Annotated in this window: 203 protein-coding genes, 5 tRNA genes and 1 pseudogene (1 of these 209 cut by a window edge); 139 read left to right on the top strand and 70 right to left on the bottom strand. The window is 72.1% G+C overall.

Annotation, left to right across the window (positions count from 1 at the left end; all coding sequences use genetic code 11):
* The 5 genes from PUR26_RS32035 to PUR26_RS32015 form a co-directional block, all read left to right on the top strand.
* Window positions 1-1,769 carry the 3' portion of an acetolactate synthase large subunit gene (locus PUR26_RS32035; RefSeq protein WP_329877934.1) on the top strand. It extends 79 nt beyond the left edge of the window, so only the last 1,769 of its 1,848 coding nucleotides appear in the window; the start codon falls outside the window, past its left edge; its stop codon occupies window positions 1,767-1,769.
* A gap of 32 nt (window positions 1,770-1,801) precedes the next feature.
* Entirely contained in the window at window positions 1,802-2,326 is a 525-nt protein-coding gene (gene ilvN, locus PUR26_RS32030; RefSeq protein WP_215065241.1) for an acetolactate synthase small subunit, read from the top strand.
* 115 nt (window positions 2,327-2,441) lie between these two features.
* Window positions 2,442-3,443: a ketol-acid reductoisomerase gene (gene ilvC / locus PUR26_RS32025; RefSeq protein ID WP_329877930.1), complete on the top strand. Its 1,002-nt coding sequence runs from the start codon at window positions 2,442-2,444 to the stop codon at window positions 3,441-3,443.
* Window positions 3,444-3,777: 334 nt separating this feature from the next.
* On the top strand, window positions 3,778-5,370 hold the full coding sequence (gene serA, locus PUR26_RS32020; RefSeq protein ID WP_329877928.1) for a phosphoglycerate dehydrogenase: 1,593 nt from the start codon (window positions 3,778-3,780) through the stop codon (window positions 5,368-5,370).
* A 75-nt stretch (window positions 5,371-5,445) separates the two neighbouring features.
* The gene (locus tag PUR26_RS32015; RefSeq protein WP_329877926.1) at window positions 5,446-6,021 is read left to right on the top strand and encodes a TetR/AcrR family transcriptional regulator; all 576 of its coding nucleotides are present in this window, start codon (window positions 5,446-5,448) and stop codon (window positions 6,019-6,021) included.
* Window positions 6,022-6,063: 42 nt separating this feature from the next.
* Here the strand turns inward: PUR26_RS32015 and PUR26_RS32010 are convergent, their stop codons facing one another.
* The gene (locus PUR26_RS32010; protein ID WP_329877924.1) at window positions 6,064-7,269 is read right to left on the bottom strand and encodes a PucR family transcriptional regulator; all 1,206 of its coding nucleotides are present in this window, start codon (window positions 7,267-7,269) and stop codon (window positions 6,064-6,066) included.
* A gap of 184 nt (window positions 7,270-7,453) precedes the next feature.
* On the opposite strand from PUR26_RS32010, the gene PUR26_RS32005 reads away from it, so the two are divergent.
* From PUR26_RS32005 to PUR26_RS31995, 3 genes are all read left to right on the top strand, one after another.
* Window positions 7,454-8,380 carry a proline dehydrogenase family protein gene (locus tag PUR26_RS32005; protein ID WP_329877922.1) on the top strand — a complete coding sequence of 309 codons (927 nt, stop codon included), beginning with the start codon at window positions 7,454-7,456 and terminating at the stop codon, window positions 8,378-8,380.
* A gap of 47 nt (window positions 8,381-8,427) precedes the next feature.
* Window positions 8,428-10,059 carry an L-glutamate gamma-semialdehyde dehydrogenase gene (gene pruA / locus PUR26_RS32000; RefSeq protein ID WP_329877920.1) on the top strand — a complete coding sequence of 544 codons (1,632 nt, stop codon included), beginning with the start codon at window positions 8,428-8,430 and terminating at the stop codon, window positions 10,057-10,059.
* Between the two features lie 166 nt (window positions 10,060-10,225).
* Entirely contained in the window at window positions 10,226-11,263 is a 1,038-nt protein-coding gene (locus PUR26_RS31995) for a S1 family peptidase (protein WP_329877918.1), read from the top strand.
* A gap of 64 nt (window positions 11,264-11,327) precedes the next feature.
* On the opposite strand, the gene PUR26_RS31990 is transcribed toward PUR26_RS31995, so the two are convergent.
* From PUR26_RS31990 to PUR26_RS31980, 3 genes are read right to left on the bottom strand one after another with little or no spacing between them, the layout of a single operon-like run.
* Window positions 11,328-11,720, bottom strand: a complete 393-nt coding sequence (locus PUR26_RS31990; RefSeq protein ID WP_329877916.1) for an STAS domain-containing protein — start codon at window positions 11,718-11,720, stop codon at window positions 11,328-11,330.
* Window positions 11,717-12,778 (bottom strand): cobalamin B12-binding domain-containing protein, encoded by a 1,062-nt coding sequence (locus tag PUR26_RS31985; protein WP_329877914.1) that lies wholly within the window; start codon window positions 12,776-12,778, stop codon window positions 11,717-11,719. The genes PUR26_RS31990 and PUR26_RS31985 overlap by 4 nt, the downstream gene beginning before the upstream one ends.
* A complete protein-coding gene (locus tag PUR26_RS31980; RefSeq protein WP_329878570.1) occupies window positions 12,775-14,355 on the bottom strand; it encodes a PP2C family protein-serine/threonine phosphatase in 1,581 nt (526 codons plus the stop codon). Before PUR26_RS31980 ends, PUR26_RS31985 begins: the two co-directional genes overlap by 4 nt.
* 290 nt (window positions 14,356-14,645) lie before the next feature.
* On the opposite strand from PUR26_RS31980, the gene PUR26_RS31975 reads away from it, so the two are divergent.
* On the top strand, window positions 14,646-15,104 hold the full coding sequence (locus PUR26_RS31975; protein ID WP_329877912.1) for an ATP-binding protein: 459 nt from the start codon (window positions 14,646-14,648) through the stop codon (window positions 15,102-15,104).
* Window positions 15,105-15,158: 54 nt separating this feature from the next.
* On the opposite strand, the gene PUR26_RS31970 is transcribed toward PUR26_RS31975, so the two are convergent.
* The gene (locus PUR26_RS31970; RefSeq protein ID WP_329877910.1) at window positions 15,159-16,325 is read right to left on the bottom strand and encodes a PP2C family protein-serine/threonine phosphatase; all 1,167 of its coding nucleotides are present in this window, start codon (window positions 16,323-16,325) and stop codon (window positions 15,159-15,161) included.
* 87 nt (window positions 16,326-16,412) lie between these two features.
* Here PUR26_RS31970 and PUR26_RS31965 point away from each other — a divergent pair, with 87 nt between their 5' ends.
* Together PUR26_RS31965 and PUR26_RS31960 are read left to right on the top strand one after the other, a co-directional pair.
* Complete coding sequence (locus PUR26_RS31965) at window positions 16,413-16,925, top strand: MarR family transcriptional regulator (RefSeq protein ID WP_443077238.1); 513 nt, start codon at window positions 16,413-16,415, stop codon at window positions 16,923-16,925.
* Window positions 16,926-17,016: 91 nt separating this feature from the next.
* Window positions 17,017-17,436: an STAS domain-containing protein gene (locus PUR26_RS31960; protein ID WP_329877906.1), complete on the top strand. Its 420-nt coding sequence runs from the start codon at window positions 17,017-17,019 to the stop codon at window positions 17,434-17,436.
* 44 nt (window positions 17,437-17,480) lie between these two features.
* On the opposite strand, the gene PUR26_RS31955 is transcribed toward PUR26_RS31960, so the two are convergent.
* Window positions 17,481-18,284, bottom strand: a complete 804-nt coding sequence (locus PUR26_RS31955) for a DUF1206 domain-containing protein (RefSeq protein ID WP_329877904.1) — start codon at window positions 18,282-18,284, stop codon at window positions 17,481-17,483.
* A gap of 198 nt (window positions 18,285-18,482) precedes the next feature.
* Between PUR26_RS31955 and PUR26_RS31950 the strand changes: the two genes are divergently transcribed.
* Together PUR26_RS31950 and PUR26_RS31945 are read left to right on the top strand one after the other, a co-directional pair.
* The gene (locus PUR26_RS31950) at window positions 18,483-18,845 is read left to right on the top strand and encodes a hypothetical protein (RefSeq protein ID WP_329877902.1); all 363 of its coding nucleotides are present in this window, start codon (window positions 18,483-18,485) and stop codon (window positions 18,843-18,845) included.
* Window positions 18,846-19,010: 165 nt separating this feature from the next.
* On the top strand, window positions 19,011-19,556 hold the full coding sequence (locus PUR26_RS31945; RefSeq protein ID WP_329877900.1) for a GNAT family N-acetyltransferase: 546 nt from the start codon (window positions 19,011-19,013) through the stop codon (window positions 19,554-19,556).
* A gap of 93 nt (window positions 19,557-19,649) precedes the next feature.
* Here PUR26_RS31945 and PUR26_RS31940 read toward each other — a convergent pair whose 3' ends face one another.
* Both PUR26_RS31940 and PUR26_RS31935 read right to left on the bottom strand, forming a co-directional pair.
* A complete protein-coding gene (locus PUR26_RS31940) occupies window positions 19,650-20,408 on the bottom strand; it encodes a hypothetical protein (RefSeq protein WP_329877898.1) in 759 nt (252 codons plus the stop codon).
* A complete protein-coding gene (locus PUR26_RS31935) occupies window positions 20,405-20,746 on the bottom strand; it encodes a PadR family transcriptional regulator (RefSeq protein ID WP_329877896.1) in 342 nt (113 codons plus the stop codon). Before PUR26_RS31935 ends, PUR26_RS31940 begins: the two co-directional genes overlap by 4 nt.
* Window positions 20,747-21,239: 493 nt before the next feature.
* On the opposite strand from PUR26_RS31935, the gene PUR26_RS31930 reads away from it, so the two are divergent.
* From PUR26_RS31930 to cimA, 9 genes are all read left to right on the top strand, one after another.
* Complete coding sequence (locus tag PUR26_RS31930; RefSeq protein WP_329877894.1) at window positions 21,240-21,371, top strand: hypothetical protein; 132 nt, start codon at window positions 21,240-21,242, stop codon at window positions 21,369-21,371.
* A gap of 280 nt (window positions 21,372-21,651) precedes the next feature.
* The gene (locus PUR26_RS31925; protein ID WP_329877892.1) at window positions 21,652-22,692 is read left to right on the top strand and encodes a 3-isopropylmalate dehydrogenase; all 1,041 of its coding nucleotides are present in this window, start codon (window positions 21,652-21,654) and stop codon (window positions 22,690-22,692) included.
* A 244-nt stretch (window positions 22,693-22,936) separates the two neighbouring features.
* Complete coding sequence (locus PUR26_RS31920; protein WP_329877890.1) at window positions 22,937-24,025, top strand: branched-chain amino acid aminotransferase; 1,089 nt, start codon at window positions 22,937-22,939, stop codon at window positions 24,023-24,025.
* Between the two features lie 291 nt (window positions 24,026-24,316).
* Window positions 24,317-25,003: an urease subunit gamma gene (gene ureA, locus PUR26_RS31915; RefSeq protein WP_329877888.1), complete on the top strand. Its 687-nt coding sequence runs from the start codon at window positions 24,317-24,319 to the stop codon at window positions 25,001-25,003.
* Window positions 25,003-26,685, top strand: coding sequence for an urease subunit alpha (locus PUR26_RS31910; RefSeq protein WP_329878568.1), 1,683 nt, complete (start codon window positions 25,003-25,005; stop codon window positions 26,683-26,685). The genes ureA and PUR26_RS31910 overlap by 1 nt, the downstream gene beginning before the upstream one ends.
* A 26-nt stretch (window positions 26,686-26,711) precedes the next feature.
* Window positions 26,712-27,722 carry an agmatine deiminase family protein gene (locus tag PUR26_RS31905; protein ID WP_329877887.1) on the top strand — a complete coding sequence of 337 codons (1,011 nt, stop codon included), beginning with the start codon at window positions 26,712-26,714 and terminating at the stop codon, window positions 27,720-27,722.
* A gap of 43 nt (window positions 27,723-27,765) precedes the next feature.
* Window positions 27,766-28,299: a hypothetical protein gene (locus PUR26_RS31900; protein WP_329877885.1), complete on the top strand. Its 534-nt coding sequence runs from the start codon at window positions 27,766-27,768 to the stop codon at window positions 28,297-28,299.
* A gap of 101 nt (window positions 28,300-28,400) precedes the next feature.
* Window positions 28,401-29,000, top strand: coding sequence for a TetR/AcrR family transcriptional regulator (locus tag PUR26_RS31895; RefSeq protein ID WP_329877883.1), 600 nt, complete (start codon window positions 28,401-28,403; stop codon window positions 28,998-29,000).
* Window positions 29,001-29,409: 409 nt separating this feature from the next.
* Window positions 29,410-31,026 (top strand): citramalate synthase, encoded by a 1,617-nt coding sequence (cimA, locus tag PUR26_RS31890; protein WP_329877881.1) that lies wholly within the window; start codon window positions 29,410-29,412, stop codon window positions 31,024-31,026.
* A 97-nt stretch (window positions 31,027-31,123) separates the two neighbouring features.
* On the opposite strand, the gene PUR26_RS31885 is transcribed toward cimA, so the two are convergent.
* From PUR26_RS31885 to PUR26_RS31875, 3 genes are read right to left on the bottom strand one after another with little or no spacing between them, the layout of a single operon-like run.
* Window positions 31,124-31,513: an STAS domain-containing protein gene (locus PUR26_RS31885; RefSeq protein ID WP_329877879.1), complete on the bottom strand. Its 390-nt coding sequence runs from the start codon at window positions 31,511-31,513 to the stop codon at window positions 31,124-31,126.
* Window positions 31,507-32,883 (bottom strand): PP2C family protein-serine/threonine phosphatase, encoded by a 1,377-nt coding sequence (locus tag PUR26_RS31880; protein WP_329877877.1) that lies wholly within the window; start codon window positions 32,881-32,883, stop codon window positions 31,507-31,509. Before PUR26_RS31880 ends, PUR26_RS31885 begins: the two co-directional genes overlap by 7 nt.
* Entirely contained in the window at window positions 32,880-33,734 is an 855-nt protein-coding gene (locus PUR26_RS31875; RefSeq protein WP_329877875.1) for an alpha/beta fold hydrolase, read from the bottom strand. The genes PUR26_RS31880 and PUR26_RS31875 overlap by 4 nt, the downstream gene beginning before the upstream one ends.
* Before the next feature lie 81 nt (window positions 33,735-33,815).
* On the opposite strand from PUR26_RS31875, the gene PUR26_RS31870 reads away from it, so the two are divergent.
* A complete protein-coding gene (locus tag PUR26_RS31870) occupies window positions 33,816-35,174 on the top strand; it encodes a hypothetical protein (RefSeq protein WP_329877873.1) in 1,359 nt (452 codons plus the stop codon).
* A 124-nt stretch (window positions 35,175-35,298) separates the two neighbouring features.
* On the opposite strand, the gene PUR26_RS31865 is transcribed toward PUR26_RS31870, so the two are convergent.
* The 3 genes from PUR26_RS31865 to PUR26_RS31855 form a co-directional block, all read right to left on the bottom strand.
* A complete protein-coding gene (locus PUR26_RS31865) occupies window positions 35,299-36,126 on the bottom strand; it encodes an alpha/beta fold hydrolase (RefSeq protein ID WP_329877871.1) in 828 nt (275 codons plus the stop codon).
* 139 nt (window positions 36,127-36,265) lie between these two features.
* Window positions 36,266-36,568: a DUF397 domain-containing protein gene (locus PUR26_RS31860; RefSeq protein ID WP_329877869.1), complete on the bottom strand. Its 303-nt coding sequence runs from the start codon at window positions 36,566-36,568 to the stop codon at window positions 36,266-36,268.
* Entirely contained in the window at window positions 36,565-37,389 is an 825-nt protein-coding gene (locus tag PUR26_RS31855; RefSeq protein WP_329877867.1) for a helix-turn-helix domain-containing protein, read from the bottom strand. The genes PUR26_RS31860 and PUR26_RS31855 overlap by 4 nt, the downstream gene beginning before the upstream one ends.
* Window positions 37,390-37,500: 111 nt before the next feature.
* On the opposite strand from PUR26_RS31855, the gene PUR26_RS31850 reads away from it, so the two are divergent.
* Window positions 37,501-37,911 carry an ATP-binding protein gene (locus PUR26_RS31850; RefSeq protein ID WP_329878566.1) on the top strand — a complete coding sequence of 137 codons (411 nt, stop codon included), beginning with the start codon at window positions 37,501-37,503 and terminating at the stop codon, window positions 37,909-37,911.
* A gap of 229 nt (window positions 37,912-38,140) precedes the next feature.
* On the opposite strand, the gene PUR26_RS31845 is transcribed toward PUR26_RS31850, so the two are convergent.
* Window positions 38,141-38,596, bottom strand: coding sequence for a hypothetical protein (locus PUR26_RS31845; RefSeq protein WP_329877865.1), 456 nt, complete (start codon window positions 38,594-38,596; stop codon window positions 38,141-38,143).
* 364 nt (window positions 38,597-38,960) lie between these two features.
* Entirely contained in the window at window positions 38,961-39,569 is a 609-nt protein-coding gene (locus PUR26_RS31840; RefSeq protein ID WP_329877863.1) for a YceI family protein, read from the bottom strand.
* Between the two features lie 211 nt (window positions 39,570-39,780).
* Here PUR26_RS31840 and PUR26_RS31835 point away from each other — a divergent pair, with 211 nt between their 5' ends.
* Window positions 39,781-40,290, top strand: coding sequence for a hypothetical protein (locus PUR26_RS31835; RefSeq protein WP_329877861.1), 510 nt, complete (start codon window positions 39,781-39,783; stop codon window positions 40,288-40,290).
* A 7-nt stretch (window positions 40,291-40,297) separates the two neighbouring features.
* Here the strand turns inward: PUR26_RS31835 and PUR26_RS31830 are convergent, their stop codons facing one another.
* Complete coding sequence (locus PUR26_RS31830; protein ID WP_329877859.1) at window positions 40,298-41,509, bottom strand: glycoside hydrolase family 64 protein; 1,212 nt, start codon at window positions 41,507-41,509, stop codon at window positions 40,298-40,300.
* A gap of 356 nt (window positions 41,510-41,865) precedes the next feature.
* Here PUR26_RS31830 and PUR26_RS31825 point away from each other — a divergent pair, with 356 nt between their 5' ends.
* The 3 genes from PUR26_RS31825 (at window position 41,866) to PUR26_RS31815 (ending at window position 46,194) form a co-directional block, all read left to right on the top strand.
* Window positions 41,866-44,241, top strand: coding sequence for a polysaccharide lyase 8 family protein (locus PUR26_RS31825; RefSeq protein ID WP_329877857.1), 2,376 nt, complete (start codon window positions 41,866-41,868; stop codon window positions 44,239-44,241).
* A gap of 154 nt (window positions 44,242-44,395) precedes the next feature.
* Complete coding sequence (locus tag PUR26_RS31820; protein WP_329877855.1) at window positions 44,396-45,979, top strand: acyl-CoA carboxylase subunit beta; 1,584 nt, start codon at window positions 44,396-44,398, stop codon at window positions 45,977-45,979.
* 11 nt (window positions 45,980-45,990) lie between these two features.
* Entirely contained in the window at window positions 45,991-46,194 is a 204-nt protein-coding gene (locus PUR26_RS31815) for an acyl-CoA carboxylase subunit epsilon (protein WP_329877853.1), read from the top strand.
* Window positions 46,195-46,424: 230 nt separating this feature from the next.
* On the opposite strand, the gene PUR26_RS31810 is transcribed toward PUR26_RS31815, so the two are convergent.
* From PUR26_RS31810 to PUR26_RS31775, 8 genes are all read right to left on the bottom strand, one after another.
* A complete protein-coding gene (locus PUR26_RS31810; protein WP_266911682.1) occupies window positions 46,425-47,006 on the bottom strand; it encodes a GTP-binding protein in 582 nt (193 codons plus the stop codon).
* Complete coding sequence (locus PUR26_RS31805) at window positions 46,987-47,556, bottom strand: DUF742 domain-containing protein (RefSeq protein ID WP_329877851.1); 570 nt, start codon at window positions 47,554-47,556, stop codon at window positions 46,987-46,989. The genes PUR26_RS31810 and PUR26_RS31805 overlap by 20 nt, the downstream gene beginning before the upstream one ends.
* Before the next feature lie 111 nt (window positions 47,557-47,667).
* Complete coding sequence (locus PUR26_RS31800) at window positions 47,668-48,081, bottom strand: roadblock/LC7 domain-containing protein (protein ID WP_006127847.1); 414 nt, start codon at window positions 48,079-48,081, stop codon at window positions 47,668-47,670.
* 10 nt (window positions 48,082-48,091) lie between these two features.
* A complete protein-coding gene (locus tag PUR26_RS31795; RefSeq protein WP_329877849.1) occupies window positions 48,092-51,421 on the bottom strand; it encodes a sensor histidine kinase in 3,330 nt (1,109 codons plus the stop codon).
* Window positions 51,422-51,770: 349 nt separating this feature from the next.
* The gene (locus PUR26_RS31790) at window positions 51,771-52,355 is read right to left on the bottom strand and encodes a GTP-binding protein (protein ID WP_329877847.1); all 585 of its coding nucleotides are present in this window, start codon (window positions 52,353-52,355) and stop codon (window positions 51,771-51,773) included.
* Window positions 52,336-52,743, bottom strand: coding sequence for a DUF742 domain-containing protein (locus PUR26_RS31785; protein WP_329877845.1), 408 nt, complete (start codon window positions 52,741-52,743; stop codon window positions 52,336-52,338). Before PUR26_RS31785 ends, PUR26_RS31790 begins: the two co-directional genes overlap by 20 nt.
* 126 nt (window positions 52,744-52,869) lie before the next feature.
* Window positions 52,870-53,283: a roadblock/LC7 domain-containing protein gene (locus PUR26_RS31780; RefSeq protein WP_329877843.1), complete on the bottom strand. Its 414-nt coding sequence runs from the start codon at window positions 53,281-53,283 to the stop codon at window positions 52,870-52,872.
* 9 nt (window positions 53,284-53,292) lie between these two features.
* A complete protein-coding gene (locus PUR26_RS31775; protein ID WP_329877841.1) occupies window positions 53,293-56,937 on the bottom strand; it encodes a sensor histidine kinase in 3,645 nt (1,214 codons plus the stop codon).
* Between the two features lie 575 nt (window positions 56,938-57,512).
* On the opposite strand from PUR26_RS31775, the gene PUR26_RS31770 reads away from it, so the two are divergent.
* The 10 genes from PUR26_RS31770 (at window position 57,513) to PUR26_RS31725 (ending at window position 62,561) form a co-directional block, all read left to right on the top strand.
* The gene (locus tag PUR26_RS31770; protein ID WP_329877839.1) at window positions 57,513-57,695 is read left to right on the top strand and encodes a hypothetical protein; all 183 of its coding nucleotides are present in this window, start codon (window positions 57,513-57,515) and stop codon (window positions 57,693-57,695) included.
* Between the two features lie 262 nt (window positions 57,696-57,957).
* Window positions 57,958-58,758, top strand: coding sequence for a fumarylacetoacetate hydrolase family protein (locus PUR26_RS31765; protein WP_329877837.1), 801 nt, complete (start codon window positions 57,958-57,960; stop codon window positions 58,756-58,758).
* Complete coding sequence (gltX, locus tag PUR26_RS31760) at window positions 58,751-60,226, top strand: glutamate--tRNA ligase (RefSeq protein ID WP_329877835.1); 1,476 nt, start codon at window positions 58,751-58,753, stop codon at window positions 60,224-60,226. Before PUR26_RS31765 ends, gltX begins: the two co-directional genes overlap by 8 nt.
* Window positions 60,227-60,369: 143 nt before the next feature.
* Window positions 60,370-61,056 carry a DUF4241 domain-containing protein gene (locus tag PUR26_RS31755; RefSeq protein WP_329877833.1) on the top strand — a complete coding sequence of 229 codons (687 nt, stop codon included), beginning with the start codon at window positions 60,370-60,372 and terminating at the stop codon, window positions 61,054-61,056.
* 180 nt (window positions 61,057-61,236) lie between these two features.
* Complete coding sequence (locus PUR26_RS31750) at window positions 61,237-61,956, top strand: HAD family hydrolase (protein WP_329877831.1); 720 nt, start codon at window positions 61,237-61,239, stop codon at window positions 61,954-61,956.
* A gap of 90 nt (window positions 61,957-62,046) precedes the next feature.
* Window positions 62,047-62,118: transfer RNA gene (locus tag PUR26_RS31745), tRNA-Gln, on the top strand.
* 55 nt (window positions 62,119-62,173) lie between these two features.
* Window positions 62,174-62,246 (top strand) — tRNA-Glu (locus PUR26_RS31740).
* 60 nt (window positions 62,247-62,306) lie between these two features.
* Window positions 62,307-62,379 (top strand) — tRNA-Glu (locus tag PUR26_RS31735).
* Between the two features lie 16 nt (window positions 62,380-62,395).
* Window positions 62,396-62,467 (top strand) — tRNA-Gln (locus tag PUR26_RS31730).
* Between the two features lie 21 nt (window positions 62,468-62,488).
* Window positions 62,489-62,561, top strand: a tRNA-Glu gene (locus tag PUR26_RS31725).
* A gap of 269 nt (window positions 62,562-62,830) precedes the next feature.
* Here PUR26_RS31725 and ndgR read toward each other — a convergent pair.
* Window positions 62,831-63,547, bottom strand: a complete 717-nt coding sequence (ndgR, locus tag PUR26_RS31720) for an IclR family transcriptional regulator NdgR (protein WP_026278050.1) — start codon at window positions 63,545-63,547, stop codon at window positions 62,831-62,833.
* A 180-nt stretch (window positions 63,548-63,727) separates the two neighbouring features.
* Here ndgR and leuC point away from each other — a divergent pair, with 180 nt between their 5' ends.
* From leuC to PUR26_RS31700, 4 genes are all read left to right on the top strand, one after another.
* Entirely contained in the window at window positions 63,728-65,152 is a 1,425-nt protein-coding gene (leuC, locus tag PUR26_RS31715) for a 3-isopropylmalate dehydratase large subunit (protein ID WP_329877825.1), read from the top strand.
* A 5-nt stretch (window positions 65,153-65,157) separates the two neighbouring features.
* The gene (gene leuD, locus PUR26_RS31710; RefSeq protein WP_329877823.1) at window positions 65,158-65,751 is read left to right on the top strand and encodes a 3-isopropylmalate dehydratase small subunit; all 594 of its coding nucleotides are present in this window, start codon (window positions 65,158-65,160) and stop codon (window positions 65,749-65,751) included.
* Window positions 65,752-66,348: 597 nt separating this feature from the next.
* Entirely contained in the window at window positions 66,349-66,576 is a 228-nt protein-coding gene (locus PUR26_RS31705) for a hypothetical protein (protein ID WP_329877822.1), read from the top strand.
* 141 nt (window positions 66,577-66,717) lie between these two features.
* Window positions 66,718-67,410, top strand: a complete 693-nt coding sequence (locus PUR26_RS31700) for an HU family DNA-binding protein (RefSeq protein WP_329877820.1) — start codon at window positions 66,718-66,720, stop codon at window positions 67,408-67,410.
* Between the two features lie 419 nt (window positions 67,411-67,829).
* Here the strand turns inward: PUR26_RS31700 and cofC are convergent.
* A pseudogene (gene cofC / locus PUR26_RS31695) lies at window positions 67,830-68,492 on the bottom strand (2-phospho-L-lactate guanylyltransferase); the annotation flags it as partial.
* A gap of 146 nt (window positions 68,493-68,638) precedes the next feature.
* On the opposite strand from cofC, the gene PUR26_RS31690 reads away from it, so the two are divergent.
* The 3 genes from PUR26_RS31690 to PUR26_RS31680 all read left to right on the top strand — a co-directional run bounded on the left by PUR26_RS31690 (window position 68,639) and on the right by PUR26_RS31680 (window position 71,630).
* The gene (locus tag PUR26_RS31690; protein ID WP_329877818.1) at window positions 68,639-69,391 is read left to right on the top strand and encodes a lysophospholipid acyltransferase family protein; all 753 of its coding nucleotides are present in this window, start codon (window positions 68,639-68,641) and stop codon (window positions 69,389-69,391) included.
* Complete coding sequence (locus PUR26_RS31685; protein ID WP_329877816.1) at window positions 69,388-70,398, top strand: NAD(P)H-dependent glycerol-3-phosphate dehydrogenase; 1,011 nt, start codon at window positions 69,388-69,390, stop codon at window positions 70,396-70,398. Before PUR26_RS31690 ends, PUR26_RS31685 begins: the two co-directional genes overlap by 4 nt.
* A gap of 83 nt (window positions 70,399-70,481) precedes the next feature.
* Entirely contained in the window at window positions 70,482-71,630 is a 1,149-nt protein-coding gene (locus PUR26_RS31680) for a D-alanine--D-alanine ligase family protein (protein ID WP_329877814.1), read from the top strand.
* Window positions 71,631-71,766: 136 nt separating this feature from the next.
* Here PUR26_RS31680 and PUR26_RS31675 read toward each other — a convergent pair whose 3' ends face one another.
* Both PUR26_RS31675 and PUR26_RS31670 read right to left on the bottom strand, forming a co-directional pair.
* Entirely contained in the window at window positions 71,767-72,240 is a 474-nt protein-coding gene (locus tag PUR26_RS31675) for a DUF3515 domain-containing protein (protein WP_329878563.1), read from the bottom strand.
* A 23-nt stretch (window positions 72,241-72,263) separates the two neighbouring features.
* Entirely contained in the window at window positions 72,264-72,497 is a 234-nt protein-coding gene (locus PUR26_RS31670; protein WP_329877812.1) for an Lrp/AsnC family transcriptional regulator, read from the bottom strand.
* A gap of 320 nt (window positions 72,498-72,817) precedes the next feature.
* Between PUR26_RS31670 and PUR26_RS31665 the strand changes: the two genes are divergently transcribed.
* Window positions 72,818-73,780 carry a thiamine-phosphate kinase gene (locus PUR26_RS31665; protein ID WP_329877810.1) on the top strand — a complete coding sequence of 321 codons (963 nt, stop codon included), beginning with the start codon at window positions 72,818-72,820 and terminating at the stop codon, window positions 73,778-73,780.
* Window positions 73,777-74,571 carry a bifunctional hydroxymethylpyrimidine kinase/phosphomethylpyrimidine kinase gene (thiD, locus tag PUR26_RS31660; protein WP_329877809.1) on the top strand — a complete coding sequence of 265 codons (795 nt, stop codon included), beginning with the start codon at window positions 73,777-73,779 and terminating at the stop codon, window positions 74,569-74,571. Before PUR26_RS31665 ends, thiD begins: the two co-directional genes overlap by 4 nt.
* A 374-nt stretch (window positions 74,572-74,945) precedes the next feature.
* Here the strand turns inward: thiD and rpmB are convergent, their stop codons facing one another.
* Window positions 74,946-75,131: a 50S ribosomal protein L28 gene (gene rpmB / locus PUR26_RS31655; protein ID WP_003957616.1), complete on the bottom strand. Its 186-nt coding sequence runs from the start codon at window positions 75,129-75,131 to the stop codon at window positions 74,946-74,948.
* A gap of 238 nt (window positions 75,132-75,369) precedes the next feature.
* On the opposite strand from rpmB, the gene PUR26_RS31650 reads away from it, so the two are divergent.
* The 9 genes from PUR26_RS31650 to mutM all read left to right on the top strand — a co-directional run bounded on the left by PUR26_RS31650 (window position 75,370) and on the right by mutM (window position 84,642).
* The gene (locus PUR26_RS31650; RefSeq protein WP_329877807.1) at window positions 75,370-76,965 is read left to right on the top strand and encodes a DAK2 domain-containing protein; all 1,596 of its coding nucleotides are present in this window, start codon (window positions 75,370-75,372) and stop codon (window positions 76,963-76,965) included.
* 184 nt (window positions 76,966-77,149) lie between these two features.
* Window positions 77,150-79,363: an ATP-dependent DNA helicase RecG gene (recG, locus tag PUR26_RS31645; protein WP_329877805.1), complete on the top strand. Its 2,214-nt coding sequence runs from the start codon at window positions 77,150-77,152 to the stop codon at window positions 79,361-79,363.
* Between the two features lie 159 nt (window positions 79,364-79,522).
* Complete coding sequence (rsmD, locus tag PUR26_RS31640) at window positions 79,523-80,107, top strand: 16S rRNA (guanine(966)-N(2))-methyltransferase RsmD (protein ID WP_329877803.1); 585 nt, start codon at window positions 79,523-79,525, stop codon at window positions 80,105-80,107.
* Between the two features lie 26 nt (window positions 80,108-80,133).
* Window positions 80,134-80,613 (top strand): pantetheine-phosphate adenylyltransferase, encoded by a 480-nt coding sequence (gene coaD / locus PUR26_RS31635; protein WP_329877801.1) that lies wholly within the window; start codon window positions 80,134-80,136, stop codon window positions 80,611-80,613.
* A gap of 99 nt (window positions 80,614-80,712) precedes the next feature.
* Window positions 80,713-81,801, top strand: a complete 1,089-nt coding sequence (locus PUR26_RS31630; protein WP_329877799.1) for an ATP synthase F0 subunit B — start codon at window positions 80,713-80,715, stop codon at window positions 81,799-81,801.
* Between the two features lie 170 nt (window positions 81,802-81,971).
* The gene (locus PUR26_RS31625; RefSeq protein WP_329877797.1) at window positions 81,972-82,586 is read left to right on the top strand and encodes a YceD family protein; all 615 of its coding nucleotides are present in this window, start codon (window positions 81,972-81,974) and stop codon (window positions 82,584-82,586) included.
* 2 nt (window positions 82,587-82,588) lie between these two features.
* On the top strand, window positions 82,589-82,762 hold the full coding sequence (gene rpmF / locus PUR26_RS31620) for a 50S ribosomal protein L32 (protein WP_003965982.1): 174 nt from the start codon (window positions 82,589-82,591) through the stop codon (window positions 82,760-82,762).
* A gap of 7 nt (window positions 82,763-82,769) precedes the next feature.
* The gene (gene rnc / locus PUR26_RS31615; protein ID WP_329877795.1) at window positions 82,770-83,606 is read left to right on the top strand and encodes a ribonuclease III; all 837 of its coding nucleotides are present in this window, start codon (window positions 82,770-82,772) and stop codon (window positions 83,604-83,606) included.
* Between the two features lie 142 nt (window positions 83,607-83,748).
* Window positions 83,749-84,642, top strand: a complete 894-nt coding sequence (gene mutM, locus PUR26_RS31610; RefSeq protein WP_329877793.1) for a bifunctional DNA-formamidopyrimidine glycosylase/DNA-(apurinic or apyrimidinic site) lyase — start codon at window positions 83,749-83,751, stop codon at window positions 84,640-84,642.
* Here the strand turns inward: mutM and PUR26_RS31605 are convergent.
* Window positions 84,582-84,992 carry a winged helix-turn-helix transcriptional regulator gene (locus tag PUR26_RS31605; RefSeq protein WP_329877791.1) on the bottom strand — a complete coding sequence of 137 codons (411 nt, stop codon included), beginning with the start codon at window positions 84,990-84,992 and terminating at the stop codon, window positions 84,582-84,584. The genes mutM and PUR26_RS31605 overlap by 61 nt on opposite strands.
* Window positions 84,993-85,108: 116 nt before the next feature.
* A complete protein-coding gene (locus PUR26_RS31600; RefSeq protein ID WP_329877789.1) occupies window positions 85,109-86,026 on the bottom strand; it encodes a CAP domain-containing protein in 918 nt (305 codons plus the stop codon).
* 159 nt (window positions 86,027-86,185) lie between these two features.
* Here PUR26_RS31600 and PUR26_RS31595 point away from each other — a divergent pair, with 159 nt between their 5' ends.
* The 4 genes from PUR26_RS31595 to PUR26_RS31580 all read left to right on the top strand — a co-directional run bounded on the left by PUR26_RS31595 (window position 86,186) and on the right by PUR26_RS31580 (window position 92,525).
* Window positions 86,186-86,467, top strand: coding sequence for an acylphosphatase (locus PUR26_RS31595; RefSeq protein WP_329877787.1), 282 nt, complete (start codon window positions 86,186-86,188; stop codon window positions 86,465-86,467).
* Between the two features lie 390 nt (window positions 86,468-86,857).
* Window positions 86,858-87,067, top strand: coding sequence for a hypothetical protein (locus PUR26_RS31590; protein ID WP_329877785.1), 210 nt, complete (start codon window positions 86,858-86,860; stop codon window positions 87,065-87,067).
* Between the two features lie 177 nt (window positions 87,068-87,244).
* Entirely contained in the window at window positions 87,245-90,865 is a 3,621-nt protein-coding gene (smc, locus tag PUR26_RS31585) for a chromosome segregation protein SMC (protein ID WP_329877783.1), read from the top strand.
* 241 nt (window positions 90,866-91,106) lie between these two features.
* On the top strand, window positions 91,107-92,525 hold the full coding sequence (locus PUR26_RS31580; protein ID WP_329877781.1) for a sugar porter family MFS transporter: 1,419 nt from the start codon (window positions 91,107-91,109) through the stop codon (window positions 92,523-92,525).
* Window positions 92,526-92,953: 428 nt separating this feature from the next.
* Here the strand turns inward: PUR26_RS31580 and PUR26_RS31575 are convergent, their stop codons facing one another.
* The 3 genes from PUR26_RS31575 to PUR26_RS31565 form a co-directional block, all read right to left on the bottom strand.
* The gene (locus PUR26_RS31575; RefSeq protein WP_329878561.1) at window positions 92,954-94,129 is read right to left on the bottom strand and encodes an RNA polymerase sigma factor; all 1,176 of its coding nucleotides are present in this window, start codon (window positions 94,127-94,129) and stop codon (window positions 92,954-92,956) included.
* 8 nt (window positions 94,130-94,137) lie between these two features.
* Window positions 94,138-94,545 carry a YciI family protein gene (locus PUR26_RS31570; protein WP_329877779.1) on the bottom strand — a complete coding sequence of 136 codons (408 nt, stop codon included), beginning with the start codon at window positions 94,543-94,545 and terminating at the stop codon, window positions 94,138-94,140.
* Window positions 94,546-94,963: 418 nt separating this feature from the next.
* A complete protein-coding gene (locus PUR26_RS31565) occupies window positions 94,964-96,424 on the bottom strand; it encodes a cytosine permease (protein ID WP_329877777.1) in 1,461 nt (486 codons plus the stop codon).
* 138 nt (window positions 96,425-96,562) lie between these two features.
* Between PUR26_RS31565 and ftsY the strand changes: the two genes are divergently transcribed.
* On the top strand, window positions 96,563-97,795 hold the full coding sequence (gene ftsY, locus PUR26_RS31560) for a signal recognition particle-docking protein FtsY (protein ID WP_329877776.1): 1,233 nt from the start codon (window positions 96,563-96,565) through the stop codon (window positions 97,793-97,795).
* A gap of 87 nt (window positions 97,796-97,882) precedes the next feature.
* Here ftsY and PUR26_RS31555 read toward each other — a convergent pair whose 3' ends face one another.
* Window positions 97,883-98,575, bottom strand: a complete 693-nt coding sequence (locus PUR26_RS31555) for a bifunctional DNA primase/polymerase (protein WP_329877774.1) — start codon at window positions 98,573-98,575, stop codon at window positions 97,883-97,885.
* Window positions 98,576-99,010: 435 nt separating this feature from the next.
* Here PUR26_RS31555 and nsdA point away from each other — a divergent pair, with 435 nt between their 5' ends.
* From nsdA to ffh, 5 genes are all read left to right on the top strand, one after another.
* Window positions 99,011-100,486 (top strand): transcriptional repressor NsdA, encoded by a 1,476-nt coding sequence (gene nsdA, locus PUR26_RS31550; protein ID WP_329877772.1) that lies wholly within the window; start codon window positions 99,011-99,013, stop codon window positions 100,484-100,486.
* A 310-nt stretch (window positions 100,487-100,796) separates the two neighbouring features.
* Window positions 100,797-102,158 (top strand): ammonium transporter, encoded by a 1,362-nt coding sequence (locus PUR26_RS31545; protein ID WP_329877770.1) that lies wholly within the window; start codon window positions 100,797-100,799, stop codon window positions 102,156-102,158.
* The gene (locus PUR26_RS31540; protein ID WP_329877768.1) at window positions 102,155-102,493 is read left to right on the top strand and encodes a P-II family nitrogen regulator; all 339 of its coding nucleotides are present in this window, start codon (window positions 102,155-102,157) and stop codon (window positions 102,491-102,493) included. The genes PUR26_RS31545 and PUR26_RS31540 overlap by 4 nt, the downstream gene beginning before the upstream one ends.
* A 31-nt stretch (window positions 102,494-102,524) precedes the next feature.
* The gene (locus PUR26_RS31535; RefSeq protein WP_329877766.1) at window positions 102,525-104,963 is read left to right on the top strand and encodes a [protein-PII] uridylyltransferase; all 2,439 of its coding nucleotides are present in this window, start codon (window positions 102,525-102,527) and stop codon (window positions 104,961-104,963) included.
* 111 nt (window positions 104,964-105,074) lie between these two features.
* Window positions 105,075-106,625, top strand: coding sequence for a signal recognition particle protein (gene ffh, locus PUR26_RS31530; protein WP_329877764.1), 1,551 nt, complete (start codon window positions 105,075-105,077; stop codon window positions 106,623-106,625).
* A 142-nt stretch (window positions 106,626-106,767) separates the two neighbouring features.
* Here ffh and PUR26_RS31525 read toward each other — a convergent pair whose 3' ends face one another.
* Window positions 106,768-107,637 carry a methyltransferase domain-containing protein gene (locus PUR26_RS31525; RefSeq protein ID WP_329877762.1) on the bottom strand — a complete coding sequence of 290 codons (870 nt, stop codon included), beginning with the start codon at window positions 107,635-107,637 and terminating at the stop codon, window positions 106,768-106,770.
* 656 nt (window positions 107,638-108,293) lie between these two features.
* Between PUR26_RS31525 and PUR26_RS31520 the strand changes: the two genes are divergently transcribed.
* The 17 genes from PUR26_RS31520 to PUR26_RS31440 all read left to right on the top strand — a co-directional run bounded on the left by PUR26_RS31520 (window position 108,294) and on the right by PUR26_RS31440 (window position 121,589).
* Window positions 108,294-108,887 (top strand): hypothetical protein, encoded by a 594-nt coding sequence (locus PUR26_RS31520; RefSeq protein ID WP_329877760.1) that lies wholly within the window; start codon window positions 108,294-108,296, stop codon window positions 108,885-108,887.
* A gap of 156 nt (window positions 108,888-109,043) precedes the next feature.
* The gene (gene rpsP, locus PUR26_RS31515) at window positions 109,044-109,490 is read left to right on the top strand and encodes a 30S ribosomal protein S16 (protein ID WP_329877758.1); all 447 of its coding nucleotides are present in this window, start codon (window positions 109,044-109,046) and stop codon (window positions 109,488-109,490) included.
* 2 nt (window positions 109,491-109,492) lie between these two features.
* Entirely contained in the window at window positions 109,493-109,732 is a 240-nt protein-coding gene (locus PUR26_RS31510) for an RNA-binding protein (protein WP_329877756.1), read from the top strand.
* Window positions 109,733-109,927: 195 nt separating this feature from the next.
* Complete coding sequence (rimM, locus tag PUR26_RS31505; RefSeq protein WP_329877754.1) at window positions 109,928-110,530, top strand: ribosome maturation factor RimM; 603 nt, start codon at window positions 109,928-109,930, stop codon at window positions 110,528-110,530.
* Window positions 110,530-111,351, top strand: coding sequence for a tRNA (guanosine(37)-N1)-methyltransferase TrmD (gene trmD, locus PUR26_RS31500; protein ID WP_329877752.1), 822 nt, complete (start codon window positions 110,530-110,532; stop codon window positions 111,349-111,351). The genes rimM and trmD overlap by 1 nt, the downstream gene beginning before the upstream one ends.
* Window positions 111,352-111,481: 130 nt before the next feature.
* Window positions 111,482-111,832: a 50S ribosomal protein L19 gene (gene rplS / locus PUR26_RS31495; protein WP_329877750.1), complete on the top strand. Its 351-nt coding sequence runs from the start codon at window positions 111,482-111,484 to the stop codon at window positions 111,830-111,832.
* A gap of 69 nt (window positions 111,833-111,901) precedes the next feature.
* Window positions 111,902-112,654, top strand: coding sequence for a signal peptidase I (gene lepB / locus PUR26_RS31490; protein WP_329877748.1), 753 nt, complete (start codon window positions 111,902-111,904; stop codon window positions 112,652-112,654).
* The gene (lepB, locus tag PUR26_RS31485) at window positions 112,647-113,738 is read left to right on the top strand and encodes a signal peptidase I (RefSeq protein WP_329877746.1); all 1,092 of its coding nucleotides are present in this window, start codon (window positions 112,647-112,649) and stop codon (window positions 113,736-113,738) included. Before lepB (PUR26_RS31490) ends, lepB (PUR26_RS31485) begins: the two co-directional genes overlap by 8 nt.
* Window positions 113,623-114,525 carry a signal peptidase I gene (gene lepB, locus PUR26_RS31480; protein WP_329878559.1) on the top strand — a complete coding sequence of 301 codons (903 nt, stop codon included), beginning with the start codon at window positions 113,623-113,625 and terminating at the stop codon, window positions 114,523-114,525. Before lepB (PUR26_RS31485) ends, lepB (PUR26_RS31480) begins: the two co-directional genes overlap by 116 nt.
* A 189-nt stretch (window positions 114,526-114,714) precedes the next feature.
* Complete coding sequence (lepB, locus tag PUR26_RS31475) at window positions 114,715-115,452, top strand: signal peptidase I (protein ID WP_329877744.1); 738 nt, start codon at window positions 114,715-114,717, stop codon at window positions 115,450-115,452.
* The gene (locus PUR26_RS31470; protein WP_329877742.1) at window positions 115,445-115,924 is read left to right on the top strand and encodes an NUDIX hydrolase; all 480 of its coding nucleotides are present in this window, start codon (window positions 115,445-115,447) and stop codon (window positions 115,922-115,924) included. Before lepB (PUR26_RS31475) ends, PUR26_RS31470 begins: the two co-directional genes overlap by 8 nt.
* Window positions 115,925-115,988: 64 nt before the next feature.
* Entirely contained in the window at window positions 115,989-116,297 is a 309-nt protein-coding gene (locus PUR26_RS31465; protein ID WP_005311352.1) for a DUF2469 domain-containing protein, read from the top strand.
* Window positions 116,298-116,593: 296 nt separating this feature from the next.
* On the top strand, window positions 116,594-116,953 hold the full coding sequence (locus PUR26_RS31460) for a YraN family protein (RefSeq protein ID WP_329877740.1): 360 nt from the start codon (window positions 116,594-116,596) through the stop codon (window positions 116,951-116,953).
* Window positions 116,953-118,566: a YifB family Mg chelatase-like AAA ATPase gene (locus tag PUR26_RS31455; RefSeq protein ID WP_329877738.1), complete on the top strand. Its 1,614-nt coding sequence runs from the start codon at window positions 116,953-116,955 to the stop codon at window positions 118,564-118,566. The genes PUR26_RS31460 and PUR26_RS31455 overlap by 1 nt, the downstream gene beginning before the upstream one ends.
* Before the next feature lie 156 nt (window positions 118,567-118,722).
* Window positions 118,723-119,898 (top strand): DNA-processing protein DprA, encoded by a 1,176-nt coding sequence (gene dprA / locus PUR26_RS31450; protein ID WP_329877736.1) that lies wholly within the window; start codon window positions 118,723-118,725, stop codon window positions 119,896-119,898.
* 240 nt (window positions 119,899-120,138) lie between these two features.
* Window positions 120,139-120,975: an RNA polymerase sigma factor WhiG gene (gene whiG / locus PUR26_RS31445; protein WP_329877734.1), complete on the top strand. Its 837-nt coding sequence runs from the start codon at window positions 120,139-120,141 to the stop codon at window positions 120,973-120,975.
* A 53-nt stretch (window positions 120,976-121,028) separates the two neighbouring features.
* Window positions 121,029-121,589, top strand: a complete 561-nt coding sequence (locus PUR26_RS31440) for a TetR/AcrR family transcriptional regulator (protein WP_329878557.1) — start codon at window positions 121,029-121,031, stop codon at window positions 121,587-121,589.
* 109 nt (window positions 121,590-121,698) lie between these two features.
* Here the strand turns inward: PUR26_RS31440 and PUR26_RS31435 are convergent, their stop codons facing one another.
* Window positions 121,699-122,274 carry a murein hydrolase activator EnvC family protein gene (locus tag PUR26_RS31435; RefSeq protein ID WP_329877732.1) on the bottom strand — a complete coding sequence of 192 codons (576 nt, stop codon included), beginning with the start codon at window positions 122,272-122,274 and terminating at the stop codon, window positions 121,699-121,701.
* Between the two features lie 253 nt (window positions 122,275-122,527).
* On the opposite strand from PUR26_RS31435, the gene rpsB reads away from it, so the two are divergent.
* From rpsB to PUR26_RS31390, 9 genes are all read left to right on the top strand, one after another.
* Window positions 122,528-123,436: a 30S ribosomal protein S2 gene (gene rpsB, locus PUR26_RS31430; protein ID WP_329877730.1), complete on the top strand. Its 909-nt coding sequence runs from the start codon at window positions 122,528-122,530 to the stop codon at window positions 123,434-123,436.
* 114 nt (window positions 123,437-123,550) lie between these two features.
* Entirely contained in the window at window positions 123,551-124,387 is an 837-nt protein-coding gene (tsf, locus tag PUR26_RS31425) for a translation elongation factor Ts (RefSeq protein ID WP_329877728.1), read from the top strand.
* 160 nt (window positions 124,388-124,547) lie between these two features.
* Window positions 124,548-125,312 (top strand): UMP kinase, encoded by a 765-nt coding sequence (pyrH, locus tag PUR26_RS31420; protein WP_329877726.1) that lies wholly within the window; start codon window positions 124,548-124,550, stop codon window positions 125,310-125,312.
* Window positions 125,313-125,446: 134 nt separating this feature from the next.
* Window positions 125,447-126,004, top strand: a complete 558-nt coding sequence (frr, locus tag PUR26_RS31415; RefSeq protein ID WP_329877725.1) for a ribosome recycling factor — start codon at window positions 125,447-125,449, stop codon at window positions 126,002-126,004.
* Window positions 126,004-127,170: a phosphatidate cytidylyltransferase gene (locus tag PUR26_RS31410; protein WP_329877724.1), complete on the top strand. Its 1,167-nt coding sequence runs from the start codon at window positions 126,004-126,006 to the stop codon at window positions 127,168-127,170. The genes frr and PUR26_RS31410 overlap by 1 nt, the downstream gene beginning before the upstream one ends.
* 168 nt (window positions 127,171-127,338) lie before the next feature.
* A complete protein-coding gene (gene rlmN / locus PUR26_RS31405) occupies window positions 127,339-128,448 on the top strand; it encodes a 23S rRNA (adenine(2503)-C(2))-methyltransferase RlmN (protein ID WP_329877723.1) in 1,110 nt (369 codons plus the stop codon).
* A gap of 221 nt (window positions 128,449-128,669) precedes the next feature.
* A complete protein-coding gene (locus tag PUR26_RS31400) occupies window positions 128,670-129,764 on the top strand; it encodes a thiamine ABC transporter substrate-binding protein (protein WP_329877722.1) in 1,095 nt (364 codons plus the stop codon).
* A 62-nt stretch (window positions 129,765-129,826) separates the two neighbouring features.
* The gene (locus PUR26_RS31395; RefSeq protein WP_329878556.1) at window positions 129,827-131,440 is read left to right on the top strand and encodes an ABC transporter permease; all 1,614 of its coding nucleotides are present in this window, start codon (window positions 129,827-129,829) and stop codon (window positions 131,438-131,440) included.
* Complete coding sequence (locus PUR26_RS31390) at window positions 131,441-132,457, top strand: ABC transporter ATP-binding protein (protein ID WP_329877721.1); 1,017 nt, start codon at window positions 131,441-131,443, stop codon at window positions 132,455-132,457.
* 65 nt (window positions 132,458-132,522) lie between these two features.
* Here the strand turns inward: PUR26_RS31390 and PUR26_RS31385 are convergent, their stop codons facing one another.
* From PUR26_RS31385 to PUR26_RS31370, 4 genes are all read right to left on the bottom strand, one after another.
* A complete protein-coding gene (locus PUR26_RS31385; RefSeq protein WP_329877719.1) occupies window positions 132,523-133,725 on the bottom strand; it encodes a sensor histidine kinase in 1,203 nt (400 codons plus the stop codon).
* Between the two features lie 173 nt (window positions 133,726-133,898).
* Window positions 133,899-134,822 (bottom strand): hypothetical protein, encoded by a 924-nt coding sequence (locus tag PUR26_RS31380; protein ID WP_329877717.1) that lies wholly within the window; start codon window positions 134,820-134,822, stop codon window positions 133,899-133,901.
* A 118-nt stretch (window positions 134,823-134,940) separates the two neighbouring features.
* On the bottom strand, window positions 134,941-135,624 hold the full coding sequence (locus PUR26_RS31375; protein WP_329877715.1) for a response regulator transcription factor: 684 nt from the start codon (window positions 135,622-135,624) through the stop codon (window positions 134,941-134,943).
* Window positions 135,618-136,802: a sensor histidine kinase gene (locus PUR26_RS31370; protein ID WP_329877713.1), complete on the bottom strand. Its 1,185-nt coding sequence runs from the start codon at window positions 136,800-136,802 to the stop codon at window positions 135,618-135,620. The genes PUR26_RS31375 and PUR26_RS31370 overlap by 7 nt, the downstream gene beginning before the upstream one ends.
* A 142-nt stretch (window positions 136,803-136,944) precedes the next feature.
* On the opposite strand from PUR26_RS31370, the gene PUR26_RS31365 reads away from it, so the two are divergent.
* Window positions 136,945-138,075, top strand: coding sequence for a hypothetical protein (locus PUR26_RS31365; protein ID WP_329877711.1), 1,131 nt, complete (start codon window positions 136,945-136,947; stop codon window positions 138,073-138,075).
* The gene (locus PUR26_RS31360; RefSeq protein ID WP_329877709.1) at window positions 138,047-139,171 is read left to right on the top strand and encodes a glycosyltransferase family 4 protein; all 1,125 of its coding nucleotides are present in this window, start codon (window positions 138,047-138,049) and stop codon (window positions 139,169-139,171) included. The genes PUR26_RS31365 and PUR26_RS31360 overlap by 29 nt, the downstream gene beginning before the upstream one ends.
* Here the strand turns inward: PUR26_RS31360 and PUR26_RS31355 are convergent.
* The 5 genes from PUR26_RS31355 to PUR26_RS31335 all read right to left on the bottom strand — a co-directional run bounded on the left by PUR26_RS31355 (window position 139,168) and on the right by PUR26_RS31335 (window position 144,368).
* Window positions 139,168-140,304 (bottom strand): LOG family protein, encoded by a 1,137-nt coding sequence (locus tag PUR26_RS31355; protein ID WP_329877708.1) that lies wholly within the window; start codon window positions 140,302-140,304, stop codon window positions 139,168-139,170. The genes PUR26_RS31360 and PUR26_RS31355 overlap by 4 nt on opposite strands.
* Before the next feature lie 76 nt (window positions 140,305-140,380).
* Window positions 140,381-141,577, bottom strand: coding sequence for a hypothetical protein (locus PUR26_RS31350; protein WP_329877706.1), 1,197 nt, complete (start codon window positions 141,575-141,577; stop codon window positions 140,381-140,383).
* The gene (locus PUR26_RS31345; protein WP_329877704.1) at window positions 141,559-142,287 is read right to left on the bottom strand and encodes an ABC transporter ATP-binding protein; all 729 of its coding nucleotides are present in this window, start codon (window positions 142,285-142,287) and stop codon (window positions 141,559-141,561) included. Before PUR26_RS31345 ends, PUR26_RS31350 begins: the two co-directional genes overlap by 19 nt.
* A 201-nt stretch (window positions 142,288-142,488) precedes the next feature.
* The gene (locus PUR26_RS31340; RefSeq protein ID WP_329877702.1) at window positions 142,489-143,877 is read right to left on the bottom strand and encodes an aspartate aminotransferase family protein; all 1,389 of its coding nucleotides are present in this window, start codon (window positions 143,875-143,877) and stop codon (window positions 142,489-142,491) included.
* Window positions 143,862-144,368 (bottom strand): Lrp/AsnC family transcriptional regulator, encoded by a 507-nt coding sequence (locus PUR26_RS31335; RefSeq protein WP_329877700.1) that lies wholly within the window; start codon window positions 144,366-144,368, stop codon window positions 143,862-143,864. The genes PUR26_RS31340 and PUR26_RS31335 overlap by 16 nt, the downstream gene beginning before the upstream one ends.
* A 168-nt stretch (window positions 144,369-144,536) precedes the next feature.
* On the opposite strand from PUR26_RS31335, the gene PUR26_RS31330 reads away from it, so the two are divergent.
* Window positions 144,537-145,973 (top strand): gamma-aminobutyraldehyde dehydrogenase, encoded by a 1,437-nt coding sequence (locus tag PUR26_RS31330; RefSeq protein WP_329877698.1) that lies wholly within the window; start codon window positions 144,537-144,539, stop codon window positions 145,971-145,973.
* Between the two features lie 154 nt (window positions 145,974-146,127).
* A complete protein-coding gene (locus tag PUR26_RS31325) occupies window positions 146,128-147,009 on the top strand; it encodes an SDR family NAD(P)-dependent oxidoreductase (protein WP_329877696.1) in 882 nt (293 codons plus the stop codon).
* Window positions 147,010-147,284: 275 nt separating this feature from the next.
* Here the strand turns inward: PUR26_RS31325 and PUR26_RS31320 are convergent, their stop codons facing one another.
* From PUR26_RS31320 to PUR26_RS31310, 3 genes are all read right to left on the bottom strand, one after another.
* Window positions 147,285-148,046, bottom strand: a complete 762-nt coding sequence (locus tag PUR26_RS31320; protein ID WP_329878554.1) for an SAM-dependent methyltransferase — start codon at window positions 148,044-148,046, stop codon at window positions 147,285-147,287.
* A 74-nt stretch (window positions 148,047-148,120) separates the two neighbouring features.
* The gene (locus tag PUR26_RS31315; RefSeq protein ID WP_329877694.1) at window positions 148,121-148,837 is read right to left on the bottom strand and encodes a glycerophosphodiester phosphodiesterase; all 717 of its coding nucleotides are present in this window, start codon (window positions 148,835-148,837) and stop codon (window positions 148,121-148,123) included.
* A gap of 11 nt (window positions 148,838-148,848) precedes the next feature.
* On the bottom strand, window positions 148,849-149,916 hold the full coding sequence (locus PUR26_RS31310; RefSeq protein ID WP_329877692.1) for an adenosine deaminase: 1,068 nt from the start codon (window positions 149,914-149,916) through the stop codon (window positions 148,849-148,851).
* A gap of 68 nt (window positions 149,917-149,984) precedes the next feature.
* Here PUR26_RS31310 and PUR26_RS31305 point away from each other — a divergent pair, with 68 nt between their 5' ends.
* Entirely contained in the window at window positions 149,985-150,692 is a 708-nt protein-coding gene (locus PUR26_RS31305) for a DUF4190 domain-containing protein (protein WP_329877690.1), read from the top strand.
* Window positions 150,693-151,052: 360 nt separating this feature from the next.
* On the opposite strand, the gene PUR26_RS31300 is transcribed toward PUR26_RS31305, so the two are convergent.
* Window positions 151,053-151,610 carry an NADAR family protein gene (locus tag PUR26_RS31300; protein ID WP_329877688.1) on the bottom strand — a complete coding sequence of 186 codons (558 nt, stop codon included), beginning with the start codon at window positions 151,608-151,610 and terminating at the stop codon, window positions 151,053-151,055.
* Window positions 151,611-151,785: 175 nt separating this feature from the next.
* Between PUR26_RS31300 and PUR26_RS31295 the strand changes: the two genes are divergently transcribed.
* From PUR26_RS31295 to PUR26_RS31260, 8 genes are all read left to right on the top strand, one after another.
* Window positions 151,786-153,294 carry a gamma-aminobutyraldehyde dehydrogenase gene (locus PUR26_RS31295; protein WP_329877686.1) on the top strand — a complete coding sequence of 503 codons (1,509 nt, stop codon included), beginning with the start codon at window positions 151,786-151,788 and terminating at the stop codon, window positions 153,292-153,294.
* A 71-nt stretch (window positions 153,295-153,365) separates the two neighbouring features.
* Window positions 153,366-154,613, top strand: a complete 1,248-nt coding sequence (locus PUR26_RS31290; RefSeq protein WP_329877684.1) for an ABC transporter substrate-binding protein — start codon at window positions 153,366-153,368, stop codon at window positions 154,611-154,613.
* Window positions 154,614-154,729: 116 nt separating this feature from the next.
* Window positions 154,730-155,878, top strand: coding sequence for an ABC transporter ATP-binding protein (locus PUR26_RS31285; protein ID WP_329877682.1), 1,149 nt, complete (start codon window positions 154,730-154,732; stop codon window positions 155,876-155,878).
* Window positions 155,875-156,792, top strand: a complete 918-nt coding sequence (locus tag PUR26_RS31280) for an ABC transporter permease (protein WP_329877680.1) — start codon at window positions 155,875-155,877, stop codon at window positions 156,790-156,792. The genes PUR26_RS31285 and PUR26_RS31280 overlap by 4 nt, the downstream gene beginning before the upstream one ends.
* Window positions 156,792-157,589, top strand: coding sequence for an ABC transporter permease (locus PUR26_RS31275; RefSeq protein WP_329877678.1), 798 nt, complete (start codon window positions 156,792-156,794; stop codon window positions 157,587-157,589). The genes PUR26_RS31280 and PUR26_RS31275 overlap by 1 nt, the downstream gene beginning before the upstream one ends.
* 23 nt (window positions 157,590-157,612) lie before the next feature.
* On the top strand, window positions 157,613-159,031 hold the full coding sequence (locus tag PUR26_RS31270; protein WP_329877676.1) for an NAD(P)/FAD-dependent oxidoreductase: 1,419 nt from the start codon (window positions 157,613-157,615) through the stop codon (window positions 159,029-159,031).
* A 224-nt stretch (window positions 159,032-159,255) separates the two neighbouring features.
* Window positions 159,256-159,756 carry a hypothetical protein gene (locus PUR26_RS31265; RefSeq protein WP_329877674.1) on the top strand — a complete coding sequence of 167 codons (501 nt, stop codon included), beginning with the start codon at window positions 159,256-159,258 and terminating at the stop codon, window positions 159,754-159,756.
* Window positions 159,757-159,843: 87 nt separating this feature from the next.
* The gene (locus tag PUR26_RS31260) at window positions 159,844-161,757 is read left to right on the top strand and encodes a chitinase (RefSeq protein ID WP_443077236.1); all 1,914 of its coding nucleotides are present in this window, start codon (window positions 159,844-159,846) and stop codon (window positions 161,755-161,757) included.
* Here PUR26_RS31260 and PUR26_RS31255 read toward each other — a convergent pair.
* Entirely contained in the window at window positions 161,708-162,490 is a 783-nt protein-coding gene (locus tag PUR26_RS31255; protein WP_329877670.1) for a phosphatase PAP2 family protein, read from the bottom strand. The two genes, PUR26_RS31260 and PUR26_RS31255, sit on opposite strands and share 50 nt — an antisense overlap.
* 188 nt (window positions 162,491-162,678) lie before the next feature.
* Complete coding sequence (gabT, locus tag PUR26_RS31250; protein ID WP_329877668.1) at window positions 162,679-164,022, bottom strand: 4-aminobutyrate--2-oxoglutarate transaminase; 1,344 nt, start codon at window positions 164,020-164,022, stop codon at window positions 162,679-162,681.
* Window positions 164,023-164,597: 575 nt separating this feature from the next.
* Between gabT and PUR26_RS31245 the strand changes: the two genes are divergently transcribed.
* The 12 genes from PUR26_RS31245 (at window position 164,598) to PUR26_RS31190 (ending at window position 182,425) form a co-directional block, all read left to right on the top strand.
* Window positions 164,598-167,027, top strand: a complete 2,430-nt coding sequence (locus tag PUR26_RS31245) for an ATP/GTP-binding protein (protein WP_329877666.1) — start codon at window positions 164,598-164,600, stop codon at window positions 167,025-167,027.
* Window positions 167,028-167,131: 104 nt separating this feature from the next.
* Window positions 167,132-168,694, top strand: a complete 1,563-nt coding sequence (locus PUR26_RS31240; protein ID WP_329877664.1) for a PucR family transcriptional regulator — start codon at window positions 167,132-167,134, stop codon at window positions 168,692-168,694.
* Between the two features lie 70 nt (window positions 168,695-168,764).
* A complete protein-coding gene (locus PUR26_RS31235; protein ID WP_329877662.1) occupies window positions 168,765-169,769 on the top strand; it encodes an EamA family transporter in 1,005 nt (334 codons plus the stop codon).
* 142 nt (window positions 169,770-169,911) lie between these two features.
* Window positions 169,912-171,357: an aldehyde dehydrogenase family protein gene (locus tag PUR26_RS31230; protein ID WP_329877660.1), complete on the top strand. Its 1,446-nt coding sequence runs from the start codon at window positions 169,912-169,914 to the stop codon at window positions 171,355-171,357.
* A 160-nt stretch (window positions 171,358-171,517) separates the two neighbouring features.
* Window positions 171,518-173,455 carry an acyl-CoA dehydrogenase family protein gene (locus PUR26_RS31225; RefSeq protein ID WP_329877658.1) on the top strand — a complete coding sequence of 646 codons (1,938 nt, stop codon included), beginning with the start codon at window positions 171,518-171,520 and terminating at the stop codon, window positions 173,453-173,455.
* A gap of 55 nt (window positions 173,456-173,510) precedes the next feature.
* Window positions 173,511-174,743 (top strand): 3-phosphoshikimate 1-carboxyvinyltransferase, encoded by a 1,233-nt coding sequence (gene aroA, locus PUR26_RS31220; RefSeq protein WP_329877656.1) that lies wholly within the window; start codon window positions 173,511-173,513, stop codon window positions 174,741-174,743.
* Between the two features lie 117 nt (window positions 174,744-174,860).
* Entirely contained in the window at window positions 174,861-176,111 is a 1,251-nt protein-coding gene (gene dxr, locus PUR26_RS31215; protein WP_329877654.1) for a 1-deoxy-D-xylulose-5-phosphate reductoisomerase, read from the top strand.
* On the top strand, window positions 176,108-177,406 hold the full coding sequence (locus PUR26_RS31210; protein WP_329877652.1) for a M50 family metallopeptidase: 1,299 nt from the start codon (window positions 176,108-176,110) through the stop codon (window positions 177,404-177,406). Before dxr ends, PUR26_RS31210 begins: the two co-directional genes overlap by 4 nt.
* Window positions 177,407-177,732: 326 nt before the next feature.
* Window positions 177,733-178,893, top strand: coding sequence for a flavodoxin-dependent (E)-4-hydroxy-3-methylbut-2-enyl-diphosphate synthase (gene ispG / locus PUR26_RS31205; RefSeq protein ID WP_329877650.1), 1,161 nt, complete (start codon window positions 177,733-177,735; stop codon window positions 178,891-178,893).
* Window positions 178,894-179,080: 187 nt separating this feature from the next.
* On the top strand, window positions 179,081-179,926 hold the full coding sequence (locus PUR26_RS31200; protein WP_329877648.1) for a GNAT family N-acetyltransferase: 846 nt from the start codon (window positions 179,081-179,083) through the stop codon (window positions 179,924-179,926).
* Between the two features lie 16 nt (window positions 179,927-179,942).
* Window positions 179,943-180,500 carry a GNAT family N-acetyltransferase gene (locus PUR26_RS31195; protein WP_329877646.1) on the top strand — a complete coding sequence of 186 codons (558 nt, stop codon included), beginning with the start codon at window positions 179,943-179,945 and terminating at the stop codon, window positions 180,498-180,500.
* Window positions 180,501-180,730: 230 nt separating this feature from the next.
* On the top strand, window positions 180,731-182,425 hold the full coding sequence (locus PUR26_RS31190) for a proline--tRNA ligase (protein WP_329878552.1): 1,695 nt from the start codon (window positions 180,731-180,733) through the stop codon (window positions 182,423-182,425).
* A 7-nt stretch (window positions 182,426-182,432) separates the two neighbouring features.
* Here the strand turns inward: PUR26_RS31190 and PUR26_RS31185 are convergent, their stop codons facing one another.
* The 4 genes from PUR26_RS31185 to PUR26_RS31170 all read right to left on the bottom strand — a co-directional run bounded on the left by PUR26_RS31185 (window position 182,433) and on the right by PUR26_RS31170 (window position 185,505).
* Window positions 182,433-183,413, bottom strand: a complete 981-nt coding sequence (locus PUR26_RS31185) for a slipin family protein (protein ID WP_329877644.1) — start codon at window positions 183,411-183,413, stop codon at window positions 182,433-182,435.
* A gap of 152 nt (window positions 183,414-183,565) precedes the next feature.
* On the bottom strand, window positions 183,566-184,462 hold the full coding sequence (locus tag PUR26_RS31180) for an aminoglycoside phosphotransferase family protein (RefSeq protein WP_329877642.1): 897 nt from the start codon (window positions 184,460-184,462) through the stop codon (window positions 183,566-183,568).
* A gap of 63 nt (window positions 184,463-184,525) precedes the next feature.
* Window positions 184,526-184,942 (bottom strand): DUF4439 domain-containing protein, encoded by a 417-nt coding sequence (locus PUR26_RS31175; protein ID WP_329877640.1) that lies wholly within the window; start codon window positions 184,940-184,942, stop codon window positions 184,526-184,528.
* Window positions 184,939-185,505, bottom strand: coding sequence for a hypothetical protein (locus tag PUR26_RS31170; protein WP_329877638.1), 567 nt, complete (start codon window positions 185,503-185,505; stop codon window positions 184,939-184,941). The genes PUR26_RS31175 and PUR26_RS31170 overlap by 4 nt, the downstream gene beginning before the upstream one ends.
* 155 nt (window positions 185,506-185,660) lie before the next feature.
* On the opposite strand from PUR26_RS31170, the gene rimP reads away from it, so the two are divergent.
* The 9 genes from rimP to PUR26_RS31125 all read left to right on the top strand — a co-directional run bounded on the left by rimP (window position 185,661) and on the right by PUR26_RS31125 (window position 197,784).
* The gene (gene rimP / locus PUR26_RS31165; RefSeq protein ID WP_329877636.1) at window positions 185,661-186,158 is read left to right on the top strand and encodes a ribosome maturation factor RimP; all 498 of its coding nucleotides are present in this window, start codon (window positions 185,661-185,663) and stop codon (window positions 186,156-186,158) included.
* Between the two features lie 2 nt (window positions 186,159-186,160).
* Window positions 186,161-187,192, top strand: a complete 1,032-nt coding sequence (nusA, locus tag PUR26_RS31160) for a transcription termination factor NusA (protein ID WP_329877634.1) — start codon at window positions 186,161-186,163, stop codon at window positions 187,190-187,192.
* A 129-nt stretch (window positions 187,193-187,321) separates the two neighbouring features.
* Entirely contained in the window at window positions 187,322-187,600 is a 279-nt protein-coding gene (locus PUR26_RS31155; RefSeq protein ID WP_329877632.1) for a YlxR family protein, read from the top strand.
* A 150-nt stretch (window positions 187,601-187,750) separates the two neighbouring features.
* A complete protein-coding gene (infB, locus tag PUR26_RS31150) occupies window positions 187,751-190,852 on the top strand; it encodes a translation initiation factor IF-2 (protein ID WP_329877630.1) in 3,102 nt (1,033 codons plus the stop codon).
* 138 nt (window positions 190,853-190,990) lie between these two features.
* On the top strand, window positions 190,991-191,284 hold the full coding sequence (locus PUR26_RS31145; RefSeq protein ID WP_329877628.1) for a DUF503 domain-containing protein: 294 nt from the start codon (window positions 190,991-190,993) through the stop codon (window positions 191,282-191,284).
* Window positions 191,285-191,311: 27 nt separating this feature from the next.
* Window positions 191,312-191,761: a 30S ribosome-binding factor RbfA gene (gene rbfA / locus PUR26_RS31140; RefSeq protein ID WP_329877626.1), complete on the top strand. Its 450-nt coding sequence runs from the start codon at window positions 191,312-191,314 to the stop codon at window positions 191,759-191,761.
* Window positions 191,758-192,657, top strand: coding sequence for a tRNA pseudouridine(55) synthase TruB (gene truB, locus PUR26_RS31135; protein ID WP_329877624.1), 900 nt, complete (start codon window positions 191,758-191,760; stop codon window positions 192,655-192,657). Before rbfA ends, truB begins: the two co-directional genes overlap by 4 nt.
* Window positions 192,658-192,921: 264 nt before the next feature.
* On the top strand, window positions 192,922-196,785 hold the full coding sequence (locus PUR26_RS31130; RefSeq protein WP_329877622.1) for a trypsin-like peptidase domain-containing protein: 3,864 nt from the start codon (window positions 192,922-192,924) through the stop codon (window positions 196,783-196,785).
* A 39-nt stretch (window positions 196,786-196,824) separates the two neighbouring features.
* Window positions 196,825-197,784 (top strand): bifunctional riboflavin kinase/FAD synthetase, encoded by a 960-nt coding sequence (locus PUR26_RS31125; RefSeq protein ID WP_329877620.1) that lies wholly within the window; start codon window positions 196,825-196,827, stop codon window positions 197,782-197,784.
* Between the two features lie 302 nt (window positions 197,785-198,086).
* On the opposite strand, the gene PUR26_RS31120 is transcribed toward PUR26_RS31125, so the two are convergent.
* The 8 genes from PUR26_RS31120 to eccE form a co-directional block, all read right to left on the bottom strand.
* Entirely contained in the window at window positions 198,087-199,073 is a 987-nt protein-coding gene (locus tag PUR26_RS31120; protein ID WP_329877618.1) for an ABC transporter ATP-binding protein, read from the bottom strand.
* Window positions 199,070-200,254, bottom strand: a complete 1,185-nt coding sequence (locus tag PUR26_RS31115; RefSeq protein WP_443077234.1) for an oligopeptide/dipeptide ABC transporter ATP-binding protein — start codon at window positions 200,252-200,254, stop codon at window positions 199,070-199,072. The genes PUR26_RS31120 and PUR26_RS31115 overlap by 4 nt, the downstream gene beginning before the upstream one ends.
* Complete coding sequence (locus tag PUR26_RS31110) at window positions 200,143-201,033, bottom strand: ABC transporter permease (protein ID WP_329877614.1); 891 nt, start codon at window positions 201,031-201,033, stop codon at window positions 200,143-200,145. Before PUR26_RS31110 ends, PUR26_RS31115 begins: the two co-directional genes overlap by 112 nt.
* Window positions 201,030-202,070 carry an ABC transporter permease gene (locus tag PUR26_RS31105; protein WP_329877612.1) on the bottom strand — a complete coding sequence of 347 codons (1,041 nt, stop codon included), beginning with the start codon at window positions 202,068-202,070 and terminating at the stop codon, window positions 201,030-201,032. The genes PUR26_RS31110 and PUR26_RS31105 overlap by 4 nt, the downstream gene beginning before the upstream one ends.
* Window positions 202,071-202,073: 3 nt before the next feature.
* Window positions 202,074-203,903, bottom strand: a complete 1,830-nt coding sequence (locus PUR26_RS31100) for an ABC transporter substrate-binding protein (protein WP_329877610.1) — start codon at window positions 203,901-203,903, stop codon at window positions 202,074-202,076.
* A gap of 196 nt (window positions 203,904-204,099) precedes the next feature.
* A complete protein-coding gene (locus PUR26_RS31095; protein ID WP_329877608.1) occupies window positions 204,100-207,354 on the bottom strand; it encodes an SCO5717 family growth-regulating ATPase in 3,255 nt (1,084 codons plus the stop codon).
* A gap of 292 nt (window positions 207,355-207,646) precedes the next feature.
* On the bottom strand, window positions 207,647-208,450 hold the full coding sequence (locus tag PUR26_RS31090; RefSeq protein WP_443077233.1) for a hypothetical protein: 804 nt from the start codon (window positions 208,448-208,450) through the stop codon (window positions 207,647-207,649).
* Window positions 208,450-209,733 (bottom strand): type VII secretion protein EccE, encoded by a 1,284-nt coding sequence (eccE, locus tag PUR26_RS31085; protein ID WP_329877606.1) that lies wholly within the window; start codon window positions 209,731-209,733, stop codon window positions 208,450-208,452. The genes PUR26_RS31090 and eccE overlap by 1 nt, the downstream gene beginning before the upstream one ends.
* Before the next feature lie 189 nt (window positions 209,734-209,922).
* Between eccE and eccB the strand changes: the two genes are divergently transcribed.
* The 4 genes from eccB (at window position 209,923) to PUR26_RS31065 (ending at window position 213,712) form a co-directional block, all read left to right on the top strand.
* Window positions 209,923-211,473: a type VII secretion protein EccB gene (eccB, locus tag PUR26_RS31080; RefSeq protein ID WP_329877604.1), complete on the top strand. Its 1,551-nt coding sequence runs from the start codon at window positions 209,923-209,925 to the stop codon at window positions 211,471-211,473.
* 125 nt (window positions 211,474-211,598) lie between these two features.
* Complete coding sequence (gene mycP, locus PUR26_RS31075) at window positions 211,599-212,849, top strand: type VII secretion-associated serine protease mycosin (protein ID WP_329877602.1); 1,251 nt, start codon at window positions 211,599-211,601, stop codon at window positions 212,847-212,849.
* 185 nt (window positions 212,850-213,034) lie between these two features.
* Window positions 213,035-213,373 (top strand): WXG100 family type VII secretion target, encoded by a 339-nt coding sequence (locus PUR26_RS31070; RefSeq protein WP_329877600.1) that lies wholly within the window; start codon window positions 213,035-213,037, stop codon window positions 213,371-213,373.
* 45 nt (window positions 213,374-213,418) lie between these two features.
* Complete coding sequence (locus PUR26_RS31065) at window positions 213,419-213,712, top strand: WXG100 family type VII secretion target (protein WP_329877598.1); 294 nt, start codon at window positions 213,419-213,421, stop codon at window positions 213,710-213,712.
* Window positions 213,713-213,847: 135 nt separating this feature from the next.
* Here PUR26_RS31065 and PUR26_RS31060 read toward each other — a convergent pair whose 3' ends face one another.
* Window positions 213,848-214,093, bottom strand: a complete 246-nt coding sequence (locus tag PUR26_RS31060) for a DUF397 domain-containing protein (protein ID WP_443077232.1) — start codon at window positions 214,091-214,093, stop codon at window positions 213,848-213,850.
* Window positions 214,094-214,237: 144 nt separating this feature from the next.
* Window positions 214,238-218,194 (bottom strand): type VII secretion protein EccCa, encoded by a 3,957-nt coding sequence (eccCa, locus tag PUR26_RS31055; protein ID WP_329877596.1) that lies wholly within the window; start codon window positions 218,192-218,194, stop codon window positions 214,238-214,240.
* Window positions 218,195-218,380: 186 nt separating this feature from the next.
* On the opposite strand from eccCa, the gene eccD reads away from it, so the two are divergent.
* The 6 genes from eccD (at window position 218,381) to PUR26_RS31025 (ending at window position 225,519) form a co-directional block, all read left to right on the top strand.
* Window positions 218,381-219,850: a type VII secretion integral membrane protein EccD gene (eccD, locus tag PUR26_RS31050; RefSeq protein ID WP_329877594.1), complete on the top strand. Its 1,470-nt coding sequence runs from the start codon at window positions 218,381-218,383 to the stop codon at window positions 219,848-219,850.
* Window positions 219,851-220,027: 177 nt separating this feature from the next.
* Window positions 220,028-220,318 carry a 30S ribosomal protein S15 gene (gene rpsO / locus PUR26_RS31045; protein ID WP_003958228.1) on the top strand — a complete coding sequence of 97 codons (291 nt, stop codon included), beginning with the start codon at window positions 220,028-220,030 and terminating at the stop codon, window positions 220,316-220,318.
* Window positions 220,319-220,623: 305 nt separating this feature from the next.
* Window positions 220,624-222,852: a polyribonucleotide nucleotidyltransferase gene (locus PUR26_RS31040; protein ID WP_329877587.1), complete on the top strand. Its 2,229-nt coding sequence runs from the start codon at window positions 220,624-220,626 to the stop codon at window positions 222,850-222,852.
* Window positions 222,849-224,228: a M16 family metallopeptidase gene (locus PUR26_RS31035; RefSeq protein ID WP_329877585.1), complete on the top strand. Its 1,380-nt coding sequence runs from the start codon at window positions 222,849-222,851 to the stop codon at window positions 224,226-224,228. Before PUR26_RS31040 ends, PUR26_RS31035 begins: the two co-directional genes overlap by 4 nt.
* 83 nt (window positions 224,229-224,311) lie before the next feature.
* A complete protein-coding gene (gene dapB, locus PUR26_RS31030) occupies window positions 224,312-225,067 on the top strand; it encodes a 4-hydroxy-tetrahydrodipicolinate reductase (protein ID WP_329877583.1) in 756 nt (251 codons plus the stop codon).
* Window positions 225,067-225,519 carry a tetratricopeptide repeat protein gene (locus tag PUR26_RS31025; protein WP_329877581.1) on the top strand — a complete coding sequence of 151 codons (453 nt, stop codon included), beginning with the start codon at window positions 225,067-225,069 and terminating at the stop codon, window positions 225,517-225,519. The genes dapB and PUR26_RS31025 overlap by 1 nt, the downstream gene beginning before the upstream one ends.
* Window positions 225,520-225,647: 128 nt before the next feature.
* Here PUR26_RS31025 and PUR26_RS31020 read toward each other — a convergent pair whose 3' ends face one another.
* On the bottom strand, window positions 225,648-226,193 hold the full coding sequence (locus PUR26_RS31020; RefSeq protein ID WP_329877579.1) for a hypothetical protein: 546 nt from the start codon (window positions 226,191-226,193) through the stop codon (window positions 225,648-225,650).
* 97 nt (window positions 226,194-226,290) lie between these two features.
* Window positions 226,291-226,530 carry a hypothetical protein gene (locus PUR26_RS31015; protein ID WP_329877577.1) on the bottom strand — a complete coding sequence of 80 codons (240 nt, stop codon included), beginning with the start codon at window positions 226,528-226,530 and terminating at the stop codon, window positions 226,291-226,293.
* A gap of 220 nt (window positions 226,531-226,750) precedes the next feature.
* Here PUR26_RS31015 and thyX point away from each other — a divergent pair, with 220 nt between their 5' ends.
* The 3 genes from thyX (at window position 226,751) to PUR26_RS31000 (ending at window position 230,393) form a co-directional block, all read left to right on the top strand.
* Entirely contained in the window at window positions 226,751-227,491 is a 741-nt protein-coding gene (gene thyX, locus PUR26_RS31010) for an FAD-dependent thymidylate synthase (RefSeq protein ID WP_329877575.1), read from the top strand.
* Between the two features lie 204 nt (window positions 227,492-227,695).
* Window positions 227,696-228,595 carry a 4-hydroxy-tetrahydrodipicolinate synthase gene (gene dapA / locus PUR26_RS31005; protein ID WP_329877573.1) on the top strand — a complete coding sequence of 300 codons (900 nt, stop codon included), beginning with the start codon at window positions 227,696-227,698 and terminating at the stop codon, window positions 228,593-228,595.
* Between the two features lie 112 nt (window positions 228,596-228,707).
* On the top strand, window positions 228,708-230,393 hold the full coding sequence (locus PUR26_RS31000; RefSeq protein WP_329877571.1) for a ribonuclease J: 1,686 nt from the start codon (window positions 228,708-228,710) through the stop codon (window positions 230,391-230,393).
* Window positions 230,394-230,493: 100 nt separating this feature from the next.
* Here PUR26_RS31000 and PUR26_RS30995 read toward each other — a convergent pair.
* A partial coding sequence (locus PUR26_RS30995) for a hypothetical protein (protein WP_329877569.1) occupies window positions 230,494-230,686 on the bottom strand: 193 nt, incomplete at its 5' end.

Genomic DNA, 230,686 nt, shown 5'->3' with positions numbered 1-230,686 from the left:
ACGTCACGGGTGCGCAGTCCCTCATTCGCTCTCTCGAGGAGGTCGGGGCCGAGACGGTGTTCGGGATCCCCGGCGGTGCCATCCTCCCGGCGTACGACCCGATGATGGACTCCACCCGGGTCCGTCATGTGCTGGTCCGCCACGAGCAGGGCGCGGGCCACGCCGCCACCGGCTACGCGCAGGCCACCGGCAAGGTCGGTGTCTGCATGGCCACCTCCGGCCCCGGCGCCACCAACCTGGTCACGCCGATCGCCGACGCGCACATGGACTCGGTCCCCCTGGTCGCCATCACCGGCCAGGTCGCCTCCAAGGCGATCGGCACGGACGCCTTCCAGGAGGCGGACATCTGCGGCATCACCATGCCGATCACCAAGCACAACTTCCTGGTCACCAAGGCCGAGGACATCCCCAGGACGATCGCCGAGGCGTTCCACATCGCCTCCACCGGCCGCCCGGGCCCGGTCCTGGTCGACATCGCCAAGGACGCCCTCCAGGCCAGCACGACCTTCAGCTGGCCGCCGCAGCTGGACCTGCCGGGCTACCGGCCGGTGACCAAGCCGCACGCCAAGCAGATCCGCGAGGCCGCCAAGCTGATCACGCAGGCCAAGCGCCCCGTCCTGTATGTCGGCGGCGGCGTCCTGAAGGCCGGCGCGACCGCCGAGCTGAAGGTCCTCGCCGAGCTCACCCAGGCCCCCGTCACCACCACCCTGATGGCGCTGGGCGCGTTCCCCGACAGCCACCCGCTGCACGTGGGAATGCCGGGCATGCACGGTGCGGTCACCGCCGTCACCGCGCTGCAGAAGGCCGACCTGATCGTCGCCCTCGGAGCCCGCTTCGACGACCGCGTCACGGGCAAGCTGGACAGCTTCGCCCCGTACGCCAAGATCGTCCACGCGGACATCGACCCGGCCGAGATCGGCAAGAACCGCGCCGCCGACGTGCCGATCGTCGGTGACGCCCGCGAGGTCATCGCCGACCTGGTCCAGGCCGTCCAGGGCGAGCACACCGAGGGCAACACGGGCGACTACACCGCCTGGTGGAACGACCTCAACCGCTGGCGCGAGACCTACCCCCTCGGCTACGACCAGCCCGAGGACGGCAGCCTCTCGCCGCAGCAGGTCATCCAGCGCATCGGGCAGCTCGCCCCCGAGGACACCATCTACGCGGCCGGGGTCGGCCAGCACCAGATGTGGGCCGCCCACTTCATCGACTACGAGAAGCCCGCCACCTGGCTCAACTCGGGCGGCGCCGGAACGATGGGGTACGCCGTGCCGGCCGCCATGGGTGCCAAGGCCGGCCGGCCGGACCGCACGGTCTGGGCGATCGACGGTGACGGCTGCTTCCAGATGACCAACCAGGAACTGGTCACCTGCGCGCTGAACAACATCCCGATCAAGGTCGCGATCATCAACAACGGCGCGCTCGGGATGGTCCGCCAGTGGCAGACCCTCTTCTACAACCAGCGCTACTCCAACACGGTGCTGCACTCCGGCCCCGACGACCTGCAGCCCAACAAGGGCACCCGCGTCCCGGACTTCGTGAAGCTCTCCGAGGCCATGGGCTGTGTCGCGCTGCGCTGCGAGCGGCCCGAGGACCTGGACAAGGTCATCGCCGAGGCCAACGCCATCAACGACCGCCCCGTCGTCGTCGACTTCATCGTCCACGAGGACGCGCAGGTGTGGCCCATGGTCGCCGCCGGCACCTCCAACGACGAGGTCATGGCCGCCCGCGGTGTCCGCCCCGACTTCGGCGACAACGAAGACGACTGAGACCGAGAGCCGTAGGAAGAGGAACGACCCACATGACTAGGCACACGCTCTCCGTCCTGGTGGAGAACACCCCCGGCATCCTGGCGCGGATCGCCGCCCTGTTCTCCCGCCGCGGCTTCAACATCGACTCGCTCGCGGTCGGTGTCACCGAGCACCCCGACATCTCCCGCATCACCATCGTGGTCAATGTCGAGGACCTGCCGCTGGAGCAGGTGACCAAGCAGCTCAACAAGCTGGTCAACGTCCTCAAGATCGTGGAACTGGAGCCCAGCGCCGCGATCCAGCGCGAGCTCGTCCTGGTGAAGGTCCGCGCCGACAACGAGACCCGCTCCCAGATCGTCGAGATCGTCCAGCTGTTCCGCGCCAAGACCGTGGACGTCTCGCCCGAGGCGGTCACCATCGAGGCCACCGGTTCGAGTGACAAGCTGGACGCGATGCTCAAGATGCTGGAGCAGTTCGGCATCAAGGAACTCGTCCAGTCCGGCACGATCGCCATAGGGCGTGGCGCCCGGTCCATCACGGACCGCTCGCTGCGAGCCCTCGACCGTTCGGCCTGACCCCGCCCGCGACTGGTCCGGGCGCCGGACCGGTCCGCCTGGCGAGACCCCGCACCTTCCCCACCCGAGCCCACCGTACGGTGGGAGCAACACCAGCACACCAAGGAGAAACCCAGTGGCCGAGCTGTTCTACGACGACGATGCCGACCTGTCCATCATCCAGGGCCGCAAGGTCGCGGTGATCGGTTACGGAAGCCAGGGCCACGCCCACGCGCTGTCGCTCCGTGACTCGGGCGTCGACGTCCGCGTCGGTCTGCACGAGGGCTCCAAGTCCAAGGCGAAGGCCGAGGAGCAGGGCCTGCGCGTGGTCACGCCGGCGGAGGCCGCCGCCGAGGCCGACCTCATCATGATCCTGATCCCGGACCCGATCCAGGCCCAGGTGTACGAGGAGTCCATCAAGGGCAACCTGAAGGACGGCGACGCGCTGTTCTTCGCCCACGGCTTCAACGTCCGCTTCGGTTTCATCAAGCCCCCGGCCGGCGTGGACGTCGCCCTGGTCGCCCCGAAGGGCCCGGGCCACCTGGTCCGCCGTCAGTACGAGGAGGGCCGCGGCGTTCCGGCGATCGCCGCCGTCGAGCAGGACGCCACGGGCAACGCCTTCCCGCTGGCGCTCTCCTACGCCAAGGCCATCGGCGGCACCCGCGCGGGCGTCATCAAGACGACGTTCACCGAGGAGACCGAGACCGACCTCTTCGGCGAGCAGGCCGTGCTCTGCGGCGGCGCCTCCGCGCTGGTCAAGGCGGGCTTCGAGACCCTGGTCGAGGCCGGCTACCAGCCGGAGATCGCGTACTTCGAGTGCCTCCACGAGCTGAAGCTGATCGTGGACCTGATGTACGAGGGCGGCCTGGAGAAGATGCGCTGGTCGGTCTCCGAGACCGCCGAGTGGGGCGACTACGTCACCGGCCCCCGCATCATCACGGACCAGACCAAGGCCGAGATGAAGAAGGTCCTCTCCGAGATCCAGGACGGCACCTTCGCCAAGAACTGGATGGACGAGTACCACGGCGGCCTGAAGAAGTACGACGAGTACAAGACGCAGGACTCCGAGCACCTGCTGGAGACCACCGGCAAGGAGCTGCGCAAGCTCATGAGCTGGGTGGACAACGACGAGGCGTAGTCCTCACCGGCGGGGTCGGGCAGGTGCCCGGCCCCGCCGGCCGTCGTTGGACGGACAGTCCAACCCGGACGGGTGATCCTTCCGCCGAGGCGGAAGATACGCCACGTGCCGCCACTACACTTAGGCCCACCCTCGCGCCGGTGTTCCCGCGGCCGGGGGCCCGGGGGTCCGTGACGTCGCCACCATTGTCACAGGCTCCGGGGAACCGGGAAAATGCAGCATCAACCACATATACGCGTCAGGCCCACAGCGTCGTGCGTCTTCCACGCGGCAAGCCCCTCCACCGCCTGCGGCCGTCGGGACGGCCGTCCGCACTGGACTTGTGAGGACTCACGTGAGCTCGAAACCTGTCGTACTCATCGCTGAAGAGCTGTCGCCCGCCACCGTCGACGCGCTGGGGCCGGACTTCGAGATCCGGCACTGCAACGGCGCCGACCGAGCCGAACTGCTGCCGGCCGTCGCGGATGTGGACGCCATCCTGGTGCGCTCCGCCACCAAGGTCGACGCCGAGGCCATCGCCGCGGCCAAGAAGCTGAAGGTCGTCGCCCGCGCGGGTGTGGGCCTGGACAACGTCGATGTCTCCGCCGCCACCAAGGCCGGCGTGATGGTCGTGAACGCGCCGACCTCCAACATCGTCACCGCCGCCGAGCTCGCCTGCGGCCTGCTCGTCGCCACCGCCCGCAACATCCCGCAGGCCAACACCGCGCTCAAGAACGGTGAGTGGAAGCGGAGCAAGTACACGGGTGTCGAGCTCAGCGAGAAGACCCTCGGCGTCGTCGGCCTCGGCCGCATCGGTGTCCTGGTCGCCCAGCGCATGTCGGCGTTCGGAATGAAGATCGTCGCGTACGACCCCTACGTCCAGCCGGCCCGCGCCGCCCAGATGGGCGTGAAGCTGCTGACCCTGGACGAGCTGCTGGAGGTCTCCGACTTCATCACCGTCCACCTCCCCAAGACCCCCGAGACGCTCGGCCTGATCGGCGACGAGGCGCTGCACAAGGTCAAGCCGGCCGTGCGGATCGTCAACGCCGCGCGCGGCGGGATCGTCGACGAGGAGGCGCTGTACTCGGCGCTCAAGGAGGGCCGGGTCGCCGGCGCGGGCCTCGATGTGTACGCCAAGGAGCCCTGCACCGACTCCCCGCTGTTCGAGCTCGACCAGGTCGTGTGCACCCCGCACCTCGGGGCGTCCACCGACGAGGCGCAGGAGAAGGCGGGCATCGCGGTCGCCCGCTCGGTGCGCCTGGCGCTCGCCGGTGAGCTGGTCCCGGACGCGGTCAACGTCCAGGGCGGCGTCATCGCCGAGGACGTCAAGCCGGGTCTGCCGCTCGCCGAGCGCCTCGGCCGCATCTTCACCGCCCTGGCGGGCGAGGTCGCGGTCCGTCTCGACGTCGAGGTGTACGGCGAGATCACCCAGCACGACGTGAAGGTGCTCGAACTGTCCGCGCTCAAGGGCGTGTTCGAGGACGTCGTCGACGAGACCGTCTCGTACGTCAACGCGCCGCTGTTCGCCCAGGAGCGCGGTGTCGAGGTCCGTCTGACCACGAGCAGCGAGTCGCCCGACCACCGCAATGTGGTGACCGTGCGCGGCACCCTCGCGGACGGTGAGGAGGTCGCGGTCTCCGGCACGCTGGCCGGCCCGAAGCACCTCCAGAAGATCGTCGCCGTCGGCGACTACGACGTCGACCTGGCGCTCGCCGACCACATGGTCGTCCTGCGCTACGAGGACCGTCCCGGTGTCGTCGGCACCGTCGGCCGGATCCTCGGGGAGGCCGGGCTGAACATCGCCGGTATGCAGGTCGCCCGCGCCGAGGAGGGCGGCGAGGCGCTCGCCGTCCTGACCGTCGACGACACGGTGCCCGCGCCGGTCCTCGCGGAGGTCGCCGAGGAGGTCGGCGCGACGTCGGCCCGGTCGGTGAACCTGCGGGACTGACCCCTCCGCATCCGCGTACCCGGCCCCTGGACGCTCGTCTTACACAAGCGTCTGGAGGCCGGGTACGCTGCGTTCATGGGACACCGTGAGGCTCTGCTCGAAGGCGCCAAGCGCTGCCTGCTGGAGAAGGGGTACGCGCGGACGACCGCGCGGGACATCGTCGCCGCGTCGGGGACGAACCTGGCCTCCATCGGCTACCACTACGGTTCCAAGGAAGCCCTGCTGAACCAGGCGTTCCTCGCGGTGACCGAGGAGCGGGGCGAGGCGGCCGGTCCGGCCGGGGCGCGGGAGGTGGAGCCGTCCGCGGATCCGTACGAGCGGTTCCGCCAGGCGTGGGGGCAGCTCATCGCCACCGCCGGGGACGACCGCGCGGTCTGGAAGCTCCAGCTGGAGGCCGTGACCCGGCTGGACGAGGACGAGGAGCTGCGCGAGGCCCTCAAGGAGCAGCAGCGCGAGGGGCGGCTGGGGATGGCCCGGATGTTCCCCGGTCCGGATCCGGAGGCGGATCCGGAGAAGACGCGGGTGGCGGGACTCCTCTGCCAGGCCCTCGCGGCGGGGGTCATGATCCAGCGGATGGTCGACCCGGACAGCGCCCCTTCGGCCGAGGACCTGGCCGAGGGGCTGAAGGTGCTCATGGGGGAGACGGGCTGAAGCCGGCCGGGCCCGGCGCCGCGACGACGACGCCGGGAGCGGTCACAGGCCGGCCGACTTCAGGGCCATGTGGAGCAGGAGCCGGTGCTCCCCGTCGTCCAGGTCCAGGCCCGTCAGCTGCTCCACCCTCGACAGGCGGTAGTACAGCGTCTGCCGGTGGATGCCCAGGGTCGCCGCCGTGCGGCCCGCCTGGCCCGCGCAGTCGAGGAAGACCTCGGCCGTACGGGCGAGATCCCGGTGCGCGGCGGACAACAGCGGACGGATCGCCGCGTCGTGCGCGGGCGCCGGCGGCAGCGCGGTCAGCAGGCGGTACGGGCCGATCGACGCCCAGCGGGCGACCGGGCCCAGTCGTGGCTGTGCCGTGGCCGCGCGGGCGGCGGAGACCGCCTCGTGCCATGCCTCGCCCAGCTCGGCCAGCCCCTTGCGGGGGTCACCGATGCCCGCCACGGCCCCCTCGCCCGGGTTCGCCCGACCGGCCGCACCGGTGCCCGTGGCATCCGCACCGGCGCCCGTCGCCGCCGCGTCGCGCAGCCTGGTCGCCGCCGTGAGCGCGGGCGCCAGGGCGTCGGCCGAGCGCAGCCGGATCAGCGCGGCCAGCCCGTGTGTCCCCGCCGTGCGCCAGGGCAGGGCGCACAGCGCGGCCGCCCCCGGGGCCGTACGCACGGAGGGGGTGTCGTCGCCGGGCCAGGGCGCGACGCACACCAGCGCGTGCAGGCCGTCGGCGTCCGGGCCGAGCGCCGTGCGCAACGCGGCCAGGGCCATGTCGTACTGCCATCCCCGCTCCGCCGTCAGTACGGCGCGCAGCTCCCTCGACAGGTCGCCGCCGGCCCGCTCCTCGTCCGCGAGCAGCGCCCCGATCCGGGCGGCCACCTCCATGGCGGCCGTCAGGCGGCCGGGCGCCGGCCCGGGGTCGGCGTCGAGCAGCCAGACGTACCCCAGCGCGACGCCCCGGTGGCGTACCGGAAGGCAGAGCCGGTCCCGGAAGACGCCCGCGTCCGGTGCCGCCGGGATGCGGACCGGGCCGGTCGCCCGCGTGATGCCGAAGCCCTCGAACCAGGCCCGGACGGCGGGAGTGGACTTCCTGGTCAGGATCGAGCGGGTGCGGACGGGGTCGAGCGTCGTCTCGTCGAAGTCGCCGCTGTCGTGGGCTCCGAAGGCGATCAGGCCGAAATCCCGGTTCTCCAGGGTGGCGGGGGCGCCCAGCAGCGCCGAGATCTCGTCCACCAGGTCTTGATAATCGGCCTTCATCCGGACATTCTCCCACCTCCGACCTGGCTCTTCAGACATATGTCTGAGATGGCGCCCACGGATGCGTGACAGCTGTCGATGGCCGACGATCGGGGTGATCCTTAGGTTTCACGGTGGTTCTCCGTGCCGTTGCCGACATGTCGGTTCCGGCCCCCTCTCAATCCCTGTTCCGTGGAGGTGCCCCGTGCTGGGTCCCGTGATCCTCGCCGCGTCGCGCAGCGACAAGATGCGCCGTTTCGTCTCTGCCGCGCCGGGCACCAAGCAGGTCGTCGACCGCTTCATCGCCGGTGAGACCGTCCAGCGGGTCATTCCGATCGTCGAGCAGACCGTCGGAAAGGGCCTGGAGGTCACCCTGGACGTGGTGGGCGAGGACATCACCACGCCCGAGCAGGCCACGGCCGCGCGGGACGCCTACCTGGAGCTGATCGACCGCCTCAAGGACCTGGGTCACGGCGCCAAGGCCGAGATGTCGGTCAAGCTGTCGATGTTCGGCCAGGCGCTGGAGAACGGCCACGAGCTGGCGCTCGCCAACGTCCGCCCGGTCGTCGAGGCCGCCGCCGCGATCGGCACCACGGTCACTCTGGACGCGGAGGACCACACCACCCTCGACTCGATGTTCGCCATCCACGAGGAGCTGCGCAAGGACTTCCCGCAGACCGGCTGTGTGATCCAGGCGTACCTCTTCCGCACCGAGGACGACGCCCGGCGCCTCGCCGCCGACGGCAGCCGGGTGCGGATCGTGAAGGGCGCCTACAAGGAGCCCGCCTCCGTCGCGATCCAGGACAAGGCCGAGATCGACAAGGCGTACGTCCGCATCCTGAAGATCCTGATGGAGGGCGAGGGGTACCCGATGATCGGGTCCCACGATCCGCGACTCATCGCCATCGGACAGGAGCTCGCCCGCCGTGCCGGGCGCAAACTGGACGAGTACGAGTTCCAGATGCTGTACGGGATCCGGGCCGACGAGCAGATCCGGCTCGCGGCCGAGGGCCACCGTATGCGCGTCTACACCGCGTACGGCACCGACTGGTACGGCTACTTCATGCGGCGCCTCGCCGAGAAGCCGGCCAACCTGCTGTTCTTCGTGCGCTCGATGATCACCAAGAACTGACCCAAGGGCCGAGCCCTTCCACCCCTCACAAAGGAGTCAAGGAACTCATGGACGCTGTCACCCAGGTCCCCGCCCCGGTCAACGAGCCGGTGCACGGTTACGCCCCCGGGTCCCCCGAGCGTGCCCGTCTGGAGGCCAAGCTCAAGGAGCTGGCCGAGAACCCCATCGACCTCCCGATGACCATCAACGGCGTCAAGCGCATGGGTGGCGGTGAGCGCTTCGACGTCGTGCAGCCGCACAACCACAAGGCCGTCATCGGCACCTTCGCCGCGGCCACCCAGGACGACGCCCAGGACGCGATCGACGCGGCCCTCGCCGCCGCTCCGGCGTGGCGCGCGATGTCCTTCGACGACCGCGCGGCGATCATCCTGCGCGCCGCCGAGCTGCTGGCCGGCCCCTGGCGCGAGACGCTCGCGGCCTCCACCATGCTCGGCCAGTCCAAGACCGCCCAGCAGGCCGAGATCGACACCCCCTGCGAGCTCGTCGACTTCTGGCGCTTCAACGTGAAGTACGCCCGCGACCTGCTCGCCGAGCAGCCGCCGGCCAACTCCCCGGGTGTGTGGAACCGCCTCGACCACCGTCCGCTGGAGGGCTTCGTCTACGCGATCACGCCCTTCAACTTCACGGCCATCGCGGGCAACCTGCCCACCGCCCCGGCCCTCATGGGCAACGTGGTGGTCTGGAAGCCGTCCCCGACCCAGACCCACGCCGCCGTGCTGCTCATGGAGCTGCTGGAGGAGGCCGGCCTGCCGAAGGGCGTCATCAACCTGGTGACCGGTGACGGCATCGCCGTCTCCGAGGTGGCGCTGAACCACCCGGACCTGGCCGGCATCCACTTCACCGGCTCGACCAAGACCTTCCAGCACCTGTGGAAGACGGTCGGCAACAACATCGAGAAGTACCGCTCCTACCCCCGCATCGTGGGCGAGACGGGCGGCAAGGACTTCGTCGTCGCGCACCCGAGCGCCGACCGCGCCGTGCTGAAGACCGCGCTGACCCGCGGCTCCTTCGAGTTCCAGGGCCAGAAGTGCTCCGCGTCCTCGCGTGCGTACATCCCCGCGTCCATCTGGAACTCCGGCTTCAAGGAGGAGTTCGCGGCCGAGGTCGACGGCATCACGATGGGTGACGTCACCGACCTGACGAACTTCATGGGCGCCGTCATCGACGAGCGTTCCTTCGCCAAGAACAAGGCCGCGATCGACCGCGCGAAGGAAGACCCGACCTGCGAGATCGTCGCCGGCGGCAGCTACGACGACTCGGTCGGCTACTTCGTCCGCCCGACGGTCGTCGAGTGCTCCGACCCGGCCAACGAGGTCTTCACCACCGAGTACTTCGGCCCGTTCCTCGCGGTGCACGTCTACGAGGACGACCAGTACGACGCGATGCTGGAGCAGATGGAGTCGGTGTCGGCGTACGCGCTGACCGGCTCGGTCATCGCGGGCGACCGCGCCGCCGCCGCGTACACGATGGAGAAGCTGCGGTACGCCGCGGGCAACTTCTACATCAACGACAAGTCGACCGGCGCCGTCGTCGGCCAGCAGCCCTTCGGCGGCGGCCGCGCCTCGGGCACCAACGACAAGGCCGGTGCGCCGCAGAACCTGATGCGCTGGACGCTGACCCGCGCCATCAAGGAGACGCTGGTTCCGCCGACCGAGTACGGCTACCCGCACATGGGCTGACGCCCCCGGGCCCGCGGGCCCCTCGGACACCGCCCCCCTCCGGCCCCCACGCCGGACGGGGGCGGTTCTCACAGGCGCCCTTGTGCTCAAGTGGTGTAGGTGGTGTACATGTCAAATTCATTCGTCGGTACGTCCCCACGCGTCACCGACGAAGGAGCCCCCTGACATGAGACGCACCCTCCGTGCGCGTACAGGTCTGTCCGCCCTGCTCGTCGCCGCTTCCCTCGGCCTCGGCGCCACCCCGGCCGGAGCGGCGGATCCCGTCGGCATCCACGCCCTCGACTCCGCCGTCGAGCGGCAGCTCGGTGCCGACAGCGCCGGTACCTATCTCGACGCCGCCACCGGCAGGCTGATCGTCACCGTCACCTCCGATTCCGCCGCCGAGCGCGTCCGCGCGGCCGGGGCGACCCCCGAGCGGGTCGAGCGCGGCGCGGCGCAGCTCGACGCGGCCATGGCGGCCCTGGAGGCCCGCGCCAAGATCCCCGGCACCTCCTGGGGCCTGGACCCGCGCACCAACCAGATCGCCGTCGAGGCCGACCGGTCGGTCCCGGCCCGCGACCTGGCGCGGCTGAACGCGGTCGCCGCCTCGCTGGACGGGGCCGTACGCGTCACCCGGGTGCCCGGCACCTTCCACCGCGAGGTGGCGGGTGGCGGCGCCATCTACGGCGGCGGCTTCCGCTGCTCCTCCGCCTTCAACGTCTCCAAGGGCACGACGCGCTACTTCGTCACCGCGGGCCACTGCACCAACGCCGCCGCCGACTGGTCCGCCACCTCCGGCGGCCCCGTCATCGGCGTCCGGGAGGGCACCAGCTTCCCGACCAACGACTACGGCATCGTCCGCTACACCGACGGCTCCGCGCCGGCCGGGAGCGTGGACCTCTACAACGGCGGTTTCCAGGACATCGCCTCGGCCGCCGACGCCGTCGTCGGCCAGGCCATCAAGAAGAGCGGCTCCACCACCAAGGTGACCAGCGGCACGGTGACCGCCGTGAACGTCACGGTGAACTACAGCGACGGGCCCGTCTACGGAATGGTCCGTACGACCGCCTGCTCCTCCGGCGGTGACAGCGGCGGCGCCCACTTCGCGGGATCGGTCGCCCTCGGCATCCACTCCGGCAGCTCCGGCTGCACGGGCACCAGCGGCTCGGCCATCCACCAGCCGGTGAAGGAGGCGCTGAGCGCGTACGGGGTGAGTGTGTACTGACACCCGCGGTGTCCGGCGGCGGCGCGCACCCGCGTCACCGCCGGGCCCCGGCCGGGCGGCGGGCTCAGCCGGGGAGCGTGTCGCCCGACGACGGCTGACGGCCCTCTTCGGGCGCCGCCGCGCGGTCGTCGCCGAGATACACGTCGGTACCGGTCAGCCCCAGCAGCCGGGTCAGCGCCGGAGGCCGTTCCACGAGCCTGAGGCGCACCCCCTGCGCCAGCGTCCGGCGCTTCACCATGAGCAGCGCCGAAAGCCCCATCGAGTCGCACATGCCCGCACCACCGCAGTGCAGGGCCAGTTCCCGCACGTCCGGGCGGGCCGCGAGGACCTCGTCGACCGCGCGCACGAGGTCGTCGGCCGTCTCGTAGTCCAGATCACCGGAGATCCGGATCTCGACGACGTCCGGCCCTCGGTCCGTGGCGAGCAGCTCCAGCGGCTGGGGTTCTTCGTAGGTCATCGCGTGTTTTCCTGTGCGGCGGTCGACAAGGAGCGGTCCAGGTGCGCGCGGGCGCCGTCCAGCAGCGCCGTCGCCCTGGGGAAGTCGCGCAGGTACCCGGCCAGCAGCCGCAGCACCACGGCGAGCGCGTACGCGGGCACACCGCGGTTCTCCAGTATCCCCGCGGTCCAGCGGACGAACCCCAGGAACATCTCCCGGTCGTCCATGTACAGCGCGCACGACAGGTGTTCGACGACGTGGGCCACGTCCTCGGCGGTGTGCTCGCGCCGGCGCTCGTCGTACTCCGCGAAGGGCGGGAAGACCCCGGCCAGGTCGCCGATCGCGTCCCGGACCAGCTGGGGCCTGGCCCGGGCGACGAGGGTGTACTCCTGGTCGGCCAGATGCGGCAGCGCGTCCCGCGCCACCCGCAGAGGGGACGGCGCGGGCAGCCCGGCGGCCAGCAGGTCCGCCGCCCCGCGCGCGTCGGCGGCCCAGGCGTCGGCGCCCAGCCGACGGGCCGTCCGGTCGTCCGCCCCGAAGGCGGCACCGCCCACCAGGACCGGCACGCCCGCGGCCTGGCAGGCGGTGATCGCCGCGTGCGCGGCCGGCAGCCGGGTCACCAGCGACCCGGAGAGCGCCACCGCGTCCGGTCCGCCGCGGTGCACCTGCTTGACCAGATGGGGTCCGGGCACCTGGGCGCCCAGATGGTCCACCTGCCACCCGCGCAGCCGCAGCACCTCGGTCAGCAGCCGGGCGGGCAGGGCGTGCCACTCGCCGTCCACGCAGGCGACGGTGATCCGCCCACGGGTGACCTGGGTGCGGGCGGCCGGGTGCAGGCATACGGCGGCCACCGCCCGTTCGTCGATCGCGGTCGCCGCGTGCTCGTCCGCCACCGAGAGGCGGTTGGCCGCCCACTCCTCGCCGACCCGCCGCTGCACCGCCGCGATCACGTCGAGCAGCACCTCCTCGGGGCCCATGCCCGCGTCGAGCGCCTCCCGCACCGTGCGGACCGCTCCCCGCTCGTCCCCGCCGGTGGCCGCCTCCCACAGGCGCCGCACGGCCTCGTCCCTCGCGCTCATGCGGTGAACCGGCCCGGTCCGTGGCCGCCCACGGCGCTCAGGTGGTTGCGGCGGGGCGTGGTGATGGCGACCAGGGCCATGTCGTCGTGGCGCCCCTGCCCGACCCACTCGCCGGCCAGCATCTGGATCCGCTCGACCACCGCCTCGGCGGGCATGCCGGCGCACTCGGCCAGGGCCGCCGCCAGCCGCTCCTCGCCGAACAGTTCCCCGCCGAACGGGCCGCCCCTCGCCTCGGTGATGCCGTCCGAGTAGAGCAGGCAGACCTCGCCCGGCTGGAGCGAGGTGCGGAAGGTGCGGGCGGTCACCTCGGGCAGCGCGCCGACGAGGGTGCCGCCGGTCCGCGCGGTCTCCACCCGGCCGTCGGAGCGGACGATCAGCGGCGGCGGGTGGCCGGCGCTGGTGAGCCGGAGGTCGGCCCCGTGCGCGCCGCGGCTGACCGAGGCCAGCACGAGGGTGGCGTACCGGGTGTGGTGCGACGACAGGAGGGCACCGTTCAGGAGCTGCAGCATCCGTTCGTGCTCCGGTTCGACCAGCCGCAGCGCCTGCAGGGTGTTGCGGATCTTGCCGGTCAGGACCGCCGCCTCCAGGCCCTTGCCGCAGACGTCGCCGAGCACGATCTGGGTGGTGCCGCCCGGCTCGCCCGCCGGGTGGACGTCGTAGAAGTCCCCGCCGATCCGCTGGTCGTCCCCGGAGGTGCGGTAGCCGCCCGCCAGCTCGACGCCGTCGACCTGCTCCAGGCGCGGCGGCAGCAGGTCGCGCATGAGCATGTCGGCGACGGAGGACTGCTCGGCGTACAGCAGGGCCGCGGAGATCGCCGCACCCGCGCGGGCGGCGAAGATACGGGCGAAGACCTCTTCGGACTCGGTGAAGGACGTGCCGCCCGCGCGGCGCAGCAGGATCAGGGCGCCCGCCGGGACCCCGTTGCCCGGGAGCGGCGTGACGACCATCGAGCCGATGTCGCCGAAGCCCTCCGGCCGGACCCAGGACGGGGCGCCGGCCGGGTCGATCCACCGGGAGGGCACGGGCGGGAAGCCCTGCAGGGCCTCGGCGAGCCCGGGCACCTCGGCCGTCTCGCCGCCGAGGACCTCATGGGTCACCGTTCCGTCGGCCCCGGCGCGGGACATCAGCAGCCGCCGCCGGTCGTTGGGGCCGATGACCAGCGCCGCGTCGGCGAGATGGCGGGCCGCCAGCCGTGCGGTGGTCGCCATGCACTTGCGGGCGTTGAGGGAGGAGAGCAGCTGGTTGGACGCCTCGACCAGGAAGGAGGTGCGCTCGCGCTCCGAGCTCAGGGCGGTCCGGGCGGCCAGCTGCTCGGTGTCGTCCCGCAGCCACCAGGTCATGAGGCGCCCCTGGCGGGAGCGGGCGCCGGTCGCCGTGTAGTACCGGTCCCCGCACGCGCCGGCCGCCTCGGCCATGCCCCGCCCGTGTGCGTCGGCCAGCCACTCGCGTCCGGGCCCGCGCAGCCGCGCCCCCGGCCTCAGCCCGGGGAACAGCCGGCCCGCGGAGTCGTTCGCCAGCCGTACGACACCGTCCTCGTCGGCGACGACGGCCGGGTGCGGGGAGGCATGGAGGAGCATGCCGTCCAGGTTCGCGTCGTTCACGTCACGCGCTTCGGCGTTCTTCGGTGCTTGCCTCAAACGGTGGGATACCGTGCCGGTGGCACGAACCCCTTTCACCCTCTCGGACTTCCGACGTCATTGCGGACCTCCGGCAACGATCCTCCGTCGTCGGCGGGTAAGCAATGCCCTCACCGTAACGCCGGGTGTGTGAAGAGTCGGAAGAGAGGGTGGAATGCTTCGCGGAACACGGGGTAGACGCCGGTCCGAAGTGGACCGGCCCGAGGGCCGCTTTCCGGGGGCAGGAGCACATGACCGCTGATATGAGCACCGACGAGCACGCCGTCCGGTTTCTCCGGCCGTCCCAGACCCTTCTGCGAGCCGCGCAGTACACCGGCGAGCCCGGGTCCATCGCGGCGGCCCGGGACCTGGCCGACACGTTCCTCCAGCAGCTCACCGCCGAGTGGCTCGCCGTTCTGCCGGCCCGCACGGCCCAGGACGTCCGGCTGGTCGTCAGCGAGCTGGTGACCAACGCCGACCGGCACAGCTTCGGGCCGTACTTCCTCGAACTGGAGGGCTGCGCGAAGTGGCTGAGCGTCACGGTCTACGACAGCAGCTGCGCCACGCCCGTGCGGCACGGCCGCGACCCCGGGCGCGTCGGCGGCCACGGGATGGAGATCGTCCACGCCGTGAGCGACCGGGTCACCGTGGAGAACGTGCCGGTCGGCAAGCGGGTCAGGGCCGACTTCGCCCTGGACCCGGAGGCGTGACCCGCCGCCCCGCGGCCGTGCGGGACCGGGCGGCGTGACCCGCCGCGCCGTCTCTCAGGAGGCCGTCTTCTCCTGTGGGCCGTGCCAGTCCAGGCAGATCACCAGGGCGTCGTCGGACGTCTCGGATCCCCGGTGCGCGGCCAGTTCCCGCAGGACGGCCCCGGGTACCGAGGCGGCCGGCAGCAGGCTGGTGGACTGGATCGCGCGCGCCAGCGCCCGTACGCCGTAGGCCTCGCCCTGCGGGGACGCCGCCTCGTAGACGCCGTCGCTCGCCACCAGCAGCCGGTCGCCCGGCCGTACGTCGATCTCCTGGGCGCGGTAGTCGGACTCCTCGAACATGCCCAGCGGGAGCTGCGCGTCGAGCGGGACGCGTTCCACGCTTCTGCCGCGTCTTCGCCACAGCTGGGGCGAGCCGGCGTCGACCGCGCACGCCAGGCCCGTCCGCAGGTCGAAGCGCATGAGCAGGGTCGAGACGTACAGGGCGCCCCGGTGCTGGGCGTACACCGCCTGGTCGGCCAGTGCCGCCTGGTCGGCGATGCCGATGCCGGCCCTGCGCGCGTTGCGCAGCGCGTTGACCGTGAGGCTGGTCAGCAGGGACGCCTCGGTGCCCTCGCTCATCCCGTTGGTGACCGCGAGGGTGAGCGTGGAGGCGTCCGACGACCAGTCGAAGTTGTCGCCGTGGATCGCGTAGGCCGGCTCCAGCTGGGCGCCGATCTCGAACTCGGGCTGGGCGTAGGACCGCCCGGGCAGCAGCTGCCACTGCATCTCGGCGGCCAGGGTCAGACGGGTGACGCGGCGGGCCCGCTGGTAGAAGTCGGTGTCCCGTTCCGCCACCAGGATCTCGTGCCCCAGCAGCGCCGCGATGTGGGCGAGCTCCACGACCGTCTCGGCCGTCGAGCGGTCCCCCGGCAGCCGGACCGTGAGCACCCCGAGCCGCTCGCCGCGCACGGTGACCGGCAGGTGGTGGGCGATCTCGCCGCCCGGGCCCGCCTCCGTCCGCGGCTCCTGGCTGCCGAAGGCGCGCCCCTCGCTGCTGTCGTGCAGCGGCAGCGAGCGTGCGGAGGGGCTGACGGCGTCCACGGGCTGGAGCATCGTGAGGCTGTAGTCCGCGAGTACCAGCACCACGTCGGTGGCGCCGAGACCGGCGACGAGCCGTTCCCGGACGACGTCGACCAGCGCGTGCGGGGGCGCCGCGCGCAGGGACTTCTCGAGATCCTGCATCGGGATCACTGTGGTTGCGGGCCTTCCTCTGAGGGTGCCTGGGATCGCGGGCTGACAAAGGGCGCCGCTGGGTGACAGAGTGGATCGGTGCCCCGGTTCATCAGTACGCCACCTCCCCACGACCAAGTGGCGGCAGACGTGTGCGCGGCCACGGAGCTCCTGGAGGTACTGCTGGGGCGAGGTCAGGAAGGGGCGTCCGCGGGTCCGGTCTCACCGTCGCAGCTGCGTGCCCTGCTCGTCCTGGAACGACACAACGGGGCGAACCTGCGCACGCTGAGTGACGCACTGGGTTCCCGCAACTCGTCCGTCAGCCGGCTGTGCGACCGGCTTGAGGCGATGGGCCTGGTCACCCGGGAGCCGAGTCCGACGAGCCGTCGTGAGGTGCAGCTGCGGCTGACCAGGCGCGGCCGTGCGGTTCTGGGCGAGCTGCGCCAGGCGAGGGCGCGCGAAGTGGCGGCCGTACTGGTCAGGATGGACCCCGGGGCGGTGAGCGCCCTGTCCGAGGGCCTGATCGCCTTCGCCGCCGCCGCCCGGGCCGCGCAGGAGGCGGAGGGCGGGTGCGACGCCCGCGGCGGCCACTCGGTGGCCGACAGCGCCTAGCTTCATTTCCCGCTCAACTTCCCCCCTGGCGGTCCGCCTCCGAAGCACGTCGTAGCGACATGATCAGGGAAAGACTGTTGCCATAGGGAGAATGTTGTCAAACGACAACAGTCGGTTTTATCGTGGGCCCGTGCGCCCAACCCACCCTGCTGACCAGACCTTGCGGATCACTGAAGACGATGAGTCGGGGGTGCGTGTCGTCGCTGTCTCCGGAGAGGCCGACCTCGAGAACGTCGGCCCCCTCGACGACTTGCTGCGGGAGGCCGCCGACGGGTCCGGCCGTCTCGTGCTCGACCTCTCGGGTCTCGCCTTCGCCGACTCCACGATGGTGAACGTCATCCTGCGCGCCTACACCGACCTGGGGGAGAGGCTGCGCATCGCGGCCCCCTCGGAGTTCATGCGGCGCCTCTTCGATCTCACCGGGCTGGACTCCGTCCTGCCCCTGTACGACGGCGTGGCCGAGGCGCTGGCCGCCGGCACCGTGCCGCCGGTGGCAGACGTCGCCGACTGAGCCGGCGGCCGACCGGGCCGGCCGCCCGTGCCGCGGGGGACCGCTCACACCCGGCGCCAGCGGGCGACGGCGAACAGGAACAGTCCGTACATCGCCAGACCGAGCGCGATGACGACCAGGAGCCAGGGGCCGGCCGGGGTCTCGGCGAACGAACGCAGGGTGTCGTCCACTCCCTTGGCCTCGCTCGGCCGGTACTCCACGGCCGCCCGCACCACGAACACGCCGGCGGCGACGAAGACCAGTCCGCGCGCGACGCCCCCGCCGACCCCGGTCACGTCCACGGCGCGGCGGGCCCACTCGGGCATCCGGCCCAGCCTCATGTGTGAGCGGTAGGTGCGCCGGGCCGCCCGTACGGCGTTCACCACGCCGGTCACGGCGATCGCCACCCCGGCGGCGGCGACGATCCACTGCCCTGCGGGCATCTCCAGCACCTTGGCGGTGATGTCCTGGGACTGGCGGTCGCTGGCCCCGCCGCCCCGCTCCTGCCGGTCGCCCGCCGCGAAGGCGAGCGCCGAGTACGCGACGACGGCGTAGAAGACGGTCCGGCCGGCCGACAGCAGCCGGTGCGACGTCTTGGTGCCCCACACGGCCTCGGAGAGCCGCCACAGGGCCATCCCGGCGAGCCCGATGCCCACGGCCCACAGCAGCGCGGAGCCCAGGGGCCGCGCGGCGACCTCCGAGAGGGCACCGCCGCGGTCGGCCTGGCGGCCGCCCTGGCCGAAGGCGATCCGCAGGGCCAGCACCCCGATGAGCAGGTAGATCACTCCCAGGGCGGCGAATCCCCAGCGGCCCGCGGCCTCCAGGGTGGTTCTGCCCGTCTTCCCCCGTGCCTTGCTCCGTACGGTCATGTCGATCCTCCCGTAGCCGGATGCCCGTGCGCCGGCCCAGAAAACGGGGGGCCCGGCGGGCCGTCGCCCCGTGCGGCGGCCCGCCGCGGCTCCGTCCGGTCGGGCGCCGGCCCTGTTCCGGGAGCGGCGAACGCCGTATACGAAGAGGAGGTGAGTGACGGTCAGTTTCACGCGTCCTTCGCCGGATACACGCATCCCATGGCTGAGACCAAGAAGACGACGCAAGCAAGGACGACGACCAAGGAGCGGGCGCAGCGGGCGCAGACCGCCGCGCGGGACACGGCGCAGGACGCCGCCGAGTCCGCCCGCGGGATCGGCGGGGTGACCGCCGACAAGGCCAGGACCGCGGCCCGGACCGTACAGCGGACCGCCGCCACGGCGGCCGACCGCACCGTCGGGAAGGTGGGGGTCGTCTGGACGCTGGTGAAGGCCCGCAAGGTCATCGTGGCCGGAGCGGGCGCGGGCGTCGCCACCGCCGTGGCGAGCTCCTACGCCCTGGGCCGCCGGGTGGGGCTGCGCCAGCGCGGCCCGCTCTCCCGCCTCAGCGGCGGCAGGCTCTGACCCCTGACGGCGGGCGCCGCCCGGCCGGCGGCCGGACGGCGCCGCGCCCGCCCTCGCCGTCCGCCGACGCGGGCCCGCCCTCGTGTGGCCGGTTTCCCGCCCCCTTCTCGCCGCCCCCCGGCAACCGTCGTCCGGCTGCCCGGGGGGCCTGCGAGAGTGGAGGGCATGACTGAGCCGTTGCGCACCGCCCACACCTTCGCGTTGACGTCCACCACGCTCGACGCGATACGCGCGCTGCTGGACGCCGCGTTCGAAGGGGACTTCAGCGACGAGGACTGGGACCACGGGCTCGGCGGCGTCCACGCCTGGATCGAGGACGAGGACGGGATCGCCGCCCACGGCAGCGTGATCATGCGACGGGTGGTGCACTCGGGCCGTTCGTACCGCGTCGGCTATGTGGAGGCCGTCGCCGTACGGGCCGACCGGCGCAGGCAGGGCCTGGGCGGTCGCGTGATGGCGGCGCTGGAGGAGGTCATCGACGGGGCGTACGCCTTCGGTGCCCTGTCGGCCTCCGACGAGGGCGCCGAGCTCTACCGGGCGCGCGGCTGGCAGTTGTGGAACGGCCGCATCGAGGCGTACGGCCCCGAGGGCGTGGCGCACCTGCCGGACGAGGAGGACTCCACCTACCTCCGCCCTGCCGCCGGCCGGCCCCTGCCCGCCGCTGACGCCACCGCGCTGCTCTTCGACTGGCGCGACGGCGACGTGCTCTGAACGCCCCGCTCTGAACGCCCCGGTCCGGGCGCGCCGGTCAGGACATCCCGCTGTGGACGACCTGCCCTGAACGCCCTGTTCCGGACGCGCCGGTCAGGCGCGCCGTCCGCCGCCACGGACGGACGTCGGACGCCCGGCGCCGGTCCGTGCCGCGTCCCGCCGGGCGCCGTACAGGGCGCCCCCCGCGCCGGCCACCAGGACGGCGGCGATCGCGTACGCGGGCATGTCGAAGACGTGCGAGAAGTAGCCGACCGTCAGCACGATGACGCTCACCGCCCATACGGCGAGCGCCGCCCAGCCCCGCCCGCTCAGGAACCAGGTGCGCGCGGGCGTCTCGGGCAGGGTGGTGAGGCTCGCCGCCGGGCCCGCGTCGGCGGCCTTCGGCCGCTTGAAGTACCCGTAGAAGAACCATTCGCCGCACAGCTCCCAGCCCTCGGGCGCCAGTTGCCCGACCACGGGGGAGCGCCTGCCCCGCGGCAGTGCCTCGCGGCGGTACTCCCAGCGCAGGGCGGCGCCCGGCACCCGGCGGCAGACGAACCGGCCGACCGCGTCGAGCCGTTCCACCTCCCAGCCCTGGTCGCCGTGGACGGCCAGCATCGCGGTGTCGTTGAAGATGTCGGCCGTCCACGTCCAGGTCTCGGCCTTCTCGGCCGGGCCCGCCGCCGGACCGGTGGCACCGCCCGCGAGCTGCGCGGCGAACTCGCGGGCCGGGCCGAACTCCTCCACGGCCGTGGTGCCGCTCTCGGCCAGATAGCCGGTGAGATCGGCGACGGTGGCGGCCGTCTGCTCCTCGGCCACGCCCGCCCGGCGCAGCGCGGCGGACAGCTCGTCGAAGTAGGCGCTGTCGGTCATCGTGTCGTTCCCCCTGGGTGCAGCATGGTCTTCACGGCGGTGTGGAAGTCGAGCCAGGCGTCGCTCTCCGCGGCGAGGTGCGCGCGGCCGTCGTCGGTGAGCCGGTAGTACCGGCGGCCCGGGCCGCGCTCGGCGGCCCTGAACTCCCCGACCACCAGGCCGGCTTCCTCCAGCCGGTTGAGCACGGGATAGAGCGTGCCGCCCTTGATCTCGCCGAGCCCTCCGGCGGCCATGGCTTTGGAGATCTCGTACCCGTAGCTCTCACCTTCGGTGAGACAGGAGAGGACGAGGAGGTCAAGGACGCCCTTGAGCCAGCTGGATCTGCGGTCTGCGGCCATGGCTGTATTCCACCACTAGCTAGGTAGGAATGCAATCTAGGTCGGTGGGCGATCTGTATGGCGCTCCGATCTGGCTGGCCATGCCGACGGCGGTGACCATGCCAATGGCGGCGGCGACCATGCCGACCATGCGCGGCGGTGCGTGGCGGTCCGGGCGTTCCGGCGGTCCACGGAGCTCCGCTCCTTGGCCGTGCCCAGCCGTGCCCAGCCCGGGATTGCTCCGTCCGGGGAGCCCCCGGTGGCCGGCCCTCGGTGCGTTTCCCCAGGTCGGAGCGGTTCGGTGCGCGGTGCCGTCTCAGATAGTAGGAAGTCCGAGTAATGGTGGAGACAGGAGCGGGTCCAGCCTTTAGCTTGGAATGAGCCGAACGTCTCGCTCCATCCAGCGAATGGCGGCCGTGAGCGCAGTGCCCGAGGCAGGTAACCCCTGCGGCGGCGCTCCCCGCCCCTTCCGGCGCCTCGAAATCACCTGTCTGATCTCAAGGAGTCGATCATCATGGCCGCTGAGACCGTCCGTCGCGTCCGCCACTCCGCCGCCCGCCCCGGCGAGGCCGAGCGCAAGAACGCCGCCGCCGCCCTGCAGAGGGCCCTCGACCGCAGGGACAACGGGGGATCCACAGGTCACTGACCCGGCCCCGCCGGGGGCCCGCCTCCGCGGGGGTGTCCCGTTCCCGGTCCGCCGACGCGCCCGCCGGTACCAGCGGGCGCGTCGCCCCCTGCCGCACGGCCTCGCACGTCCCGCCGCACGAGCCGCCGCCTTACACCCCCCGCCAGGATCCGCGGGGGGACCGCCGCCGGCCGTCCGGGTCGCGGCGGGGCGCGCTGTCCGCCCCGGCGGGCGCGCAACACGTCCGTCCACATGATGGACTGCGTGTGTCATTCCATGGGACGCGCAGTAGGGTGCCGACATGTCTCGCAGCATCAATCTCGCAGTGATCCCCGGTGACGGCATCGGCCAGGAAGTCGTGGCCCAGGGCCTCAAGGTCCTCCGCGCGGTCCTTCCACAGGATGTGAAGCTGGAGACCAAGGAGTACGACCTCGGCGCCCAGCGCTGGCACCGCACCGGGGAGACCCTTCCCGACGCGGAGCTCGAAGCCCTCAAGGGCCACGACGCCATCCTGCTCGGCGCGATCGGCGACCCGTCGGTACCGTCCGGCGTGCTGGAGCGGGGCCTCCTGCTCAAGCTGCGCTTCGCGTTCGACCACTTCGTCAACCTGCGCCCCTCGAAGCTCTTCCCGAACACCGCCTCCCCGCTGGCCGGCCGCCCCGACATCGACTTCGTGGTCGTCCGCGAGGGCACCGAGGGCCCGTACACCGGCAACGGCGGCTCGCTGCGCACCGGCACGCCCGCCGAGGTCGCCACCGAGGTCAGCCTCAACACGGCGTACGGCGTCGAGCGCGTCGTGCGTGACGCCTACGAGCGGGCCCAGGCCCGGCCGCGCAAGAAGCTGACGCTGGTCCACAAGAACAACGTCCTCGTCTACGCCGGCCACATGTGGAAGAACATCTTCGACAAGGTCGGCCAGGAGTACCCCGAGGTCACCACCGACTATCTGCACGTCGACGCCGCGACGATCTTCTTCGTCACGCAGCCCGAGCGCTTCGACGTCATCGTCACCGACAACCTCTTCGGTGACATCCTCACCGACCTCGCCGCTGCCGTGACCGGCGGCATCGGCCTGGCCGCGTCGGGCAACATCAACCCGACGGGCGAGTTCCCGTCGATGTTCGAGCCCGTCCACGGTTCCGCGCCCGACATCGCGGGCCAGGGCAAGGCCGACCCGACCGCGACGATCCTCTCCGTGGCGCTGCTGCTGCGCCATCTGGGGTACGAGGCCGAAGCCGGCCGGATCGAGGAGGCGGCCGCCGCCGACCTCGCCGAGCGCGACGGCTCCGCCCGTACGACGGACGAGATCGGCGACGCGCTCGCCGTACGAGTAGCGAGCTGACCCGTCGACTGGAAGTCGTTCCAGACACAGCCGCCGGGTCGCATCCGCACCCGGCGGCTTCTCGTTGGCGGCCACCGGGTGCCACCATCGACCCCTGGACCGCGGTCACGCTGTTCCACGCACCCGCTCCCGCGCGCGATAATCGAACGTGGGGCCGCGGCATGCGGGAAAGCTCGGACGTCCTAGCAGTAGTAGCGGCGTGAGCGCGGTCCGTCACAAACAACCGGTGAAGGACACAGCACCCATGACGACGCTCCCGATCGAGCTCAAGCCCTCCTCCACTCCGCTGTCCGACGCGGAGCGGGAGGCGATCCTGGCCAACCCCGGATTCGGCCGCCACTTCACCGACCACATGGTGACGATCAAGTGGACGGAGGGGCGGGGCTGGCACGACGCACAGCTCACCCCGTACGCGCCGCTGTCCATGGACCCGGCCAACATGACCCTGCACTACGCGCAGGAGATCTTCGAGGGCCTGAAGGCGTACCGCCGCCCCGACGGCTCGGTCGCCACCTTCCGCCCCGAGGCCAACGCCGAGCGTTTCCGTACCTCCGCCCGCCGTCTGGCGATGCCGGAGCTGCCGGTCGAGACCTTCATCGCCGCGTGCGACGCGCTGGTCCGGCAGGATGTGGCGTGGGTTCCGCCGCACGGCGGCGAGGAGTCCCTGTACCTGCGCCCGTTCATGATCGCCAATGAGGTCGGGCTCGGCGTGAAGCCGGCCAACGAGTACCTCTTCATCGTCATCGCCTCGCCCGCCGGCGCGTACTTCCAGGGCGGCGTCAAGCCGGTCTCCGTCTGGCTCTCCGAGAACTACGTCCGCGCCGTCCCCGGCGGCATGGGCTTCGCCAAGACCGGCGGCAACTACGCGGCCTCCCTGCTCGCCCAGGCCGAGGCCGCGGAGAAGGGCTGCGACCAGGTCGTCTGGCTCGACGCGCTGGAGCACCGGTGGGTCGAGGAGATGGGCGGCATGAACCTGTACTTCGTGTACGGGGACCGCATCGTGACCCCCGAGCTCACCGGGTCCCTGCTGGCCGGCATCACCCGTGACTCGCTGCTCCGGCTCGCCCGCGACCTGGGCTACGAGTCGCGGGAGGGCCGGATCTCCACCGAGGACTGGAAGCGCGACAGCGAGAACGGCACCCTGACCGAGGTGTTCGCGTGCGGCACCGCGGCGGTCATCACGCCGGTCGGCTCCGTGAAGTCCGAGGGCGGCGACTGGATCCAGGCTGACGGGCAGCCGGGCAGGGTGACGCTCCAGCTGCGCAAGGCGCTGCTGGACATCCAGACCGGCGCGTCGGAGGACGTCCACGGCTGGACGCACCAGCTGGGCTGAGCCCTCGGGCGGCCCACGACAGCCCTCGGGCACCGTGCGGACAGGGGCGGGATGGTGACCACCATCCCGCCCCTTCGCCATGTCCGGGCCCGGGCCGGCCGCAGGCCCGGCGCAGGGCGTGGATGTGACCAAGGGCCTGGACGTGACGGAGGGGCCGGGAGCAGCGAGGCGTCGGCTGGCCCGTCGGGTCTTCGAGCAGCATTCGATGTGACCTGCATCCGACGCCCCGTCGGTCCTTCCCTCAGGCGCGTCCTCCTTTTAGAGTGGCGTTCAAACAGGAGGTGTGGTGACGTGCGACTTACCCCCACGGAACGCGACCGGCTGCTGCTCTTCGGCGCCGCCGAGCTCGCCCGTGCCCGCCGGGCCCGTGGACTGCGGCTCAATGTCCCCGAGGCGACCGCCCTCATCGCGGACACCGTCTGCGAGGCGGCCCGTGACGGACGGCGGCTCGCCGACGCCATAGCGGCGGCCCGTTCGGTGCTCGGGCCGGACGACGTCCTGCCGGGCGTCGCGGACGTCGTGACCGAGGTGCACGTGGAGGCCGTCTTCGACGACGGTTCCCGGCTGGCGGTCGTCACCGACCCGATCGGCGGTGGAAGCCGCGGCGAGGAGGCCCCCGGCGCGCTGCTGCCGGGCCCCGGCTGCGCGGAGCCGGAACCGGTGCTCACCCTCACCGTGCGCAACACCGCCGCCGTACCGATCAGCGTCACCTCGCACTTCCACTTCTTCGAGGCGAACCCGCGCCTGCGCTTCGACCGCGCCGCCGCCTACGGGATGCGGCTGTGCGTACCGGCCGGCTCGTCCGTGCGCTTCGGCCCGGGCGACGCGGCCGACGTCGGGCTCGTGCCCATCGGCGGCGACCGCGTCGCCATCGGCTTCGCGGGCCTGGTCGACGGCCCCCTGGACGCGCCGGGTGTCCGGGACGAGGCCCTGCGCAGGGCGGCGGCCTGCGGCTACCTGGGAGCGGAGGACGCATGATGAACCCGTACGAGTACGCGTCGGTGCACGGCCCGAGGCGGGGCGACCGCGTCCGGCTCGGGGACTCCGGGCTGACCGTCCGGGTGGAGTCCGACGCGCAGAAGCCGGGGGACGAGTTCCTCGCCGGGTTCGGCAAGACGGCCCGCGACGGACTGCACCTGAAGGCCGCCGCCGTGCGCGACACCTGCGACGTCGTGATCAGCAACGTCCTGGTCATCGACGCCGTGCAGGGGATCCGCAAGGTGTCCGTCGGCATCCGAGAGGGCCGCATCCACGCCATCGGGCGCGCCGGTAATCCGGACACCCTCGACGGGGTGGACGTCGTCGTCGGCACGGGGACGAGCATCGTGTCCGGCGAAGGGCTGATCGCCACGGCCGGGGCCGTCGACACCCATGTCCATCTGCTGTCGCCGCGCATCATGGAGGCGTCACTGGCCTCCGGTGTCACCACGATCATCGGCCAGGAGTTCGGACCGGTGTGGGGCGTCGGCGTCAACTCGCCCTGGGCCCTGCGCCACGCCTTCGGGGCCTTCGACGCCTGGCCGGTCAACATCGGCTTCCTGGCCCGGGGTTCCTCCTCCGACGCCGCCCCGCTGGTGGAGGCGCTCGCCGAGGGCGGCGCGTCCGGTTTCAAGGTCCACGAGGACATGGGCGCGCACACCCGGGCGCTGGACACGGCCCTGCGGGTCGCCGAGGAGCACGACGTGCAGGTCGCCCTGCACAGCGACGGCCTGAACGAGTGCCTGTCGGTGGAGGACACCCTCAAGGTGCTGGAGGGCCGCACCATCCACGCCTTCCACATCGAGGGCTGCGGTGGCGGCCACGTCCCCAACGTGCTCAAGATGGCGGGCGTGCCGAACGTCATCGGCTCCTCCACCAACCCCACCCTGCCGTTCGGGCGGGACGCGGTCGCCGAGCACTACGGGATGATCGTCTCCGTCCATGACCTGAAGACCGACCTCCCGGGCGACGCGGCCATGGCGCGCGACCGGATCAGGGCGGGCACGATGGGCGCCGAGGACGTCCTGCACGACCTGGGCGCGATCGGCATCACGTCCTCGGACGCGCAGGGCATGGGAAGGGCCGGCGAGACCGTACGCCGGACCTTCGCCATGGCCGCGAAGATGAAGGCCGAACGGGGCCCGCTGGAGGGCGACGGGGACGGCGACGACAACGCCCGCGTCCTGCGGTACATGGCCAAGCTCACCATCAACCCGGCCATCGCCCACGGCCTCTCGCACGAGATCGGCTCGATCGAGGTGGGCAAGCTCGCCGACATCGTGCTGTGGCGGCCCGAGTTTTTCGGCGCCAAGCCGCAGCTCGTCCTGAAGTCGGGTTTCCCTGCGTACGGGGTCGTGGGCGACCCCAACGCGGCCACCGACACCTGCGAACCGCTGGTACTGGGACCGCAGTTCGGCGCGTTCGGCGCCACCGCCGCCGACATCTCGGTGGCCTTCGTCTCCGCTGCCGCGGCGCAGACCGGGGCCGACCTGATGCCGACCCGCCGCCGCCGCGTCGCCGTGCGCGGCACGCGCGGCATCGGCCCGGCCGACCTGCTCCTCAACTCCCGTACCGGACAGGTCGGCGTCGACGGCCGCACCGGACTGGTCACGCTCGACGGCGACCCGGTCCGCTCGGAACCCGCCGACTCCGTCTCCCTCAACCGCCTCTACTTCCTGTGAGGTACCTCCCCGTGAAGGACGCCGCGATGTTCCGCATGCCCGCCGAATGGGCTCCGCACGAGCGCACCTGGATGGCCTGGCCCGGCGCCAATCCCACCTTCACCGACGAGCGGGAGCTCGCCGAGGCCCGCCGGGCCTGGGCCTCGGTGGCCCGTGCCGTACGCCGCTTCGAGCCGGTCACGATGGTCGTCGGACCCGGTTCGGCCGACTCGGCCCGCGCGCTGCTGGGGCCGGACATCGACCTGGTCGAGCGGGACCTGGACGACGCGTGGATGCGCGACATCGGCCCCACCTTCGTCACGGACGGCCGCCGGCTGGCCGCCGTCGACTGGGTGTTCAACGGCTGGGGCGAGGCCGACTGGGCCCGCTGGGAGCACGACTCCAAGATCGCCCGGCATGTGGCGGACCTCGCGGGCACCCCCGTGCACTCCTCCCCGCTCGTCAACGAGGGAGGCGCCCTCCACGTCGACGGCGAGGGCACGGTCCTGCTGACCGACACGGTCCAGCTCGGCCCCGGGCGCAACCCGCACTGGAGCCGTCAGGAGGTGGAGGCCGAGATCCACGCCCGCCTGGGCACCACGAAGGCGATCTGGCTGCCGCGCGGTCTGACCGGCGACTACGGGCTGTACGGCACCCGGGGTCACGTCGACATCGTCGCCGCCTTCGCCGCCCCCGGTGTCGTCGTGGCCCACACCCAGCCCGACCCGGCCCATCCGGACCACGAGCTCTGCAGGGCGAACGTGGAACTCCTGCGCTCCAGCACGGACGCCAGGGGCCGCCGGCTGAAGGTCGTCGAGGTCCCCGCCCCGACCGTCCTGACCCAGGACGGGGAGTGGGCCGACTACTCCTACATCAACCACTACCTCTGCAACGGCGGCGTCGTGCTGTGCGCGTTCGACGACCCGCGCGACGAGATCGCCGCCGGGATCTTCCGCCGCCTCTTCCCGGACCGCACGGTCACCCTGGTCGACGCACGCGCGATCTTCGCGGGCGGCGGCGGCATCCACTGCATCACCCAGCAGCAGCCGAAGGTGTGAAACCCGTTCGAGGCCATGGCCAAGGCTGTGACAGCCTGCGGCCATGCCCTTGATCGAACACGACGGCGGCCACTACGCGATCCGGATCATGTACGCCGTGCCGGACGACGCCTGGTACCTGGAACTGGACGTGACGGCCGACCGGAAGACGGTCGCCCTCGCGATCGTCCCGGACGAGGACCCGGAGCGGGAACCCACGGTCTGCTTCGGCCCGGACGCCGGGCACCGGCACATCCCGTACGACGTCATGACCTGGTTCATGGACCACGTCGCCCAGGAGATCCGCACGAGCCGCGCCTGGATGCGGCTGCGCCCGGACCTCGTCGGCGTCGTGCGCCTGCTGCGTGAGACCTTCATGGGCGTCGCCGGGGACGACGAGTACCCGGCGCTCCTGGTGATCCTGCGGGAGCGGCTGACCGAGGAGGACGTCGCCACGGTCATCGAGGGGGCGTTCGGCCCGGACATGCCGGTCCCGGGCCCCGTGGACCTCCCGCCGGACCGGGTGCGCGCGGTCCGCGAGCGGATGGCCGGCCCCGACGGTCCGACGGACGCGGGCCTTCCGGGGCCGATCGGGTAGAACGTACGGGTGAACGTACTGCTCCGCGGGTTCCGCCGCCACCGCCCGACCGAGCCGGTCCCGCCGTCGCCCCAGGCGCCGGTGCGCCGGGGGAGTGCCGGATGACCCCCGCCGCACGGCGACGGCACGCCCCGCCCCGCGAGGAGGTGCTCGCCGCCGCGATGGAGACCATCGCCGAGCGCGGGCTCGACGGGCTGACCATGGCCGGACTCGGCCGCCAGGTCGGCATGAGCAGCGGACACCTCCTGTACTACTTCCACACCAAGGACGAGCTGCTGCTGCGGACCCTGGAGTGGAGCGAGGGCCGGCTCGGCGCCGAGCGCGGCGCGCTGCTGTCCCGGCAGGCCCCGGTGCGCGAGCGGCTCATGGCGTACGTCGACCTGTACGTGCCCGACGGCCCCCGCGACCCGCACTGGACGCTCTGGCTGGAGGTGTGGAACCGCTCGCAGAACGCCGACGAGGACGCCCGCGCCCGCCAGGCGGCCATCGAGGGCGCCTGGCACCGGGATCTGGTCGCCCTGCTCGCCGAGGGCGTCTCGCGCGGCGAGCTGCGCCCCCTGGACCCCGATCGGCAGGCGGCCAGGCTGCGGGCCCTGCTCGACGGCTTCAGCGTCCACGTCGCGGTCGGGATACCGGGCACCGGCCGGGCGCAGGTCCTCGACCACGTAGGGGAGTTCCTCGCGGAGTCCCTGCTGCCCTGACCGCCCTGACCGCCCTGACCGCCCGGGCGCCCTGACCGCCGAGCGAGGGCCCGGGGCCGGGCGGGGCCGGGTCGGGCCGGGGGTGCCGGGTGGACCGATGGGTGGAACCCGAGGACCGCATCGTGAGACCCGTCTGCCCGGGCAAACCCGTCTGTGGCAGACTGCCACCGTGCTTGCTACCACCATGATTATGGGCAGCAGCGCGCCGGTCCGCAGTGACCACTGATCGCGGCAAGACCCTCCGCACCAGTGGACACCGTGCCCCAGACCCGCGCGCAGACCTCTCGCACCCGCGAGAGGTTTTTTCGTTTTCCGGCCCCCCACCCCGGGGCGGGACGGAGGCGCGCGAAGATGGGGGCAAGTGGATCCAGACGTTCCGGAGCCACATCCGACAGGAGCCAACACAGCCATGACCACGGAGACCGACGACAGTCTTCATGTCGACGACAGCTTTCACGTCTTCGACACCACGCTGCGCGACGGAGCGCAGCGTGAGGGCATCAATCTCACCGTCGCAGACAAGCTGACCATCGCCCGGCACCTGGACGACTTCGGCGTGGGCTTCATCGAGGGCGGCTGGCCCGGAGCCAACCCGCGCGACACCGAGTTCTTCGCCCGCGCCCGGCAGGAGATCCGCTTCCGGCACGCGCAGCTGGTCGCCTTCGGCGCCACCCGCAGGCCCGGCGCCAAGGCGGCCGAGGACCCGCAGGTCAAGGCGCTCCTCGACTCCGGCGCCCCGGTGATCACGCTGGTCGCCAAGTCGCACGACCGTCATGTCGAGCTGGCCCTGCGCACCACCCTCGACGAGAACCTCGCGATGGTCGCCGACACCGTCTCCTACCTGCGCGACCAGGGCCGCCGGGTCTTCGTCGACTGCGAGCACTTCTTCGACGGCTACAAGGCCGACCCGCAGTACGCCAAGTCCGTCGTCCGCACCGCATACGAGGCGGGCGCCGACGTCGTCATCCTCTGCGACACCAACGGCGGCATGCTCCCCGCCCAGGTGCAGGCCGTGGTCTCCACCGTGCTCGCCGACACCGGCGCCCGCCTGGGCATCCACGCCCAGGACGACACCGGCTGCGCCGTCGCCAACACCCTCGCCGCCGTCGACGCGGGCGCCACCCACGTCCAGTGCACCGCCAACGGCTACGGCGAGCGCGTCGGCAACGCCAACCTCTTCCCGGTCGTCGCCGCGCTGGAGCTCAAGTACGGCCGGCGGGTCCTGCCCGACGGCGCGCTGGCCGAGATGACCCGGATCTCGCACGCCATCGCCGAGGTGGTCAACCTGACCCCCTCCACGCACCAGCCGTACGTCGGCGTCTCCGCCTTCGCCCACAAGGCCGGTCTGCACGCCTCCGCGATCAAGGTCGACCCGGACCTCTACCAGCACATCGACCCCGAGCGGGTCGGCAACACCATGCGGATGCTGGTCTCCGACATGGCGGGCCGCGCCTCCATCGAGCTCAAGGGCAAGGAGCTCGGCATCGACCTCGGCGGCGATCGCGAGCTGGTCGGCCGGGTCGTCGAGCGCGTCAAGGAACGCGAGCTCCGGGGCTACACCTACGAGGCCGCCGACGCCTCCTTCGAACTGCTGCTGCGCGAGGAGGCCGAGGGCCGCGCCCGCCGCTACTTCCGCGTCGAGTCCTGGCGGGCCATCGTCGAGGACCGCCCCGACGGCACGCACGCCAACGAGGCGACCGTGAAGCTGTGGGCCAAGGGCGAGCGCATCGTCGCCACGGCCGAGGGCAACGGTCCGGTCAACGCCCTCGACCGGGCGCTGCTCGCGGGCCTGGAGCGGATCTACCCGCAGCTCGCCAAGTTCGAGCTGGTCGACTACAAGGTCCGCATCCTCGAAGGACGCCACGGCACCGAGTCCACCACCCGTGTGCTGATCACCACCAGCGACGGCGACGCCGACTGGGCCACCGTGGGCGTCGGCGAGAACGTCATCGCCGCCTCCTGGCAGGCGCTGGAGGACGCGTACACCTACGGCCTGCTGCGGGCGGGGATCGACCCGGCGGAGTGAGCCCCGGGCCACTCGGCCCTCCTCGGCGCACCGGAGCCGCCGCCCCTCGGGCCGGCGGCTCCGGTGCGTGATCGCTCCCCTTCCGCCCGCGCGGTCGTCACGGCATCGCGCCGGTACCGCTCTCCGGACCTGTCGGCGCGGTGCTCTCCGGACCCGCCGGCGTACCGGCCGAGGCGGGTCCGGGCTGGAGGGAGAAGACCTGGTCGAGCCCGACGATGCGCAGGATGCGGGCGGTGTTCTCCGGGACGGCGGCGAGGGTCACCTCGGCCCCCGCCGCCGCGGCGTGGTTGCGGGCGACGAGGAACGCGGTGATGCCGCTGGAGTCGCAGAAGACCAGACCGCCCAGGTCCAGTACCAGCCGCTCCCCGGCACGCAGGGCGGTGCTCTCCAGGGTCCGGCGGAACTGCGAAGCCGTGTGGAAGTCCAGATCCCCGCCGATGTGCAGGACGGGCCCGGTGGCGGTGTGCGTCGTGATGATGTTCAGCATGGCGGTTTCGGGGCGTCGGGGCGGGCGGAGGGCAGGTCGTCCGGTACGGGGAGGGCCGCCGGCGGGACGCCGAGGGCGAGTATCGCGGTGTCGTCGTCGAGGCCGTCGCCGAAGCCGTCCAGCAGGGCCGCGAGGGCCTTGACGGTCGCCACGGCGCCCGAGGGGGCCAGGTCCTCGGCGAAGGCGAGAAGGCCGTCGTCGCCATAGCGGTCCTGCTCGGTGCGGGCCTCGGTCAGCCCGTCCGTGTACAGGACCAGTGTGTCGCCCGGCTCCAGCGAGGTGCGGGTGACGGTGATGGGCGGGGTGGGCAGGATGCCGATGAGGACGCCGCCCGGAGTGGGCAGGTAGGCGGCGCCGCCCCCGTCCCGCAGCAGCAGGGCCGAGGGGTGGCCGCCGCTGGCCACCGCGATGTCGAACCCGCCCTCCCCGTCCGGCCGGGGCACCAGCAGGCCGCTGATGACGGTGCAGTACCGCGGGTCGTCACCGGTGTACTGCTCGTACATGACGCTGTTGAGCGTCCGCAGCACGGCCGCCGGGTCCGGATCGTGCATGGCCGCGGCCCGCAGGGTGTACCGGGCCAGTGAGGTGACCGCGGCCGCCTCGGGGCCCTTGCCGCACACATCGCCGAGGAAGAACGCCCAGCGGCCGCCGCCCAGGTCGAACAGGTCGTAGAAGTCTCCGCCGACATGGTCCGGCGACGCCGTGTGGTAGTGGGCGGCGGCCTCCAGACCCGGTACGGCGGGCAGCGTGGGCGGCAGCAGACTGCGCTGGAGCGTGGCGAGCACCGACTGGAGGCGCCGCCGGTCCTCCTCGGACTGCCGATGGGCCTCCTCCGCCCGCCGCCGGGCCTCCTCGGCCTCGCGGCGGCTGCGCAGGAGCTCCTGCTCGTAGGCGCGGCGGTCGCGCGCGTCGGTGACGGTCGTGCGGATCAGCAGCGGCTCGCCGTCGGCGTCCGTCTTGACCGTGGAGGCGACGAGCACCGGCAGCCGGGTGCCGTCGGCCGCCTTCAGGTCCAGGGCGATCCCCCTGACCTCGCCCTGCATCCGCAGCAGCGGCGACAGGTGCGTCTCGTTGTACAGCTTTCCGCCGACTGTCAGCAGGTCGGCGAAGCGACGACTGCCGACGAGCTCCTCGCGCCGGCGCCCGAGCCAGTTCAGCAGGGTGTCGTTGATCCTGGCGATGGTGCCGTCGAGCATGGTGGAGAGATAGCCGCAGGGGGCGTTCTCGTACAGGTCGTCGGCGCTGTCCTCCAGGAGCGCGGCGAACGCCGCGGCGTGGCTGCCCTGCCGCTCCCGGTTCGCCCCGCGTCCTTCGCTCCCGCGGCCGTCCTCCGCCCCGGCGGGCGAGTCCTGGCCGGCCCGGCACATCATCGATCGTCCCCGAGCCCCATGCCTGGTGCCTTCCCGGGGTCGTCGTCGCCGGGCCCGTCCTCCACGAAGGCGGCTATCGCCCCGGCGGTCGCCTCGGGGGCGCTCAGCTGCGGGCAGTGTCCCGTGGCGTCCAGCGTCACCAGGCGGCTGCCGGGGATCGCGGCGTGGACATAGGCGCCGACCTCCCGGGGTGCGATCACGTCCTGCTCGCACTCCACGACCAGCGTCGGGAGGGTCACCGTCGCCAGGTCGTCCCGGCTGTCGGTGAGGAAGGTCGTACGGGCGAAGACCCGGGCGATCCGCGGGTCGGTGCGGCAGAAGCTGTTGGTGAGCTCCTCGCCCAGCTCCGGGCGGTCCGGGTTGCCCATGATGACCGGGGCCATCGCGCCGGACCAGCCGAGGTAGTTCGCCTCCAGGGACTCCAGGAGCTCCTCGATGTCCTCCCGGCTGAATCCGCCCCGGTAGCCGTCGTCGTCGACGTAGCAGGGCGAGGGGGTCAGCAGCACGAGCTTGCCGAATCTCTCCGGTTCCTTCGCGGCGGCCAGCACGCCCGCCATGGCGCTGACCGAGTGCCCGACGAACACCGCGTCCCGCAGCTCCAGCTCGCGGCAGACGTCCAGGACGTCCTGCGCGTAGCCGTCCAGCGAGGAGTACCGCTCGGCGTCCCAGGCCGAGACCTGCGAGCCGCCCGCGCCCACGTAGTCGAAGAGCACCACCCGGAACCGCTCCGCCAGCAGCGGCGCCACCAGGCGCCACATGTTCTGGTCGCAGCCGAATCCATGGGCCAGCACGATCGTCGGCCTGTCCGCGCGGCCTATGACCGACACGTTGTTCCTGCTGCGTATGTCCATCGGACCATCCTCGCATCTTCTCGCAAATGGCCGTTTAGTCAGGCTCTGTCTTGTTTTCTCCGTATCGGGTAGCGTCAAGGTATGAGGACCAGGCCGTTCCTTCTTCTCCCGGCCCTGGCGGGGCTGGTGCTGATGCTGTTCCTGGCCCTGGCTCCCGGAGCCTGGGGCAGGGCGACGGGCGTCGAGGACGCCGCGCGGGCTCTCAAGCAAGGCCCGGTGTACGTCCACCCGGAGGCCGCCGCCCAGCTGCCGAAGGCGGAGGCCGCCGCGCTCGCCGACCGGATCGTGAAGGCGGACAAGCCGGTCCTCGTGGCGGTCCTGCCCGCGACGTCCGACTTCCCGCCCGACGATCTGCTGCGCAAGCTGCGTACCGAGACCGGGATCACCGGGGTGTACGCCGTCCGGCTCGGCGACGCCTTCGACGCGGGCGCCGACCGTGCCGTGATGTCGGCCGACGCCGTGAACAACATCGTCACCGCCGTGCGCGTCCCGGGCGTGGACGCCGTCACCGAGCTGAACAACTTCGTCGACCAGGCCCTGCCCGCCGCCCGTGGCCACGCCCCCTCCACCTGGGCCGGCGTGCCCGGCGAGGACGGCGGGGTCCCGGTCGCCGGGCTGATCACGGTCGGCGCGCTGGCCGCCGCCGGGGGAGCGGCCGCCTACACGGTGGTCCGGCGCAGGCGCCGCCTCAAGGAGGAGGAGGAGCACGAGGCGCTGGAGAAGCTGCGGGTCGTCGTGGACGAGGACATCACCGCGTTCGGTGAGGAGCTGGACCGGCTCGACTTCCACCCGGCCGAGAAGGGCGCCGACGATCTGATGCGCGCCGATTACGAACGGTCGCTCGACGCGTACGACAGGGCCAAGTCCCTCATGGGCGGGGCCCGGCACCCCCATGACGTCAGAGGTGTGACCGAGGCCCTGGAGGACGGCCGCTACTCGCTGGCCGTCCTGACCGCCCGCCGCGAGGGCCGCCCGCTTCCCGAGCGGCGGGCACCCTGCTTCTTCGACCCGCGCCACGGCCCGGCGGTGACCGATCGCGAGTGGACGCCGTCCGGCGGCACGGCCCGCGAGGTACCGGTCTGCGCGGCCGACGCGCAACGGCTGAAGGAGGGCCGCGACCCGATGGCCCGTACGGTCGACACGGAGTACGGCCGCCGCCCGTACTGGGAGGCCGGTCCGGTGTACGGGCCGTGGGCGGGCGGCTACTTCGGCGGCGGCCTGCTGCCCGGCCTGCTGGCGGGCACCCTGCTCGGCTCGATGCTCTCCACCCCCGCGTACGCCGCCGAGTACGGCGGTGAGGGCTTCGAGAGCTTCGAGGGCGGCGACTTCTCCGGCGCGGACTTCAGCGGCTCCGACTTCGGCGGCAGCGGCTGGGGCGGCGGGGACGGCGGCGGCTGGGGCGGCGGCGGAGGAGGCTTCGACGGCGGGGGCGGCTTCTGACCCGCGTCCGGCCGCCGGGGAACCGTACGGCCGTCGACGTCATGAAGGCCCCGACCTGTCCCCTCCGGTCGGGGTCTTCACCGTCTCCCGGGGCCGGCACGGCGTGAGGTCCCCCACCCCGGGCTCAGCCCTTGAGGAAGGCGAGGAGGTCCGAGGCGAAGCGGTCCTTGTCGCCCCCGACGAGGGCGATGCCGTGCGAGCCGCCCTCGTACACCTTCAGGGTGGCCCGCGGGATGATCCGGGCCGCCTTGCGGGCCGTGGCGTCGATCGGCACGATCCGGTCGTCGTCGCCGTGCACGATGAGGGTGGGGATGTCGAACCTCCGCAGGTCCTCGGTGAAGTCCGTGTGCCCGAAGGCGTCCACGCAGTCCAGGCCCGCCCGGAGGGACTGGTCCATGGCCATCAGCCAGAACGCGTCCTTGTTGCCCTGGGTGGCGCTGGTGTCGGGGCGGTCCGCGCTGAAGAAGTCCTTCGCGAGGTCCTTCCAGAACTGGGAGCGCTCGATCATCATGCCGTCCTTGATGTCGAGGAACACCTGTTCCGGTACCCCCTCGGGATTCTGCTCCGTCCTGAGCATCGACGGCGTGATCGCGGACAGCAGGACGGCCTGGCCGATGCGCCCGGTGCCGTGGCGGCCGATGTAGCGGGCGAGCTCGCCGCCGCCCATCGAATGCGCCACCAGGGTGACGTCGCGCAGGTCGAGGTGGGTGAGCAGGTCGTCCAGGTCGTCGGCGAAGGTGTCGAAGTCGTAGCCGCCCCAGGGCTGGCCGGAGCGGCCGTGGCCCCGGCGGTCGTGCGCGATGCCCCGGTAGCCCGACTCCGCGACGTGCAGCAGCTGGTACTCCCAGGCGTCCGCGTTGAGCGGCCAGCCGTGGAGGAAGACGACGGGGCGCCCGCTGCCCCAGTCCTTGTAGAAGATCTCCGTGCCGTCGCGCGTGGTGACGATGGGCATGGGGCTGTCCTCTCGCTGCGGTGGTCTCCCCCGAGCCATCCTCGGAGTCCGGGCGCCATCCGCAACAGGAAGCCCGCCGGACGCGTACGCCGGCGGGCTGTCCGGTCGGCCCAAGGAGACGGTCGGCCCGCCGGGACGTTCAGCCCGCCGGGACGGTCAGGAACGCCGCCCAGGCGACGGGCGAGACGGTGAGGACGGGACCGCCCTGGATCTTGGAGTCGCGCACATGGACGGCGCGGGGGTGGGCCGCCACCTCGACGCAGGCGCCGCCCTCGTCGCCGCTGTGGCTGGACTTGTGCCAGTCGTAGGCGACTTCGACGCAGGCGCCGCCTTCGCTGCCGCTGTGGCTGGACTTGTGCCAGTCGTAGGCGACTTCGACGCAGTCCCCGCCTTCGTCGCTGCTGTAGCTGGACTTGAACCAGGTCAGTGCTGCCGGTGTCATGACTCTCCTGCCAGATCGTCCAGCAGGCCCATGCTCTCCTCGGGGGTGAGGGCCTGTGACCGCAGCATCCCATATTTCTGCTGGAGCACACTGACCTCGTCGGGGTCGTCCACGAGGAAGCTCACCCGCTGCCCCTCGATATAGGCCAGTTGGTCATGGTCGGGCGTCTCCAGCAGCACCATCGGTCCCGCGAGGCCGGAGTGCTTCTCCCGGGCGGTCGGCATGATCTGCACGGCCATATAGGGGAGTTCGGCGCAGTGTCGCAGGTGCCGGATCTGCTCCCGCAGCACCGCCCGGCCGCCGATGGGCCGGTGCAGGATGCTCTCCTCGATGATGAAGTTCATCATCGGCGGCCAGGGCTTGCGGTCGAAGAACTTGTGCCGGTCGAGCCGGGCGGAGAGCCGCTCCTCGGCCTCCTCCGGGCTGATCGGCGGGAAGAGACACGAGAAGACCGCCGCCGCGTACTCCTCGGTCTGGAGCTGCCCCGGAACCACCTGGTTCTGATACGACAGCAGCGTCAGGGCCTGCTGTTCGTGCTCCACGAAGTCCTGTGCGAAGGCCGGATAGCGCTCCCGCTCCGGCACCCGTGACACCGCCACGGCGAGCACCCCCCGGGCGTCCAGCACCTGGTCGAGCTGCTGCGCCAGGTCGTACTTGAGCGGCCTGCGGCCCTGCTCGACGGAGGCGATGGTGTCGATGTGGAGGGAGACCTGCTCGGCGAGCTCGGGCTGGGTGAGCCCCGCCGCTCTCCGGAGCTGTCCGACCTGGGCACCGATGAGGTGCCATGTGGCGTTCTTCCTGGGCTTGTTCGCCGGGTGCATGCTGGCCTCTTTCCGCCCGCCGTCGTACCTGTCCCGTCCGTGCGCAGTACAGCCGATCTGTACGGCATGACGCTATGGTCCACCCTAGTGACGCACGGTGACATGGGCGGCATGAACGACGAACTGCAATTGCCCTGCCTCCGGGCGGCCTTCTACCGCCGCGAACGCCGCTCGATCCCGGCGGCCCGGCGCTTCACCGCGGCGGCACTGGCGGAGTGGGGCCTGGACGCCCGCGCGGACGAGGTGCTGCTGTGCGTGAGCGAGCTCGCCACCAACGCCCTGGTCCACGGCGTGGCCCCGGGCCGCGGCTTCCGCCTCCACCTGTACCGCCCGGAGGGCGGCTCCCTCCTGCGCGTGGAACTCCACGACGGCGGCGACGGCGAGGAGGAGGTCCGCGTGAGGAAGCCGGGCACCCGGTCGGAATCCGGACGCGGGCTGATGCTCGTATCGGCGCTGTCGGACGCGTGGGGGGTGGGGGAGCGGAACCCCGGCAAGATCGTGTGGTGCGAGTTCCACGACTGAGGGCCCGCGAGCGCCCGCCCCGGGCTCGTCCGCCGCGCCGCGCGGCGGACGAGCCCGGGGAGGGGGCCGCGAGGGAGGGGGCCGTGGCCAGGCGCGTCACACGGGTGCGAGGCGCGGCGAGTCGAACGGGCTCATCGCGCGCGACAGGGGCGGCCGGGGCCGAGGGGCCGACGTGCGCCGAGGTGCTGGCGTGCGCCGGGGCCGACGCGGGCCGAGGGGCCCGCGTGGGTCAGCACCAGTCCGAGTCCGCCCGGTCCGCGACGATCTCCATCCGGAGGGCCCCGTCGTCCGGGCCCTCCAGGGTGAGGTAGGCGGTCGTGCCGCCGATCCGTTTGGTGAAGCAGTCGGCCGGCGCCTCACCGGGGGCGGTCCGCGGCCGCCAGCCGTGCGCCCGCGCGGACTCCTGGTAGTGGGCCAGGGCGCCCTGGCGGGAGGCGCCGTACGGGTAGTCCTTGCCGGCGTACACGAACAGGTCGTCGTCGTCGCACCCCTGGTACGGGGTGCCCTCCCCGGCCCCGGCCGGCCCGTCGGCCAGCACCGGATCGCCCGCGATCGTCTCCGCGAGCCGGTCCTCCTGCTTCCCGCAGCCGTACACGAACACGAAGTACCCGACCGGAACCCCGAACATCGCCACCGCCACGGCCACCAGGCCGGACAGCAGCATCCCCACCCTCTGTCCCCGCATGCCGCCGCACGCTAGCGCAGGAAGCCGCCGCGCGGTGGCGGACGCCCGGTGGATGGATGCTCACGAGCACATACGCATGCGGGTGCCTCACATGCATCGAAGTGGTGCGTGGGGCACGCCCCACCCTGGATCGGCATGACGTCCGGGCGGTACGTCCGCCGGGCCGTCACAAGGCGTTCCGGGTGCGCCTCGACGACCTGCCGCTTCGACGCGGTCCGGCCCGGCCGGCCCCGGCGGCCTCGACGCGCCGCTCCGCCCCCGCCACAAAGCCCCGGGCCGACGGCTCGGGGCTTTTGTGTGGTGCGGGAGGCGCGGCAGGCGGGCAGTGCTCCGGGGGCGGACGTCACGTCCGGGGGGCGGGCGTTCAGGCGGCGGCCTTGATCGCGGAGATGTCGAAGGTCAGCCGGACCTTGTCGCTCACCATCACGCCACCCGTCTCCAGGGCCGCGTTCCAGGTCAGGCCCCACTCGGAGCGCAGGATCGTGGCGCTGCCCTCGAAGCCGACGCGCTCGTTGCCGTACACGTCGGTCGCGGAGCCGTTGAACTCCAGGTCGATGGCGAGCGGGCGCGTGACGTCCTTGATCGTCAGGTCGCCGGTGATGCGGTAGGCGTCGCCGCCCAGCTGCTCCGCGGAGGTGGAGCGGAAGGTCATCCGCGGGAACTGCTCGGCGTCGAAGAAGTCGCCGCTGCGCAGGTGGCCGTCGCGGTCGGCGATGCCCGTGTCCACGCTGGCGATCTCGACGTCGATCTCGGCGGTGGAGCGGGCCGGGTCGGAGCCGTCGAGGTCCAGCGTGCCCTGGAACGAGCCGAACGAGCCGCGCACGTTGGTGACCATGGCGTGCCGGACGGTGAAGCCGAGGCTGCTGTGGGCCGGGTCGATCGTGTACGTGCCGGTGAGAGCGGCGAGCGCCGGGTCGACCGGCGCCAGGGTGGCGGCGGGGGCGGTGACGGTGCTGCGGCTGAAGAGACCCATGACGTGCTCCTTGGGGACGGGCGACCGGATCGCCGTTGGTTTAACGTTCAACGAGATTGACCTTAGCGCTATTCCGTTCAACTTTCAACAAGTCTGGGAAACGTTCACCCGAAGGGCCCCGACGCCCTCTGGCGGACGCGCGTAGAACTCGGGCACCATCTCTCCTGCTCCACCTGCACCGCCCGTCCCAGCAACAGCAGGAGGAATCCCCATGAAGATCCGCTCGGTCCTCACCGCGCTCGCCCTGGTCCTCGGGGCGCTCTTCGCCCCGGGCGTCGGCGTCCTCGCCACCGCCACCGAGGCCCATGCCGCCACCAAGATCAGCCACGCGACGGCGACCTCGATGTTCCGCTCGTCCGGGATCACCTGGTCCTCGTCCGGTGGCTGCTCCGACCGCAACAACCCGACCTGTACGTCGTTCGAACAGCTCAACCTGGCCACGGCCCAGGGAGCGCAGACCCTCAAGAGCGCGACCGGCTGCGCGCTGAACATCACCGGCGGCACCGAGACCGGGCACGCCGGTGGCACGTACTCCCACTGGAACGGCTACAAGCTCGACTTCGGCAAGAGCACCTGCGTCACCAGCTACATCAAGAACACCTTCACCTACATCGGCGTGCGCGGTGACGGCGCGCCCCAGTGGAAGTCCGGCTCCGGCAACGTCTACGCCGACGAGGGCAACCACTGGGACGTGACGTACTACAACTGCGGCGGCTGCTGAGCCCGGGTCACGACCCGACGGTCAGCGTGAAGCGGCGCGGGTTCCCGTCGTTCGCCGCGCCCGAGACGTCCGGCCGCCCGTCCGGCCGGACGTCGTCGTACGGGAAGGCGTAGCCGATCGGCGTGTTCGCGTGCAGGACCCGTGCCCAGTGGTTGGTCGACGCGTCCTTGTAGTAGTCGCTCGGCGCGGGACCGTTGGGCTGGTCGGGGTGGGTGAGCAGGGTCGTACGGTTGAACCCCGCCGCCAGCCTGGCCAGCAGGGCCTTGCGGTCGTCGGAGTCGCCGGGGTTGTTCGCGAACGGCCCGTGGTTGCAGGTGAAGACGTCCTTCGAGGTGGGGCGGGTGAAGCTGTGGCCGCCGCTGAAGGTCAGCACCTCGCCGTTGACCCGGCCGACGCGGACGCCGCGCCCGCCCTGGAGGTCGATGCGCAGATCCGTCGTCCGGTACTTCTGCCAGACCCGGTCGATGTAGCCGGTGAAGGCGTCGCGGAAGGGCATCTGGTCGGGCCGGTCGAAGTAGGGCGCCATCAGGTTCTGCGGTGAGATCACCCGCAGCACCGAACCGTTCGAGGCGCGGATCACCAGCCTGTCCCACGGCTGGCCGTCGCGCGCGGCCTGCGCGACCAGGCCGTCGGCGATCCGCTGGAGGGCGCCGGAGGGCAGCGGGGCGACGGTGTGGGTGGCGTCACCGGTCAGCGTGAGCCCGATGGGCAGGGCGGTCACCAGGTCGACGTAGCTGATGTTGGCGTACAGCTGCTGCGGGTTGAAGGTGAACTCGGCGAACGACCAGATACGGCCGTAGTTGGAGTCGGCGGGTGTCGCGAAGGCGGGCTCGACCAGGGCGGGGCCGGGGTTGAGGAAGAAGTTCAGCTTGTTGTCGCGCACGAAGTAGACCCGCGCCCCGTACATCTGGGGGAGCGTCAGCACCACCGGGCCGGCGCCGGCCGGCCGCAGCGGGATGGCGCAGTCGACGGGCAGCGGGACCATCGTCGACGAGGGCGACTCGGGGCGGTACACGCCCCCGCCCGGGCGCAGCAGCACCCAGCGGCCGGTGGACTGCTCGTGGCCGGTGACATAGGCGTGGACCGTTCCGGGGAGCGAGCGGTTCTCCAGGGCGATTTCGCAGGTGGCGGGCGCGGCGGAGGCGGTGGTACGGGCGCCCAGGGCGGTCGTCGCCACGGCGGCGGCCGACCCGGCGACGAACAGTCTGCGGGATATCACGAATGCACTCCTTGTGGGGAAAGGGGCGTGAACGGTGGGGGTGCCGACCACTCTCGCGCCGCCTGCGGAAGGCGTCAATAGATGTGACTGAGAGCGCTCTCATAAATGTTGTTCCTTCACAAGTCGACGCATGGCGAGGGCACTTGGACCGAGCGAACGGGGTTGCCGGACCGACCGCGCCGCATCCGGCCCGTTCCGTCGACGCTCCCCGGACGGACGGGGCCACTCCATGCGCGGCGGCCCGGCGTTTTCCGGACAGCCGTGAGACCCGCTCCGCCGAGCCCGTTGAGCGGCCCGCCGCCGCGTGCTAGACCGGGGCCGACCGGTTCGCACCCCTCGTCCCCCGGGAGGCTCCCGTGCCGCCGTCGAACGGGCCGCGCCCCCCGTCCGGGTGGTCCCGGCGCGACGTCCTCGCCGCTGCGGCCGCCTCCTCCGTGCTCGCCGCCTCCTCCGGGCCCGCTCTCGCGCGGCCGGCCGGGGCGGCTGCGCGAGGGGGTGCCGCGGACGAGTTCGAGACACTGCGGCAGCGCTGGCTCGGCCTCCAGCTCGGCACCGGATACGACCCGGCCGCCGAGCCGTACGCCTCCCGCCTGGCCGAGACCGGCGACCTCGCCACCCGCTTCCGCACCTCCATGGCGCCCACCGACCTCTCGCTCTGGCCCGGCTACGCCTTCGACCCGCCCTCCGGAGTCACCCAGAGCTACAGCCGGCTGTGGGTGATGACCCAGGCGTACGCCCAGCCCGGCACCGGGCACACCGGCGACGCCCTCCTCCTCGCCGACATCCGGCGCGGCCTCGACCACCTCTCCGCCCGCGTCTACCACCCCGGCACCACCCGCTACGGCAACTGGTGGGAGTGGCAGATCGGCAGCCCCCGGCTGCTCATGGACATCGTCGCCACCCTCTACGACGAGCTCACCGAAGCCCGGGTCCAGGCCGCGTGCGCGGCCGTCGACCACTTCATCCCCGACGCGATGCTCACCGACTACGGGGGCACCTCCACCGGCGCCAACCGGGTGGACCTGTGCCGGTCCGTCGCCCTGCGCGGCGTACTGGGCCGCAGACCCGACAGGATCGCGCTCGCCCGCGACGCGCTCTCCCCGGTCTTCCCGTACGTGACCTCGGGTGACGGGCTGTACGCCGACGGCTCCTTCGTCCAGCACATCTGGGTCGCCTACTCCGGCACGTACGGACAGGTCCTGCTCGACGGCCTCGGCCGGCTCTTCGCCCTGCTCACCGGCTCCACCTGGGCCGTCACCGACCCGGCGCGCCAGATCGTCCTCGACAGTGTCGAACGCGCCTACGCGCCCCTGATCCGCAACGGGCTGATGATGGACAGCGTCAGCGGACGGGCCATCAGCCGGGGCCTGCTCAGGAACGACGTGCGTGGCGTCATGCGCAGCGACCACTACCACGGGCAGGGCCTGATGGCGGCCATCGCGCTGCTCGCCGACGTCGCGAGTCCCGCCGAGCGCGACCGCTGGCACGCGCGTGTGAAGGGCTGGATCGAGCGGGACACCGTCACGCCCGTCCTCACGGCCCGTCAGTTCGGCGTCGCCGACCTGGCGCGGCTGCGCCGGGTGGCCGACTCGCCCGTGCCCGCCGCCCCCGAACCGGTCGGGCACACGCTCTTCGCCTCGATGGACCGCGCCGTGCACCGCCGGCCGGGCTGGGCGGCCAACATCGCCATGGCCTCCGAGAGGATCGCGTACTACGAGTGCGGCAACGGGGAGAACCCGCGCGGCTGGCACACCGGCGCCGGAATGCTCTCCTGGTGGGGGCCCGGCACGGACGCCCAGTACACCGACTGGTTCTGGCCGACCGTCGACTGGTACCGGCTGCCCGGCACGACCGTCTCCACCCGGCGGCTCCCCGACCGCGCGGGCGGCGAGTGGGGTCTGCCCAAGCCCGGCGTACGGTGGGTCGGGGGAGCGACCGACGGCGAGTTCGCCGCGGTCGGCCAGCATCTGCGGGGCCTGGGATCCACGTTGGAGGCCCGCAAATCCTGGTTCTGCGCCGCCGACACGATCGTCTGCCTCGGCGCCGGGATCTCCGCCGCCGACGGCGTTCCCGTCGAGACGGTCGTCGACAACCGCTCCCTCGGCGCGGACGGGACCGAGGCCCTCACCCTCGGCCCGCGCCACGCGCACCTCGAAGGGCACGGTGGCTGGATCCTGCCCGGCGGTACGAGCGCCCTGCGCACCCTGCGCGAGGACCGCACCGGCGCCTGGAGCGACATCAACACCACCTCCGCCACCGAGCGCCGCACCCGCCGCTACCAGACCCTGTGGCTGGACCACGGGACCGATCCGGCCGACGCGTCGTACGTGTACCTTCTGATGCCCGGGGCCGCCCGGCGGGCCGTGGAGGCCAGGGCACGCGACCACCACTGGCTGGAGGTCCTGGCCAACACCGCCTCCCGGCAGGCCGTCGCCGTCCGTTCGGCGGGACTGACCGCGGCGAACTTCTGGCAGCCGGGTACGGTGGGGCCGCTCACCGCCACCGCGCCGGCGAGCGTGCTGGTGCGCACCCGCGGCCGTACCGCGACCGTCCGTGTCAGCGAGCCGCCCCGCACCGGACAGCCCCTGGTGATCACCTGGCGCCACCCGGTCCGCCGGGTCACCGGTCACGATCCGTCCGTGGAGGTCCTGGCCGCCGGCAGGGGGCTGACGCTGCGCGTCACGCCCGGTACGGTCGGCGCGACCCACCGTTGTGATGTGGATCTCATCTGATGTCTTTGTAGGAAGAGAACAATGCCGGGGCCCCGGAATCTGGCACTTCGCCTGCACCGGGGCATGGTTCTGTGCAAGGCGCACAGGAGATGGGTCCGGAGACTGTACAGAGTCGACGGCGGGATTTTCTTGGTCGACTTCGTAGGGTCGATGCATGACCGTTGTGGACGAAATCCAGGGCGAGCCGACCGACGCCCGTGGGCGCGTGGCCGAGCTCCACGCCCTGCGCGAGGAGGCCCGGCGCGGCCCGAGTGACCGAGCGACCGAGGCGCAGCACGCCAAGGGAAAGCTGACCGCTCGGGAGCGCATCGAGCTGCTGCTCGACCCGGAGTCGTTCAGGGAGGTCGAGCAGCTGCGCCGCCACCGGGCGAGCGGCTTCGGCCTGGAGAACAAGAAGCCCTACACGGACGGTGTCATCACCGGCTGGGGCACGGTCGAGGGCCGCACGGTCTTCGTCTACGCGCACGACTTCCGCATCTTCGGCGGCGCCCTGGGCGAGGCCCACGCCACGAAGATCCACAAAATCATGGACATGGCCATCGCGGCCGGTGCCCCGCTGGTGTCGCTCAACGACGGCGCCGGCGCCCGTATCCAGGAGGGCGTCTCCGCCCTCGCCGGCTACGGCGGCATCTTCCAGCGCAACACCCGCGCCTCGGGTGTCATCCCGCAGATCAGTGTCATGCTCGGCCCGTGCGCGGGCGGCGCGGCCTACAGCCCGGCGCTGACGGACTTCGTGTTCATGGTCCGTGAGACGTCGCAGATGTTCATCACCGGACCGGACGTCGTCAAGGCGGTCACCGGCGAGGAGATCACCCAGAACGGCCTGGGCGGCGCCGACGTCCACGCCGAGACCTCCGGCGTCGCGCACTTCGCCTACGACGACGAGGAGACCTGCATCGCCGAGGTGCGCTACCTCCTGGCGATGCTCCCCTCCAACAACCGCGAGAACCCCCCGACGCACCCCAGCGAGGACCCGGCGGACCGTCGCTCCGACGTCCTGCTCGACCTGGTCCCGGCGGACGGCAACCGGCCGTACGACATGACCAAGGTCATCGAGGAGCTCGTCGACGACGGGGACTACCTGGAGGTCCACGAGCGCTGGGCGCGCAACATCATCTGCGCCCTGGCCCGGCTCGACGGCCAGGTCGTCGGCATCGTCGCCAACCAGCCGCAGTCGCTGGCCGGTGTGCTGGACATCGAGGCGTCCGAGAAGGCCGCCCGCTTCGTCCAGATGTGCGATGCTTTCAATATCCCCATCATCACGCTGCTGGACGTCCCGGGCTTCCTGCCCGGCGTCGACCAGGAGCACGGCGGCATCATCCGCCACGGCGCGAAGCTGCTGTACGCGTACTGCAACGCCACCGTTCCCCGGATCTCCCTGATCCTGCGCAAGGCGTACGGCGGCGCGTACATCGTCATGGACTCCCAGTCCATCGGCGCCGACCTGACCTACGCCTGGCCGACGAACGAGATCGCCGTCATGGGCGCCGAAGGCGCCGCCAACGTCATCTTCCGCCGGCAGATCGCCGACGCCGAGGACCCCGAGGCCATGCGCGCCCGCATGGTCAAGGAGTACAAGGCCGAGCTGATGCACCCCTACTACGCCGCGGAGCGCGGCCTGGTCGACGACGTCATCGACCCCTCCGAGACCCGCGAGGTCCTCATCAAGTCCCTCGCGATGCTCCGCACGAAGCATGCCGACCTGCCGTCCCGCAAGCACGGCAACCCGCCTCAGTAAGAGGAGCCCCAGTGACCACCGCCGCATCCGCATCCCTGCTCCGCGTCGAGAAGGGCCACGCCGGCCCGGAGGAGCTCGCCGCGATCACCGCGGTCCTGCTCGCCCGTGCCAACGCGCGGCCCGACGCCCCGGCCGTCCACGGCCGCTCCACCGCCGGCTGGCGCCGGCTGGAGCGCCAGCCGGGCTTCCGCACGGCGCACTCCTGGCAGGGCTGACCCCCGTCCGACGAAGGGCCCCGCACCCACCGGGTGCGGGGCCCTTCGCGTTCCCCGCCGGGGCGGGGACCGCGGACAGACCGCGGACAGACGCAGAGGGCCCGTCGCACCATGCGGTGCGACGGGCCCTCTGCGTTGTGTGTCCGTGTGTCTGTGCGAGGCCTCGGTGCGTGGCGCAGGGACGCCGCCCACCGGTTCCGGTCCGGGCCGGGCCGACCCGGAGGAGAGCCCTACCGCAGGCGAGCCATCAGGGCGTGCTCCACGAGCGTGATCAGGGCGCTCTTGGCGTCCGTGCGGTGCCGGGCGTCGGTGGTCAGGATCGGGGTGTCGGGGCCGATCTGGAGGGCCTCGCGGACCTCGTCGGGCGTGTACGGCTGGTGACCGTCGAAGCCGTTGAGCGCGATGACGAACGGCAGGCCGGAGTTCTCGAAGTAGTCGACGGCGGGGAAGCAGTCGGCCAGGCGCCGGGTGTCGACCAGCACCACGGCGCCGATCGCGCCGCGTACCAGGTCGTCCCACATGAACCAGAAACGGTCCTGCCCGGGCGTACCGAAGAGGTACAGGATCAGGTCCTGGTCCAGGGTGATACGACCGAAGTCCATCGCCACGGTGGTGGTGGTCTTGTCACCGGTGTGGGTGAGGTCGTCGATGCCCGCCGAGGCGGACGTCATGACGGCTTCGGTACGCAGCGGGTTGATCTCCGAGACGGCGCCCACGAACGTGGTCTTGCCCACGCCGAAGCCGCCCGCCACCACGATCTTCGCGCTGGTGGTTGAGCGGGCAGCACCGCCGCTAGAGCTTGCGAAGTCCACTGAGCACCCTTTCGAGCAGTGTCACGTCTGGCTGGCCGCCGGCGGACTCGTCGCCGCCGGGCTGGTGGATGGCGACAAGTCCGGCCTCCGCCAGGTCGGCGACGAGGATCCGGGCAACGCCGAGGGGAATGGAGAGCAGTGCCGAGATCTCGGCGACCGACTTGATCTCGAAGCACAGCCGGCAGATCCGCTGGTGCTCGGGCAACTGCCCTTGCAGCCTGGCCGGATCGGCCGTGGTCGACACCAGCGCCTCGATGGCGAGCTGGTACCGCGGCCGGGTCCGGCCGCCGGTCATGGCGTACGGACGGACCAGCGGGTTGTGCGTACCGCCCGACGCGGACCCCTGCTGGGGAGCGCGCCGTCGCTGCTGCCCCGGCTGGACGCGCGGAGCCTGCGGCTGGTTGTACGAGGGCGACGACGGCTGCTGGTAGGGCTGCTGCGCGCCCTGTCTGCTGGGGGAGGAAGGGAAGTTGAAGCGGTTGTGGGCGTTGTCACCCTGTGACTGGTGCGCACCGTCGTATGGGTGGTGTCCGCCTGGGGGTGTTGCCACGTTTCCTCCTCCGACTGCCGTTCGCCGGTCCATATCCCTGTGGAGCCGCGCCACCGCACCTTATGGCGCGGTGGCGTGAAACGCACGGTCTGTCTGCTAGTTGAGAACTTCTCAGTTGAGAAGGCTCCCCTGGAGCTCGGCGCGGAGGTCCGGTGTGAGGACACTGCCCGCCCGGTCCACCAGAAGGGCCATCTCGTAACCGACGAGACCGATGTCGGCGTCGGGATGGGCGAGGACGGCCAGTGAGGAACCGTCCGAGATGGACATGATGAAGAGGAAGCCGCGTTCCATCTCCACCACGGTCTGATTGACCGCACCGCCTTCGAAGATCCGGGACGCGCCCGCGGTCAGCGAAGTCAGTCCGGAGGCGACGGCCGCAAGCTGGTCGGCACGGTCACGGGGGAAACCCTCGGACATCGCCAGCAGGAGTCCGTCGGCGGAGACCACCACCGTGTGGGACACCCCGGGGGTGTTGTCCACGAAGTTGGTGATCAACCAGTTCAGATTCTGCGCCGCCTGGCTCATCGGGCTCACACTAACGCTCCTGGTTGTAGGTACTACCCGGGCCGAGGCCCGATCCGTTCGTGTCCGTTCCCGCGTTGCGTCCCTGCTGGACGCCGCGCCGCAGGTTGCTCAACCTGCCACGCACGTCCTCCGGGGCGCGGGAGACCTGGGGGCCGCCCTGCGGGGTCTGCTCCGCGGTGCCCTCGACCAGATTGGCCTTGGGGACCCGCCGGGGCAGTCCGGACGGGGTGACCCCGCCGGCCTTGGGCTCCTTGAGCTTCTCGGCCCGCTGCCAGCGCTCGTCGTTCGTCGAGCGCCAGTCCTCGGAGCCGTTGGCCTCGCTCTGCGGAGCCTGCTGGACCGGTTGGGCCGGCTGCGCCTGCGGGGCGGCCTGCCGCTGGACCTGCGGGGCCTGCGGCTGGGCCTGCTCCTGCTGCGAGCCCTGCTGGCTGCCGCGGCGCGGCAGACCGGCATCGGTCAGCTGGTGGCTGTTGCTCGGGGTGGGACCCGGACGGTCGAAGCCTACGCGTTCCCGGCCGTTCGCGGGAGCGCCCTGGCCAGATTCCGATTCGGTCCCGTAGCCACCGTCGAAACCACCCGTGTACGCACCCTGATCAGCCCACTCGCCCTGCTGGGCCTGGTGGTCGAACTGGTTGTCGTACGCGGGCTGCTGAGGCTCCTGAGACGGATAAGCGGATTCCGCATAGGCCGGTCCAGGGTACTCGCCGGTCGCGTAGTCGGTGTTCTGGTACTCACCCGTCGCGTACTCGTCGCGCGCGTACTCGCCCGTGGCGTACTCACCGTTCGCGTACTCGGCGGACCCGTCGGGGCGGTACTGGTCGTAGCCGGGCTGCTGCTCGTAGCCGCCCTGCGGGTACGCCGCCTGCGCGTCGTACTGCTGCTCCTGCTGCTGCTGTCCGTACGGCTGCTCCTGCTGCTGTCCGTACGGCTGCTGCTCGGACCGGTCGCCGAAGTCTGCGTGCTCGGTGCGGTCCGCGTGCTCGGAGTGGTCGGGGTGCTCGGTCTCCTGCCCCTGACCGCCCAGCGCCGCCCGGCGCGGGCCGCGCATCAGCGAGCGGCCCACCGGGTCCAGCGGCGTGTCCGCGCCCTGCTGGTCGTAGCGGGAGTCGTCGAAACCGAGCTCCGCGGCCGTGCGCAGCGGTGCGGCGTCGAAGGACTGGGTCTCCGGGATGATCGAGGAGACGGTGAAGTCGTCGTTGGCCGACGGGTCGCCACCACCACCGTGGGTGATCGCGTCCGGAAGCATGACGAGCGACGTCGTGCCGGCCTGCTCGCCCGAGGGGCGCAGCTGCACCCGGATCCCGTGGCGGTCGGCGAGGCGGCCGACCACGAACAGGCCCATGCGCTGCGAGACGGCGGCGTCCACCGTCGGCGGGTTGGCCAGCTTGTGGTTGATGTCGGCGAAGTCCTCGGCGGTCAGGCCGATGCCCTTGTCGTGGATCTCCACCATCACCCGGCCGTCGGGCAGACGGGTCGCGGTGACGCGGACCTTCGTCTGCGGCGAGGAGAAGGTGGTGGCGTTCTCCAGCAGCTCGGCGAGCAGGTGCACGAGGTCGGTCACGGCCTGGCCGTGGATCTCCGACTCCGGGACACCGGTGAGCTCGATGCGCTCGTACGACTCCACCTCGGAGGACGCGGCGCGCAGGACGTCCACCAGCGGCACCGGCTGGTTCCAGCGGCGGCCGGGCTCCTCGCCCGCGAGGATGAGGAGGTTCTCGCCGTTGCGGCGCATACGGGTCGCCAGGTGGTCCAGCTTGAAGAGGTTCTCCAGCTGGTCCGGGTCGGCCTCGTTGTTCTCCAGGTCGGTGATCAGGGTCAGCTGGCCCTCGATCAGCGACTGGTTGCGCTGCGACAGGTTGGTGAAGATCGCGTTGACGTTGCCCCGCAGGAGGGCCTGCTCGGCGGCGAGCCGGACGGCTTCGCGGTGCACCTGGTCGAAGGCGCGGGCGACCTCGCCGATCTCGTCCTGGGTGTCGATCGGGATCGGCTCCACCCGGGTGTCGACCCGGCCGGGATCGGTGCGGGACAGCTGGTCGACGAGCGTCGGCAGGCGCTGCTCGGCGATGCCGAAGGCGGCGGTGCGCAGCTCACGCATGGAGCGGCTCATCTGCCGGGCCATCATCCCGGCCAGGATGAAGGCGGCGAGCAGGGCGACCACGACGATGGCACCGATGACGATCGCGTCGGTCTTGGCGTCGTCCGAGATGACCTCGGCCTCGGTCACGGCCTTGGTGACGAGTGCGTTCTCGATCTCGGTGTAACCCTCGAACTTGGCCGTCGAGGCGCCCATCCAGGTCTCGGGCGTGACGTCCTTGTCCTTCAGTTCCTTGATCGCGTCGGCGTCCTGGCTCTTGCCGATCGCGCCGGCCAGACCGGTGAAGACGGAGTTGTCCGGGCCCTTGGGCGGGTTGAGGCCGGCGGCCTCCAGCCGCTTGGTCCCGTCGACCGTCTTGGCCGCCATGACCTCCTTCAGCTTCTCCGTGTCCTCGGCGGTACCGCCGGACACGTACTCGCCGATGGCGATCTGCTCCAGGTAGTTGTACGAGTTGAAGGCCACGGACTGCTGGGCGAAGACCTGGTCGTCCTGGCTCGGCCGGACCAGCAGGTGCATACCGATCGAGCGCTGGAGCGACGCGGCGGCCTTGGCGAGCTGCACGGCGTAGACCGTACGGCCGTAGCTGGTGATGTTGCCGGTGCCCAGGCCGAGCTCGTTGGCGAACTCCATCAGGGAGTGCTGGACCTTGACGTAGCCCTCTTCGGTCTTCACCGGGTCGAAGGCCTTGGTGTACGCGGCCTCGCGCAGCTGCTCCAGGCCCGGCTCCTCGGCGCGGAAGAGCTTCAGGCGCCGCTCCAGGCCCTGCTTCGCGGGCATGTCCTGGACGGCCAGGTCGAACTTCTGCTTCGCGGCGTCCGTCTTGGCGTACGCCTCGGTGACCACGGAGACCTTGCGGTCCTCGTCGGTCTTGGCGGTGAGCAGCGGCTGAGCGGTGAGGTCACGCTCGTTGAGCAGCGCCGCGCCGTACTCGGAGGCGGCGCGCACGACCAGCGCCGTCTTCTCCGCGTCCTGCGCCTCCTGCCAGGTGTCGATGGCCGACTTCACCTGGAAGCCGCCCATGACGAGCCCGACGAGGACGGGTATGAGGAGGATGGCGTTCAGCCTGGTGGGCACCCGCCAGTTGCGCGGGTTCATCCGGCTGGAGCTGCCGCCGGAACCGGCACTGCCACCGGAGCCGGCCGATGACGTTCCGGGTGCGTCAGCAGGCTGCACCGCTGCGCGCTGGGGCGGGGTGAAGTTGCCCCGCGCCTGCTGCTCCGCGGCGCTATTCGTGCTTCGCCTCACTCGACCAACAACCTCTCGGCGCCGGCACCTACGTTGTGCCGTTTCTCTGTTCAGGGCCGTACTACTCGGGAGTTCGTCGAATTGCAGCACGTAAAGCGGTCGCGTTCCAAACAGCACGATCCGGCCATTTCAGTGGTCCAGACCTCAGATAAAACGGGCATAAAGAGCGAGCCCCGCCAAAAGGCGGGGCTCATGTGAGCGCAGCGACACCACTCGGATGCGTCTCGTGTCCGAGGCGTCCGAATTCTCTGTCGAAACGTTATGAACACGGAGGGGGACCGTGTCAAAGGACACACTCCCTCCCCGTATCCCTTTCTGTATGCCTACGACAACTTCCGTATACCCACGTCTACTTGAGACGGGCCATCAGAGCGTGCTCCACGAGCGTGATCAAAGCGCTCTTGGCGTCCGCGCGATGGCGTGCGTCCGTGGTGATGATGGGGGTGCCGGGGCCGATCTGGAGCGCCTCGCGGACCTCGTCGGGCGTGTACGGCTGGTGCCCCTCGAAGCCGTTGAGCGCGACCACGAACGGCAGGCCGGAGTTCTCGAAGTAGTCGACGGCGGGGAAGCAGTCGGCCAGACGCCGGGTGTCGACCAGCACCACGGCGCCGATCGCGCCGCGCACCAGGTCGTCCCACATGAACCAGAAACGGTCCTGCCCGGGCGTACCGAACAGATAAAGGATCAGGTCCTGGTCCAGGGTGATACGACCGAAGTCCATCGCCACGGTGGTGGTGGTCTTCCCACCGGTGTGGGTGAGGTCGTCGATGCCCGCCGAGGCGGACGTCATGACGGCCTCGGTACGCAGCGGGTCGATCTCCGAGACGGCGCCCACGAACGTGGTCTTGCCCACGCCGAAGCCGCCCGCCACCACGATCTTCGCGCTGGTGGTCGACCGGGTCGCGCCCCCGCCGCTAGAGCTTGCGAAGTCCACTGAGCACCCTTTCCAGCAGCGTCACATCCGGCGTGCCGCCGGCCTCTCCATTGCCCGGCTGGTGGATCGCCACCATGCCCGCCTCCGCCAGGTCGGCGACGAGGATCCGGGCCACCCCGAGCGGCATCGACAGCAGAGCCGAGACCTCCGCCACCGACTTCACCTCACGGCAGAGGTGGCAGATCCGCTGGTGCTCGGGGAGCAGCCCCGAGAGGTGGGCCGGGTCGGCCGTGGTCGACACCAGCGCCTCGATGGCGAGCTGGTACCGCGGCCGGGTCCGGCCGCCGGTCATGGCGTACGGACGAACCAGCGGCTGATCGCCCTCATGCCCGTACGAGGCGTCGAATGAGGCGCCGTACGGATCGTGAGAGGCGGTGGGCGGGGTCATGAATCCTCCGGGCGTGACAGCAGGTGGTCTGCCTGTCGTCTGTTGGGCCGGTGGGGGGCCGGATGGGGCGGCCGACGGTGAACACGGCGGGAGGACGGGTGCGGAGGGGCGCACCCGCCTCGATGGTCAGTGGAGCAGGCTGCCCTGGAGCTCCGCGCGGAGATCCGGGGTGAGGACGCTGCCGGCCCGGTCGACCAGCAGCGCCATCTCGTAGCCGACAAGGCCGATGTCACAGTCGGGGTGGGAGAGCACGGCCAGCGAGGAGCCGTCCGATACGGACATGATGAAGAGGAACCCCCGCTCCATCTCCACCACGGTCTGGTTGACCGGTCCGCCCTCGAAGATCCGGGACGCGCCCGCGGTCAGCGAGGTCAGTCCGGACGCCACGGCGGCGAGCTGATCCGCGCGGTCGCGGGGGAATCCCTCGGACATCGCCAGCAGGAGCCCGTCTGCGGAGACCACCACCGTGTGCGACACCCCGGGGGTGTTGTCCACGAAATTGGTGATCAACCAGTTCAGGTTCTGTGCGGCCTGGCTCATCGCTCTCAACTAACGCTCCTGCTGGTGGTTGGGGCCGATATTGAAGCTGCCAGTGGCCGAGTTTCCTGCCTGTCGGCCCTGCTGGATGCCCCTACGGAGGTTGGTCAGGCGACCGCGTACGTCATCGGGCGCACGCGAGACCTGCGGACCGCTCTGGTGGTTCTGCTCCTGCGCGGTGCCCGGCACCAGATTGGCGCGCGGGACCCGCTTGGGCAGACCGGACGTGGTGATGCCGCCGGCCGCGGGCTTGCGGACCCGCTCGGCCTGGCGCACCAGCTCGTCGTTGGGGGAAGTGCGCCACGAGCCGGTCGTGGAGGCCGCGTCGCCGCCCTGGCCGGAGCGCGTGGGCGACGGGGCGCCCGACTGCGGCACGACCGGGTTCGGGACGGTCTGGTCGTGCCGGGGGTACGGGTTCTGCGCACCCTGCGCACCCCGGCCCTGGCCGCCCGACTGCTGCTGTGCCTGGTTCTGCTGTACCTGGTCCGGCTGGCCCTGGCCCTGCTGGCCCTCCTGCGAGCCGTGGAACCAGTTGGTCTCCAGGGTGTCGTACAGCGGCGTGCGGCCGTCGCCGGTGCCCGGCGCGGGCGGCAGTGCCTCGGGCTGCTGCTGCGGCAGGCCCGCGGCGGGCGGGCGCGGCGCGCCGAAGTCGGCGGAGCCGTCCCGGCCGCCCCGGCGCGGTGCCGGAGGCTGCGGGGCCCCGAAGTCGGGACGGGAGAACTGGGCGGTGGACGCGGGGTCCTGGGCGCCCGGCTGGGGGCCGGTCAGGTCCGGACGGGCGTACTGCCCGGTGGCCTCGTGCTCCTCGTGCCCGCGCGGGGCGTCCAGCGGCGTGTGCTGCTGCGGGGGCACGGGGGACTGGTCGTTGCCCCAGCTGGTGGTGCCGGGGCGCTGCGGCCGCTGCGGCTGTCGGGTGCCGCCGGGGAGCTCGGGACGGGCACCGCCGGACGGGGGCAGCTGCTGGTGCTGACCGCGCTGCGGGGGCTGGTTGCCCTGCTGGGGCGGCACGGGCCGGCCGTTCTGGCCGCCCTGACCGCCCTGGCCGGTACGGCCGTTCTGGCCGCCCTGCTCGGCGGGGCCGTTCTGCCACACGTCGGAACGGGTCGGGATGCCGCTGCCGGGAGCACCGTTGCCGGGAGCGCCGGGTCCGCCCTGCTGGGGGCGGCCGCCGGAGCCGCCGAAGGCGCCCTGGAGGCCGGCGTCCTGGAGACCACCGCTCTGACGCTGCGGGTCCTGGGCCTGCGGCCCGCCCTGGCCCTGACGGCCCTGCTGACCGCCGCCCATGAGCCCGTTCGGGCGGCCGGCCGCGTCGTTGCGGCCGGGGAGGGCGGCCCGGGGGCCGGAGCCCGCGCCGACCTGGCCGCGCGCACCGCCGGGGCCACCGGTGAGACCGGGGCGTCCACCGCCGGCCGCACCGGGGCCGCCGGTCAGGCGGCCGCCGGAGCCCGACGGGCCCTGCGGCATGGCGCCCTGTCCGCCGGGGCCGGGCTTGCCCGGAGCCTTCTTGCCGCCCTGGGCGACGTCCACCGGGAGCATGACCAGCGCGGTCGTGCCGCCCGAGTCGGACGGGCGCAGCTGGATGCGGATGCCGTGTCGCAGGGACAGCCGGCCGACCACGAACAGACCCATGCGGCGGGAGACGGAGACGTCCACGGTCGGCGGCGACGCGAGCCGCTCGTTGATCGCGGCCAGGTCCTCGGGGGAGAGGCCGATACCGGTGTCGTGGATCTCGACCAGTACCCGGCCGTCGGGCAGCGCGTGACCGGTGACCCGGACCTTGGTCTGCGGGGAGGAGAACGAGGTGGCGTTCTCCAGCAGCTCGGCGAGGAGGTGCACGAGGTCGTTGACGACGCGTCCCGCGACCTCGGTCGCCGGTACGGAGGAGAGCTCGATGCGCTCGTACTGCTCCACCTCGGAGGCGGCGGCGCGGAGCACGTCGACCAGCGGGACGGGCCGGGTCCACCGGCGCCCCGGCTCCTCACCCGCGAGAACCAGCAGGTTCTCACCGTTACGGCGCATGCGGGTGGCGAGGTGGTCGAGCTTGAACAGCGAGGACAGCTGGTCCGGATCGGCCTCGCGGGACTCCAGTTCCGAGATCAGGGACAGCTGACGCTGGATCAGGCCCTGGCTGCGGCGCGAGAGGTTGGTGAACATCGCGTTGACGTTGCCCCGCAGAAGGGCCTGCTCGGAGGCGAGGCGGACGGCCTCGCGGTGCACGTCGTCGAAGGCCGCGGCCACCTGGCCGATCTCGTCCCGGGAGTGCACGCCCACCGACTCCACGGACGTGTCGACGTCCTGCGGGTCGGCCTCGGAGAGCTGCTTGACCAGCTCGGGCAGACGGTCCTGGGCGACCCGGGTCGCGGTGTCCTGGAGGCGCCGCAGCGAGCGGATCATGGAGCGGGACACCACGAAGGCGCCGACCAGCGACACACCGAGCACCAGCAGGATCAGCGCACCGTTGATGATCGCGTCGCGCTGCGACTCCTGGCGCAGGTCACGCGCCTTGCCCTCCATCTCGCCCAGCAGCGTGGCCTCGATGGTGTTCATGGCCTGGATCTTGGTGTCGTCCTCGTCGGTCCAGTCCAGGTAACCGCGAGGCGGCTGCTTCTCCATGCCGCTGTCGTCGCTCAGCACCCGGTCCGCGTACTTGTCGGCCGCGGTGATCGACGGGTTGCCGCTGTTGAGCGGGGCCAGCAGTTCGGTGGCGTCGCCGCCGACCGAGGCGTAGATCGCCTGGAAGGACTTGATCTCCGCGTTCTCGTTGTTGCGGGCGTTCAGACCGTAGAGGCGGTCGTTCGGGTTGAGGTCGCCCTGCTCGCGGTCGGTCGTGGGCAGGGCGGCCGCGATGATGGCCCGCTGGATGGAGGCGTACTCCTTGGCGCTCGAGAAGGCGGCGAGCGCCCGCGTGCGCTTGATCATGTCGGAGTTGCTGGTCGCCTGCGCCATGTCCTGGGAGAGGCTGAGCAGCGACTCGATCAGACGGCTGTAGCGCTCGATCGTCTGAGAGTGCTGCGTGCCCTTCTTGTAGGCGTCGGTCCGGATGGCTCCGAGGTCGACGACCTGCATGGCGATCTGGGTCACGTTCGAGCGGATGCTCTGCAGCGCCTCGTTGCCCTGGGTCTCACCGATCTCCTCGGTGGCCTGGAGGAACGCCTTCTGCGCGCGGTCGGACGTCTTGTGCCGCTCGGAGACCTTGAGGCTGTCCGAGGCCGAGGCGCCGTTGGCCAGCGGACCGGCCGTCTGGTCCCGCTCCTCCTGGAGCGCCTGGGCGAGGTTGGTCGCCTCTTTGGTGAGCTTGGTGAGCAGCTGCATGTGATCCAGCTGCTCCATGGCGTTCATGGACTCGTTGATACGGATGCCGCCCAGCGTGGTCGCGGCGACCACGGGGAGGGCGAGCAGGGATACCAGACGGGTACTGATGCGCCAGTTGCGCAGGGCTATTCGGGAGCCGGTATCGGGTGCTCCCTGAGGCGCCGGCGAAGCCTCGGGCTCCGCGGCGCCCGGCTTCGTCCCGGCGCGTGCGGCACGGTCGCCGCCCTCGCCGGACGCCGCCGGTCCCGGGTTCTGGGTGTGCTGGGGCGAGGAGCCGCGGTCGGTCCCGCCGCGCGGCTCCTGTTCCGCCGCAGCGCTGCCATCCCTCTTGAAACGTCCCTGCACTAGCGTCGCAACCTCTGGACCAGGCGTCCCTCCGCGTGAACGGAAAGGACGGTGTCGGCGTCGTGGAGCGCGAGCGCGCCCCATGGTGGTCGTGAGCGACCGGCGCAGATCCCCCTTCCCCACCGCCGCTCGGCGCTGCGTTGCGCCCCTGCGCGCCGGTCTTATTCCGCGGCGGTGCGTGGAATTCCAGCACAGTGCCGGATCTCCAACAAGGGCGGCAGGAAGCACCTCCTCCCGGGTCACCCCGTGTGAGGGTTCTGTCACCTGCTGTAGAAGGTGATCAGGGAGGAATCGGGCGATCTCGTACGAGTCGCTTGGGTGAGAGGGGTGTCCCAGTCGCGATGATCAGGAGCGGAATGGCTCGTTCAGGTACGCAATGTCCGATTGGGGCATACCCCTCGTCGGTCCGTGATGTCGCGATTGTCCCGGCAGTGGTGAGCAAACTCACATAGAGATCGTTGCCTCTTACCGGTATTTGCGGGGAAACCAATGTTTAGCCTGACGCTTTACAGGGATGGGCAATCCGTCAACCGGCGCCCCACCGGGCGCCCGTACCCCCGAGGTCGAAGCCACCGATGAAGACGACGATGACGATCCGCACCACCGCCAACCCGCGCCGCACGACCCTGGTGCACCTGGCCGACGCAGGCCGGCTGGGACGCGGTGCGCAGCCGGAGCACTCGGTCGACCTCCCCACCAGCACCGCCAACCCGCGCCGCACCATCCTGGTCGACGCCCCCGTCCCCTCCGCGTCCTGATCCCGGAGGCGCCTGACACCTCGGACGCCGCCTGACGCGTCCGCACCGCCCCGGGGCGGGGACACCCCGCCCGTACGCCCCGCCCGGCGCCCGCCCTGACAGTCGTCGGGCAGGGCGCCGGGCCGGTCGCCGGGCCGGCGCGAGGGCGGCGTCCGCCACCGCGCGCCGCGTGCCCCCCGGTTCACTCGCCGGAGCGCACCGTCCGCCGCGTTAGCCTGGAGCGTCAGACTCCAGCCAGCGGAAGTAAGGGGCACGGCATCCCGTGCGCATCGCCAGATTCTCCATCGACGGCAATGTCGCCTTCGGCGCGGTCGAGGGTGACAGCGCCACCGGCGCGGAGGGCGGCCTCGTCCTCAACATCATCAAGGGCATTCCGTACACCGACTTCGAACTCAGCGGTACCCGGGTCCCGCTGAGCAAGGTCCGGCTGCTGCCGCCCGTCCTCCCCAACAAGGTCGTGGGCATCGGCCGCAACTACGCGGAGCACGCGGCGGAGCTGGGCAACGAGGTCCCCGACCTGCCCGTCGCCTTCTTCAAGCCCACCACCTCGGTGATCGGCTCCGGCGACGCCATCGAGTACCCCTCCTTCTCCGACGAGCTGCACCATGAGGCCGAGCTCGCCGTCGTCATCGGCCGGATGTGCCGAGAGGTCCCGCGCGAGCGCGTCAAGGACGTCATCTTCGGCTACACCTGCGCCAACGACGTCACCGCCCGCGACGCCCAGCGGCGCGAGAAGCAGTGGGCCCGGGCCAAGGGCTTCGACACCTCCTGTCCCCTGGGCCCCTGGGTGGAGACCGGCATCGACCCCGCCGCGATCGCCGACGGACTGGCCGTCCAGTGCACCGTCAACGGCGAACAGCGCCAGCTGGGTCGTACGAGCGACATGCTCCGCTCCATCGAGGACCTGGTCGTCCACATCACCGAGGCCATGACGCTGCTCCCCGGCGACGTCATCCTCACCGGCACCCCCGCCGGGGTCGGCCCCCTCACCGTCGGCGACGAGGTCGCCGTCACCATCGAAGGCATCGGCACTCTCACCAACAAGGTGATCAAGCGTGGTTAACGCGAACGTCCGCGTACGTTTCTGTCCCTCGCCGACCGGCAACCCGCACGTGGGTCTGGTCCGCACCGCCCTGTTCAACTGGGCGTTCGCCCGGCACAACCAGGGCACCATGGTCTTCCGCATCGAGGACACCGACGCGGCGCGCGACTCCGAGGAGTCGTACCAGCAGCTCCTCGACTCGATGCGCTGGCTCGGGCTCGACTGGGACGAGGGCCCCGAGATCGGCGGGCCCCACGCCCCGTACCGGCAGTCGCAGCGGATGGACCTGTACAAGGACGTCGCCGACAAGCTCCTCGAGGGCGGGTACGCGTACCACTGCTACTGCACCACCGAGGAGCTGGACACCCGGCGCGAGGCCGCCCGCGCGGCCGGCAAGCCCTCCGGGTACGACGGCCACTGCCGTGAGCTGACCGCCGGGCAGAAGGCCGCGTACGAGGCCGAGGGCCGCACCGCGATCGTCCGCTTCCGGATGCCGGACGAGCCGGTCACCTTCACGGACCTGGTCCGCGGCGAGCTGACCTTCACCCCGGACAACGTCCCGGACTACGGCATCGTCCGTGCCAACGGCGCTCCGCTCTACACGCTCGTCAACCCCGTCGACGACGCGCTGATGGAGATCACCCACGTCCTGCGCGGCGAGGACCTGCTGTCCTCCACCCCGCGCCAGATCGCGCTCTACAAGGCGCTGATCGAGCTGGGCGTCGCCAAGGCGATCCCCGCCTTCGGCCACCTGCCGTACGTCATGGGCGAGGGCAACAAGAAGCTGTCCAAGCGCGACCCGCAGGCCTCCCTCAACATCTACCGCGAGCGCGGGTTCCTCCCCGAGGGCCTGCTGAACTACCTCTCGCTGCTCGGCTGGTCCTTCTCGGCCGACCAGGACGTCTTCACCATCCCCGAGATGGTCGAGAAGTTCGACATCGCCGATGTCAACGCCAACCCGGCCCGCTTCGACCTCAAGAAGGCCGAGTCCATCAACGCGGACCACATCCGCATGCTGGACGTGAAGGCGTTCATCGAGGCCTGCGAGCCCTGGCTGCGGGCCCCGCACGCCAACTGGGACCCCGAGGACTTCGACCGGGCCGCCTGGGAGGCGATCGCCCCCCACGCCCAGACCCGCCTCACGGTCCTCTCCGACATCACCGCCAACGTCGACTTCCTCTTCCGCAAGGAGCCGGTGGAGGACGAGGCGTCCTGGAACAAGGCGATGAAGGAGGGCTCCGACGCCCTGCTGCGCACCGCCCGCGAGAAGCTCGCGGTGGCGGACTGGTCCAGCCCCGAGGCGCTGAAGAACGCCGTCCTCGCGGCCGGTGAGGAGCACGGCCTCAAGCTCGGCAAGGCCCAGGCCCCGGTCCGGGTCGCCGTCACGGGCCGCACGGTCGGCCTGCCGCTCTTCGAGTCGCTCGAAGTGCTGGGCGCTGAGCGCACCCTGGCCCGCATCGACGCCGCGCTGGAGAAGCTCGCCTCCTGAGCCTCCCGCACACGCCGAAGGGGCGGCCACCGGACACGGGTGGCCGCCCCTTCGGCGTTGTCGGCGGGCACGGCTAGGGTTCCCCTGTTCCGAGCCGCTCCGACGAATTCGTGACGGCGCTCTTTCCGTGATGGGGGACCCCCATGCCCATGGCAGCCGCCGACTTCTCCTGGCACTTCACGCCGGGCAACACCTTCCGCTTCGAGACCGGCGCTCTGGGGAGGCTCACCGTGGTGCCCGGGGGCGAGCTGTGGCTGCCCACCGGGCGCGTGGTGGCCTCGGACCCGTTCATCAGCCTCGGCGCGGGCGAGGCCGAGCCCTTCACCGCCGAGGTCGCGCCCGGCCGGTACCCGGTGGAGATAGCCCTCGTCACCATCACACAGCCCGACGAGGCCGCACCGCCGGACGGGCAGGAACCGGCCGAACCGCACGAGCGCGTGGCCGCCGCCCGCCTCGTGATCAAGGACACCCCCACCGTGTCCTACGAGCTCGCCCTCCAGCCCGGCCAGGACGCCTCCCAGCTCTCCGACGACCAGTTCTTCGGCTACGGCGTGGACGCCGGCGCGGGCTGCTTCTACGACGTGGCGTGCGACGAGTCCTTCCCCGACTGCCAGGGCGACGAAGGGCCGCTGTGGGACGCCTTCGACCAGGCCGACTGGTCCAACGGCCCCCACCTGATCACCGCACCGGACACCGGCCACAACCTGGTCGCCTTCACCTCCGGCTGGGGCGACGGCGTCTACCCGACCTGGGTGGGCCGCGACGCCGACGGCGCGATCACCTGTTTCGTCACCGACTTCTTCGTCGTCCCGTCGGAGGCCGGCGCCTGAGCCGCGGCCCGACGGCCGTGGCGTGGGGCCGTGGCGTGGGGCCGCCCGGTCGCAGCCGGTGGCCGTCGCGTGGGGCCGCCGTCCGGAGCGGGGCGGCCGACCGGGTGCGCGCCGGAACCGTCCTCCACGATCCGGGCACGCCCCGTTCCCGACCCGGACCGGGCTGCGTAGCCTCGGATCATGCAGATCCGCGCGGTCCTCTGGGACATCGACGACACGATCTTCGACTACGCCGGCGCCGACCGCGCGGGGATGCTCGGCCACCTCCGGGCGGAGGGCCTGACTGACAGGTTCGCCACCGTCGAGGAGGCGCTGCTGCGCTGGCAGGAGCTGACCCGGTTCCACTGGGCGCGCTTCGCGGCCGGCGGTGTGGATTACGAGGCGCAGCGGCGCGACCAGGTGCGCGACTTCCTGGGGGAGCCCCTGGACGACGACGAGGCCGCGGCGTGGTTCGCCCGTTACCTGGGCCACTACGAGACCGCCTGGAAGCTCTTCCCGGACACCGTGCCGGCCCTGGACGTCCTGGCCGCCGACTACCGCCACGCCGTCCTGTCCAACGCCTCCGTCCGCAACCAGGAGCGCAAGCTGCGCGTCCTCGGGGTGCGCGACCGCTTCGAGACCGTGCTGTGCGCGGCCGAGCTCGGCGTGTCCAAGCCCGCGGCGGAGGCGTTCCACGCCGCCTGCCGGGCCATGGCGCTGCGGCCCGAGGAGGTCGCCTACGTCGGTGACCAGCCGGACATCGACGCCCGGGGCGCGGTCGAGGCGGGACTGACCGGCATCTGGCTGGACCGGCTGGGTCTCGGCGGGAGACCCGAGCTGACCCGGATCACCGGCCTCGACCAGCTGCCCGGCCTGCTGCGCGGAGATACCCGTTTTGGAGCGTCGGAGACCTTCGGGTAATGTTCTTCCTGCGCCGAGGGGAGCGGGCCGAAAGGCCGGAAACCCGAAGCGCAAACCCGAACAACACTCCCACCGGGGGTTGCGTTTTGGTGGCCTATGGTGTAATTGGCAGCACGACTGATTCTGGTTCAGTTAGTCTAGGTTCGAGTCCTGGTAGGCCAGCTCGCAGAGCTTATCTGCATCGCGGTTGGTGTCGACACGGCACAGCATCCGCAAAGCCCCCGTTGTGTAGCGGCCTAGCACGCTGCCCTCTCAAGGCAGTAGCGCCGGTTCGAATCCGGTCGGGGGTACAGATCCTTCCCGCGAGGTCGTCTGGGTAGCTCCCATGTTCTCGATGCAGGATCGCTAGGGCCCCCGTTGTGTAGCGGCCTAGCACGCCGCCCTCTCAAGGCGGTAGCGCCGGTTCGAATCCGGTCGGGGGTACTGGTCTAAACCACCATGGCCTATGGTGTAATTGGCAACACTACGGTTTCTGGTACCGTCATTCTAGGTTCGAGTCCTGGTAGGCCAGCTCGCAGAGCTCATCTGCAAGGCCCCCGTTGTGTAGCGGCCTAGCACGCCGCCCTCTCAAGGCGGTAGCGCCGGTTCGAATCCGGTCGGGGGTACAGAGAGAAGAAGCCCTCCCCAGCAGGGGAGGGCTTCTTCGTGTGTTCCGCCTGCCGCGCCTCGTGCGTGATCTTCGCGCCGCACGGCACCTCACGTCGCACGTCGCATGTCACACGTCGCGTGCGGGGGTGCGGGGGTGCGGGGGTGGTGGTGACGAGCGGGAGCGCGGGCCTCGCGCGCCGGGCGGAGACACAACTCCGGCCCACCGCTGCGGCGTTGAAGCGGTGGGCCGGAATCGGCAGCAGGACGGGGATGGACGTGGCGAGGATCAGCCGGACCGGCGCAGCGCCTCCGACAGGCGGGCGGCCGCGTCGATGACGGCCTGGGCGTGCATCCGGCCGGGGTGGCGGGTCAGGCGCTCGATCGGCCCGGAGACCGACACGGCGGCCACCACGCGGTTCGACGGGCCGCGCACCGGCGCCGAGACCGAGGCCACGCCCGGCTCGCGCTCGCCGATCGACTGGGCCCAGCCGCGGCGCCGTACGCCCGACAGGGCGGTCGCCGTGAACCGGGCACCCTGGAGTCCCCGGTGCAGGCGCTCGGGCTCCTCCCAGGCCATCAGGATCTGGGCCGAGGAGCCGGCCTTCATGGTGAGCGTGGAGCCGACCGGCACGGTGTCCCGCAATCCGGACAGCCGCTCCGCCGCGGCCACGCAGATGCGCATGTCGCCCTGGCGCCGGTAGAGCTGGGCGCTCTCGCCGGTCACGTCCCGCAGATGAGTCAGTACCGGTCCGGCCGTGGCCAGCAGGCGGTCCTCGCCGGCCGCGGCGGCGAGCTCCGCCAGCCGCGGACCGAGGATGAACCGGCCCTGCATGTCCCTCGCCACCATACGGTGGTGTTCCAGTGCCACGGCCAGGCGATGGGCCGTGGGCCGTGCGAGTCCCGTGGCCGCGACCAGACCCGCGAGGGTGGCCGGGCCGGACTCCAGGGCGCTCAAGACAAGGGCCGCCTTGTCGAGAACACCGACGCCGCTAGAGTTGTCCATGCAACGATACTCGCGTCTCACTCTGTGAAACGCAAGTTCAATTTTCCCAGGATCTTGCCACCCTGTAGGTACGGCCCCGCGGACCAACGGGTCCGTTGCCGGCGTCCGGCTCTGGGGTACGGACGTGGGCCCACAGATCTCTAGAGGTGCCGGCCCAAGACGCCGGCCGGAGGGAAAGCGATGGGTAGGACACTCGCGGAGAAGGTCTGGGACGACCATGTCGTCCGGCGCGCCGAGGGCGAGCCCGACCTTCTCTTCATCGATCTGCACCTGCTGCACGAGGTGACCAGCCCCCAGGCCTTCGACGGTCTGCGCCAGAACGGCCGCCCGGTGCGCCGGCTCGACCTCACCATCGCCACCGAGGACCACAACACCCCGACCCTCGACATCGACAAGCCGATCGCGGACCCGGTCTCCCGGGCGCAGCTGGAGACGCTGCGCAAGAACTGCGCCGACTTCGGTGTGCGCCTGCACCCGCTGGGCGACGTCGAGCAGGGGGTCGTCCACGTGGTGGGACCGCAGCTGGGCCTGACCCAGCCGGGCACCACGGTGGTCTGCGGCGACTCCCACACCTCCACGCACGGTGCCTTCGGCGCTCTCGCGTTCGGCATCGGCACCTCGCAGGTCGAGCACGTCCTGGCCACCCAGACGCTGCCCCTGGCCCGCCCGAAGACCATGGCCATCACGGTCGAGGGCGAGCTGCCCGACGGTGTCACCGCCAAGGACCTCATCCTGGCGATCATCGCCCGGATCGGCACCGGCGGCGGCCAGGGATACATCCTGGAGTACCGCGGCAGCGCCATCGAGAAGCTCTCGATGGAGGCGCGGATGACCATCTGCAACATGTCCATCGAGGCCGGTGCCCGCGCGGGCATGATCGCCCCCGACGAGACCACCTTCGCCTACCTGAAGGGGCGTGCCCACGCCCCCGAGGGCGAGGAGTGGGACGAGGCGGTCGCCTACTGGAAGACCCTGAAGTCGGACGACGACGCGGTCTTCGACGCCGAGGTCGTCATCGACGCGGAGGCCCTCGCCCCGTTCGTCACCTGGGGCACCAACCCGGGCCAGGGAGCGCCGCTTTCCTCGTCCGTCCCCGACCCGGCTTCGTACGAAGACGCTTCGGAGCGCCTGGCCGCCGAAAAGGCCCTGGAGTACATGGGGTTGACCGCCGGGCAGCCGCTGCGCGACATCAGGGTCGACACCGTCTTCGTAGGCTCCTGCACCAACGGGCGCATCGAGGACCTGCGCTCGGCCGCCGGCATCCTGGACGGCCGCAAAGTCGCCGACGGCGTACGGATGCTGGTCGTCCCGGGCTCCGTCCGGGTCGCCCTGCAGGCCGTCGAGGAGGGCCTGGACAAGGTCTTCACCGGTGCCGGTGCCGAGTGGCGGCACGCGGGCTGCTCGATGTGCCTGGGCATGAACCCGGACCAACTGGCGCCCGGCGAGCGCTCCGCGTCCACCTCCAACCGCAACTTCGAGGGCAGGCAGGGCAAGGGCGGCCGTACCCATCTGGTCTCCCCCCAGGTCGCCGCCGCCACCGCGGTGCTGGGTCACCTGGCCTCCCCGGCCGACCTGTCCGACGCCCCTGTGACTGCCGGAGTCTGAGAACCATGGAAGCTTTCACCACGCACACCGGCCGGGCCGTTCCGCTGCGCCGCAGCAACGTCGACACGGACCAGATCATCCCGGCGCACTGGCTCAAGAAGGTCACCCGCGACGGCTTCGAGGACGGGCTCTTCGAGGCGTGGCGCAAGGACCCCGAGTTCGTCCTCAACCGTCCCGAGCGGCAGGGCGCCACGGTCCTGGTGGCCGGTCCCGACTTCGGCACCGGTTCGTCCCGTGAGCACGCCGTCTGGGCGCTGCAGAACTACGGCTTCAAGGCGGTCGTCTCCTCCCGCTTCGCCGACATCTTCCGCGGTAACTCGCTGAAGAACGGCCTGCTCACCGTGGTGCTCGACCAGAAGGTCGTGGACGCGCTGCAGGCGCTGGTGGAGGCCGACCCGCAGGCCGAGATCACCGTCGACCTCCAGGACCGTCAGGTCCGCGCCGAGGGCGTCACCGCCGACTTCGAGCTCGACGAGAACGCCCGCTGGCGGCTGCTCAACGGTCTGGACGACATCAGCATCACGCTCTCGAACGAGGCCGACATCGCCGCGTACGAGGCCAGGCGTCCGGCGCACAAGCCGCGCACGCTGCAGATCTGAGGTCTCCCCCTCCGAGGCCTTCCTCGTGTCCTTCCGGTGCCCCCGGCCGTCCGACGGCCGGGGGCACCGGCGTGTGCGGGGCCGCCGGTCCCGGGCGGGGGCCCGTCGTGGCCGGCGGATCCGGGACACCGGGGCGGGGCGGGGCGGCCGGGCGGATCCGGGACGGCGGGCGGACCGGGCCAGGGGGTGGTGGGGTGCCCGGGGGCCCCGGTGTGTGCGGGACACGTGGATCCGGTGTGCGGGGAACGCCCGGATCCGGTGGGGGAAATGCCCGGCGACCCCTTCGCAGGGGCCCCGCCGAAGGGGGCGCCGGGGGGTTGCGCGCGCCCAACTCGTTGGCGTGAAAGTGACCCTGCCGAGGGGGGTTCAAGGGCGCCGCGCCGCCATCCGGGTGCTGTCGTCCGCGTGTCATGCGGCACTCCTCCGGGCGCCTTGGGAGTGAGCTCCTGTACCCGTCAACCACCCATGTTTCCAAGGGAGTTGGTGCCTCCATGGGGTCCGGTCGAAGGTCGTCCGGGCGGGTCCCGACAGGCCGCCGGAACAGCCTAGTTACCCCCTACGGAGGCGACAACTCGCCCCAGATGGCACAATCGGTGCATGGACCGCGACAGCCAACTCGAGCTCTATGGGGCGGTCGCAGCCCGACTGAAAGAAGCGCACTCCCGAGTGCGCGCACTGCAAGTCCCGGAGGGCGTACGGATGGCGCTGTCCCGGAAGCTGTTGGTCATCACGGCCGCGGCGAAGCACGATCTCGCAGGCGCGGCAAGACGTCTGGACCGGTTGATGAAGGACCTCGATGAGGGTCGATTCCCCGAAGGTGACTGAACTCTCCGAACTCCGCGGCGGCCGATTCGTTGCGGCACTAGGGTGATTAGCCCGTTTCGTGTTTGATTTGCGGTATATATCTGCCTAACGTGCGAAAAGCTTGGACACTTTCGTTCCGGCAATGTCTCCGAAGGGGAAGACGTGAACAAGGCGCAGCTCGTAGAAGCGATTGCCGACAAGGTCGGCGGCCGTCAGCAGGCCGCGGACGCTGTCGACGCGGTACTCGACGCGATCGTTCGTGCGGTCGTCGGCGGTGACCGGGTCTCGGTCACCGGCTTCGGTTCGTTCGAGAAGGTCGAGAGGCCCGCCCGCTACGCCCGCAACCCGCAGACGGGCGAGCGCGTGCGGGTCAAGAAGACCTCGGTTCCGCGCTTCCGCGCCGGTCAGGGCTTCAAGGACCTGGTGAGCGGCACGAAGAAGCTCCCCAAGGGTGGCGAGGTCTCGGTCAAGAAGGCGCCCAAGGGCAGCCTTTCGGGCGGTGCTCCGACCCGTACGACCGCCAAGGCCGCGGCCAAGAAGGCCACCGCCAAGAAGACGACGGCGAAGAAGACCACCGCCAAGAAGACGACGGCGACCGCGGCCAAGAAGACGGCCACGACGACGGCGGCGAAGAAGGCCACCCCCGCCAAGAAGGCGACCACCGGGGCGGCCAAGAAGACCGCCACGACGACGGCGGCGAAGAAGGCCACCCCCGCCAAGAAGACCACCACGACCGCCAAGAAGACCACCGCGAAGACCGCACCGGCGAAGAAGGCCACGGCGAAGAAGGCGCCCGCGAAGAAGACCACGGCGCGCAAGACCACCGCCAAGAAGACCACCGCGCGCAAGAAGTAGGCGCCGTGGGCCCATCCGGCCGCTCACACGCCGGGCCGGGCTCCCCAGGAGGGAGCCCGGCCCGCGGTGCGTCCGGCTCCGGTGCGCGCAGCCGGCGGCGCGGGTGACGCCGGAAGGGCCGCGTCGGAAGGGCCCTCGGAAGGTCCGCGGCCTCAGAAGGTCTGGAGCGTCACCAGGGTGATGCGCAGGCCCGTGCCCTCGCCCTCGGTCTCGATCCGGACCCGCTGCCCGGGCCGCAGCAGCCTCAGACCGCCGGCGTCGAAGGCCGCCGTGCCGAAGTCCACCGGTGTCCCGTCGTCGAGCAGCACGCTTCCGCTGCGGGATTCGGGGTCGTACGTGTACGCGGTCGCCTGCATGAGCGGCAGCCTATCCGCACCGGGTCCGCCCGCCGCGTCCGCCGGCCCGCCGGCCGGACGGAACGCCGCGGCCCACTGTTCGGCCGTGCGCGGCCCCACGCCCAGCGCCAGTGCCGCCCGCAGATCCTCGCCCGTATCCACGTCCTGCCGTACGGAACGGACGTCGGCCAGCGTGATTTCCGCCGCGCCCGACAGTAAATGGCGGCGTCTCGACGCGCCGCCGAAAGCGGGGCGCAATTCCACTCCGGGAGCGGCCGACAGCAATGTCGTACCGATTTCCGCGCTATCCGTCAGAAAAGCACGGGGGAATTCCGCCGCGGCTGCCAGAACCCGTGCCAGCTCCCCGGGGCGCAGCGCCGGAAGGTCGGCGTTGAGCGTCGCGACCGGTGCGTCGGGCCGGTGGGCGCGGACCGTCTCGGCTCCGTACGCGAGCGCGGCGTTGAGGCCCGCCGCGGGGCCGTCGGGCAGGATGCGGGCCCCCTGGGCGCCGAGCGTGAGCGCGGCCAGGGGGTCGTCCGTGACGACCGCCACATCCCGTACCGCCGGGCAGGCCAGCGCCGCCGCCACGGTGTCCTGTGCGAACGCGAGCGCCAGGCGCCTGCGCGTCAGGGGCCCCGCGGCGGCGGCGAGCCTGCTCTTGGCCAGTACAAGGGGTTTGAGTGGGACGACCAACGACCATGGACCGGCCGGGTCGGCTTTCACGGGGAGCTCTCCGTCCTTGCGCATCGGGGCCATTGTGGCGCGGCCGTGGCGCAGCCCGGAGGGCTGGTCCCGGCCGGTCCCCGCGGTGGGGCGTACGGTGTTCTCGACAGACCGGGGGCCCGGGGCGACACTTGACCCCCGGCCAGCCAGTCACAGAGGAAGGTGTCCGAGTGTCCCGCCGCAGAATCGGCTTCTGGTACCGCCTGGCGGCGGTCATCGCAAAACCACCACTGGTGGTTCTGTTCAAGCGGGACTGGCGGGGAATGGAGCACATTCCGGACGACGGCGGATTCATCACCGCGGTCAACCACAACTCGTATCTGGACCCACTGTCGTACGCGCACTTCCAGTACAACACCGGACGGGTACCGCGCTTCCTGGCGAAGGCCGGCCTCTTCAAGGGCTCGTTCGTCGGAATGATGCTGCGCGGCACCGGCCAGATCCCGGTCTACCGCGAGACCACCAACGCGCTGGACGCCTTCCGGGCCGCCGTCGCCGCCATCGAGCGCGGTGAGTGCGTCGCCTTCTACCCCGAGGGCACCCTCACCCGCGACCCCGACATGTGGCCGATGGCGGGCAAGACCGGCGCCGCCCGCGTCGCCCTGCTCACCAAGGCGCCGGTCATCCCGGTCGCCCAGTGGGGCGCGAACCTGGCCATGCCGCCCTACGCCAAGCGGGACAGGCTCCGGCTCCTTCCGCGCAAGACGCTGAAGGTGCTCGCCGGGCCGCCCGTGGACCTCACCCGGTTCTACGACCGGGAGCCCACCCCCGACGTGCTGCGCGAGGCGACCGAGGTCATCATGGCCGCGATCACCGAGCTGCTCCAGGAGGTGCGGGGAGAGAAGGCGCCACCGGAGCCCTATGACCATCGCAAGGCCAGGCTGGAACAGCGGCGCAGGGCCGCAGGGGAGGAAGTGAAGTGACACGCCCCGTCAAGGCGGCCGTCTTCGGAACCGGCTCGTGGGGTACGGCCTTCGGCATGGTGCTCGCCGACGCCGGCTGCGACGTGACCCTCTGGGGCCGCCGCCAGGAGGTCGCCGACGCCATCAACGCCTCCCGTACCAACCCGGACTACTTCCCGGGCACCGAACTCCCCGCGTCCGTACGGGCCACCACCGACCCCGCCGAAGCCGCGCGGGACGCCGACTTCACGGTGCTGGCCATCCCCTCCCAGACCCTCCGCGGCAACCTCGCCGCCTGGGCGCCGCGGCTGGCCCCCGGCACCGTGCTCGTCTCGCTGATGAAGGGTGTCGAACTGGGCACCGCTAAGCGGATGAGCGAGGTCGTCGAGGAGGTCGCCGGGGTCTCCTCGGACCGCGTCGCCGTGGTGACGGGGCCCAACCTGGCCAAGGAGATCGTGGCCCGCATGCCGGCCGCCGCCGTGGTCGCCTGCCAGGACGAGACGGTCGCCCGGCGGCTCCAGGCCGCCTGCCACACCCCGTACTTCCGCCCCTACACCAACACCGACGTCGTCGGCTGCGAACTGGGCGGAGCGGTGAAGAACGTGATCGGGCTGGCCGTCGGGATCGCGGACGGCATGGGTCTGGGCGACAACGCCAAGGGCTCGCTGATCACCCGCGGACTGGCCGAGACGACGCGCCTGGGCCTGGCGATGGGCGCCGACCCGCTGACCTTCTCCGGCCTCGCCGGCCTGGGCGACCTGGTGGCCACCTGCTCCTCGCCGCTCTCCCGCAACCACACCTTCGGCACCAACCTGGGCAGGGGCATGACCCTCCAGGAGACCATCGCCGTCACCAAGCAGACCGCCGAAGGCGTCAAGTCCTGTGAGTCCGTGCTCGATCTCGCCCGCCGGCACGGCGTCGACATGCCCATCACGGAGACCGTCGTCGGCATCGTCCACGAGGGCAAGCCGCCGATGGTCGCGCTCAAGGAACTGATGTCACGCAGCGCGAAGCCGGAACGGCGCTGAGCGCACACCGTCGGCGCAACCCGGTGGGTGTTCGGTGGGGGGAATCCCGCCGGGCACCCCGGGCCGGGTACCCTCAACGCGATATGAGCAGCGAGAACCTCCCCACCAGCCCCGGGCGTAAGCCGCGCGTGGCCGTCGTCTTCGGCGGGCGCAGCTCCGAGCACGCCATCTCCGTCGTCACGGCCGGTGCCGTGCTGCGCGCCATCGACCGGACCAAGTACGACGTGCTGCCCATCGGCATCACCGCGGACGGCCGCTGGGCGCTGACCGCCGACGACCCGGAACGGATGGCGATCGCCGACCGCTCGCTCCCGAGCGTCGCCGAGCTCGCCGAGTCCGACGAGGGCACCGTCGTCCTCTCCGTCGACCCCGCCAACCGGGAGGTCGTCTACAGCGAGCCCGGCTCCGTGCCGAAGGTCCTCGGTGACGTCGATGTCGTCTTCCCCGTGCTGCACGGTCCCTACGGCGAGGACGGCACGCTCCAGGGCCTGCTGGAGCTCTCCGGCGTGCCCTACGTGGGCGCCGGCGTGCTCGCCTCGGCCGTCGGCCAGGACAAGGAGTACATGAAGCGGGTGTTCATCTCCTACGGGCTGCCCGTCGGCCCGTACGAGGTGATCCGCCCCCGCGAGTGGGTGCGGGATCCCTCCGCCGCCCGCAGGAAGATCGTCGACTTCGCCGGCGAGCACGGCTGGCCGCTCTTCGTGAAGCCCGCCCGGGCCGGGTCCTCCATGGGCATCACCAAGGTCGACGACCTCTCCGGTCTCGACGAGGCGATCGAGGAGGCGCGCCGCCACGACCCCAAGATCCTCGTCGAGTCGCTGCTGAGCGGCCGCGAGATCGAGTGCGGCGTCCTGGAGTTCGAGGACGGCCCGCGCGCCAGCGAGCCGGCCTGGATCCCGCCGGTCACCGACCACGAGTTCTACGACTTCGAGGCCAAGTACATCGACTCGGCCTCCGGCGTCGTGCCGGCGCCGATCACCCCCGAGCAGACCGCCGAGGTGCAGCGGCTCGCCGTCGCCGCGTTCGACGCGGTGTCCTGCGAGGGCCTGGTGCGCGCGGACTTCTTCCTCACCGACGAGGGGGAGTTCGTGATCAACGAGATCAACACCATGCCGGGCTTCACCCCGATCTCCATGTACCCGCGCATGTGGGAGAAGAGCGGCGTCAGCTACCCGGAGCTGATCGACCGGCTCATCGAGGCCGCCCTGCGCCGTCCGACCGGCCTGCGCTAGACCGCCGGCCCCCGGCCGGGGGCGGGCACGAGGCCGGGGACCGGTCCTGGACGCCCCACCGCGCCGGGATGCCGGGCCGGGCCCCGGAAGCCGTACCGCGCGGGCGGGGCCGACGGCGCCGAGGGCCCCGGCAGTGCTACAGGCTGGGCGGGACCGCCTTCTTCACGGCGCCGGCGAGATCCACGAGCGGACCGGCGTCGTGCTCGAAGCGCCCGTCCAGCGACACTTCCACGTACGCCTCGCGGTACGTGGAGGTGAAGCGCGGACCGTCGCCCTCACGCTGCTCCAGCAGCCAGTTGACCCCGTCCGCTTCGACCCCCTTTGCCTGGGGGTCGCCCATCCTCGGGGGCCGGGCGACCCCGCAGCGCAGTACGATCGCCCCGTCCCCCCATCCGGCGGTCAGATCGGAACCCGGCTCCGGATCACTCCGGTCCAGCCCCGCGACGGTCTCCGGCAGCTCCTTGTGCAGCGCGCTGCAGAGGGAGGCTTCCTCCGGCGGCGGGCTGGGAACCGTGATCGACGCCTCCGCGTCCGTGGAGGAACAGCCCGCGGCCGCCAGCAGTACAGCGGCGGCAGCGACGGGCAGAGAGACGAACCGGCGGGAAGACATCACCGGCCAAGGGTAGACGGGGGCTACAGGTGCACGACCGGGCAGGTCAGAGTGCGGGTGATGCCGTCCACTTGCTGGACCTTGGCGACCACCATGCGGCCGAGCTCATCGACCGTGTCGGCCTGGGCGCGCACGATCACGTCGTACGGACCCGTCACGTCCTCGGCCTGGATCACCCCCGGGATCTTGGAGATGAGTTCGGCGACGGTCGACGCCTTGCCCACCTCGGTCTGGATAAGGATGTACGCCTGTACCACGGAACCTCCACAGCGGCCACGAGGATCTTGTGGAAACGAAAGGGACGCCACGGTACCGCGTCGTCGTGGGCCGGGGGGAGACCCGCGGGGCCGGTGGCGTGCGCGGTCGGCGTACGGAACACAGAGTTGACCGTCCACTCGACGGTATCTACGGCAGTGGCGGCCCGCGACCGCGACCGCGCGGGGGCGCAAGGGGCGCGGCGGCGCCGCGCCCACCGGGGGAGAGCGACACGCGCGGACGCGCCGCGCGGCCCCCGCAACCCCGGCTCAGGACGCAGGTCGCTGGTGGCGTCCACGACGACATGGAGAGGTGAACCTCGGTGAAGGGCACTGTGGGCGAGTTGGGCGAGTTCGGGCTCATCAGGGAGCTCACGTCGCGGCTCACCTCCACCCCGGCGGTACGGATCGGACCGGGCGACGACGCCGCGGTCGTGTCCGCACCCGACCGGCGCGTGGTGGCCAGCACGGACATCCTGCTGGAGGGACGGCACTTCCGGCGCGACTGGTCGACCGCCTACGACGTCGGCCGCAAGGCCGCCGCCCAGAACCTCGCCGACATCGCCGCCATGGGCGCCGTGCCCACCGCGCTGCTGCTCGGCCTGGTCGTCCCCGCCGAACTCCCGGTCTCCTGGCCCACGGAGCTCATGGACGGCCTGCGCGACGAGTGCCAGGTCGCCGGCGCGGCCGTGGTCGGCGGCGACGTCGTCCGGGGCGACACCATCACCGTCTCCATCACCGCCCTCGGTGACCTGCGCAACCACGAACCGGTCACCCGGGGAGGCGCGCAGCCCGGCGACGTCGTCGCCTACACCGGCTGGCTCGGCTGGTCGGCGGCCGGTTACGCGGTCCTCTCACGTGGCTTCCGCTCGCCGCGCGCCTTCGTGGAGGCGCACCGGCGGCCCGAACCGCCGTACCACGCGGGCCCCGCGGCGGCCGGGCTCGGCGCCACCGCCATGTGCGACGTCAGCGACGGCCTGATCGCCGACCTGGGCCACATCGCCGAGGCCAGCAAGGTGCGGATCGACCTGCGCTCCGGGCTCATCGACGTACCGACGCAGATGAACGACATCGGGCAGGCCGTCGGCGTGGACCCGATGCAGTGGGTGCTCACCGGGGGAGAGGACCACGCGATCGTCGCCACCTTCCCCCCGGACGTGAAGCTGCCCGCCCGCTGGAAGGTCATCGGTGAGGTGCTCAACCCCTCGGCGCTGCCCCAGGTGACCGTCGACGGCGCGCCCTGGCACTCGACGGGCGGCTGGGACCACTTCGGGGAGGACGCGTGATACCCCGGGTGCTGACCGTCGCCGGTTCCGACTCGGGCGGCGGCGCCGGGATCCAGGCCGACCTCAAGGCCATGCTGGCCCTCGGCGTGCACGGCATGAGCGTCGTCACCGCCGTCACCGCGCAGAACTCGCTCGGCGTCCAGGGCGCCTGGGAGCTGCCCGGGGAGGCGGTACGGGCGCAGTACCGCAGCGTCGTCGACGACATCGGTGTCCACGCCGTCAAGACCGGCATGCTGGCGTCCGCGGCGCTCGTGGAGACGGTCGCGGAGCTGCTCGCCGGGACGGACGCGCCGGTGGTCGTCGACCCGGTCGGGGTGTCCAAGCACGGCGACTCGCTGCTGGCCGCCTCGGCGCTCGGCTCCGTCCGGGAGCGGCTGCTGCCCGTCGCCACCGTGGCCACGCCCAACCTGGACGAGGTCGCCCAGCTCACCGGGGTGGAGGTGCGCGGCGAGGACGATCTGCGGCGGGCGGCCGACGCCGTACTGGCGTACGGACCGCGCTGGGCACTGATCAAGGGCGGCCATCTGTCCGGGGACGCGGTCGATCTGCTGACGGACGGGACCGAGGAGCACTGGCTGCGGGCGCCACGGCACGACAACCGGCACACGCACGGCACCGGCTGCACCCTCGCCTCGGCGGTGGCGGCCGGGCTGGCGCAGGGCCTGTCGGTGCCGGAGGCGGTGCGGGCGGGCAAGGAGTACGTGACCGGCGCCATCGCCGCCGGCTTCGCGCTGGGGAGCGGGATCGGCCCGGTCGACCACGGCTGGGCGTGGCGCGCGCGGCGGAGCTGAGCGGCCGCGCGGCCGCTGCCGGGCGGGGCGGATGTGACCGGTGTCGCAGACGTACGGGCGGGCCGGACCGGTGTCCCCTCCGGCCGGCCCCGCCCGGTCCACCGGTCGAGCGTCCGCCGGCCGCTCCCGCCCGTGCGGGAGCGGTCACGCGGGGTGGTCACCCTGCGGCGGTCGCGCGTACGGGAGGACGGGCCGGGGACGGACCCGGGTGGTCCCGGTCCGCGACCCGTTCCGTTCCCGGCTCTGTTCCGGTTCCGGGTACGGCAAAAAGCCGGCCCACCGAGGTGGACCGGCTTCTCAAGGCAACCGCAGGGGCTGCGCTACGACGAAACGTCGCGAGGGTCATCTCCCGCTCACACGGGAGGGGACCACCTTTAGCGCGAGACCTTGCCGGCCTTGATGCACGAGGTGCAGACGTTGAGCCGCTTCGGCGTCCGACCGACCACGGCACGCACGCGCTGGATGTTCGGGTTCCAGCGACGAGACGTACGGCGGTGCGAGTGCGAAATGTTGTTGCCGAAGCCCGGCCCCTTGCCGCAGACGTCGCAGTTGGCAGCCACGGGTCACTCCAAAGACTTCAGGTGCACTTACAGTGAAACCGGCGTGCCGGAATCAGGTCAGTGACTGAAGTGGCGTTGCCGGGGGAATGGCCCGACTTTCATCGGGCAACCGGAGCAGCATACAACGACTGCTTCGGTACAACGAAACTACCACGGCTCGCCCGGCCCCCGCCCCGGCCCTCCGTCCCGAACGGGGTCTACCCTGCGGTGCAGCTCGCAGCCCAAGGAGGATCACCCGGTGCCGCAGACCATCGATTCCGCCGTGGTCCGTGCCTGGTGCTCGCTGTCGCTGGAGGCTCTCGGCCGGGAGCGCGAGGACATCGACGCGATCAACGTCTATCCGGTCGCGGACGGCGACACCGGCACCAACCTCTATCTGACCGTCGAGTCCGCGAACCAGGCCGTGGAGGCCGTCTTCGCCGCCCACGGGACGGCCGCGGACGTCTCCGTCGAGGACGCGGTACGGGCCATGGCCCACGGCGCCCTCATCGGAGCCCGTGGCAACTCGGGGACGATCCTGGCCCAGCTGCTGCGCGGCATGAGCGAGGTACTGGCCCAGGGCCGTGACGGAGCTCACCTGGCCAGGGCCCTGCGCCGGGCCGCGGTGTCGGCCCGGCAGGCGGTCGCCCACCCCGTGGAGGGGACGATCCTCAGCGTGGCGAGCGCCGCCTCCGCCGCGGCCGCGGGCGCCACCGACCCGGTGGCCGTGGCCCGCACCGCGTACGAGGGGGCGCGGACCGCCCTGGAGGCCACCCCGGACCAGCTGTCCGTCCTGGAGCGTGCCGGTGTCGTGGACGCGGGCGGGCGGGGGCTGGTGGCGGTGCTGGGCGCCCTCGTGGAGGCCCTGTCGGGGCAGGCGCCCGCGCGTCCCGCCCGCGCGCACCGGGCGACCGTGCCGGTCGGGGAACCCTGCGCGGACGGCGGGCCCGCCTTCGAGGTGATCTACCTGCTGGAAGCGGACGACGGGGCCGTGACCCGGCTGCGCTCCCGGCTCGACGAGCTCGGCGACTCGCTGGTGGTCGTCGGCGGCGACGGCCTGTGGAACGTCCACGTCCACGTCGACGACGCGGGCGCGGCGGTGGAGGCGGGGATCGAGGCGGGCCGCCCGTACCGGATCAGGATCACCCACTTCGGCGCCGACAGCGCGGATGGGGCGGCCCCCGCCGAACGCGCCCAGAGGGCCGTGGTGGTGGTCCTGCCGGGCGAGGGGCTCGCGGGCCTGTGCGCCGAGGCGGGCGCCACGACGGTGCTGGCCAGGCCCGGGGAGCCGGCCGCGAGCGGGGAGCTGCTCGACGCCATCAGACGGGCCCACGCGCGCGAGGTGGTGATCCTGCCCAACTCCGCCGCACTGCGGCACACCGCGGCGGCCGCCGCCGAACAGGCGCGTGCCGAGGGCGTCCGGGTCGCCCTCGTCCCGACCCGCGCGGCCGTGCAGGGCCTCGCGGCGCTCGCGGTCCACGAACCGGACCGCCGCTTCGACGAGGACGTGGTGGCGATGACCGCGGCGGCGGGCGCCACCCGCTACGGCGAACTGGCCGTCGCGGAGCACCGGTCGTTCACCTCGGCCGGGGTGTGCCAGGCCGGCGACGTCCTGGGCCTCATCGACGGCGACGTGGCGGTGATCGGCGACGACCTGGCGAAGACGGCCGAGACCGTCCTGGACCGGATGCTGTCGGCGGGCGGGGAACTGGTCACCCTGGTCCTCGCGGACGACGCCCCCGCGGACCTGGCGCGGCGGCTGGAGGACCACGTCAGGGAGACGCACCTGGCGGTCGACACGGTCACCTACCCGGGCGGCAGCCAGATCTCCCCGCTCCTGATCGGCGTCGAGTGATCGGCGTCGAGCAGGGCGCCCCCGCCGGCTCAAGGGCCCATGCGGGGGCCGGTCCCGGGGCCGGCCCCGGCGCCACGGAGGGCCGCGCCGCACGAGGGCGGGCGCACGGTGGCGGTGCGGGTGACACCGCGGTGGACGGGGGTTTCTCCACAGGTGCGCGCCTCTGTCGGTGGCGTGGTGTGCAATGGAACGCGTGCCTGCGCTCGACGAACCCCTGAAGAAGCTGCTCGGCCCCGCCACCGCGAAGGTGATGGCCGAGCACCTCGACCTGCACACGGTCGGCGACCTGCTCCACCACTACCCCCGGCGGTACGCGGAGCGCGGTGAACTGACCACCCTCGCCGACCTGCCGCTGGACGAGCACGTCACCGTGGTCGCCCAGGTCGCGGACGCGCGCGTGCTGACCTTCAACGGCGCCAGGGGGCGCGGCCAGCGGCTGGAGGTGACGATCACCGACGGCAGCGGCCGGCTGCAGCTGGTCTTCTTCGGCAAGGGCGTGCACAAGCCGCACAAGGACCTGCTGCCCGGCACCCGCGCGATGTTCGCCGGCAAGGTCACCCTCTTCAACCGGAAGCTGCAGCTCGCCCACCCCGCGTACGAACTGCTGCGCGGTGACGGCGACGAGGCGGGCGAGGCCGTGGACTCGTGGGCCGGCGCCCTCATCCCGATCTACCCGGCCACCACCAAGCTGGAGTCCTGGAAGGTCGCCAAGGCGGTCGACGCCGTGCTGCCCAGCGCCCGGGAGGCGGTCGACCCGCTCCCGCCCGCGCTGCGCGAGGGCCGGGGACTGACGGATCTGCCGGACGCCCTCCGCAGGATCCACCGGCCGCGCACGAAGGCCGACATCGCCGAGGCCCGCGACCGGCTCAAGTGGGACGAGGCTTTCGTCCTCCAGGTCGCCCTCGCCCGGCGGCGCTACGCGGACACCCAGCTTCCGGCCGTCGCGAGGAGGCCGGTCCCCGGCGGGCTGCTCGACGCGTTCGACGCCAGGCTGCCCTTCACCCTCACCGAGGGCCAGCAGAAGGTCTCCGGGGAGATCTTCGAGGACCTGGCCACCGAGCACCCCATGCACCGGCTCCTCCAGGGCGAGGTGGGCAGCGGCAAGACCATGGTGGCGCTGCGGGCGATGCTCGCCGTGGTCGACGCGGGCGGCCAGGCCGCCATGCTGGCCCCCACCGAGGTCCTCGCCCAGCAGCACCACCGCTCCATCACCGAGATGATGGGCGAGCTCGCCGAGGGCGGCATGCTCGGCGGCGCGGACCACGCCACCAAGGTGACCCTGCTCACCGGATCCATGGGCGCCGCGGCCCGCCGCCACGCCCTGCTCGACCTGGTGACCGGCGAGGCGGGCATCGTGATCGGTACGCACGCGCTGATCGAGGACAAGGTCCAGTTCCACGACCTCGGTCTGGTCGTCGTCGACGAACAGCACCGCTTCGGCGTGGAGCAGCGTGACGCCCTGCGCGGCAAGGGGAACGCCCGGGGCGGCGAGAAGCGCACGCCCCACCTGCTGGTCATGACGGCCACGCCCATTCCGCGCACGGTCGCCATGACCGTCTTCGGGGACCTGGAGACCTCCGTCCTCGACCAGCTCCCGGCCGGCCGCTCGCCCATCGCCAGCCATGTGGTCCCGGCCCAGGACAAGCCGCACTTCCTGGCCCGCGCCTGGGAGCGGGTGCGCGAGGAGGTGGAGAACGGCCACCAGGCGTACGTGGTCTGCCCCCGGATCGGCGACGGCGACGACGAGCCGAAGAAGAAGGCCGCCGGGGACGACCCCGACAAGCGGCCGCCGCTGGCCGTCCTGGAGGTCGCCGAGCAACTGGCGAAGGGCCCGCTCGCCGGCCTGCGGGTGGCGGCCCTGCACGGCAGGATGCACCCCGACGACAAGGACGGCGTGATGCGCCGCTTCGCCGCGGGCGAGGTCGACGTCCTCGTCGCGACGACCGTCATCGAGGTCGGCGTCAACGTGCCCAACGCCACCGCGATGGTGATCATGGACGCGGACCGGTTCGGCGTCTCGCAGCTGCACCAGCTGCGCGGCCGGGTGGGCCGTGGCTCCGCCCCCGGCCTGTGCCTGCTCGTCAGCGAGATGCCCGAGGCGAGCCCCGCCCGCCAGCGGCTCACCGCCGTCGCCTCCACGCTGGACGGCTTCGAGCTCTCCCGCATCGATCTCGAACAGCGCCGCGAGGGCGATGTCCTCGGCCAGGCCCAGTCCGGCGTGCGCTCCTCGCTGCGGATGCTGGCCGTCATCGACGACGAGGAGGTCATCGCGGCGGCCCGGGAGGAGGCGGTGGCCGTCGTCAGCGCCGATCCGGACCTGGAGCGGCTGCCCGAGCTGCGCACGGCCCTGGACGCGCTGCTCGACAAGGAGCGCGAGCAGTACCTCGACAAGGGCTGACAAGGGCTGATCCCGCCCGGCTCCCGTCCGGCTCCCGGGTGGGCGCGGGCGCGGGCGCGGGACGGGCGGGGCCCGTCACGGGGCGAGCCCGCGGCGGGAGAAGCCCATATCGTGGTCCCACAGACCTCTCCGTGCTCTCGTGAAGGACAAGGACCACAGATGACCCGCGTGATCGCCGGCGCGGCCGGCGGACGCCGCCTGGCCGTACCGCCGGGCAACGGCACCCGCCCCACCTCCGACCGGGCGCGCGAGGGGCTCTTCTCCACCTGGGAGGCGCTCCTCGGGACGATCGACGGCGTCCGGGTCGCCGATCTCTACGCGGGCTCGGGCGCCGTCGGGCTGGAGGCGCTCTCGCGCGGGGCTGCCCACGCCCTGCTCGTCGAGGCCGACGCCCGCGCCGCCCGGACCGTGCGCGAGAACGTCCGGGGACTGGGCCTGCCCGGCGCGGAGGTCCGCACGGGCAAAGCGGAACAGATCGTGACGGGGCCGGCGCCGGCGGAGCCTTACGACGTCGTTTTCCTCGACCCTCCGTACGCCGTCACGGACGACGATCTTCGGGAGATCCTCCTCACACTCCGCGCGGAAGGGTGGCTGACGGCCGATGCCCTCGTCACCGTGGAGCGCAGCACCAGAGGCGGGGAGTTCGTCTGGCCGGAGGGATTCGAGCCGCTGCGGGCCCGTCGTTACGGCGAGGGAACGTTTTGGTACGGTCGCGCCGCCTCTACGTGCGAAGACGCACGATGACCGGACCGGAGAGCGAGGGACTTCCGTTGCGCCGCGCAGTCTGTCCGGGGTCATTCGACCCCATCACCAATGGCCACCTCGACATCATCGCCCGCGCCTCCAAGCTGTACGACGTGGTGCACGTCGCGGTGATGATCAATCAGTCCAAGCAGGGGCTGTTCACCGTCGAGGAGCGGATCGAGCTCATCCGCCAGGTCACCGGCGACTACGGCAACGTCGAGGTGGAGTCCCACCACGGCCTGCTCGTCGACTTCTGCAAGGAGCGGGACATCCCCGCCATCGTGAAGGGGCTGCGGGCGGTCAGCGACTTCGACTACGAGCTCCAGATGGCCCAGATGAACAACGGCCTCTCGGGCGTCGAGACGCTCTTCGTCCCGACCAACCCCACGTACAGCTTCCTCTCCTCCTCGCTGGTCAAGGAGGTCGCCGCCTGGGGCGGTGACGTCTCGCACCTGCTGCCGCCGGCGGTCCACGACGCCCTCGTCCGGCGTCTCGGCGAGAAGTGAGCCGCTGACGGGCCGTCACCCGGTGTCGGGCGGGCGTCGACTGGCCTTACAGTCGTCCCGTCCGTCTCCAATCCGGCTGTAGAGAGTGGCGAGCACACGGTGGACGTGCAGAAGAAGCTCGACGAGATCGTCCAGGCGGTCCGAAGCGCCCGCTCCATGCCCATGTCGGCGTCCTGCGTGGTCAACCGTGCCGATCTGCTGGCGATGCTCGAAGAGCTGCGCGAGGCGCTGCCCGGCTCCCTGGCCCAGGCCCAGGAGCTGATCGGCGGCCGGGAGCAGCTGGTCGAGCAGGCCCGCCAGGAGGCGGAGCGGATCATCGAGGCGGCGCACAGCGAGCGGGGCTCGCTGATCTCGGACACCCAGGTCGCCCGCCGCTCCCAGGAGGAGGCCGACCGCATCCTCTCCGAGGCTCGCCGTGAGGCCGAGGAGGTCCGCGCCGAGGCCGACGACTACGTCGACTCCAAGCTCGCCAACTTCGAGGTCGTCCTCACCAAGACCATCGGCTCCGTCGACCGGGGCCGCGAGAAGCTCCTCGGCCGGGGCGCGGGGGCCGGCGGGCAGGGCTACGCCGACCCGGCCGACGACGACGCCCCCGAGTACAGCGCGGATCCGGGGACCCTGATCCAGCGGGCGGACGAGTACGTCGACGCGAAGCTCGGCGCCTTCGAGGCCGTGCTCTCCAAGACCCTCGACGCGGTCGGGCGCGGCCGCCAGAAGCTGCACGGCCGCATCGCCTCCGACGACCTCGGCGCCCACATGGCGGCCCAGGACGCGGCGGGCGTCCACCAGCAGCACACCAGCGACGCCGACTACCTGGCCGGCCTCGCCGAGCTCGCCGACCCGGAGCCCGCCCCGCAGCCCCGGCAGCCCGCCCACGCACCCCAGCCCGCCCACGCGCAGCTCCCGGCGCAGCACCCGGACCCGTACGGCTACCAGCCCCAGCAGGCGCACGACGCCTACGGGTACCAGCAGCAGGACCCCTACGCGTACCAGCAGCAGGGCTACGACCAGGGCTACGTCCAGCAGACCGACCCGTACGCGTACCAGCAGCCGCAGGTCCCGTCCCAGCCCCTCGCCCAGGGCGAGCAGCAGCCCCAGCCCCAGGCCGCGGCGCTGGACGAGACCAGCTTCTTCGACACGAGCATGATCGACCTGGAGCAGCTGCGCCGGTACGAGCAGGGGCACTGAGGCCCGGATTGGGCCCAGGGCGAAGCGTCCAGTATCCTGGCTCTTCGGTCGCGAGTACGTCCGCGATCCCGGCTGCCCGGCTTCGGCCCCGTCCGAACGAGGCGGCCTTCCCCCACGATCCGAAAGCAGGAAAAGCCCTGAGCACGCGCCTCGACCACCGCAACCCCCTCGTGTTCGACACGCACGAGCTGGGTCGGCGTCCCGGTGCCCTCCAGCGGCTGACCCGCTCCGTCGAGGCCCCCGTGGACCTCGGGATCGAAGGGGTCATCGGCGTGCCGGAAGGCGCGCCCGTGGAAATCGAACTCCGCCTTGAGTCGGTCATGGAAGGGGTGCTTGTCACAGGCACCGCCCGTGCGTCGGCCGAGGGGGAGTGCGTAAGGTGTCTGGAGCCGCTGCGCCAAGAGGTCGTGGCGGACTTCCAGGAGATGTTTTCGTACCCCGACGCCGACGATCGTGGCCGCAGCAAGAAGGCGGCCTCCGACAACGACACGGTCGACGACGAGGACGAGGACATGACTCCGCTCGAGGACGGCATGTTCGACCTCGAGCCCGTGCTGCGTGATGCGGTGGTGCTCGCACTGCCGATGCAGCCGGTGTGCCGGGAGGATTGTGCCGGGCTGTGTTCCGAATGCGGAACGAGCCTGAACGACGACCCGGACCACCACCATGACGCCGTCGACATTCGTTGGGCGGCACTGCAGGGACTCGCCGGTTCACTCGGGACCGACGAGAAGGACAACATGGGCGGCGCCGAAGCGGGCGTCGACGAGAAGCAGGAGAAGTAGCCGTGGCTGTTCCGAAGCGGAAGATGTCGCGCAGCAACACGCGCCACCGCCGGTCGCAGTGGAAGGCTGCGGTCCCCACCCTGGTTTCGTGTGAGCGTTGCCAGGAGCCGAAGCTCCAGCACATCGCGTGCCCGAGCTGCGGCACGTACAACAAGCGCCAGGTCCTCGAGGTCTGAGCGGCTGGTGAGAGGCACCGTGTCTAGCCACAAAACGGCGGATGACGCCAAGAAGCAGGCGGAAAACACGGCCTCGTCCCACACGCTTCTGGAAGGGCGGCTCGGGTACCACCTCGAGTCCGCCCTTCTGGTGCGTGCGCTGACCCACCGTTCGTACGCGTACGAGAACGGCGGTCTGCCCACCAACGAGCGGCTGGAGTTCCTCGGGGACTCCGTGCTCGGCCTGGTGGTCACGGACACGCTCTATCGCACCCACCCCGACCTGCCCGAAGGCCAGCTGGCCAAGTTGCGGGCCGCGGTGGTCAACTCGCGTGCGCTGGCGGAGGTCGGGCGCGGCCTCGATCTGGGTTCCTTCATCCGGCTCGGCCGTGGTGAAGAGGGCACGGGCGGCCGGGACAAGGCGTCCATCCTCGCCGACACCCTTGAAGCGGTGATCGGCGCCGTCTATCTCGACCAGGGCCTCGAAGTGGCGTCCGAGCTGGTGCACCGGCTCTTCGACCCGCTGATCGAGAAGTCCTCGAACCTCGGTGCGGGCCTGGACTGGAAGACCAGTCTCCAGGAGCTCACCGCGGCCGAAGGTCTCGGTGTACCGGAGTACCTGGTCTCCGAGACCGGACCGGACCACGAGAAGACCTTCACTGCTGCTGCCCGCGTCGGTGGTGTCTCGTACGGCACCGGCACCGGCCGCAGCAAGAAGGAAGCGGAACAGCAGGCAGCGGAGTCCGCCTGGCGGGCCATCCGTGCCGCCGCGGACGAACGGGAGGCTGTGGCCAAGGCCACCGCCGAAGAGGCCGCCGACACCTCTTCGACTCCCCAGACCCCCGCGGACTCGGCCACGGCCTGACGTCTTCACTTCCACCCCGTCGCACCTCGGTGCGGCGGGGTCTTTTCTTCCCCGTACCCGCGAACGGGGGTGTGCGCGGCCGGCCCCCCGGCGGGAGGTACGCTGCGGGCGTCACCCGTTCGAGCCCCGAAGGAGCGGTCCCGTGCCCGAGCTGCCCGAGGTCGAAGTCGTACGACGCGGCCTGGAACGCTGGGTGAGCGGACGGACCGTGGCCGGTGTCGAGGTGCTGCACCCGAGGGCCGTGCGGCGGCATCTCGCGGGCGGCGAGGATTTCGCGGCCCGGCTGAGGGGACACCGCGTCGGCGTCGCCATGCGGCGCGGCAAGTACCTGTGGCTCCCCCTGGCGGACACCGACCTCTCGGTCCTCGGCCACCTGGGCATGAGCGGCCAGCTCCTCGTCCAGCCCGAGGAGGCGCGGGACGAGAAGCACCTGAGGATCCGGATCCGCTTCGACGACGGCCTCGGCACCGAGCTGCGCTTCGTCGACCAGCGGACCTTCGGCGGGCTGTCCCTGCACGAGAACACCCCCGAAGGGCTGCCCGAGGCGATCGCGCACATCGCCCGCGACCCGCTCGACCCCGCCTTCGACGAGGCCGCCTTCCACACCGCGCTGCGCCTGCGCCGTACGACGGTCAAGCGGGCGCTGCTCGACCAGACGCTGATCAGCGGTGTCGGCAACATCTACGCGGACGAGGCCCTGTGGCGCACCCGGCTGCACTACGACCGGCCGACCGCGACCCTCACCCGCCCCCGCTCCACCGAACTCCTCGGTCATGTGCGGGACGTGATGACCTCCGCCCTCGCCGTCGGCGGCACGAGTTTCGACAGCCTGTACGTCAATGTGAACGGGGAGTCGGGGTACTTCGACCGATCGCTCGACGCCTACGGCCGGGAGGGCGAGCCCTGCCGGCGGTGCGGCACCCCGATGCGCCGCCGCCCGTGGATGAACCGGTCCAGCTATTTCTGCCCGCGCTGTCAGCGGCCGCCGCGCTCGGTGCTCGCCCCTTCGAGGACCGCTCCGCGCGCCTCGTCGTAGCGCCCGCGCGCGTCGAGGACCTCGGGCATCCGGTCCTCGACGAGCCGGATCAGCCCGAGCAGCCGCTCGGCGACGGCCCGCCCCAGCGGGGTCAGCCCGTAATCCACCCGCGGCGGGTTCGTGGGCTGCGCCTCCCGGTGCACCAGGCCGTCACGCTCCAGGGCGTGCAGGGTCTGGGAGAGCATCTTCTCGCTCACCCCGTCGACCCGGCGGCGCAGCTCGTTGAAGCGGAAGCCGCTCTCGTACAGGGCACCCAGGGTGAGGCTGCCCCAGCGGCCCGTCACATGCTCCAGCGTGCCGCGCGAGGGGCACGCCCGGGAGAACACGTCGAACGCGAGGTCGTCATCCATACGCCTCAGCGTACTGCCGCACAGCGCCACCCTCCGGGGGGCGCCGCAGGACGGTCAGCGGTCGGGTGCCGCGGCGCGCGCGCCGCGCGGCGGTCGGTGAGGTCGCGCCCGAGCGGTCAGAATCCGAAGTCCTGCGTCCACCAGGGGCCGCCCTCTTCGAAGTGCACGCCGACACCCAGGGTCGTGTAGTCGCAGTTCAGTATGTTCGCGCGGTGTCCCTCGCTGTTCATCCACGAGTCCATCACCGCCTCGGCGTCGACCTGCCCGCGGGCGATGTTCTCGGCGCCCAGCCCCGACACACCGGCCTTCTGCGCCCGGTCCCAGGGCGTGGCCCCGTCCGGGTCCGTGTGGGAGAAGAACCCGCGCTCGGCCATGTCCTTGCTGAACGACCCGGCCAGCGACGCCAGTGAGGAGGACGCGCGCAGCGGGCTGCATCCGACCTTGGCCCGCTCCGCGTTGACCAGGCGGAGGACCGCTGCCTCGGCGGCGGCCTCCCTGCCCGTCGCGGCCGGCGCCTCGGCCCGTGCGGTGGTCCGCTCGGGGGCGACCGGGGCGGGGACCTCGCGGGTCGGGGCGGCGCTCTTCGTCTTAGTCTTCGTCTTCGCCGGTGCCGGTTCCGGTGCCTTGGTCTGCTTCGGCGGCGAGGAGGACGGCTTGGCCGGAGTCGAAGTCGGCGTCGGCGTCGGCGTCTTCGACGGGGCGTGCGCGCGTTCGGCGCTGCGGCTCGCGGAGGCCGACGCCCGCCCGGTCGGCGTGGCGCTGGTCTCGCCCTGCGTCTGAAGCTCGGGGGAGCCGTCCGCCCGCACCTGGTCGCCGGCCGTGCTGCCGCCCATCTTGTAGGTGTCGGTTCCCGGCAGGAGACCCGATGCCACCGCTACGGCGCCGACCGCCATCGCGGCGGACGCGCCGAGCAGTCCGGTGCGTACGGGCATGAGGGCCCGCTTCTTCCGGCGCGCACCACCCCGGTGCCCACGGTCCGTACCTGCCGCGTGCTCCTCGGCGGGTACGGCGCCGGAGCGACGATGGCGTCCCATCTGCTCTGCCTTCCTGCTGTTCGACTGGTGCGCCCGGCGCGTCTGCCGCGGCGTCGACCTGGCTCGCCCGAACGGGTGAGGCTCATTGCGTCGGGACTGTACGCCATGACGCATGAGGGCGAAGTGCTGCGAGAGCAATTGGTTGGTTAGGTTGCAGCCATGAACGAAGACGCACGTCTCACCGCCTGGGTACGCGGCCGAGTACAGGGAGTGGGCTTCCGCTGGTTCACCAGGGCAAACGCTTTGGAGATCGGAGAGATCACCGGATTCGCCCTGAACCTGGACGACGGGAGGGTGCAAGTGGTGGCCGAGGGGCCGAGTGAGAATTGCCACCGTTTGCTCGCGTGGCTCCGCTCCGACGACACACCCGGACGCGTCGACGGAGTCACTGAGATCTGGGACACGCCCCGCGGCGGCTACACCGGCTTCGCCATCCGTTGACAATCTTGGTCGCGGCGCCGGCGGGGCCGGCGCGGCGACCCTCCACGAGCCGCCTCCAGGCGTGTCCATGGAGGAAAATGGCCTGGTGATTGCCAAGAATGGGTTGTCATGGAAAGCTGCGCGGGTAAGGATGATCCACACGCCCCTGTGGGCACCGTGCGCGTGGCGCCGCCGCTTCTCCGCGGCCGCTGGCCCCCCGGTCGCCCCTTGATACGGGGCGTGATCGTGTTGACCGTCAAACTTTTTGGTGAGACTCTGGAAGCCCCGCGCACCTTAGCTGTTCGGCGGTAAGAACCGCAGCGGCACCACATGCTGCCGAGCACCGCGGGTGCGAATCCCTCACGACCCACACCGCTTCGGTCGGTCACTCAGTGTGGAGGACCATCCATCATGGCAAAGGCGCTTCTCGGTTACGTCGGCGGTTCCGACCCGCGACTTCTCGCCGAGATGCGACGGCTTCAGCAGCGCGTCCAGGACCTCGAGTCCGAGCTGGTACGGATTCAGTCCGAGAACGACGCGCTCACCGCCGCCGCACACAGCGAGTCGCTGCTTGACGGCATCGACATCGACGTACCCAAGGCGGAGCCTGCGCTCACCTGATCCCAGCCCCGTCGGGGCAAGGTGAGAAACACTCTCCCAAGATATGCAAGGGACGCTACGGCGTCCCTTCTTTCTTTTCGCCCCCCACGTTCACCTGTAGTACGCCTGATTCCTACCGTCTGATCTGCCCTGCGCGTTCATGGGTCAAACGAAGGGCGCCAGGTAGAGTCCGGGGGCGTGCACCTCAAGGCCCTGACCCTGCGCGGGTTCAAATCGTTCGCCTCGGCCACCACACTCCGCTTCGAACCCGGCATCACCTGTGTCGTGGGCCCCAATGGTTCGGGCAAATCCAATGTGGTGGACGCGCTCTCCTGGGTCATGGGTGAACAGGGTGCCAAGACGCTGCGCGGCGGCAAAATGGAGGACGTCATCTTCGCCGGGACGACCGGGCGGCCGCCGCTCGGCCGTGCCGAGGTCTCCCTCACCATCGACAACGCCGACGGCGCGCTGCCCATCGACTACGGCGAGGTCACCATTACGCGGATCATGTTCCGCGGCGGCAGCAGCGAATACCAGATCAACGGCGACACCTGCCGGCTGCTGGACATCCAGGACCTGCTCAGCGACTCCGGCATCGGCCGCGAGATGCACGTCATCGTCGGCCAGGGCCAGCTCGACTCCGTCCTGCACGCCGACCCGATGGGCCGCCGCGCCTTCATCGAGGAGGCCGCAGGCGTCCTCAAGCACCGCAAGCGCAAGGAGAAGGCGCTGCGGAAGCTGGACGCCATGCAGGCCAACCTGGCCCGCGTCCAGGACCTCACCGACGAGCTGCGCAGACAGCTCAAACCGCTGGGACGGCAGGCCGCGGTGGCGCGGCGTGCCGCCGTCATCCAGGCCGATCTGCGCGACGCCCGGCTGCGGCTGCTCGCCGACGACCTCGTCCGGCTCCAGGAGGCGCTGAGGACCGAGATCGCCGACGAGGCCGCGCTGAAGGAGCGCAAGGAGCGGGCCGAGGCGGAGCTCGAAGCCGCACTGGCCCGCGAGGCCGGTCTGGAGGACGAGGTACGCCGCCTCGCCCCACGCCTCCAGCGCGCCCAGCAGACCTGGTACGAGCTGTCGCGGCTGGCCGAACGGGTGCGCGGCACGGTGTCGCTGGCCGACGCCCGGGTCAAGAGCGCCACCGCGCAACCTCCCGAGGAGCGGCGCGGGCGCGACCCCGAGGACATGGAACGCGAGGCCGCCCGGGTCCGCGAGCAGGAGGCGGAGCTGGGGGCGGCACTGGAGGCCGCCGAACGCGCGCTGGAGGACACCGTCGCCCACCGCGCCCGACTGGAGCGCGAGCTCATCGTCGAGGAGCGCCGCCTCAAGGACCTGGCCCGGGCGATCGCCGACCGGCGCGAGGGACTGGCCCGGCTCAGCGGCCAGGTCGACGCCGCCCGCGGCAGGGCCGCCTCCGCCCGGTCCGAGATCGACCGGCTGGCCACCGCGCGCGACGAGGCCCGGGACCGGGCGGCCCGCGCCCAGGAGGAGTACGAGCAGCTCAAGGCCGAGGTCGACGGCATGGACGCGGGCGGCATGGAGCTCGCCGAGCGGCACGAGGAGGCCAAGCGGGAGCTCGCCGAGTCGGAGGCCGCGCAGAGCGCCGCCCGTGAGGCGTCCACCTCGGCCGAACGGGAGCGCGCCGCCCTGGCCGCCCGCCATGACGCGCTCGCCCTGGGGCTGCGCCGCAAGGACGGCACCGGAGCGCTGCTCGACGCGGGCGACCGGCTGAGCGGACTGCTCGGACCGGCCGCCGAACTGCTGACCGTGGCCCCGGGCCATGAGGTCGCGGTGGCGGCGGCCCTGGGTGCGGCCGCCGACGCGATCGCGGTACGGGACCCCGCGACCGCCGCCGAGGCGATCCGGCTGCTGCGCAAGCAGGACGCCGGCCGGGCGGCGCTGCTGCTGGGCGGCGCCCCGGAGGGCGTCGGCGTCCCGGTGTCCGCCGGCGCCCCGGTCGACGCCGGCGGGGGGCCGGGGGAGCGGGGCACGGGCGGCGGCGGTCCGCTTCACGCGGCGAACCTGGTGAGCGGCCCCGAGGAACTGATGCCCGCCGTGCGGCGGATGCTGCGCGACGTCGTGCTGGTCGACACGCTGGAGGAGGCGCAGGAACTGCTCCGCTCCCGGCCGGAGCTGATCGCCGTCACCCCCGAAGGGGACGTGCTGGGCGCCCACTTCGCCCATGGCGGGTCGGCCGGAGCGCCGAGCCTGTTGGAGGTGCAGGCGTCCGTCGACGAGGCGGCCGCCGAGCTCGCCGGACTGGCCGTGCGGTGCGAGGAACTCGCCGTACACCGGAGCGAAGCCTCCGAACGGCGCCGCCGCTGCGCGGCGCGGGTCGAGGAACTGGGCGAGCTGCGCCGGGCCGCCGAGCGGGAGAAGTCGGGCGTCGCCCAGCAACTCGGGCGGCTCGCCGGGCAGGCCCGGGGTGCGGCGGGCGAGGCCGAGCGGACGGCGGCGGCCGCCGCGCGGGCGCAGGAGGCGCTGGAGAGGGCGACGCAGGAGGCCGAGGAGCTGGCCGAACGGCTGCTCGTGGCCGAGGAGGCATCCGCTTCCGGGGGCCAGGGGGACGAGGAACCGGACACCGCCGTACGCGACCGGCTCGCCGCCGACGGGGCCAACGCCAGGCAGACCGAGATGGAGGCCCGGCTCCAGGTCCGTACCCATGAGGAGCGGGTCAAGGGGCTCGCCGGGCGCGCCGACGCACTGGACCGGGGCGCCCGCGCCGAACGCGAGGCCAGGGCCCGCGCCGAGCAGCGCCGGGCGCGGCTGCGGCACGAGGCGGAGGTCGCCGCGGCGGTGGCGTCGGGCGCCCGCCAGCTGCTGGCCCATGTGGAGGTGTCGGTCGTACGGGCCGACCAGGAGCGGACCGCGGCCGAGTCCGCCAGGGCGGCGCGCGAGCAGGAGCTCGCCACGGCCCGCGCCCGGGGGCGGGAGCTGAAGGGGGAGCTCGACAAGCTCACCGACTCGGTCCACCGCGGCGAGGTCCTCGGCGCGGAGAAGCGGCTGCGCATCGAGCAGATCGAGACGAAGGCGCTGGAGGAGCTCGGGGTGGAGCCGGCCGGGCTGGTGGCGGAGTACGGACCGGGCCGGCCCGTCCCGCCGTCGCCGCCCGCCGAGGGCGAGGAGCTGCCGGACGATCCCGGCCATCCCCGCAACCGGCCGTCACGTTTCGTGCGGGCGGAACAGGAGAAACGGTTGAGGTCGGCCGAACGGGCGTACCAACAGCTCGGAAAGGTGAATCCGCTGGCGCTGGAGGAGTTCGCCGCGCTGGAGGAACGCCATCAGTTCCTCTCCGAGCAGCTCGAAGACCTGAAGAAGACACGGGCCGACCTCCTTCAGGTTGTGAAGGAGGTGGACGTACGTGTCGAACAGGTCTTCACCGAGGCGTTCCGGGACACGGCCCGGGAGTTCGAAGGAGTGTTCTCGCGGCTGTTCCCCGGCGGCGAGGGAAGGCTGGTCCTCACCGACCCCGGCGACATGCTCACCACCGGGGTGGACGTGGAGGCCCGGCCGCCCGGCAAGAAGGTCAAGCGGCTGTCGCTCCTCTCGGGCGGCGAGCGGTCCCTGACGGCCGTCGCCATGCTGGTGTCCATCTTCAAGGCCAGGCCCAGCCCGTTCTACGTGATGGACGAGGTCGAGGCGGCCCTGGACGACACCAATCTCCAGCGGCTGATCCGGATCATGCAGGAGCTCCAGGAGAGCTCCCAGCTGATCGTGATCACGCATCAGAAGCGGACCATGGAGGTCGCGGACGCGCTCTACGGCGTCTCCATGCAGGGCGACGGCGTCTCCAAGGTCATCAGCCAGCGGCTCCGCTGAGCCGTCGGGCGCCGGGACACCGCCGCCGCGCGTCCCAGCCCCGGTGTGACTTCAACTCCTGAACGCAAGTCGACACGCCATGCGCTCAGATTCACATCAGAGAAACTATTGACTTCGAAACTTGAAGGAATAGTCTCTGCAACGTTGCTTTTACCTTCAAGTGGTGGGCGGCGCCGAGTTGTGCGCCACTTGAAGGGCTCGCCCCCCATGCCCGGCGATGTTGCCGGGCCCAGGAGTTCACGTGACCAGCTCTGCGCAGCCACCGGCGTCGGGGGCCCGAGAGGCCCACCCCGACCACCTCGGCCATGTCATCTTCATCACGGCCGCCGCCGCGATGGGCGGCTTCCTGTTCGGCTACGACAGTTCCGTCATCAACGGGGCCGTCGAAGCCATCCGCGACCGCTACGACATCGGATCCGGAACCCTCGCCCAGGTCATCGCCATCGCGCTGATCGGCTGCGCCATCGGCGCCGCGACGGCCGGCCGCATCGCCGACCGCATCGGCCGCATCCGCTGCATGCAGATCGCGGCGGTCCTCTTCACGGTCAGCGCCATCGGTTCGGCCCTGCCGTTCGCCCTCTGGGACCTCGCCTTCTGGCGCATCGTGGGCGGCTTCGCGATCGGTATGGCCTCGGTGATCGGCCCGGCGTACATCGCCGAGGTCGCCCCCGCCGCGTACCGAGGCCGGCTCGGCTCCTTCCAGCAGGCGGCGATCGTCATCGGAATCGCCATCTCCCAGCTGGTCAACTGGGCCATCCTGAACCTGGCCGACGGCGACCAGCGCGGTGTGATCGGCGGGCTCGAGGCCTGGCAGTGGATGCTCGGCGTCATGGTCATCCCGGCCGTCCTCTACGGCCTGCTCTCCTTCGCCATCCCCGAGTCGCCGCGCTTCCTGATCTCCGTCGGGCGCAAGGACCGGGCCAGGGAGGTCCTCGCCGAGGTCGAGGGCCACGGCGTCGACCTGGACGCCCGTGTCGTGGAGATCGAGACCGCGATGCGCCGCGAGCACAAGTCGACCTTCCGGGACCTGCTCGGCAGCCGTTTCGGCTTCCTCCCCATCGTCTGGGTCGGCATCGGCCTGTCGGTCTTCCAGCAGCTCGTCGGCATCAACGTCGCCTTCTACTACTCGTCGACCCTGTGGCAGTCGGTGGGCATCGACCCGGCCGGCTCGTTCTTCTACTCGTTCACCACGTCGATCATCAACATCATCGGCACCGTGATCGCGATGGTTCTGGTCGACCGCGTCGGCCGCAGGCCCCTGGCGCTGGTCGGCTCCGCCGGTATGGCGATCGCCCTCGCCTGCGAGGCCTGGGCCTTCTCCGCCGACCTGGTCGACGGCAAGCTGCCGGAGACCCAGGGCGTCGTCGCCCTGATCGCCGCCCATGTCTTCGTGCTCTTCTTCGCCCTGTCCTGGGGCGTGGTGGTGTGGGTCTTCCTCGGCGAGATGTTCCCCAACAGGATCCGTGCCGCGGCACTCGGCGTCGCCGCCTCCGCCCAGTGGATCGCCAACTGGGCCATCACCGCGAGCTTCCCGTCCCTGGCGGAGTGGAACCTCTCCGGCACCTACATCATCTACACGTTCTTCGCCGTGCTCTCCATCCCCTTCGTGCTCAAGTTCGTGAAGGAGACCAAGGGCAAGGCGTTGGAGGAGATGGGCTAATCCCCGCTGCCCCTCTCCTCGACCACGGAACTGCCCCGGCTCGCTGCGAGCCGGGGCAGTGCGTGTTCTCGTGCGGCCCGGCCGGTCCGGTCCGGGCCGCTTCCCCGGCTGCCGGCTGCCGGCTGCCGGCTCCCCGCCGGAGCCGCCCCGGCCGCACGGCGCCGTCCGCGCCCGGCGCCGGGCGACGCCTGCACCCCCGCGGCGTACCCCCCTGCGGCCGACCGCCGACCGCCGATCCCACGTCACGGCCGCGAGCCGCCCCGGGGACAGCGTCCGGCGCGACGGTCTCCTCCGCCGGCCCTGGAACCGACCGCTCCGGCCCTGGAACCGACCGCTCCGGCCCTGGAACCGACCGCTCCGGCCCCGGAAGCTACGGCTCCGGCCCTGGAGGCGTGCCCGGCCCCGGAGGGGCATCCGGGCGCGATCCGTCAGCCGCGCAGGCGGGCGTTGAGCCGAGCGGCCTGGCGTGTCAGGTGGTCGCGCTCGGCGAGATTGGGTGCCTTGTGGGCCGCCTCGGCGTAGAGCCGTGCCGCCGTCGCCAGGTCGCCGTCGTGCTCCTGCAGGTACGCCGCCACCGCGGTGCGGCGGGGGATGGGGTACCCCCTGCTCGAAGCGCCCCGGGAGGAGGCGTCCAGGGCCGCGAGTGCCGCCAGGCCGGCCCGCGCTCCGTCGGCCTCACCGACGGCCACCGCACGGTTGAGCCGGACGACCGGGCTGTCGGTCAGGCGCGTCAGCTCGTCGTACCACTCGACGATCTGCGCCCAGTCGGTCTCCTCGGCGGTGGGCGCGTCGGCGTGGAGGGCGGCGATCGCGGCCTGGGCCTGGAACTCGCCCAGCCGGTCGCGGGCGAGGGCCGCCTGCAGGATCGCGACGCCCTCGGCGATCGAGCCGGTGTCCCACCGGCCGCGGTCCTGCTCGGCGAGCGGCACCAGGCTCCCGTCGGGAGCGGTCCGGGCGGCGCGCCGGGCGTGGTGGAGCAGCATGAGGGCGAGCAGCCCCGCCACCTCCGGGTGGTCGATCCGGGCCGAGAGCTGCCGGGTGAGCCGGATGGCCTCGGCGGCGAGGTCGACGTCGCCGGAGTAGCCCTCGTTGAAGACCAGGTACAGGACGCGCAGCACGGTGGCGACGTCGCCGGACCGGTCGAACCGCACGCCGGAGACCGTGCGCTTGGCCCGGCTGATGCGCTGCGCCATGGTCGCCTCGGGCACCAGGTACGCCTGGGCGATCTGGCGGGTGGTCAGCCCGCCGACGGCGCGCAGCGTGAGCGCGACAGCGGAGGACGGCGTCAGCGACGGGTGGGCGCACAGGAAGTAGAGCCGGAGCGTGTCGTCCACGGCGGGCGCGGGCCCGGGCGCCGGCTCCTCGTCGACGAGGTCCTCCCGCCGGCGGCGTGAGGCATCCGCCCGCATCGCGTCGAGGAACCGGCGCCAGGCCACGGTGACCAGCCAGCCCTTCGGGTCTCGTGGCAGGTCGGCGGGCCAGACGCGGACCGCCTCGACGAGCGCGTCCTGCACGGCGTCCTCGGCCGCCGCGAAGTCGGCTCCGCGGCGGACGAGGACGGCCAGCACGCTCGGCGTGAGGCCCCGGAGCAGGGCGTCGTCCATCGGTGACGTCACTCCGTGATGGTGGGCGGCGCGGCCAGGAACGGACGCACCTCCAGCCATTCGTGGATCGGCCTGCCGCCCGCCCCGGGGGCGGCCGACAGTTCCCCGGCCAGCTCGACGGCGCGCTCGTAGCTGTCGACGTCGATGATCATCCAGCCGGCGATGAGGTCCTTGGTCTCCGCGAACGGTCCGTCGGTGACCGGCGGGCGCCCCTCACCGTCGTAGCGCACCCACGCCCCCTCGGGGGCGAGCGCCTGACCGTCGACGAACTCGCCGGTCTTCTCCAGCCGGGCCGCGAAGTCGTTCATGTACTGGACGTGTGCCGAGATCTCCTCCGGGCTCCACCGGTCCATCGGCACGTCGTTCACCGCGGCCGGGGCGCCGCGGTAGTGCTTCAGCAGCAGGTACTTGGCCATCGTGGCTCTCCTCGTTGCTCGTGCGACCCATTGTGGTCGCGCTTCACCCCGGGGACGGAGCCGGACGCGGGTTCTCGACATCGCCGTCCGTTTTTTCGGGGACTCGTCGATGAGCCTGGACGGGTGAGCCCTCTCGCGGTGTCCGCGTCCCGTCGTGCCGCGAGGATTGCGGGCGATGGCCCCGGCGGACCCGCCCGGCGGCCGGACTCCCGCTCCCGGACAGACCCGCCCGGCGGCCGGACTCCCGCTCCCGGAGGTTGCGGGCGACGGCCCGGCGGACCCGCCCGGGGGAACCGCTGATCCTCCAGGCCGTCGAGGCGCGGGGCGGCAGCAGCGGCCGGTCACGGTCCGACGCACATGACTGGTCCCCCCTCCGCCGGCCGCTGCGCGGGGCGAAGGGGGGACGGGACGCGATGTGTCAGACGGAGACGGTGGTGGCGGCCGGCTCCTCGCGTCCGGCCGCGGCCCGCCCGGTCCCGGTACGCGGCAGCACGGCGTACAGCGCGGCCGCGACGACGACGGTGACCGCCCAGCCCAGGCCGTTGGCCCCGATCCAGCTCTCCGCGAACGGGCCGGCGAACCAGTCGACCCTGGTGAAGAGCAGACCGATCAGGAGTGCGGCGCCCCACGCGGACATGGCCTGCCAGGCGAAGCCGCCCCGGTACCAGTAGGCGCTGGTGCGTGAGGTGTCCATCAACGCCTCCCCGTCGTACGACGTCCGGCGCAGCATGTCTACGCCGAAGACGCCGATCCACGCGGAGAACGCCACCGCCAGCAGCGTCAGGAAGGAGATGAACGAACCGATGAAGCTGGTGGCGACCACCATCAGCAGGAACCCGAAGATCAGGGAGATCACGGCGTTCACGCTCACCGCCCAGGCGCGCGGGACCCTGATGCCGAGCGTCTGCGCGGTGAACCCGGCCGAGTACATCGACATCGAGTTGATCAACAGCATGCCGATCAGTGCGATGAGCAGGTACGGAACCGAGAGCCAGGCGGGCAGCAGCTCACCGATGAACGACACCGGGTCCTGGGCCGACGCCAGGTCGGGGGTCGCCACCGCCATGACCGCGCCCATCAGCACCATCGGGACCACCACGATCGCGGCGCCGCCGACCGTGGACCCGACCATCGCCCGGCCGGACGCCGTGCGCGGCAGATAGCGGGTGAAGTCCGGGCCCGAGGGAACCCAGCTGATGCCGCCCGCGGCCAGCGTGCCGATGCCCGCGATCATCATCGCCGTCGAGCCGGCCGGCCTGGCGAAGACCTCGCTCCAGTCGGTGCCGGCGACGAGGTAGATCAGTACGAGCACGGAGAACGCGCCGAAGAGATACGTCGACCACTTGCTGCACACTCGCAGGGCGTTGATGCCGAGTCCCGAGACCAGGAAGGTGCAGGCGACGAAGAGGAGGAGCGTGATGACGATGAGCGGGGTGTTGCTCTTGATGCCGAAGAGCAGGTCGAGCACGGTGAGCACCGCGTAGGCGCCCGTGACCGCGTTGATCGTCTCCCAGCCCCAGCGTGCCACCCAGATGAGCGTGCCGGGGAAGAGGTTCCCCCGCTGGCCGAAGACGGCCCGCGACAGGGCCATGCCCGGCGACCCGCCGCGCTTGCCCGCGATCGAGATCAGCCCGACCAGACCGTACGAGACGACCGGGGCGGCCACCGCCGCGATCAGTACCTGCCAGAGGTTCAGGCCGTTGAAGACGATCAGGCCGGCGCCCATCGTGAGCAACAGCACACTGATGTTCGCGGCGACCCAGGTGGGGAAGAGCTCCCTGACGTGACCGGTCCGCTCGGCGTCGGGGACGGGCTCGAGACCGCGCGTCTCTATGGTGCCTTCGGACATCGCGCCTTCGGACTCGGAGGCGTGGGGCATGGATCAGCTCCGTGCAGAGGTGGGGGGACTCCCACCATCGTACGTTCCCCCCAAAAGGTCCAATTAGGGCCCTAGGTCCTCCAGTGGCGCATCCGGCGCCCCTCCGGTCGGCCGGACGTGGCCGATACTGGACGCGTTATGGAAATCCTCATCCTTGCTGTAGTCATCGCCCTGGTCGCGGTCGGCGCGATCAGCGGCCTCGTGGTCAGCAGCCGCAGGAAGAAGCAGCTGCCGCCGCCCGAGGCCCCCAGGAGCACGCCGACCATCACCGCTCCGCCAGCCGAGCCGCACGTCGGCGAGGAGGCGGAGACACCGCGGGAAGAACCGCGCCGCACCATCGAGGAGGTCGACCTCCCGACCGCCGCGGAGGCGGTCGAGACCCCGGCAGCCGTGGAGGACCCGGTCGTCGCGGAGCCCCCGGCGCCCGTGATCGAGGTCCCCGAGCCGACGGCCGGACGGCTCGTCCGGCTGCGCGCCCGGCTCGCCCGTTCGCAGAACTCGCTCGGCAAGGGGCTGCTCACCCTGCTGTCCCGCGAGCACCTCGACGAGGACACCTGGGAGGAGATCGAGGACACCCTCCTCACCGCCGACGTCGGCGTCGCCCCGACCCAGGAACTCGTCGAGCGGCTGCGTGAGCGCGTCAAGGTGCTCGGTACGCGCACGCCCGTGGAGCTGCGCACCCTGCTGCGCGAGGAGCTGCTCGCGCTCCTCGGTACGGACTTCGACCGCACGGTCAAGACCGAGAGCGGTCTCGACACGCCCGGCGTCGTCATGGTCGTCGGCGTCAACGGCACCGGAAAGACCACGACGACCGGCAAGCTGGCGCGGGTCCTGGTGGCGGACGGCCGCTCGGTCGTCCTCGGCGCGGCGGACACCTTCCGCGCGGCCGCCGCGGACCAGCTCCAGACCTGGGGCGAGCGGGTCGGCGCCCGCACGGTACGCGGCCCCGAGGGCGGCGACCCCGCCTCCATCGCGTTCGACGCGGTGAAGGAAGGCATCGCCGAGGGCGCCGATGTGGTGCTCATCGACACCGCGGGCCGGCTGCACACCAAGACGGGGCTCATGGACGAGCTCGGCAAGGTCAAGCGCGTCGTGGAGAAGCACGGCCCGCTGGACGAGGTGCTGCTGGTCCTGGACGCCACGACCGGCCAGAACGGGCTGGTACAGGCGCGGGTCTTCGCCGAGGTCGTCGACATCACCGGCATCGTGCTGACCAAGCTGGACGGCACGGCCAAGGGCGGCATCGTGATCGCGGTCCAGCGCGAGCTCGGTGTCCCGGTCAAGCTGGTCGGACTGGGCGAGGGCCCGGACGACCTGGCTCCCTTCGAGCCGGAGGCCTTCGTCGACGCCCTGATCGGCGACGCGTCCTGAGGACGTAGAGAGCGCCTGCCGCCCCCTCGGGGCGCCGCCCGCCCCTCCGGGCGGCGGCGCCCCGGACCACGGCGCCGGCGCGCCGGCTCAGCACTGGTCCGAAGGGAACGCCCTGGTGGCCGGGCGATGGCAGCTGTAGGCCAGCGTGCCCAGCAGCAGGCGGGCCTGGGGCGGGGCGCCCGTGTCGAGGGACGGCGGGCGCAGCCAGCGCGCGGGGCCCAGCCCGCCGTGGTCCGAGGGCGGAGCCGTGATGTGGGCGCCGGGGCCCAGACAGCGCAGGTCCAGATCCGCGTCGTCCCAGCCCATCCGGTAGAGCAGCTGCGGCAGCCCGGCCGCCGCTCCCGGAGCCACGAAGAACTGGGCCCGTCCCGTCGGTGTGACGCAGACCGGGCCGAGCGGCAGGCCCATCCGCTCCAGCCGGAGCAGCGCCCGGCGGCCCGCCGCCTCGGCCACCTCCAGCACGTCGAAGGCGCGCCCGACGGGCAGCAGCAGTGCCGCTCCCGGGAAGCGCGACCACGTGGCGGCGGCCCTCTCGAGGGTCGCGCCCGCCGGCACCTCGGATGCGAAGTCCAGGGGGTGCGCCCCCGGGGCCGGACAGCCGGGGTCGCCGCAGGAGCAGCGGCCGGCCGAGGCGCGGGCGCCCGGGACCACGTCCCAGCCCCACAGGCCGGTGTACTCCGCCACCGCCGTGCACTCCGCCGTGCGGCTGCCGCGACGCCGCGCACCGGACAGGCCGGACCGCATCTCGCGGATACGGGTGCTGCCGATAGTGAAGCCCATGCCCCCTCCAACGGGTGGAACGCGCCGGTGGTTACGAATCGGAGTCCCATGGTGACGCTCCGTCGCTGCTCCTTGTTCCCGAACGGGGGGCGCGCGGTGGTGCGTCAGGTGGTGCGGACCCTCGTTCACGCGGTGGCGCGCAACGATCCGCCGACTCGCTTTCGTCGTACGTCAAGTGAATCGCGCCTGGTGGCCGGGCAGTTCATTCGAAGGGGTGGCGAATGGTGGCGTTTACGGAATCGGCCTCGCGGTGGGGGTGATCGTAGGATTACTTTCGGTGCGCGAACTCTCCGGGTAGTGACCACGATCGTGGGTATTCCCGAGGCGAGCCGGTTCACTGTTCGAAGGGTGCAACCCCGGGACGGACGGCCACAACCAGCGGCATTCTGATAAGGGTTCGCGCGATATGGCGATTCGGTGGATGGGGGCGTTCCGGTGGACGGCAGCGGCGCAGGCGGTACGAGTGCCGGCAAGCGCCCGAACGGGCAACTGGGCTCCTGGTTCGTGCGCAGTGGCTGGTCGAAGGGCGAGCTCGCCCGTCAAGTGAACCGCCGGGCGCGCCAGATGGGGGCTCACCACATCAGCACCGACACCTCCCGGGTGCGGCGCTGGCTCGACGGCGAGCAGCCGCGCGAGCCCATTCCGCGCATCCTCTCCGAACTGTTCTCCGAGCGGTTCGGCAGCGTCGTCGCCATCGAGGACCTCGGCCTGCGCACGGCCCACCAGTCACCCTCGGTGTCCGGTGTCGACCTCCCCTGGGCGGGGCCCCAAACGGTCGCGCTGCTGAGCGAGTTCTCCCGCAGCGATCTGATGCTGGCCCGGCGCGGCTTCCTCGGCACCTCGCTGGCCCTGGCCGCCGGACCGGCACTCATCGAGCCGATGCAGCGCTGGCTGGTGCCCACCCCCGTCGGCGAGCCGCCGCGCCCCGAGACGGCCGCCGCGTCCCGGCGCCCCTCCCGGCTGTCCAGGCCGGAGCTCGACCTGCTGGAGTGCACCACCGCCATGTTCCGCCAGTGGGACGCCCAGTGCGGCGGCGGTCTGCGTCGCAAGGCGGTCGTCGGCCAGCTCCACGAGGTGACCGACCTCCTGCAGGAGCCCCAGCCCCCCGCCACCGCGCTGCGCCTGTTCAAGTGCGCGGCCGAACTGGCCGAGCTGGCCGGCTGGATGAGCTACGACGTCGGCCTCCAGCCCACCGCCCAGAAGTACTTCGTGCTGGCCCTGCACGCCGCCAAGGAGGCCGGCGACAAGCCCCTCGGCTCGTACATCCTGTCCTCCATGAGCCGTCAGATGATCCACCTCGGACGGCCGGACGACGCCCTGGAGCTCATCCACCTCGCCCAGTACGGCAGCCGCGACTGCGCCACCTCCCGCACGCAGGCCATGCTGTATGCGATGGAGGCCCGCGCGTACGCCAACATGGGACAGCCCAGCAAGTGCAAGCGGGCCGTCCGGATGGCCGAGGACACCTTCGCCGACATCGGGCTGGAGGGCGAGCCGGAGCCCGACTGGATCCGGTTCTTCTCCGAGGCCGAGCTCAACGGGGAGAACGCCCACTCCTACCGCGACCTGGCCTATGTGGCCGGTCGCAGTCCGTCCTACGCCTCGCTGGCCGAGCCGGTGATGCAGCGTGCCGTGGACCTCTTCGAGCAGGACGAGGAGCACCAGCGTTCGTACGCACTCAATCTGGTCGGCATGGCCACCGTGCACCTGCTCAAGCGCGAGCCCGAGCAGTCCGCCGCCTTCGCGGAACGGGCCCTCGCCGTCGCCGGGCGGGTCCGCTCCGAGCGGGTCAACACCCGTCTGCGCAAGACCGTCGACACGGCGGCGCGCGACTTCGGTGACCTGCCGGAGGTCGCCCGGCTCACCGACATCCTGACCGCGCGGCTGCCGGAGACCGCCGAGGCGGTCTGAACCGGACCGCGCCCGCCCCGGCCGCGCCCGTCGCCCCGTACCGCCCGGCCCGGCTGCCCGTGCCGGGGCCGCCGGGTGATCGTCGCGGTCGGGTCCGCACGTACCCGGGGCACTCCTCCCGTTACATTCCCGTGACCCTTGAGTTCATAACGGCGTAACACACCCACCCTCTTCGTCACTGCGGTGAAACATCGTGCGGCATCGACCGAAACCGCGCTGCGCCAACCTCTGGCGCATAACCGGCCACCCCTCAAAGCCACGCAGCACCGGCTCCGCCCCGCACAGGCCGTACGACGACGAGGAGACGCCGATGCCTCCAGGCATCACGACGCTTGCCGCAGACACGCCCACGCTGTCTGCCGCCAACACCGGGTTCATGCTCATCTGCACCGCCATGGTGATGCTGATGACTCCCGCCCTCGCCTTCTTCTACGGAGGCATGGTCCGTGTGAAATCCACCCTGAACATGCTGATGATGAGTTTCATCAGCCTGGGGATCGTGACGATCCTGTGGGTGCTCTACGGCTTCAGCATCGCCTTCGGCACCGACTCGGGCTCCCTCATCGGCTGGTCCCCGGAGTACGTCGGCCTCAGCGGCATCGGCATCACCGAGCTGTGGGACGGCTACACCATCCCCGTGTACGTCTTCGCCGCGTTCCAGCTGATGTTCGCCATCCTCACGCCCGCTCTGATCAGCGGCGCGCTCGCGGACCGCGTGAAGTTCACCGCCTGGGCGCTCTTCATCGCCCTGTGGGTCACCGTGGTCTACTTCCCGGTCGCCCACTGGGTCTGGGGCGCGGGCGGCTGGCTCTTCGAGATGGGCGTCATCGACTTCGCGGGCGGCACCGCCGTCCACATCAACGCCGGCGCGGCGGCCCTCGGCGTCATCCTCGTCATCGGCAAGCGCGTCGGGTTCAAGAAGGACCCCATGCGGCCGCACAGCCTGCCGCTGGTCATGCTGGGCGCCGGCCTGCTGTGGTTCGGCTGGTTCGGGTTCAATGCCGGATCGTGGCTCGGCAACGACGACGGCGTCGGCGCGGTGATGTTCCTGAACACCCAGGTCGCCACCGGTGCCGCGATGATCGCCTGGCTGGCCTACGAGAAGATCCGCCACGGCTCGTTCACCACCCTCGGCGCCGCCTCCGGCGCGGTCGCGGGTCTGGTCGCCATCACCCCGGCCGGCGGCTCCTGCTCGCCGCTCGGCGCCATCGCCATCGGCGCGATCGCCGGCCTGCTGTGCGCCATGGCCGTCGGCCTGAAGTACAGGTTCGGCTACGACGACTCCCTCGACGTGATCGGCGTCCACCTCGTCGGCGGCATCGCCGGCTCGCTGCTCGTCGGCTTCTTCGCCACCGGCGGCGTCCAGTCCGAGGCCAAGGGCCTCTTCTACGGCGGCGGCCTGGACCAGCTCGGCAAGCAGGCCATCGGCGTCGTCGCCGTCCTGGCCTACTCTCTGGTCGTCTCCGCGCTCCTCGCCTTCGTCATCGACAAGGTGATGGGCATGCGGGTCAGCGAGGACGACGAGGTCTCCGGCATCGACCAGGTCGAGCACGCCGAGACGGCGTACGACTTCAGCGGTGCCGGCGGCGGCACCGGCTCGCGCAAGGCCGCGCCGACGGGGCCGGCCGACACGGTTGCAGCAGTGGCGAGGAACAAGAAGGTGGACGCATGAAGCTCATCACCGCGGTCGTCAAGCCGCACCGGCTGGACGAGATCAAGGAGGCCCTCCAGGCCTTCGGGATCCAGGGTCTGACCGTCACCGAGGCCAGCGGTTACGGGCGCCAGCGCGGCCACACCGAGGTCTACCGGGGAGCGGAGTACACCGTCGACCTGGTACCCAAGATCCGTATCGAGGTACTGGTCGAGGACGACGACGCCGACGAGCTGATCGATGTCGTGGTCAAGGCCGCCCGTACCGGCAAGATCGGTGACGGCAAGGTGTGGAGCGTGCCCGTCGAGACGGCGGTACGGGTCCGTACCGGCGAACGCGGACCCGACGCCCTCTGAGGCGAGCGGACACGGAAAGGCGGGCTGCTGGGTGACGAGCGTCGACGGCACACAAGCGGAAGACTCCGGACCCAGCGGCTACGCGGCGGCCCGGCTGCGCCTCCTCCAGGAGGAGGCGCGGTCCGGGCCGCCGCGCCGTGCGGCGCTGGCCCGGCTGACCGACGACTGGCTGGCCGGCCTGTTCACCGCCGCCGCCCCCGCCCGGGGCGTGGCGCTGGTCGCCGTCGGCGGGTACGGACGCGGGGAACTGTCCCCCCGCAGTGACCTCGACCTGCTCCTGCTCCACGACGGCAACGCGGACGCGGGCACCGTCGCCGCCCTGGCCGACCGGGTCTGGTACCCGGTCTGGGACCTGGGTCTCGCCCTCGACCACTCCGTGCGCACCCCGGCGGAGGCCCGCAGGGCGGCGGGCGAGGACCTGAAGGTCCAGCTCGGCCTGCTCGACGCCCGCCATGTGGCGGGCGACCTCGCCATGGTCTCCGGCCTGCGCACGGCCGTCCTGGCCGACTGGCGCAACCAGGCGCCCAAGCGCCTTCCCGAGCTGGACGAACTCTGCCGCGAACGGGCCGAACGGCAGGGGGAGCTGCAGTTCCTGCTGGAGCCCGACCTCAAGGAGGCCCGCGGCGGGCTGCGGGACGCCACCGCGCTGCGCGCCGTCGCCGCCTCCTGGCTCGCCGACGCCCCGCGCCAGGGACTCGACGAGGCCCGCCGCAGGCTGCTGGACGCCCGCGACGCGCTCCACCTCGTCACCGGGCGGGCCACCGACCGGCTCGCCCTCCAGGAACAGGACCAGGTCGCGACCGCCCTCGGCCTGCTGGACGGCGACGCGCTGCTGCGCGAGGTGTACGAAGCGGCGCGCACCATCTCGTACGCCGGTGACGTCACCTGGCGTGAGGTGAACCGGGTCCTTCGGGCCCGCTCCGTACGGCCCCGGCTGCGGGCCATGCTCGGTGGCGGCAAGCCGCAGGCGGAACGCTCACCGCTCGCCGAGGGCGTCGTCGAGATGGACGGCGAGGTGGTGCTCGCCCGCACCGCCCGGCCCGAGCGCGACCCCGTACTGCCCCTGCGCGCCGCCGCGGCGGCCGCCCAGTCCGGGCTGCCCCTCTCGCCGCACGCGGTGCGCCGGCTGGCCGCCACCGCCAAACCGCTTCCGGTGCCCTGGCCGGCGGAGGCCCGCGAGGAACTGGTCACCCTGCTCGGCGCGGGCGAGCCGACCGTGGCGGTCTGGGAGGCGCTGGAGGCGGAGGGCCTGGTCACCCGGCTGATCCCGGACTGGGAGCGGGTGCGCTGCCGGCCCCAGCGCAACCCCGTCCACACCTGGACCGTCGACCGGCACCTCGTCGAGGCGGCGGTGCGCGCCGCGTCGCTCACCCGCCGGGTGGGGCGGCCCGACCTGCTGCTGGTCGCCGCGCTCCTGCACGACATCGGCAAGGGGTGGCCGGGGGACCACTCCGTCGCGGGCGAGACCATCGCACGGGACGTGGCCGCCCGGATCGGCTTCGACCGCGCCGACACCGCCGTCCTCGCCACCCTCGTGCGCCACCATCTGCTGCTGGTCGAGACGGCGACCCGGCGCGACCTGGACGACCCGGCCACGGTGCGCTCCGTGGCCTCCGCGGTCGGTTCGCCGGCCACCCTGGAGCTGCTCCACGCGCTGACCGAGGCCGACGCGCTGGCGACCGGGCCCGCCGCCTGGTCCTCCTGGCGTGGCTCGCTCGTCGCCGATCTGGTCAAACGGGTGGCGGGCGTGCTGGCGGGCGAGGTTCCGGAGGCACCCGGGGCGGCCGAGCCCAGCGCGGAGCAGGAACGGCTCGCCATCGAGGCGCTGCGCACCGGAGAACCCGTGCTGTCCCTGCGCGCCCAGGCCGGGGCCGCCCGGGAGGACGGCGAACCGGAGCCGGTCGGCGTCGAGCTGCTGATCGCACTGCCCGACCAGTCCGGTGTGCTCCCGGCGGTCGCCGGGGTCCTCGCGCTGCACCGGCTCACCGTCCGCGCGGCCGACCTGAGGGCGATCGACCTGCCGACGGAGCTGGGCACCGCACCGGTGCTCGTCCTGAACTGGCGGGTGGCGGCGGAGTACGGATCGCTGCCGCAGGCGGCCCGGCTCCGGGCCGACCTGGTCCGGGCGCTGGAGGGCTCGCTGGACATCAGGACCCGGCTCGCCGAGCGGGAGGCCGCCTATCCCAGGCGCCGCGGTGTCACGGCGCCGCCGCCCCGGGTGACGGTCGCCGAGGCCGGCTCGGCCCGCGCGACGGTCATCGAGGTCAGGGCCCAGGACGCGCCCGGCCTGCTGCACCGCATCGGCCGCGCGCTGGAGACGGCGGCGGTACGGGTACGCAGCGCGCACGTCTCGACGCTGGGGGCCAACGCCGTGGACGCCTTCTACGTCACGGACCCGAAGGGCGCCCCGTTGCCCCGCGAGGAGGCGTCCGCTGTCGCCCGCGCGCTGGAGGCGACGCTGCGGGGGTAGGAGCACTCCGTCCCCGGCTGTTCCGCCCGCGTCGGATGCGCACTCGCGCGGGCGGATACCCTTGGGGGAAACCGTCCGCCCGCCCCCGAGACCCGAGGATCCGCGACCACCGTGTTCGATACCCTCTCCGACCGCCTTGCAGCGACATTCAAGAATCTCCGGGGCAAGGGCCGCCTTTCCGAGGCGGACATCGACGCCACGGCCCGCGAAATCCGTATCGCGCTCCTTGAGGCAGATGTCGCGCTGCCCGTCGTCCGGGCCTTCATCAAGCAGGTCAAGGAGCGGGCCGCCGGGTCCGAGGTCTCCCAGGCGCTGAACCCGGCCCAGCAGGTCATCAAGATCGTCAACGAGGAGCTCATCGGCATCCTCGGCGGCGAGACCCGCCGGCTGCGCTTCGCCAAGAACCCGCCGACCGTGATCATGCTCGCGGGTCTCCAGGGCGCCGGCAAGACGACCCTCGCCGGAAAGCTCGGTGTCTGGCTGAAGGGGCAGGGCCACTCGCCCCTGCTCGTCGCCTGTGACCTCCAGCGGCCCAACGCCGTCAACCAGCTGTCCGTCGTCGCGGAGCGCGCCGGCGTCGGCGTGTACGCGCCGGAGCCCGGCAACGGCGTCGGCGACCCGGTGCAGGTAGCCAAGGACTCCATCGAGTACGCCAGGACCAAGCAGTTCGACGTGGTCATCGTCGACACCGCCGGCCGTCTCGGCATCGACCAGGAGCTGATGCAGCAGGCCGCGGACATCCGCGACGCCGTCAGCCCCGACGAGGTCCTCTTCGTCGTCGACGCCATGATCGGCCAGGACGCGGTCAACACCGCCGAGGCGTTCCGCGACGGTGTCGGCTTCGACGGCGTCGTGCTGTCGAAGCTGGACGGCGACGCCCGTGGCGGCGCCGCCCTGTCGATCGCGCACGTCACCGGCCGCCAGATCATGTTCGCCTCCAACGGCGAGAAGCTGGACGACTTCGACGCGTTCCACCCGGACCGCATGGCGTCCCGCATCCTCGGCATGGGCGATGTGCTCTCGCTCATCGAGAAGGCCGAGCAGACCTTCAGCCAGGAAGAGGCCGCCAAGATGGCCTCGAAGCTGGCGAGCAGCAAGGGCAAGGACTTCACGCTCGACGACTTCCTCGCCCAGATGGAGCAGGTCCGCAAGATGGGCTCCATCTCCAAGCTCCTCGGCATGCTGCCGGGCATGGCCCAGATGAAGGAGCAGATCAACAACATCGACGAGCGTGACGTGGACCGTACGGCCGCGATCATCAAGTCGATGACCCCCGCCGAGCGCCAGGAACCGACGATCATCAACGGTTCCCGCCGTGCCCGTATCGCCAAGGGCTCCGGTGTCGACGTCAGCGCGGTCAAGGGCCTGGTGGAGCGGTTCTTCGAGGCGCGCAAGATGATGTCGCGCATGGCTCAGGGCGGCGGAATGCCGGGCATGCCCGGGATCCCCGGCATGGGCGGCGGCGCCGGCCGGCAGAAGAAGCAGGTCAAGCAGGCCAAGGGCAAGCGCAAGAGCGGCAACCCGATGAAGCGCAAGGCCGAGGAGCAGGCCGCGGCCGCGCGCCGCGAGCAGGCGCAGCAGGGCGGTGCCTTCGGGCTCCCGGCCGGCCAGCCGGGCAAGGACTTCGAGCTGCCGGACGAGTTCAAGAAGTTCATGGGCTGAGGCCGACGGCCGGTCCGCGCGCGCGTGACAGGGGCGCCCACCGCGACCGGTGGGCGCCCCTCGCGCGTTCGTGACCCGTCAGTGTCCGCGCGCACCCGCTGTCCGCCGCCGCGGCCTCGCACGGGGCCGTCGGCGCCGTGCGTCAGCCGGTCCGCGCGACCAGGTAACGGAAGACGTTCGGCATCCAGACCGTGCCGTCGGAGAGCACATGCGGGTGGAGCGCCTCCGTCATCTCCTTCTCCACCGTCGCCTGGTCCGAGGCTTCCACCGCGGCGTCGAACAGTCCCGTCGACAGCAGGCCGCGCAGGGCGCTCGTCATGTCCGCGTAGCCGAACGGGCACGCCACCCGCCCGGAGCCGTCCGGCTTCAGCCCGGCCCGCGCGGCGACCTCCTCCAGGTCGTCCCGCAGCGCGGGGCGCCAGCCGGCCGTCGTCCGCAGCCGCTCGGTGAGCCGGCCGGCCACCCTCAGCACCGCCGAGGTGGCACACCGCTCCGGCGGGCCCCAGCCCGCCAGCACCACCGCGCTGCCGCGCTCCGCCAGCCCCACCGCCGACGCGAGGGCCGGAGCCAGGCCGTCCGAATCGCCCGGGGCGCAGCCGATCGGCTGGAAGGCGGTGATGAGGTTGTACGCCGGACGCGTGGGATCCGCGGCTTCGGCGGCCTCCGCGGGCCCGCCGTACAGCAGCTTCGTGGTGCCGCACCGGGAGGCGCCGTGGGCTCCGGGGACCGGCAGCAGCCGTTCCCTGGCGAGCTCCACGCGCGCGCGGTCCGTGTCGACACCGGTGACCTGTGCGCCCCGTGCCGCGGCCATCAACAGCGCGAGTCCCGAACCGCAGCCGAGACCGAGCAGCCGGGTCCCCGTGCCGACCTCCAGGTGCGCGTACACCGCTTCGTACAGCGGTACCAGCATCCGTTCCTGGATCTCCGCCCAGTCGCGGGCACGCCCGGGCGCGTCCGTCGCCGGAGGCACCGAGGCCGGGTGGGGGTGGTGCTGGACGAGCATAGGTGTCATCGAAAGCGCCCCAATCCGCCGAGAGGTCATCTGTGCGTCTCTGCCCTGGTTGACAGCCCCCGTGTACATGCGCTCGCACTCCCCGTCATCAGGGAACTCCGCATCCGCCCCCAAGTCCAGGGGTCGGGCGGCAATGCTTGCGTGCCCCGGTCGTGCGCCCCTGAGCCCGGCGCGGACCACCTCCCATAGTGGAGCCGGCGCACGGATCGCGCCACGCAGGACGGGATCGCAGGTGGGCGCCGCCGCGAGGGCGTACCGTGCCAGGGTGACGGCACGGCACGGGCCGGTGCGCGGCGGCGCGTGATGCGGGAGTACTGTCGCAGCGGCACCGTTCCGACGCCGCCGGGCCCGCCGCGGTCCGCGCCCGCGCGCGTCCCCCTCCCCCCGGAGCCCCGCGGCCCCGGAGCCCCGGACCCGAGGGATGGGGCGGCACGTGGGACGCCCCGGCAAGCGCCGAACGCCCGGCGCCAGAGGCCCGTCTACGCGCCGGGGCGTACGCGCCGCTACGTACCACCTTGGTGCGAGCTGTGAGGCTTCTCCGCAGATCAGCGCAGTGGCCCTCGTCAGGACGCATCAATGGCAACTGACGGGTACGTGCAAAATATTTGGGATGCCCCGGAATGGAACCCGGGGACACCCCGGCTCGTTGTCACGACGTGAGCACGACACCACCTGTTCTCGCCGCAGAGCTGGCACAGGCGTGGGCCGATATTCAGCGGCACCACCCCGAGCTGCCCGATCTTGCCGCGCCAGAGTCCCTGATCGGAGAGTCGTCGTCCGCCTGCGGCGCCGAGCTCTCCTTCGAGCGACTGCTCCACGAGGCAGTCCACGGCATCGCCGCCGCGAGAGGAGTCCGCGACACCTCACGCGCCGGCCGCTACCACAACCGACGATTCCTGGCGATCGCCGAGGAGATGGGCCTGGACCACTCCGAGGAGCCGCATCCCAGCAGTGGCTTCTCCCTGGTCACCCTCAACCCTGAGGCGAGGCGCCGGTACCGCCCGACCATCGAGCGGCTTCAGCGCGCCCTCAAGGCGCACACGGTCGCCACGGCGGCGGACACCAAGCGATCCTTCCGCGGACCGGCGGCCCGGCACGGGTCGTCGGGCGGCGGAGTACGGGTCAAGGCCGTGTGCGACTGCGGTCGCAACGTACGGGTCGTTCCCTCGGTCCTCGCGCAGGCACCCATCGTCTGCGGCGGCTGCGGGAAACCCTTCCGGATCCCGGAGGCAGTGGGCGCGGCCAGCTGATCCGCAGTGGTGTGGCACAATGGCTAGCTGTACTCGACAGTCGCACAGGACCCCTCTCTCCTCCGGCTGACGCGTCCATCGGGCATCTCGGGTACCGCAACCCCACGTGGCATCTCGTTGTGCCCAACCACGTCAAGACCAGGAGACACCACAGCTGTGGCAGTCAAGATCAAGCTGAAGCGTCTGGGCAAGATCCGTTCGCCTCACTACCGCATCGTCGTCGCCGACTCCCGTACCCGCCGTGACGGCCGGGCCATCGAGGAGATCGGTCTGTACCACCCGGTGCAGAACCCGTCGCGCATCGAGGTCAACTCGGAGCGCGCGCAGTACTGGCTGTCCGTCGGCGCCCAGCCGACCGAGCCGGTCCTCGCCATCCTGAAGCTCACCGGTGACTGGCAGAAGCACAAGGGCCTGCCGGCCCCGGCGCCGCTGCTGGCCCCGGCGACCAAGGAGGACAAGCGCGCCTCGTTCGACGCCTTCGCCAAGGCGATCGAGGGAGACGACGCGAAGGGTGAGGCCATCACCCCGAAGGCGAAGAAGGCCGACAAGAAGGCGGACGAGGCTGCTGACGCGGCTGCGTCCACCGAGTCGACCGAGGCCTGAGCATGCTCGAGGAGGCTCTCGAGCACCTCGTGAAGGGCATCGTCGAAAACCCCGACGAAGTGCAGGTCGCCTCGCGCAACCTGCGCCGTGGGCGCGTACTGGAGGTCCGGGTCCACCCCGATGACCTCGGCAAGGTGATCGGCCGCAACGGCCGCACCGCACGCGCTCTGCGTACCGTCGTGGGCGCCATCGGCGGCCGTGGTATCCGCGTCGACCTCGTCGACGTGGACCAGGTCCGCTGATCGAAGTTGAACACCGGCACGGGCCGGGGAGGGCTGCGGCCCGCCCCGGCCCGTCGTCGTTCCGTCGGCCCCCCGTCCCGGCGGTCGCGCGGCTCGCGCCGGTCGCCGGCCCCGGGTCGCGCGGGCCGCTCCGGTCCGGCGCGTGGTCGTTTCCGCAAGTCGTGTCTTGAACCGTCCCCGTATGGAGAGTGAGCAGTGCAGCTGGTAGTAGCGCGGATCGGCCGCGCCCATGGCATCAAGGGCGAGGTCACCGTCGAGGTGCGTACGGACGAGCCGGAGCTGCGGCTCGGGCCCGGCGCCGTACTGGCCACGGACCCGGCCTCCGCCGGACCGCTGACCATCGAGACCGGCCGGGTGCACAGCGGCCGGCTGCTGCTGCGGTTCGAGGGCGTGAGCGACCGCAACGCCGCCGAAGCGCTGCGCAACACCCTCCTGATCGCCGAGGTCGACCCGGACGAGCGGCCCGAGGAGCCCGACGAGTACTACGACCACCAGTTGATGGATCTGGACGTGGTCCTCGCCGACGGCACCGGGATCGGACGGATCACCGAGATCTCGCACCTGCCGTCGCAGGACCTGTTCGTGGTGGAGCGGCCCGACGGCAGCGAGGTCCTGATCCCCTTCGTCGAGGAGATCGTCACCGAGATCGACCTGGCGGAGCAGCGGGCCGTCATCGCCCCGCCGCCGGGGCTCATCGACGACCGCGCCGAGATCGCCTCGTCGAGGGAGCCGGAGGCTCCGGACGGGCCGGAGCCGGACCGGGCCGAGGGCGCCGGGGCCCCGGGGGACGAGCGCTGATGCGGCTCGACGTCGTCACGATCTTCCCCGAGTACCTGGAACCGCTCAACGTCTCGCTCGTCGGCAAGGCCCGCGCGCGCGGCGTGCTCGACGTACACGTGCGCGACCTCCGGCAGTGGACGTACGACCGGCACAACACGGTCGACGACACCCCCTACGGCGGCGGCCCCGGAATGGTCATGAAGACCGAGCCCTGGGGCGACGCCCTGGACGACACGCTCGCCGCCGGCTACGAGGCGGGCGCCCACGGCCCGGTCATGGTGGTGCCGACCCCCAGCGGACGCCCCTTCACCCAGCAGCTCGCCGTCGAACTGTCCGAGCGCCCCTGGCTCGTCTTCACACCCGCCCGCTACGAGGGCATCGACCGCCGTGTCATCGACGAGTACGCCACCCGCATGCCGGTGTACGAGGTGTCGATCGGCGACTACGTGCTGGCCGGCGGCGAGGCCGCCGTACTGGTCATCACCGAAGCCGTCGCCCGGCTGCTCCCCGGAGTGCTGGGCAACGCCGAGTCCCACCGGGACGACTCCTTCGCGCCGGGCGCCATGGCGAACCTGCTGGAGGGCCCCGTCTACACCAAACCGCCCGAGTGGCGCGGGCGCGGCATCCCCGACGTCCTGCTCAGCGGGCACCACGGGAAGATCGCCCGGTGGCGGCGGGACGAGGCGTTCCGCCGGACCGCGCTCAACCGGCCGGACCTGATCGAGCGCTGCGACCCCTCGGCGTTCGACAAGAAGGACCGCGAGACCCTCTCCATCCTGGGCTGGGCGCCCGAGCCCGGTGGCCGATTTTGGTGCAGGCCCGGAGCCGTGGAAGAATAGGCCGCTGCTGTACGTCCGGCGCGCGCCCCTGCCACAGGGGGACACGACGCTCGTCCGACGCGATCAGCACCCTCCATCTCCTCACGAGTTCCGTCGATGACCTGTGGCATCGGCGAGGAAGCAGACAGAAATGGCTCACCTGCTCGACACCGTCGACGCCGCGTCGCTGCGCACCGACCTCCCGGCGTTCCGCGCCGGTGACACCGTGAACGTCCACGTTCGCGTCATCGAGGGCAACCGCTCCCGTATCCAGCAGTTCAAGGGTGTCGTCATCCGCCGTCAGGGCTCGGGCGTCCGCGAGACCTTCACGGTCCGCAAGGTCTCCTTCTCCGTCGGCGTCGAGCGCACCTTCCCGGTGCACAGCCCGATCTTCGAGAAGATCGAGCTCGTGACCCGCGGTGACGTCCGTCGCGCCAAGCTCTACTACCTGCGCGAGCTGCGCGGCAAGGCTGCCAAGATCAAGGAGAAGCGCGACAACTGAGCCTCGGCTCCCGTTCGCGCCTCGGCTTCGGACGGCGTCCACAGGGCGGCCGGATAACATCTGGCCCCGATGGACACCGAAGCACAGCACACAGAGCGCGACCACTCCTCCGGCACGGAGGAGCGGTCGCGCTCCGTGCTTTCCGGGCACTCCTCCTGGCGCAGACCCGGACTGATCGGCCTCGTCTGCGCCGCCTTCCTGCTGCTCCTCAGCCACTTCGTGGTGCAGCCCTTCCAGATTCCCAGTGGCTCGATGGAACCCACGCTGCGCATCGGGGACCGGGTGCTGGTGAACAAGTTGGCGTACCGTTTCGGTTCCGAGCCGCGGCGAGGGGACGTGGTCGTCTTCGACGGCACCGGCTCCTTCCTCCAGGAGCCTCCGGAGCGGAACCCGGTCACCGCGCTGCTGCACGGGGCGGCCGCGGCGCTCGGCCTGGCCGAGCCCGCCGACACCGACTTCGTGAAGCGCGTCGTGGGCGTGGGCGGCGACCGAGTGACCTGCTGCGACGAGGGAGGAAGGGTCGAGGTGAACGGCGTACCCGTGGACGAGGGCTATCTGTATCCCGGCGACGCGCCGTCGCGCGTGCCCTTCGACATCGTCGTCCCGCCGGGCACCCTATGGGTCATGGGCGACCACCGCAGCCATTCGCGCGACTCCCGCGACCACCTCGGGGAGCCGGGCGGCGGCATGGTTCCGGTGGACCGGGTGATCGGGAGGGCCGACTGGATCGGCTGGCCCTTCGGCCGCTGGTCCACCGTCGAGCCGCCCGCCGCTTTCCATGACGTACCGGATACGCCGGCGTCGGGCGCGGCCCATGGGTAACCGCGGAAGGGTCTCCAGCCACCGGGCCGACACCCGGCTGCCCACCGGCTCGCGCCCGACGGACGGTGGACGGGCGCTGCCCGGACGGGCGGAGCGGCGCAAGCTCGCCCGCAAGGTCAAGCGGCGCAGACAGCGGTCGGCCGTGAAGGAGATACCCCTCCTGATCACGGTGGCGCTGATGATCGCCCTCGTGCTCAAGACGTTCCTGGTCCAGGCCTTCGTCATCCCCTCGGGTTCGATGGAACAGACCATCCGGATCGACGACCGGGTGCTGGTGGACAAGCTCACCCCCTGGTTCGGCTCGAAGCCGCAGCGCGGCGACGTCGTCGTCTTCAAGGACCCGGGCGGCTGGCTCCAGCAGGAGCAGACGCCGAAGAAGGACGACCCGGTGGGCGTCAAACAGGTCAAGCAGGCCCTGACCTTCATCGGGCTCCTGCCGTCCGACGACGAACAGGACCTGATCAAGCGGGTCATCGCGGTCGGCGGGGACACGGTCAGGTGCTGCGGCGAGGACGGCCGCGTGACCGTCAACGGCGTGCCCCTCGACGAGCCCTATGTGAACCCCGGCAACGCCCCCTCCACCATCAAGTTCGAGGTCAAGGTGGAGCCCGGCCGCATCTTCGTGATGGGGGACCACCGGTCGAACTCCGCGGACTCCCGCTTCCACCTCGACGAGAAGTACCAGGGGACGGTGTCGGAGGAGGAGGTCGTCGGGAGCGCGGTCGTCATCGCCTGGCCGTTCGACCACTGGAGAGGGCTGGAGGAACCGGGGACCTTCGCCTCGGTCCCGGACTCGCGGGCGGGGACCGCGCCCGCGCTCGGTGCGTCGCATAGTGTGTCCTCTCGGAATCCCGACGGATTGATCCGGCTCCCGAGCCCTGCGGAACTCCCGCTCGTTATGGGAGTGATGGGCCTTCCCCTGCTGTGGGGCGGGCGGTTGCATGGAGTAAGGAGTGGATGTGGGGGATTTGGCGGTCGGCGCACGATCCGGACACGAGGAGCCGGAGAAGAGGCCCGAGCAGATCGCCGAGCCTTCCGCTGGTTCCGCAGGGGAGCCCCCCGCAGCCGTGACCGGACCAGCTGAGGGCGAGACGGTGGACGACGAAGAGGCCCAGGAGCCCGGGAACCAGCGTTCCTTCTGGAAGGAACTGCCGCTGCTGGTCGGTATCGCCCTGGTGCTGGCGCTGCTGATCAAGACCTTCCTGGTGCAGGCGTTCTCGATTCCCTCGGACTCGATGATGAACACGCTCCAGCGCGGCGACCGGGTCCTGGTGGACAAACTGACCCCGTGGTTCGGCGCGGAGCCGGAGCGCGGCGAGGTCGTCGTCTTCCACGACCCGGGCGGCTGGCTGGAGGGCGAGCCGACGCCGGAGACCAACCTGGTGCAGGACTTCCTCAGCTTCATCGGGCTGATGCCGTCCTCCGAGGAGAAGGACCTGATCAAGCGGGTCATCGCGGTCGGCGGCGACACGGTGAGCTGCAAGAAGGGCGGCAAGGTCGTCCTCAACGGCAAGCCGCTGGACGAGACCTCGTACATCTACCCCGGCTCCACGCCCTGCGACGACGAGCCGTTCGGGCCCATCAAGGTGCCCGAGGGCAGCATCTGGGTGATGGGTGACAACCGGCAGAACTCGCTGGACTCCCGCTACCACCAGGAGCTCCCCGGCAACGGAACGGTCGAGGTCGGCCAGGTGGTCGGTCGTGCCGTCGTGGTGGCCTGGCCCGTGAACCGCTGGGCCACGCTGCCCGTGCCGGAGACCTTCGACCAGCCCGGCCTGAACGCCGCCGCGGCCGTGGCGCCGGGCGCGCTGGGCCTCGCGGGCGCGCTGCCGCTGGTCCTCTGGCGCAGGAAGAGCCTGGCCGGCCGCTGACGCGCGGCCGCCCGGGGGCCGGCTCCGTCCCTTCCCCGCGGGGAAGGGCGCTCCCGCTCTCCCGGCGCGTTCACGCCGCTGGGCGTACCGCGGGCAGGGGGTCCCGGGTAGGGTCCGTCCCGGATCGTCGATCGTCGGCGTATCGCGGTCGGGGATCTGTCGCGATCTCGCCGAGTGGGGAGCGCTGACATGAGCGGAACCGTACGTACCGACGACGGCCGCGGCCGGCTCGGCAGCATGCTGTCGGGCCTGGCCGTGGCCGTCGGCTGTGTGCTCTTCCTGGGCGGGTTCGTCTGGGGAGCGGTGCAGTACCAGCCGTACACCGTGCCGACCGGCTCGATGACACCCACGGTGAACGCCGGCGACCGGGTGCTGGCGCAGCGGATCGACGGCTCCCAGGTGCGACGCGGTGACGTCGTCGTCTTCGAGGACAAGGTCTGGAGCGATCTGCCGATGGTCAAGCGGGTCGTCGGTGTCGGGGGCGACAAGGTCGTCTGCTGCGACACCGGAGGCCGGCTCACGATCAACGGCGAGCCCGTTGAGGAACCGTATCTGCGCACCGGGGGCCCCGCCTCGCCGACGACGTTCTCGGCGGACGTTCCCGACGGGCAGCTCTTCCTGCTCGGGGACGAGCGGATGGGATCGCTCGACTCCCGTGAGCACCTCCAGGACGCCGGGCAGGGTTCCGTGCCGCGCGATGCCGTGACCGCGCGGGTGGACGCCGTGGCGTGGCCGCTGGGGAGCCTGGTCGACCGGCCCGCGAGCTTCGCCGCGCTGCCCGGCGGAGTGTCGAGCCCCGGCCCGGTCGGGCTGATGGCGGGGGCGGTGGTGACCGGGGCGGTACTGATCTTCGGGGGCGCCGCCTACGGACCGCTGGCCCGGCGCCTGTCGCGCGCTCCCGCACGGACGGCCGCCGTCCGTGGCTGAGGAAGTGCGCAGGGTCGCCCGGGTGATCCTGCTCGACCCGGACGACCGGATCCTCCTCCTGCACGGGTACGAGCCGGACGACCCCGACGTCACCTGGTGGTTCACCCCCGGTGGGGGAGTGGAGGGCCAGGAGACGCGTGAGGAGGCCGCGCTGCGCGAGCTGGCCGAGGAGACCGGCCTCACGGACGTCGAGCTCGGGCCGCTGCTGTGGCAGCGGCGGTGTTCCTTCCTGTTCGCCGGACGGCGCTGGGACCAGGAGGAGTGGTACTACCTGGCACGCACGGCACGGACGGACGTGGCCCTGGGCGAGCTGACGGAGCTGGAGCGCCGCAGCGTCGCGGGGCTGAGGTGGTGGACTTCCGCCGAACTGTCGGCGGCGCGTGAGACGGTGTATCCGACACGACTCGCCGAGCTGCTGCGTACGCTGCTCGACGAGGGCCCTCCGCGTACGCCGCTGGTCCTGGCCCCCTGAATCGTCCGGGGGCCCGGCAGGCTGGCGCACAATGGGGGGACGCACGGCTGAAGGGGAACATGCCATGAGCGCCGAGGACCTCGAGAAGTACGAGACCGAGATGGAGCTGAAGCTCTACCGGGAGTACCGCGACGTCGTCGGCCTGTTCAAATACGTGATCGAGACCGAGCGACGCTTCTATCTCACCAACGACTACGAGATGCAGGTGCACTCGGTCCAGGGCGAGGTCTTCTTCGAAGTGTCGATGGCGGACGCCTGGGTCTGGGACATGTACCGGCCGGCGAGGTTCGTCAAGCAGGTGAGGGTGCTCACGTTCAAGGACGTGAACATCGAGGAGCTCAACAAGAGCGACCTGGAACTGCCCGGGAGCTGAGGCGGCGGAGCGCCTGCCGAAGCGGTCGCCGGCGGGGCCGGATGCGGCCAGGGCCGGGCCGTGACCGGCGGCCCGGCGGCGGCGGCTCGGCGGACCGGCGGACCGGCCGCGTCCCGCGCCGCAGGGCCGGGCGGGCGGGCGGTGTCCCTCAAGGGGGCCGGGCGGGGCGGGCGGTGCCCGGCACACCTCGGGTTCACCGCCACGGGTGGCGGGGTTTTCCACAACCCACGGGTTATCCACCAAGATCCACAGCCTCGGGCCCGAGGCGTCACAGTCGGTGCCGGAGGTGGTGCCGGATGAACGCCACGGGGGCGCTGGGGCGGTACGGCGAGAAGCTGGCGGTACGGCGGCTGGGCGAGGCCGGGATGGCCGTGCTCGCACGGAACTGGCGGTGCGGACGCACCGGTGAGATCGACATCGTCGCCCAGGACGGCGACACGGTGGTGGTCTGCGAGGTCAAGACCCGCAGACCCGGCTTCGAGCACCCGATGGCGGCGGTCACGCCCGCCAAGGCCGACCGGCTGAGACGACTCGCCGCCTGCTGGCTCGACAGACACGGCGGGCTTCCGCCCGGCGGGGTGCGCATCGACCTGGTCGGCGTGCTGGTGCCCCGGCGGGGCGCACCCGTCGTCGAGCACGTGCGGGGGGCGGCCTGATGGGCTTCGCCCGGACGTGTTCGGTGGCACTGGTCGGGGTCGAGGGCGTGGTGGTCGAGGTCCAGGCGGACCTGGAGCCGGGAGTGGCGACGTTCGCGCTGGTAGGGCTGCCCGACAAGAGCCTGTCGGAGAGCCGTGACCGGGTGCGGGCGGCGGTCGTCAACTCGGGCGCCGAATGGCCGCAGAAGAAGCTCACCGTCGGACTCAGCCCGGCATCGGTACCGAAGAGCGGATCGGGTTTCGACCTCGCCGTCGCCGGAGCCGTGCTGGGGGCGGCCGGGCGGATCGACCCGAGGACCATCGCCGACCTGGTGCTCATCGGCGAACTGGGCCTCGACGGCCGTGTCCGCCCGGTGCGTGGCGTGCTGCCGGCCGTGCTCGCGGCCGCCGAGGCGGGCTACCGGCAGGTCGTCGTGCCGGAACAGACGGCGGGGGAGGCGTCCCTGGTGCCGGGCGTCTCGGTACTCGGCGTGCGGACCCTGGGGCAGCTCATCGCCGTACTGGCGGACGAACCCGTGCCGCAGGAGGAACCGGACGAGGAAGGCCGGCCCGACGCCATGCTGGCCGGGCTGCTGGTGCCCGGCGCGGGGGTGGGCCGTGGGCTGGTGGCGGACGCGGGGGGCGCGCACGACCTGGCGGACGTGACCGGGCAGCCGGTCGCGCGGCTCGCCCTGGAGGTCGCGGCGGCCGGGGGCCACCACCTGCTGCTGTCCGGCCCGCCGGGCGCGGGCAAGACCATGCTGGCCGAGCGGCTGCCCGGCGTGCTGCCGCCGCTGGAGGGGAGGGAGTCCCTGGAGGTCACCGCGGTCCACTCGGTGGCGGGCATCCTGCCGCCCGGAGAGCCGCTGGTGCGCAGACCGCCCTACTGCGCACCGCACCACTCGGCGACGATGCAGTCGCTCGTCGGCGGTGGCAACGGGGTGCCACGGCCCGGCGCGGTGTCGCTGGCACACCGGGGCGTCCTCTTCCTCGACGAGGCACCGGAGTTCAGCCCCAAGGCGCTGGACGCCCTCAGACAGCCGCTGGAGTCCGGCCATGTGGTGGTGGCCCGCAGCGCCGGCGTGGTGCGGCTGCCCGCGCGGTTCCTCATGGCGCTGGCGGCCAATCCCTGCCCCTGCGGGCGGCACGGTCTGCGCGGCGCGGGCTGCGAATGCCCGCCCTCGGTGGTCCGCCGCTACCAGGCGCGGCTGTCGGGACCCCTGCTGGACCGGGTCGACCTGCGGGTGACGGTGGAGCCCGTCGGCCGGGTCGATCTGCTGGGCCGGGGCGGCCGCGGCGAACCCACCGCGGCGGTCGCGGCCCGGGTGCGCGAGGCCAGGGCGCGCTCGGCGGTGCGCCTGGCCGAGACCCCCTGGAGCCTCAACAGCGAAGTGCCCGGCCACGAACTGCGCACCCGCTGGCAGGTGGCACCCGGTGCGCTGGGCGCGGCCGGGCGGGACATCGAGCGGGGCCTGCTCACGGCGCGCGGCCTCGACCGCGTGCTGCGGGTCTCCTGGACGCTCGCCGACCTCGCGGGACGTGACCGCCCGGACGCCCGGGACGTACACCTGGCCCTGGAGCTGCGGACGGGGATCGCCCGGGGCGTGCCGCTGGCGGCGGGGGAGGGGCGGTGAACCGGCGGGCCCCGTGGCCGACGGAGACCCGGTGGGCTCCGACGGGCCGGCGGGTCCGTGCCGGTGCCGACCGGGTCCGGGCTGGGCAGCTCGGGGGCGTGCGCGGTGAACGGGTCCAGGGGCATCGGCGGCGGCCGGACGGGCGGAGGGTGCGGCATGGCCGAGGGTGAGGAGGTGACGCGCGAGGAGCGGCTGGCCCGGGCGGCGCTGACCCGGGTCGTCGAGCCGGGTGACGCGCACATCGGACGTCGACTGCGCGAGCTCGGGGCGGTGGAACTGCTCGGGCGGCTGACCTCCGCGCACGCCGGGCGGGAGGCATTGCGGGGCCTCTCCGAGCACCGCGTCGAAAGCCTGAGGAGACGGGCCGCTACGGCCGACCCGGTGAGGGACCTCGCGGCGATCGACGCCGCCGGCGGGCGGTTCGTCGTGCCGGGCGACATCGAGTGGCCCACCCAGCTCGACGACCTGGGGGAGTCCAGACCCCTCGGGCTGTGGGTGCGTGGCCGGGCGGACCTGCGCAGATGGGCCCTGCGCTCCGTCGCCGTGGTCGGCGCTCGGGCCTGCACCCCCTACGGGGCGCACATGGCGGCGACCCTCGGCTCCGGGCTCGCCGAGCGCGGCTGGGTCGTCGTCTCCGGTGCCGCCTTCGGCGTCGACGGCGCGGCCCACCGTGGCGCGCTCGCCGTCGGCGGGGCCACCGTCGCCGTACTCGCCTGCGGGGCCGACGTCGCATATCCGCGCGGGCACGCGGAGTTGCTCAGACGCGTCGGCGAACAGGGCCTGGTGGTCGCCGAGTTGCCGCCCGGCGCGCATCCCGTCCCCAGCCGCTTCATCCTCCGCAACCGGGTGATCGCCGCCCTCACCCGGGGGACGGTCGTCGTCGAAGCCGAGTACCGCAGCGGTTCACTGGTCACCGCCCGCGGCGCCCAGCGGCTCGGCAGGTTCACGATGGGCGTCCCCGGGCCGGCCACGAGCGGCCTGTCCGCCGGCGTCCACGAGTTGCTCCGCGGAGAGGCCGTACTGGTCACGGACGCGGCGGAAGTCGCCGAGCTGGTCGGTGAGATCGGCGACCTGGCGCCCGTCCGGCGTGGCCCCGTCCTGCCACGGGACCTCCTGGACCCGGCCGCGGCCCGGGTGCTCGAAGCGCTGCCCGCCCGCGGGAGGGCCGTCACCGGGCCCGATATCGCGTGTGTCGTCGGCGCCGACGTTGACGAGGTGCTCGGCAGGCTGTACGAACTGCACGCGCTCGGATTCGTCGAACGCCACGGTGGGAACTGGCAGTTGGCACCGGGTGCCGGGCGTCGCCCGAATGCCCGGCGAGGCGGTGCTTGACCTGGAGCATTCGGGTGAAAAGGTGTTGCCGGTGACATTCGAAGCCGCCTCGGTGACACCCGGGGGGCCGGTGCGCACACCATCGGCCCCATTCGAAGATGCGGCCGATGGCACGCCCCCGCGGAGGCATTATCCAGCGGCCTTCGCTCACCGCGACACCCCAGTCACGCTACGCTCACCAGGATTACGCCCCGCTCACCCGGCTCCCTCTCACCACAGCAGAACGGCTCAAGGCGACGCATGCCCCAGCACACCTCCGGTTCCGACCGCGCAGCGGTGCCCCCCGCTGCGCGGGGCACCGTGCGGCCGCCCGCGCCCTCGTCCCTCGACGAGCTGTGGCGGTCGTACAAGGACACGGGCGACGAGCGGCTGCGGGAGCAGTTGATCCTGCACTACTCCCCGCTGGTGAAGTACGTCGCCGGCCGTGTCAGCGTGGGGCTGCCGTCCAATGTGGAGCAGGCCGATTTCGTCTCCTCCGGGGTGTTCGGGCTCATCGACGCCATCGAGAAGTTCGACATCGCCCGGTCGATCAAATTCGAGACGTACGCCATCACCCGGATCCGCGGCGCGATGATCGACGAGCTCCGCGCCCTGGACTGGATCCCCCGGTCCGTGCGGCAGAAGGCGCGGGCGGTGGAGCGGGCGTACGCCACGCTGGAGGCGCAGTTGCGGCGCACGCCCTCGGAGAGCGAGGTCGCCGCCGAGATGGGCATCGCGCTGGAGGAACTGCACGCGGTTTTCAGCCAGTTGTCCCTGGCCAATGTGGTCGCCCTGGAGGAGCTGCTGCACGTCGGCGGTGAGGGCGGCGACCGGCTCAGCCTGATGGACACCCTGGAGGACACCGCCGCCGACGATCCGGTCGAGGTCGCCGAGGACCGGGAGCTGCGGCGGCTCCTGGCCCGTGCCATCAACACCCTGCCCGAGCGGGAGAAGACGGTGGTCACGCTGTACTACTACGAGGGCCTCACCCTCGCGGAGATCGGCAATGTGCTCGGCGTGACGGAGAGCCGGGTCAGCCAGATCCACACCAAATCGGTGTTGCAGCTGAGGGCCAAACTGGCCGATGTAGGACGCTGACGTCGAACGTGCGGCCGTAAAGTGGAGCCGTGCCCAGGATTCGAGCGGCCTCCGTGGCCGAGCACCGGACGATGCAGCGAGGCGCCCTGCTGGACGCCGCGCGTTCCCTGCTGTCCGAGGGCGGTACGGAGGCGCTGACCTTCCCCGCCCTCGCCGAGCGGACGGGCCTCGCCCGGTCCTCCGTGTACGAGTACTTCCGGTCGCGGGCCGCGGTGGTGGAGGAGCTGTGCGCGGTCGACTTCCCCCTGTGGGCGGCGGAGGTGGAAGCGGCCATGGAGCGCGCGGACACCCCCGAGGGGAAGGTCGAGGCCTACGTACGCCAGCAGCTCGAACTGGTCGGTGACCGGCGCCACCGTGCCGTCGTCGCCATCTCCGCGAGCGAGCTGGACGACGGGGCGCGCGAGAAGATCCGCGCGGCGCACGGCGGGCTCGTCGCCATCATCGTCGAGGCGCTCGGCGACCTGGGCCAGGAGGAGCCACGGCTCGCCGCGATGCTGCTCCAGGGCATCGTCGACGCGGCGGTGCGGCGCATCGAGCTCGGTGCCGCGGAGCACCCCGCGGCCATCGCGGACACGGCGGTCGCTATGGCCCTCCGCGGGGTGCGCGGCCTCTGATCCGGTGTCCCGCCCGGCCCGCCGTGCGGTGTCCGAGCTGGTGTCCCGCCCGGCAGGCTGTGCGGTGCGCGAGCCGGTGTCCCGCCCGGCCCGCCTTCGCCGGTCCGGTTCAGCACAGGGGCGTGCCCCTGTGCCCGGCCGCGCCCAGGAGCGTGCCCGTGCCCGCGGCGGTGGCCCCGCGCCCGCCCCCGTCCGCACTCATGGGCAGCAGGCGGGACGGCGGGCGGCGCAGCAGCGGAGGCGGGAGAACGGACAGCGGGTTCAGGTAGGCGTCCGCGCGGCGCAGGCCCCAGTGGAGACAGCCCCGCGCGCAGTGCGACGGGGCGCCCGTCACCTCCGCGACCACCTGTCCGGCCGATACCTCGGTCCCCACCGGTAACAGCGCGCGCACCGGCTCGTACGTGGTGCGCAGAGGCGGGGCGCCCGTGGCCCCCAAGGTGATCGTCATGACGCCACGACCGGCCACCGGCCCCGCGAACGAGATCCGCCCGGCGGCCACCGCGCGCACCCGTGTCCCGGGCGGGGCGGCGAGGTCGACGCCGCGGTGCCCGGGACCGTACGCCGAGGCGGGCGGCTCCCAGCCCCGTACGATCGCGGGACGCGGCGGGCCCACCGGCCAGGCGGCCGGCAGCGGGGCGGTCAGGGCGGTCAGAGCGGTCAGTGTGGTCACAGCGTCGAGGTACATGGTCGGCAATGTGCCCCAGGCGCACGGAGCCGTGCCGATCATGGTCCGGTTCTGTGGACTACCGGGCGGTTGTGGACAGCGCCGTCACCCGCTGCCGCCGGGTTCCCGTACACTTCTTCTGGCGATCCGGGTCACCGGGTCGACTTCGCACGCCCCGCCACCGCCCTCGAAAGCGGTGGACGCGCTCATCGGTCCCTCGTGGCACAGCGCGCCGGGGCGTCAGGACATAACCGAGAACCAAGGAGATACGGCCATGGCCGTCGTCACGATGCGGGAGCTGCTGGAAAGCGGCGTCCACTTCGGTCACCAGACCCGTCGCTGGAACCCGAAGATGAAGCGCTTCATCTTCACCGAGCGCAACGGCATCTACATCATCGACCTGCTCCAGTCGCTGTCGTACATCGACCGCGCCTACGAGTTCGTCAAGGAGACCGTCGCGCACGGCGGCTCCATCATGTTCGTCGGCACCAAGAAGCAGGCCCAGGAGGCCATCGCCGAGCAGGCGACGCGCGTCGGTATGCCGTACGTCAACCAGCGTTGGCTGGGCGGCATGCTCACCAACTTCTCCACCGTCTACAAGCGCCTCCAGCGTCTGAAGGAGCTTGAGGCGATCGACTTCGAGGACGTGGCCGCCTCCGGCCTCACCAAGAAGGAGCTCCTGGTCCTCTCGCGCGAGAAGGCCAAGCTGGAGAAGACCCTCGGTGGTATCCGCGAGATGCAGAAGGTGCCGAGCGCCGTCTGGATCGTCGACACCAAGAAGGAGCACATCGCCGTCGGTGAGGCGCGCAAGCTCCACATCCCGGTCGTCGCGATCCTCGACACCAACTGTGACCCCGACGAGGTCGACTACAAGATCCCGGGCAACGACGACGCGATCCGTTCCGTCACCCTGCTCACCCGCGTGATCGCCGACGCCGTCGCCGAGGGCCTCATCGCCCGTTCCGGCGTCGCCACCGGCGACTCGAAGCCGGGCGAGAAGGCCGCCGGCGAGCCGCTGGCCGAGTGGGAGCGCGACCTGCTCGAGGGCGAGAAGAAGGCGGACTCCGAGGACGCCGCCGAGAAGCCGGCGGAGGCCGCTGCCGAGGCCGTCGCCGAGACCCCGGCCGTCGAGACCCCGGCCGCCGAGGCCGAGGCTCCCGCCGCCGAGGCCGAGCAGGCCTGACCTCACGGTCCTGACCCTCACGGGTCCGGTTGTCGACGGCGGGGGCCCGGGGCCCCCGCCGTCCACCCGTAGATCTTTGTAGATCTTCCAGACTTCGAGAGAGATTCACAGATCATGGCGAACTACACCGCCGCTGACGTCAAGAAGCTCCGCGAGCTCACCGGCGCCGGCATGATGGACTGCAAGAAGGCCCTGGACGAGGCCGACGGCAACGTCGACAAGGCCGTCGAGGCGTTGCGCATCAAGGGCCAGAAGGGCGTCGCCAAGCGCGAGGGCCGTTCCGCCGAGAACGGTGCCGTCGTCTCCCTGATCGCCGACGACAACACCTCCGGTGTCCTCGTCGAGCTGAAGTGCGAGACGGACTTCGTCGCCAAGGGCGACAAGTTCCAGGCCGTCGCCTCCGCGCTCGCCGCGCACGTCGCCGCCACCTCCCCGGCCGACCTGGAGGCGCTGCTCGCCTCCGAGATCGAGCCCGGCAAGACCGTCCAGGCGTACGTCGACGAGGCCAACGCCAACCTCGGCGAGAAGATCGTCCTGGACCGCTTCGCCCAGTACTCCGACGGCTACGTCGCGGCCTACATGCACCGCACCATGCCCGACCTCCCGCCGCAGATCGGTGTCCTCGTCGAGTTCGACAAGGAGAACGCCGAGATCGCCAAGGGTGTCGCGCAGCACATCGCCGCCTTCGCGCCGAAGTACCTCACCCGTGAGGACGTCCCGGCCGAGGTCGTCGAGACCGAGCGCCGCGTCGCCGAGGAGACCACGCGCGCCGAGGGCAAGCCCGAGGCCGCCCTCCCGAAGATCGTCGAGGGTCGTGTCAACGGCTTCTTCAAGGACGCCACGCTCCTTGGCCAGCCGTACGCGCTCGACAACAAGAAGTCCGTCCAGAAGGTCCTGGACGAGGCCGGTGTCACCCTGAAGCGCTTCACGCGCATCAAGGTCGGCATCTGAGCCGGTACGCGATCAACACGGGAGCCCGCTAGGGTTTCCCCAGCAGTCGCCGACCGTTCAGCCGTCGGACGACCGCAGATCTGACGAGGAGGCCATTGCCGCTAGGGACACAAGCACCCACCGGCAATGGCCTTCTTCGTATGTGCACGAGGAGATCCCCATGAATCAGGGCGCCGCACAGGGCGACGACAACAACGGCAAAAAGGCCGGCCGCTTCATGCTGAAGCTGTCCGGCGAGGCGTTCGCGGGCGGCGGCGCCCTCGGCGTCGACCCCGACGTCGTGCACGCCATCGCACGCGAGATCGCCGCGGTCGTACGCGACGGCGCGGAGATCGCCGTCGTGATCGGCGGAGGCAACTTCTTCCGCGGTGCCGAGCTCCAGCAGCGCGGCATGGACCGGGCCCGCTCCGACTACATGGGCATGCTCGGTACGGTCATGAACTGCCTCGCCCTCCAGGACTTCCTGGAGAAGGAGGGCATCGACTCGCGGGTGCAGACCGCCATCACCATGGGCCAGGTCGCGGAGCCGTACATCCCGCTCCGTGCCGTGCGCCACCTGGAGAAGGGGCGCGTCGTGATCTTCGGCGCGGGCATGGGCATGCCGTACTTCTCCACCGACACCACGGCCGCCCAGCGTGCCCTGGAGATCGATGCCGAGGCACTCCTCATGGGTAAGAACGGAGTGGACGGGGTCTACGACTCCGACCCGAAGGCGAACCCGGACGCGGTGAAGTTCGACGCGCTGGAGTACGGCGAGGTCCTCTCGCGCGACCTCAAGGTCGCCGACGCCACCGCCATCACCCTCTGCCGTGACAACAATCTGCCGATCCTCGTCTTCGAACTGCTCGCCGCGGGCAATATCGCCCGCGCGGTCAAGGGTGAGAAGATCGGCACTCTCGTGAGCGACCAGAGCACCCGGGCCTGATCCGCCAAGGCCCCCGGGCGCCCCGCGAGGGGATGGACAAAGCCCTGCCGGTCGGACACCGTGCAGGGGAACGCGACGCACGTTCCGCGGCCCTTCAGCATGCCGGGCCCACTCAAGACACGCAGGAGCAAGTGGTGATCGAAGAGACCCTCCTCGAGGCCGAGGAGAAGATGGAGAAGGCCGTCGTGGTCGCCAAGGAGGACTTCGCCGCGATCCGTACCGGTCGTGCGCACCCGGCCATGTTCAACAAGATCGTGGCCGACTACTACGGTGCTCTCACGCCGATCAACCAGCTGGCGTCGTTCTCCGTACCGGAGCCCCGCATGGCCGTCGTGACCCCGTTCGACAAGAGCGCCCTGCGCAACATCGAGCAGGCGATCCGCGACTCGGACCTCGGTGTCAACCCGGGCAACGACGGCAACATCATCCGGGTGGTGTTCCCCGAGCTCACCGAGGAGCGCCGCCGCGAGTACATCAAGGTCGCCAAGAGCAAGGCCGAGGACTCGAAGATCTCGATCCGCTCGGTGCGCCGCAAGGCCAAGGAGACCATCGACAAGTTCGTCAAGGACGGCGAGGTCGGCGAGGACGAGGGCCGCCGCGCGGAGAAGGAGCTCGACGACACCACCGCGAAGTACGTCACGCAGGTGGACGAGCTGCTCAAGCACAAGGAAGCCGAGTTGCTCGAGGTCTGATGAACGACTCTTCCTGGGGGGCCCCGCCGAGAGGCGGTCACTGGGGTCCGCCCGACCAGGGGCTCGCTCCGGCCGCCCCGGCGGGTCCCGCCTACGAGCGGCATGGCGCACAGCAGACTCGCCCCATGCCGATCGTGCCCGACGTCCCCGCCGGTGGAGACGCCGGTGGAGAGCAGGACGACCGTGACCGGGGGACCGCTCCGCCGAGTGGTCCCCCGTTCCGCGACGAGATGCCGCAGGAGCCCATGCCCAGCCCGCCGTCGGGAGCGACGCCGCCCTCGGAGCCGCCGTCCGGCTCACGAGGGCGCCGCGACCACCCCCAGGAACCCGCACCGTCCGCTCCGCAGAAGAAGAGGGCCGGCCGGGACCTTCGGGCGGCCATAGGCGTCGGGGTGGGCCTCGGCGCGGTGATCATCGCGTCGTTGTTCATCTGGAAGGCCGCCTTCGTCGGTGTCGTGGCGGTCGCCGTCGTGGTCGGGCTGTGGGAGCTGACCTCCCGCCTTCAGGAGCGCCGCTCCATCAAGGCCCCGCTCGTCCCGCTCGCCGTCGGCGGCGCGGCGATGGTCGTGGCCGGCTATGTGCGCGGTGCGGAGGGCGCCTGGGTGGCCATGGCGCTCACGGCGCTCGCCGTCCTGGTCTGGCGGATGACAGAGCCGCCCGAGGGCTACCTCAAGGACGTCACGGCGGGCGTCTTCGCGGCCTTCTACGTGCCGTTCCTCGCGACCTTCGTGGCGATGATGCTCACGGCGCAGGACGGGCCGCAGCGGGTGCTCACCTTCCTGCTGCTGACCGTGGTCAGCGACACCGGCGCCTACGCGATCGGCTGGCGGTTCGGCCGGCACAAGCTCGCACCGCGCATCAGCCCCGGCAAGACCCGCGAGGGGCTGCTCGGCGCGGTGACGTTCGCCATGGCCGCGGGCGCGCTGTGCATGGAGTTCGTCATCGACGGCGGCCAGTGGTGGCAGGGCCTGCTGCTCGGCCTCGCGGTCGCCGCCAGCGCGACGCTGGGCGACCTCGGCGAGTCGATGATCAAGCGTGACCTGGGCATCAAGGACATGGGAACGCTGCTGCCGGGACACGGCGGCATCATGGACCGGCTGGACTCGCTGCTGCCGACGGCACCGGTGGTCTGGCTGCTGCTGGTGCTCTTCGTCGGAAGCGGCTGACCGGAGGCGGTTACCCTGGAAGGGCTCGTCGCATCGGCGGCGGGCCCTTTCGGCCCCGCGACTGCGGGGGTGAACCTGCGTGAGGTCCTCCGGCCGCGGCATCCCATGCCGTCGGCTCCGCGTCGGCGGAGGCGGCCGGGCCTCGTTTCCACTGAGGAGTTTCCGTTCATGGCCCCCGCACCGGGAGAACTCACTTTCGTCGCGCCGCGCGGAGCCAAGAAGCCTCCGCGGCACCTCGCCGACCTCACGCCCGCCGAGCGCAAGGAGGCCGTCGCCGCGATCGGTGAGAAGCCGTTCCGCGCCAAGCAGCTCTCCCAGCACTACTTCGCGCGGTACGCGCACGACCCGGCCCAGTGGACCGACATCCCGGCGGCCTCCCGCGAGAAGCTCGCCGGGGAGCTGCTGCCCGACCTGATGTCGGTCGTACGGCACATCTCCTGCGACGACGACACCACCCGCAAGACGCTGTGGCGCCTGCACGACGGCACGCTCGTCGAGTCGGTGCTGATGCGCTACCCGGACCGCGTGACGATGTGCATCTCGTCGCAGGCCGGCTGCGGCATGAACTGCCCCTTCTGCGCCACCGGCCAGGCCGGTCTCGACCGCAACCTCTCCACCGCCGAGATCGTGCACCAGATCGTCGACGGCATGCGTGCCCTGCGTGACGGCGAGGTGCCCGGGGGGCCGGCCCGGCTCTCCAACATCGTCTTCATGGGCATGGGCGAGCCGCTGGCGAACTACAAGCGGGTCGTCGGCGCCATCCGGCGGCTGACCGACCCGGAGCCCGACGGGCTCGGCCTCTCCCAGCGGGGCATCACCGTCTCGACGGTCGGCCTGGTGCCCGCGATGCTGCGGTTCGCCGACGAGGGATTCAAGTGCCGCCTCGCCGTCTCGCTGCACGCCCCCGACGACGAGCTGCGCGACACCCTCGTCCCGGTCAACACGCGCTGGAAGGTGCGGGAGGTACTGGACGCCGCCTGGGAGTACGCCGAGAAGTCCGGCCGCCGCATCTCCATCGAGTACGCGCTGATCCGTGACATCAACGACCAGGCGTGGCGCGGCGACCTGCTGGGCCGTCTCCTCAAGGGCAAGCGCGTCCACGTCAACCTGATCCCGCTCAACCCGACGCCGGGGTCCCGGTGGACCGCCTCCCGTCCCGAGGACGAGAAGGCGTTCGTGGAGGCGATCGCCGCCCATGGCGTCCCCGTCACGGTGCGTGACACCCGTGGGCAGGAGATCGACGGAGCGTGCGGTCAGCTCGCCGCCTCCGAGCGCTGAGTACCCCGCATGTAGGCTGGGCGCGGAAACATCTTCATATTCCGACAGGGGAGCGCCACAGCGCTGAGAGTGCGGTGTCATCGAACCGCAGACCCTCTGAACCTCGCCCAGGTCATTCTGGGTAGGAAGTTCGGTCGTAACTCGAGCTGTTGCGCCCTGCCCGCCGGGGGACCGGAGGGCAGGGCCGCGTCTCTTCCTGGTCATACCCAGGAGGAATCTCAGTGAGCACCACCAGGAAGATCACGGTCGGCGCGCTCGCCGCCGCGCTGGGCGTCACGACGCTCACCGCCTGCGGTGACGGATCCGACGACGGCTCGGCGTCCGGCGGGACGACGTCCAAGACGGTCACCCTCGTCAGCCACGACTCGTTCAACGCCTCCGACGCCGTGCTCAAGGAGTTCACCCGGCAGACCGGCTACACGGTCAAGGTGCTCAAGAGCGGAGACGCGGGAGAGGCCGTCAACAAGGCCGTCCTGACCAAGGGCGCCCCCCAGGGCGACGTGTTCTTCGGCGTCGACAACACCCTGCTCTCCCGCGCGCTCGACAACGGGCTGTTCGAGCCGTACGAGGCGAAGGGCCTGGACCGGATCCCCGCCGCCGTGCAGCTCGACCGGGAGAAGCACCGCGTGACGCCCGTCGACACCGGCGACGTCTGCGTCAACTACGACAAGAAGTACTTCGCCGACAGGAAGCTGGCGCCGCCGCAGGACTTCGACGACCTCGCCGCTCCCGCGTACAAGGACCTCCTCGTCGTGGAGAACCCGGAGCGTTCCTCGCCCGGGCTGGGGTTCCTGCTCGGTACGGCCGCCCGCTACGGGGACGACGGCTGGCAGGGCTACTGGAAGAAGCTGAAGGCCAACGGCGTCAAGGTCGTCGACAGCTGGGAGCTCGCCTACAACCAGGAGTTCTCCGGCTCGGCCGGCGGCAAGCAGGCCAAGGCCGACCGGCCGCTGGTCGTCTCGTACGCCTCCAGCCCGCCCGTCGAGGTGCTGTACGCCGAGCCGCGGCCGAAGGAGGCGCCGACGGGGGTCGCCACCGGCACCTGCTTCCGGCAGACCGAGTTCGCGGGCCTGCTCACCGGCGCGAAGAACCCGGACGGGGGCAAGGCCCTCATCGACTTCCTGATCGGCAAGAAGTTCCAGGAGGACATGCCGCTCCAGATGTTCGTGAACCCGGTGGCCGGGGACGCGGTGCTGCCGGAGCTGTTCACGCGGCACGGCGTGACGGTCGACAAGCCGCAGACCGTGGCCCCGGACAAGATCGCCAAGAACCGTGACCAGTGGATCCAGACGTGGTCCTCGCTCGTCCTGAAGTAAGGAAGACGTCCGGAGCCGGACGCGCACCCGACCCGAGGGGCAGCGCCCTGCGGGTCGGGCTCATGGCGCTGCCCGTCGCGTTCTTCGCCCTCTTCTTCGCCTACCCCGTCGTCGCGATCGTGGGACGGGGGCTGAGGACCGACGGCGTCTGGCGGCTCGGGCGGCTCGGCCAGGTGCTGGGCCGCCCGGACATCCTCGACGTCCTGTGGTTCACCACCTGGCAGGCGCTCGCCTCGACCGCGCTGACCCTGCTGATCGCACTCCCCGGCGCCTACGTCTTCGCCCGCTTCGACTTCCCCGGCAAGCAGGTGCTGCGCGCGGTGGTGACCGTGCCGTTCGTGCTGCCCACCGTCGTCGTGGGCACCGCGTTCCTGGCGCTGCTGGGGCGCGGCGGCCTGCTCGACGAGCTGTGGGGCGTACGACTCGACACCACGGTGTGGGCGATCCTCCTCGCGCACGTCTTCTTCAACTACGCGGTCGTCGTCCGGACCGTCGGCGGCCTGTGGTCGCAGCTCGACCCGCGCCAGGAGGAGGCGGCACGGGTCCTCGGAGCCTCCCGCTTCGGCGCGTGGCGCCGGGTGACGCTGCCCGCGCTCGCGCCGGCCGTGGCGGCCGCCGCGCTGATGGTGTTCCTCTTCACGTACACCTCCTTCGGCGTCGTGCAGATCCTCGGCGGGCCCGCCTACTCCACCCTGGAGGCGGAGATCTACCGGCAGACCGCGCAGCTGCTCGACCTCCCGACGGCGGCGGTGCTGACCCTGGTGCAGTTCGCGGCGGTCGGCGCGATCCTCGCCGTCCACGCGTGGACGGTACGGCGCAGGGAGACGGCGCTGAGGCTGGTCGATCCGGCCGGCACCGCCCGCCGCCCGGCCGGCGCCGGGCAGCGGTTCCTGCTCGGCGGCGTCCTGACGACCGTGCTGCTGCTGATCCTGCTGCCGATCGGCGTGCTGATCACCCGCTCCTTCCATGGGGCGGACGGCTTCGGCCTCATGTTCTACCGGGCGCTCCAGGACGCCGGCGCGGGCGGCGGCACCTTCCTCGTGCCGCCGCTGGAGGCCATCTGGAACTCGCTCCAGTACGCGCTCGCCGCCACCGCCATCGCCCTGGTCATCGGCGGTCTCGCCGCCGCCGCGCTCACCCGCAGGGCCGGCCGGCTGGTCCGGGGGTTCGACGCGCTGCTGATGCTGCCGCTCGGCGTCTCCGCCGTGACGGTCGGCTTCGGGTTCCTGATCACACTGGACGAGCCGCCGCTGGACCTGCGCTCCTCGTGGATCCTGGTGCCGCTCGCCCAGGCGCTGGTCGGAGTGCCCTTCGTCGTCCGGACGATGCTGCCGGTGCTGCGGGCGGTGGACGCGCGGCTGCGCGAGGCCGCCGCCGTGCTCGGGGCGTCCCCGCTGCGGGCCTGGCGCGAGGTCGATCTGCCGCTGGTGCGACGGGCGGTGCTGGTCGCGGCCGGCTTCGCGTTCGCCGTCTCGCTGGGCGAGTTCGGGGCGACCGTCTTCATCGCCCGCCCCGACGACCCGACGCTCCCGGTGGCCGTGGCGCGGCTCCTCGGACGGCCCGGCGAGCTCAACTACGGCCAGGCCATGGCCCTCTCGACGATTCTGATGGTGGTGTGCGCGGTGGCGTTGCTGCTGCTCGAACGTATCCGTACCGACCGCTCCGGGGAGTTCTAGATGCTCGGCCTGGAAGGCGTGACCGTCCGCTTCGGGGACCGTCCCGCCCTCGACGCGGTGGATCTGACGGTCGCCGACCACGAGATCGTGTGCGTGCTCGGGCCGAGCGGCAGTGGCAAGTCGACACTGCTGCGCGTGGTCGCCGGGCTCCAGCGGACGGACGGCGGACGCGTCCTGCTGGCCGGCGCCGACCAGGCCGGGGTGCCGGTCCACCGGCGCGGGGTGGGCCTGATGTTCCAGGACCACCAGCTGTTCCCGCAGCGGGATGTGGGCGGCAACGTCGCCTTCGGGCTGCGCATGCGCGGCGACTCCCGGCAGCGGCAGGCCGCGCGGGTCGCCGAACTGCTGGACCTCGTCGGCCTGCCGGGCGCCGAGCGCCGCGCGGTCGCCGAGCTGTCCGGCGGCGAGCAGCAGCGGGTGGCCCTCGCCCGGGCCCTGGCCCCCAGCCCCCGGCTGCTGATGCTCGACGAGCCGCTCGGCCAGCTCGACCGGGGGCTGCGGGAGCGGCTCGTGGTCGAACTCCGGCAGCTCTTCGGGCGGCTGGGGACCACGGTGCTCGCCGTCACCCACGACCAGGGCGAGGCGTTCGCCCTCGCCGACCGGGTCGTGGTCATGCGGGACGGCGGGATCGCCCAGACCGGCACCCCGCTGGAGGTCTGGCAGCGCCCCGCCTCCGCGTTCGTCGCCCGCTTCCTCGGTTTCGACAACGTCGTGGCGGCGACGGTGTGCGGGGAGGCCGCCGACACCGTCTGGGGCAAGGTGCCGGTGCCCGCCGAGAGCCCTCAGGGCGCGCGCCAGGTGCTGGTGCGGCCCGCGGGGGTGCGGCTCGGGGACCCGGCCGAGGGGCTGCGCTGCACGGTGGAGGGCCGCACCTTCCGGGGCAACCACGTCGCGGTCCGGCTGCGGCCGGACGACGGGCCGCCGCTGGAGGCGGAGTGCGCCCTGCGCGACGCGCCGGAGACGGGCGCGGTGGCCGGGGTGACGTTCGCCCCGGACGAGGTGGTCGTACTGGCCTGAGGCCGGGGCGCGGGTTCCGGCGCGAGGGCCGCGGGCGTGGGTTCACCGCCCGGGAGGCCGCCGGGTCAGGCGTCGGCCGGCGGCCGGCGTACCGAGTCCGTCAGGTCCAGTACGGCACACGCGCCGCCGTCGGCGGTGGCGGTGAACCGCAGTCCCGCGCCGAGGACCTCGGCCTGCCCCGCGGCGATCGTCAGGCCGAGGCCCAGGCCCTTGCCGACCGCGCTGGTGTGGAAACGCCGCGGCCCGTGCGTCAGCAGGTGCTCGGGGAAGCCGGCGCCGTGGTCGCGGACCCGCACCGTACCGCCCTCGACCTCGACGACGACGGGTTCGGCGCCGTGCCGCAGGGCGTTGCTGACCAGGTTGGTGAGTATGCGCTCCACCCGCCGGGAGTCGGTCTCCACGAACGCGTCCTCGACGATGTCCACGCGCACGTCCGCCGTGGTCTCCACGGCCCTGACCGTACGGGCGGCGAGGGAGCCCAGCTCCACCAGCCGCGACTCGGCCTCCTCGCCCCCGTTGTCGAGACGGGCGACCTCGATGACGTCCTCCATCAGGTCCCGCATCCGGGCCACCCGTTCCTTGACCATCGACTCGGCCCTGCCGTCCGGCAGCAGGCCGGCCGCGGCGACCAGACCGGCCACCGGGGTGCGCAGCTCATGGGCGATGTTCGCGGTCACCTCGCGCTCGGCCCGCAACCGGCCGGCGAGCGCCTCGGCCATCGTGTTGACGGCCCGGGTCAGCGTCGCGATCTCGTCCCGGCCGTTGCCGGGGAGCCGGGCGTCGAGGTCGCCCCCGGTGATCTGCTCGGCCCGGCAGGCGGAGAGCCGCAGCCGGCGGCCCAGCCGGGTGGCCAGCAGCAGTCCGATGAGGGTGGCGACGGCCGTACCGACGGCCCCCGCGCGGAACATCCCGCTCTGGAGCTCCCCCGACAGCGGGTCCTCGTGCTGCGTGAGGGCGAGGACATGGCCGTCGTAGACGGTCGCGGCCCAGATCTGCCGGCGGTCCCCGTTCTGCTGCACATAGGTGGCGCGGCGGCCCCGCAGGACCATCCGGCGCAGCTCGTCCGGCAGATTGGGCGGGTCGATCCTGAGGCCGAGACGCTGCCGGCCGTCACCGGCCTCGTACATCCTCTCGGCGAAGAGCAGCCGTTCCATCACCTGGTCGCGGCCCCGGTCCTCCAGCAGCCGCGGTACCTGGACGCCCGTCACGAGCGCCGCGAGCGCGGCGGTGGCGGTGATCGTGGCACCTATCTTGAGCCGTAGCCCCATGTCTCATCCCTCTGCCGGGAGTCTACGAGGCGCCTTCCGGCCCCGGGCGGGGCGGCTCGCGGCCCCGGGCAGGGTGCCTGCCCGGCCCAAGGGCGGGGCGCCCTTCGGCCCGTCCGCCCGCCCATGGACCGGCCCGCCCCGGAGCACGCGGCCTCCCTCGCGCAACCCCCCGCTCAGCCGACCCCGGCCAGTTCCCGGGGCTCCTCGTCCTGCGCCCGCGGGCCGTCCTGCGCACCGCCCTCCGGCGCGCCGAACCACGCCACAGCGACCGCCCCCGCCACCGCCAGCAGGAACCCGGTGACCGCCAGCCAGGCGAGGCCGGGCCGGGACGAGTCGCCCAGCCACAGCACCCCGATGATGCCCGGCAGCACCGTCTCGCCGACCACCAGCGCCGCGGTCGCGCCGTTCACCGACCCGATCTGCAACGCCACCGTGTGCAGGTACATGCCGCCGGTGCCGGCGACCAGGATCGCGTACAGCGCCGGGTCGGCGAGGAGCGTGCCGAGGTCGAACGGGTCGACCCCGTCGAGCACCCGCACACCCACACCGAGCGCGCCGAAGCCCAGGCCGGAGAGCAGACCGGCGAGGATCGCGGCACGCGCCCCCATCAGCCGCACGACGACCGTCCCGCCCACCATCAGCAGCAGCGAGATCGCCAGCAGCCACCAGTGGGTGCTGACCGCCGTGCGGCCGCCGCCCTCCGGGCCGGCCGCGGTGGCCAGCAGCACCAGCGCGGAGCAGACCACGCCGATCGAGGTCCACTCGGCCCGGGTCAGCCGGATGCCGAGCAGCTTGACGCTCAGCACCGCGGTGATCACCAGGTTGGCGCTGATCACGGTCTGGGAGAGGAACAGCGGCAGCATCCGGGCGGCCAGCGCGCCGAGCCCGAAGCCCACGAAGTCGAGGATGGTGCCGACGATGAACTCCCAGGTCATCGCCGCCTTGGCGGTCGACGACAGGCTGGGTCCGCCGTGCTGGGTGGTGCTGCCCGCGGCGGCCTCGCGGCGGGCGGACCTGCGCGAGCCGACGGCTTGCAGGACGGAGCCCGTGCCGTAGCAGATCGAGGCCGCGACGGCCGTCAAGAGTCCAATGAGCACGTCCGGCTCCGATCGATGGCTCGGGAAGGGGCTGGCAGGGTGTGCGGTTCGGTCTGCCAGACGTGAGTTCGGGCCCCGGAGTTGCTTCTGTCTTACTTCGTTCGCAATTCAAGCGCTCTCATCCGGTCGCGGACGGCGGGCAGCCCGCCCCGGGCCGTACCAGACCCAGTTCGTACGCGAGGATCACCGCCTGCGCGCGGTCGCGCAGCCCCCTCTTGGCGAACAGCCGGTTGATGTGGGTCTTCACCGTGTGGTCCGTGATGGTGAGCCGGACGGCGATCTCCGCGTTGGACATGCCCTTGGCGATCAGTACGAGGACCTCCGCCTCCCGCGCGGTCAGTCCTTCGACCGGCCGGGGCGGCAGCACCCCGGCCCGCTGCCGGGCGAACTCCCCCACCAGCCGGCGGGTGATCGCGGGTGCCAGCAGCGCGTCGCCCCGCGCCACCACCCTCACCGCGTGCAGCAGCTCGGGAAAGGTCGCGTCCTTCAGCAGGAAGCCGCTCGCTCCGGCCGCCAGGGCCTCGTACACGTACTCGTCCAGGTCGAAGGTGGTCAGCATCAGCACCTTCGTGCGCCCGTCCGAGGCGGCGAGGATCTCCCGGGCGGCCTCGATGCCGTTCCGGTGCGGCATCCGGATGTCCAGGAGCGCGAGATCGGGCCGCTGCTCCGCCGCCACCCGGACCGCCGCCACCCCGTCCTCGGCCTCCCCGACGACCTCGATGTCCTCCTGCGTGGCCAGCAGGTTCACGAAGCCGGCGCGTACCACCGCCTGGTCGTCGGCCACCATCGCCCTGATCACCACGGGAGCTCCGCCTCCACCAGAAAACCGCCTTCCGGACCGCCTCCCGTGCGCACCCGCCCGCCGAGCAGCGCCGCCCGCTCCCGCATCCCGGCCAGCCCGTGCCCGCCGGTCCGCGCGGGGGGCGGCCCCGGCCCGTCGTCCACGATGCGCAGCGACAGCAGGTCCGCCCGGTAGCCGACCTCCACCACCGTATGCGCCCCCGGGGCGTGCCGACGCGCGTTCGTCAGCGCCTCCTGCACGATCCGGTACGCGGAGAGCTCCAGGCCGGCCGCCAGACCCACGCGCTCGCCCCGGACGCGCAGCTCCGCCCGGCCGCCCACCGCGCGGTGCTGTTCCAGCAGTTCGTCCAGATCCGCCAGCGTCGGCTGGGGCGCGGTCGCCGCCCTCTCGCCCGAGCCGGCGCGCAACACCCCCAGCAGCCGCCGCAGTTCCGTCATCGAGGAACGGGCCGTGCCGGCGATCTGCTGGAGCGCGTCGCGGGCCTGCGGGGACAGGTCCGGCGTGGTGTAGGTGGCGCTCTCCGCCTGCACCGCGATCACCGACACCGAGTGGGCCACGACGTCGTGCAGCTCCCGGGCGATCGCGGCCCGCTCGGTCTCGGCCGCCTGCCGGCGCTCCATGGCGAGCAACCGCTGCTGGCCCGCGGCCCGTTCGCGCCGGGTCTCCTCACGGGAGCGCACCGCGTCACCCGCGCTGACCGCGCCGAGGACCACCACCGTCAGCAGGAACGTCTCCGCGTAGAGCCCCAGGTCCAGCCGATCGGCCCGGACGAACACGGGGCCCACGTCCTGAGGGAGTCCGGCCCACTTCCGGATGTGCACGAGGTTCACGCCCAGCGAGGCCAGGAACCCGGCGCCGATCAGCAGGCCGGGGTGCTGCACACGGTGCCGCCCCAGGGTGTACCAGCCGTTCAGGCCGCTGACCATCGTGACGAGGTAGAGACTCGTGTCGGCGCCGAACCCGACGAAGGCGGCGGCGACCGCGACGATCGCGGTCTCCGGCCGTGCCCGCCGCCAGACCAGGGACGCCGACGAGACCAGCACCGAGCACGCCACCACCGGTGTGCCCGGCACGAGCACCAGCTCCAGCACGGTGCACAGGGTCAGCAGGACCCCGGTGGTCCACGGGTAGGCGGGCGAGTGCACCGCGCGGCGCAGCGTTCGGACGAGCACGTTCATGCCCCTGATTGTTCCGGTGGGCCGCGCCGCGCACGTCGGAGCACGGGTTGATCCCCGCACTCCGCGTCATGCCAGGGGCCGACCCCGAAGACCGGATCCACGGGTGACGAACCGGGCACCACCGCTCCCTAGCGTCGTCACCATGACCGGCGAACGGGTCCTGGAGGGACAGACGTTGAGGCCGGCGGCGCGCACCGCGGCCGCCGCCTGGTCGGCGTGCGCGGCGTTCGCCGCCGTACTCGCGGTGGTGTCGGACATCGTGCCGCACCGGGTGTGGGGCGCGGTGGCGGCCGGCGGCTACGCGGCGGCGGCGCTGCTCGCCGGTCGCCGTCACCGGCGCGCGGCGGCGATCACCGCGCTGCTGGGCGCGGCCGTCGCACCGTTGGTCCTGCTGGTCGCGTCCGGCCGGGGCCAGCTGGAGGTCGCGGTCGTCGAACGGTCGGGTGCCCTGCTGGCCGCGACCGGCAGCCCCTACGCCGACGCGCCCGGCTCCCTGGCCGCCTACAACCCCTACCTGCCCGGCATGGCCCTCCTCGGGCTGCTGCCCGGCGATCCCCGCTGGTGGATGGGCGCCGTCCTCGTCGCCGCCCTCGCCGTGACACGGCCCCCCCTGCACGCGCTCGCGAACCCGCTGGTCGCTCTCCCCCTGGCCGTCGGCGGTGTCGACCTGCCGGTCGTGGGCCTCATGTGCCTGGGCCTCGCCCTGGCCGGCCGGGGCCGTGCGGGCGGCGCCGGGCTCGTCCTCGGGCTGGCCGCGGCGCTGAAGTGGACCGCCTGGCCCGCTCTGCCGGTGGCGCTCGCCCTGCTCGCGGTCCGGGCCCGCCGGGCGGCTCCGCCTCGGCGGGCGGGCGACCGATGGCCGGCGGTGCGCTGCGGCCTGGCCGCCCTGACCGTCGCCGGGGCCCTCGTCGTACCCGCGGCCCTCCTGAGTCCGGCGGCCTTCCACGAGAACGTCATCGCCTTCCCGCTGGGACTCACCCCCACCGCCTCACCCGCCGCGACACCCTTCCCCGGCCACCTGCTCGCCGCGCACGTGCCGGGCGGCACCGTCGTGGCGGCCGTGCTGCTCGCGGTGAGCGCCGTGCTGCTCGGCCTCTCCCTCCTCGTGCGCCCGCCCGCGACGGTCCCCGCGGCGGCCCGGCGGCTCGCCCTCGGGCTGACGCTCGCGATCGCCCTCATGCCGGCCACCCGGTTCGGCTATCTCGTCCACCCGTTCGTCCTGCTCACCTGTCTCGGGGGCCTCCATGCACCGCACGCTCGTCGTCACCAATGACTTCCCGCCCCGCCAGGGCGGCATAGAGACCTTCGTCGCAGCGATGACCGACCGCTTCCCGCCCGGCGGGGTCGTCGTGTACACCTCCCACGAGCCGGGGGCCGCCGCGCACGACGCCCGCCTTCCCTATCCCGTGGTGCGCGACCGGGCCCGCATGCTGCTGCCGACGCCCCGGGCGACCGGCCGGGCCGTCGCCCTCGCCCGCCGGTACGGCTGCCGCAGTGTGTGGTTCGGGGCGGCCGCGCCGCTGGGGCTGATGGCGGGGCGGCTGCGCCGCGAGGCGGGCGTACGGCGCCTGGTCGCCACCACACACGGCCACGAGGTCTGGTGGGCCCGCACTCCGGGGCCGCGGGCCCTGCTGCGGCGGATCGGCGCCCAGGTGGACACCGTCACCCACCTGGGGCCGGGCACCTGGGCACCGATCGGCGCGGCACTCGGCCCGGGGGTGCGGTCGGCGCGGCTCGTCCCCGGGGTGGACACCGACGTGTTCCGGCCGGGCGGCGACCCCGGGGACACCGGACGGCGGTACGGGCTCGCCGGCGCCCCGGTGGTCCTGTGCGTGGCCCGGCTCGTCGCCCGCAAGGGGCAGGACACGCTCATCCGCGCGATGCCGGCGGTCCGCGCCCGCGTCCCCGGCACCGTCCTGCTGCTCGTCGGCGCCGGCCCGTACGAACGGCGGCTGCGCCGCCTCGCCGTCGCGTGCGGCGTCGAGGAGGCCGTCGTCCTCGCCGGCGGCCACCCGCACACCGCCCTGCCGTCCTTCTACGCGGCGGCGGACGTGTTCGCGATGCCGTGCCGCACCCGCAAGCGCGGCCTGGAGGTGGAAGGTCTCGGCATCGTCTACCTGGAGGCGGCCGCGGCCGGACTGCCCGTACTGGCGGGTGACTCGGGCGGCGCACCGGACGCCGTGCGGGACGGGGAGACGGGCCGGGTGGTCGACGGCCGGGACACGTCCGCCGTGGCGGACGCGCTCACCGCGATGCTGGCCGACCGCCGGACGGCGGACGCCATGGGCCGCGAGGGCCGGGAGTGGGTCGGACGCGCGTGGGACTGGGACCGTAGCTACGACACGCTCGCCGGCCTGCTCGGCCGCTAGGCGGACAGTCGCCGCAGCGCTTCCGGGGCCTCGTCCACGCTGTCGACGAGCGCGATCCGGGGCTCCATCGCGCGGCCCTCGGCCAGCTTGCGCAACAGCGGCCAGGCCGGCAGGCGTTCCGTCCAGTGCGCGCGGTCGACCAGGACCATCGGCGTCGGTTCGCCGCGCGACTCGTAGTAGTTGGGTGTGGCGTTGTCGAAGATCTCCTGGACGGTGCCCGCCGCGCCCGGCAGGAACACCACGCCCGCGTTGGAGCGCGCCAGCAGACCGTCCTCGCGGGTGGCGTTGGCGAAGTACTTGGCGATGTGCGAGGCGAACGCGTTCGGCGGCTCGTGCCCGTAGAACCAGGTGGGAATGCCGACCGACGGGCCGCCCCCGGGCCAGCGGGACCGCACCTCGAAGGCCGCCGCGGCCCAGTCGCTCACCGACGGCGTGAAGGACGGCTCCTTGCCGAGCAGCAGCAGGGCCTCGTCGAGCATCCCGTCGGGGTGGGGCGCGGCGTACGCGCCGAGGTTGGCCGCCTCCATGGCGCCGGGTCCGCCGCCGGTGGCCACGCTCAGCCCGGCGCGGGCCAGGGTCCGGCCGAGACGGGCGGCGCCGGCGTACGCGTCGGTGCCCCGCGCCATGGCGTGCCCGCCCATCACACCGACGACCCGCGCGCCCGCGAGGTGTTCGTCGAGGGCGTCGGAGACGGAGTCGTCGTGGACGGCCCGCAGCATCGACGCGAAGATGTCGCCGTCCGTCCTGGTCCGCCGGAACCACTCGTAGGCGAGGGCGTCCGGCGTGGCCGCGTACCCGGCCCGGCCGCCGTCGTCCCCGGCCGGGTCGCCGAGGCCCGCGAACAGCTCGTCGGGGGAGTACAACAGCCCCCGGTAGGGGTCGAACGGCAGGTTCGGCACGGGCGGGAAGACCAGCGCCCCGTCGGTGCGCACCTTGGCGGCCGCGTCGGGCCGCATGGCGCACCCCAGGAAGACCGCGCCGGTGGTGTCGACGCCCAGCAGGGCGGACGAACGGTCCGTCAGGTCGACGGACTGCACCCGGTATCCGACGAGGCTGCCGCGCAGGACCACCTCGTCGAACTCCCGTAGCGTCTCTATCTCGCGGTCGTGGTCGTGCGTGGGGGTCTGCGACATGCCGCCACGATAGGGGACGCCCCACGCGGACCGTACGGAGGAGGCGCCCCCCGCGCGGGGGGCGCCCCGATCCGGCTCAGCCCTGCAGGGGCAGGGCCGCCAGGGCCGCCACCGCCCAGGTCAGCGGGGCGAACACCGCCAGCAGTGTCACGGCCCGCAGCGCGGCGGCCATCCGGAGCATCGCGGCCGAGGCGCCCAGCCGCAGCAGCGCGTCCTTGGTGTCGACGCGGGCCTGGCGCGACTCCAGGGCCGAGGTGAGCAGCGTCGCCGTGGTGCACGCCATGACCAGTGTCGCGCCCAGACCGGTCAGCGGCCCGAAGGGGCGGCCGTCGCCCTGGCCGTAGACGGTCGTGACCGCGATCGTCGCCGAGGCCACGGCGGCCGCCACGCCCAGCGGGCGCCCGATGCGCCTGGCCTCCTCCATGAGCGCGCGGCCGGCGAGCAGCCGGGTGGCGCACGGCCGGTACGCCTGGAGCAGACGGCCGCACAGATGGGTGATGCCCGGCCCGGCGAACGCGAGGCCCGCCGCCGTCAGGGCCCAGCCCACCAGTACCCCGGTCGGGCTCCCGTCCGAGCCGCCGGGCAGGGAGAGCGTCGCGCCGGACCGGTTCCCGGCGGAGTAGGTCTCCAGCGCGAGGCCCAGCGCCAGCAGCGCCATGCCCCACGGCAGGCCGGCCGGCGGGGCGGTCGGCTTCTTCGCCGGTTCCGGGGCCGCGGGCTCCTCCAGCGCCTCGTCCAGCGCCCCCTCCTTCGGGAGCGGTGTGCGGCGCGGGCGCAGGATCAGCGCGACGGACAGGGCCGCGGAGACCGGGACGACGGAGAGCAGGGTCAGCGCGGCCGCCAGCGGCAGGGGCCGGCCCGCGGCGAGCAGTTCGGCCGCCGCCCCGTCGAACGGCATTCCGGTGATGTCGCCGCGCAGATGGAGGTAGACGAGCAGGGCCAGCGAGGAGCCGAGGGTGCAGGACAGGGCGGTCGACGCGGCGGCGAGCGCGCTCATGCGCCCCGGACCGTACCCCAGGGCGGACAGGCTCTCGCACGGGCGGGTGCTGGGGTCCGTACGCGCGACGGCGACGGCGAAGTGCACGGTCGCCACGAGCGGCAGCACGCACCAGAGCAGGCGCAGCAGGGAGGCCGACGAGTCGTCGGGGTGCCCCATCGCGTACCCCAGCGTGCACAGCAGCAGGAAGCCGACGCCGGCCGAGGCGGCCGAGACCAGCAGGCGGCGCAGCATGACCAGGGGATGGGAGCCCCGGGCTAGACGGAGAGCGAGCACGCGTCGCGACCCTCCGCCCCGTTGAGATGCACGGTGTTGACGCGCCGCCCGTCGAGGAGCGCGACCGTGCGGTCCGCGAGCGCCGCCACGTCGGTGTCGTGGGTGGCGAGGACGACGGTGATGCGGTGCGAGCGCGCGGCCGCGGTCAGCGTGCGGAGCAGCAGGGCGCCGTCGGCGCGGTGCAGGGCCGCGGTGGGCTCGTCCGCGAACAGTACGGCCGGTGTGGACACCAGCGCCCGGGCGGTCGCGACGCGCTGGCGCTGCGACTGGAGCAGTGCGGCGGGCCGCTTGCGCGCGTACTCGCCGATGTCGAGCCGCTCCAGCCACTCCATGGCGGTCGCCTTGGCGGAGCGGTGCGCGGTGCCGTGCAACAGGAGGGGGAGGGCGGTGTTCTCCCAGGCGGTGAGCTCCGGGACGAGGGCCGGCTCGGGGGCGATCCAGCCGAACCGGTCGCGGCGCAGCCGCTCGCGCTGGAGGGGGCTCATCGTGTGGACGGGGGCGCTGTTGAACCAGACCTCGCCCTGCTGGGGAACGAGCTGGCCGGACAGGCAGCGCAGCAGGGTCGTCTTGCCGCAGCCGCGGGGTCCGCTGAGGGCGAGGATCTCGCCCTCGCGTACGCCGAGGGAGACGCCACCCAGCGCGGGGGAGCCGTTGTGGGAGTGGTGCAGGGCGCGTGCCCAGAGCACGTCGTTGTCCGGTGGGGCCACCATGGCGTACACCTCGGTATCGGTTCTGATGGGTCGTCCCCCGTGCCTTCGTTGCGCCGTACGGGCGAACGAGGGCACGGCCTGTCGGTCACTGGGCACCGTAGATATTCAGAACGGGGTGGTACGCACAGCACGCGGCCCGGGTGCGCCCATCTCACTCGGATGGGGCACGACCCGGGCCGCGTTCGGCCTACGATCGGATGATCAGAGCTTGGTCCAGGCCTCGGTGAGGGTGGCCCGGAGGATCTGCTCGATCTCGTCGAACGTGGACTGGTCGGAGATCAGCGGCGGAGCCAGCTGGATGACCGGGTCGCCACGGTCGTCGGCGCGGCAGTAGAGGCCGTTGTCGTACAGCGCCTTGGAGAGGAAGCCGTACAGGACGCGCTCGGTCTCCTCGTCGTTGAACGACTCCTTGGTGTGCTTGTCCTTGACCAGCTCGATGCCGTAGAAGAAGCCGTTGCCGCGGACGTCGCCGACGATCGGCAGGTCGTGCAGCTTCTCCAGCGTCGACAGGAAGTTGCCCTCGTTGTCGAGCACGTGCTGGTTGAGCTTCTCGCGCTCGAACAGGTCGAGGTTGGCGAGGCCGACGGCCGCGGAGACCGGGTGGCCACCGAAGGTGTAGCCGTGCAGGAAGGTGTTGTCACCCTTGTAGAACGGCTCGGCCAGACGGTCGGAGATGATGCAGGCGCCGATCGGGGAGTAGCCCGACGTCATGCCCTTGGCGCAGGTGATCATGTCCGGCACGTAGCCGAACTTGTCGCACGCGAAGGTCGTGCCGAGGCGGCCGAAGGCGCAGATGACCTCGTCGGAGACGAGCAGCACGTCGTACTGGTCGCAGATCTCGCGGACCCGCCGGAAGTACCCGGGCGGCGGCGGGAAGCAGCCGCCGGCGTTCTGCACCGGCTCCAGGAACACCGCGGCGACGGTCTCCGGGCCCTCGAAGAGGATCTGCTGCTCGATCTGGTCGGCGGCCCAGCGGCCGAAGGCCTCCGGGTCGTCGCCGAAGAGCGGCGCGCGGTAGATGTTGGTGTTCGGCACCTTGTGGGCACCGGGGACCAGCGGCTCGAAGGGTGCCTTGAGGGCCGGCAGGCCGGTGATCGACAGAGCGCCCTGCGGGGTGCCGTGGTAGGCGACGGCGCGGGAGATGACCTTGTACTTGGTCGGCTTGCCCTGGAGCTTGAAGTACTGCTTGGCCAGCTTCCAGGCGGTCTCGACCGCCTCGCCGCCGCCGGTGGTGAAGAAGACCTTGTTCAGGTCGCCCGGGGCGTGGTGCGCGAGACGCTCCGCCAGCTCGACCGCCTTCGGGTGGGCGTACGACCACACGGGGAAGAAGGCGAGCTCCTGCGCCTGCTTGGCGGCGACCTCGGCGAGCTCCTTGCGGCCGTGGCCGGCCTGGACCACGAACAGGCCCGCGAGGCCGTCGAGGTAGCGCTTGCCCTTGTCGTCGTAGATGTAGGTGCCCTCACCACGCACGATGGTCGGCACGGGGCTGTTCTCGTACGACGACATGCGGGTGAAGTGCATCCACAGGTGGTCGTACGCGGACTTCGAAAGGTCGCTGCGGTCCTTGGTCACGGCTATCGGGTTCCCCACATGTAGGTCTGCTTCTTGAGCTTGAGGTAGACGAAGCTCTCGGTGGAGCGCACGCCGGGAAGGGTGCGGATGCGCCGGTTGATCACATCCAGCAGGTGGTCGTCGTCCTCGCAGACGATCTCCACCATCAGGTCGAACGAGCCCGCGGTCATCACCACGTACTCACATTCGGCCATGGCCGTCAGGGCTTCCGCCACCGGATCCAGGTCGCCCTCGACGTTGATGCCGACCATCGCCTGACGGCGGAAGCCCACCGTGAGCGGGTCGGTCACGGCGACGATCTGCATGACGCCCTGGTCGAGGAGCTTCTGGACGCGCTGGCGCACGGCCGCTTCGGAGAGGCCGACGGCCTTGCCGATCGCGGCGTACGGACGGCGCCCGTCCTCCTGGAGCTGTTCGATGATCGCCAGGGACACGGCATCGATCGCGGGGGACGATCCGTTCCCGGCCCTGGAGTCTGCGCTTCGGCTGGCCACACCTTCACTCTGCACCGAGACTCGACAGTCTGGCAACCCCAGACCGATGAAATTCGTTGTTCCGGAGACCAGATGTCACTGAATCCGAAGTTGTGGAGCGTCGGGCCTGTCGAAAGCGTCGCCTCACCCCTTAGGGTGGGTGTCTCACGCTTTGGACACCTAGACCGACAGGAGGGGTGGCAAGTGACCACCGAGCTGCGTCGTCTGCGCAACTACATCAACGGGGAGTTCCGGGACGCCGCCGACGGACGGACCATCGACGTGGTCAACCCGGCCACCGGCGACGTGTACGCCACCTCCCCGCTCTCGGGACAGGCCGACGTGGACGCGGCCATGGAGGCCGCCGCCGCGGCGTTCCCCGCCTGGCGCGACGCCACTCCCGCGGAGCGCCAGAAGGTCCTGCTGAAGATCGCGGACGCCTTCGAGGAGCGCGCCGAGGACCTCATCGCGGCCGAGTCCGAGAACACCGGAAAGCCGCTGGAGCTCACCCGCACCGAAGAGGTCCCGCCGATGGTGGACCAGATCCGCTTCTTCGCGGGTGCGGCGCGCATGCTGGAGGGCAAGTCCGCCGGCGAGTACATGGAGGGCCTGACCTCGATCATCCGCCGTGAGCCGGTGGGTGTCTGCGCGCAGGTCGCGCCGTGGAACTACCCGATGATGATGGCCGTGTGGAAGTTCGCGCCGGCGCTGGCGGCGGGCAACACCGTCGTGCTCAAGCCGTCCGACACCACGCCCGCCTCCACCGTGCTGATCGCCGAGATCATCGGCTCGATCGTCCCCAAGGGCGTCTTCAACGTCATCTGCGGCGACCGCGAGACGGGCCGCGCCATGGTCGAGCACCGGACCCCCGCGATGGCCTCCATCACCGGCTCCGTACGCGCCGGCATGCAGGTCGCCGAGTCCGCGGCCAAGGACGTCAAGCGCGTCCACCTGGAGCTGGGCGGCAAGGCGCCGGTCGTCGTCTTCGAGGACAGCGACATCCCCAAGGCCGTCGAGGACATCTCGGTGGCGGGCTTCTTCAACGCGGGCCAGGACTGTACGGCCGCCACCCGCGTCCTCGTCCACGAGTCGATCCACGACGAGTTCGTCTCGGCGCTGGCCAAGGCCGCCGCCGACACCAAGACCGGCCAGCCGGACGACGAGGACGTCCTCTACGGCCCGCTGAACAACGCCAACCAGCTCGCCCAGGTCAGCGGCTTCATCGAGCGCCTCCCCGCCCACGCCAAGGTCGAGGCGGGCGGCCACCGGGTCGGCGACAAGGGCTTCTTCTACGCCCCGACCGTCGTCTCGGGCCTCAAGCAGGACGACGAGATCATCCAGAACGAGGTCTTCGGCCCGGTCATCACGGTCCAGTCGTTCCGCGACGAGGAGCAGGCCCTGGAGTACGCCAACGGCGTCGAGTACGCCCTGGCCTCGTCCGTCTGGACCAAGGACCACGCCCGCGCCATGCGCATGTCCAAGGCGCTGGACTTCGGCTGCGTCTGGATCAACACCCACATCCCGCTGGTCGCGGAGATGCCCCACGGCGGCTTCAAGAAGTCCGGCTACGGCAAGGACCTCTCGGCGTACGGCTTCGACGACTACACGCGCATCAAGCACGTGATGACGTCCCTGGGCTGACCCGGCCGACACCCCCCCGCCCCCACCGGCCCGCGCGGCCGGCGGGCCGGGGGGCGGGGGGAGCAGGGGAGCCGGGGCCCCCGGACGGGTGAGAACCCCCCGTCCGGGCGCGTGGCCGACGCCCCGCCCGCCCTGGCCGGGCAAGGCTGTCCCCATGGCGAAAACCGTGGTGGTGACCGGGGCCGGCCGGGGCATCGGGCAGGCGACCGCCCTGCTGCTGGCCCGACGGGGCCTCGACGTCATCGGGACCGTCCGCACCGCCGAGAAGGCGGACCGTCTGCGGGCGGCCGCCCGCGCCCAGGGCACCGGCCTGCGCACCGTCCTGCTCGACCTCAGGGACCCCGAGGGGTGCGTCCGCGCCATGGACGCCTGCGCGTCGATGGCCGGCGGCACCCCGTGGGCGCTGGTCAACAACGCCGCGATCGCCCTGGCCGGGGCGGTCGCCGACCCCGCCGAGGAACGGATCCGCGAGATCCTGGAGGTCAACGTCCTCGCCCCGGCCCGCCTCGCCCGGCTCCTGCTCCCCGGTATGCGCGCCCGGCACGCGGGCCGGATCGTCAACGTCTCCTCGGTCGCCGGCCGCCTGTCCACCCCCTTCTTCGGCTGGTACTGCGCGAGCAAGCACGCCCTGAAGGTCATCAGCCACGCCCTGCGCATGGAGGAGAGGCGGCACGGCATCGCCGTCGTCCTCGTCGAGCCCGGCATCGTCGACACCGGCATCTGGTCCCGCAGTGTGGGCCGCCTGGAGGAGCAGCGGAACTCCCCCTTCGCCGAGCAGTACGCCCAGGCCGGAGGCGTCGTGCGCGCGGCGTCCCGCCGTCCCGGGCCCGAGCGGGTGGCACACGCCGTCCACCGGGCCCTCGCGGCGCCGCACCCGCACGCCCGCTACCCCGTGGGACACGAGGCCCGCTGGCTCCCCGTCCTCGAAAGCCTCACCCCGCTGCCGCTGCGCGACTACGCCAAGGAGGTGGCCCTCGGGCTGCGCGACGCCCCGCCGGGGGTACGCGACGCCCTGCGGTACTGGCGCACCCGGTAGATCGCGGGAAGCGGTGGCGGGGAGCCATGAGCGGGCCCTGCCACCGGCCGGTGACCCGGCCGGTGCGCCTCGCTCCGTGAACGCGGCCCGCACGAGCAGGAGGGGGCCGACGCCGACGGCCCGGGCACAGCCGCGCGGATGCCTCGCAGCCCGGACCTCCCCGGCGCACCCGGCTGCGTCAGGTCCGCGCGGCCCGCGGCGTCCCCCGGACTCTCCGCGTCCCCCCGGCTCTCCGCGCCCCCCGGCTCTCCAGGGCCGCACGGGCCTTCGGCGCGTCACGGCTTGCGCGCGACCGCGCCGAACTGCGCCACCTCGGTGGCCGGCGCGAACCGCCAGCTCGCACACGACACCACGCCCGGGTCGAGGATCTCCAGCCCGTCGAGGAAGGAGGTGAACTCCGCACGGCTGCGGGCGGTGATGGGCGGCGTGGCGTTCTTGTTCCAGAAGTCCATCGCCTCGGCGTTCCCCTCACCGCCCAGCTCCAGGGTGGGGTGCGTCAGGGCGAGGAAACTGCCGGACGGCACGGCGTCCATCAGGGTCCGGACGATCGACCGGGCCTCGTCGGTGTCCATGACGAAGTTGAGGATGCCGAGCATCATCACGGCGACCGGCCGGTCGAGGTCCAGCGTCGGCGCGACCGCCGACAGGATCGCGTCCGGCCGGTGGGCGTCGGCGTCGACGTACTCCGTCAGACCCTGCGGGGAGCTGGTGAGCAGCGCCCGGGCATGGGTCAGCACGATCGGGTCGTTGTCGACGTACACGATCCGCGCGTCGGGCGCGACGCGCTGGGCGACCTCGTGGGTGTTGTCGGCGGTCGGCAGCCCGGTACCGATGTCCAGGAACTGCCGCACGCCCGCCTCGCCGGCCAGGTACCGCACCGCCCGGGCCAGGAACGCCCGGTCCGCGCGGGCGACCTCGCCGATGCCCGGGTACAGGGCGGTGATCCCGTCGCCGACGGCGCGGTCGACCGGGTAGTTGTCCTTGCCGCCGAGCCAGTGGTTCCAGACCCGCGCGTTGTGCGCGATGTCCGTCCGGATCCTGCCGCCGCCGTCCGTGTTGTTGCCGTTGGGTCCGCTGTCCCCGCTGGCTCCGTTGTTGCCGTTGTCCGCCGTCACGTGCCGCTCCCCTTTCCGGGCCGTCGGCCCAGTACGGAACCGAGCACGTCCACGCGGTTGGTGGTGATGGAGTCCACCCCATGGGCGATCAGTCTGCGCATGCTCCTGCGGGTGTCCGCCGTCCAGGCCGACACGAGCATGCCGTCCCGGTGCACCCGCTCGCTCAGTTCCCGGCTGACCAGACCGAAACGGTAATTGAGCCAGCGCGGTGCGACCGCGTCCAGCAGGACCGGGCGCGGCGGGGCCAGGGTCGTCCAGGTCAGGGCGATCTCGGCGCCCGGGTCCGCGGCCCGCACCAGCAGCATCGCGGCCGCGCTGGAGCAGTAGTACACACGGTCGCCCGCGCCGCACTCGTGGACGGTGCCCACGACGGCGCGCACCGACCTCTCGGTGGCGCCCGGCAGGTCGATCATCACCCGGTGGGGGCCGGCGGCGGCCAGCGCCTCGCGCAGGGTGGGCACCCCGTGCGGCCCGGTCAGCTCGCGCAGTCCGGCGAGATCCACCGCGGCGAGCGGCCGTTCGGCGCGCCACAACCGCTTCAGCGACTCGTCGTGCAGCAGGACGGGGACGCCGTCGCGGGTGAGCCGCACATCGACCTCCACCGCGTCCGCGCCGCGCCCGAGCGCCGACCGGATCGACGCGAGCGTGTTCTCGCGGACGCGGTACGGGTCGCCCCGGTGTCCCACGACGGTGACGGCACGCCCGGTCCCCATGGCGGAGGCCCTCAGCGGGTGAGCCACTGGGAGGTGTAGGCGTCGATCTCGGAGGCGATCCTGGCCTTGCCCGCCGGCTCCAGGAAGGACGCCTCCACGGCGTTCTTCGCCAGGGCGGCCACCCCCCGCTCGTCGAGGCCGAGGAGCCGGGCCGCCACCTCGTACTCGGTGTTGAGGTCGGTGCCGAACATCGGCGGGTCGTCGGAGTTGACGGTCACCAGCACCCCGGCGTCCACCATGTCCTTGAGGGGGTGCTCCTCCAGGCGGGTCACGGCCCGCGTGGCGATGTTCGAGGTCGGGCAGACCTCCAGCGCGATGCGGTGCTCGGCGAGGTGCGCCAGCAGCGCGGGGTCCTGGGTGGCACTGGTGCCATGGCCGATGCGCTCGGCCCGCAGGTCGTTCAGCGCGTCCCAGATGGTGCCCGGCCCGGTCGTCTCGCCGGCGTGCGGCACGGAGTGCAGGCCGGCCGCGATGGCGCGGTCGAAGTACGGCTTGAACTGGGGACGCGGCACACCGATCTCCGGGCCGCCCAGCCCGAACGACACCAGCCCCTCGGGCCGCAGGTCCACCGCGAGCCGGGCGGTCTCCTCGGCCGCCTCCAGACCGGCCTCGCCGGGGATGTCGAAGCACCAGCGCAGTACGACACCGAGCTCGGTCTCGGCCGCGAGCCGGGCGTCCTCGATCGCGGCCATGAACGCCTTCTCGTCGATGCCGCGCCGGGTCGAGCTGAAGGGCGTGATGGTCAGCTCGGCGTAGCGGATGTTCTGCCGGGCCATGTCACGGGCGACCTCGTAGGTCAGCAGCCGGACGTCCTCCGGGGTGCGGATGAGGTCGACGACCGACAGGTAGACGTCGATGAAGTGCGCGAAGTCGGTGAACGTGAAGTAGTCGACGAGCGCCTCGGGGTCGGTCGGCACCTTGGAGTCGGGGTGGCGCGCGGCCAGTTCGGAGACGATCCGGGGAGAGGCGGAGCCCACGTGGTGGACGTGCAGTTCGGCCTTGGGCAGCCCCGCGATGAAGGGGTGCAGATCGGTCATCGGGGTCCTCCGTGCGTCTGGGCCGTGCCGGTCAGGGATCATCGTAGGCGGGGCCGGTCCCGCGCGGGACGGGGGCCGTTAGCATGACCGGGACACGATGGGGGAGGCCCATGTCAGACAAGAGCGAGCCGAACGATCCCTGGGCTCCGCCGGAGAGCCGGGCGCCCCAGGACCGGGTCGACCTCGGGAAGCCCGCCGGCGGTACGCAGCAGCCGGTCCAGCCGTCCGCCCCGGCCCAGCCGCCCGTGCACGACCAGCCGACGATGACCTCGATGCCCGGCGCGGGCTTCGGCCCCGCGGGCAGCGGTGAGGTGCCGCCGCCCCCGATAGCCCCGGGCGGCCCGGCCCGGCCGGCTCCGGGCCAGTACGGCTATCCGGCGCCCGCGCCGCAGCCCACGGCGCCCCCCTCCGGGGGGTACGGCTACCCGGGATACCCCGGTTACCCCGGATACGGCGCCTACGGCCAGAGCGGCTGGCAGCAGGGCCCGGCCAACGGCATGGGGATCACCGCGATGGTCCTCGGCATCGTCTCCGTGGTCGGTTTCTGCCTGTACGGCCTCGGCATCGTCCTGGGCATCCTCGCGCTGGTCTTCGGCATCCTGGGCCGCAAGCGGGTGCAGCGGGGCGAGGCGAACAACGCGGGCATGGCGACCGCGGGCATCATCCTCGGCTCGGTCGGCATCGTGATCGGTGCCGCGTTCATCGCCTTCATGGTCTGGGCGATCGTGCAGGACGAGAAGAACAACGACCGCGACAGCGACCCGTACTCCACGACGCTGGTGCTTGACACGAGGCCGGCCGATGCGCTGACGCGCTGACGCGCCGGGCGGCGGCCGCCGGAACCCGGGCCCCGTGCCCGGGCGCGCGGCCGCCCCGTCGCCCCGTCGGCCGACGGCCCGCCGAACCGGCCGCGCGCCCCGCCGGTGCCGGGTGTCGCCCGGACCGGGCGACGAGCGGGCCCGGCCCGCCGCAGGCGGCGCGCCCCTCCTGGCCGCCGGGCCCGCAGCCCCCCCCGGGTCTGCGAAACGCGGTCCCCCGACCGCACCGTGCCCGCGCGTCGGCGGCCTCCGCCCCCTCGGCCTCCGCCCCCTCGGGCCCCGGCCCCCCGGGCCCCCAGCCCCCGGCTCAGGGACCCGCGGTCCCCCGACCGCAGGGGCCCCTCCTCCCCCCCGCTTTTCTCAGGCGCCGTCCGGTGCCCGCAGCTGGTCGCGGGCCTCCATCAGCGCGAAGCCCAGCAGGTTCAGTCCGCGCCAGCGCGTCGGGTCGTGGGCGCGCTCGTCGTCGGCCGCCAGGCCGATGCCCCAGATCCGGTCCACCGGGCTGGCCTCGACGAGCACCCGGTCGCCCGTGGCCAGCAGATAGTCGCGCAGCGCCGGGTCCTGGCCGAACTTGTGGACGCTGCCCCGCACCACGATCGCGAAGCGCTCGCGCTTCCATATCGCCTCGTCGAAGCCGCGGACGAGCCGGCCGGCCTTCTTCGCGAGCGCCGGGTCCGCCGCCCCGACGGCCAGGCGCTCGGCCTCGGCGTCGCCGAAGAGCCGGGCCTTCGCGGCCATCATCCAGTGCTCCGCCGTCGCGTACTCCACGCCGTCCACCGTGAAGGGCGAGGGCCACCACTGGCTCAGGCAGCTCGCCCCGGCCGTCCCCTCCTTCTTCGGTGTGTGCCCCCAGAAGTGCAGAAACCTGACGCGCTCACCCCTGATGAACCGCTCGGTCAATGAGTCGATCTTCTCCATGCACGCGAGTGTCGCAGCCACCACTGACACTCCGTACGGAGATATTCGGGACCACGCGACACATGGTCGACCGATTCCGTCGCGTAACCAAAAGGCAACAACGGAATCCCTTGTTGCAGTGGATTCCCTCTGTCAGGATCGGCACTCAATTCGAGCTGGGACAACGGAGAGCGTCATGGGCAACCGCTTCCAGATGCAGGACCGCTTCGCGGACGGCGCGCAGTACATCGGCGGGCGGCTGCGGCCAGGCACCTCCGGGCGCACCCACGCGGTGGTCGACCCCGCGACGGGCGAGGAGGTCCTCACCTACGAGCTCGCCGCGACGGCCGACGTGGACGCCGCCGTCACCGCCGCGCGGGAGGCGTTCCCCGGCTGGGCCGGGGCCACGCCCGGCGAGCGGTCCGACGCGCTGCACCGCTTCGCGGGCGTACTGGCCGAGCGGGCCGAGGAGTTCGCGCGGGCCGAATCCCTCCAGTGCGGCAAGCCCGTCAAGCTGACCCGCGAGTTCGACGTCCCCGGCACGGTCGACAACACGGCGTTCTTCGCCGGGGCCGCCCGCCACCTGGAGGGCCGGTCCGCGGGCGAGTACAGCGCCGACCACACCTCGTACGTACGGCGCGAACCCATCGGCGTCGTCGGCTCCATCGCCCCCTGGAACTACCCGCTCCAGATGGCCGCCTGGAAGATCCTCCCGGCCATCGCCGCGGGCAACACCGTCGTCCTCAAGCCGGCCGAGCTCACCCCGCTCACCTCCCTGATGTTCGCGCGGGCGGCGACCGACGCGGGCATCCCCGACGGTGTCGTCAACATCGTCAACGGGGCCGGCAAGGACGCGGGAGAGCACCTGGTCGGCCACCCCGGCGTGGCCATGACGTCCTTCACCGGCTCGACCCCCGTCGGCAAGCGGGTCGCGGAGATCGCCACCGCCACCGTCAAGCGGCTCCACCTCGAACTGGGCGGCAAGGCCCCCTTCGTCGTCTTCGACGACGCCGACCTGGAGGCCGCCGTGCACGGCGCGGTCGCCGGGTCCCTGATCAACACCGGCCAGGACTGCACGGCCGCCACGCGCGCCTACGTCCAGCGCCCGCTGTACGACGCGTTCGTCGCCGGGGTCGCCGACCTCATGGCGACCGTGCGCCTGGGCGACCCGTTCCGCGAGGACACCGATCTGGGGCCGCTGATCAGCCACGCCCAGCGCGACCGGGTCGCCGGGTTCGTGGAGCGGGCCCGTGCGTACGCCACCGTCGTCACCGGCGGCGCGGCTCCCGTGAACGACGGCGCCTACTACCTGCCGACCCTGATCACGGGCGCCGCCCAGGACAGCGAGATCGTCCAGTCCGAGATCTTCGGACCGGTCCTGGTCGTCCTGCCCTTCGACAGCGACGAGGAGGGCCTGGCCCTCGCCAACGACACCCCGTACGGCCTCGCCGCCTCGGCCTGGACCCGTGACGTCCACCGGGCCGGCCGCGCCACCCGCGAGATCAAGGCGGGCTGCGTCTGGGTCAACGACCACATCCCGATCATCAGCGAGATGCCGCACGGGGGCTACAAGGCATCGGGCTTCGGAAAGGACATGTCAATGTACTCCTTCGAGGAGTACACGCAGGTCAAGCACGTGATGTACGACAACACCGCGGTCGCCAGGAAGGACTGGCACCGCACGATCTTCGGGGACCGGCCGTAACGCCACGCGGCTGCCGCCGCGTGGCACACGTGGTCGCCCGACGCCCGCAACCATCCCGAAAGGCACAGCGCATGGAGCAGTACGAGCCCGACAGCCTCTCCGCGGCACAGCTCGCCGCGATGCGGCGCAGCCTGTCGAACGGCAGGGGATCACTCACCCGCCGCTCGATGCTGCGCGCCACGGGCTTCGGCGCCCTCACGCTCGGCGGCCTGGCCGGCCTGAGCGCCTGTGGGATCCCGCCCGCCAAGCGGGAGGGCGAGGGCCCCGCCTCCTCCGACTTCTCGGCCCGGGAGAAGCAGCTCACCTTCTCCAACTGGACCGAGTACATGGACGTCAGTGAGGACGAGAAGGGCTATCCGACCCTGGAGGCGTTCACGAAGCGCACCGGGATCAAGGTCAAGTACACGGCGGACATCAACGACAACGTCGAGTTCTTCGGCAAGATAAAGCCGCAGCTCGCGGCCGGTCAGGACACCGGCCGCGACCTCATCTGCGTCACCGACTGGCTCGCCGCCCGGATGATCCGGCTCGGCTGGGTCCAGAAGCTCGACGCGTCCCACCTGCCCCACGCCTACGCGAACCTGTCCGCCCAGTTCCGGCGCCCCGACTGGGACCCGGGCCGCGTCCACTCGTACCCCTGGACCGGCATCTCCACGGTCATCGCGTACAACACCAAGGCGACCGGCGGCCGCAGGGTCGACTCCGTCACCCAGCTCCTGGACGACCCCAGGCTGAAGGGCCGGGTCGGCTTCCTCACCGAGATGCGCGACTCGGTCGGCATGACCCTCCTCGACATGGGCAAGGACCCGGAGAAGTTCACCGACGCCGACTACGACGCGGCGGTCGGCCGCCTCCAGAAGGGCGTCGACACCCAGCAGATCCGCCGTTTCACCGGCAACGACTACACCTCCGACCTGGACAAGGGCGACCTCGCCGCCTGTCTCGCCTGGGCCGGTGACGTCATCCAGCTCCAGGCCGACAACCCGGACATCCAGTACGCGATCCCCTCGGCCGGCTACATCACCTCCAGCGACAACCTGCTGGTCCCCGCGGGGGCCCGGCACAAGAGCAACGCCGAGAAGCTCATCGACCACTACTACGAGCCGCCGGTCGCCGCCCGGCTCGCCGCGTACATCAACTACGTGTGCCCCGTCGACGGCGTGCGCGACGAACTCGCCAGAATCGACGAGGCGCTGGCCGCGAACACGCTGATCCTGCCGGACAAGGCGATGGCCGCGAAGTCCCGTGCCTTCCGCTCCCTCAGCAACGAGGAAGAGACGGCGTACGAGGAGAAGTTCGCCAAGCTCATCGGCGCCTGAGCCCGCTCGCAGGGCCGGGCCGCGGGCGGTGCCCCCACCCGCCCCCTGAGCCGGCCACGCGGGTGGTGCCCCCACCGCCGTCACCCTTCGACACCGACACCCCGGGATCGCAACCCATGACCGACAAGAACACCGGCGGCGACGTCCGTCTCACCGGCATCAGCAAGACGTACGGCTCCTTCACCGCCGTCCACCCCCTGGACCTGACCGTTCCCCAGGGCTCCTTCTTCGCCCTCCTCGGCGCCTCCGGATGCGGCAAGACCACCACCCTGCGCATGATCGCCGGCCTGGAGGACCCCACCACGGGAACGGTCCTCCTCGGCGACAGGGACGTCACCGGCCTCCCGCCCTACAAGCGGCCGGTCAACACGGTCTTCCAGTCGTACGCCCTCTTCCCCCACCTCGACATCCACGAGAACGTCGCCTTCGGCCTGCGCCGGCGCGGCGTCAAGTCGGTGAAGAAGCAGGTCGGGGAGATGCTCGACCTCGTCCAGCTCGGCGACAAGGCCCGCCACAAGCCGCACCAGCTCTCCGGCGGCCAGCAGCAGCGCGTCGCCGTGGCCCGCGCCCTCATCAACCACCCCCAGGTCCTCCTCCTCGACGAGCCGCTCGGCGCCCTCGACCTCAAGCTGCGCCGCCAGATGCAGCTGGAGCTCAAGCGCATCCAGACCGAGGTGGGCATCACCTTCGTGCACGTCACCCACGACCAGGAGGAGGCCATGACCATGGCCGACACGGTCGCGGTCATGAACGGCGGCCGGGTCGAGCAGCTGGGCGCGCCCGCCGAGCTCTACGAGAACCCGCACACCACGTTCGTCGCCAACTTCCTCGGTACCTCCAACCTCATCGAGGCCGAGGTGATCGAGGCCGCCCGGGACATCGTGGTGACGGCGGGCGGCGGCAGGCTGAGGCTGCCGGCGGACCGCTGTCCGGACGCCACCCGCTCCGGCGGCAGACTGCTCGTCGGCATCCGCCCGGAGAAGATCTCGCTCGCGCACGCCGACGACGCGGGCACGGTCCCCGACGGACGCAACCGGGTCACCGGCAGGATCGTCGACACCTCGTTCATCGGCGTCTCCACGCAGTACGTCGTGGACAGCCCGGCCGGCACCGCCCTCCAGGTCTACGAGCAGAACGTCGAAAGGCGTGCGCGACTCCTGCCGGGCGCCGAGGTGGTCCTGCACTGGAACCCCGCGCACACCTTCGGACTGGACGCCGCGCAGGCCATCGACGCGGGCGTCGAGAAGGTCGAGGACGCCACGTGACGACCGCGACCCTCACCGAGGACGAGCCCGTGGCCGTCCGCAAGGCGTCCACGCGCAGGCGCCTCGTCCCGTACGTGCTGCTCCTTCCCGGCATCCTGTGGCTGTTCGTCTTCTTCGCGCTGCCGATGGTCTACCAGGCGTCGACCTCCGTACAGACCGGCTCCCTGGAGCAGGGCTTCCAGGTCACCTGGCATTTCCGGACCTACTGGGACGCCTTCACGGAGTACTGGCCCCAGTTCGTCAGGTCGCTGCTCTACGCGGGCACCGCCACCGTGCTGTGCCTGCTCCTCGGCTATCCGCTCGCGTACCTCATAGCCTTCAAGGCAGGCCGCTGGCGCAGCCTGCTGCTGGTGCTGGTCATCGCTCCCTTCTTCACCAGCTTCCTCATCCGCACGCTGGCGTGGAAGACGATCCTCGCGGACGGCGGCGCGGTCGTCGGGGCACTGGACGCCCTGCACGTCCTGGACGTCACCGGCTGGCTCGGCTGGACCCAGGGCGACCGCGTCCTCGCCACCCCGATGGCCGTCGTGTGCGGCCTGACGTACAACTTCCTGCCGTTCATGATCCTGCCGCTCTACACCTCGCTGGAGCGGATCGACGGCCGGCTGCACGAGGCGGCCAGGGACCTGTACGCCTCGCCCGCCACCACGTTCCGCAAGGTGACCTTCCCGCTCTCCATGCCCGGCGTCGTCTCCGGCACCCTGCTGACCTTCATCCCGGCGAGCGGCGACTACGTCAACGCCGAGCTGCTCGGCTCGACCGACACCAAGATGGTCGGCAACGTCATCCAGTCGCAGTTCCTCCGGGTGCTCGACTACCCGACGGCGGCCGCGCTGTCGTTCCTTCTCATGGCCATCGTGCTGATCATGGTCACCGTCTACATCCGCCGGGCCGGAACGGAGGACCTGGTCTGATGCTGCGTGGGATACGGCGCAACGCCGTCGTCATCGCGGGCCTGCTGACGCTCGCCTACATGATCCTGCCGAACATCGTCGTGATGGTGTTCTCGTTCAACCGGCCGAAGGGACGCTTCAACTACGCCTGGCAGGAGTTCTCGCTGGACGCCTGGAAGGACCCCTGCGGCGTCGCCGACCTGTGCGGCTCGCTGGCACTCTCCCTCCAGATCGCCGCCTGGGCGACGCTCGGCGCCACGGCCCTCGGCACGATGATCGCCTTCGCGCTGGTCCGGTACCGCTTCCGGGCGCGGGGCGCGGTCAACTCGCTGATCTTCCTGCCGATGGCGATGCCCGAGGTCGTCATGGCCGCCTCCCTGCTCACCCTCTTCCTCAACATGGGGGCGGAGCTCGGCTTCTGGACGGTCCTGATCGCCCACATCATGTTCTGCCTGAGCTTCGTCGTCACGGCGGTCAAGGCGCGGGTGATGTCCATGGACCCGCGACTGGAGGAGGCCGCGCGCGATCTGTACGCCGGGCCGGTGCAGACCTTCCTGCGCGTCACCCTGCCGATCGCCGCGCCGGGCATCGCCGCCGGCGCGCTGCTCGCCTTCGCCCTGTCGTTCGACGACTTCATCATCACCAACTTCAACGCGGGCTCGACCGTGACCTTCCCCATGTTCGTCTGGGGATCGGCGCAGCGCGGCACGCCCGTGCAGATCAACGTCATCGGTACCGCGATGTTCGTCATCGCCGTCCTGGTGGTCGTCGTCGGCCGGCTCGTGGCCACCCGACGAAAGCGCACAGCGACACCCTAGGCACCCTGAAGGAGTTGAAAACCATGGCCCCAGCTGCCATGCGTAGTGCCGCACACTCACTCTCGGACGCCCAGCCCGTCCCCTTCTGGCTGGAAGACCCCGGCAAGCCCGGCGCCCTGCCCGCGCTCACCGGCACCGAGCACTGCGACCTGCTCGTCGTCGGCGGCGGCTACAGCGGACTGTGGACCGCGCTCCTGGCCAAGGAGCGCGACCCGGGCCGGGACGTCGTCCTGATCGAGGGACGGGAGGCGGGCTGGGCCGCCTCCGGCCGCAACGGCGGGTTCTGCGCCGCCTCCCTCACCCATGGGTTCGGCAACGGGCTGGCCCGCTGGCCGGACGAGCTGGTCAAGCTGGAGGAGCTCGGCGAGCGGAACCTCGACGCGATCGAGGCGGCCGTCGCCGCGTACGGCCTCGACTGCGACTTCCAGCGCACCGGCGAGATCGACGTCGCCACCGAGCCGCACCAGGCCGAGGAGCTCCGCCGGATGTACGAGGCGGCGGACCGGCTCGGTCTGGCGGACGGACTCGACCTCCTCGACCGGGACGCCGTACGCGCCCAGGTCGACTCGCCGACCTTCCTCGGCGGGCTGTGGGACCGGCGCGGCGTCGCCCTGCTGAACCCGGCCAAGCTGGCCTGGGGCCTCAAGCGGGCCTGCCTCGACCTGGGCGTCCGCGTCTACGAGAACACCCGCGGCCTGGACCTGGTCCGGGCGGGGGCGGGGATGGCCGTGCGCACCCCCTACGGCCGCGTCCTCGCCCGGCAGGTCGCACTCGGCACCAACATCTTCCCGTCGCTGGTCAAGCGGATCCGCCCCTACACCGTGCCGGTCTACGACTACGCGCTGATGACCGAACCGCTCACCGCCGGGCAGCTGGAGTCGATCGGCTGGAGGAACCGCCAGGGCCTCGGCGACAGCGCCAACCAGTTCCACTACTTCCGGCTCAGCGCCGACAACCGCATCCTGTGGGGCGGCTACGACGCGATCTACCCGTTCGGCGGCCGGGTCAACGCCGAGCTGGACCAGCGCCCGGAGACGTATCTGACCCTGGCCGAGCACTTCTTCCGCTGCTTCCCCCAGCTGGAGGGGGTGCGTTTCAGCCATGCGTGGGGCGGCGCCATCGACACCTGCTCCCGCTTCTCCGCCTTCTTCGGTACGGCGCACGGCGGCCGGGTCTCGTACGCGGCGGGCTACACCGGCCTGGGCGTGGGCGCCACACGGTTCGGCGCCGATGTGATGCTCGACCTGCTGTCGGGCGAGCGCACCGAGCGCACCGCGCTGAAAATGGTGCGTTCCAAGCCACTGCCCTTCCCGCCCGAGCCGTTCGCCTGGGCGGGCATCGGGCTCACCAAGTGGTCGCTGGCCCGGGCCGACGCGCACGACGGCCGCCGCAATCTGTGGCTGAGGACGATGGACCGGTTCGGTCTCGGCTTCGACAGCTGACGCCGCACCGCCGGGCTGTCGATATGCCGGGCTGCCGATGTGCCGATGTGCCGACCGGCCGCACCGCGGCGGGCGGTTGCGCGCCCGTCGCACGCCCCCTGTGACCCGGTTCACCACCGCGCGACGGCCGAACCGGCGTAAGGAACCGCGCCGGCCCCGCTCTCCCCGTGTGAAGGCACTGTCCGCAGGGGCAGTCACAGACACGGACAGGGAGGCAGTGGGCGATGACTGGTTCGGGGGCTGCGGGGACTTCGGGGGCCAGGGCCGCGGCGGAGTGGCTTGCGTCGGTGGCACCGGACCCCGGCGCCTGCCGGTGGGAGTGGGAGCGGAACCCGACGGGGGTCGCCCTCCTTCCGGCCGGCAGGCGCTGGGACGTGCTGATCACACCCGGGGAGCTCGGCCGTCCGACGCTCGACGTGCTCTCCCGCCTGGTCGGCCGGCCGGGGCCGGTGCTGGTGGACGGCGGGGACGCGCGTATGGGCTTCTTCGTCCCCCCGGGGACGGCGGCGCGCTGGGTCGGTACGGGAGTGCGCGGCGCGGGCCCGGGGACCTGGATCGTCGTGCCGTACCCCGGCCGGGCCGCCGGCGGGGTCCGCTGGCTGATCGCGCCGGACGGCGCCGGGACGCTGACCGACCCGGCGCTGCTGGAGCTGGCGATGCACGAGGCGGTCGGGCACCTGGCGCGGGGGGAGCGTGGGTGCGGAGCGGAGCGCGGCGACCGGTGAGGTGGCGCCAGAGGTCTTGACAACCCCAATTGGTCTGGACCATGTTGTGGCCGCCGCACCTCGACACCCCCACCGCCGGAGGCAGTTGTGGACCGCACCAGACCTCGTACCCCCCGCCGGGCCCGCAGACCCGCCCGTCCGCTCGGGCCCGTGGCCGTCGCCCTGGCGGCCGTACTCGCCGGTGGCGGTCTCGCCGCCTCGGCCCAGACCGCCTCGGCGCAGGCCCCCTCGGCCCGGACCGCGGCGACCTCGACCGTCCTGGCCCCGACCGCCCGTGCGGCCGCCGCCGACGCCGAACTCGTCCGCAACGGCGGTTTCGAGTCCGGGCTCGACGGCTGGAGCTGCACGGCGGGCAGCGGTGCCGTCGTCTCCTCACCCGTCCACGGCGGCACCAAGGCCCTCCAGGCCACGCCCGCGGGCAGCGACAACGCCACGTGCACACAGACCGTCACCGTGAGGCCGAACTCCGACTACACGCTCAGCGGCTGGGTGCGCGGCAGCTACGTCCACCTCGGCGCCACCGGCACCGGGACCACCGACGTCTCCACCTGGACCCAGTCCGCGCCGGACTGGCAGCGCCTGAGCACCACGTTCCGCACCGGCGCGGCCACCACGTCCGTGACCCTCCACACCCACGGCTGGTACGGCACACCCGCCTACCAGGCCGACGACCTGTCGCTGGTGGGGCCGGGCGGCGACCCGGTGCAGCCGCCCGCCGCCCCCGCCGGACTGACCGCGGGCACCGCCACCTCCACCACCGTGCCGCTGAGCTGGAGCCCGGTCTCCGGCGCGACCGGCTACCAGGTCTACCGGGGCGGTGCCAGGACGCAGACGGTGACCGGCACCTCGGCGACCGTCACCGGGCTGACGCCCGCCACCTCGTACAGCTTCCAGGTCGCCGCCGTGAACGCGGCCGGGGAGTCGCCGAAGTCCGCCGCCGTCACCGCGACGACCGCCCCGGGCGGCCAGACCCCGGACCCCGGCCTGCCGGCCCACGCACTCGTCGGCTACCTCCACGCCAGCTTCGCCAACGGCTCCGGCCACACCCGCATGGCCGACGTCCCCGACTCCTGGGACATCATCAACCTGGCCTTCGGCGAACCGACCTCGGTGACCTCGGGCGACATCCGCTTCTCCCTCTGCCCCGCCACCGAGTGCCCCGGCGTCGAGTCCCCGGCCGACTTCAAGGCGGCCATCAAGGCCAAGCAGGCCGCCGGCAAGAAGGTCCTCATCTCCATCGGCGGCCAGAACGGCCAGGTCCAGCTCTCCACCACCGCCGCCCGGGACACCTTCGTCTCGTCCGTCTCGAAGATCATCGACGAATACGGCCTCGACGGCCTCGACATCGACTTCGAGGGCCACTCGCTCTCCCTGAACACCGGGGACACCGACTTCCGCAACCCGACCACCCCGGTCGTCGTCAACCTGATCTCGGCGGTCAGGACCCTCAAGGCGAAGTACGGCTCCGACTTCGTGCTGACCATGGCTCCCGAGACGTTCTTCGTCCAGCTGGGCTACCAGTTCTACGGCTCCGGCCCCTGGGGCGGACAGGACCCGCGCGCGGGCGCCTACCTCCCGGTCATCCACGCCCTGCGCGACGACCTGACCCTGCTGCACGTCCAGGACTACAACTCCGGCCCGATCATGGGCCTGGACAACCAGTACCACTCGATGGGCGGCGCCGACTTCCACATCGCCATGACCGACATGCTGCTCACCGGGTTCCCGGTGGCGGGCGACTCCACCCGGTTCTTCCCGGCGCTGCGCCCGGAGCAGGTCGCCATCGGCCTGCCGGCCTCCACCAACGCGGGCAACGGCCACACCGCCCCCGCCGAGGTGAACAAGGCCCTGGACTGCCTGACCAGAAAGGTCAACTGCGGCACTTACCAGACCCACGGCACCTGGCCCGCCCTGCGCGGCCTGATGACCTGGTCCATCAACTGGGACCGGTTCAACCAGTGGGAGTTCTCGAGGAACTTCGACGCCTACCGATGGAGCTGACCGCCCCCAGCACCAGCACGCACAGGCAGCAGCTGCCCACCACGTCCAGCGGCCAGTGGTAGCCGCGCAGCACCAGGCCGATGCCCGTCGCCACCGTCAGCACCACGGCGACGGGCATCAGGCGTGCCGCCCGGCCGGCCAGCAGGGCGGCCCCGCAGTAGGCCACCATGGCGGTCGCGGTGTGCCCGGAGGGGTAGTAGCCGGTGTCGGCGGTCAGCGGCCCCGGCCGCTCGACGAGCAGTTTCAGCGGCACGACCAGGGCCGGTACGAGCGCCATGGCGAGGCCCGCGTACAGCGCCTGCGCCCGGCGGCCCCGCCACACCGCGTACGCCATCGCGACCGCGAGGGCCGGGAGGGCGACCTGCGGGTTGCCGAGGTCGGCGAAGAGCTCGGCGAGCCGCCGGCTCCCGCGCCCCACCAGGGCGTGTCCCACCCGCTCGTCGAGGCGCGCCAGCGGCCCGCCGACGACGACCTGCCAGGTGATGACCGCGAGGAGCAGGAGCGCGCAGAAGAAGGCCGGCCGCCCAGGAACCGGGGGGGTGGTTCCGGGACGGCCGGCGGGACCGGTGTGCCGCGCGCCCCGGGGGGTGTGGAGCGGGCGGCGATCCGATCGGTGAGGAGTTCCGGAGCCGGGGGCTCCGGTGGTGTGCGCGAGGGCACGGCCAGGACGGGGCTGGGGAGGCTCCGTCCCGGAGTCGCTCGCAGTCCCCTGCGAACGGGGTGTTTCTCTCATCTGCAGAAACCGTACGGCAGAGGCGTGAGGACCGACAGGCGGATCTCCATCCCGCCATCGGCCCCCCACACCTTCTTCACGCTTCACGCGCGGATCCGCTCACAGGGAGTCACGCGTGGCCCCGCGCACGGGCCGGGGGCCTCTCCGCCCCGTTCCCGCGCGGGTGCGCGTACGGGCGCGGACATGGCTCACAGGCCGGCGAAGGCGCTCTCGATGATGTCCAGACCCTCGTTGAGCAGGTCCTCGCCGATGACCAGCGGCGGCAGGAAGCGCAGCACGTTGCCGTAGGTGCCGCAGGTCAGGACCAGCAGGCCCTCGGCGTGGCAGGCCTTCGCCAGCGCACCGGCGGCCTGCGGGTCCGGCTCCTTGGTCGCCGGGTCCTTCACCAGCTCGATCGCGATCATCGCGCCGCGGCCGCGGATGTCACCGATGAGCGAGCCGTTCGGGGCGTTCTTGCGGATCTCGGCGAGGCGGCCCTTCATGACCTCCTCGATGCGCTTGGCCTTGCCGTTGAGGTCGAGCTCCCGCATGGTCTCGATGGCACCCAGCGCACCGGCGCAGGCCACCGGGTTGCCGCCGTAGGTGCCGCCCAGGCCGCCCGCGTGCGGGGCGTCCATGATCTCGGCGCGGCCGGTCACCGCGGCGAGCGGCAGACCGCCCGCGATGCCCTTGGCGGTGGTGATCAGGTCCGGGACGATGCCCTCGTCCTCACAGGCGAACCACTGGCCGGTGCGGCAGAAGCCGGACTGGATCTCGTCCGCGACGAAGACGATGCCGTTGTCCTTGGCGAACTGCGAGACCGCGGGGAGGAAGCCCTTGGCCGGCTCGATGAAGCCGCCCTCGCCGAGCACCGGCTCGATGATGATCGCGGCGACGTTGTCGGCGCCGATCTGCTTGTTGATCTGGTCGATGGCCTGCGCGGCGGCCTCGGGGCCGCAGTTCTCGGCGCCGGTCGGCCAGCGGTAGCCGTAGGCCACCGGAACGCGGTAGACCTCGGGCGCGAACGGGCCGAAGCCGTTCTTGTACGGCATGTTCTTCGCGGTCAGCGCCATCGTCAGGTTCGTACGGCCGTGGTAGCCGTGGTCGAAGACGACGACGGCCTGGCGCTTGGTGTACGCGCGGGCGATCTTCACCGCGTTCTCGACGGCCTCCGCGCCGCTGTTGAACAGCGCCGACTTCTTGGCGTGGTCGCCCGGCGTCAGCTCGGCGAGCTGCTCACAGACCTCGACGTAGCCCTCGTACGGCGTGACCATGAAACACGTGTGCGTGAAGTCGGCGAGCTGGGCGCTCGCGCGGCGCACGACGGCCTCGGCGGAGGCACCCACGGAGGTCACGGCGATACCGGAACCGAAGTCGATCAGGCGGTTGCCGTCGACGTCCTCGATGATGCCGCCACCGGCCCGGGCGGTGAAGACGGGCAGTACGGAGCCCACGCCACCGGCGACCGTGTCGAGACGGCGGGCCTGAAGCTCCTGCGACTTCGGGCCGGGGATGGCGGTGACGACGCGGCGCTCCTGCGGAATTTCGGTCATGCGGGGCTCCTGGGGGTGTTCCGGACGCTGTGACTGTTTCTTCCGCAGGCTAGGCGCGAGGGGCGGTGACAGGCATGCGCCGATCGGGAGTGGTGGGCGCGTCGTCCTTGTCCTCGGCGGACATAGCGACGCCGCCCGGGCCCCGGGGCGGCCGGTCCGGGCCCGGGAGGCTCCGGCTCGCGGAGGCGCCGGGCCGGCCGGAGGGCCGCCCCGGAAGCGATCGCCCCCGGCTCCTCCATCGGCGCGGGGATGTGCCGACGCCGGGTCCGCGGCGACGTGCCCGGCCTCCGCGGCAGGTCCGCCCGCGACGGCGGCCGCACGACGTCCCACCGCTCCCGGTGACGCGGTGCCCCACCGCGCCACCGTGCCATCCCGCCGCGATGTCGTCCGCACCGCGATGTCGTCCAGCCGTGACGCCGTGACGCCGTGACGCCGTGACGCTGTGCCACCGCGCCGCCGGCGGGCGCCATTCCGACGGGCTCCGGTCGGCGTCTCCTGCGGTCAACGGCCGGGCGGGGCACTAGATTGACGGGTGCACAGACGCGCGCGACCTGGCTGCTCAGGGGGCAGGGTTCATGGACACCGACGGTACGTACGACGCACGGGGCACACACGCCGACCACGTGCCGCGCCCGGCCGGGCCGCCACCGCCCGCCGGGGCACCCGCACGCCCGGCCGACCCGCCCGTCGCGCCGCCGCGGGGTGCCCCCGGCGCCCGCACCGCACCGCCGCCGCCCCCCGCCCACGCGCCGGCCACCGGCCCCTCGACGGACCGGTGGCTGCGCGTCGCCCGCCCGGAGGCCGGCGCGGGCGTCTGGCGGTACGGGCACGTGGCGCGGCCCGACGAGGGTCCCGACCCCGCGCGGGTGCGTGCCCTGCGGCTCGGCGCGTCGATCACCCTGCTGATCTGGCTGGTGGTGTGGGCGCTGCTGGCGAGCGGAGCCGTCCCCTACTCGCACATCCCGCTGGTGTTCCTGACCCCGGCCGACTGGTGGGCCTTCGGGAAGCTGCGGGTGGACTACGTCCCGCCGGTCGCCTACGACATCTACTCGCTGTACAACAGCGTCCTCGGCCTGCTCCTCGCCGTCTGGGCGGCCCGTCTGGGCGCCTGGGGCGAGACGCTGCGGGCGCTGTCGGGCCCGCGCTGGCCGCGCGTGCGCACCCTGGTCTCGCTCGCCGGGGCGGCCCTGTGCGCCTGGCTCGTGTGGACCGGCCGGGTGCCCCTGCTGAACATCGTCTTCTCCCTGGTCCCGCTCACCTGGCTGCAGGGCGGCGGTGACCGCTACGCGGCGGCGGGTGTCACCTACACCCTGTACGCGCTCGTCCTGCTGCCGGTCGTGCTGCCGTTCGCCCGCTGGGGCGGCTGGCTCGCCTCCGTCCGGGCCTTCTTCACGCCGCCGGCGGACGCGCCCGTGCGCGAGACCGCGCAACCGGAGGGGCCCTCGCCCGCCGAGTGGCCCGAACTGCGCTCCGCCGGTCACACGGAGGCGGCCGACCGCCTGGCCGACGAGGTGCGCGCGGGCCGCATGAGCGACGTGGACTGCGTCCGCATCCGCCGGGCCTGGTACGCCTCCCAGGCCAGCCCCACCCGGCGGGCGGCGTTCGCCGACGCCGTCGCCCGTACGGGCGCGGCGGCCTGCGCCCACCCGTCCGGAGCCCGGGACCTCCCCGTACGCACCGCGACCCACGACCTGCTGACCGGCCAGCTGCGGATCGGCACGTACGCGGACGACGCCCGCAACCCGTACGGAAGCCGGGGCGCGGGCGCCGCGCTCGAACCCGGACTCCTCGGCACCTCCCTGCTGGCCGTCGGCCCCTCCGGGTCCGGCAAGACGCGCCGCCTGGTCCGTCCCGTCGCCGAGGCCCTCGGTCTCCAGGCGCTCACCGGGCAGGCCGCGCTCGTCGTGGTGTGCGCCGCCGGAGCGCCCCTGGGGTCCGACGACGCCTATGACGTGGTGATCAAAGTCGGTGACCCGGCCTCCGGCCACGACCTCGACCTCTACGGCGGCGCCAAGGACGCCGACGAGGCCGCCGCCCTTCTCGCCGAGGGCCTGGCCGGCGACCTCCCGGACATGGGGCGCCGCCGCGCCGCCACCGCGCTCGCCCAGCTGCTCGGCCCCTTCCACGCGGCGTACGGACGCTTCCCCGGCGTGGCGGAACTGCGCGAACTGCTCGACGGGGTCCCGGAGCGGCTGGCCGGGCTGCGCGCGGCCCTGGAGGCCGGCGCCCACGAGGTGATGCTGCGCGAGCTGTCCGCGCGCGAACGCCAGTCGGGCACCCCCGGCGACCCCGGCCTGACGCTCGCCGACCGGATCGCCCTGCTGGACCGGCCCGCGTTCAGCTCCTTCTTCGACACCACCGGCACCACCAGCCCCTTCTCCCTGCGTGCCCTGGAGCACCCGGTCCGGGTCCGCGTCGACCTGCCGGAACGCGGCCACACCGAGGCGTCCCGACTGCTCGCCCGCCTCCTGCTGGCCCAGTTCGAGGCGGCCGCCACGGCCCGCGCCGACCGGTCGCTCTTCGCCTGCCTGGTCCTGGACGACGCGACCTGGACCCTGACCGCCGAGACCGTCCGGGGGCTGCAGGGACTGCGGTCGGCGAACGCGGGCGTCGTGCTGACCCTCCGCACGCTGGCCGACGTGCCGGAGGAGCTGCGGGCCGCGCTGCTCGGGGCGGTGGGCTGCCGGATGACCTTCTCCGGGGTGACGACCTGGGACAGCCAGTACTTCGCCGAGGCGTGGGGCACGACCTGGGTGGAGACGAGGGACGTCACCGAACGCGCCGTCTTCGCCGACCAGCCGCTGACCCGGGCGATGCACGCGCTGCGCAAGGTGGTCACCGGCAAGGAGGTCGTACGCAACGCCGTCACCGTCCGGGAGGTCGAGCGGCAGCGCTGGTCCGCCTCGGACCTGGCCCACGGTGTGCCCGCCGGGCACGCGGTGCTGTCCCTGACGGGGGTGCGGGGCGAGCTGACCCCGCCGCTCCTGGTGGATCTGCGGAGCTGAAGGAGGCCGGTACGCGCTGTCGTGCCTGTCGTACGTGCTGGCAGAATTGAGGGGCGCCGTTCATACGGGACGGCGAAATCCCCTTTGTGAAGGCCGACGGTCCCATGCCGCCCACGCTCGCCTCGCTCGTCCAGCACTCGGCGCTCAAGCTCACCGTGCGCGCGGGTGAGGGCAGTCTCGACACGCCCGTGCGCTGGGCCCACGTCAGCGAGCTCGCCGACCCCGTCCCGTACATGGAGGGCGGCGAGCTGCTGCTCATCACCGCCATGACGCTGGACGCCGAGGACGGCGAGGCGATGCGCCGCTATGTGCGGCGGCTGGTGGGCGCGGGCGTCGTCGGGCTGGGATTCGCCGTCGGCGTCAACTACGACGAGGTCCCGCAGGCGCTGGTGGACGCCGCCAGGGAAGAGGGCCTTCCGCTGCTGGAGGTCCCCAGGCGTACGCCGTTCCTGGCCATCTCCAAGGCGGTGTCCGCCGCGATCGCCGCCGATCAGTACCGGTCGGTGACGGCCGGCTTCGAGGCGCAGCGCGAGCTGACGCGGGCGGCGCTGGCCGAGGGACCGGACGCGGTGCTGGCGCGGCTCGCCGCGCACGTCGACGGCTGGGCGGCGCTCTACGACGCCTCGGGCGCGGTGCTCGCCGCGGCACCGGAGTGGGCCGCCCGGCGGGCCGCCCGGCTCACCGGGGACGTGGAGCGGCTGCGGGAGCGCCCGGCCCCGGCGAGCGCGGTCGTCGGCGGTACGGAGGACCGGGTGGAGCTCCAGTCGCTGGGCAGCGGACGGCGGGTGCGCGGCGCGCTGGCGGTCGGCACGGAGGCGCCCCTCGGCACCGCCGAGCGGTACGCGGTGCACTCGGCCATAGCCCTGCTCACCCTCACCACCGAGCGTTCCCGCTCCCTCCAGGCGGCCGAGCAGCGGCTGGGTGCCGCGGTGCTGCGGATGATGCTCTCGGGGCAGCCGGACCACGCCCGCGCGGTCGCCGGAGATCTGTACGGCGGGCTGCTCGACGCTCCTTTCCGGCTGCTGATAGCCGAGGCGGCGGGCGAGCGCGACCCGGCCGGGGAACCGCCTCTCCAGTCCCTCGCCGAGGCCCTGGAAGCGGCGGCCGCGCGGGCGGGCGAGGCCGTACTGGCGGTGCCGGAGGGCGAAGAGCGCCTGGTGGTGCTGGCGGGGGACGGGGGAGCCGTGGTGGCGGCCTGCGAAGCGTACGCGGAGAGGAAGACGGAGGAGGCCGAGCTCGTCATCGGCCTCTCGGCACCGACCGGGCCGATCGCGGCCGCGGCCGCGTACAAGCAGGCCGAGCAGGCCCTCTCGGTCGCCCGCAGGCGAGGCCGGGCGCTGGTCGAGCACGAGGAGCTGGCCGCCGGTTCGGTGCTGCCGCTGCTCGCGGACGACGCGGTCCGGGCGTTCGCCGACGGCATGCTGCGGGCGCTGTACGAGCACGACGCGACCGGCCGGGGCGACCTGGTCGCCTCGCTGCGCGCCTGGCTCTCGCGCCACGGCCAGTGGGACGCGGCGGCGGCGGACCTCGGCGTGCACCGCCACACACTGCGCTACCGCATGCGACGTGTCGAGGAGATCCTGGGCCGCTCGCTGGACGACCCGGACGCCCGGATGGAGCTCTGGCTGGCGCTGAAGGCGACAGGTGACACTCCCCGGCCTCTCTAAGCCCTGCTTCCTGCCCGATTCCGGGCAAAATCTTTGATATTCAGGGGTCCCGCTCCCTAGTCTCCTGAGCATGACAACCCCTTCCCCCGGGCCGGCGTCCGGCGCGCCCGCCTCCGCCGCCGGTCTGCCGCCGTCCACGCCCGCCCCCGCCGACGGCGTCCGGCCCGCCCGCCCCACGCCCCCCGGCCGCCGGATCGGCGGTGCCGTATGGGGCGCCCTGGTGATCGTGTACGTCGTGTGGGGCTCCACCTACCTGGGGATCAGCGTCGTCGTCGAGACCATGCCGCCCTTCCTCTCCGCCGGTGTCCGGTTCGTCATCGCCGGGGTGCTGCTCGCCGGGCTGGTCGCCTGGCGCCAGGGGCCTGCCGCGCTCAGGGTGAACCGGGCCCAGCTGGCGTCCGCCTCGGTGGTCGGTCTGCTGCTCCTGCTCGGGGGGAACGGGTTCGTCGTCCTCGCCGAGACGACGGTGCCGTCGGGGCTCACCGCGCTGCTCATCGCCGTCGTCCCCGCCTGGGTGGTGCTCCTGCGCACCGTGGCCGGCGAGAGGCCGGGCCTCGGCGCGTACTCCGGCGTCCTGCTCGGGCTCGCCGGACTCGCCGTGCTCACCCTCCCCGGGCTCAGCGGCGACGTCCGCCTGGGCGGCGTGCTCACGGTGATCGCGGCGACCGTCATGTGGTCGGCCGGCTCGTTCTCGTCGTCGCGGATCCCGATGCCCGCCAACCCCTTCGCGGCCAGCGCCTACGAGATGGTGGCCGGCGGCATCGGCTGTCTGCTCCTCGGGCTCTTCCGGGGCGAGCAGCACGGCCTGGACGTGGGTGCCGTCTCCACCCGCTCCTGGGTCGCCTTCGCCTATCTGGTCGTCTTCGGCTCGCTGATCGCCTTCACGGCGTACGCCTGGCTTCTCCAGCGGGCGCCGCTCTCCCTCGTCGCGACCTACGCCTACGTCAATCCCGTCGTCGCGGTCGTCCTCGGCGCGCTGATCCTCGACGAGGCGGTGACCTGGCCGATCGTGCTCGGCGGCGCGGTCGTCGTCGCCGGGGTCTGTCTGATCGTCAGTACGGAGAGGCGTTCCTGAGCCGGCCCGGGATCTGCCGGAACGGCGGATCCCGGTCGTGGACCACTCCATCCCGGACAAGCGACCGCCCGCCGTCCCGGCCCTACGGTGTGAACCGGGACAACCCCCACTCGGATCAACTGTGAAAGGGCCGGGAATCGCGATGACCGCCACCCACGCCTTCTGGCTCGCCGGCCGCCAGGCCACCGGCGAGACCACCTTCGACGTCACCTCCCCCTGGGACGGCCGCCTCGTCGGCAAGGTCGGTGTGCCCAGCGAGGCGCAGGTCGAAGAGGCCGTGGCCGCCGCGCACGCCGTCGTGGACGAGTTCGCGGCGACCCCCGCCCATGTCCGCGCCGCCGCCCTGGACCACGTGTCGAAGCGGCTCGTCGAGCGCACCGAGGAGATCGCCCAGCTGATCTCCGCCGAGAACGGCAAGCCCATCAAGTGGGCCCGCGGCGAGGTCGGCCGCGCCGTGTCGGTGTTCCGGTTCGCCGCTGAGGAGGCCCGGCGCTTCAACGGCGGCGAGGCCCAGCGCCTCGACACCGACGCCGGCGGCACCGGCCGTCTCGCCCTCACCCGCCGGATCCCCAAGGGCGTCGTCCTCGGCATCGCGCCGTTCAACTTCCCGCTGAACCTCAGCGCCCACAAGGTGGCACCGGCCATCGCCGTCGGCGCCCCGATCATCCTCAAGCCCGCCCCGGCCACCCCCATCTCCTCCCTGATCCTGGGCGAGCTGCTGGCCGAGACCGAGCTGCCGGCCGGCTCCTGGTCCGTCCTGCCGGTCCCCAACGACCGCATGCCCGCCCTCGTCCAGGACGAGCGCCTCCCGGTGATCTCCTTCACCGGCTCCGGCCCGGTCGGCTACGCGATCATGGACTCGGTGCCGCGCAAGCACTGCACCCTCGAACTCGGCGGCAACGGCGCGGCCGTCGTGCTCGCCGACTGGGCGACCGAGGCGGACCTGGACTGGGCGGCGACCCGCATCGCCACCTTCTCCAACTACCAGGGCGGCCAGTCCTGCATCTCGGTGCAGCGGGTGATCGCCGACGCGTCCGTGTACGACCGGCTGCTGCCGAAGATCGTCGCCGCCGTCGAGGCCCAGGTCACCGGTGACCCCTCCGACTCCGCCACCGACGTGGGCCCGCTGGTCAGCGAGGACGCCGCCAAGCGGGTCGAGTCCTGGGTCGACGAGGCCGTCAGGGCCGGCGCGAGCCTGCTCGCCGGCGGCAAGCGCGAGGGCGCCGCCTACGCGCCCACCGTGCTCGCCGACGTGCCCGCCGATGTCACCCTCGCCTCCGAGGAGGTCTTCGGCCCGGTCCTCACCGTGCAGAAGGCGGAGGGCGAGGCCGAGGCGTTCGCCGCGGTCAACAGCTCCAAGTACGGCCTCCAGGCCGGCGTCTTCACCCACGACCTCCAGACCGCCTTCCGCGCCCACCGCGCCCTGGAGGTCGGCGGCGTGATCATCGGTGACGTCCCGTCCTACCGTGCCGACCAGATGCCGTACGGCGGCGCCAAGCAGTCCGGTGTCGGACGCGAGGGCGTGCGGTACGCGATGGACGACTACACGTACGAGCGCGTGCTGGTCCTGACGGGCCTCGCCCTCTGACCCGACGTCACCCGTACGGCCGAGCCGGCGGCCGGAGCCCACTGTGCGGGGGCTCCGGCCGCCTTTTCGTACCCGTCGGAATCGGGTAATACGGTCACGTAGACCGACCGGTAGGACCACCGGCCGGCCGCCCCCGATCCCGCGGCGAGGTGAGCCCCACATGTCCGGCCCCCACCACAAGCCAAGAGTCTCCGAGCGCGAAGCCCGCCAGGTCGCCGAGGCCGCCCGAGAACAGAACTGGCGCAAACCCAGTTTCGCCAAGGAGCTGTTCCTCGGCCGCTTCCGCCTCGACCTCATCCACCCCCACCCGCTGCCCGCCGCCGAGGACGTCCAGCGCGGCGAGGAGTTCCTCGCCAAGCTGCGGGACTTCTGCGAAACGAAGATCGACGGGGCGCGCATCGACCGCGAGGCCCTGATCCCCGACGCGGTGATCGACGGGGTCAAGGAACTCGGCGCCCTCGGCATGAAGATCGACACCAAGTACGGGGGCCTCGGCCTCACCCAGGTGTACTACAACAAGGCCCTGGCCCTGGTGGGCTCCGCGAGCCCGGCCCTCGGCGCGCTGCTCTCCGCCCATCAGTCGATCGGCGTACCCCAGCCGCTGAAGATCTTCGGCACCCAGGAGCAGAAGGACACCTTCCTGCCGCGCCTGGCCCGCACCGACATCTCCGCCTTCCTGCTCACCGAGCCGGACGTCGGATCGGACCCGGCCCGCCTGGCCACCACCGCCGTCCCCGACGGCGACGACTACGTCCTGGACGGCGTGAAGCTGTGGACCACCAACGGAGTGGTCGCCGACCTCCTCGTCGTCATGGCGCGCGTCCCCCGGTCCGAGGGGCACAAGGGAGGCATCACCGCCTTCGTCGTCGAAGCGGGCTCGCCCGGCATCACCGTCGAGAACCGCAACTCCTTCATGGGCCTGCGCGGCCTGGAGAACGGCGTCACCCGCTTCCACCAGGTCCGCGTCCCCGCCGCCCACCGCATCGGCCCCGAGGGCTCGGGCCTCAAGATCGCCCTGACCACCCTCAACACCGGCCGGCTCTCCCTGCCCGCCATGTGCGCGGGCGCCGGCAAGTGGTGCCTCAAGATCGCCCGCGAGTGGACCGCCGTACGCGAGCAGTGGGGCAAGCCGGTGGCCCTGCACGAGGCCGTCGGAGCCAAGATCTCCTTCATCGCCGCCACCACCTTCGCCCTCGAAGCCGTCCTCGACCTGTCCAGCCAGATGGCCGACGAGGACCGCAACGACATCCGCATCGAGGCAGCCCTCGCCAAGCTGTACGGCTCCGAGATGGCCTGGCTCATGGCCGACGAGCTCGTCCAGATCCGCGGCGGCCGCGGCTACGAGACCGCCGACTCGCTCGCCGCCCGCGGCGAACGGGCCGTCCCCGCCGAACAGCTCCTGCGCGACATGCGGATCAACCGCATCTTCGAGGGCTCCACCGAGATCATGCACCTGCTGATCGCCCGGGAAGCCGTCGACGCCCACCTCTCGGTGGCCGGCGACATCATCGACCCGGACAAGTCCCTCGGCGACAAGGCCAGGGCGGGCGCCCAGGCAGGCGCCTTCTACGCCCGCTGGCTGCCGAAACTGGTCGCCGGCCCCGGTCAGCTGCCGCGCTCGTACGGCGAGTTCCACCCGGCGGGCCACGCCGATCTCTCCCCGCACCTGCGCTACGTCGAGCGCTCCGCACGCAGGCTCGCCCGCGCGACCTTCATGGGCATGGCCCGCTGGCAGGGCCGCATGGAGACCAAGCAGGGCTTCCTCGGACGGATCGTCGACATCGGCGCCGAACTCTTCGCGATGAGCGCCGCCTGCGTACGGGCCGAGATGCTGCGCACCTCCGGGGACCACGGCCATGAGGCCTACCAGCTCGCGGACGCCTTCTGCCGCCAGTCCCGGCTGCGCGCCGAAGAACTCTTCGGCAGGCTCTGGAGCAACACCGACGACCTCGACCGCACGGTCGTCAGGAACGTCCTGGCCGGCCGCTACACCTGGCTGGAGGAGGGCGTCCTCGACGCCAGCGGCGACGGTCCCTGGATCGCCGACGCCACACCGGGGCCGTCCACCCGCGAGAACGTGCACCGCCCCATCCGGTGACCATGTCGTGAGACGCCCGGCGCCCGTCCCGCCCCGCGCGGCAGGATGGGCGCCCGTGACCGTCATCGACATCCCCGGCTCCAAGTCCGTCACCGCCCGCGCGCTCTTCCTGGCCGCCGCGGCGAACGGCACGACCACCCTCGCCCGCCCGCTCGTCTCCGACGACACCGAGGGCTTCTCCGAGGGCCTGATCCGCCTCGGGTACACGGTCGAGCGCGCCCCCGGAGCCTGGCGCGTCACCGGCCGCCCGGCCGGGCCCGCCGCGAGCGTCGCCGACGTCCACTGCCGGGACGGCGCCACCACCGCCCGCTTCCTGCCGGCCCTCGCCGCCGCCGGGCACGGCGACTTCCGGTTCGACGCGTCCCCGCAGATGCGCCGCCGCCCGCTCGGCCCGCTCACCGAGGCCCTGCGCACCCTCGGCGTCGACCTGCGCCACGAGGAGGCCGAGGGCCACCACCCGCTGCGGATCGCCGCGGCGGGCATCAGGGGCGGCGACCTCACCCTGGACGCCGGCCAGTCGTCGCAGTACCTCACCGCGCTGCTCATGCTGGGCCCCCTCACCGCCGAGGGCCTGCGGATCACCGTCACGGACCTGGTCTCGGAGCCGTACATCGGGATCACCCTCGCCATGATGCGGGCCTTCGGCGCCGAGCCGGCCCGCGAGGGCGCGGTCTTCACCGTCCCGCCCGGCGGATACCGCGCCACCGCCTACCCGGTCGAGCCCGACGCCTCCACCGCGAGCTACTTCTTCGCCGCCGCCGCGCTCACCGGCCGCGAGGTCACCGTGCCCGGCCTCGGAGCCGGCGCCCTCCAGGGCGATCTGCGCTTCGTCGACGTCCTGCGCCGCATGGGGGCCGACGTCGACATCGCGGCGGACCGCACCACCGTCCGGGGACGCGGACGGCTGCGCGGACTCACCGTCACCATGCGGGACATCTCGGACACCATGCCGACGCTCGCCGCCATCGCCCCCTTCGCGGACGGACCCGTCCGCATCGAGGACGTCGCCAACACCCGCGTCAAGGAGTGCGACCGGCTGGAGGCGTGCGCCGGGAACCTGCGCCGGCTCGGCATCACCGTCGCCACCGGACCCGACTGGATCGAGATCCTGCCCGGCACCCCGCGTCCGGCCACGATCGCCACCCACGGAGACCACCGGATCGTCATGTCCTTCGCGGTCACCGGCCTGCGCACCCCCGGCATCGACTTCGACGACCCGGGCTGCGTCCGCAAGACCTTCCCGGCCTTCCACCACGTGTTCGAGGAGTTCCGCCGCAGCGCCGGCTGAGCCGCCGCCCGACCCGGGCCCGGTCCCACGAGGCCCCGGGCGGCCGGGGGGACGGCGAGCCACCGTCCGGCGGAGGCCGTGTCGGGGCGCTTCGCGGATGCGGCGAGAATGGGGGGCATGAGCGACAGTCCAGCCCCTCTCGCAGACCCGCACATCGCCTTCGATCCGGCCGAAGGCCGCCGGGACATCGTCGTCCTCGGCTCCACCGGGTCCATCGGCACCCAGGCCATCGACCTGGTCCTGCGCAACCCCGACCGGTTCCGCGTCACCGCGCTGTCCGCCGCCGGCGGCCGGGTGGAGCTCCTCGCGGAGCAGGCCCACCGGCTCCGGGCGGGGACGGTCGCGGTCGCCCGGGAGGACGCGGTGCCCGCGCTGCGGGAGGAACTGGCCCGGCGGTACGGCACCGAGCCCCAGCCGGAGATCCTGGCCGGACCCGACGCGGCCACCCGGCTCGCCGCCTCCGAATGCCACACCGTGCTCAACGGCATCACCGGATCCATCGGCCTCGCGCCCACCCTCGCCGCCCTGGAGGCAGGGCGCACCCTGGCCCTCGCCAACAAGGAGTCGCTGATCGTCGGCGGCCCCCTGGTGAAGGAGCTGGCCAAGCCCGGCCAGATCATCCCGGTGGACTCCGAGCACGCCGCGCTGTTCCAGGCGCTGGCCGCCGGCACCCGCGCCGACGTGCGCAAGCTCGTGGTCACCGCGTCCGGAGGCCCCTTCCGGGGCCGCACCCGTGCGGAACTGGCCGACGTCACCCGCGAGGACGCCCTGGCGCACCCCACCTGGGCCATGGGCCCGGTGATCACGGTCAACAGCGCCACCCTCGTCAACAAGGGCCTGGAGGTGATCGAGGCCCACCTCCTCTACGACATCCCGTTCGACCGCATCGAGGTCGTCGTCCACCCCCAGTCGTACGTCCACTCCATGGTGGAGTTCACCGACGGCTCGACACTGGCCCAGGCCACCCCGCCCGACATGCGCGGTCCGATCGCCATCGGCATCGGCTGGCCCGAGCGGGTCCCGGACGCGGCCCCGGCCTTCGACTGGACCACCGCCTCCACCTGGGAGTTCTTCCCGCTGGACACCGAGGCCTTCCCCGCGGTGGCGCTCGCCCGGCACGTCGGCGAGCTGGGCGGCACGGCCCCGGCGGTGTTCAACGCGGCGAACGAGGAGTGTGTTGAGGCGTTTCTCGCCGGCCGGCTGCCCTTCAACGGCATCATGGACACGGTCACCGCGGTCGTCGCGGAGCACGGCGTGCCGGACCCGGGAACTTCGCTGACGGTCGCGGACGTCCTGGAGGCGGAGACCTGGGCACGCGCCCGGGCCCGTGAACTTGCAGCGAAGGCAACCGCGGAGGCGCGCGCATGACGATTCTGTTGGCGATCATCGGGATCGCGATCTTCGCCGTCGGGCTGCTGATCTCGATCGCCTGGCACGAGCTCGGCCACCTCTCCACCGCCAAGCTCTTCGGCATCCGGGTCCCGCAGTACATGGTCGGTTTCGGCCCGACCATCTGGTCGCGGCACAAGGGCGAGACCGAGTACGGGATCAAGGCCATCCCGGCCGGCGGCTACATCCGCATGATCGGGATGTTCCCGCCGGGGCAGGACGGCCGGATCGAGGCCCGCTCGACCTCCCCGTTCCGCGGCATGATCGAGGACGCCCGTTCGGCCGCCTACGAGGAGCTCCGGCCGGGCGACGAGACGCGGCTCTTCTACACGCGCGAGCCGTGGAAGCGCGTCATCGTCATGTTCGCCGGCCCCTTCATGAACCTGATCCTCGCCGTCGCCATCTTCCTCGGCGTCTCGATGACCTTCGGCCAGGCGATGCAGACGACCGAGGTCGCCGGGGTCCCCAAGTGCGTCATCGCGCAGAGCGAGAAGCGCGAGACCTGCGCGAAGACCGACCCCGTCTCGCCCGCCTACGCGGCCGGGATGAGGACGGGCGACCGGATCGTCGCGTTCAACGGCGAGCGGGTCGACGACTGGGGCACCCTCTCCGACCGCATCCGCGAGACGACCGGGCCCGCCACCGTCACCGTGGAACGCGGCGGCGAGGAACTGGTCCTCCACGCGACCCTCGCCAAGAACCTGGTCGGCAAGAAGGACGAGAACGGGCGCAGCGTGCCCGGCTACGTCACCGCCGGCTACCTGGGCTTCGCCTCGAAGACGGAGATCGCGCCGCTGACGTTCGGCCAGTCCGTGGAGGCCATGGGCGACACGTTCGAGAACGGCGTCCACGCGGTCGTCGCGCTGCCCTCCAAGGTCCCCGACCTGTGGAACGCGGCCTTCGGGGACGGCGAGCGCAAGGCCGACTCCCCGGTGGGCGTGGTGGGCGCCGCGCGCATCAGCGGCGAGGTCATGAACCTGGACGTCCCGAGCGAGAACATCGTCGCGACGCTCCTGATGGTCCTCGCCACGTTCAACCTCTCGCTGTTCCTCTTCAACATGCTGCCGCTGCTCCCGCTGGACGGCGGCCACATCGCGGGCGCCCTGTGGGAGTCGCTGCGCCGGAAGGTGGCCAAGGTCTTCCGGCGGCCCGACCCGGGCCCCTTCGACGTCGCCAAGCTGATGCCGGTCGCCTATGTGGTGGCGGGAGTCTTCATCTGTTTCACGCTGCTCGTGCTGGTGGCCGACATCGTCAACCCGGTGAAGATCACCTAGCGGCGCCACGCCGCACGAGGAAGAACACCGTACGGCGTGGATGACGTACGGCGAACCCCGTATGACGGGCGTCGTACGACGTCCGAACGCTCCCCGAGCACGAACGCGGCCGGGCGCACCGAGCGCCCGGCCGTTCCCCGTGCGCCGGCCGTGCACCGGGCGTGCGCCGGCCGGCCCGGCGGGGGCGCGGCCGGGCGCGACCCGGGCGCGACCCGGCCCCGCGCCGACCGGCGCGATGTGCTCGGCGCGGCGGCGGAGCTGTAACCTCGGAGCCTGGAGCCCGCCGATCTCGGGACCTCGATCCACACCTTGGGGTTGCACAGCAGATGACCGCGATTTCTCTCGGTATCCCGTCCGTTCCGACCAAGCTCGCCGACCGCAGGGTGAGCCGCAGGATCCAGGTCGGTTCGGTGGCCGTCGGTGGCGACGCACCCGTGTCGGTGCAGTCGATGACGACGACCAGGACCTCGGACATCGGTGCCACGTTGCAGCAGATCGCGGAGCTGACCGCGTCGGGCTGCCAGATCGTGCGGGTGGCGTGCCCCACGCAGGACGACGCGGACGCGCTCGCCACGATCGCCCGCAAGTCCCAGATCCCGGTGATCGCCGACATCCACTTCCAGCCGAAGTACGTGTTCGCCGCCATCGACGCCGGCTGCGCGGCGGTCCGGGTCAACCCGGGCAACATCAAGCAGTTCGACGACAAGGTGCGCGAGATCGCCAAGGCCGCCGGGGACGCGGGCGTGCCGATCCGGATCGGTGTCAACGCGGGTTCGCTCGACCGCCGCCTGCTGGAGAAGTACGGCAAGGCGACGCCCGAGGCGCTCGTCGAGTCCGCGCTGTGGGAGGCGTCGCTCTTCGAGGAGCACGGCTTCGGCGACATCAAGATCTCCGTCAAGCACAACGACCCCGTGGTCATGGTCAACGCCTACCGCCAGCTGGCGGCGCAGAGCGACTACCCGCTGCACCTGGGCGTGACGGAGGCCGGACCGGCCTTCCAGGGGACGATCAAGTCCGCCGTGGCGTTCGGCGCGCTGCTGGCTGAGGGCATCGGCGACACGATCCGGGTCTCGCTGTCGGCCCCGCCGGCGGAGGAGGTCAAGGTCGGCATCCAGATCCTCGAAGCGCTCAATCTGCGCCAGCGCCGTCTGGAGATCGTCTCGTGCCCCTCGTGCGGGCGTGCCCAGGTCGACGTGTACAAGCTCGCCGACCAGGTCAGCGCCGGTCTGGAGGGCATGGAGGTGCCGCTGCGGGTCGCCGTGATGGGCTGTGTCGTCAACGGCCCCGGCGAGGCGCGCGAGGCCGACCTGGGTGTGGCGTCCGGCAACGGCAAGGGCCAGATCTTCGTGAAGGGCGAGGTCATCAAGACGGTGCCCGAGTCCAAGATCGTCGAAACCCTGATCGAGGAGGCGATGAAGATCGCCGAGCAGATGGAGAAGGACGGCGTCGCCTCCGGCGCCCCCGTGGTCACCGCCGCCGGCGAGTGAGCCCGGCCGGCCGGCACCGCGCCGCCGGCCCGGCCGTCCCCCGTGTTTCCCCAGGCCCCGCCACGCGTTCCGTGGCGGGGCCTCGTGGCCGGCCGTCCCCGGTGGGGGCCTGGCGCTGTCCCGACACATACGCGGCGACGCCAGGTACAGTGCCATCACCTGTTGGACCGCATGGTGAGGCACCCTCGTGTTGACGCAGACCACCACCCGGGTCCTCGAACCCAGCGATCTCGGCGCCGCGCTCGCCATCCTGGAGAGCGAGCCCGTCGCCAACGCCTTCGTGGCCGCCCGCGTCCAGGTCGCGGGGCTCGACCCCTGGCGCCTGGGCGGCGAGATGTGGGGCTGGTACGCGGACGGGCGGCTGCGCTCGCTCTGCTACTCCGGAGCCAACCTGGTGCCCATCTGCGCGACGCCCGAGGCCGTACGCGCCTTCGCCGACCGCGCCCGGCGGGCCGGCCGCCGCTGCTCCTCCATCGTCGGCCCGGCGGAACCCACCGCCCAGCTCTGGCGGCTCCTCGAACCGAGCTGGGGACCCGCCAGGGACGTCCGCGCCCACCAGCCGCTGATGGTCACCGATCAGCCCTCCACGACGGTCGACCCCGACCCGCTGGTGCGACGCGTCCGCAAGGACGAGGTGGAGGCGATCATGCCGGCGTGCGTGGCGATGTTCACCGAGGAGGTCGGCGTCTCCCCGATGGCCGGCGACGGGGGACTGCTCTACCAGGCACGCGTCGCCGAACTGGTCGGCACCGGCCGTTCCTTCGCCCGTATCGAGGACGGCAAGGTCGTCTTCAAGGCGGAGATCGGGGCGGCCACCCCGCGCGCCTGCCAGATCCAGGGCGTCTGGGTCGCCCCCGAGTACCGGGGCCGCGGACTGTCCGAGACCGGCATGGCCGCGGTGCTCGACTACGCGCTCGCCGACGTCGCGCCCGTCGTCAGCCTGTACGTCAACGACTACAACGCCCCCGCCAGGGCCTCCTACCGCCGGGTCGGCTTCCGTGAGGTGGGCGCCTTCATGAGCGTGCTGTTCTGAAAGTAAGGTTCGGCCCATGGATGACGTCGTGGTCGGACCGGTCAACCTCGCCGCGCGCGTGGACGAAGCCCTCGCCGTACAGGCCCTCGCCTTCGGACTCGGCGAGGACGAGGTCGCGGTGCGCCGCCACATCGTGCTGCGCCACCTCCTCAACCCCGGAGCGCACGCCCTCGGCGCCAGAACGGCGTCCGGACGGCTGGTCGGCTTCGTGTACGGGATGCCCAACGACCGGGCCCACTGGTGGTCCACCGTCGTCGAACCGTACCTGCGGGGCACCGGCACCCAGGACTGGCTCGACGACTCCTTCGTCATCACCGAGCTCCACGTCCACCCCGACTACCAGGGGCGTGGTCTCGGCCGCGAGCTGATCACCGGCATCACCGACGGCGCCGAGCAGCCCCGGTCGATCCTCTCCGCGATCGACGTCGAGAACCCGGCCCGCCTGCTCTACCGGGCGCTGGGCTACACCGACCTGGCGAGGCGGGTGCACTTCCCGAGCGCCGCCAAGCCGTACGCCGTGATGGGGGCCCCGCTCCCGCTGCTCCGCCGGGAGGGCTCCGGGGAGCGGAACTGATTTCCGCCAGCCGGTGCCCCACGGCTAACCTCACAGGGGGTGTCCGGTGGATCGGGCCGGGCCCGCGCCGCCCTGCGGCTTCCGTCCGCGGCGTTGTCGTCGGTCGCCGGCGCACCGCGTCGTCGCCCTCCTGCGCCCCGGCCCCGGAGCCGCACGACGCCGCCCGCCGATCCGGCCCGGTCCACCGCACACCCCTCACCATCACACTTTTGACCGCAGGAGAGTTCCCCATGGCCCAGGTCCAGCGCATGTCCCGGTTGATGGTCAAGACACTGCGCGACGACCCGGCGGACGCCGAGACGCTCAGCCACAAGCTGCTCGTCCGCGCCGGTTACGTGCGCCGCAACGCCGCGGGCATCTGGTCCTGGCTGCCGCTGGGCAAGCGGGTCCTGGAGAACGTCACCCGGGTGGTCCGCGAGGAGATGGACGCCATCGGCGCCCAGGAGGTCCTGCTGCCGGCCCTGCTGCCCAAGGAGCCCTACGAGGCGACGGGCCGCTGGAACGAGTACGGCGCCGAGCTCTTCCGCCTCCAGGACCGCAAGGGGGGCGATTACCTGCTGGGCCCGACCCACGAGGAGATCTTCACCCAGCTGGTCAAGGACCAGTGCACGTCCTACAAGGACCTGCCCGTCATCCTCTACCAGATCCAGACGAAGTACCGCGACGAGGCGCGTCCCCGTTCGGGCATCCTGCGCGGCCGTGAGTTCCAGATGAAGGACTCGTACTCCTTCGACACCACGGACGAGGGGCTGGCGGAGTCGTACGCGCTGCACCGCGAGGCCTACGTCAGGATCTTCCGGCGGCTCGGCCTGGAGCACAAGATCGTCTCCGCCGTCTCGGGTGCCATGGGCGGCTCGGCGTCGGAGGAGTTCCTGGCGCCGGCGGCGGCGGGCGAGGACACCTTCGTCCACTGCTCCTCCTGCGACTACGCGGCCAACACCGAGGCCGTCACCTTCGCGCTCGCCCCGGTCGAGGGCGCGGCCCACGGCCCGGTCGAGGAGCTCGACACCCCCGACACGCCGACCATCGAGACGCTCGCCGGGCACCTGGGCGTACCGGCCTCCGCCACCCTGAAGAACCTGCTGGTCAAGGTGGACGGCGAGATCGTCGCCGTGGGCGTCCCGGGCGACCGCGAGGTGGACCTGGGCAAGCTGGGCGACCACCTGGCCCCGGCCGTCGTCGAGCTGGTCACCGCCGACGACTTCACCGGCCGCCCGGACCTGGTCCGCGGCTACGTCGGCCCGCAGGGCCTGGAGAAGGTCCGCTACATCGCCGACCCGCGCGTCGCGCCCGGCACCGCCTGGATCACCGGCGCCAACAAGCCCGGCACCCACGCGCGGAACGTCGTCGCGGGCCGTGACTTCGAGGTCGACGACTACCTGGACGTCGTCGTGGTCCAGGAGGGCGACCCGTGCCCCGCGTGCGGCACCGGCCTCAAGCTGGACCGCGCCATCGAGATCGGCCACATCTTCCAGCTCGGCCGCAAGTACGCCGACGCCTTCCAGCTCGACGTGCTGGGCCAGAACGGCAAGCCGGTCCGGGTCACCATGGGCTCGTACGGCATCGGCGTCTCCCGCGCGGTCGCGGCCCTCGCCGAGCAGACCGCCGACGAGCAGGGCCTGTGCTGGCCCCGCGAGATCGCCCCGGCCGACGTCCACGTGGTGGCCGCGGGCAAGGCGCTCCAGACCGAGCTGGCGCTCGACGTGGCGGCCAAGCTCGGCGAGGCCGGGCTGCGCGTCCTGGTCGACGACCGCGCGGGCGTCTCCCCTGGCGTCAAGTTCACGGACGCGGAGCTCATCGGCGTACCGAAGATCCTCGTCGCGGGCCGCCGCTCGGCCGAGGGAGTCCTGGAGCTGAAGGACCGCCGCACCGGCGAGCGCGAGGAGCTCACGGTCGACGAGGCGATCGCCCGCCTCGGGGCCTGACACGCCCCTAGATGCACCCCGCCGTACCGGCGTCGTCGTCCCGTACCGGGACGGGCGGCGCCGGTTCGTGCGTCGGTGCCGCCCGGTGGGCCGGGCCCGCCGCGGGCGTGCGTGGGTCCTGGGCCCCGGCCTCGACGGCCGGTGCGGTCCCGTCGTGCCGAGCGGCCCCGTCCGGTGGCGCGGGCGGTCCGGCCCGAGCGGTCCGCCCGGGTTCGGCGGGCTGCGGGGGCTGGGCGGCGCGTTCCAGGAAACGCAACAGCTCGACGGGGAACGGCAGCACCAGCGTCGAGTTCTTCTCGGCGGCCACCGCCACCACGGTCTGGAGCAGCCGCAGCTGGAGCGCGGCCGGCGTGTCCGACATGACCTCGGCGGCCTCGGACAGCTTCTTCGACGCCTGGAGCTCCGCGTCCGCGTTGATGACCCGGGCCCGCCGCTCCCGGTCGGCCTCGGCCTGGCGGGCCATCGAGCGCTTCATCGTCTCCGGCAGCGAGACGTCCTTGATCTCCACCCGGTCGATGGTCACGCCCCACTCGACCGCCGGGTTGTCGATCATCAGCTCAAGGCCCTGGTTGAGCTTCTCCCGGTTGGAGAGCAGGTCGTCGAGATCGCTCTTGCCGATGATCGAGCGCAGTGAGGTCTGGGCGATCTGGGAGACCGCGAACCGGTAGTCCTCCACGCGGATGATCGCGGCGGCGGCGTCGACGACCTTGAAGTAGATCACCGCGTCGACCCGGACCGTGACGTTGTCATGGGTGATGCCGTCCTGGGCGGGCACGGGCATCGTCACGATCTGCATGTTCACCTTGTGCAGCCGGTCGGCGAAGGGCAGCACCATCGTGAAGCCGGGCCCTCGGACCCCGCTGCGCAGCCGGCCGAAGCGCAGCACCACGCCCTTCTCGTACTGCTTGACGACCTTGGCGGCGGCCGCGACGTAGACCGCGGCGGCCGCACCGGTCACCACGAACGCCGTCAGCAGTTCCTGGACCATGACAACCCCCTGCCGTCCGAGCCGGGTGATTGATGCGACAAGCCCAATTCTGCACCCGAGCGGGTGCGAGGGGAGCCGGCGGAGCGGAGCGGCCGCGGACCTGGCCAGGGGGTGTCTCGCCGATCAGGCCTGACCGGCGAGACATCCACCCCCTACGAGAGCCAGCCCGCGAACTCCATCAGCACCTCGCCGTCCTGCCGGCGCCCCGCCGCCAGCGCCCGGGTGCCCGACTCGACGGCACGGAAGAGCGTCCAGCCCCGCAGCCGCTCACGGTCCATGTCCAGCGAGTCGGCCAGCCTGTTCACCCGGCGACGGGCCGCCGAAGCGCCCGAGGCGGCCGCGACCAGGTCCTCCACGCGGTCGCGGACCAGCCGTGCCAGGTCGAAGGCGCGCTCCCCGACCAGGGGGTCGGGGCCCACCGCCAGCCACGGCGCCCGGTCACCCGCCAGGACCTTCCCCTGCCGGAAGGCGCCGTGCAGCAGCACTCGCTCGGGGACGTCCGCGACGAGCTCCTCGCGGGCGGCCAGCGCGGCGCGCACCAGCTCCGCCGACTCGGGGTCCGCCGCGCCCCGCATCGCCTCCGCCTGCCGGGCCGTGCGTTCCTCGACCGACTCGAAGCCGTGGTCCGGGGGCGGCTCCACCCACAGGCGGCGCACCGTGCCCGCGGCCTCCAGCAGCGCCTTGGCCTCCGGGAGGGAGCGCAGCGACATCTCCGGGTGCAGCCGCTCCAGCAGCAGACCGGGCCCGGCGGCGTCCAGCGTGCGCACCGCTCCCCAGCCGTTCCAGTGGGCGAGCGCCGCCCGTTCCCGCTCCGGGGCGGCGAAGGGCGGCGCGATCTTCAGCGCGGCGGGTTCGCCGCCCGGCTGCCGCACGAGGACGACCAGACTGCTGCGCCCGCCCGGGACCACCGGGCGCTCGGCCTCCAGCTCCCGCAGCTCCACGGCCTCCCGCGCGATCTCCGGCAGTCCGGCCAGCCAGTCACCGGCGGCCGCGTCCCCGTACGTCTCGCCGAGCGCCCGCACCAGACGCTGCGGCGGTTCGAAACCCATGCGTGCGTTGTTCCCTTTCGTCAGCCGGGCTCACATCCGCCGGCCGAGCCCACGGCCGTGGGCTCACCGTCGCTCGGCGAGCCCAGGAAAGGCTACGCCGCTGCCACGCCACCGCACGGCCCGCACCGCGGCCTCCCGCAGCGCGCCCGCGGCCTCCCGGCGCAACGTCCCCTCGGCGGCCCGCACCAGATCGGAGTAGACGCCCGCGATCCGGTCCTCCAGTTCGGCGGCCAGCCGCGCGGCGGCGGCCGCGTCCGGCACCGGGAACGGCAGCGCGTAGGCGGCCGCCGACGCCGGTGGCCGGCCGCCCAGATCCCGCACCGTGCGCTCCAGCGCGTCCCGCCGGGCCCGGTGCGCGGCGTGGGCGGCGGCCGCCTCGGCCCGCCGTGCCTCGCCGACCCGGCCGCCGACGACCCCGTACCCGTACACCGCGGCGTGCTCGGCGGCGAGTGCCGCCCGAGCGGCGTCCAGGGCGCTCACGCCGGGGCTCCCGCCGTGAGCAGATAGGCGTGCGCGGCGCCCGCCGCGGCCACCGAGGCGAGCAGCCGGGCGTACTCCGGCGGGGCGGTCATGAGCGCGGCGGTGTGGGCGTCGGTCGTGCGCCGGACGGCCAGGGCGAGGTCCTTGAGGGCGGCGGCCGGATCGGCCGGGACCGCGCCGCCGGGCCGGGCGGCCGGGGAGGCCGCGGGACTCCCGGTGGCCGGCGCCGCCGCCGGGGGAGCGGTGGCCGCCGGGGACGCGGGCGCGGCGGCCCCGCCCAGCGCCGTCGTGTGCGCCGCCACCGCCGCGCGCAGCGGGGCGACCCGCCCGGCCAGCGCGGGATGGGCGGCGAGGACCGCGTCGTACCGCCGCAGAAGCTCCGTGCTGGTCGCCGCCGACCTGCGGCGCAGCGCCGCCTCGGCCAGTGCCGCGCGCTCGGCGGCCGACGGGCCCTCGGGCTTGCGGGGACCTTCCGGCGAGGAGCAACCGGTGAACACGCCCGCGGCAGCCGTCGCGCCGGTCGCCATGAGCGCCCGCCTGCGTGTCAACCCCGTGCGCTCCACGCGTCACTCCTCCGGCCCGGTTGTGAAGATCACCGCAGGCGAGCGTACCTGCGGCTCGGTCCGGGGTGGACGGCAACACCCCCTGGGACCGGATACCCTTTGGTCTGACACGCGACGATCCCCATAACAGCACACGCGGCCGAGGAGTCACCCGGATGAGCACGACCCAGAGCGAGAGGCTGCGCGGGCTGCTTGAACCGCTCGTCAGCGCCAAGGATCTGGACCTCGAGGAGATCGAGGTGTCCCGGGCCGGCCGCCGTCGGATGCTGAGGATCATCGTCGACTCGGACGAGGGCGTGGAGCTCGACGCCTGTGCGGAGCTCAGCCGCGCCATCTCCGACAAGCTCGACGAGACGGACGCGATGGGGGACGAGGAGTACGTCCTCGAAGTGAGCTCCCCCGGCGCCGACCGCCCCCTGACCGAGCACCGCCACTACGTACGCGCCACCGGCCGTCTCGTGAAGCTGCTGTCGAACGAGGGCGGTGAGCTGGTGGCCCGCATCATCGGCGTGGACGACGAGGGCCTCGACCTCGAAGTGCCGGGCGTGAAGGGGCGCAAGCCCACCGCCCGCCGGGTGGAGTTCGGCGAGATCGCGAAGGCGCGCGTGGAGATCGAGTTCAACCGCAAGGACAAGAAGGAAGAGGAGGCGTAGCCGTGGACATCGACGTGAAGCTCCTGAAGGGCTTGGCACAAGAGAAGGAGATCCCCTTCGACCTGCTGGTCGAGGCGATCGAGTCGGCCCTCCTCATCGCTTACCACCGCACGGAGGGCGCCCGCCGCCACGCCCGTGTCGTCCTGGACCGGCAGACCGGTCACGTGACGGTGTGGGCGAAGGAGGAGGCCGCCGATCTGGAGGAGGGCCAGGAGCCCAAGGAGTTCGACGACACCCCGTCGGACTTCGGCCGGATCGCCGCCACCACCGCCCGCCAGGTCATCCAGCAGCGCCTGCGCGACGCGGAGAACGACGTCACCTTCGGCGAGTACGCCCGCCGCGAGGGCGACATCGTCGCCGGCATGGTGCAGCAGGGCAAGGACCCGAAGAACATCCTGGTCAGGCTGGACGACAAGCTGGAAGCCATCCTGCCGGTGCAGGAGCAGGTGCCCGGCGAGGAGTACACGCACGGCCTGCGCCTGCGGACCTACGTGGTCCGGGTCGCCAAGGGCGTGCGCGGTCCCTCGGTCACCCTTTCGCGTACGCATCCCAATCTGGTGAAGAAGCTGTTCGCGCTGGAGGTCCCGGAGATCGCCGACGGTTCCGTCGAGATCGCGGCGATCGCCCGTGAGGCCGGTCACCGCACCAAGATCGCCGTCCGGTCGACCCGCTCGGGCCTCAACCCCAAGGGCGCCTGCATCGGCCCGATGGGCAGCCGGGTCCGCAACGTCATGGCGGAGCTGCTGGGCGAGAAGATCGACATCGTCGACTGGTCGGACGACCCGGCGGAGATGGTGGCCAACGCCCTCTCGCCCGCCCGGGTCTCGAAGGTCGAGGTCGTCGACCTGGCGACCCGTTCCGCCCGGGTGACCGTGCCCGACTACCAGCTCTCGCTGGCGATCGGCAAGGAAGGGCAGAACGCCCGGCTGGCCGCCCGGCTCACCGGTTGGCGCATCGACATCCGCCCCGACACCGAGCAGAGCGGTGACGAGGGTGCCCACGAGGGCTCCGGCCGGCGGTCCGCCCGGGACTGAGCACCCGGCGCGGGAATACTCCCCGGTGTGGTCACGTTGTGCTACAGCGGGATCACGATCTTTTCAGCCAGCAAGTGTTCGATTTTTGCCCCAAAGGGGCGAGGTCGGTCCGGGGAGGTAGACTTAAGAGTGTCTGGCCGGACGCATGCCCGCGCATGCCCTGAACGAACGTGTGTGGGTTGCCGGGAGCGAGCGGCCAAACGCGAACTTCTGCGCATCGTGGCGATCGAGGGTGAATGTGCCCCCGATCCTCGCGGTACGCTGCCCGGCCGGGGTGCTTATGTGCATCCCGCCTCGGTCTGTCTCGATCTGGCGGTCCGCCGCCGGGCGTTCCCCCGGGCCCTCAAGGTCCAGGGACCGCTCGAAACCGCGGACGTTCGCCGTTACGTCGAGCGGCCGGCACCGTAACAAGCAGTACGGCACGGAACACCCCGTGCGGTCAGGTACCTCGCGAGTTGGAAGTAGGTCGAGATTGCGATGAGCACTCGATGAGTACGCGATGAGTACGCCCATGAAGTAGCGACGGTCCGGCGGTAACCCGGACCTAAAAGGAGCGAAGTGGCTAAGGTCCGGGTATACGAACTCGCCAAGGAGTTCGGCGTCGAGAGCAAGGTCGTCATGGCCAAGCTCCAAGAACTCGGTGAATTCGTCCGTTCGGCGTCCTCGACGATCGAGGCGCCGGTTGTACGCAAGTTGACTGACGCACTGCAGGGGCCCGGCGGCAACGCCGGCAAGTCCGCTGCGAAGCCCGGCGCGCCCCGCAAGGCCGCGCCGGCCAGGCCCGCCGCCCCCGCGCCCTCCCCGGCGCAGGCGGCTCGTCCCGCTGCCCCGAAGCCCGGCGCCCCGGCGCCGAAGCCCGCGGCTGCGGAGAAGCCCGTGACGCCGGCCCCCTCGGGCCAGCGTCCCACCCCGGGTCCCAAGCCCGCCGCCGCGCCGAAGCCGGCGCCCGCGGCCCCGGCTCCGGCCAACCCGGAGTTCACCGCGCCTCCGGCGGCCCCGGCCGCCGGTCCCCGGCCCGGTGCCACCCCCGGCCCGCGTCCGGCCGCCCGCCAGCAGGGTGAGCGCGGTCAGGGTCAGGGTGAGCGCGGTCAGGGCGAGCGCGGTGCCCGTCCGGGCGGCGCGCGTCCCGGTGGCCAGCAGGCCCCCCGCCCGGGTGGTGCCCGCCCCGCGGGTCCCCGCCCCGGCAACAACCCCTTCACCTCCGGCGGCTCCACCGGCATGGCGCGCCCGCAGGCGCCCCGTCCGGGCGGCGCCCCCCGTCCCGGCGGTGGCCAGGGCGGTCCCGGTGCCCCGCGTCCGCAGGGCGGCCCCGGTGGCGCTCCGCGTCCCGGTGGTGCCGGTGCTCCCGGCGGTGCCCGTCCGACCCCCGGCGGCATGCCCCGTCCGCAGGCGCCGCGTCCGGGAGGGCCCGGTGGCGCTCCCGGCGGCAACCGTCCCAACCCGGGCATGATGCCGCAGCGTCCCGCTGCCGGCCCGCGTCCCGGCGGCGGTGGCCCCGGTGGCCGCGGTCCCGGCGGCGCCGGTCGCCCGGGTGGCGGTGGCGGCGGTCGTCCCGGCGGCGGCTTCGCCGGTCGTCCGGCCGGTCCCGGTGGCGGTGGCGGCGGCTTCGCCGGCCGTCCCGGTGGCGGCGGTGGCGGCGGTGGCCGTCCCGGTGGTCCCGGCGGCGGTGGCGGCGGCTTCGGCGGTCGTCCCGGCTTCGGTGGCCGTCCCGGCGGCCCCGGTGGCCGTGGTGGCACACAGGGTGCGTTCGGCCGTCCCGGCGGTCCGGCGCGTCGTGGCCGCAAGTCGAAGCGTCAGAGGCGCCAGGAGTACGAGGCCATGCAGGCCCCGTCGGTCGGCGGCGTGATGCTGCCTCGCGGCAACGGACAGTCCGTCCGCCTGTCGCGCGGTGCGTCCCTCACCGACTTCGCGGAGAAGATCAACGCCAACCCGGCGTCGCTCGTCGCCGTGATGATGAACCTCGGCGAGATGGTCACTGCCACGCAGTCCGTCTCCGACGAGACGCTGAGGCTTCTCGCCGACGAGATGAACTACGTCCTGGAGATCGTCAGCCCCGAGGAGGAGGACCGCGAGCTTCTCGAGTCCTTCGACCTGGAGTTCGGCGAGGACGAGGGCGGCGAGGAATACCTCGTGTCCCGCCCGCCGGTCGTGACCGTCATGGGTCACGTCGACCACGGCAAGACCCGACTGCTGGACACCATCCGCAAGACGAACGTCGTCGCGGGCGAGGCCGGCGGTATCACGCAGCACATCGGTGCGTACCAGGTCTCCACCGAGGTCAACGACGAAGAGCGCCGCATCACCTTCATCGACACCCCCGGTCACGAGGCGTTCACCGCCATGCGTGCCCGTGGTGCCAAGTCGACCGACATCGCGATCCTCGTGGTGGCGGCCAACGACGGTGTGATGCCCCAGACGATCGAGGCGCTGAACCACGCCAAGGCAGCCGGTGTGCCGATCGTGGTCGCGGTCAACAAGATCGACGTCGAGGGCGCGGACCCGACCAAGGTGCGCGGTCAGCTCACCGAGTTCGGTCTGGTGGCCGAGGAGTACGGCGGCGACACCATGTTCGTCGACATCTCCGCCAAGCAGGGCCTCAACATCGAGAGCCTGCTGGAGGCCGTGGTCCTCACCGCGGACGCCTCGCTCGACCTGCGGGCCAACCCCGAGCAGGACGCGCAGGGTATTGCGATCGAGTCCCACCTCGACCGTGGCCGCGGCGCCGTCGCGACCGTCCTGGTCCAGCGAGGCACCCTGCGGGTCGGCGACACCATGGTGGTCGGCGACGCGTACGGCCGTGTCCGCGCGATGCTCGACGACAAGGGCGAGAACGTGGAAGAGGCGGGTCCGTCGACCCCGGTCCTCGTCCTCGGTCTCACCAACGTCCCGGGTGCCGGCGACAACTTCCTCGTCGTCGACGAGGACCGCACGGCCCGCCAGATCGCCGAGAAGCGTGCCGCTCGTGAGCGGAACGCCAACTTCGCCCGCCGGGGCGTCCGGTTCTCCCTGGAGAACCTGGACGAGGCCCTCAAGGCCGGTCTGGTGCAGGAACTCAACCTCATCATCAAGGGCGACGCGTCCGGTTCGGTGGAGGCTCTCGAGTCCTCGCTGCTCCAGCTCGACGTCGGCGAAGAGGTCGACATCCGCGTCCTGCACCGCGGTGTGGGTGCGGTCACCGAGTCGGACATCGACCTGGCGACCGGCTCCGACGCCATCGTCATCGGCTTCAACGTGCGCGCCGCCGGGCGTGCCGCGCAGATGGCCGACCGCGAAGGCGTGGACGTCCGCTACTACTCGGTCATCTACCAGGCGATCGAGGAGATCGAGGCGGCCCTCAAGGGCATGCTGAAGCCGGAGTACGAAGAGGTCGAGCTCGGCACGGCGGAGATCCGCGAGGTCTTCCGCTCGTCCAAGCTGGGCAACATCGCGGGTGTTCTCATCCGCTCCGGCGAGGTCAAGCGCAACACCAAGGCGCGCCTGGTCCGCGATGGCAAGGTCATCGCGGAGGACCTCAACATCCAGGGTCTGCGTCGCTTCAAGGACGACGTCACCGAGATCCGCGAAGGCTTCGAGGGCGGTATCAACCTCGGAAACTTCAACGACATCAAGGTCGACGACGTCATCGCGACGTACGAGATGCGCGAGAAGCCGCGCGCCTGATCCGACCAGCGGTACCCGGGGCCGGTCGGCGGAAGTTATTCCGTCGATCGGCCCCGGCCGTTCCGTGTACGGTTCTTGTGTCCCTGCCAAGAGGCCGGCGGGGCCACTACCCCGAACCGGCGGGACATCCGGGCATACATGTATGTGGGGACGCTGTCCTTCGATCTGCTCCTCGGCGACGTACGGTCGCTGAAGGAGAAGCGCTCCGTCGTCCGGCCCATCGTGGCCGAGCTCCAGCGCAAGTACGCGGTGAGCGCGGCGGAGACCGGCGACCAGGACCTCCATCGCCGGGCCGAGATCGGCCTCGCGATGGTGTCCGGGGACGTCGGGCACCTGACGGATGTACTGGACCGGTGCGAGCGCCTGGTCGCCGCCCGGCCCGAGGTGGAGCTGCTGTCCGTACGGCGGCGGATGCACACCGATGAAGAGTGAACGCAAGACGAAAGAGGAGACGGACCGGTGACCGACAACGCGCGGGCCCGCAAGCTGGCCGATCGCATCCAGGTCGTGGTCGCGGAGACCCTGGACCGGCGTATCAAGGATCCGCGACTGGGGTTCGTGACCATCACGGACGCCCGGGTCACCGGTGACCTGCGGGAGGCCACGGTCTTCTACACGGTCTACGGGGACGACGAGGAGCGAGCGGCCTCCGCCGCCGCGCTGGAGTCCGCCAAGGGCGTCCTGCGCTCCGAGGTCGGCCGCCAGACCGGTGTCCGCTTCACCCCGACCCTGACCTTCGTGCCGGACGCGCTGCCGGACAACGCCCGCACCATCGAGGACCTCCTCGACAAGGCGCGCGCGAAGGACGCGGAGGTGCGGGAGGTGTCGACCGGCAAGACGTACGCCGGCGAGGCCGACCCGTACCGCAAGCCGGGCGAGGACGACGAGGACGGCGCCACCGCGGAATGAGCAACGCAGCAAAGACGCCCGACGGGCTTGTCATCGTCGACAAGCCGTCGGGCTTCACTTCGCACGACGTCGTCGCCAAGATGCGCGGCATCGCCAGGACCCGCCGCGTCGGGCACGCGGGCACGCTGGACCCGATGGCGACCGGGGTACTGGTCCTCGGGGTCGAGAAGGCCACCAAGCTCCTCGGCCATCTCGCGCTGACGGAGAAGGAGTACCTCGGCACCATCCGGCTCGGGCAGAACACCGTCACGGACGACGCCGAGGGCGAGATCACCTCGTCCGCCGACGCCTCCCGGGTCACCCGCCAGGCCGTCGACGCGAGGGTCGCCGGACTGACCGGCGCCATCATGCAGGTGCCGTCCAAGGTCAGCGCCATCAAGATCGACGGAAAGCGGTCCTACGCGCGGGTGCGGGGCGGCGAGGAGTTCGACATCCCGGCCCGTCCGGTGACCGTCTCCTCGTTCCAGGTGTACGACGTCCGGGACGCCGTCGCCGAGGACGGCACGCCGGTCGTGGACCTGGTGGTCTCCGTGGTCTGCTCCTCCGGCACGTACATCCGGGCGCTCGCCCGCGACCTGGGCGCCGGGCTCGGCGTCGGCGGCCACCTCACCGCGCTGCGGCGCACCCGGGTCGGCCCGTACAAGCTCGACGCGGCCCGCACGCTCGACCAGCTCCAGGAGGAGCTGACCGTGATGCCGATCGCCGAGGCCGCCGCGGCCGCGTTCGCGCGCTGGGACGTGGACGAGAAGCGGGCGAAGCTGCTGCTGAACGGCGTACGGCTGGACATGCCGGCGTACGCTACGGCGCCGGTGGCCGTCTTCGGGCCGGACGGCCGTTTCCTCGCCCTGGTCGAGGAGAAGAACGGCAAGGCCAAGAGCCTGGCCGTCTTCGGCTGATCCGTCGGGCCCGCCCTGGAAGTGCCGCGCCGCCCCGGTGGTGCGACACGGCACCCAGAGCGCGCTGTCGTGGAGCGGGCAGGACGCCCGCCCGCTCCACGCCTCCCTCCCCCTCCCGGCCGACCCGTCCGCCCGGGTCGCCTCGACGGGGACCCACGGGATTCACCCGGTTGGCCAGGCGCTCGGAGTGAAGGCCAGGAGCACTCGGGGGCGCTTTGCCGACCGGGCTTCTCGCGGTGATCACCGGCGCCCTACGGTCGGAGCATGGAACGCGAGGACCGGTCGACGCTGGTGCGGATCTGCGATCCGGCGGGCCGGACCCGCGGCACCGGCTTCGTCGCCGATGACCGGGGCACGGTCGTGACCGGCCATGAAGCCGTGGACGGCCTGCTCGGCGTCGTGGTGCACGCCCCCGGGGGCCGCAGCTGCGCGGCCGGGGCGGACGCCATCACCCCCCTGCCGGAGTGCGGCCTGGCACTGGTGGGCACCGAGGGGCTTGGGGTGCGGCCGCTCCCCATCGGCGAGCGGCCCGACATCGAGCCGGGCACATATGTACGGTTCGCCGCCCAGGGATGGCGCGAGGCACGGGTGCTCGGGGACGCCCGGGTCACGTACACCGCCACCGACCGCTTCCACCTGCTCGACGACGTCCTGGAGCTGGCGGTCGGCACGGCCGGCAGCGAGGCCCTGCGGCTGGGCGGCGAGGCCGCGGGCGGGCCCGTCCTGGACGCCGCGAGCGGGGCGGTCCTGGCCGTCCTCGGCACCGCGCTGCACGCCGGGCACCGCGCGGCGGGTTTCGCGGTGCCGCTCGCCCGCACCGCCGCGGCCGATCCCGAGGGCCCGCTCGGCCGCCTGCTGCGCCGCAACGCCGCGAGCGTCCCCGTCCACGGCCCCCGCCTCAACCTCGCCGGGGCGCTGGAGCTCACCGCGACCACCGCCCCGCCGGCCGACCCGGCCGGCACCCGGCCCGCCCCCGTGGAACGGGCCGAGACCGGCCGGGAGTTCGCGCTCTTCGAGGACTGCGGCGCCCCGGTGCTCGCGCTGGTCGGAGACCCCGGCACGGGGCGTACCACCGAACTGGCCGCGTTCGCCGCCCGCCGGGCGCGGGGCGGCGAGCCCGCGCCGACGCTGTGGCTGCGCGGCGCCGACCTGTGGGCGGACGACGCCTCGGTGGCGGACGCGGCGGGGCGGGCGCTGCGGCGGGCCGGGCGCGTCGTGACCGGCGCGGGCGCCCCCGGCGACATGGCGTACGCCACCGCCGAGCGGGTGGCCCGGCTCGCCCGGGCGGCCGGACGGCCCCTCGTCGTCCTCCTCGACGGCCCCGAGGAGAGGCCGCCCGTCCCCGCGCACCGGCTGTCCGAGTGGACCACCGGGACGGTCGGCTGGCTGCGGACACACGGCGCCCGGCTCGTCCTGGCCTGCGGGCCCGAGCACTGGGAGCAGGCAGGAGCCCTCTTCCCCGAGGGCGCGCTGTACCGGCCCGCCCGCGCCGCGCGACGGCTGCCGGCGGCGCTGACGATCGGCGACCTGGCCGCCGACGAGGCCCGGCGGGCCCGCGAGGCGTACGGGCACGCGGACCTGTCGGTCGCCGCGGCGGACGCCCGCCACCCGCTGGCCCTGCGTCTGCTGGCGGAGGTACGGGAGGCGCTGCCCGGGGCCGTACCGGGGCGGCCCGGACGGGAGGAGGTCTTCGCCGCGCACCTCGACCTGATGTGTCTGCGGATCGCCGTGCGGATCGCCGCCGCCTCCCACCCCCCGGTCCGGGGCACGGCCGTGCGCCGGCTGGCGGCCGCGGTGGCGGGCCGGGTCCACGACGCGGCACGGCACTGTCTCGGACCGGGGCAGGGGGAGCTGGCGAGGGAGGTGTTCGAGGAGCTGTTCCCCTGGGGGCCCGGCTGGGCGTCCGCGGTGCTGGCCGAGGGGCTGCTGGTCCCGGCGGGCGCGGGCTACCGGTTCGCCCACGAGGAGGTCGCGGACTGGGTGCAGGGCGGGCACCTGGACCTGGACGCGGCGCTGCGCCTGCTGGTCCACCGCCCGCCGTCGCGCCCGCGTCCCGCCGGGTCGGCGCCGGGCGCGAGCCGCACCCGGCCGCGCCCCCGGTACGGGCCGCCGCCGCTGCCGGTGGCCGGAACCGTCGCGCGGCGGTCCACGGACGCGGCGGCGGGGACGGCGGCGTGCTCCGGGCCGGCGTCGGAGGCGGACCACGCCCGGGCGCTGCCCGTCCCCCGGCACCGGGTCGGGCCGGTCGTCCAGGCACTGCTGCGCCTCGGCCGCGTCCACGGTCCGGCGGCCCTGTCACGGCGCCTGGAACGACTGGCCGGCGCGCTCGACGGGCCGGAGGCGGCGGTGACCGGGGCCCCGCCGCGTTCGGCGGCGCCGGGGGCCGGCGCGCAGGCGGAGCGCCGGGACCAGGAGGGAACGGAGCTCGCCGACGAAGCCCTCTGGTGGTCCGCGCGCTTGCTGAGCCGGGTCCTGCTGCGGGTCGAGGACGCCCGGCCGTACCTCGGGGTGCTCAGAGGGCTCGCCGAGCGGATCGCCGACCCGCGCGCGCGTACGGCGCCGCCGGGGCACCGCACGGTCCGCGCCGAGTTCGGTCCCTGGTTCTGGGAGGGGCTGGCGCTCGGCGAGGACGAGCGGATGGACCTGCTGCGACGGCTCGTCCCCGCCGACGGGCCGCCCGGCACCCACGACGACGGCGCCCGCTACCTGGACACCGTCGCCCGGCGACTCGCGCTCGACCCCCGGGGCGTCCAGCCCCTGCTGTGCCGCTGGTTCGGCGACGAGCGGCCGCTGCCCGCGGAACCGGGCGCCCGGGTGCGGCCCACCGTCGCCGGGGTGGCGCAGGCCCTGCTGTACGCCCGCCGGGACCTGGCCGTCGACGACCTGTGCGAGGCGCTCGTCGCCACCGCCCATCCGCGCGCCGGGAAACTGCTCGCCTCCCTCGCCGAGGACGAGCCCGCCGCGCTGTGCCGGGCCGTCGACCGCTGGGCCCACGACGACACGCGCCCCGGCCGCCGGGCGGCGGCCGCCGCCTGTGGGCGGCTCGTCGCCCTCCACGTCACGACCGCGGCCGACCGGGAGCTGTTGCGCTACGCCGCCCTCGCGCTGCTCGCCCGGCCCGCCGACCAGGCCCTGCACGGCCCGGCGCTCGGTCTGCTCGTACGCGACCCGCGCACCCGCTCCCGCTATCTCCCGCAGGCGCTGGCGATGTTCCGGTCCGGCGGTCCCGGGCCGGCCGCCGACGCGCTGGCAGCGGCTCTCGGCACCCACCCGGAACCGGTCCTCGACGCCTTCCGCACCCGGCTCCGCGAGCCGGACGACGGCGCGGCCGAGGTGCTGCGCGCCCTCGCGGACGTCCACGCGCCCGCGATCTCCCGCCGGGTGTGCGCGCTGATCCGCGACTACGTCGGGCGGCACCCCGAAGGCGCCGTGCACGCGGCCCGGTACGTCGATCTGCGCCTGGAGCACGGGCCCGGCGCCCGCGCGGTGCTCCTGCCCCTGGTGACGGCTCTGGTACGGGACGGCTCGGTGCGGGTGCGCAGCCCGCTGGCCACCGTCCTCGCGGCGCCCGGCCCCGCGGTCTCGGCCCTCCTGCGGGCCGAGCTGCTGGAGGTGCTGCTGGAGCACGAACAGCACGCGTGCAGGGACATCGCCGTCCTGGACGCGGTGCTGCGGGCTGCCGCCCTCGGGGCGGGGGAGCGCCCGGATTCCCGCACCCGGCAGCTGGTGCACCGCGTCGGGCTGCTCCTGGCCCGTACGCCCGAGGGGGCGGCCCGCTTCGACCAGGCTCTCGTCGAGCTCGCCCGTGAGGTACCCGGCTTCGCGGTCCTGGTCGCGGACTGGGTCGCCGGGGCGCCGCGGGAGTGGGCGCGGGCCGCCGGACCGGGCGCGCGACGGACCGTCGCGTCCCTCGCGGCGCTCGCCCGCCCGGCCAGGGTCCCCCGCCCCGCCACCGCCCCGCCGAGCGGCGGACAGGGCCCGGTGCGGGGCGCCGGCACCGAGTGGACGGCCGGCTCAGGGCCGGGCCGCGATCAGGGCGCGGAGCCGGTGCCGCTGCCCGGCCCGGTGCCGAGTCCGATGCCGATGCGGGCCGCAAGCCGTGGGCATGGCAGTCTTAGACCTGCGTAACGGTCATGAGTACACGGGTTCGGGCGAGGAGCGGTCACAGTGCAGCGCTGGCGTGGCTTGGAGGACATCCCCCAGGACTGGGGGCGCAGCGTCGTCACCATCGGCTCGTACGACGGAGTCCACCGCGGACACCAGCTGATCATCGGCCGCGCCGTGGACCGGGCACGGGAGCTCGGCGTCCCCTCGGTCGTCGTCACCTTCGACCCGCACCCCTCCGAGGTCGTCCGTCCCGGCAGCCACCCGCCGCTGCTCGCCCCGCACCACCGGCGCGCCGAGCTGATGGCCGGTCTGGGGGTCGACGCGGTGCTGATCCTCCCGTTCACCGCCGAGTTCTCCCAGCTGTCGCCGGCCGACTTCATCGTGAAGGTCCTCGTCGACAAGCTGCACGCGCGTGCGGTCATCGAGGGCCCGAACTTCCGCTTCGGCCACCGCGCGGCCGGCAACGTCGCCTTCCTCTCGGAACTGGGCGCGTCGTACGACTACGAGGTCGAGGTCGTCGACCTGTACGTCACGGGGGACGCGGGCGGCGGCGAGCCGTTCTCGTCCACGCTCACCCGCCGTCTCGTCGCCGAGGGCGATGTCCGGGGCGCCGCCGAGATCCTGGGCCGCCCCCACCGCGTCGAGGGCGTCGTGGTGCGCGGTGCCCAGCGGGGGCGCGAGCTCGGGTTCCCCACGGCGAACGTCGAGACGCTCCCGCACACCGCGATCCCGGCGGACGGCGTCTACGCGGGCTGGCTGACCGCCGACGGCGAGCGGATGCCCGCCGCGATCTCGGTCGGCACGAACCCGCAGTTCGACGGCACCGAGCGGACCGTCGAGGCATACGCCATCGACCGCGTCGGGCTCGACCTCTACGGTCTGCACGTCACCGTGGACTTCCTCGCGTACGTCCGGGGCCAGGAGAAGTTCGACTCCATCGAGTCGCTGCTGGAGGCGATGGCCGGGGACGTGAAGCGCTGCCGCGAACTCACCGAGGCGTACGACTCCGCGGCGTCCTAGGTCGCGTCTTCACCATCCCGTCCGGCCGGCGGCCCCTGGCACGCACGCTCACTGCGTTGTCGTCGGTCGCCAATGCTCCGCAGTGGTTCGTTCCTCCGCCTTGCGATCGCGCGCACCAGACTCCGCCAGGCCCGCCCTTCGGGCAGACGACGCCATGGTGAGGACACTCCCTCGGTCATGTCCCGCCGATCGTGCCGGCATCGGGCGGCCGGCGGCATCGCGCGCCCGCCGCTCCTCCTCGGCCCCTTCCGGCCGGCGTCACGCGGGCTCCCGCGACCCGGGAACCGGGCCTTCCCGCCGGCTCACTCGCGCTCACGCACGGCCCGCGCCCAGTGGCACGCGGCCTCATGGCGTCGTCCGTCCAGCACCGGCGGGTCCTCCCCTCGGCACCGTCCGGCCACCCCCGCCCGTTCGGCCTCGCCCGAGGCCAGCACCTGGCAGCGGGCGTGGAAGCGGCACCCGCCCGGGACGCGTGAGGGGTCCGGGGGCTCGCCCGTCAGGACGACCGGTTCTCCCTCCGACTCGGGCAGCACGGACAGCAACGCCCGCGTGTAGGGATGCCGGGGAGCCGACAGCACCTCCTCCACCGTGCCCGTCTCCACGATCCGGCCCAGGTACATCACCGCCACCCGGTCCGCGATGTTCCACGCGAGGCCCAGGTCGTGCGTCACCACCAGCGCCGACAGGCCCAGCTCGTCGCGCAGCCGCAGCAGCAGCGCCAGGATCTCGCCCCGGACGGAGGCGTCCAGCGAGGCCACCGGCTCGTCCGCCACGATCAGCTCCGGTTCCAGGACCAGCGCGCCCGCGATGACCACGCGCTGGCGCTGGCCGCCCGACAACTCGTGCGGGTAGCGCAGGAAGAACCGCTCCGGAGGGCGGAGCCCGGCCCGCGCCAGCGCCCCGGCCACGGCGGCACGCTCGTCACCGGCGTACCCGTGGATGCGCAGCCCCTCGGCGACGGCGTCGTACACCGTGTGCCGGGGGTTGAGCGAACCGCTCGGGTCCTGGAGCACCAGCTGGACCCGCTTGCGGTACGCCTTGAGCGCGGCCGCCCGGTAGTCCAGCGGAGCGCCCCCGAAGGTGACCCGGCCCGAGGTCGGCGCCACCAGCCCGAGCAGCGAGCGCGCCAGTGTGGACTTGCCGCAGCCCGACTCGCCGACCAGGGCGACGATCTCGCCGGCGCCGATGTCCAGGTCGACCCCGTCCACGGCCCGTGCCGCGGGTGCGCCGCGCCGCCCGGGGAAGGCGACGTGGAGCCCGGCGGCCGACAGCAGGGGAGGGGCGGTCATGAGGTGCTCCCGTACGTGCTCCCGGTGGAGGCGATGTGCACACAGGCCGCCCGGTGGCCGGCGGCCGCCTCCCGCAGTTCCTGGTCCTCGTCGGCGCAGGTGGCCAGCGACACCGGGCAGCGCGGGTGGAAGGTGCAGCCCGAGGGCAGAGCCGCCGGGTCCGGCGGGTCGCCGGGCAGACCGCGCGGGGCCCGCCGGGAGGCGAGGTCGCCGATGCGCGGGAAGGCCGCCGAAAGGGCCCGGCCGTAGGGGTGCGCGGCCGCGTCGTACACCGACCGGGCCGGGCCCTCCTCGACGACCCGGCCCGCGTACATCACCGCGAGCCGGTCACAGGTGTCGGCAAGTACGGCCAGATCGTGACTGATCATCACCAGGCTGATCCCCTGCTCGGCGACCAGCCGGTCGATCAGCCGCAGGATCTGGGCCTGGATCATCACGTCGAGGGCGGTCGTCGGCTCGTCGGCGACGATCAGCCGAGGGTCGCAGGCGAGCGCCATCGCGATCATCACGCGCTGGCGCTGGCCGCCGGAGAGCTCGTGCGGGTACGCCCGCGCCCGCCCGGGCGGCAGCCCGACCTGCTCCAGCAGCCCGCCCACCCGCTCCCGCGCCTCGCCCGGCGTCGACCGCCGGTGCACGAACAGGGGCTCGGCGATCTGGTCGCCGATCCGGTGCACGGCGTTGAGCGAGTGCATGGCCCCCTGGAAGACGATCGACGCGCCCGCCCACCGGACGGCCCGCAGCCGGCCCCACTTCATGGCAAGGACGTCCTCGCCGTCCAGCAGGATCTCGCCCCCGACGTGTGCCGAGGCGGGCAGCAGCCGCAGCAGCGCCAGTGCCAGGGTGGACTTCCCGCACCCCGATTCGCCCGCGATGCCGAGCTTCTGCCCCGCCGCCACGGTCAGGTCGACACCGCGCACGGCCGGCACGGCCGACGGGCCCGTGCCGTATGTGACCCGCAGGCCCCTGACCTCCAGCAGATGCCGCCCGCCCGGTGCCCTCGGCGGCGGCTGTGCCCGCCGCGTGTTCCGTTCCGGCGGTGGGCCCTGCGGGCCCTGTGCGTCGTGCGCCTTCATCGGCCCGCCCCCAGCTTCGGGTTGAGCACGGACTCGATCGCCCGGCCGCAGAGTGTGAACGACAGCGCCACGACGGCGATCGCGATGCCGGGCGGCGCCAGGTACCACCAGTGTCCGGAGGAGACCGCACCCGCCTCGCGCGCGTCCTGCAGCATCCCGCCCCAGGAGACGACCGTCGGGTCGCCCAGCCCCAGGAAGGCCAGCGTCGCCTCGGTCAGGATCGCGGTGGAGATGCACAGCGTGGTCTGCGACAGCACCAACGGCATGACGTTGGGCAGGACATGACGGCTCATGATGTGGCCGTGCCCGCCGCCGAGCGCCTTCGCGCGCTCGATGTAGGGGCGCGACTCGACCGCGATCGTCTGGGCCCGCACCAGCCGGGCCGTGGTGGGCCAGCTGGCCACACCGATCGCCACGATCACCGTCCACATGCTCCGTGACATCACGGTGGCCAGGACGATCGCCAGCACCAGCGAGGGCATCACCAGGAACCAGTCCGTGACCCGCATCAGCACGATCGCGGACCAGCCGCCGTAATGCCCCGCCACGATGCCCACCAGGGTGCCGATCGCGACCGAGAGCGCAGCGGCGAGCAGCCCCACGACGAGCGACACCCGGGCACCCCACAGCAGCAGCCCGAGCAGGGAGCGCCCGAACTGGTCCGTGCCCAGCGGGAAGCGGGCGCTCGGTGGCTCCAGCGCCGCTCCCGGGGCGTCCGTCACGCTCCGCACGTCCTCGCCGACGAGCAGCGGCGCGGCCAGGGCGACCAGCGCGATCAGCGCGAGGGCACCGAGCCCGTACAGCCCTGCCCGGCGTGTGCGGTACTGGCGCCAGAAGCGCGTCACCGAATCGCGGCGGCGCGCCCAGGCCATGGAGGAGGTCGTCATCGGCCCACCCGGGGATCGAGCAGCGGGTACAGCAGGTCGGCGATCAGGTTCATCAGGATCATCGCCCCGGCGAAGACCACGAACAGCCCCTGTACGAGCGGCAGGTCGGGCACGCTGAGCGCCTGGTAGAACAGGCCGCCCAGGCCCGGCCACGAGAACACCGTCTCGACCAGGATGGAGCCGGCCGCCACATGGCCCAGGTTGATGAAGACCATGGTGACGGTGGGCAGCAGGGCGTTGGGCATGGCGTGCCTGCGGCGTACGGCGTCGTCCCGCAGCCCCTTGGCCCGGGCCGTCGTCAGATAGTCGCTGCCCATCTCGTCGAGCAGGGACGCCCGCATGACCAGCAGCGTCTGCGCGTACCCGACGGCCACCAGAGTGAGCACGGGCAGCACCATGTGGTGGGCGACATCGAGGACGTACGCGAAGCCGGTCTCGTCGCCCGACTCCATGCCGCCGGTCGGGAAGAGCCCGGGGACCGGGCCGATACCGACCGAGAAGACGATGATGAGCAGCAGCCCGAGCCAGAACGACGGCACGGACCACAGCGTCAGCGCCACCCCCGTGTTGATCCGGTCGCCGAGGCCGCCGTGGCGCCACGCCGACCGGGTGCCGAGCCACAGCCCGACGGCCGAGTAGAGCACCACGGCGACACCGGTCAGCAGCAGCGTCGCCGGCAGCTTCTGCGCGATCAGGTCACCGACCGGCGCGCGGAACTGGTACGACATCCCGAGATCACCGGTCAGCGCCTTGGCGCAGTAGTCGGTGAACTGCTGCCACAGCGGCAGGTCCAGCCCGAACTGCCGGCGCAGGGTGGCCATCTGCTCGGCGGACGTCGGCATGCCGTGCGTCATGGCCTTGACCGGGTCGCCGGGGATGATCCGGAAGAGGAAGAAGCTGGTGACGAGGACGGCGAACAGCGAGACGGCCGCGCCGCCCAGCCTGCCCGCCAGATAGCGCGGATACGCGGCCCTGTCCCGGTCGGCGCGGACCTCGGGGGTCCGCGCCGCGTCGGCGGCCGAGCCTGCCGTGGTCACGGACTACTCTCGGTCGTCGGCGGTGGAGCGGCGGCGCAGTCCGAGGACCACTCCGAGGACCACGGCGAGCGCCACGGCGGCTCCCACGCCGATGATCACACCGGTGGACGATCCGCCGCCGGACTCATCGCCGGCGGCCACGGGCTCGGCGGACCACCAGCTCCAGTAGCCGTCCTGACCCCAGATGTTGCCCCCCGCCTCGGGCATCGTCCTGATCGACTTGATCTGGTCGGTGCGGTACGCCTCGACCGCGTTGGGGTAGGCCATGACGTTCATGTACCCGGTGTCGTACAGCCGCGACTGCATCCGCTTGACCAGTTCGGCCCGCCTGGTCGCGTCGTACTCCACGGCCTGCTGGGCGTAGAGGTCGTCGTACCGACGGTCGCAGATGAAGTTGTCCGTGGCGCCCGAGTCCTTGGGCGTGGCCGGGAGCGCGGCGCAGGTGTGGATGGACAGGACGTAGTCCGGGTCGGGGTTGACCGAGTAGCCGTCGAAGGCCAGGTCGTAGTCGCCCTTGAGCCACGGGTCGGAGACGTTGTCGAGGCAGTCGACCTTCAGCCCGATGCCGAGCTCGCCCCACCACTCCTGGAGGTACTTGCCGACCGCCCTGTCGTTGGGGTCGGTGGCGTGGCACAGGATCCGGAAGTCGAGCGGCCTGCCGTCCCTGCCGACGCGCTTGCCGGCGCTGTTCTTCCGGTACCCCGCCCCGTCGAGGACCCGCGCGGCCCTGGCGGGGTCGTGTGCCAGCCTCTGCCCGCTCTGCGGCTTCCAGAAGTACGACCCGAAGCGCGGCGGTATGTAGCCCTCACCCTCCACGGCGTGCCCCTGGAAGACCTTGTCGACGATCGCCTTGCGGTCGACGGCGAGGAACAACGCCTGGCGGACCGCCGGGTCGAGCAGCGCCGGATGCCCGCTCCCGAACTTCCTGCCGTCCTTCGACCTGGCCCCCGGGTTGGTGGCGAGGGCGAAGAACCGCCGTCCCGGCGCGTCGTTCACCTTGATGTTCTCGGCCGACCCGAGCGACGTCGCCTGAGCGGGCGTCAGGTTGGACACGAACGAGACCTCGCCCTTGCGCAGCGCCGCGACCGCCGCGTCCCCGTCCTTGTAGTACTTCAGTACCAGCTCGTCGAACTTCGGCGCGCCCCGCCAGAACTTCTTGTTCGGCTTCAGCCTGACGTACTGGTCGACCTTGTAGTCGGTCAGGATGAAGGGTCCGTTGCCGACGACCGGGAACTGCTTGTCGTTGTTGAACTTCGAGAAGTCGTCCACCTTCTCCCAGACGTGCTTGGGCACGATCGGCACGTCCAGGGCCGTCATGGTGGCCTGCGGCTTCTTCAGCTCGATGACCAGTGTGGCGGGGTCGGGAGCGGTGACCTTCCTGAAGTTGGCGGTGAAGCTGCCGTTGGCGGTGGCGGCGTTCTCGTCGGCCATCATCGTGTTGAAGGTCCAGGCCGCGTCCTCGGCGGTGGCCCGCTCGCCGTCCGACCACAGGGAGTCCCCGCGGATGGTGTACGTCCACGTCAGCTTGTCCGGGGACGACTTCCACCCGGTGGCCAGTCCGGGGACGGTCCGGGCGTCCTTGACGTCGTAGTTCGTCAGGTACTCGTAGGTGAGCCGGTGGATGCTGGTCGAGACCAGTCGCTGTGCCAGGAAGGGGCTCAGCGAGTCCACACTCTGCGAGACCGCGACGGTGAGGACGTTCTTCCCGTCGTCGGCGGCGCGCGCCTGCTGGGGTACGCCCCCCACGAGGGCGGCCGAGGCGACGGACGAGGCGAGCAGGAGCCGTAGGGGGCGGAGGGGGCGGGCCTTGAGGTGTGGTGCCGTTGTGACCATGGACGGAGACCTCGCGTCGTGACTCGCTCGGAGAAGGCACGTGGATCCTGGGGCGCCAGCTGGTGAAGCGAAGGTCTACCAGCGGTGGCCGATCTGCGTCAACGATGCGTCAAACGCCGTGTGTGCTGCGCCGATACGCCAAGGGCCCGCACCGTGACACCGGTGCGGGCCCTCATTGGTCCAGTCCCTTGACGCCCTACTGCTGAGGCGCTGGCGGAGCCTGCGCGGGCCCCTGCGGGGGCCAGCCGGCCGGCGGTACGGGAGCCTGCGGATCCTGCTGGTCGGGCAGGGGCTGGCCGGGCGCCTGCTGGCCGAACTGACCCGGTGCGGGCTGGCCCGGCTGTCCGTACTGGCCCGGCATGGGCTGGCCGGGTACGGGTGCCGACTGTCCGTACTGACCCGGCTGTCCGTACTGACCCGGTGCGGGCTGGCCCGGCTGTCCGTACTGGCCCGGCACGGGCCGGCCGGGTACGGGCGCCGGCTGCTGCTGCCACCCCTGCGGCGGGACGCCGGGCTGAGCGCCCTGCTGCGACGGGAACGGCTGGCCGGGTGCGGGCTGCTGGGGTGCGTATGGCTGGGGTGCGTACGGCTGGCCTGGTGCGGGCTGACCGGGCTGGCCCTGGGCCTGCCCGCCCGGCATCGGCGGCGCCAGGTGCGGCGGCAGGCCGCCCTGGCCGTCCCCGGTCCAGAGCCCCTGTGCCTGCTGGGCCCGTGCGAAGTCCTCGGCGACCATCGCGGAGAGGTTGAAGTACGCCTCCCGGGTCTTCGGGCGCATCATGTCGAGGTCCACCTCGGCGCCCGCCGACAGGTGCTCGTCGAACGGCACCACGACGACCCCGCGGCAGCGGGTCTCGAAGTGCTGCACGATGTCATCGACCTTGATCATCTTGCCGGTCTCCCGGACACCCGAGATCACCGTGATCGAGCGCTGCACCAGGTTCGCGTAGCCGTGCGCCGAGAGCCAGTCCAGCGTGGTGGAGGCGCTGGAGGCGCCGTCCACGGACGGGGTGGAGATGATGATCAGCTGGTCGGCGAGGTCGAGCACCCCGCGCATGGCGCTGTACAGCAGACCCGTACCCGAGTCGGTGAGGATGACCGGGTACTGCTTGCCCAGGACCTCGATCGCCCGGCGGTAGTCCTCGTCGTTGAAGGTCGTCGACACGGCCGGGTCCACGTCATTGGCGATGATCTCCAGACCGGAGGGCGCCTGGGACGTGAAGCGGCGGATGTCCATGTACGAGTTGAGGTACGGGATCGCCTGGACGAGGTCGCGGATGGTCGCCCCGGTCTCACGGCGCACCCGTCGGCCGAGCGTACCGGCGTCCGGGTTGGCGTCGATCGCGAGGATCTTGTCCTGCCGCTCGGTGGCCAGCGTCGCGCCCAGCGCGGTGGTCGTCGTGGTCTTGCCCACGCCGCCCTTCAGGGAGATGACCGCGATCCGGTAGCAGGACAGGACCGGCGTACGGATCAGGTCGAGCTTGCGCTGCCGCTCGGCCTCCTCCTTCTTGCCGCCGAGCTTGAAACGGTTGGCGCCCGAGGGGTTGCGGCTGCTCTTGGCCTTCTGCTTGTTGTTGCGCAGGAGGCGGTCGGACGACAGCTCGACGGCCGCCGTGTAGCCGAGCGGCGCGCCCGGCACGGACCGCTCGCGCTGGTCGTGGGTGACCGCCGAGGGCCACGCGGCCCCGGTGCGCGGGTCGATGGCGCCGGCCGGCGGCTGCGCGTACGGCTGCGGCCGGGCTTCGTCCTGCGGTCCGGGGTACCCGGGCTGGCCGGGCTGGCCGGGGTGGGGGAAACCGTAACCGCCCTGCTGCGCGGGCGCGTTGGGCACCTGCTGGTGGGGCTGTCCGGGGTGTGCCGGCGCGGGCTGCTGAGGCTGGCCGGGCTGGGGGAAGCCGTACCCGCCCTGCTGGGCGGGGAGCTCCGGTGCCGGCTGGCCGGGGTGGCCGGGCTGCCGCGGCTGTCCGGGCTGGGGGAAGCCGTACCCGCCCTGCTGGGCAGGCAGGTGGGGTGTCGGCTGCTGGGGCTGCGCCGGCATCGGCTGCTGCGGCTGCGGCTGCGGCTGGCCGGGCTGGGGGAAGCCGTACCCGCCCTGCTGGGCGGGGAGCTCCGGCATCGGCTGCTGCGGCTGCGGCTGGCCGGGCTGCGGGAAGCCGTACCCGCCCTGCGGTGTCTGGTGTGCCTGCGGCGGCAGTGGTGCGGCGGGCGTGGGCCACGCGGGCGCGGCGGCCGGGGCGACCGGCTGCGGCTGCGGCTGGGACGGCGCCTGCGGCTGGGTGGTCGCGGGGAGGGCGGACGGGTCGGCGTGCTGAGCCGGGACCGGCCACTGCGGCGCACCTGTCGGGGCGGCGGGCTGGAAGGCCGGCGGCAGCGGCGGAAGCCCCGCCCCCTGCGGGCCGGGAGCCGGAGCCCACTGCTGCGCCGGGGTGTCGGCGGGCGGGGCGCCCTGGGGCGCGGCCTCCTGCGGCGCCGTGTCCGGCGCGGCGGCCACGGGCTGGTCCGCGGTCGCCGGGGCCTCGTCGCGGGGGCCGTCGCCCGCGTCGGTTTCGCCCTCGGCACCGGTCGCCGTCGCGGCCCCGGCGGCCGCCTCCGAGGAACCGGGTCCCGCCACCACGAAGTCACCGGTGTCCGCGGGGACCGCGGCGTCAGCGGTGTCCCCGGCCTCCGCGGAAGCCTCGCCGACGGGGGCGACGGTGGCGGCGGGGGCGGACTCCGTACCGTCCTCGGACCCCGTGATCCCCGTACCGGCCTCGGCCTGCCCGGCGCCCTCGGCCGGGTCCGGCCCGCCCGCGGCCCGGGCCTCCTCGCCGGTGGCGACGGAGGCTGTCTCCGGGGCGCCGGGGCCCTCGTCGGCCACCGCGGGCGTCGGGTCACCGGCGGACACGGCGGCCGTGTCCCGCTCCGCGATCTCCGCCATCTCGCGCTTCAGCGCGGCGGGGGAGAAGCGCATGGTCGCTCCGCTCTCGACGTCACCGCCGCCGAACGCCTCCGGCGCGCCGGCCGGCGACGTCTGCGCCGCCGACGGCTGCTCGGCCGACGGCTGCGCGGCCGCTTCCGGGCCCGAGGCGACCGGAGCCGCCTCCTGCGCCGGTGCGGCGGGCGCGGCGGGTACGGCCGGAACGACGGGCGTGGGCGCGGGCACGGCCGGAGCGGCCATGGGCGGCTGCGCCGCGGCGGGCGGAGGGGTGGGCGCCCAGGTCGGCTCGAACCCGCTGCCCGGCGGCAGACCGGGCACCGCCACCGGAGCCCCGTGCGGGGGCGGAGGCGTCATGCCGGAAGCCGCTCCGGAGGCCGTCGCCCCACCCGACGTGTCTCCCGCGTTCTGCGTGTACCAGGCAGGCGGGGTGTAGTCGATGGTGAACTCACCCGTCATCTCGGCGGCATCCGCGTCGGACTGATCGTCTACGGGAGGCACGTTCCAGCCCCCGTGGATCTCGTCCCGATCGCCGTTCACTTTGCCTCCTGGTGTGGTCGAGCACCCTTGTGCCGTCGTGGGTGGGGGCGACCGTTCCGTCGTCCGTCCGCCCGGCTCTCCCCTTGGGACGCCGCGCACCTGCGCGCGAGTTCTGGCCGCGCCCTTCCCACCCTAATCGCCAACAGTGTCCATACGTCAGGCTCGTCGGCCCGACATCGACTGTCCTGTACCCCACGCACCGCCCCCAAGTGACGCGACTGCGCCGCAGCGTGAAGCAGGGAACTGTCAAAACGGTACATAGGGGTACGGATTCAGGGGTGTTCCCGGTCCCTCAGTCCATCCGGCGCGCGCTGCCCAACAATCCGGTCTCGGCATCCGTGGCCTGGGTCATGACGAACTGCCGATCCCCGCCCGTACACCACAGGGTGACACCGTCGGCGAGCGTCGACAGGGCCTCCGCCTCACCGCGCGGAAGGTTCATGATCCGCCCGATCTGCGCGGCCTCGTCGGGCGATACGCGCTGCACACCGACGAGTCCGGACTTCTCCATCAGCCGGGGGGCGACGGGGCTGAGGTAGGGCAGCAGGGTCACCACCGACTGCCACGGACCCGACACCACGCGCCCGCGCGGGGGCCGCATGCCGCAGTCCCGGATCACGACCACCGGGCTGCCCGCGGAGGCGCCCTGCGGCGGGACCCGGCCCACGTCGTGCAGTGTGATGCACGGCTGACCGCCGCCGGCCGCCTGTGCCAGCGCGGTCCAGGCGGGCGCCCTGCCGGTCTCCACGGCGACCCGGGCACCCGTCGCGGCCGCCCGCAGCGCCATCACCTGCGCCGTCCACAGGCCGCCGATCAGTGTCACCTCGTACGGAGTGGGCCGGTTGATGCCCAGGACCGAGGGCCGCCCCTCCGCGTCGACGCCGATCACCATGCCGTCGTCGCCGACCGGCAGGCCCAGCGTCTCCAGTTGGTCCAGCGGAACGGTGTGCCGGTCGCGGCGCGGGCCGATCAGCCCGAAGCCGATCCGGGGCCGGCCCGAGCGCCCCGACGCCACCACGGACGAGCTCCTCGTCCCGGAAGGGGGCGCCGGGGAGGGCGCGGAGCCGGTGGGCGAACCGGTAACGGGCACGGTCATCAGCGGGCACCCCCGAGCGGAAGAGTGGCGAGCATCGCGGGCACCTGTTCGCGGTCGAGCCGGACGAGTCCGGTCTTCACCCCGCGGGCGGCCCGCTCCAGTTCGTGGCGCGCCGTCACGAGCTCCTCGTCGCTGCGCCCGGTGATCCGCACATGGCCGGTCACCGTGGCCTCCTGCCGGTCCCCGCCGCTCACCGTCAGGCTGAAGGTGGTCGCCAGTGCGGGGATGGAGGTGAGCAGGGCCACCAGCTGCGGCAGCGACGCGCCACCCGGGCCGAACTGGGGCCAGCGGCCCACCCAGTACGTGGTGTGGCGCCGGTCGTCACAGCGCCAGGTGCGTGAGGTCTCCTTGGTCCGCCGCGTCGGCGCCGCGGCCCGGCCCGCCTGCGCGATGGCAAGCGGGTTGGCGCAGGTCGAGGTGGCGAACGCCGAGGTCAGCTCCTGCTCGGTGAGAACGGTCGCCCGGAACCCGGCGCCCGTCAGCCGGCTCGCCAGCTGATCGGCGGCCCGAACGACGCACTTCTGGGCGCCCTCCAGGCCGCCACCGCGCGCGGCCACCGCCTCGGGGCACAGCTCCGGGTCGAGCTTCAGCGCGATCCAGGTGATCCGCACCGCGGGCGAACCGGTCTGCGCCTGCAGCGGTGCGTAGTTCCGCGCCGCGACCGACTGCTGGGGAAGGTGCGGAGCGGGCGCGGGCTGGGTGTGCTGCACGATCTGCGCCGACTCCAGGCGGATGCCGTCGACTTCCAGCACCTCCCGCACGAGACCGAGCGGCAGGGGCCGGGCGGACCGGTCGGGGCGCAGCGCGGTGGCGTCGGACTCGATCTGCAGGACGGCCGTCAGGAACGTCCCGTCGCCGATCATCCCCACGGGCCGCCGGTCACGGTCGCTGTAGGTGTACGTCCGCAGGGCCGGTTCGCACTCGACGACCGGCGCGAGCCCCGGCTCCGTACCCGGCGGCAGTGTCAGGGAGGCCGCCCGGCGGCTCCGCGCGCGCAGCGCGAGCACCGTGGCGATCCACTCCGGCAGCGAGCGTTTGTGCCGGCGCACGACGGCGAGCAGGACCAGCAGCGCGGCCACCACACCGGCGGGTACGAGCAGCAGCGGCTCGATCACCCAGGCCACCAGCAGCAGCGCGGCGGCCACCTCGATCAGTACGAGCTGTTGCAATCGGAACGATCCGAAATGCCCGGGACGGCCTTTGAGGCGGGGGGCGGCGGCAGACCGGTCCGGCGCCCTGGTCGGCGCTGCCGCGGCGGGCCGCGTCTGCGTCGCGGAAGCCATGATGGAGATTCCCCCAATTCATCCCGATCACCCTGGCCTGCCAGGGCTTTGGCGGCTGGATCACCCTACCCGCCCCACAAGCACCCTCGGACAACAGGCATAGTAGGGGGCCGGTCCGACAACGAGGCCCCGGGTGCCATGCTCCCCAGGGCTCTCGCGGGTGACTGTGCCTTTCGAAGATGGGGACTCATGGCATCACGGCGGGATGAGCTCAACGCGTACACCTTTGCGAAGAAGCGCACGGTGGCCGCATTCCTCCAACCTTCGCCCACGGGCACCGAGGAAGGGGCGCCGCGTCCGCTGCGTGCCGTTCTCCCCGGTCTGATCGTGGGGGCCCTGGTGCTCGCCGGGTTCGGCGCCTGGGGCATGTTCAGCCCCAAGGCCCCCAAGGGGTGGGACGCCCCCGGCGCCAAGGTGATCGTCGGCAAGCAGTCCACGACCCGTTACGTGGTCCTCTCCACCGGCAAGGGCAAGGACAAGCGGAACCTGCTGCACCCCGTGCTGAACCTGGCCTCCGCGCGACTGCTCCTGAACCCCCAGGAGTTCGCGGTGATCCAGGTGAGCGACGACATCCTCGACGCGGGCAAGCCGCCGCGCGGCCCGGTCCTCGGCATCCCGTACGCCCCCGACCGCCTGCCCAGTGACACCGAGGCGGCCAAGGCCAAGCGCTGGGCCGTGTGCGAACAGCCCGGCGGAGGGAAGGGCGCCAGTGTGCAGAAGGCCACCTTCGTCCTGGCCGACCGCGACTTCTCCCGTACCGAGGGCAAGGAGCGCCTGAAGGACGGACAGGCCCTCTATGTCAAGGGGCAGAAGGGTGCCCGCTACCTGGTCGACGCGACGGGCACCAAGTACCTGGTGCGCGGCACACCGACCGACGCGTCCCTGCTCACCACCACGCTCGTCGGCCTGAACAAGCAGCCGCAGGCCGTCACCGACGACTGGCTGGCCACCCTGCACGACGGCAGCCCCATCGACTTCCCGGAGATCGACGGCACGGTCGGCGCCAAGGCCGGTATCGGCGGCGGGCTCAGCGAGACCGAGGACCGGGTGGGCATGGTCCTGCAGACCCAGACCGGCTCCGGACCGCAGCACTTCGTCGTCCTGCCCGGCAAGGTGCAGCAGGTGTCCGACTTCACCGCCTGGCTGCTCATCAACTCCCCGCAGACCAACCAGCTCGACATGAACGGCAAGCCGGCGTCGGTCGACGCCTCGTCGTTCGCGCCCGATCCGGCGACGTTCGGCGCCCATTACCGCTGGCCCGCCCGGAAGGCCGAGCAGGTCAACACCGTCGGCGGCGACGGCGCGCGCGACACCGTGTGCAGTGTGCTGCGCGGCGTCGACGACAAGGGCCGCACCACGCTGTCCACCTGGGCGGGCGCCGGTTACCCCGCGGACATCACCGCCGGCGGTTCCAGCACCTACGTCACCCCCGGCAGCGGCCTGCTGTACACCCAGGTCCAGGGCAACCAGAGCCGGCCCGACGGCTCGCTCTTCCTGGTGACGGACACCGGGCTGCGGTACGCGGTCCAGGCGAACGGCGACAGCGACGCCGAGCGTTCCGACATCGGCACCGGTGACCAGGAGAAGCAGCAGGACGGCCGCCCCGAGCCCAGCCAGGCGCAGATCCGCCTCGGCTACGAGAAGGTCACTCCCTCCCTCGTCCCCATCACCTGGTCGGAGTTCCTGTCCAAGGGCCCGCGTCTCGACACCAACAGCGCGCGCCAGCCGCAGGGTTCCTAGCACAGGACAGGGGGACGACAGCGATGACGAAGGCACCGGAAGCACCGGAAGCACCGGAAACAGCGCAAGCGCGTACGCGGAGGACGACCCACGCACGGAGGGCCGGGGCGCCGGCGCGGACGGCGGTGCCGTACCGCAGGGGCGCTCTGCTGACGGCCGCCGCGGCCCTCACCGGCCTCGTGGCGCTGCCCGGGGCCGCGCACGCCGGCCAGGCTCCCGCGTCCCCGCGGCCGCTCGGCATCGACGGCAGCGGCGAGTGCACCTTCCCCATGAAGGAGCAGATCGCGGGCACGCCCTGGCCGCTCCAGCGGGTGCTCCTCGACGAGCTGTGGCAGGACACCAAGGGCAAGGGCGTACGGGTCGCGGTCATCGACACCGGCGTCGACGACGTCAACCCGCAGCTGAAGTCCGCGGTCGACGCCTCGGCGGGCGCCGACCTCCTCAAGCCCGGCAAGGACGACCCGACGGACAGCAAGCGCGGCAAGACCGACGGCACGGTCGACGAGGTCGGGCACGGTACGAAGGTCGCCGGCATCATCGCCGCGCGCCCGCGCAAGGGGACGGGCTTCGTGGGCCTCGCCCCCGAGGCGACGATCATCCCGATCCGGCAGAACGACGAGAAGAACAGCGGCAAGTCCAACACCATGGCGACCGCGATCGACCACGCGATCGCCAAGGGCGCCGACGTCATCAACATCTCGCAGGACACGACGCAGTCGCTGAAGGCGGAGTCGGACCTCGGCCGGGCCGTCGCCCGGGCCCTCGCCGCGGACATCGTCGTGGTCGCCTCGGCCGGCAACGACGGCATGGACGGCAAGCTCAAGAACACCTTCCCGGCGGCCTTCCCGGGAGTCCTCGCCGTCGCCTCCTCCGACCGGAACAACGAACGCGCCGCGTTCTCCCAGGCCGGCACGTTCGTCGGCGTCGCGGCGCCCGGCGTGGACGTCGTCTCCACCGTCCCGGGCGGCGGTCAGTGCGTCGACAACGGCACCAGCTTCTCCGCCCCGTACGTCGCCGGGGTCGCGGCCCTGCTGCGCGCGAAGTACCCCGGCTGGAAGCAGCACCAGGTGGTCGCGCAGATCGAGCAGACCGCCGAGCGCTCCATCAACGGCCGCGACAACTACGTCGGCTGGGGGGTCGTCGACCCGGTGCGCGCCCTCAACGGGGACGGTAAGCCGCTGGAGGCCCCCACCCCGGACCCCGGCCCGCCCAGGCCGCCGGCGCCCGAACCGGCCCACCTGGCCATGACGGAGACGCCGCAGGAGCGCGACGAGCGCTATGCGACGTACGCCCTGGGCATCGGCGGTGTGCTGGTCGCGGTCGTGGCGGGCGGCGCCACGGTGATCCGGGACACCCGGCGCGGAAAAGTGCGATGAGTAGGCAGCCCGGCCAAGTCCGCCTACAAACCTTTGCAGTTGGAACTGTCGTATCAAGTGACTAGAGTGACGGTCGGGTTCACGCGAGTGGCCCAGCACGGGGGCGGCATCCAAAGGAACCCGTCCGCATCACAAACGGTCTCGACGGCACTACCGCCGTCGTCATCGAAGGAAGAAGGGGCACGATGTCGAAAGATCTGAAGGTAACCAGTGACGAGCATGTCAAGCTCGCCGGCCGGATCCAGGACTTCCACGACGAGCTGCAGTCCCGCATCACGTCCCTGAACGGCGTGGTCGACCGCATCCAGGCGGGCTGGCAGGGTGCGGCGAGCCAGGAGTACGACAAGGTTCAGCACAACATGAACCTGCGTCTCAAGAGCATGCGCGCCGACCTCGTCCAGCTTGAGGAGATCATGCGGATGAGCGCCGACGGCTTCACCCAGGAGGAAGAGGACCGCATCTCGGCCTTCCGGAAGATGGATGACACTCCGGCCGGCCAGAGCAAGATCCTCGGTATGGCCTGAGGGCCTTTCCCTTCCGCTGAAATCCGTCACTAGGAGCAAGCACACATGACCACTGCCGTCAATTACGACACCGTGACGCAGGCGGCCGGCGACGTCCGTCTCACCAGCTCGCAGCTGAGCCAGAAGCTCGGCGACCTCATGAGGGACGTCAACCGCGTCGCCAATGAGTGGGAAGGTGAGGCGAAGACCGCCTACCGCGAGATCCAGGACCGCCTGTCCCGCGACATGGACGGCATGAACCAGGACCTGAACCGCATCGCCCAGCTGCTGGACGAGTCGGTCACCGGCTACCAGGACACCGACAAGGGCAACGCGGCCCGGTTCCGGATGATGATGTAGTACCGCGACACCACACGTGAGGGGGTTGCCCGCTTCGGCGGACAACCCCCTCACGCGTGTGCGCGCGGCGGCCCGCCGGAGGACACCGCCCGGGCCTTTCGCGCATCCGCCCGGACCGGCGCGGGCACCGCCGGCTCAGGTCAGGTCGAACTCGCCGTCCCGCGCCCCGAGCACGAACGCACGCCACTCGGCCTCCGTGTACCGCAGGACCGTCCCGGGCTCCAGCGACGACCGCATGGCGACGGCCCCGCCCGGCAGATGGGCGATCTCCACGCGCTCCTCGTCGGGGCTCGTACCGGGAGCGCCCAGCCACTCCACCCCGGAGATGTCCAGCGCGTAGAGCTCTTCCTTCTGGCGTTCCTTGTCGATTGCCTCAGCCATCGGCGCGGTCCCTCCCACGATTGTTGCGGGTAGTGCAAACGAGCTTTCCGCCCACACTAACGGCAACGGCCCGGGCGTACGGCCCACATGGAGCCGAACCATCCGCCCGGGCCGTACGGCCTCGTGTGCCGCCCGACAGGACCCCTACCGCTGCTCCGGCAGCCATCCCAGCTGCACCAGCGGCATGCCCCGCTTCCGGGACACGAACGTGCCACGCCCCGGAGGCATCGGCCGCGCCCGCACGTTGCCGAGGATGTCACCCTCGCTCGGGTCACCGGAGAGGACGATGCCCTGCGCGCCCAGCTCCTTGACGCGCTGCATGAACGGCTCGTACATGGCACGCGAGGCACCGGCGGCGTTGCGCGCCACGATGAAGCGGATGCCCACGTCCCGGGCGAACGGCAGGTTCTCCACGAGCACCTGGAGGGGGTTGCCCGCGTTCGTCGCCACCAGCTCGTAGTCGTCGACGATCACGAACAGCTGCGGGCCGTTCCACCAGCTGCGGTCGCGCAGCTGCTGCGGGGTGATGTCCGGCTTCGGCGCCCGCTTCTGCATCACCGTGTTGATGGCGTCCATGTGCATCTGCATGGCCGAGGCCATCGGCGCGTACTCCAGCAGGTGCGACGGCGGCACGACCTCCAGCAGCGAGCGCCGGTAGTCGCCCACCACGATCCGCGCCTGGTCCGGCGTGTAGCGCTCCGCCAGCTGCTTGGCGATCAGCCTCAGCAGACCCGTCTTGCCCGACTCGCTCTCACCGAAGACCAGGAAGAACGGGTCGGTCTCGAAGTCGATGAAGACCGGTTCCAGGTTGGTCTCGTCGATACCGATCGCGATCCCGTGCTGCGGGTACTCGAACCCCTTCGGCAGCTGCTCGGCCGGCAGCTTGCGCGGCAGCAGCCGCACACCGGGCGCGCCGGGGCCCGCCCAGCTGCTCTTGACGGCCTCGACGAACGCGGCCGTTCCCTCGAACAGATCGGCCGAGCTGCTCGATCCGTCGATCCTCGGCAGCGCGCCCATGAAGTGCAGCCGCTCGGGCACCTGGCCGCGGCCGGGCACGCCCGGAGGCACGTTCGCGGCGACCTTGCGGTCGAACTCCGAGTCCATGACGTCACCGAGCCGCAGCTCCAGACGCCCGAGCATCTGGTCCTTCAGGGCCGCCCGCACCTCCATGTACCGGGCCGCGGTGATGACGACGTGGATGCCGTAGCCCAGACCGCGCGCGGCGATGTCCGAGACGACCGGCTCCAGCATGTCGTAGTCGTTCTTGAAGCCGCCCCAGCCGTCGATGACCAGGAACACGTCGCCCCACGCCTCGCCCGGCAGCTCGCCCGCCGCGCGCTTGCGCCGGTAGGTGGCGATGGAGTCGATGTTGTGGGAGCGGAAGAACTCCTCACGCCGGTTCAGTACGCCCAGCACCTCCGCGACCGTACGCCGGACCCGCTCGGGGTCCAGCCGGGACGCGACCCCGCCGACGTGCGGCAGGTCGGCCAGCGACGACATGCCGCCACCACCGAAGTCCAGTGCGTAGAACTGCACTTCGTGCGGGGTGTGGGTGAGCGCGAACGACGAGATCAGCGTCCGCATCAGGGTCGACTTGCCGGACTGCGGACCGCCGATGACCATCATGTGGCCCGCCGCGCCCGAGAAGTCCCGGTACAGCACCTCACGGCGCTGCTCGAACGGCTTGTCGATGAGACCCAGGGGTACGGTCAGGCCGCCCGGGCGCGTGTAGTCGGTCGCCGTGAGACCGCGCTCCGCGGTCGGCGCGAGACCCGGCAGCAGCTGGTCGAGCGAGGGTGCCTGGTCCAGCGGCGGCAGCCACACCTGGTGGGCGGGCACACCCTGCCCCTCCAGACGGCGCACGATCACATCGAGGACGGTGTCCGCGAGCGCCTCGTCCTCCTGCTCCCGCGCGGAGGACAGGTAGGCCGGGTCGGGAGCCGCGTACACCACCGGCACCGGGTTCGCCGTGAAGAGGGACGGCCGCCGCTCGATCGGCAGCTGCCCGGCGGGGAGGTCGGGACCTCCGGTGCGGTACGTGCCGGAGACGTACGCCGCCTTGAAGCGGGTCATCTCGTCCGTGCCGAACTTCAGATAGCCCGAACCCGGCACCGGCGGCAGGTGGTACGCGTCGGGCACACCGATCGCGGTGCGCGACTCGGCGGCCGAGAAGGTCCGCAGGCCGATGCGGTACGAGAGGTACGTGTCCAGGCCGCGCAGCTTGCCCTCCTCCAGGCGCTGCGAGGCCAGCAGCAGGTGGACGCCCAGTGACCGGCCGATACGGCCGATCTGGATGAACATGTCGATGAAGTCGGGCTTCGCGGTGAGCAGTTCGGAGAACTCGTCGATGACCAGCACCAGCGAGGCCAGCGGCTCCAGCGGAGCACCGGCCGCCCGGGCCTTCTCGTAGTCGTGGATGTTGGCGTAGTTGCCCGCCGAGCGCAGCAGCTCCTGGCGGCGCTGCAGCTCGCCGCGGATGGCGTCACCCATCCGGTCCACCAGCGTCAGGTCGTCCGAGAGGTTCGTGATCACCGCGGCGACGTGCGGCATCTGCGACATGCCGGCGAAGGTCGCACCGCCCTTGAAGTCCGCGAGGACGAAGTTCAGCGTCTCCGACGAGTGCGTGACCGCGAGGCCCAGCACGAGCGTGCGCAGCAGCTCCGACTTCCCGGAACCCGTCGCGCCCACGCACAGACCGTGCGGGCCCATGCCCTCCTGGGCGGCCTCCTTGAGGTCCAGCATCACCGGCTGGCCGTCCTCGCCCACACCGATCGGCACCCGCAGGCGCTCCGCCGTCGACCGGGGCCGCCAGGTCCGCGCCACGTCCACCGCGGCCGCGTCGCCCAGGTTCAGCAGATCCGTGAAGTCCAGGTTGGCCAGGAGCGGTTCGTCGTCGTCGCCCCCGCCCATCCGCAACGGCGCCAGCTGCCGGGCCAGCGCCTCGGCGGCGGGCAGCGAGATGACGTCCGGCAGACCCTCGTACGCGAAGCCCGACCCCGACTCCAGCCGCAGCCGGCCCGGACGCACGACGATCGACAGCCCGCCCCGCGGCTCGTCCAGGTTCCCCGGGATCACCTCGATGATCGTCACGCCCTGGAGCCCCTCGGCCGCCGCGAGCAGCGAGTCCGGCGGCACCATCCCGCCGTCCAGGACCACCACGACGTGCGGCTGGTCCAGCACCGGCTGGCTGTCCCGGCCGAACCGCGGGCGCCCGTCCAGCCGGCTGTGCAGCAACTGCTCCAGCTCGCCCAGGTCGTCGCCGAACAGCCGCTTCGTACCGGCCCCGTCGACCTGTCCCGGCACCTGGGTGTGCGGCAGCCACTTCGTCCAGTCCCAGCGCGGCACCGCACCGGGCGCCGCGACCACCGCGACCATCAGGTCCTCGGGGGAGTGCAGTGTCACCAACTGCGAGACCAGCGCCCGCGCGGCACCGTGCACCGACTCGGGCTCACCGGAGACCGTCACGTGGTAGAAGGCGCGCATCGAGACCGCCATCGGCAGCCCGTCCAACGAACCGTGCACGGCGAGGAACTGCTGCATCGCGCCCGCGCACAGCGGCTCCAGCTCGTCGATCGGGGCGGTCTCCGGCGCCACCAGCGGGGTGGACAGCTGCTGCGAGCCGAGACCGACCCGCACCTGCCCGAAGTCCTTGTCGCCGACCCGGCGTTCCCATACGCGCGAACCCTCGGCCACCACCGACCAGAGCTGCTCGGGGGAGGGGTGCAGATACAGCTGCGCGTCCCGCTGCGAACGGGCCGTCCGGCGGATCGTGCGCCGCGTCTGCGCGAGGTATTTGAGGTAGTCGCGGCGGACATCGGCAATTTGCCCCTGCGTACCCCGCCGGAACCTGACCAGTTGGGCGACGACCATCGCGACCGTCGACACCAGCATCAGGACACCCATGATGCGCATGAACGGAGCGGCGTTCGGCATGAAGAAGAAGACGACGGACGAGCCCATGCCGAGCAGCGGCAGGAGCTGCATCAGCATGCCCTCCTGCTGCCCGCGAGGCAGCTCCGGCGGTGCCTCCAGGGTCAGTTCTTCCGTCGGCACCTCCGGCGGAAGGGACCTCGGCGGGCGTTTGACGACGATCTGGCTCACCGGAGCATCAATCCCTCGATACGGACGGAAGACGGACGGGCAGGTTCCGCACCGGCGCCCCCGCGACGGGTTCTGCTTGCGGACTTCCCTCCGCGCGACGGTGATCCTACTTGCAGCCTGTGTGACCACTCCCCGGTAGGGTGGCGCGCGCACCGTGCGCAACCGCGAATCAGGGGGTCCAGACACGTGAGTACGACCGCAGCGACCGGCTTCTGCCGCGTCACCGTTGTGGCGCCGGACAGCCGTATCGATGTCGCCCTCCCGGAGGACATCGCCGTCGCCGACGTCTACCCGGAGATCCTGCGGCTCACCGGCCAGACACAGGCGGCCGGCACTCCCACCGGCTACCACCTCGTACGCCGCGACGGCACCGTCCTCGACAGCGCCCGCACGCTCGCCGCGCAGCAGGTCCTCGACGGCGAAGTGCTCTCCCTGCGCCCGTTCGCCGAATCGCTGCCGCCCGCGGTCTTCGACGACGTCTCCGACGCCGTCGCCTCCGCCGTCACCCGCGACCGCCACCTGTGGGGCGACGAACTGCTGCGCGGCGCGGGCCTGGTCGGCGGCGTCCTGCTGCTCGTCCTCATGGGGTTCGTGCTCTGGTTCGCCGACCCCCTGCGCCACGACATGCACAGCCTCCCGGGCGTCATCGCGGGCGCCGCCGGCCTGCTGCTCACCGCCTTCGCCGGAGTGCGCGCCCGGGTCTACGGGGACCGCACCACCGCCGTCGCGCTCGGCCTCGGCGCCCTCCCGCTGCTGCTCATCGCGGGCTCCGGCATCATCGGCGCGGACGCCGGCCACGGACCGGGGCGGCTGCAGTTCCTGCTCGGCTGCGTCAGCGTCCTGGTCGCCTCCGTCGCCCTGGTCGCGCTCACCCCGAGCGGCGACGCCCCGTTCGTGGCCGCCACCTTCCTCGCGGTGGTCGGCACCCTCGCCACGTTCGCGATGATCCTCACCGGCGCGTCCGCCACCGGGACCGCCGCCGTCTGCGCCCCGGTCGCCATCGGGCTGGTCGCCTTCCTGCCGGGCCTCTCGGCCCGCTTCGCGCGCCTGCCCATCGGCTACGCCTCCCCGCGCAGCGCCGCCGACGAGTTCGACCACGACCCGCACGGCGCCCCCGAGGCCCAGCCCGTCGACGCCGAGCGCATCGCCCTGCAGGCCCGCCGCGGCCACGAGATGCTGCTCGGCCTGGTGGGCGGCTGCGCCGCCGTCGTGGTCGGCTCCGCCGCCGTGCTCGGCTTCGCGGGCAACGTCTGGGGCCAGCTCCTCGCGCTCGCCTCCGGCCTCGCGATGCTGCTGCGCGCGCGCCTCTTCCGCTACACCTCGCAGGTCGCCTGCGTCCTGGTGGCCGGCATCGCCGCCATCGCCCTGCTGGTCCTGGGCCTCTCCCTGAACCCCCCGGCCGACCTCGTCAAGGAACTGATCATGTACGGGGACCGGGGCGGCCTGGACATCCGTACGATCTGGCTCACCGCGGCGGTCGCCGCCGGGGCGGCCCTGATCACCGCGATCGGCCTGATCATCCCGAAGAAGGGCCTCTCGCCCTTCTGGGGCCGGCTGCTCGACCTGGCCGAGGGCGCGGTCCTGCTCTCCCTGGTCCCCCTCTGCCTCGCCGTGCTGGACGTCTTCATCGCCGCCCGCTCGCTGACAAGCAAGTAAACAGAACTCCGCCGGGCTGGTACGCTGTGTGACGGCCGTTTGTGTACGCGATCCCCGGAGCCTCGAAGACTCTGGAGTGCAGCGCTCATCGGACCTTCGCCTCCGAGTCACGGAAGCTCCCCTGAGACCAAGACCAGGGGCACTCGTGGGCGCATCGAACACCAAGAGGAGTACCGAGTGTCTCTCGACGCCGCTACGAAGAAGCAGATCATGGCCGAGTTCGGCACCAAGGAGGGCGACACCGGCTCCCCCGAGGTCCAGGTCGCGATGCTCTCCCGCCGGATCTCGGACCTGACCGAGCACCTCAAGACCCACAAGCACGACCACCACTCCCGTCGTGGTCTGCTGATCCTGGTCGGCCAGCGTCGCCGCCTCCTGCAGTACCTGGCCAAGAAGGACATCCAGCGCTTCCGCGCGCTGGTCGACCGCCTCGGCATCCGCCGTGGTGCGGCCGGCGGCGCCAAGTAAGACGCCGTGAAGGGAGCGGTTCCCAGCTGAGGGGGCCGCTCCCTTCGCCGTATACGCGCGGAGTCCGGAATGCCAACCTGGGCACAAGCTCAGTAATCTGGTCGCACAACGCAATAGCGAAAACGGCATAACGTACAGAGGAGAGGCGCGCCCACCGCCGCCGCCGGTCCTCGGTAGTGGCCCCCGGGACATCGCCCGGGTGCTTCGATCGAAGACCGGCCCGCATACACGGCGCGCATCTCCGCCCCGTCCCCCGCCACACGGGCGGGAGGGCGAAAAGACGACAAGTAACGGAGATATCGCTAGTGGAGAACGAGACCCACTACGCCGAGGCCGTCATCGACAACGGCTCCTTCGGCACCCGCACCATTCGCTTCGAGACGGGCCGCCTGGCCAAGCAGGCCGCCGGCTCCGCCGTGGCGTACCTGGACGACGACACCATGGTGCTGTCGGCCACCACCGCTTCCAAGAAGCCCAAGGACCAGCTCGACTTCTTCCCCCTCACGGTGGACGTCGAGGAGCGGCAGTACGCGGCCGGCAAGATCCCCGGCTCCTTCTTCCGCCGCGAGGGCCGGCCCTCCGAGGACGCGGTCCTCACCTGCCGCCTGATCGACCGCCCGCTGCGCCCCTCCTTCAAGAAGGGCCTGCGCAACGAGATCCAGATCGTCGAGACGATCATGGCGCTCAACCCCGACCACCTGTACGACGTGGTCGCGATCAACGCCGCCTCCTGCTCCACGCAGCTGGCCGGCCTGCCCTTCTCCGGCCCGATCGGCGGCACCCGTGTCGCCCTGATCAAGGGCCAGTGGGTCGCGTTCCCGACGCACACCGAGCTCGAGGACGCCGTCTTCGACATGGTGGTCGCGGGTCGTGTCCTGGAGGACGGCGACGTCGCGATCATGATGGTCGAGGCCGAGGCGACCTCGAAGACCATCCAGCTCGTCAAGGACGGCGCCGAGGCTCCCACCGAGGAGATCGTCGCCGCCGGTCTCGAGGCCGCGAAGCCCTTCATCAAGGTGCTCTGCAAGGCCCAGGCCGACCTCGCCGCCAAGGCCGCCAAGCCCACCGGCGAGTTCCCGGTCTTCCTCGACTACCAGGACGACGTCCTGGAGGCGCTGACCGCCGCGGTCCGCTCCGAGCTCTCGCAGGCGCTCACCATCGCCGGCAAGCAGGAGCGCGAGGCCGAGCTGGACCGCATCAAGGAGATCGCCGCCGAGAAGCTGCTCCCGCAGTTCGAGGGCCGCGAGAAGGAGATCTCCGGTGCCTACCGCGCGCTGACCAAGAAGCTGGTCCGCGAGCGCGTCATCAAGGACAAGGTCCGCATCGACGGCCGTGGCGTCACGGACATCCGTACGCTCGCCGCCGAGGTCGAGGCCATCCCGCGCGTGCACGGCTCGGCGCTGTTCGAGCGTGGCGAGACCCAGATCCTGGGCGTCACCACCCTGAACATGCTCCGGATGGAGCAGCAGCTGGACACCCTCTCCCCGGTGACCCGCAAGCGCTACATGCACAACTACAACTTCCCGCCGTACTCCGTCGGTGAGACCGGCCGTGTCGGTTCGCCGAAGCGCCGCGAGATCGGCCACGGCGCGCTCGCCGAGCGCGCGATCGTGCCGGTGCTGCCGACGCGCGAGGAGTTCCCCTACGCGATCCGCCAGGTGTCCGAGGCCCTCGGCTCCAACGGTTCGACGTCCATGGGCTCGGTCTGCGCCTCCACCATGTCGCTGCTGAACGCCGGTGTGCCGCTGAAGGCTCCCGTCGCCGGTATCGCCATGGGCCTGATCTCCGACGAGATCGACGGCAAGACGCACTACGTCGCCCTCACCGACATCCTCGGTGCGGAGGACGCCTTCGGCGACATGGACTTCAAGGTCGCCGGTACGAAGGACTTCGTCACCGCCCTCCAGCTCGACACCAAGCTGGACGGCATCCCGGCCTCCGTCCTGGCCGCGGCCCTCAAGCAGGCCCGCGACGCCCGCCTCCACATCCTCGACGTGATGATGGAAGCGATCGACACGCCGGACGAGATGTCCCCCAACGCCCCGCGGATCATCACCGTCAAGATCCCCGTGGACAAGATCGGTGAGGTCATCGGCCCCAAGGGCAAGATGATCAACCAGATCCAGGAGGACACCGGCGCCGAGATCACGATCGAGGACGACGGCACCATCTACATCGGTGCCCAGGTCGGCTCGCAGGCCGAGGCCGCCCGCGCCACGATCAACGGCATCGCCAACCCGACCATGCCGGAGGTCGGCGAGCGCTACCTGGGAACGGTCGTCAAGACCACCACCTTCGGTGCGTTCGTGTCCCTGATGCCCGGCAAGGACGGCCTGCTGCACATCTCGCAGATCCGCAAGCTCGCCGGTGGCAAGCGCGTGGAGAACGTCGAGGACGTGCTCGCGGTCGGCTCCAAGGTGCAGGTCGAGATCGCCGAGATCGACCAGCGCGGCAAGCTCTCCCTGGTCCCCGTGATGGCGGACGAGGAGAACGACTCCGCGGACGCCGCCGAGAAGGACGACACCGACAAGTGACGTCCCGTAGTTCCGTGACGACGGCCCGCACCTCTTCGGAGGCGCGGGCCGTCGCCCGTACCCAAACGCTTCTCAAGGGCAGGGACGGCATCGGCACGGTCCGCCGCACGACCCTGCCCGGCGGCCTGCGTGTCGTCACCGAGACCCTCCCGTCCGTACGCTCCGCGACCTTCGGCATCTGGGCCAACGTCGGCTCCCGTGACGAGACGCCCACGCTCAACGGCGCCACGCACTATCTGGAGCACCTCCTCTTCAAGGGCACCAAGAAGCGGTCCGCCCTCGACATCTCCGCCGCGCTCGACGCGGTCGGCGGCGAGATGAACGCCTTCACGGCGAAGGAGTACACCTGCTACTACGCGCGGGTGCTCGACACCGACCTGCCGCTCGCCATCGACGTGGTGTGCGACATGCTCACCGGTTCGCTGATCCTGGAGGAGGACGTCGACGCCGAGCGCGGTGTCATCCTCGAGGAGATCGCGATGACCGAGGACGACCCGGGCGACTGCGTGCACGACCTGTTCGCGCACACCATGCTCGGCGACACCCCCCTCGGCCGCCCGGTCCTCGGCACCGTCGACACGATCAACGCGCTCGACCGCGCCCGGATCGCCCGCTTCTACAAGAAGCACTACGACCCGACCCGCCTGGTCGTCGCCGCCGCGGGCAACGTCGACCACGCCACGGTCGTACGCCAGGTCCGCAGGGCCTTCGAGAAGGCCGGCGCCCTGACCCGTACCGACGCGCTTCCCGTCGCCCCCCGTGACGGCCGGCGCACCATCCGTACGGCCGGCCGCGTCGAGCTGCTGAACCGCAAGACCGAGCAGGCCCACGTCGTCCTCGGAATGCCGGGCCTGGCCCGCACCGACGACCGCCGCTGGGCGCTCGGCGTCCTGAACACGGCTCTGGGCGGAGGCATGTCCTCCCGCCTCTTCCAGGAGGTCCGGGAGAAGCGCGGCCTGGCCTACAGCGTGTACTCCTACACGTCGGGCTTCGCCGACTGCGGCCTGTTCGGCGTCTATGCCGGCTGCCGCCCCAGCCAGGTCCACGACGTCCTGAAGATCTGCCGGGACGAGCTCGACCGGGTCGCCGCCGACGGACTGTCCGACGACGAGATCGGCCGTGCCATCGGCCAGCTCTCCGGCTCGACCGTCCTGGGCCTGGAGGACACCGGCGCCCTGATGAACCGCATCGGCAAGAGCGAGCTGTGCTGGGGCGACCAGATGTCGGTCGACGACATGCTCGCCCGGATCGCGGCCGTCACCCCCGACGAGGTGCGGGAGGTGGCCGGCGAGCTCCTCGGGCAGCGCCCGTCGCTGTCGGTGATCGGCCCCCTGAAGGACAAGCAGGCGGACCGCCTGGACCAGGCGGTGGCCTGACGGCCTGCCCCCGCGGCCGGGCCAGGCCGCGGGGGCAGGAGACCCTAGCCCCCGGGCACGAGCGGAACGAAGGAAGTACGAGCATGAGCAGCAAGCTGCGGGTCGCGGTCCTCGGTGCCAAGGGACGCATCGGCTCCGAAGCCGTACGCGCCGTCGAGGCGGCCGACGACATGGAACTGGTCGCCGCCCTCGGCAGGGGCGACAAGCTGGAAAGCCTCGTCGAGGCCGACGCCCAGGTCGTGGTGGAACTGACCACACCCGGGTCCGTCATGGGCAACCTCGACTTCTGCGTACGGCACAACATCCACGCAGTCGTCGGCACCACAGGCTGGACCGACGACCGGCTGGCACAGCTGACCGCCGTGCTGGACGGCTCGCCCGGCACCGGCGTCCTCATCGCCCCGAACTTCTCCATCGGCGCCGTCCTCACCATGAAGTTCGCCGCCCAGGCGGCCCCCTACTTCGAGTCGGTCGAGGTCGTCGAGCTGCACCACCCCCACAAGGCCGACGCCCCCTCGGGCACGGCCACCCGCACCGCGCAGCTGATCGCCGCCGCCCGCGCGGAGGCCGGCTCCGCACCCCAGCCCGACGCCACGACGACGGCCGTCGAAGGCGCCCGCGGCGCGGACGTCGACGGGGTCCGGGTCCACGCGATCCGGCTGTCCGGCCTGCTGGCCCACCAGGAAGTGCTGCTCGGCGGTGAGGGGGAGACCCTCACCATCCGCCACGACTCCCTGCACCACCGCAGCTTCATGCCCGGCATCCTGCTCGGCGTACGCCGCGTGGTGTCCACGCCCGGCCTCACCTTCGGCCTGGAACACTTCCTGGACCTCGGCTGATGCGCGCGAAGCTCACGTACTTCATCACGGCAGCCGTCCTGGTCGTCTACTTCGTCCTGGTCGGCAGCCGTGGTGTGATGCTGATCCAGCAGGGCACGCTGCTCACCGTCACCTTCGGCGCGGCGGTGCTGATCCTGCCGGTCATCGGTGTCTGGTTCCTCTGGAAGAACACCCAGTTCGTCACCAGGGCCAACCGGCTGGCCGTCGAGCTGGAGGCCGAAGGCGGCCTGCCCGTGGACGAGTTGAAGCGTACGGCGGGCGGTCGCATCGACCGCGAGTCGGCCGACGCCGTCTTCGCCAGGCGGCGCGAGGAGACGGAGGACTCGCCCGGCGACTGGCGCTGCTGGTTCCGTCTCGCGGTCGCCTATCACGACGCCCGCGACACGCCCCGCGCCCGCAAGGCGATGCAGCGCGCGATCGCCCTCCACGACAACAAGCCGGTCACGTACTGACCGGATCCGCGGATCCCGGGACGGGACCTGAGCGGTCCGAGTGCCGGGGTGTCCGCCGGGGGTGTCAGAGCGTCAGGAGCGCTTGAGCTCCGCCCGGCCGGACGGGGGCCCCGCCGCACGGACACGCCTCAGAGGGCGTACTCCGCGCTCCAGGCCTCGACCGTGTCGGCCGCGCGGTCGAACGCCTCGACCCGCGACAGGAAGTCCGCGTTGTGGTCGGTGAACAGCGCGAGCCGCTCCCCGTCCTGTCGTACGAGGACGAGAGCCTGGCCCTGCACGGTGCGCGGCAGCCCGAGCAGGCGCACGGGCTGCTGCACCGTCCGTACCGCCGAGGCCTGCGCCCACGGCAGGGTCGTCGTCCGGAAGAAGGCCACGCGCCGCACCCCGTGCCGGCTGACCCATGCGCCGACCCGCAGCATCCGCAGAGCGGCGGCGATCACCAGGACCGCCAGCCCCGAGCAGACGGCCGCGCCCGACAACGCCCCGGCGAAGGCGATGATCATCGCCGCCAGCAGGACGAACGACGCCAGCAACAGCGTGAGCGCCGCCGCCGCGACACGCCACGGACCAGGGCGGTACGGACGCCGCCACTGGTCGTGATCGTCGAACGGAAGCGCGACGTCGTCGGCGGTCTGGTCGAAAACCCGGTCGGCCGTCAGGAAGGGCAGGGGCACGGCTGATCCTCACTCATACGCACGCTCGATTGGGCTGTGCCCGGTGAGGCTACCCAGCACCTCCACGACCGGCCACCCCAGGGGGTGGCCGTGCGCGTCAGCGCCGGTGGGACGCCTCGGACTTCTGCGAGTGACCGGCCGAACTGCCGGGGTCCATCGCCGGAAGGCCGAAGAGCAGCGATCCGACCAGGCCGGCCACGACGGTCAGCCCGACCAGGCTACGGTTCGCGACCTGCGAAAGGCTCGGACGCTGCCGAGCCGGAGGGGTGACGTTACTGCGGAAGCGGTCGGCCTCGGCGACGAACGCGAACGGGACTGCCTCACGCCGGCGGAACATGTGGGGACTCTCCTTGTGATCTCGTGATGGACGCTGCTACTGGGTAGACGTCGGAAACAGCGGTTTGGTGCCCGAATTCCCGGCGGGGATCAAAGAATGTCCTCTGCCCCCGTCCGACCCCTCGTACGGCCCCGCGACCGGCCCTCGACGGTCCTTCGCTGTCGGTGCCGGGCCGTAGAGTGGGCGCCGCCCCGAGTGACGCAATTGGAAGGACCCGCCGGTGACCGCCACCCCCGCAGAAGATCCCAGGCCCAGCTTTCGCAGCGATGTGACCGTCGAACTGGTCAAGCACAGTGCGGCCGACTCCGACGTCCTGTGGGCCGCCCGTGTCTCCACCGCGGGTGAGCAGTCGCTCGAAGAGCTGCAGAAGGACCCCGAGCGGTCCAAGGGGCTGATCAACTATCTGATGCGGGACCGTCACGGAAGCCCGTTCGAGCACAACTCGATGACGTTCTTCATCAGCGCCCCCATCTTCGTCTTCCGCGAGTTCATGCGGCACCGGGTCGGATGGTCGTACAACGAGGAGTCGGGCCGCTACAGGGAGCTCGAGCCGGTCTTCTACGTGCCGGACACCTCCCGCAAGCTGGTCCAGGAGGGCCGTCCGGGCAAGTACGTCTTCGTCGAGGGCACCGAGGCCCAGCAGGAGCTCGTCAGCCGCACGATGGAGGCGTCCTACCTCCAGGCGTACGAGGCGTACCAGGAGATGCTCGCGGCGGGGGTCGCCCGTGAGGTCGCCCGCGCCGTCCTGCCCGTGGGGCTCTTCTCGTCCATGTACGCCACGTGCAACGCCCGCTCGCTGATGCACTTCCTCGGACTGCGGACGCAGCACGAGCTGGCCAAGGTCCCTTCCTTCCCGCAGCGGGAGATCGAGATGGTCGGCGAGAAGATGGAGGAGCAGTGGGCCAAGCTCATGCCCCTCACCCATGCCGCGTACAACGCCAACGGCCGCGTCGCTCCCTAGCGGGCGGACCCGGCGGCCCCCGCCGGTACAGATGTACGCATCAGCCGCCCGAAGTGTCCGTATTGCGGCGTTCCGAGAAGTTCATCTAGGCTGATCAAACGGACCCGGCACTGCTTGAACCCCCGAGCAGGCAGTGCCGGGCTCCCCTTCCTTCCAGTCCCCCGAGGGGACCCGACGCGCTGAGCAGCGAGTAGCGTGTTACCCATGGCTCCGATCTCCACTCCGCAGACCCCCTTCGGGCGGGTTCTCACCGCTATGGTCACGCCCTTCACGGCGGACGGCGCACTCGACCTCGACGGCGCGCAGCGGCTCGCCGCCCATCTGGTGGACGCAGGCAACGACGGCCTGATCGTCAACGGCACCACCGGCGAGTCCCCGACCACCAGCGACGCGGAGAAAGACCAGCTCGTACGAGCCGTCCTCGAGGCGGTGGGCGACCGCGCCCATGTCGTCGCGGGCATCGGCACCAATGACACCCACCACTCGGTGGAACTGGCCCGCACAGCCGAGCGCGCCGGCGCGCACGGCCTGCTCGCGGTGACGCCGTACTACAACAAGCCGCCTCAGGAGGGCCTGTACCGGCACTTCACGGCGATCGCGGACTCCACCGGGCTCCCGGTGATGCTCTACGACATCCCCGGCCGCAGCGGCGTCCCCATCGACACCGAGACGATCGTCCGCCTCGCCGACCACCCGCGCATCGTCGCCAACAAGGACGCCAAGGGCGACCTCGGCCGCGCCAGCTGGGCCATCGCCCGCTCCGGCCTCGCCTGGTACTCCGGTGACGACATGCTCAACCTGCCGCTGCTCTCCGTGGGCGCCTGCGGGTTCGTCTCCGTCGTGGGCCACGTCGTCACCCCGGAGCTGCGCGCCCTGCTCGACGCCCACCTCACGGGCGACGTGCAGAAGGCGACCGAGATCCACCAGCAGCTGCTCCCGGTCTTCACCGGCATGTTCCGCACCCAGGGTGTGATCACCACCAAGGCGGCTCTCGCGCTGCAGGGCCACCCGGCCGGTCCACTGCGCCTGCCGCTCGTGGAACTCTCCCTCGAGGAAACCGCTCAGCTCAAGATCGACCTCGCCGCCGGCGGGGTACAGCTGTAGTCACAGACTTCATAACTGAATACGAGATCAACAACAGCCAACAGCAAGTGCACGAATGTCATACGCGCCGCGTGCCCCTGAGGCACGTGGCGCGTGTGGTGAGGAGAGTCTTTTGAGTCATCCGCATCCTGAACTCGGCGCGCCCCCGAAGCTGCCCAAGGGCGGCCTGCGCGTCACCCCGCTCGGCGGTCTCGGTGAGATCGGCCGCAACATGACCGTCTTCGAGTACGACGGCCGTCTGCTGATCGTCGACTGCGGCGTGCTCTTCCCCGAGGAGGAGCAGCCCGGTATCGACCTGATCCTCCCGGACTTCACCACCATCAGGGACCGCCTCGACGACGTCGAGGGCATCGTGCTCACGCACGGTCACGAGGACCACATCGGCGGTGTCCCGTTCCTCCTCCGGCTGAAGCCGGACATCCCGCTGATCGGCTCCAAGCTGACCCTCGCGCTGATCGAGGCGAAGCTCCAGGAGCACCGCATCCGCCCGTACACCCTTGAGGTCGTCGAGGGACAGCGGGAGCAGCTCGGTCCCTTCGACTGCGAATTCGTCGCGGTCAACCACTCCATCCCCGACGCCCTGGCCGTCGCCATCCGCACTCCCGCGGGCATGGTGGTCCACACGGGCGACTTCAAGATGGACCAGCTGCCGCTGGACCGCCGCCTCACGGACCTCCCCACCTTCGCCAGACTCGGCGAGGAAGGCATCGACCTTCTTCTCTCCGACTCGACGAACGCCGAGGTCCCGGGCTTCGTCCCGCCGGAGAAGGACATCTCCAACGTCCTGCGTACGGTCTTCGCGAACGCCCAGAAGCGGATCATCGTGGCGAGCTTCGCCAGCCACGTCCACCGCATCCAGCAGATCCTCGACGCGGCCCACGAGTACGGCCGCCGGGTCGCCTTCGTCGGCCGCTCGATGGTCCGGAACATGGGCATCGCCCGCGACCTGGGGTACCTGCGGGTGCCCGCCGGGCTCGTCGTGGACGTCAAGACGCTCGACGACCTGCCGGACCACGAGGTCGTGCTCGTCTGCACGGGTTCCCAGGGCGAGCCGATGGCGGCCCTGTCCCGCATGGCCAACCGCGACCACCAGATCCGGATCGTCCAGGGCGACACCGTGATCCTGGCGTCCTCCCTGATCCCGGGCAACGAGAACGCGGTCTACCGCGTGATCAACGGCCTGAGCCGCTGGGGCGCCAACGTCGTCCACAAGGGCAATGCCAAGGTCCATGTCTCGGGTCACGCCTCGGCCGGCGAGCTGCTGTACTTCTACAACATCTGCAAGCCGAAGAACCTGATGCCGGTCCACGGCGAATGGCGCCACCTGCGGGCCAACGCGGAGCTCGGTGCTCTGACGGGTGTCCCGAAGGACCGCATCGTCATCGCCGAGGACGGTGTCGTCGTCGACCTGGTCGACGGAAAGGCGAGGATCGTCGGCAAGGTCCAGGCGGGCTATGTGTACGTCGACGGTCTCTCGGTCGGCGATGTCACCGAGGCGCACCTGAAGGACCGCCGCATTCTCGGCGACGAGGGCATCATCTCGGTGTTCCTGGTGGTCGACTCGACGAGCGGCAAGATCGTCGGGGGTCCGCACATCCAGGCGCGCGGCTCGGGCATCGAGGACAAGGCGTTCGACGCGGTCATCCCGAAGATCGGCGAGGCGCTCAACAAGTCCGCCCAGGACGGCGTCGTCGAGCCGCATCAGCTCCAGCAGCTGATCCGCCGCACGGTCGGCAAGTGGGTGTCCGACTCCTACCGCCGGCGCCCGATGATCCTGCCGGTCGTCGTCGAGGTCTGACGCCCCACCAGCTCGTTCCCGGAGCGGAGCCCCCCGATTTGCATCGGGGCGCTCCGCTCCAGTACGTTTACGGCTCCGCCTGAACGGACACCCGGTACAGCTACGTGCCGGACACGGTGCCCGGAAGAGGAGCGGAAATCCGGCTCAGAAACTTCTGATAAAGTCGGATCAGCCGAAAGGCAAAAGGCCCCCAACGGCCACCGGAAACAGAATCCAGACCGGAAACGGAACGGAAAAAGAATCTGGTAAGGTTGGAACCGCCGGAAAGGGAAACGCGAAAGCGGAGAACGGCC

Source organism: Streptomyces sp. SP18CS02, assembly GCF_036322365.1.
Classification (GTDB): domain Bacteria; phylum Actinomycetota; class Actinomycetes; order Streptomycetales; family Streptomycetaceae; genus Streptomyces.
This window is presented reverse-complemented; position numbering and strand designations above follow the sequence as displayed.

Coding starts and splice junctions, on each gene's coding strand:
- PUR26_RS31780 (WP_329877843.1), bottom strand. CDS start 53,283: ATGAGCCAGGCCGCACAGAACCTGAACTGGTTGATCACCAATTTCGTG.
- lepB (WP_329877746.1), top strand. CDS start 112,647: ATGGGTAACCGCGGAAGGGTCTCCAGCCACCGGGCCGACACCCGGCTG.
- PUR26_RS31545 (WP_329877770.1), top strand. CDS start 100,797: ATGCCTCCAGGCATCACGACGCTTGCCGCAGACACGCCCACGCTGTCT.
- PUR26_RS31985 (WP_329877914.1), bottom strand. CDS start 12,778: ATGAGCGCGAGGGACGAGGCCGTGCGGCGCCTGTGGGAGGCGGCCACC.
- PUR26_RS31590 (WP_329877785.1), top strand. CDS start 86,858: ATGGCAAAGGCGCTTCTCGGTTACGTCGGCGGTTCCGACCCGCGACTT.
- PUR26_RS31435 (WP_329877732.1), bottom strand. CDS start 122,274: ATGTACCTCGACGCTGTGACCACACTGACCGCTCTGACCGCCCTGACC.
- truB (WP_329877624.1), top strand. CDS start 191,758: ATGAGCAACGCAGCAAAGACGCCCGACGGGCTTGTCATCGTCGACAAG.
- PUR26_RS31275 (WP_329877678.1), top strand. CDS start 156,792: ATGCTGCGTGGGATACGGCGCAACGCCGTCGTCATCGCGGGCCTGCTG.
- PUR26_RS31680 (WP_329877814.1), top strand. CDS start 70,482: ATGAGCAGCGAGAACCTCCCCACCAGCCCCGGGCGTAAGCCGCGCGTG.
- PUR26_RS31850 (WP_329878566.1), top strand. CDS start 37,501: ATGAACGACGAACTGCAATTGCCCTGCCTCCGGGCGGCCTTCTACCGC.
- PUR26_RS31925 (WP_329877892.1), top strand. CDS start 21,652: ATGTCTCGCAGCATCAATCTCGCAGTGATCCCCGGTGACGGCATCGGC.
- PUR26_RS31065 (WP_329877598.1), top strand. CDS start 213,419: ATGACCACTGCCGTCAATTACGACACCGTGACGCAGGCGGCCGGCGAC.
- lepB (WP_329877744.1), top strand. CDS start 114,715: ATGAGCGGAACCGTACGTACCGACGACGGCCGCGGCCGGCTCGGCAGC.
- PUR26_RS31605 (WP_329877791.1), bottom strand. CDS start 84,992: ATGGATGACGACCTCGCGTTCGACGTGTTCTCCCGGGCGTGCCCCTCG.
- PUR26_RS31145 (WP_329877628.1), top strand. CDS start 190,991: ATGTATGTGGGGACGCTGTCCTTCGATCTGCTCCTCGGCGACGTACGG.
- PUR26_RS31510 (WP_329877756.1), top strand. CDS start 109,493: ATGCTCGAGGAGGCTCTCGAGCACCTCGTGAAGGGCATCGTCGAAAAC.
- PUR26_RS31885 (WP_329877879.1), bottom strand. CDS start 31,513: ATGCTGAACATCATCACGACGCACACCGCCACCGGGCCCGTCCTGCAC.
- PUR26_RS31945 (WP_329877900.1), top strand. CDS start 19,011: ATGACTGAGCCGTTGCGCACCGCCCACACCTTCGCGTTGACGTCCACC.
- PUR26_RS31575 (WP_329878561.1), bottom strand. CDS start 94,129: ATGGACGACGCCCTGCTCCGGGGCCTCACGCCGAGCGTGCTGGCCGTC.
- eccE (WP_329877606.1), bottom strand. CDS start 209,733: ATGGCTTCCGCGACGCAGACGCGGCCCGCCGCGGCAGCGCCGACCAGG.
- PUR26_RS31385 (WP_329877719.1), bottom strand. CDS start 133,725: ATGGGGCTACGGCTCAAGATAGGTGCCACGATCACCGCCACCGCCGCG.
- PUR26_RS31315 (WP_329877694.1), bottom strand. CDS start 148,837: ATGGGGACCGGGCGTGCCGTCACCGTCGTGGGACACCGGGGCGACCCG.
- PUR26_RS31705 (WP_329877822.1), top strand. CDS start 66,349: ATGGACCGCGACAGCCAACTCGAGCTCTATGGGGCGGTCGCAGCCCGA.
- PUR26_RS31360 (WP_329877709.1), top strand. CDS start 138,047: ATGCACCGCACGCTCGTCGTCACCAATGACTTCCCGCCCCGCCAGGGC.
- PUR26_RS31675 (WP_329878563.1), bottom strand. CDS start 72,240: ATGTCTTCCCGCCGGTTCGTCTCTCTGCCCGTCGCTGCCGCCGCTGTA.
- rplS (WP_329877750.1), top strand. CDS start 111,482: ATGGCTCACCTGCTCGACACCGTCGACGCCGCGTCGCTGCGCACCGAC.
- PUR26_RS31285 (WP_329877682.1), top strand. CDS start 154,730: ATGACCGACAAGAACACCGGCGGCGACGTCCGTCTCACCGGCATCAGC.
- gabT (WP_329877668.1), bottom strand. CDS start 164,022: ATGACCGAAATTCCGCAGGAGCGCCGCGTCGTCACCGCCATCCCCGGC.
- PUR26_RS31465 (WP_005311352.1), top strand. CDS start 115,989: ATGAGCGCCGAGGACCTCGAGAAGTACGAGACCGAGATGGAGCTGAAG.
- PUR26_RS31600 (WP_329877789.1), bottom strand. CDS start 86,026: ATGGGACGCCATCGTCGCTCCGGCGCCGTACCCGCCGAGGAGCACGCG.
- PUR26_RS31525 (WP_329877762.1), bottom strand. CDS start 107,637: ATGACACCTATGCTCGTCCAGCACCACCCCCACCCGGCCTCGGTGCCT.
- PUR26_RS31100 (WP_329877610.1), bottom strand. CDS start 203,903: ATGGTCACAACGGCACCACACCTCAAGGCCCGCCCCCTCCGCCCCCTA.
- PUR26_RS31595 (WP_329877787.1), top strand. CDS start 86,186: ATGAACGAAGACGCACGTCTCACCGCCTGGGTACGCGGCCGAGTACAG.
- ndgR (WP_026278050.1), bottom strand. CDS start 63,547: ATGGACAACTCTAGCGGCGTCGGTGTTCTCGACAAGGCGGCCCTTGTC.
- ispG (WP_329877650.1), top strand. CDS start 177,733: ATGACCGCGATTTCTCTCGGTATCCCGTCCGTTCCGACCAAGCTCGCC.
- PUR26_RS31060 (WP_443077232.1), bottom strand. CDS start 214,093: ATGGCTGAGGCAATCGACAAGGAACGCCAGAAGGAAGAGCTCTACGCG.
- PUR26_RS31130 (WP_329877622.1), top strand. CDS start 192,922: ATGGAACGCGAGGACCGGTCGACGCTGGTGCGGATCTGCGATCCGGCG.
- PUR26_RS31990 (WP_329877916.1), bottom strand. CDS start 11,720: ATGACCTACGAAGAACCCCAGCCGCTGGAGCTGCTCGCCACGGACCGA.
- PUR26_RS31390 (WP_329877721.1), top strand. CDS start 131,441: ATGCTCGGCCTGGAAGGCGTGACCGTCCGCTTCGGGGACCGTCCCGCC.
- PUR26_RS32010 (WP_329877924.1), bottom strand. CDS start 7,269: ATGAAGGCCGATTATCAAGACCTGGTGGACGAGATCTCGGCGCTGCTG.
- PUR26_RS31570 (WP_329877779.1), bottom strand. CDS start 94,545: ATGGCCAAGTACCTGCTGCTGAAGCACTACCGCGGCGCCCCGGCCGCG.
- PUR26_RS31880 (WP_329877877.1), bottom strand. CDS start 32,883: ATGATGTGCCGGGCCGGCCAGGACTCGCCCGCCGGGGCGGAGGACGGC.
- recG (WP_329877805.1), top strand. CDS start 77,150: ATGGAACGCGTGCCTGCGCTCGACGAACCCCTGAAGAAGCTGCTCGGC.
- PUR26_RS31770 (WP_329877839.1), top strand. CDS start 57,513: ATGAAGACGACGATGACGATCCGCACCACCGCCAACCCGCGCCGCACG.
- PUR26_RS31180 (WP_329877642.1), bottom strand. CDS start 184,462: ATGGGTTTCGAACCGCCGCAGCGTCTGGTGCGGGCGCTCGGCGAGACG.
- PUR26_RS31820 (WP_329877855.1), top strand. CDS start 44,396: ATGACCGTTGTGGACGAAATCCAGGGCGAGCCGACCGACGCCCGTGGG.
- PUR26_RS31355 (WP_329877708.1), bottom strand. CDS start 140,304: ATGTCGCAGACCCCCACGCACGACCACGACCGCGAGATAGAGACGCTA.
- PUR26_RS31540 (WP_329877768.1), top strand. CDS start 102,155: ATGAAGCTCATCACCGCGGTCGTCAAGCCGCACCGGCTGGACGAGATC.
- trmD (WP_329877752.1), top strand. CDS start 110,530: ATGCGGCTCGACGTCGTCACGATCTTCCCCGAGTACCTGGAACCGCTC.
- PUR26_RS31920 (WP_329877890.1), top strand. CDS start 22,937: ATGACGACGCTCCCGATCGAGCTCAAGCCCTCCTCCACTCCGCTGTCC.
- PUR26_RS31190 (WP_329878552.1), top strand. CDS start 180,731: ATGGCCCAGGTCCAGCGCATGTCCCGGTTGATGGTCAAGACACTGCGC.
- PUR26_RS31110 (WP_329877614.1), bottom strand. CDS start 201,033: ATGACGACCTCCTCCATGGCCTGGGCGCGCCGCCGCGATTCGGTGACG.
- PUR26_RS31365 (WP_329877711.1), top strand. CDS start 136,945: ATGACCGGCGAACGGGTCCTGGAGGGACAGACGTTGAGGCCGGCGGCG.
- leuC (WP_329877825.1), top strand. CDS start 63,728: ATGGGTAGGACACTCGCGGAGAAGGTCTGGGACGACCATGTCGTCCGG.
- tsf (WP_329877728.1), top strand. CDS start 123,551: ATGGCGAACTACACCGCCGCTGACGTCAAGAAGCTCCGCGAGCTCACC.
- PUR26_RS31980 (WP_329878570.1), bottom strand. CDS start 14,355: ATGCTCCTCCATGCCTCCCCGCACCCGGCCGTCGTCGCCGACGAGGAC.
- PUR26_RS31255 (WP_329877670.1), bottom strand. CDS start 162,490: ATGAGAGAAACACCCCGTTCGCAGGGGACTGCGAGCGACTCCGGGACG.
- PUR26_RS31555 (WP_329877774.1), bottom strand. CDS start 98,575: ATGGGCTTCACTATCGGCAGCACCCGTATCCGCGAGATGCGGTCCGGC.
- ilvN (WP_215065241.1), top strand. CDS start 1,802: ATGACTAGGCACACGCTCTCCGTCCTGGTGGAGAACACCCCCGGCATC.
- PUR26_RS31895 (WP_329877883.1), top strand. CDS start 28,401: ATGACCCCCGCCGCACGGCGACGGCACGCCCCGCCCCGCGAGGAGGTG.
- PUR26_RS31210 (WP_329877652.1), top strand. CDS start 176,108: ATGACGATTCTGTTGGCGATCATCGGGATCGCGATCTTCGCCGTCGGG.
- PUR26_RS31185 (WP_329877644.1), bottom strand. CDS start 183,413: ATGGTCCAGGAACTGCTGACGGCGTTCGTGGTGACCGGTGCGGCCGCC.
- rsmD (WP_329877803.1), top strand. CDS start 79,523: ATGACCCGCGTGATCGCCGGCGCGGCCGGCGGACGCCGCCTGGCCGTA.
- PUR26_RS31950 (WP_329877902.1), top strand. CDS start 18,483: ATGGCTGAGACCAAGAAGACGACGCAAGCAAGGACGACGACCAAGGAG.
- PUR26_RS31270 (WP_329877676.1), top strand. CDS start 157,613: ATGGCCCCAGCTGCCATGCGTAGTGCCGCACACTCACTCTCGGACGCC.
- PUR26_RS31870 (WP_329877873.1), top strand. CDS start 33,816: ATGAGGACCAGGCCGTTCCTTCTTCTCCCGGCCCTGGCGGGGCTGGTG.
- PUR26_RS31235 (WP_329877662.1), top strand. CDS start 168,765: ATGACAACCCCTTCCCCCGGGCCGGCGTCCGGCGCGCCCGCCTCCGCC.
- PUR26_RS31300 (WP_329877688.1), bottom strand. CDS start 151,610: ATGGAGAAGATCGACTCATTGACCGAGCGGTTCATCAGGGGTGAGCGC.
- pyrH (WP_329877726.1), top strand. CDS start 124,548: ATGAATCAGGGCGCCGCACAGGGCGACGACAACAACGGCAAAAAGGCC.
- PUR26_RS31345 (WP_329877704.1), bottom strand. CDS start 142,287: ATGGTGGCCCCACCGGACAACGACGTGCTCTGGGCACGCGCCCTGCAC.
- pruA (WP_329877920.1), top strand. CDS start 8,428: ATGGACGCTGTCACCCAGGTCCCCGCCCCGGTCAACGAGCCGGTGCAC.
- PUR26_RS31305 (WP_329877690.1), top strand. CDS start 149,985: ATGTCAGACAAGAGCGAGCCGAACGATCCCTGGGCTCCGCCGGAGAGC.
- PUR26_RS31245 (WP_329877666.1), top strand. CDS start 164,598: ATGGACACCGACGGTACGTACGACGCACGGGGCACACACGCCGACCAC.
- PUR26_RS31370 (WP_329877713.1), bottom strand. CDS start 136,802: ATGAACGTGCTCGTCCGAACGCTGCGCCGCGCGGTGCACTCGCCCGCC.
- PUR26_RS31395 (WP_329878556.1), top strand. CDS start 129,827: ATGGCGCTGCCCGTCGCGTTCTTCGCCCTCTTCTTCGCCTACCCCGTC.
- PUR26_RS31900 (WP_329877885.1), top strand. CDS start 27,766: ATGCCCTTGATCGAACACGACGGCGGCCACTACGCGATCCGGATCATG.
- PUR26_RS31855 (WP_329877867.1), bottom strand. CDS start 37,389: ATGCACCCGGCGAACAAGCCCAGGAAGAACGCCACATGGCACCTCATC.
- PUR26_RS31230 (WP_329877660.1), top strand. CDS start 169,912: ATGACCGCCACCCACGCCTTCTGGCTCGCCGGCCGCCAGGCCACCGGC.
- rimP (WP_329877636.1), top strand. CDS start 185,661: ATGAGCACGACCCAGAGCGAGAGGCTGCGCGGGCTGCTTGAACCGCTC.
- whiG (WP_329877734.1), top strand. CDS start 120,139: ATGCCCCAGCACACCTCCGGTTCCGACCGCGCAGCGGTGCCCCCCGCT.
- PUR26_RS31310 (WP_329877692.1), bottom strand. CDS start 149,916: ATGATCCCTGACCGGCACGGCCCAGACGCACGGAGGACCCCGATGACC.
- PUR26_RS31195 (WP_329877646.1), top strand. CDS start 179,943: ATGGATGACGTCGTGGTCGGACCGGTCAACCTCGCCGCGCGCGTGGAC.
- lepB (WP_329877748.1), top strand. CDS start 111,902: ATGGACACCGAAGCACAGCACACAGAGCGCGACCACTCCTCCGGCACG.
- PUR26_RS31840 (WP_329877863.1), bottom strand. CDS start 39,569: ATGGGTCTCTTCAGCCGCAGCACCGTCACCGCCCCCGCCGCCACCCTG.
- dprA (WP_329877736.1), top strand. CDS start 118,723: ATGGCCGAGGGTGAGGAGGTGACGCGCGAGGAGCGGCTGGCCCGGGCG.
- eccB (WP_329877604.1), top strand. CDS start 209,923: ATGGCATCACGGCGGGATGAGCTCAACGCGTACACCTTTGCGAAGAAG.
- PUR26_RS31225 (WP_329877658.1), top strand. CDS start 171,518: ATGTCCGGCCCCCACCACAAGCCAAGAGTCTCCGAGCGCGAAGCCCGC.
- dxr (WP_329877654.1), top strand. CDS start 174,861: ATGAGCGACAGTCCAGCCCCTCTCGCAGACCCGCACATCGCCTTCGAT.
- PUR26_RS31935 (WP_329877896.1), bottom strand. CDS start 20,746: ATGGCCGCAGACCGCAGATCCAGCTGGCTCAAGGGCGTCCTTGACCTC.
- dapA (WP_329877573.1), top strand. CDS start 227,696: ATGGCTCCGATCTCCACTCCGCAGACCCCCTTCGGGCGGGTTCTCACC.
- PUR26_RS31290 (WP_329877684.1), top strand. CDS start 153,366: ATGGAGCAGTACGAGCCCGACAGCCTCTCCGCGGCACAGCTCGCCGCG.
- PUR26_RS31325 (WP_329877696.1), top strand. CDS start 146,128: ATGGCGAAAACCGTGGTGGTGACCGGGGCCGGCCGGGGCATCGGGCAG.
- leuD (WP_329877823.1), top strand. CDS start 65,158: ATGGAAGCTTTCACCACGCACACCGGCCGGGCCGTTCCGCTGCGCCGC.
- PUR26_RS31015 (WP_329877577.1), bottom strand. CDS start 226,530: ATGTTCCGCCGGCGTGAGGCAGTCCCGTTCGCGTTCGTCGCCGAGGCC.
- rpsB (WP_329877730.1), top strand. CDS start 122,528: ATGGCCGTCGTCACGATGCGGGAGCTGCTGGAAAGCGGCGTCCACTTC.
- rlmN (WP_329877723.1), top strand. CDS start 127,339: ATGGCCCCCGCACCGGGAGAACTCACTTTCGTCGCGCCGCGCGGAGCC.
- PUR26_RS31955 (WP_329877904.1), bottom strand. CDS start 18,284: ATGACCGTACGGAGCAAGGCACGGGGGAAGACGGGCAGAACCACCCTG.
- PUR26_RS31025 (WP_329877581.1), top strand. CDS start 225,067: ATGCGCGCGAAGCTCACGTACTTCATCACGGCAGCCGTCCTGGTCGTC.
- PUR26_RS31910 (WP_329878568.1), top strand. CDS start 25,003: ATGAACCCGTACGAGTACGCGTCGGTGCACGGCCCGAGGCGGGGCGAC.
- PUR26_RS31785 (WP_329877845.1), bottom strand. CDS start 52,743: ATGACCCCGCCCACCGCCTCTCACGATCCGTACGGCGCCTCATTCGAC.
- PUR26_RS31875 (WP_329877875.1), bottom strand. CDS start 33,734: ATGGACATACGCAGCAGGAACAACGTGTCGGTCATAGGCCGCGCGGAC.
- PUR26_RS31835 (WP_329877861.1), top strand. CDS start 39,781: ATGAAGATCCGCTCGGTCCTCACCGCGCTCGCCCTGGTCCTCGGGGCG.
- PUR26_RS31800 (WP_006127847.1), bottom strand. CDS start 48,081: ATGAGCCAGGCGGCGCAGAATCTGAACTGGTTGATCACCAACTTCGTG.
- PUR26_RS32015 (WP_329877926.1), top strand. CDS start 5,446: ATGGGACACCGTGAGGCTCTGCTCGAAGGCGCCAAGCGCTGCCTGCTG.
- PUR26_RS31960 (WP_329877906.1), top strand. CDS start 17,017: ATGTTGTCAAACGACAACAGTCGGTTTTATCGTGGGCCCGTGCGCCCA.
- PUR26_RS31860 (WP_329877869.1), bottom strand. CDS start 36,568: ATGACACCGGCAGCACTGACCTGGTTCAAGTCCAGCTACAGCAGCGAC.
- PUR26_RS31845 (WP_329877865.1), bottom strand. CDS start 38,596: ATGCGGGGACAGAGGGTGGGGATGCTGCTGTCCGGCCTGGTGGCCGTG.
- ftsY (WP_329877776.1), top strand. CDS start 96,563: ATGGAAATCCTCATCCTTGCTGTAGTCATCGCCCTGGTCGCGGTCGGC.
- PUR26_RS31070 (WP_329877600.1), top strand. CDS start 213,035: ATGTCGAAAGATCTGAAGGTAACCAGTGACGAGCATGTCAAGCTCGCC.
- PUR26_RS31120 (WP_329877618.1), bottom strand. CDS start 199,073: ATGACCGCCCCTCCCCTGCTGTCGGCCGCCGGGCTCCACGTCGCCTTC.
- PUR26_RS31970 (WP_329877910.1), bottom strand. CDS start 16,325: ATGCAGGATCTCGAGAAGTCCCTGCGCGCGGCGCCCCCGCACGCGCTG.
- PUR26_RS31240 (WP_329877664.1), top strand. CDS start 167,132: ATGCCGCCCACGCTCGCCTCGCTCGTCCAGCACTCGGCGCTCAAGCTC.
- PUR26_RS31410 (WP_329877724.1), top strand. CDS start 126,004: ATGAACGACTCTTCCTGGGGGGCCCCGCCGAGAGGCGGTCACTGGGGT.
- PUR26_RS31265 (WP_329877674.1), top strand. CDS start 159,256: ATGACTGGTTCGGGGGCTGCGGGGACTTCGGGGGCCAGGGCCGCGGCG.
- PUR26_RS31460 (WP_329877740.1), top strand. CDS start 116,594: ATGAACGCCACGGGGGCGCTGGGGCGGTACGGCGAGAAGCTGGCGGTA.
- PUR26_RS31565 (WP_329877777.1), bottom strand. CDS start 96,424: ATGCCCCACGCCTCCGAGTCCGAAGGCGCGATGTCCGAAGGCACCATA.
- PUR26_RS31995 (WP_329877918.1), top strand. CDS start 10,226: ATGAGACGCACCCTCCGTGCGCGTACAGGTCTGTCCGCCCTGCTCGTC.
- dapB (WP_329877583.1), top strand. CDS start 224,312: ATGAGCAGCAAGCTGCGGGTCGCGGTCCTCGGTGCCAAGGGACGCATC.
- PUR26_RS31295 (WP_329877686.1), top strand. CDS start 151,786: ATGGGCAACCGCTTCCAGATGCAGGACCGCTTCGCGGACGGCGCGCAG.
- PUR26_RS31940 (WP_329877898.1), bottom strand. CDS start 20,408: ATGACCGACAGCGCCTACTTCGACGAGCTGTCCGCCGCGCTGCGCCGG.
- cimA (WP_329877881.1), top strand. CDS start 29,410: ATGACCACGGAGACCGACGACAGTCTTCATGTCGACGACAGCTTTCAC.
- PUR26_RS31905 (WP_329877887.1), top strand. CDS start 26,712: ATGTTCCGCATGCCCGCCGAATGGGCTCCGCACGAGCGCACCTGGATG.
- PUR26_RS31750 (WP_329877831.1), top strand. CDS start 61,237: ATGCAGATCCGCGCGGTCCTCTGGGACATCGACGACACGATCTTCGAC.
- PUR26_RS31865 (WP_329877871.1), bottom strand. CDS start 36,126: ATGCCCATCGTCACCACGCGCGACGGCACGGAGATCTTCTACAAGGAC.
- PUR26_RS31975 (WP_329877912.1), top strand. CDS start 14,646: ATGACCGCTGATATGAGCACCGACGAGCACGCCGTCCGGTTTCTCCGG.
- PUR26_RS31930 (WP_329877894.1), top strand. CDS start 21,240: ATGGCCGCTGAGACCGTCCGTCGCGTCCGCCACTCCGCCGCCCGCCCC.
- PUR26_RS31090 (WP_443077233.1), bottom strand. CDS start 208,450: ATGACCGTGCCCGTTACCGGTTCGCCCACCGGCTCCGCGCCCTCCCCG.
- PUR26_RS31455 (WP_329877738.1), top strand. CDS start 116,953: ATGGGCTTCGCCCGGACGTGTTCGGTGGCACTGGTCGGGGTCGAGGGC.
- PUR26_RS31755 (WP_329877833.1), top strand. CDS start 60,370: ATGCCCATGGCAGCCGCCGACTTCTCCTGGCACTTCACGCCGGGCAAC.